The sequence below is a fragment of the Pseudomonas sp. KK18 genome (genome assembly GCF_037094675.1).
Taxonomy (GTDB): Bacteria; Pseudomonadota; Gammaproteobacteria; order Pseudomonadales; family Pseudomonadaceae; genus Aquipseudomonas.
On the sequence record NZ_CP146605.1, the window covers coordinates 747,051 to 977,736 of the forward strand.

The 230,686-nt window shown below is 59.8% G+C and carries 175 protein-coding genes, 2 tRNA genes, 3 rRNA genes and 1 other RNA gene (2 of these 181 only partly in view); 93 read left to right on the forward strand and 88 right to left on the reverse strand.

What is annotated here, in order from left to right; genetic code table 11:
- The 11 genes from purD to V6607_RS03295 form a co-directional block, all read right to left on the reverse strand.
- Nucleotides 1-1,151: the 5' portion of a phosphoribosylamine--glycine ligase gene (purD, locus tag V6607_RS03245; RefSeq protein ID WP_003217326.1), read on the reverse strand. It extends 142 nt beyond the left edge of the window; the window shows 1,151 of its 1,293 coding nt (coding positions 1-1,151); the start codon lies at nucleotides 1,149-1,151; its stop codon lies beyond the left edge, outside the window.
- Nucleotides 1,152-1,289: 138 nt separating this feature from the next.
- The gene (gene purH / locus V6607_RS03250) at nucleotides 1,290-2,897 is read right to left on the reverse strand and encodes a bifunctional phosphoribosylaminoimidazolecarboxamide formyltransferase/IMP cyclohydrolase (RefSeq protein WP_008439025.1); all 1,608 of its coding nucleotides are present in this window, start codon (nucleotides 2,895-2,897) and stop codon (nucleotides 1,290-1,292) included.
- Between the two features lie 81 nt (nucleotides 2,898-2,978).
- Nucleotides 2,979-3,299, reverse strand: coding sequence for a DNA-binding transcriptional regulator Fis (gene fis, locus V6607_RS03255; protein WP_003186237.1), 321 nt, complete (start codon nucleotides 3,297-3,299; stop codon nucleotides 2,979-2,981).
- A complete protein-coding gene (gene dusB / locus V6607_RS03260; RefSeq protein ID WP_003217321.1) occupies nucleotides 3,296-4,309 on the reverse strand; it encodes a tRNA dihydrouridine synthase DusB in 1,014 nt (337 codons plus the stop codon). Before dusB ends, fis begins: the two co-directional genes overlap by 4 nt.
- A 185-nt stretch (nucleotides 4,310-4,494) precedes the next feature.
- Nucleotides 4,495-5,757 carry a DUF3426 domain-containing protein gene (locus V6607_RS03265; RefSeq protein WP_134325666.1) on the reverse strand — a complete coding sequence of 421 codons (1,263 nt, stop codon included), beginning with the start codon at nucleotides 5,755-5,757 and terminating at the stop codon, nucleotides 4,495-4,497.
- Nucleotides 5,758-5,787: 30 nt separating this feature from the next.
- A complete protein-coding gene (gene prmA, locus V6607_RS03270) occupies nucleotides 5,788-6,666 on the reverse strand; it encodes a 50S ribosomal protein L11 methyltransferase (protein WP_003217316.1) in 879 nt (292 codons plus the stop codon).
- Between the two features lie 288 nt (nucleotides 6,667-6,954).
- Nucleotides 6,955-8,316, reverse strand: a complete 1,362-nt coding sequence (gene accC, locus V6607_RS03275) for an acetyl-CoA carboxylase biotin carboxylase subunit (protein ID WP_003217312.1) — start codon at nucleotides 8,314-8,316, stop codon at nucleotides 6,955-6,957.
- A 17-nt stretch (nucleotides 8,317-8,333) separates the two neighbouring features.
- Entirely contained in the window at nucleotides 8,334-8,795 is a 462-nt protein-coding gene (gene accB / locus V6607_RS03280; protein ID WP_003217309.1) for an acetyl-CoA carboxylase biotin carboxyl carrier protein, read from the reverse strand.
- A gap of 25 nt (nucleotides 8,796-8,820) precedes the next feature.
- Nucleotides 8,821-9,276 carry a type II 3-dehydroquinate dehydratase gene (aroQ, locus tag V6607_RS03285; RefSeq protein ID WP_003217307.1) on the reverse strand — a complete coding sequence of 152 codons (456 nt, stop codon included), beginning with the start codon at nucleotides 9,274-9,276 and terminating at the stop codon, nucleotides 8,821-8,823.
- 264 nt (nucleotides 9,277-9,540) lie between these two features.
- A complete protein-coding gene (locus V6607_RS03290; RefSeq protein WP_008439017.1) occupies nucleotides 9,541-11,502 on the reverse strand; it encodes a methyl-accepting chemotaxis protein in 1,962 nt (653 codons plus the stop codon).
- 52 nt (nucleotides 11,503-11,554) lie between these two features.
- Nucleotides 11,555-13,225, reverse strand: coding sequence for a PleD family two-component system response regulator (locus V6607_RS03295; RefSeq protein ID WP_134325667.1), 1,671 nt, complete (start codon nucleotides 13,223-13,225; stop codon nucleotides 11,555-11,557).
- A gap of 274 nt (nucleotides 13,226-13,499) precedes the next feature.
- Here V6607_RS03295 and V6607_RS03300 point away from each other — a divergent pair, with 274 nt between their 5' ends.
- The 5 genes from V6607_RS03300 to V6607_RS03320 all read left to right on the forward strand — a co-directional run bounded on the left by V6607_RS03300 (nucleotide 13,500) and on the right by V6607_RS03320 (nucleotide 18,946).
- On the forward strand, nucleotides 13,500-14,567 hold the full coding sequence (locus tag V6607_RS03300) for a DUF2333 family protein (RefSeq protein ID WP_003217301.1): 1,068 nt from the start codon (nucleotides 13,500-13,502) through the stop codon (nucleotides 14,565-14,567).
- Between the two features lie 2 nt (nucleotides 14,568-14,569).
- Nucleotides 14,570-15,106 (forward strand): NUDIX hydrolase, encoded by a 537-nt coding sequence (locus V6607_RS03305; protein ID WP_008439015.1) that lies wholly within the window; start codon nucleotides 14,570-14,572, stop codon nucleotides 15,104-15,106.
- A 297-nt stretch (nucleotides 15,107-15,403) separates the two neighbouring features.
- Nucleotides 15,404-15,775: a translation initiation factor Sui1 gene (locus tag V6607_RS03310; protein WP_003217297.1), complete on the forward strand. Its 372-nt coding sequence runs from the start codon at nucleotides 15,404-15,406 to the stop codon at nucleotides 15,773-15,775.
- Nucleotides 15,776-15,987: 212 nt separating this feature from the next.
- Entirely contained in the window at nucleotides 15,988-17,901 is a 1,914-nt protein-coding gene (gene speA / locus V6607_RS03315) for an arginine decarboxylase (RefSeq protein WP_003217295.1), read from the forward strand.
- Between the two features lie 181 nt (nucleotides 17,902-18,082).
- Nucleotides 18,083-18,946 carry an alpha/beta hydrolase gene (locus V6607_RS03320; RefSeq protein WP_134325668.1) on the forward strand — a complete coding sequence of 288 codons (864 nt, stop codon included), beginning with the start codon at nucleotides 18,083-18,085 and terminating at the stop codon, nucleotides 18,944-18,946.
- Here V6607_RS03320 and V6607_RS03325 read toward each other — a convergent pair.
- The 3 genes from V6607_RS03325 to V6607_RS03335 all read right to left on the reverse strand — a co-directional run bounded on the left by V6607_RS03325 (nucleotide 18,930) and on the right by V6607_RS03335 (nucleotide 21,328).
- Entirely contained in the window at nucleotides 18,930-20,276 is a 1,347-nt protein-coding gene (locus V6607_RS03325) for an MATE family efflux transporter (protein WP_134325669.1), read from the reverse strand. The two genes, V6607_RS03320 and V6607_RS03325, sit on opposite strands and share 17 nt — an antisense overlap.
- A gap of 164 nt (nucleotides 20,277-20,440) precedes the next feature.
- Nucleotides 20,441-20,743, reverse strand: coding sequence for a hypothetical protein (locus V6607_RS03330; RefSeq protein ID WP_017478434.1), 303 nt, complete (start codon nucleotides 20,741-20,743; stop codon nucleotides 20,441-20,443).
- Between the two features lie 294 nt (nucleotides 20,744-21,037).
- Nucleotides 21,038-21,328: a hypothetical protein gene (locus V6607_RS03335; RefSeq protein ID WP_003212934.1), complete on the reverse strand. Its 291-nt coding sequence runs from the start codon at nucleotides 21,326-21,328 to the stop codon at nucleotides 21,038-21,040.
- Between the two features lie 162 nt (nucleotides 21,329-21,490).
- On the opposite strand from V6607_RS03335, the gene V6607_RS03340 reads away from it, so the two are divergent.
- The 5 genes from V6607_RS03340 to V6607_RS03360 all read left to right on the forward strand — a co-directional run bounded on the left by V6607_RS03340 (nucleotide 21,491) and on the right by V6607_RS03360 (nucleotide 25,926).
- Nucleotides 21,491-21,796 carry a MazG-like family protein gene (locus V6607_RS03340; RefSeq protein WP_087693104.1) on the forward strand — a complete coding sequence of 102 codons (306 nt, stop codon included), beginning with the start codon at nucleotides 21,491-21,493 and terminating at the stop codon, nucleotides 21,794-21,796.
- The gene (locus V6607_RS03345) at nucleotides 21,793-22,542 is read left to right on the forward strand and encodes a methyltransferase domain-containing protein (protein WP_134325670.1); all 750 of its coding nucleotides are present in this window, start codon (nucleotides 21,793-21,795) and stop codon (nucleotides 22,540-22,542) included. Before V6607_RS03340 ends, V6607_RS03345 begins: the two co-directional genes overlap by 4 nt.
- A gap of 24 nt (nucleotides 22,543-22,566) precedes the next feature.
- Nucleotides 22,567-23,172, forward strand: coding sequence for a DUF4136 domain-containing protein (locus tag V6607_RS03350; protein WP_008439011.1), 606 nt, complete (start codon nucleotides 22,567-22,569; stop codon nucleotides 23,170-23,172).
- A 45-nt stretch (nucleotides 23,173-23,217) separates the two neighbouring features.
- Nucleotides 23,218-23,775, forward strand: a complete 558-nt coding sequence (locus V6607_RS03355) for a DUF4136 domain-containing protein (protein ID WP_003212927.1) — start codon at nucleotides 23,218-23,220, stop codon at nucleotides 23,773-23,775.
- A gap of 129 nt (nucleotides 23,776-23,904) precedes the next feature.
- A complete protein-coding gene (locus tag V6607_RS03360; RefSeq protein WP_338743160.1) occupies nucleotides 23,905-25,926 on the forward strand; it encodes a pilus assembly protein TadG-related protein in 2,022 nt (673 codons plus the stop codon).
- Here V6607_RS03360 and V6607_RS03365 read toward each other — a convergent pair.
- On the reverse strand, nucleotides 25,923-28,670 hold the full coding sequence (locus V6607_RS03365) for a PAS domain-containing sensor histidine kinase (RefSeq protein WP_134325671.1): 2,748 nt from the start codon (nucleotides 28,668-28,670) through the stop codon (nucleotides 25,923-25,925). The two genes, V6607_RS03360 and V6607_RS03365, sit on opposite strands and share 4 nt — an antisense overlap.
- Nucleotides 28,667-29,107: a TadE family protein gene (locus V6607_RS03370; RefSeq protein ID WP_003212919.1), complete on the reverse strand. Its 441-nt coding sequence runs from the start codon at nucleotides 29,105-29,107 to the stop codon at nucleotides 28,667-28,669. The genes V6607_RS03365 and V6607_RS03370 overlap by 4 nt, the downstream gene beginning before the upstream one ends.
- A gap of 71 nt (nucleotides 29,108-29,178) precedes the next feature.
- Between V6607_RS03370 and V6607_RS03375 the strand changes: the two genes are divergently transcribed.
- Both V6607_RS03375 and V6607_RS03380 read left to right on the forward strand, forming a co-directional pair.
- Complete coding sequence (locus tag V6607_RS03375) at nucleotides 29,179-29,664, forward strand: prepilin peptidase (protein ID WP_003212917.1); 486 nt, start codon at nucleotides 29,179-29,181, stop codon at nucleotides 29,662-29,664.
- A gap of 114 nt (nucleotides 29,665-29,778) precedes the next feature.
- Nucleotides 29,779-30,567, forward strand: coding sequence for a response regulator transcription factor (locus V6607_RS03380; RefSeq protein ID WP_003212915.1), 789 nt, complete (start codon nucleotides 29,779-29,781; stop codon nucleotides 30,565-30,567).
- On the opposite strand, the gene V6607_RS03385 is transcribed toward V6607_RS03380, so the two are convergent.
- Genes V6607_RS03385 through cpaB form a run of 8 tightly spaced genes read right to left on the reverse strand, consistent with a single transcriptional unit; the run spans nucleotide 30,564 to nucleotide 38,009 of the window.
- The gene (locus V6607_RS03385; RefSeq protein WP_003212913.1) at nucleotides 30,564-30,836 is read right to left on the reverse strand and encodes a DUF3613 domain-containing protein; all 273 of its coding nucleotides are present in this window, start codon (nucleotides 30,834-30,836) and stop codon (nucleotides 30,564-30,566) included. The genes V6607_RS03380 and V6607_RS03385 overlap by 4 nt on opposite strands.
- 22 nt (nucleotides 30,837-30,858) lie before the next feature.
- Nucleotides 30,859-31,581, reverse strand: a complete 723-nt coding sequence (locus V6607_RS03390) for a tetratricopeptide repeat protein (RefSeq protein WP_003212912.1) — start codon at nucleotides 31,579-31,581, stop codon at nucleotides 30,859-30,861.
- An 11-nt stretch (nucleotides 31,582-31,592) separates the two neighbouring features.
- The gene (locus V6607_RS03395; RefSeq protein WP_102605221.1) at nucleotides 31,593-32,477 is read right to left on the reverse strand and encodes a type II secretion system F family protein; all 885 of its coding nucleotides are present in this window, start codon (nucleotides 32,475-32,477) and stop codon (nucleotides 31,593-31,595) included.
- 1 nt (nucleotide 32,478) lies between these two features.
- Nucleotides 32,479-33,363, reverse strand: coding sequence for a type II secretion system F family protein (locus tag V6607_RS03400; RefSeq protein WP_003212908.1), 885 nt, complete (start codon nucleotides 33,361-33,363; stop codon nucleotides 32,479-32,481).
- A gap of 11 nt (nucleotides 33,364-33,374) precedes the next feature.
- Complete coding sequence (locus V6607_RS03405) at nucleotides 33,375-34,646, reverse strand: CpaF family protein (protein ID WP_003212907.1); 1,272 nt, start codon at nucleotides 34,644-34,646, stop codon at nucleotides 33,375-33,377.
- On the reverse strand, nucleotides 34,643-35,833 hold the full coding sequence (locus V6607_RS03410) for a pilus assembly protein CpaE (RefSeq protein ID WP_003212905.1): 1,191 nt from the start codon (nucleotides 35,831-35,833) through the stop codon (nucleotides 34,643-34,645). The genes V6607_RS03405 and V6607_RS03410 overlap by 4 nt, the downstream gene beginning before the upstream one ends.
- Entirely contained in the window at nucleotides 35,830-37,053 is a 1,224-nt protein-coding gene (locus tag V6607_RS03415; protein WP_003212903.1) for a type II and III secretion system protein family protein, read from the reverse strand. Before V6607_RS03415 ends, V6607_RS03410 begins: the two co-directional genes overlap by 4 nt.
- Nucleotides 37,054-37,073: 20 nt before the next feature.
- Nucleotides 37,074-38,009: a Flp pilus assembly protein CpaB gene (gene cpaB, locus V6607_RS03420; protein ID WP_102605223.1), complete on the reverse strand. Its 936-nt coding sequence runs from the start codon at nucleotides 38,007-38,009 to the stop codon at nucleotides 37,074-37,076.
- 315 nt (nucleotides 38,010-38,324) lie between these two features.
- Between cpaB and V6607_RS03425 the strand changes: the two genes are divergently transcribed.
- Together V6607_RS03425 and V6607_RS03430 are read left to right on the forward strand one after the other, a co-directional pair.
- Entirely contained in the window at nucleotides 38,325-38,516 is a 192-nt protein-coding gene (locus V6607_RS03425; RefSeq protein WP_102605224.1) for a Flp family type IVb pilin, read from the forward strand.
- A 66-nt stretch (nucleotides 38,517-38,582) separates the two neighbouring features.
- The gene (locus V6607_RS03430) at nucleotides 38,583-38,990 is read left to right on the forward strand and encodes a response regulator (protein ID WP_102605225.1); all 408 of its coding nucleotides are present in this window, start codon (nucleotides 38,583-38,585) and stop codon (nucleotides 38,988-38,990) included.
- 115 nt (nucleotides 38,991-39,105) lie between these two features.
- Here V6607_RS03430 and V6607_RS03435 read toward each other — a convergent pair whose 3' ends face one another.
- The 4 genes from V6607_RS03435 to V6607_RS03450 form a co-directional block, all read right to left on the reverse strand.
- Complete coding sequence (locus V6607_RS03435) at nucleotides 39,106-40,791, reverse strand: POTRA domain-containing protein (protein WP_102605226.1); 1,686 nt, start codon at nucleotides 40,789-40,791, stop codon at nucleotides 39,106-39,108.
- 175 nt (nucleotides 40,792-40,966) lie between these two features.
- Nucleotides 40,967-42,715 (reverse strand): collagen-like triple helix repeat-containing protein, encoded by a 1,749-nt coding sequence (locus V6607_RS03440; RefSeq protein WP_256662388.1) that lies wholly within the window; start codon nucleotides 42,713-42,715, stop codon nucleotides 40,967-40,969.
- Between the two features lie 292 nt (nucleotides 42,716-43,007).
- Nucleotides 43,008-43,856 carry a MaoC/PaaZ C-terminal domain-containing protein gene (locus tag V6607_RS03445; RefSeq protein WP_134325672.1) on the reverse strand — a complete coding sequence of 283 codons (849 nt, stop codon included), beginning with the start codon at nucleotides 43,854-43,856 and terminating at the stop codon, nucleotides 43,008-43,010.
- Nucleotides 43,857-43,858: 2 nt separating this feature from the next.
- Nucleotides 43,859-45,211, reverse strand: a complete 1,353-nt coding sequence (locus tag V6607_RS03450; protein WP_134325673.1) for a 3-oxoacyl-ACP reductase — start codon at nucleotides 45,209-45,211, stop codon at nucleotides 43,859-43,861.
- Between the two features lie 114 nt (nucleotides 45,212-45,325).
- On the opposite strand from V6607_RS03450, the gene V6607_RS03455 reads away from it, so the two are divergent.
- The gene (locus V6607_RS03455) at nucleotides 45,326-46,603 is read left to right on the forward strand and encodes an acetyl-CoA C-acetyltransferase (RefSeq protein WP_134325674.1); all 1,278 of its coding nucleotides are present in this window, start codon (nucleotides 45,326-45,328) and stop codon (nucleotides 46,601-46,603) included.
- Between the two features lie 151 nt (nucleotides 46,604-46,754).
- The gene (locus V6607_RS03460) at nucleotides 46,755-47,654 is read left to right on the forward strand and encodes a PA4780 family RIO1-like protein kinase (protein ID WP_008438985.1); all 900 of its coding nucleotides are present in this window, start codon (nucleotides 46,755-46,757) and stop codon (nucleotides 47,652-47,654) included.
- Nucleotides 47,655-47,799: 145 nt separating this feature from the next.
- On the opposite strand, the gene cueR is transcribed toward V6607_RS03460, so the two are convergent.
- The 3 genes from cueR to V6607_RS03475 all read right to left on the reverse strand — a co-directional run bounded on the left by cueR (nucleotide 47,800) and on the right by V6607_RS03475 (nucleotide 50,963).
- Nucleotides 47,800-48,201 carry a Cu(I)-responsive transcriptional regulator gene (cueR, locus tag V6607_RS03465; RefSeq protein WP_008430758.1) on the reverse strand — a complete coding sequence of 134 codons (402 nt, stop codon included), beginning with the start codon at nucleotides 48,199-48,201 and terminating at the stop codon, nucleotides 47,800-47,802.
- Nucleotides 48,198-50,399 carry a heavy metal translocating P-type ATPase gene (locus V6607_RS03470; protein ID WP_102368020.1) on the reverse strand — a complete coding sequence of 734 codons (2,202 nt, stop codon included), beginning with the start codon at nucleotides 50,397-50,399 and terminating at the stop codon, nucleotides 48,198-48,200. The genes cueR and V6607_RS03470 overlap by 4 nt, the downstream gene beginning before the upstream one ends.
- A gap of 183 nt (nucleotides 50,400-50,582) precedes the next feature.
- Entirely contained in the window at nucleotides 50,583-50,963 is a 381-nt protein-coding gene (locus V6607_RS03475; RefSeq protein ID WP_087693477.1) for a hypothetical protein, read from the reverse strand.
- Between the two features lie 147 nt (nucleotides 50,964-51,110).
- Here V6607_RS03475 and V6607_RS03480 point away from each other — a divergent pair, with 147 nt between their 5' ends.
- Both V6607_RS03480 and V6607_RS03485 read left to right on the forward strand, forming a co-directional pair.
- Nucleotides 51,111-51,311, forward strand: coding sequence for a cation transporter (locus V6607_RS03480; protein ID WP_003211150.1), 201 nt, complete (start codon nucleotides 51,111-51,113; stop codon nucleotides 51,309-51,311).
- Between the two features lie 87 nt (nucleotides 51,312-51,398).
- On the forward strand, nucleotides 51,399-52,592 hold the full coding sequence (locus V6607_RS03485; RefSeq protein WP_003211152.1) for a multidrug effflux MFS transporter: 1,194 nt from the start codon (nucleotides 51,399-51,401) through the stop codon (nucleotides 52,590-52,592).
- A gap of 6 nt (nucleotides 52,593-52,598) precedes the next feature.
- Here the strand turns inward: V6607_RS03485 and V6607_RS03490 are convergent, their stop codons facing one another.
- The 3 genes from V6607_RS03490 to V6607_RS03500 all read right to left on the reverse strand — a co-directional run bounded on the left by V6607_RS03490 (nucleotide 52,599) and on the right by V6607_RS03500 (nucleotide 54,259).
- A complete protein-coding gene (locus tag V6607_RS03490; protein ID WP_003211153.1) occupies nucleotides 52,599-52,778 on the reverse strand; it encodes a hypothetical protein in 180 nt (59 codons plus the stop codon).
- A gap of 145 nt (nucleotides 52,779-52,923) precedes the next feature.
- The gene (locus V6607_RS03495; RefSeq protein WP_003211156.1) at nucleotides 52,924-53,937 is read right to left on the reverse strand and encodes a zinc-binding alcohol dehydrogenase family protein; all 1,014 of its coding nucleotides are present in this window, start codon (nucleotides 53,935-53,937) and stop codon (nucleotides 52,924-52,926) included.
- Nucleotides 53,938-53,965: 28 nt separating this feature from the next.
- On the reverse strand, nucleotides 53,966-54,259 hold the full coding sequence (locus V6607_RS03500; RefSeq protein ID WP_003211158.1) for a putative quinol monooxygenase: 294 nt from the start codon (nucleotides 54,257-54,259) through the stop codon (nucleotides 53,966-53,968).
- A 117-nt stretch (nucleotides 54,260-54,376) separates the two neighbouring features.
- Between V6607_RS03500 and V6607_RS03505 the strand changes: the two genes are divergently transcribed.
- Both V6607_RS03505 and V6607_RS03510 read left to right on the forward strand, forming a co-directional pair.
- A complete protein-coding gene (locus tag V6607_RS03505) occupies nucleotides 54,377-55,306 on the forward strand; it encodes a LysR family transcriptional regulator (RefSeq protein ID WP_087693475.1) in 930 nt (309 codons plus the stop codon).
- 138 nt (nucleotides 55,307-55,444) lie between these two features.
- Nucleotides 55,445-56,137 carry a helix-turn-helix transcriptional regulator gene (locus tag V6607_RS03510; RefSeq protein WP_134325675.1) on the forward strand — a complete coding sequence of 231 codons (693 nt, stop codon included), beginning with the start codon at nucleotides 55,445-55,447 and terminating at the stop codon, nucleotides 56,135-56,137.
- On the opposite strand, the gene V6607_RS03515 is transcribed toward V6607_RS03510, so the two are convergent.
- Entirely contained in the window at nucleotides 56,134-57,087 is a 954-nt protein-coding gene (locus V6607_RS03515; RefSeq protein ID WP_008430770.1) for an adenosine deaminase, read from the reverse strand. The genes V6607_RS03510 and V6607_RS03515 overlap by 4 nt on opposite strands.
- A 194-nt stretch (nucleotides 57,088-57,281) precedes the next feature.
- Between V6607_RS03515 and V6607_RS03520 the strand changes: the two genes are divergently transcribed.
- Nucleotides 57,282-58,370 carry a calcium:proton antiporter gene (locus V6607_RS03520; protein ID WP_003211166.1) on the forward strand — a complete coding sequence of 363 codons (1,089 nt, stop codon included), beginning with the start codon at nucleotides 57,282-57,284 and terminating at the stop codon, nucleotides 58,368-58,370.
- Between the two features lie 155 nt (nucleotides 58,371-58,525).
- Here V6607_RS03520 and V6607_RS03525 read toward each other — a convergent pair whose 3' ends face one another.
- The 3 genes from V6607_RS03525 to V6607_RS03535 all read right to left on the reverse strand — a co-directional run bounded on the left by V6607_RS03525 (nucleotide 58,526) and on the right by V6607_RS03535 (nucleotide 61,093).
- On the reverse strand, nucleotides 58,526-59,884 hold the full coding sequence (locus V6607_RS03525; RefSeq protein WP_134325676.1) for an 8-oxoguanine deaminase: 1,359 nt from the start codon (nucleotides 59,882-59,884) through the stop codon (nucleotides 58,526-58,528).
- A 145-nt stretch (nucleotides 59,885-60,029) separates the two neighbouring features.
- On the reverse strand, nucleotides 60,030-60,716 hold the full coding sequence (locus V6607_RS03530) for an SDR family oxidoreductase (protein ID WP_003211169.1): 687 nt from the start codon (nucleotides 60,714-60,716) through the stop codon (nucleotides 60,030-60,032).
- A 26-nt stretch (nucleotides 60,717-60,742) separates the two neighbouring features.
- Nucleotides 60,743-61,093, reverse strand: coding sequence for a MerR family transcriptional regulator (locus tag V6607_RS03535; RefSeq protein ID WP_102368021.1), 351 nt, complete (start codon nucleotides 61,091-61,093; stop codon nucleotides 60,743-60,745).
- An 83-nt stretch (nucleotides 61,094-61,176) separates the two neighbouring features.
- Between V6607_RS03535 and V6607_RS03540 the strand changes: the two genes are divergently transcribed.
- Nucleotides 61,177-61,569, forward strand: coding sequence for a hypothetical protein (locus tag V6607_RS03540; RefSeq protein ID WP_102605233.1), 393 nt, complete (start codon nucleotides 61,177-61,179; stop codon nucleotides 61,567-61,569).
- A 302-nt stretch (nucleotides 61,570-61,871) separates the two neighbouring features.
- Here V6607_RS03540 and V6607_RS03545 read toward each other — a convergent pair whose 3' ends face one another.
- From V6607_RS03545 to V6607_RS03560, 4 genes are all read right to left on the reverse strand, one after another.
- Nucleotides 61,872-62,453, reverse strand: a complete 582-nt coding sequence (locus V6607_RS03545) for a YigZ family protein (protein WP_102368022.1) — start codon at nucleotides 62,451-62,453, stop codon at nucleotides 61,872-61,874.
- A 12-nt stretch (nucleotides 62,454-62,465) separates the two neighbouring features.
- Nucleotides 62,466-63,125: a TetR/AcrR family transcriptional regulator gene (locus tag V6607_RS03550; protein ID WP_003211175.1), complete on the reverse strand. Its 660-nt coding sequence runs from the start codon at nucleotides 63,123-63,125 to the stop codon at nucleotides 62,466-62,468.
- 87 nt (nucleotides 63,126-63,212) lie between these two features.
- Nucleotides 63,213-64,607, reverse strand: a complete 1,395-nt coding sequence (locus V6607_RS03555; protein WP_134325677.1) for a nucleobase:cation symporter-2 family protein — start codon at nucleotides 64,605-64,607, stop codon at nucleotides 63,213-63,215.
- A gap of 86 nt (nucleotides 64,608-64,693) precedes the next feature.
- On the reverse strand, nucleotides 64,694-65,614 hold the full coding sequence (locus V6607_RS03560; RefSeq protein WP_087693467.1) for a LysR family transcriptional regulator: 921 nt from the start codon (nucleotides 65,612-65,614) through the stop codon (nucleotides 64,694-64,696).
- Nucleotides 65,615-65,739: 125 nt separating this feature from the next.
- Between V6607_RS03560 and V6607_RS03565 the strand changes: the two genes are divergently transcribed.
- The 13 genes from V6607_RS03565 (at nucleotide 65,740) to V6607_RS03625 (ending at nucleotide 86,280) form a co-directional block, all read left to right on the forward strand.
- Nucleotides 65,740-67,089 carry an aspartate aminotransferase family protein gene (locus V6607_RS03565; protein ID WP_008430786.1) on the forward strand — a complete coding sequence of 450 codons (1,350 nt, stop codon included), beginning with the start codon at nucleotides 65,740-65,742 and terminating at the stop codon, nucleotides 67,087-67,089.
- 39 nt (nucleotides 67,090-67,128) lie between these two features.
- Nucleotides 67,129-68,622, forward strand: coding sequence for a CoA-acylating methylmalonate-semialdehyde dehydrogenase (locus tag V6607_RS03570; protein WP_134325678.1), 1,494 nt, complete (start codon nucleotides 67,129-67,131; stop codon nucleotides 68,620-68,622).
- Between the two features lie 627 nt (nucleotides 68,623-69,249).
- Nucleotides 69,250-70,786: ribosomal RNA gene (locus tag V6607_RS03575) — 16S ribosomal RNA — on the forward strand.
- Between the two features lie 124 nt (nucleotides 70,787-70,910).
- Nucleotides 70,911-70,987: transfer RNA gene (locus V6607_RS03580), tRNA-Ile, on the forward strand.
- Between the two features lie 10 nt (nucleotides 70,988-70,997).
- Nucleotides 70,998-71,073 (forward strand) — tRNA-Ala (locus V6607_RS03585).
- 224 nt (nucleotides 71,074-71,297) lie between these two features.
- Nucleotides 71,298-74,191, forward strand: a 23S ribosomal RNA gene (locus tag V6607_RS03590).
- A gap of 150 nt (nucleotides 74,192-74,341) precedes the next feature.
- A 5S ribosomal RNA gene (gene rrf, locus V6607_RS03595) occupies nucleotides 74,342-74,457 on the forward strand.
- The 16S, 23S and 5S rRNA genes sit together here with 2 tRNA genes alongside, the layout of an rRNA operon.
- A gap of 159 nt (nucleotides 74,458-74,616) precedes the next feature.
- Nucleotides 74,617-78,066 carry an exodeoxyribonuclease V subunit gamma gene (recC, locus tag V6607_RS03600; RefSeq protein ID WP_134325679.1) on the forward strand — a complete coding sequence of 1,150 codons (3,450 nt, stop codon included), beginning with the start codon at nucleotides 74,617-74,619 and terminating at the stop codon, nucleotides 78,064-78,066.
- On the forward strand, nucleotides 78,063-81,740 hold the full coding sequence (gene recB / locus V6607_RS03605) for an exodeoxyribonuclease V subunit beta (RefSeq protein WP_134325680.1): 3,678 nt from the start codon (nucleotides 78,063-78,065) through the stop codon (nucleotides 81,738-81,740). Before recC ends, recB begins: the two co-directional genes overlap by 4 nt.
- Complete coding sequence (recD, locus tag V6607_RS03610; protein WP_134325681.1) at nucleotides 81,737-83,788, forward strand: exodeoxyribonuclease V subunit alpha; 2,052 nt, start codon at nucleotides 81,737-81,739, stop codon at nucleotides 83,786-83,788. Before recB ends, recD begins: the two co-directional genes overlap by 4 nt.
- 161 nt (nucleotides 83,789-83,949) lie before the next feature.
- Entirely contained in the window at nucleotides 83,950-84,519 is a 570-nt protein-coding gene (locus tag V6607_RS03615) for a YfiR family protein (protein ID WP_032898591.1), read from the forward strand.
- Nucleotides 84,516-85,784: a diguanylate cyclase gene (locus V6607_RS03620; protein ID WP_003214191.1), complete on the forward strand. Its 1,269-nt coding sequence runs from the start codon at nucleotides 84,516-84,518 to the stop codon at nucleotides 85,782-85,784. The genes V6607_RS03615 and V6607_RS03620 overlap by 4 nt, the downstream gene beginning before the upstream one ends.
- A 4-nt stretch (nucleotides 85,785-85,788) precedes the next feature.
- Nucleotides 85,789-86,280 (forward strand): OmpA family protein, encoded by a 492-nt coding sequence (locus V6607_RS03625; protein WP_003214188.1) that lies wholly within the window; start codon nucleotides 85,789-85,791, stop codon nucleotides 86,278-86,280.
- A gap of 135 nt (nucleotides 86,281-86,415) precedes the next feature.
- On the opposite strand, the gene V6607_RS03630 is transcribed toward V6607_RS03625, so the two are convergent.
- Nucleotides 86,416-87,363 (reverse strand): LysR family transcriptional regulator, encoded by a 948-nt coding sequence (locus tag V6607_RS03630; RefSeq protein WP_087694895.1) that lies wholly within the window; start codon nucleotides 87,361-87,363, stop codon nucleotides 86,416-86,418.
- 131 nt (nucleotides 87,364-87,494) lie between these two features.
- Here V6607_RS03630 and V6607_RS03635 point away from each other — a divergent pair, with 131 nt between their 5' ends.
- The 7 genes from V6607_RS03635 (at nucleotide 87,495) to V6607_RS03665 (ending at nucleotide 101,872) form a co-directional block, all read left to right on the forward strand.
- A complete protein-coding gene (locus V6607_RS03635) occupies nucleotides 87,495-89,012 on the forward strand; it encodes a CoA-acylating methylmalonate-semialdehyde dehydrogenase (RefSeq protein ID WP_087694896.1) in 1,518 nt (505 codons plus the stop codon).
- Between the two features lie 14 nt (nucleotides 89,013-89,026).
- Complete coding sequence (gene mmsB / locus V6607_RS03640) at nucleotides 89,027-89,914, forward strand: 3-hydroxyisobutyrate dehydrogenase (protein WP_003214181.1); 888 nt, start codon at nucleotides 89,027-89,029, stop codon at nucleotides 89,912-89,914.
- An 868-nt stretch (nucleotides 89,915-90,782) separates the two neighbouring features.
- Nucleotides 90,783-95,996, forward strand: a complete 5,214-nt coding sequence (locus V6607_RS03645; RefSeq protein ID WP_338743189.1) for a BapA/Bap/LapF family large adhesin — start codon at nucleotides 90,783-90,785, stop codon at nucleotides 95,994-95,996.
- 182 nt (nucleotides 95,997-96,178) lie between these two features.
- Nucleotides 96,179-97,576 (forward strand): TolC family outer membrane protein, encoded by a 1,398-nt coding sequence (locus tag V6607_RS03650; protein ID WP_173406114.1) that lies wholly within the window; start codon nucleotides 96,179-96,181, stop codon nucleotides 97,574-97,576.
- A complete protein-coding gene (locus V6607_RS03655) occupies nucleotides 97,573-99,756 on the forward strand; it encodes a type I secretion system permease/ATPase (protein ID WP_134325682.1) in 2,184 nt (727 codons plus the stop codon). The genes V6607_RS03650 and V6607_RS03655 overlap by 4 nt, the downstream gene beginning before the upstream one ends.
- 26 nt (nucleotides 99,757-99,782) lie before the next feature.
- Nucleotides 99,783-100,973: an HlyD family efflux transporter periplasmic adaptor subunit gene (locus V6607_RS03660; RefSeq protein WP_087693464.1), complete on the forward strand. Its 1,191-nt coding sequence runs from the start codon at nucleotides 99,783-99,785 to the stop codon at nucleotides 100,971-100,973.
- A 35-nt stretch (nucleotides 100,974-101,008) separates the two neighbouring features.
- Entirely contained in the window at nucleotides 101,009-101,872 is an 864-nt protein-coding gene (locus tag V6607_RS03665) for an alpha/beta fold hydrolase (RefSeq protein WP_134327627.1), read from the forward strand.
- Here the strand turns inward: V6607_RS03665 and V6607_RS03670 are convergent.
- From V6607_RS03670 to V6607_RS03680, 3 genes are all read right to left on the reverse strand, one after another.
- Nucleotides 101,869-104,922, reverse strand: a complete 3,054-nt coding sequence (locus V6607_RS03670; protein WP_177437390.1) for a UDP-N-acetylmuramoyl-tripeptide--D-alanyl-D-alanine ligase — start codon at nucleotides 104,920-104,922, stop codon at nucleotides 101,869-101,871. The genes V6607_RS03665 and V6607_RS03670 overlap by 4 nt on opposite strands.
- A 239-nt stretch (nucleotides 104,923-105,161) precedes the next feature.
- On the reverse strand, nucleotides 105,162-105,362 hold the full coding sequence (locus tag V6607_RS03675) for a hypothetical protein (RefSeq protein WP_003212332.1): 201 nt from the start codon (nucleotides 105,360-105,362) through the stop codon (nucleotides 105,162-105,164).
- Between the two features lie 557 nt (nucleotides 105,363-105,919).
- Nucleotides 105,920-106,264 carry a cupin domain-containing protein gene (locus V6607_RS03680; protein WP_003212331.1) on the reverse strand — a complete coding sequence of 115 codons (345 nt, stop codon included), beginning with the start codon at nucleotides 106,262-106,264 and terminating at the stop codon, nucleotides 105,920-105,922.
- Nucleotides 106,265-106,653: 389 nt separating this feature from the next.
- Between V6607_RS03680 and kynB the strand changes: the two genes are divergently transcribed.
- Nucleotides 106,654-107,304, forward strand: a complete 651-nt coding sequence (gene kynB, locus V6607_RS03685) for an arylformamidase (RefSeq protein WP_134325684.1) — start codon at nucleotides 106,654-106,656, stop codon at nucleotides 107,302-107,304.
- The gene (kynA, locus tag V6607_RS03690; protein ID WP_134325685.1) at nucleotides 107,301-108,158 is read left to right on the forward strand and encodes a tryptophan 2,3-dioxygenase; all 858 of its coding nucleotides are present in this window, start codon (nucleotides 107,301-107,303) and stop codon (nucleotides 108,156-108,158) included. The genes kynB and kynA overlap by 4 nt, the downstream gene beginning before the upstream one ends.
- A gap of 177 nt (nucleotides 108,159-108,335) precedes the next feature.
- Here the strand turns inward: kynA and V6607_RS03695 are convergent, their stop codons facing one another.
- From V6607_RS03695 to antA, 4 genes are all read right to left on the reverse strand, one after another.
- A complete protein-coding gene (locus V6607_RS03695) occupies nucleotides 108,336-109,736 on the reverse strand; it encodes an amino acid permease (protein WP_003212324.1) in 1,401 nt (466 codons plus the stop codon).
- A gap of 71 nt (nucleotides 109,737-109,807) precedes the next feature.
- Entirely contained in the window at nucleotides 109,808-110,815 is a 1,008-nt protein-coding gene (antC, locus tag V6607_RS03700) for an anthranilate 1,2-dioxygenase electron transfer component AntC (protein ID WP_134325686.1), read from the reverse strand.
- 170 nt (nucleotides 110,816-110,985) lie between these two features.
- Nucleotides 110,986-111,477 (reverse strand): anthranilate 1,2-dioxygenase small subunit, encoded by a 492-nt coding sequence (gene antB / locus V6607_RS03705; RefSeq protein ID WP_003212320.1) that lies wholly within the window; start codon nucleotides 111,475-111,477, stop codon nucleotides 110,986-110,988.
- The gene (gene antA, locus V6607_RS03710) at nucleotides 111,477-112,868 is read right to left on the reverse strand and encodes an anthranilate 1,2-dioxygenase large subunit (RefSeq protein WP_134325687.1); all 1,392 of its coding nucleotides are present in this window, start codon (nucleotides 112,866-112,868) and stop codon (nucleotides 111,477-111,479) included. The genes antB and antA overlap by 1 nt, the downstream gene beginning before the upstream one ends.
- A gap of 312 nt (nucleotides 112,869-113,180) precedes the next feature.
- On the opposite strand from antA, the gene V6607_RS03715 reads away from it, so the two are divergent.
- Nucleotides 113,181-114,179, forward strand: a complete 999-nt coding sequence (locus V6607_RS03715) for a helix-turn-helix domain-containing protein (protein WP_008436676.1) — start codon at nucleotides 113,181-113,183, stop codon at nucleotides 114,177-114,179.
- Nucleotides 114,180-114,318: 139 nt separating this feature from the next.
- Here the strand turns inward: V6607_RS03715 and V6607_RS03720 are convergent, their stop codons facing one another.
- Nucleotides 114,319-115,194 (reverse strand): LysR family transcriptional regulator, encoded by an 876-nt coding sequence (locus V6607_RS03720; protein WP_003212314.1) that lies wholly within the window; start codon nucleotides 115,192-115,194, stop codon nucleotides 114,319-114,321.
- A 114-nt stretch (nucleotides 115,195-115,308) separates the two neighbouring features.
- On the opposite strand from V6607_RS03720, the gene V6607_RS03725 reads away from it, so the two are divergent.
- From V6607_RS03725 to catA, 3 genes are read left to right on the forward strand one after another with little or no spacing between them, the layout of a single operon-like run.
- Nucleotides 115,309-116,433 (forward strand): muconate cycloisomerase family protein, encoded by a 1,125-nt coding sequence (locus V6607_RS03725; RefSeq protein WP_134325688.1) that lies wholly within the window; start codon nucleotides 115,309-115,311, stop codon nucleotides 116,431-116,433.
- A 16-nt stretch (nucleotides 116,434-116,449) separates the two neighbouring features.
- The gene (catC, locus tag V6607_RS03730) at nucleotides 116,450-116,740 is read left to right on the forward strand and encodes a muconolactone Delta-isomerase (protein WP_008436679.1); all 291 of its coding nucleotides are present in this window, start codon (nucleotides 116,450-116,452) and stop codon (nucleotides 116,738-116,740) included.
- Nucleotides 116,741-116,782: 42 nt separating this feature from the next.
- Nucleotides 116,783-117,712, forward strand: a complete 930-nt coding sequence (gene catA, locus V6607_RS03735; RefSeq protein ID WP_003212307.1) for a catechol 1,2-dioxygenase — start codon at nucleotides 116,783-116,785, stop codon at nucleotides 117,710-117,712.
- A 124-nt stretch (nucleotides 117,713-117,836) separates the two neighbouring features.
- Here catA and V6607_RS03740 read toward each other — a convergent pair whose 3' ends face one another.
- Nucleotides 117,837-118,310 (reverse strand): Lrp/AsnC family transcriptional regulator, encoded by a 474-nt coding sequence (locus V6607_RS03740; RefSeq protein ID WP_003212305.1) that lies wholly within the window; start codon nucleotides 118,308-118,310, stop codon nucleotides 117,837-117,839.
- Between the two features lie 142 nt (nucleotides 118,311-118,452).
- Between V6607_RS03740 and kynU the strand changes: the two genes are divergently transcribed.
- Both kynU and V6607_RS03750 read left to right on the forward strand, forming a co-directional pair.
- Nucleotides 118,453-119,703 (forward strand): kynureninase, encoded by a 1,251-nt coding sequence (kynU, locus tag V6607_RS03745; RefSeq protein ID WP_134325689.1) that lies wholly within the window; start codon nucleotides 118,453-118,455, stop codon nucleotides 119,701-119,703.
- Between the two features lie 166 nt (nucleotides 119,704-119,869).
- Complete coding sequence (locus V6607_RS03750) at nucleotides 119,870-121,300, forward strand: amino acid permease (protein WP_134325690.1); 1,431 nt, start codon at nucleotides 119,870-119,872, stop codon at nucleotides 121,298-121,300.
- 15 nt (nucleotides 121,301-121,315) lie between these two features.
- Here the strand turns inward: V6607_RS03750 and V6607_RS03755 are convergent, their stop codons facing one another.
- Nucleotides 121,316-122,230 (reverse strand): LysR substrate-binding domain-containing protein, encoded by a 915-nt coding sequence (locus V6607_RS03755; RefSeq protein WP_102605602.1) that lies wholly within the window; start codon nucleotides 122,228-122,230, stop codon nucleotides 121,316-121,318.
- Between the two features lie 190 nt (nucleotides 122,231-122,420).
- Between V6607_RS03755 and V6607_RS03760 the strand changes: the two genes are divergently transcribed.
- The 5 genes from V6607_RS03760 (at nucleotide 122,421) to V6607_RS03780 (ending at nucleotide 127,482) form a co-directional block, all read left to right on the forward strand.
- Complete coding sequence (locus V6607_RS03760; protein ID WP_134325691.1) at nucleotides 122,421-123,185, forward strand: sulfite exporter TauE/SafE family protein; 765 nt, start codon at nucleotides 122,421-122,423, stop codon at nucleotides 123,183-123,185.
- Between the two features lie 117 nt (nucleotides 123,186-123,302).
- Nucleotides 123,303-123,893 carry an NAD(P)H-dependent oxidoreductase gene (locus V6607_RS03765; protein ID WP_063033256.1) on the forward strand — a complete coding sequence of 197 codons (591 nt, stop codon included), beginning with the start codon at nucleotides 123,303-123,305 and terminating at the stop codon, nucleotides 123,891-123,893.
- A gap of 41 nt (nucleotides 123,894-123,934) precedes the next feature.
- A complete protein-coding gene (locus V6607_RS03770) occupies nucleotides 123,935-124,831 on the forward strand; it encodes a LysR family transcriptional regulator (protein ID WP_003212293.1) in 897 nt (298 codons plus the stop codon).
- A 104-nt stretch (nucleotides 124,832-124,935) separates the two neighbouring features.
- Nucleotides 124,936-125,829 carry an NAD-dependent epimerase/dehydratase family protein gene (locus V6607_RS03775; protein ID WP_102605600.1) on the forward strand — a complete coding sequence of 298 codons (894 nt, stop codon included), beginning with the start codon at nucleotides 124,936-124,938 and terminating at the stop codon, nucleotides 125,827-125,829.
- A gap of 207 nt (nucleotides 125,830-126,036) precedes the next feature.
- Nucleotides 126,037-127,482, forward strand: a complete 1,446-nt coding sequence (locus V6607_RS03780; RefSeq protein ID WP_087693438.1) for a SulP family inorganic anion transporter — start codon at nucleotides 126,037-126,039, stop codon at nucleotides 127,480-127,482.
- A gap of 129 nt (nucleotides 127,483-127,611) precedes the next feature.
- Here V6607_RS03780 and V6607_RS03785 read toward each other — a convergent pair whose 3' ends face one another.
- Complete coding sequence (locus V6607_RS03785) at nucleotides 127,612-128,004, reverse strand: lysozyme inhibitor LprI family protein (RefSeq protein ID WP_003212286.1); 393 nt, start codon at nucleotides 128,002-128,004, stop codon at nucleotides 127,612-127,614.
- A 193-nt stretch (nucleotides 128,005-128,197) separates the two neighbouring features.
- Here V6607_RS03785 and V6607_RS03790 point away from each other — a divergent pair, with 193 nt between their 5' ends.
- Genes V6607_RS03790 through V6607_RS03805 form a run of 4 tightly spaced genes read left to right on the forward strand, consistent with a single transcriptional unit; the run spans nucleotide 128,198 to nucleotide 132,340 of the window.
- Entirely contained in the window at nucleotides 128,198-129,601 is a 1,404-nt protein-coding gene (locus tag V6607_RS03790; RefSeq protein WP_017478510.1) for a gluconate:H+ symporter, read from the forward strand.
- Nucleotides 129,602-129,616: 15 nt separating this feature from the next.
- Nucleotides 129,617-130,477, forward strand: a complete 861-nt coding sequence (locus tag V6607_RS03795; RefSeq protein ID WP_087693435.1) for a MurR/RpiR family transcriptional regulator — start codon at nucleotides 129,617-129,619, stop codon at nucleotides 130,475-130,477.
- Between the two features lies 1 nt (nucleotide 130,478).
- Nucleotides 130,479-131,942: a D-aminoacylase gene (locus V6607_RS03800; RefSeq protein WP_134325692.1), complete on the forward strand. Its 1,464-nt coding sequence runs from the start codon at nucleotides 130,479-130,481 to the stop codon at nucleotides 131,940-131,942.
- 29 nt (nucleotides 131,943-131,971) lie between these two features.
- Entirely contained in the window at nucleotides 131,972-132,340 is a 369-nt protein-coding gene (locus V6607_RS03805; RefSeq protein WP_003212279.1) for a glyoxalase superfamily protein, read from the forward strand.
- A 651-nt stretch (nucleotides 132,341-132,991) separates the two neighbouring features.
- Here V6607_RS03805 and V6607_RS03810 read toward each other — a convergent pair.
- From V6607_RS03810 to V6607_RS03830, 5 genes are all read right to left on the reverse strand, one after another.
- Nucleotides 132,992-134,911, reverse strand: a complete 1,920-nt coding sequence (locus tag V6607_RS03810; RefSeq protein ID WP_134325693.1) for a methyl-accepting chemotaxis protein — start codon at nucleotides 134,909-134,911, stop codon at nucleotides 132,992-132,994.
- Between the two features lie 184 nt (nucleotides 134,912-135,095).
- Entirely contained in the window at nucleotides 135,096-140,840 is a 5,745-nt protein-coding gene (locus V6607_RS03815) for a membrane-targeted effector domain-containing toxin (RefSeq protein ID WP_338743203.1), read from the reverse strand.
- 64 nt (nucleotides 140,841-140,904) lie between these two features.
- Complete coding sequence (locus V6607_RS03820; RefSeq protein WP_134327628.1) at nucleotides 140,905-142,707, reverse strand: CocE/NonD family hydrolase; 1,803 nt, start codon at nucleotides 142,705-142,707, stop codon at nucleotides 140,905-140,907.
- A 19-nt stretch (nucleotides 142,708-142,726) separates the two neighbouring features.
- Nucleotides 142,727-144,166, reverse strand: a complete 1,440-nt coding sequence (locus V6607_RS03825) for an AbgT family transporter (protein ID WP_134325695.1) — start codon at nucleotides 144,164-144,166, stop codon at nucleotides 142,727-142,729.
- A 108-nt stretch (nucleotides 144,167-144,274) separates the two neighbouring features.
- Entirely contained in the window at nucleotides 144,275-145,171 is an 897-nt protein-coding gene (locus tag V6607_RS03830; protein ID WP_003212270.1) for a LysR family transcriptional regulator, read from the reverse strand.
- 241 nt (nucleotides 145,172-145,412) lie between these two features.
- On the opposite strand from V6607_RS03830, the gene V6607_RS03835 reads away from it, so the two are divergent.
- Nucleotides 145,413-146,567, forward strand: a complete 1,155-nt coding sequence (locus V6607_RS03835) for an OprD family porin (RefSeq protein WP_256662428.1) — start codon at nucleotides 145,413-145,415, stop codon at nucleotides 146,565-146,567.
- A 6-nt stretch (nucleotides 146,568-146,573) separates the two neighbouring features.
- Here V6607_RS03835 and V6607_RS03840 read toward each other — a convergent pair whose 3' ends face one another.
- The 4 genes from V6607_RS03840 to V6607_RS03855 all read right to left on the reverse strand — a co-directional run bounded on the left by V6607_RS03840 (nucleotide 146,574) and on the right by V6607_RS03855 (nucleotide 149,593).
- The gene (locus tag V6607_RS03840) at nucleotides 146,574-148,031 is read right to left on the reverse strand and encodes a glycosyltransferase family 39 protein (protein WP_134325696.1); all 1,458 of its coding nucleotides are present in this window, start codon (nucleotides 148,029-148,031) and stop codon (nucleotides 146,574-146,576) included.
- A gap of 111 nt (nucleotides 148,032-148,142) precedes the next feature.
- Nucleotides 148,143-148,691 carry a nucleotidyltransferase family protein gene (locus V6607_RS03845; RefSeq protein ID WP_134325697.1) on the reverse strand — a complete coding sequence of 183 codons (549 nt, stop codon included), beginning with the start codon at nucleotides 148,689-148,691 and terminating at the stop codon, nucleotides 148,143-148,145.
- Nucleotides 148,688-149,197 carry a hypothetical protein gene (locus tag V6607_RS03850; RefSeq protein WP_134325698.1) on the reverse strand — a complete coding sequence of 170 codons (510 nt, stop codon included), beginning with the start codon at nucleotides 149,195-149,197 and terminating at the stop codon, nucleotides 148,688-148,690. Before V6607_RS03850 ends, V6607_RS03845 begins: the two co-directional genes overlap by 4 nt.
- A 108-nt stretch (nucleotides 149,198-149,305) precedes the next feature.
- The gene (locus V6607_RS03855; RefSeq protein ID WP_134325699.1) at nucleotides 149,306-149,593 is read right to left on the reverse strand and encodes a DUF6124 family protein; all 288 of its coding nucleotides are present in this window, start codon (nucleotides 149,591-149,593) and stop codon (nucleotides 149,306-149,308) included.
- 1,119 nt (nucleotides 149,594-150,712) lie between these two features.
- Here V6607_RS03855 and zorA1 point away from each other — a divergent pair.
- The 7 genes from zorA1 to V6607_RS03890 all read left to right on the forward strand — a co-directional run bounded on the left by zorA1 (nucleotide 150,713) and on the right by V6607_RS03890 (nucleotide 163,006).
- A complete protein-coding gene (gene zorA1 / locus V6607_RS03860) occupies nucleotides 150,713-152,905 on the forward strand; it encodes a type I Zorya anti-phage system protein ZorA1 (RefSeq protein WP_070413305.1) in 2,193 nt (730 codons plus the stop codon).
- Nucleotides 152,906-152,918: 13 nt separating this feature from the next.
- The gene (zorB1, locus tag V6607_RS03865) at nucleotides 152,919-153,662 is read left to right on the forward strand and encodes a type I Zorya anti-phage system protein ZorB1 (protein WP_070413306.1); all 744 of its coding nucleotides are present in this window, start codon (nucleotides 152,919-152,921) and stop codon (nucleotides 153,660-153,662) included.
- Nucleotides 153,659-155,284, forward strand: a complete 1,626-nt coding sequence (gene zorC, locus V6607_RS03870) for a type I Zorya anti-phage system protein ZorC (protein WP_106116481.1) — start codon at nucleotides 153,659-153,661, stop codon at nucleotides 155,282-155,284. The genes zorB1 and zorC overlap by 4 nt, the downstream gene beginning before the upstream one ends.
- On the forward strand, nucleotides 155,284-158,532 hold the full coding sequence (zorD, locus tag V6607_RS03875; RefSeq protein ID WP_070413307.1) for a type I Zorya anti-phage system protein ZorD: 3,249 nt from the start codon (nucleotides 155,284-155,286) through the stop codon (nucleotides 158,530-158,532). The genes zorC and zorD overlap by 1 nt, the downstream gene beginning before the upstream one ends.
- A 270-nt stretch (nucleotides 158,533-158,802) precedes the next feature.
- Complete coding sequence (locus V6607_RS03880; protein ID WP_070413308.1) at nucleotides 158,803-160,212, forward strand: DUF262 domain-containing protein; 1,410 nt, start codon at nucleotides 158,803-158,805, stop codon at nucleotides 160,210-160,212.
- The gene (locus V6607_RS03885) at nucleotides 160,205-162,178 is read left to right on the forward strand and encodes a DUF262 domain-containing protein (RefSeq protein WP_070413309.1); all 1,974 of its coding nucleotides are present in this window, start codon (nucleotides 160,205-160,207) and stop codon (nucleotides 162,176-162,178) included. The genes V6607_RS03880 and V6607_RS03885 overlap by 8 nt, the downstream gene beginning before the upstream one ends.
- A 618-nt stretch (nucleotides 162,179-162,796) precedes the next feature.
- On the forward strand, nucleotides 162,797-163,006 hold the full coding sequence (locus V6607_RS03890) for a hypothetical protein (protein ID WP_070413310.1): 210 nt from the start codon (nucleotides 162,797-162,799) through the stop codon (nucleotides 163,004-163,006).
- Here the strand turns inward: V6607_RS03890 and V6607_RS03895 are convergent.
- The 6 genes from V6607_RS03895 to V6607_RS03920 all read right to left on the reverse strand — a co-directional run bounded on the left by V6607_RS03895 (nucleotide 163,003) and on the right by V6607_RS03920 (nucleotide 168,074).
- Entirely contained in the window at nucleotides 163,003-163,497 is a 495-nt protein-coding gene (locus tag V6607_RS03895) for a hypothetical protein (protein WP_338743205.1), read from the reverse strand. The genes V6607_RS03890 and V6607_RS03895 overlap by 4 nt on opposite strands.
- A gap of 129 nt (nucleotides 163,498-163,626) precedes the next feature.
- Nucleotides 163,627-164,382: an IS21-like element helper ATPase IstB gene (istB, locus tag V6607_RS03900; RefSeq protein WP_083375454.1), complete on the reverse strand. Its 756-nt coding sequence runs from the start codon at nucleotides 164,380-164,382 to the stop codon at nucleotides 163,627-163,629.
- A 17-nt stretch (nucleotides 164,383-164,399) separates the two neighbouring features.
- Nucleotides 164,400-165,914, reverse strand: coding sequence for an IS21 family transposase (gene istA, locus V6607_RS03905; protein WP_038408847.1), 1,515 nt, complete (start codon nucleotides 165,912-165,914; stop codon nucleotides 164,400-164,402).
- A 186-nt stretch (nucleotides 165,915-166,100) separates the two neighbouring features.
- Nucleotides 166,101-166,283: a hypothetical protein gene (locus tag V6607_RS03910; RefSeq protein WP_338743206.1), complete on the reverse strand. Its 183-nt coding sequence runs from the start codon at nucleotides 166,281-166,283 to the stop codon at nucleotides 166,101-166,103.
- A gap of 90 nt (nucleotides 166,284-166,373) precedes the next feature.
- Nucleotides 166,374-167,024, reverse strand: coding sequence for a HEPN domain-containing protein (locus V6607_RS03915; protein ID WP_070413312.1), 651 nt, complete (start codon nucleotides 167,022-167,024; stop codon nucleotides 166,374-166,376).
- 36 nt (nucleotides 167,025-167,060) lie between these two features.
- Nucleotides 167,061-168,074, reverse strand: coding sequence for a WYL domain-containing protein (locus tag V6607_RS03920; protein WP_070413313.1), 1,014 nt, complete (start codon nucleotides 168,072-168,074; stop codon nucleotides 167,061-167,063).
- 375 nt (nucleotides 168,075-168,449) lie between these two features.
- Here V6607_RS03920 and V6607_RS03925 point away from each other — a divergent pair, with 375 nt between their 5' ends.
- Both V6607_RS03925 and V6607_RS03930 read left to right on the forward strand, forming a co-directional pair.
- Nucleotides 168,450-169,931: a hypothetical protein gene (locus tag V6607_RS03925; RefSeq protein ID WP_338743207.1), complete on the forward strand. Its 1,482-nt coding sequence runs from the start codon at nucleotides 168,450-168,452 to the stop codon at nucleotides 169,929-169,931.
- A 62-nt stretch (nucleotides 169,932-169,993) separates the two neighbouring features.
- The gene (locus V6607_RS03930) at nucleotides 169,994-173,395 is read left to right on the forward strand and encodes a TM0106 family RecB-like putative nuclease (RefSeq protein WP_070413315.1); all 3,402 of its coding nucleotides are present in this window, start codon (nucleotides 169,994-169,996) and stop codon (nucleotides 173,393-173,395) included.
- Nucleotides 173,396-173,537: 142 nt separating this feature from the next.
- On the opposite strand, the gene V6607_RS03935 is transcribed toward V6607_RS03930, so the two are convergent.
- Complete coding sequence (locus V6607_RS03935) at nucleotides 173,538-174,413, reverse strand: WYL domain-containing protein (RefSeq protein ID WP_019582650.1); 876 nt, start codon at nucleotides 174,411-174,413, stop codon at nucleotides 173,538-173,540.
- Between the two features lie 119 nt (nucleotides 174,414-174,532).
- Between V6607_RS03935 and V6607_RS03940 the strand changes: the two genes are divergently transcribed.
- Both V6607_RS03940 and V6607_RS03945 read left to right on the forward strand, forming a co-directional pair.
- The gene (locus V6607_RS03940) at nucleotides 174,533-174,790 is read left to right on the forward strand and encodes a hypothetical protein (protein WP_069673146.1); all 258 of its coding nucleotides are present in this window, start codon (nucleotides 174,533-174,535) and stop codon (nucleotides 174,788-174,790) included.
- Nucleotides 174,791-174,800: 10 nt separating this feature from the next.
- Complete coding sequence (locus V6607_RS03945; RefSeq protein ID WP_070413365.1) at nucleotides 174,801-175,853, forward strand: ADP-ribosylglycohydrolase family protein; 1,053 nt, start codon at nucleotides 174,801-174,803, stop codon at nucleotides 175,851-175,853.
- A gap of 476 nt (nucleotides 175,854-176,329) precedes the next feature.
- Here V6607_RS03945 and V6607_RS03950 read toward each other — a convergent pair whose 3' ends face one another.
- The 5 genes from V6607_RS03950 to V6607_RS03970 form a co-directional block, all read right to left on the reverse strand.
- A complete protein-coding gene (locus V6607_RS03950; RefSeq protein ID WP_338743212.1) occupies nucleotides 176,330-178,150 on the reverse strand; it encodes a hypothetical protein in 1,821 nt (606 codons plus the stop codon).
- A 75-nt stretch (nucleotides 178,151-178,225) separates the two neighbouring features.
- On the reverse strand, nucleotides 178,226-178,915 hold the full coding sequence (locus V6607_RS03955) for an OmpA family protein (protein WP_070413317.1): 690 nt from the start codon (nucleotides 178,913-178,915) through the stop codon (nucleotides 178,226-178,228).
- Between the two features lie 7 nt (nucleotides 178,916-178,922).
- Nucleotides 178,923-181,028, reverse strand: a complete 2,106-nt coding sequence (locus V6607_RS03960) for a hypothetical protein (protein ID WP_338743213.1) — start codon at nucleotides 181,026-181,028, stop codon at nucleotides 178,923-178,925.
- A gap of 80 nt (nucleotides 181,029-181,108) precedes the next feature.
- Nucleotides 181,109-182,341, reverse strand: a complete 1,233-nt coding sequence (locus tag V6607_RS03965; protein ID WP_106116480.1) for a hypothetical protein — start codon at nucleotides 182,339-182,341, stop codon at nucleotides 181,109-181,111.
- Nucleotides 182,342-183,304, reverse strand: coding sequence for an ATP-binding protein (locus V6607_RS03970; protein ID WP_070413320.1), 963 nt, complete (start codon nucleotides 183,302-183,304; stop codon nucleotides 182,342-182,344).
- Nucleotides 183,305-183,665: 361 nt separating this feature from the next.
- On the opposite strand from V6607_RS03970, the gene V6607_RS03975 reads away from it, so the two are divergent.
- The 10 genes from V6607_RS03975 to qatC all read left to right on the forward strand — a co-directional run bounded on the left by V6607_RS03975 (nucleotide 183,666) and on the right by qatC (nucleotide 203,465).
- Nucleotides 183,666-184,586 (forward strand): restriction endonuclease, encoded by a 921-nt coding sequence (locus V6607_RS03975; RefSeq protein ID WP_069673153.1) that lies wholly within the window; start codon nucleotides 183,666-183,668, stop codon nucleotides 184,584-184,586.
- Between the two features lie 368 nt (nucleotides 184,587-184,954).
- Nucleotides 184,955-190,087: a RecQ family ATP-dependent DNA helicase gene (locus V6607_RS03980; RefSeq protein ID WP_070413321.1), complete on the forward strand. Its 5,133-nt coding sequence runs from the start codon at nucleotides 184,955-184,957 to the stop codon at nucleotides 190,085-190,087.
- Nucleotides 190,088-190,417: 330 nt separating this feature from the next.
- Nucleotides 190,418-191,710 (forward strand): HNH endonuclease, encoded by a 1,293-nt coding sequence (locus tag V6607_RS03985; protein WP_083294000.1) that lies wholly within the window; start codon nucleotides 190,418-190,420, stop codon nucleotides 191,708-191,710.
- A 379-nt stretch (nucleotides 191,711-192,089) separates the two neighbouring features.
- Nucleotides 192,090-194,858: a DNA methyltransferase gene (locus tag V6607_RS03990; protein WP_106116479.1), complete on the forward strand. Its 2,769-nt coding sequence runs from the start codon at nucleotides 192,090-192,092 to the stop codon at nucleotides 194,856-194,858.
- Nucleotides 194,855-195,916, forward strand: coding sequence for a PDDEXK nuclease domain-containing protein (locus tag V6607_RS03995; RefSeq protein WP_070413324.1), 1,062 nt, complete (start codon nucleotides 194,855-194,857; stop codon nucleotides 195,914-195,916). The genes V6607_RS03990 and V6607_RS03995 overlap by 4 nt, the downstream gene beginning before the upstream one ends.
- Nucleotides 195,913-198,030, forward strand: a complete 2,118-nt coding sequence (locus tag V6607_RS04000) for a DEAD/DEAH box helicase (protein ID WP_070413325.1) — start codon at nucleotides 195,913-195,915, stop codon at nucleotides 198,028-198,030. Before V6607_RS03995 ends, V6607_RS04000 begins: the two co-directional genes overlap by 4 nt.
- Nucleotides 198,023-199,213, forward strand: coding sequence for a GIY-YIG nuclease family protein (locus V6607_RS04005; RefSeq protein ID WP_070413326.1), 1,191 nt, complete (start codon nucleotides 198,023-198,025; stop codon nucleotides 199,211-199,213). Before V6607_RS04000 ends, V6607_RS04005 begins: the two co-directional genes overlap by 8 nt.
- 396 nt (nucleotides 199,214-199,609) lie before the next feature.
- Complete coding sequence (locus tag V6607_RS04010) at nucleotides 199,610-201,406, forward strand: P-loop NTPase fold protein (protein ID WP_338743217.1); 1,797 nt, start codon at nucleotides 199,610-199,612, stop codon at nucleotides 201,404-201,406.
- A 236-nt stretch (nucleotides 201,407-201,642) separates the two neighbouring features.
- Nucleotides 201,643-202,158 (forward strand): hypothetical protein, encoded by a 516-nt coding sequence (locus tag V6607_RS04015; protein ID WP_083294002.1) that lies wholly within the window; start codon nucleotides 201,643-201,645, stop codon nucleotides 202,156-202,158.
- Nucleotides 202,159-202,346: 188 nt separating this feature from the next.
- On the forward strand, nucleotides 202,347-203,465 hold the full coding sequence (gene qatC / locus V6607_RS04020) for a Qat anti-phage system QueC-like protein QatC (protein ID WP_231740650.1): 1,119 nt from the start codon (nucleotides 202,347-202,349) through the stop codon (nucleotides 203,463-203,465).
- Here the strand turns inward: qatC and V6607_RS04025 are convergent.
- The 9 genes from V6607_RS04025 to V6607_RS04065 all read right to left on the reverse strand — a co-directional run bounded on the left by V6607_RS04025 (nucleotide 203,438) and on the right by V6607_RS04065 (nucleotide 214,481).
- Nucleotides 203,438-203,764 carry a hypothetical protein gene (locus tag V6607_RS04025; RefSeq protein WP_070413331.1) on the reverse strand — a complete coding sequence of 109 codons (327 nt, stop codon included), beginning with the start codon at nucleotides 203,762-203,764 and terminating at the stop codon, nucleotides 203,438-203,440. The two genes, qatC and V6607_RS04025, sit on opposite strands and share 28 nt — an antisense overlap.
- Nucleotides 203,761-204,741, reverse strand: a complete 981-nt coding sequence (locus V6607_RS04030; RefSeq protein ID WP_070413332.1) for an integrase domain-containing protein — start codon at nucleotides 204,739-204,741, stop codon at nucleotides 203,761-203,763. The genes V6607_RS04025 and V6607_RS04030 overlap by 4 nt, the downstream gene beginning before the upstream one ends.
- Complete coding sequence (locus V6607_RS04035; protein WP_070413333.1) at nucleotides 204,719-205,078, reverse strand: hypothetical protein; 360 nt, start codon at nucleotides 205,076-205,078, stop codon at nucleotides 204,719-204,721. The genes V6607_RS04030 and V6607_RS04035 overlap by 23 nt, the downstream gene beginning before the upstream one ends.
- Entirely contained in the window at nucleotides 205,062-206,462 is a 1,401-nt protein-coding gene (locus V6607_RS04040) for a YfjI family protein (protein ID WP_070413334.1), read from the reverse strand. The genes V6607_RS04035 and V6607_RS04040 overlap by 17 nt, the downstream gene beginning before the upstream one ends.
- Nucleotides 206,463-207,493: 1,031 nt before the next feature.
- The gene (locus tag V6607_RS04045; protein ID WP_070413367.1) at nucleotides 207,494-208,750 is read right to left on the reverse strand and encodes an integrase domain-containing protein; all 1,257 of its coding nucleotides are present in this window, start codon (nucleotides 208,748-208,750) and stop codon (nucleotides 207,494-207,496) included.
- Between the two features lie 187 nt (nucleotides 208,751-208,937).
- Nucleotides 208,938-209,331: a transfer-messenger RNA gene (gene ssrA, locus V6607_RS04050) on the reverse strand.
- Nucleotides 209,332-209,434: 103 nt separating this feature from the next.
- Entirely contained in the window at nucleotides 209,435-209,719 is a 285-nt protein-coding gene (locus V6607_RS04055; protein ID WP_008436825.1) for a hypothetical protein, read from the reverse strand.
- A gap of 186 nt (nucleotides 209,720-209,905) precedes the next feature.
- A complete protein-coding gene (locus tag V6607_RS04060) occupies nucleotides 209,906-212,716 on the reverse strand; it encodes an FAD-binding and (Fe-S)-binding domain-containing protein (protein WP_134325712.1) in 2,811 nt (936 codons plus the stop codon).
- A gap of 70 nt (nucleotides 212,717-212,786) precedes the next feature.
- The gene (locus V6607_RS04065; protein WP_134325713.1) at nucleotides 212,787-214,481 is read right to left on the reverse strand and encodes a lactate permease LctP family transporter; all 1,695 of its coding nucleotides are present in this window, start codon (nucleotides 214,479-214,481) and stop codon (nucleotides 212,787-212,789) included.
- Between the two features lie 261 nt (nucleotides 214,482-214,742).
- Between V6607_RS04065 and V6607_RS04070 the strand changes: the two genes are divergently transcribed.
- Nucleotides 214,743-215,510 carry an FCD domain-containing protein gene (locus V6607_RS04070; protein WP_003212240.1) on the forward strand — a complete coding sequence of 256 codons (768 nt, stop codon included), beginning with the start codon at nucleotides 214,743-214,745 and terminating at the stop codon, nucleotides 215,508-215,510.
- Nucleotides 215,511-215,565: 55 nt separating this feature from the next.
- Here the strand turns inward: V6607_RS04070 and smpB are convergent, their stop codons facing one another.
- Entirely contained in the window at nucleotides 215,566-216,048 is a 483-nt protein-coding gene (gene smpB, locus V6607_RS04075) for an SsrA-binding protein SmpB (RefSeq protein ID WP_003212238.1), read from the reverse strand.
- Nucleotides 216,049-216,216: 168 nt separating this feature from the next.
- Between smpB and V6607_RS04080 the strand changes: the two genes are divergently transcribed.
- On the forward strand, nucleotides 216,217-216,651 hold the full coding sequence (locus V6607_RS04080; RefSeq protein WP_003212236.1) for a type II toxin-antitoxin system RatA family toxin: 435 nt from the start codon (nucleotides 216,217-216,219) through the stop codon (nucleotides 216,649-216,651).
- A complete protein-coding gene (locus V6607_RS04085; protein WP_134325714.1) occupies nucleotides 216,644-216,958 on the forward strand; it encodes an RnfH family protein in 315 nt (104 codons plus the stop codon). The genes V6607_RS04080 and V6607_RS04085 overlap by 8 nt, the downstream gene beginning before the upstream one ends.
- A gap of 62 nt (nucleotides 216,959-217,020) precedes the next feature.
- Here the strand turns inward: V6607_RS04085 and V6607_RS04090 are convergent, their stop codons facing one another.
- Nucleotides 217,021-217,548: an outer membrane protein assembly factor BamE gene (locus tag V6607_RS04090; RefSeq protein WP_003212232.1), complete on the reverse strand. Its 528-nt coding sequence runs from the start codon at nucleotides 217,546-217,548 to the stop codon at nucleotides 217,021-217,023.
- A 98-nt stretch (nucleotides 217,549-217,646) separates the two neighbouring features.
- Between V6607_RS04090 and fur the strand changes: the two genes are divergently transcribed.
- Complete coding sequence (fur, locus tag V6607_RS04095; protein WP_003212228.1) at nucleotides 217,647-218,051, forward strand: ferric iron uptake transcriptional regulator; 405 nt, start codon at nucleotides 217,647-217,649, stop codon at nucleotides 218,049-218,051.
- Nucleotides 218,052-218,147: 96 nt separating this feature from the next.
- Here fur and recN read toward each other — a convergent pair whose 3' ends face one another.
- Nucleotides 218,148-219,821, reverse strand: a complete 1,674-nt coding sequence (recN, locus tag V6607_RS04100) for a DNA repair protein RecN (RefSeq protein WP_017478557.1) — start codon at nucleotides 219,819-219,821, stop codon at nucleotides 218,148-218,150.
- Between the two features lie 253 nt (nucleotides 219,822-220,074).
- Between recN and grpE the strand changes: the two genes are divergently transcribed.
- From grpE to V6607_RS04140, 8 genes are all read left to right on the forward strand, one after another.
- Entirely contained in the window at nucleotides 220,075-220,635 is a 561-nt protein-coding gene (gene grpE, locus V6607_RS04105; RefSeq protein ID WP_003212224.1) for a nucleotide exchange factor GrpE, read from the forward strand.
- 102 nt (nucleotides 220,636-220,737) lie between these two features.
- Nucleotides 220,738-222,654 (forward strand): molecular chaperone DnaK, encoded by a 1,917-nt coding sequence (dnaK, locus tag V6607_RS04110; protein ID WP_134325715.1) that lies wholly within the window; start codon nucleotides 220,738-220,740, stop codon nucleotides 222,652-222,654.
- A 316-nt stretch (nucleotides 222,655-222,970) separates the two neighbouring features.
- Nucleotides 222,971-224,095 (forward strand): molecular chaperone DnaJ, encoded by a 1,125-nt coding sequence (gene dnaJ / locus V6607_RS04115; protein ID WP_003212219.1) that lies wholly within the window; start codon nucleotides 222,971-222,973, stop codon nucleotides 224,093-224,095.
- Between the two features lie 10 nt (nucleotides 224,096-224,105).
- Nucleotides 224,106-224,912: a 4-hydroxy-tetrahydrodipicolinate reductase gene (gene dapB / locus V6607_RS04120; protein WP_134325716.1), complete on the forward strand. Its 807-nt coding sequence runs from the start codon at nucleotides 224,106-224,108 to the stop codon at nucleotides 224,910-224,912.
- Nucleotides 224,913-225,171: 259 nt separating this feature from the next.
- Nucleotides 225,172-226,308: a glutamine-hydrolyzing carbamoyl-phosphate synthase small subunit gene (gene carA, locus V6607_RS04125; protein WP_003212214.1), complete on the forward strand. Its 1,137-nt coding sequence runs from the start codon at nucleotides 225,172-225,174 to the stop codon at nucleotides 226,306-226,308.
- A gap of 105 nt (nucleotides 226,309-226,413) precedes the next feature.
- On the forward strand, nucleotides 226,414-229,635 hold the full coding sequence (gene carB, locus V6607_RS04130; protein WP_003212212.1) for a carbamoyl-phosphate synthase large subunit: 3,222 nt from the start codon (nucleotides 226,414-226,416) through the stop codon (nucleotides 229,633-229,635).
- Complete coding sequence (gene greA / locus V6607_RS04135; RefSeq protein WP_003212209.1) at nucleotides 229,632-230,108, forward strand: transcription elongation factor GreA; 477 nt, start codon at nucleotides 229,632-229,634, stop codon at nucleotides 230,106-230,108. Before carB ends, greA begins: the two co-directional genes overlap by 4 nt.
- 28 nt (nucleotides 230,109-230,136) lie before the next feature.
- Entirely contained in the window at nucleotides 230,137-230,541 is a 405-nt protein-coding gene (locus tag V6607_RS04140) for a hypothetical protein (RefSeq protein WP_003212207.1), read from the forward strand.
- Nucleotides 230,542-230,549: 8 nt separating this feature from the next.
- Here V6607_RS04140 and yhbY read toward each other — a convergent pair whose 3' ends face one another.
- Nucleotides 230,550-230,686, reverse strand: partial view of a ribosome assembly RNA-binding protein YhbY gene (yhbY, locus tag V6607_RS04145; protein ID WP_003212205.1) — the end only. It continues 172 nt past the right edge of the window; the window shows 137 of its 309 coding nt (coding positions 173-309); its start codon lies off the right edge, out of view; it ends in the stop codon at nucleotides 230,550-230,552.

Genomic DNA, 230,686 nt, shown 5'->3' on the forward strand with positions numbered 1-230,686 from the left:
CACAGTACGCGACCACCGGCGGTGACGACCTTGCCATCCTTGAGCGCGGTGCCCGCGTGGAACACCTTGCCTTCCAGCGTAGCAGCCGCGTCCAGACCTTCAATCACATCGCCCTTGGCGTAGTCGGCCGGGTAGCCGCCGGCGGCCAGCACGATGCCGACGCTCGGGCGCGGGTCCCACTGGGCTTCGACCTTGTCCAGGGCCTGGGCCAGCGCAGCTTCAACCAACAGCACCAGGCTCGATTGCAGGCGCAGCATCACCGGTTGGGTTTCCGGGTCGCCGAAGCGGCAGTTGAACTCGATGACTTTCGGATTGCCGGCCTTGTCGATCATCAAGCCGGCGTACAGGAAACCGGTGTACACATTGCCTTCGTCGGCCATGCCGCGCACGGTTGGCCAGATGACCAGGTCCATCACGCGCTTGTGCACTTCGGCAGTCACTACCGGAGCAGGGGAGTAAGCGCCCATGCCGCCGGTGTTCGGGCCGCTGTCGCCGTCACCCACACGTTTGTGGTCCTGGCTGGTGGCCATCGGCAGTACGTTCTTGCCGTCGACCATCACGATGAAGCTGGCTTCTTCGCCGTCGAGGAATTCTTCGATCACTACGCGCGAACCGGCTTCACCGAAAGCGTTGCCGGCGAGCATGTCGCGCACGGCGTCTTCGGCTTCGGCCAGGGTCATTGCGACGATCACGCCTTTACCGGCGGCCAGGCCGTCGGCCTTGATCACGATCGGTGCACCGACCTCACGCAGGTAGGCCAGGGCCGGCTCGATCTCGGTGAAGTTCTGGTAGTCGGCGGTCGGGATCTTGTGGCGCGCCAGGAAATCCTTGGTGAAGGCTTTCGAACCTTCCAGCTGGGCAGCGCCGGCGGTTGGGCCGAAGCAGTCCAGGCCACGGCTGCGGAACAGGTCCACAACGCCAGCTACCAAGGGCACTTCCGGGCCGACGATGGTCAGGGAAACGTTTTTCTCGGCAAAGTCCGCCAGTTGCTCAAGGGCCAACACGTCGATGGCGACGTTTTCGCACTTGGCTTCAATGGCGGTACCGGCGTTGCCGGGGGCGACGAAAACTTTCTGGACACGTGGGTCCTGGGCAACTTTCCAGGCCAGGGCGTGTTCACGGCCACCGCTGCCAATGATCAAAACATTCATTTCAAAAACCTCGGATGACGCTGAATTCTGACCGTTCCCACGCTCTGCGTGGGAATGCCTCTTGTGACGCTCTGCGTCACGCTTTGGGACGCGGAGCGTCCCGGGCTGCATTCCCACGCAGAGCGTGGGAACGAGCAATCAGTGACGGAAGTGGCGCATGCCGGTGAAGACCATGGCAATGCCGGCTTCATCAGCCGCTGCAATCACTTCTGCGTCACGCATCGAGCCGCCCGGTTGGATCACGGCGGTAACACCGGCTTTCGCGGCGTTGTCCAGGCCATCACGGAACGGGAAGAATGCGTCGGACGCCATCACCGAACCGGCGACCTGCAGGCCGGCATGTTCTGCCTTGATCGCAGCGATGCGTGCCGAATTCACGCGGCTCATCTGGCCCGCGCCGACACCGATGGTCTGGCGGTTCTTGGCGTAGACGATGGCGTTGGATTTAACGTACTTGGCGACTTTCCAGGCGAAGATCAGGTCGTTGATTTCCTGTTCGGTCGGGGCGCGCTTGGTCACCACTTTCAGATCGGCGCTGCCGATCATGCCGATGTCGCGGCTCTGTACCAGCAAGCCGCCGTTGACGCGCTTGTAGTCCCAGGCAGCGGCACGCTCGGCCGACCACTCGCCGCACGCCAGCAGGCGCACATTGGCCTTGGCGGCAACGATGGCGCGAGCCTCTTCACTGACGGATGGCGCGATGATCACTTCAACGAACTGACGCTCGACGATCGCCTTGGCGGTCTCGGCGTCCAGCTCACGGTTGAAGGCGATGATGCCGCCGAAGGCCGACTCTGTGTCGGTGGCGTAGGCCAGTTCGTAGGCCTGGCGGATACCGCCTTCAGCGTCCGGGCTCACGGCCACGCCGCACGGGTTGGCGTGCTTGACGATCACGCAGGCTGGCTTGACGAAGCTCTTCACACATTCCAGCGCGGCGTCGGTGTCGGCCACGTTGTTGTACGACAGCTCTTTGCCTTGCAGTTGGGTCGCGGTGGCGATGCCGACTTCAGCAGGCTTGGCCTCGACGTAGAACGCCGCGCTCTGGTGCGGGTTCTCGCCGTAGCGCATTTCCTGGGCCTTGATGAACTGGCTGTTGAAGGTGCGCGGGAACTGGCTGCGACCTTCAGTGCTCAGGGTTTCAGCCGCCTGGTTCACGGTGCCCATGTAGTTGGCGATCATGCCGTCGTAGGCAGCGGTGTGTTCGAAGGCCTTGAGCATCAGGTCGAAGCGCTGGGCGTAGGTCAGGCCGCCGGCTTTCAGGCTTTCCAGTACGTTGGCGTAGTCGCTGGCGTTCACCACGATGGCCACGTCTTTGTGGTTCTTGGCTGCCGAGCGAACCATGGTCGGGCCGCCGATATCGATGTTTTCGATGGCGGTCGGCAGGTCGCAGCCTGGCTTGTTGATGGTGGCTTCGAACGGGTACAGGTTAACGGCAACCAGGTCGATCGGCTTGATGCCGTGCTCGCTCATGATGGCGTCGTCGATACCGCGACGACCGAGGATCCCGCCGTGGATTTTCGGGTGCAGGGTCTTGACCCGACCGTCCATCATTTCTGCGAAACCGGTGTAGTCCGCCACTTCCACTGCGGCCACGCCGTTGTCCTGCAGCAGTTTGAAGGTCCCGCCGGTGGAGAGAATCTCCACGCCCAGGGCTTCCAGCTCCCGGGCAAATTCGAGGATCCCGGTCTTGTCGGAGACACTGATCAAGGCACGGCGGATCGGCAGGCGGGTAGTCTGGTCGGTCATTTCAATTTCCATCAAAAGCAAAGGAGTCAGCAAAAAAGGCGTCCGTTTTTACGCGGGCGCCTTTCTGGTTTGATTGAATGCTTACAGCAAATCGTACTGCTTGAGTTTCTTGCGCAGCGTGCCACGGTTCAGACCGAGCAGCTCACTGGCCTTGGTCTGGTTGCCCTTGACGTAGTTCATCACGCTTTCGAGCAACGGCGCTTCGACTTCGGAGAGCACCAGGTTGTACACGTCCGTGACGGCAGCGCCCTCAAGGTGGGCGAAATAATTGTGCAGCGCCTTCTCGACACTCCCGCGAAGGGTCTGGCCTTCTTCGCTCGGCGTGTTGAGGTGCTGTTTCAAATTGACGTTGTCGCTCACGGGTGTTGTTCCACTCACTAAAGTCTCGGTCATCATCGTCATGCGGCCACCCCTTCTCCGTCCCCTGTCACCAGGCTCTTGTAACGCTCGGAGAAGAACTCACGAACGTTGGCGCACTGTGCTTCCGTATCATCCAAACGATTGAAGTGGGCGCGAAACTCCCTGGCGCCCGGCAAGGTTGCGAGATACCAGCCCACATGCTTGCGAGCAATGCGTACTCCCATCACGTCTCCGTAGAAGGCGTGCAGGGCGGCCAGATGCTCTAGCAGAATACGTTCCACCTCGATCAGCTCCGGTGCCGGCAAGGTTTCGCCGGTACGCAGAAAATGCTCGATCTCACGAAAAATCCACGGCCGCCCCTGGGCAGCCCGGCCAATCAACAGGCCATCGGCGCCGGTCGCGTGCAGCACGCGCCGGGCTTTCTCGGCTGAGTCGATGTCGCCGTTGGCAAAGACGGGAATCGACACCGCCTGCTTGATCGCGGCAATGGTGTCGTACTCGGCTTCACCGGTGTAAAGGTCGGCGCGGGTGCGGCCATGCACCGCCAGCGCTGTAATGCCCGCCTGCTCGGCGATCTTCGCCACCGTCAGGCCATTCTTGTTGTCCCGGTCCCAACCGGTGCGGATCTTCAGGGTGACCGGCACATCCACTGCAGCGACAACGGCATGCAGGATCTCGCTCACCAACTGCTCATCCTTCAACAGGGCAGAACCTGCGGCCTTGTTGCAGACCTTCTTGGCCGGGCAACCCATGTTGATATCAATAATCTGCGCCCCCAACTCCACGTTGGCCCGGGCCGCATCCGCCAGCATCTGCGCATCACCGCCGGCGATCTGTACCGAGCGGGGCTCGGGATCACCTTCGTGGATCATGCGCATCCGTGATTTGCGGGTGTTCCACAGGCTCATGTCGCTGGTGACCATTTCCGAGACTACAAGCCCTGCGCCCAAACGCTTGCAAAGCTGACGAAAGGGCTGGTCGGTGACGCCCGCCATCGGGGCGAGGATCAAGCCGTTGTGCAATGTGTATGGGCCGATGCGTACCGCCGACATAGGACTTCCCTGTTGTGGGGCCGGATCATTAGAGTTCGAAAAAGGGTTGGCATGATACCCGCTCTCGATGACTGGATAAAGGCTGAATTGGATAAAATCTGAGCAGTTATTTTCTTATCGCCGCAGGTTTGGTCAAAGGCGATGCAGTCAATAATCTGCCGTCAAGCACCGGCCAGGCAGCCGTTTCACTCGGGGGAGTGGAAGCTCAGGCTGTAATTCACCGCTTTGTTGCCCGGGTCGAGGATGTCCAGGGCAATGTGGATCGGCGTCTGGGAGGGCATCTCGGTCACGCCTGCTAACTCGCCGCTGAGGTATTCGGCGGGTTTGAAGCGACGACTGGCGATCATATTCCCGTTCATGTCGGCAAAGCGTAGCTCCAGCAGCGGGAACGGTTGGGAGAATGTCGCGCGGTTATAGATGATCGCGTCCACCACCAGGGCACCGGCAAACTCCGGGTGGCTGCGCACCACCAGGTTGCTGCTCTTGATGTGGGCGATATCGACGCGGGATGGCACGGTGCAGCCCAGTTTCGGGCACAGTTCCTGGAACCATGGGCGGTAGGCGTCCTGGCGTGCCAGGTCGTCGAATTGGTAGGCGACGTATTGTCCCGCCAGGCCGGCGGCGGCCAGCAGCACCAGCAAGCCCCAGAACAAACGGCGGCCCCAGCCGGAGGAGCGCTTCCGGGAATACAGGTGCAGCGGGTCGTCTTCCAGGTCCGAAAGCAGGTCGTCGTGGGCGCCGGCCTCGGGGCGAGGGCGCTTGCGTTTGGGCTGCGGGCGTTCCGGTTGTTCGGGTTCCGGCTCGTCCGCTACGGCGGTTACCGGTGGGTCGAGTTCGTCATCGGTGGTGCTTGTGTGCAGCGGTGGTTCGTCGTCCGGCTCGACCGCTTCAAACGACATCGACGGTTCGGTGCGCTTGGGTTTGCCTGGGCTTGCCTTGGCCGGTTGCGGTTCGTCGTCGGCCGTTTGCGGGGCTTGGGCCCGTTCATCCCGGGGTTCGCTGAACAGGCTGGAGGCCCATTGCTCTTCCTCGGCCTTGGCCGTATCACGGCTGGCGCTGAGGGCATCTTCCTTTTGCCGACGATCGGCGCCGGGCTGGCGACGGTCGGCACCCACGGGCTGGGTGTGCTGGATCTCGCGACGTTCCAGCTTGGCCAGTTCTACGTCGAGGTCCAGGTTATCCAGGTCCAGCTCTTCGGCGGTCCATTGCTTCTGGCTGATGGCTCGCGGCGCTTGGGGTGGCGGTTCTACGGCTGCCGGCGGCTCTGCCGCAGGTGGTGCCTGGGGCGCGGGCGCATTGGCGCGCTGCTCCAGCAGTTGGCGAGCGGCATTGAACACTTGCAGGCACGACCCACAGCGCACCACGCCACGGGCCACGCTCAATTGAGCGTGGTTGACGCGAAAGCGTGCTTGGCAGTGTGGGCACTGGGTGACGAAACTGTCGGTCATGCGGCCATCCGATTCATGCAGGCGCTCATTCTAGCGCCGACGACCACTGATGCGTACCCAGCCATCGCGGTTGGCGATCGGATCCAGCTCAAAATCCTGGGCGTAGGCGGCGGCAACGTCTTCGCCCTGTTCGGCGAGGATGCCCGACAGCGCCAGGCGGCCGCCCGGCTTGACCAGGCTCGACAGCTGCGGCGCCAGGGAAACCAGCGGCCCGGCGAGGATATTGGCCACCAGCACGTCGGCCTGCACCTGGGGCAATTGCTCCGGCAGGTACAGCGGGAATTTCTCTTCGGCGATGTTATTGCGCCCGGCGTTATCGCGGGAGGCTTCCAGGGCTTGCACGTCGATATCGGTACCGACCGCTTCCTTGGCGCCCAGCAGCAGGGCAGCGATCGCCAGGATCCCCGAGCCACAGCCGAAGTCCAGCACGTTGCAGTCTTTCAGGTCCTGGCCATCGAGCCATTCCAGGCACAGCGCGGTGGTGGGGTGGGTGCCGGTGCCGAACGCCAGGCCCGGGTCCAGCAGCAGGTTCACGGCGTCAGGCTCGGGGGCGGCGTGCCAGCTCGGCACGATCCACAGGCGCTGGCCAAAACGCATTGGCTGGAAGTTGTCCATCCAGCTGCGTTCCCAGTCCTGGTCTTCGATGATTTCGCTGTGATGCTCCGGCAGCGGGCCGCCGGTGAGCAGTTCCATGTGGGCCAGGACGCTGGCGGCATCGGTGCCGTCTTCGAACAGGGCCAGCAGATGGGTGTGGGACCACAGAGGGGTGGTGTTGAGCTCGGGTTCGAAGATCGGCTGGTCTTCGGCGTCCATGAAGGTCACCGACACGGCGCCCACTTCGAGGAACGCGTCTTCGTAGGTTTCGGCTTGTTCTGGGCTGATGGCGAGACGGACTTGCAGCCAAGGCATGGCGGGCACCTTTGAAAAAATGAGTGTGCAGCGGGGTAGGGCTGCGAAAGACGCGCAAGTTTACGCGAGCGAACAGCAGAAGACGACTGTACTGCTGGTGTACACAGAACAAAATGTGGGAGCGGGCTTGCTCGCGAATGCGGTGTGTCAGTAATGGATGTGTTGACTGGCACACCGCATTCGCGAGCAAGCCCGCTCCCACAAGGGGAATGTATCCATCCAGAAAAATCGGGTGGGCAGAAACAACAAAACCGCCCGAAGGCGGCTTTGTTGGGTGGAGCACTTCGCTTACTGATTAGCCAGCTTGTGTTCCAGGTAGTGAATGTTCACACCACCTTCGCAGAAGCCTTCATCGCGAACCAGGTCCCGATGCAGCGGGATGTTGGTCTTGATGCCGTCTACCACAATTTCGTCCAGGGCATTACGCATACGGGCCATGGCCTCGTCGCGGGTGGCGCCCCAGGTGATCAGCTTGCCGATCAGCGAGTCGTAGTTGGACGGAACCTTGTAGCCGCTGTACAGGTGCGAATCCACACGTACGCCGTTGCCGCCGGGCGCGTGGAAATGCTTGACCAGGCCAGGGCTTGGGATAAAGGTTTTCGGGTCTTCGGCGTTGATCCGGCACTCCAGGGAGTGGCCGTGGATCTTCACATCATCCTGGGTAAACGACAGCTTGTTGCCAGCGGCGATGCTCAGCATCTCCTTGACGATGTCGATACCGGTGACCATCTCCGAAACCGGATGCTCTACCTGCACACGAGTGTTCATCTCGATGAAGTAGAAACGGCCGTTTTCGTACAGGAACTCGAAAGTGCCCGCGCCACGGTAGTTGATGTCGATGCACGCCTTGACGCAGCGAGCCAGTACTTCCTGGCGAGCTGTTTCGTCCAGGCCCGGTGCCGGCGCCTCTTCCAGTACCTTCTGGTGACGACGTTGCAGCGAGCAATCGCGGTCACCCAGGTGGATGGCGTGGCCCTGGCCGTCGGACAGTACCTGCACTTCCACGTGACGTGGGTTGGTCAGGTACTTTTCCAGGTAGACCATCGGGTTGCCGAACCAGGCGGCAGCTTCCGAGCGAGTCTGCTTGGCGGCTTCGATCAGTTCTTCTTCCTTGTGCACCACGCGCATGCCGCGACCACCACCGCCACCGGCGGCCTTGATGATCACCGGGTAACCGACTTCGCGACCAATGCGCAGGGCGGTTGCCTCGTCTTCAGGCAGCGGGCCGTCGGAACCTGGAACGGTAGGTACGCCGGCCGCGATCATGGCGTCCTTGGCCGATACCTTGTCGCCCATCAGGCGAATGGTTTCGGCTTTCGGGCCGATGAAGGCAAACCCGGATTTCTCCACCTGTTCGGCGAAATCGGCGTTTTCCGCGAGGAAGCCGTAGCCGGGGTGGATGCCATCAGCGCCGGTCACTTCAGCGGCGGCGATGATGTTCGAGACTTTCAGGTACGAGTTCGTGGCCAGTGGCGGGCCGATGCAGATGCTTTCGTCCGCCAGTTTCACGTGCATCAATTCGGTATCGGCCGTCGAGTAAACAGCGACGGTCTTGATGCCCTCTTCCTTACAGGCGCGCAGGATACGCAGCGCGATCTCGCCGCGGTTGGCGATCAGGACTTTTTGCAGTTTCTTCGCAGGTTTCAACATCGAAGGCGCTCCGCGGTTCAAACGATGGTGAACAGCGGCTGGTCGTACTCAACCGGCTGACCGTTTTCTACCAGGATGGATTCGATGACGCCGGCTTTTTCCGCCGTGATGTGGTTCATCATCTTCATCGCTTCAACGATGCAGATGGTGTCGCCCACTTTCACGGTTGCGCCGACTTCAACGAAGGCTGGCGAGGTCGGTGCCGGGGTGCGGTAGAAGGTACCGACCATTGGCGACTTGACCACGAAACCGTTCAGTTTTGGAGCAGCCGGAGCTTCGGCAGCAGCCGCGACCGGAGCAGCCGCCACGGGTGCAGCGGCCGGAGCCGGCGCTTGCATCTGTGGTGCGTAGAACTGTTGGGCCGGGGTCTTGCTGTGACGGCTGATCCGTACGGATTCCTCGCCTTCCTTGATCTCCAGCTCGTCGATACCGGATTCTTCCAGCAGTTCGATCAGTTTCTTAACTTTACGGATATCCATGAATCATCAACTCCCAAAGGGTCGGTCAGGGGCGCTTGGCCGTGTCTTCAAGCTGTTCCAGGGCGGCCTCCAGGGCCAGTCGGTAACCGCTGGCGCCAAGGCCGCAGATCACTCCTACCGCAACGTCGGAGAAGTAAGAGTGATGGCGGAAAGGTTCGCGTTTGTGCACGTTCGATAAATGCACTTCGATGAATGGGATGCTCACCGCCAGCAGCGCGTCACGTAATGCAACGCTTGTGTGCGTAAAAGCGGCGGGATTGATCAGGATAAAGTCCACGCCTTCGCTGCGCGCGGCATGGATGCGATCAATCAGTTCGTACTCGGCATTGCTTTGCAGGTAGAGCAAATGGTGGCCGGCATCACGTGCCCGTCGTTCCAGATCGAGGTTGATCTGTTCGAGGGTCACTGCCCCGTAGACGCCCGGTTCGCGGGTGCCGAGCAGGTTCAGGTTGGGTCCGTGAAGAACCAGTAAGGTCGCCATCGGCTGTTCCTTGTTATTGATGTGGGCACGGTAGAACCCGGCGACTATGCCGCAAAGGCTTTGTGACTGTCCAGTTCTATGCAGTAGGCAGCACGATTAGCGAGGATTGCGCAAAATATGTGACCGCAAGGCTGAATCCGGTCAGTGTGGGAGCTGGCTTGCCTGCGATGGCGGTGGTTCAGCCGCCACATGCGTTGACGGGTGCGCCGCCTTCGCGAGCAAGCCCGCTCCCACATTTTGATCTTCACAAGACGGGAGAGCCGGTCAGACGCGGAATGCCTGCACGGCGGTGTTGAGTTGCCCGCCTAGTACCAATAAGTGCTCGCCCTGGCGGCGTCCCTGGCCAATTCGCAGCAAGTTGTCCTCGCCCAGCTGGTGAATCCGCTCGCTGTTATCGCGGATTTCACTCACGGCGCCACTTTGCTGGGCCGTCACATCGGCGATCCGCACGGCGGTGTCGGAAATGGTCTGGATCGCCCCGACGATTTCATCCAGCGCGCCGTCAGCCGCCTGGGCTTGTTCGGCAGTGGCTTCGGCGTGTTCGACCTGGGCGCGCATGCCTTCCACCGATTGCCGGGCGGCGGTTTGCAGGCCGGCGATCAGATGCTGGATTTCGGCGGTGGCGCCAGCGGTGCGCTGGGCCAGGGAGCGCACCTCATCGGCCACCACGGCGAACCCGCGCCCAGCTTCACCGGCCCGGGCGGCTTCGATGGCGGCGTTCAGCGCCAGCAGGTTGGTCTGGTCGGCAATCGAGCGAATCACCGTGAGTACGCCGCCGATGGTCGCGGACTCTTCGGCGAGTTTCTCGATCATCTGCGCATTTATCTGCACTTCGCCGACCAATGCGTGCAACCCGGTCAGGCTCAGGCCGATCACCCGTTGGCCCTGCTCGACGGCCTGGCCCGCGCTGCGGCTGGCCTCGGCAGCCTGGCTGGCGTCGCCGGCAACCTGCTGGATAGTCGCTTCCAGTTCGCCCAGGGAATCGCGAATCTGCGCGGTATCACCGGCCTGGCGCTCGGCCCCGTCGTGCATGCCGCTGCTCAACTCCGCCAGCGCGCTGCTGCTGCCGGCCACTTGCTCGGCGTTGCCTCTGATGGTGCCCACCAGGTCCACCAGGTAGGCGCGCAGGCGGTTCAGGGACTCTTCGATATCGTGCAGTTCGCGGTTGGTCTTGCCCAGGGCAATGTGTTGGCTGAAGTCACCTTCGGCCCAGGTGGACAAGGCCGGCGCCAGGTTGGTCAGCACCCGCGCCAGGCGCCGCTGCAAGGTGTCGATCAAGAGGGCGATCAGCAGAATCAGGCCGATCATCACGCCTTGCATCAGCCGCACTTCGCCCTGGATCTGCGCGTGCTGGGCGCGCACCACAGGCTCCAGCCCGGCGATGGCTTGCTGCACGGCGTTGATTTTCAGGTGGGTGGCGGTGGCCAGTTCGGTGCGTTGCTGGATTTGTTCGCGGGTGCGTTTCAGCTCGGCGGGGTAGCGGGTCAGCAGGCTGTTGAGTTCGCGCTTGAGGTCGACGCCGGTGTCCTGGGCCACGGTTTTTTCAGTGTTTTCCAGGCCCATCATGGCCGAGAAATCGTCGGTACTGGACTCGCTGCTGGCGGTCACCCCCAGTAATGGCAGCTGCCCCAGCACGTCAGCCTGGCTGCGGATATTACTGACTTCGCGCTCCACATCGTCGGCCAGTTCGCTGCGCCCGCTGCTCACCAGCTTGTCCCGGGCCAGGGAGAGTTTCGCCAGGTGCTGGGACGCAGCGAGCAACGGCGGCAGATAGCGCGCCGCCTCGGGCGTACTGACGCCGCTGGCGTACTGGTTCAGTTGCTCCAGGTTGGCACCGAGTTCGCGTTCGGCTTGCAGCAACAGGGCTTGCGGGTCGCCGGCCAGCTTACCGGCGGCCAGCAGGTCGGTCTTGCCGAAGGTGTCCAGGTCGGCAAGGCTGGGACGCAGGTTTTGCGCCAGCTCTGCGGGTAACTCATCCAGCTGCTGCAACAGGTTTTCCAGGCTCTGGCTGGCGCTGCTCAGGCGCAGGGCGTCGCCGCTGGCGAGGTAATCGTCGATATTGCGCGCGGCCTGGTTCTGGAACGTCTGCGACAGGCCAAGGTAGCGCTCCATCAGCAGGTAAGGCCGTTCCAGGGCACGTTGCGACCACCAGAGCGTAGCGCCCAGGGCCAGGCAAACGGCGACCAGAAGGAGGGTGTTCAGATTCGTCAGCAGCTTCAGGCGCATGCGTGGTTTCAACCGACAGCAGAAGTAAGTGCCTGAAGTTATTGCGTTTCCATTACAGAGTTATGACGGATTCGGTGGATTCCGGTGAAAAGGTGGCACTTTGCTTTGATGCGCGCGCCGACATCACCCGGTTACGCCCGGCATCCTTGGCGCGGTACAGCGCCTCGTCGGCCTGGGCCGCCATCATCAGGCTGTCGGAGCCATCACACAGCTCCACCACGCCGGCACTGAACGTGCACCACAAATCCTGTGGCTGGGCGGGATAGTGAATCTCGGCAAAGCGCCCGCGAATCTCGTCAAGTACTTGGCAAGCCCTGTCGAGGTCGGTGTCGGGCATCACGATGGCAAATTCTTCGCCGCCGTAACGGCCTATATAGTCGGTCTTGCGCAGGCGCTGCTTGAGAAACAGCGCGAGGCTCTTGATCACCCGGTCGCCCATGGGGTGGCCGTGGCTGTCGTTGACCCGCTTGAAGTGGTCGATGTCGAGCATCGCAAAACTCAGCGGCTTGCTCTCGCGGCGCGCGCGGAAGCTGCAGTCTTCGAGCAGTTGCAGGATGTGGGTGTGGTTGTACAGCCCGGTGAGGCTGTCGCGCACCATCCGCGCCTTGAGGTTGCGTGCCCGCGCGGCGCGGTTGCGTACGGTGGTGATCAGGTGCCGCGGCTTGATCGGCTTGGTGAGGAAGTCGTCGCCGCCTTCGCTCATGGCGTCCAGTTGCTTGTCCAGGTCGTCTTCGGCCGAGAGATAGATGATCGGCACGCTGACGTAGCGGTCATTGTGACGGATCACCTTGGCCAGCTCGGTACCGGTGCAGGCCGGCATATACATGTCGAGGATGATCAGGTCGGGCTGGAAGTCCGCCAGCTCGGCCATGGCCTGGATCGGTTCGATCAGGGTGCGGGTAACGATACCGGCACTGTTGAGCAGGCGCTCGGTGTGCATGGCCTGGGCCCGCGAGTCGTCGATGATCAGCACTTTATAAGGTTCGTACTGGGCGACGCAGGTCAGCACTTCGATTTTTTCCAGCAGGCTCGACGCCTCCAGGGTGCCGGTGAGGAACTCCTGGCCGCCGGCGCGCACGGCGGCCAGGCGGGTTGGGGTGTCGGTTTCGTGCAGGCTGAAAAACAGCAGTGGCAGCTTCTGCTCCAGGCTTTCCTGGGCTTCGGCGGCGAGCTTCAGGCCGAGGCCGGCGCCGCAGAAATCCACATCCATCACAATGGCCGCCGGCAAGCGCTCGGCCATGGATGAGCGAAACGCCGCCACGCTGTCGAGGGACTGGGCGCTCAAGCCGAAAAATTCCAGCTGCTTGGCCAGGCGGTCGGCGCGGTCGTGATCGGCCAGCATCACGTAGATCGGCTTGCGCATCGGCGGCAGCAGGGTTTGTTCCAGCTGGTCGCCCTGGCGCAGCCCGGTGCGCGACAGGCGCTGCATCAAACGGTTGAGTTCGGTGATCAGGTGGCTGCTCAGGCGGCCGCGGTTGTCGTCCACCGCCTTGAGTGAAGCGCCGATCTGGTGCGCCAACTGGCCGTGTTCCGGCTGCTCGAAGCGCTCGGCAAAACGCAGCAGGCGCAGGTTGGCCTCACTGAGCTCTGACAGGTCAGTGGTCGACCATTCGCTGCGTTGCAGGCGCTGCCAGATCTCAAGAATTTGACGTGCCTGATGAATTACCCGCTGGGCAAAATGGTGCTTGAGACGCTCACGGCTGGGGTCTTCTGGCTCGGTCATATCCTGACTACTAGTTAGGCTGCATGCTGAGGTCGAACTGATGGCTCTATGCTAGCACCTCTTTTCCGTTGCACGAGTGTCATACGTCAATTAACTGCAAGGTCGCAGAGATTCATTTATCGACCATGCAGTCGCGCGGGCGTAAACAGCGTGCATCCTTTATAGTCGAACCGCGTACTCGCGCCACCCTGGCTAAAAGCGCCGCACTGCTCGGCACGATGGGGCAGGGTTGTGGTCGTAGCTATTGAACTCAAGTGATTGAAAGGATATCGCCATGCTGGACTGGAAAAACCGCGCAGGCAGTGCAAAGGGCCCGGCCCCTGAAACCAAGTCGGCCCCCCGCAGCTATTTCCGTAACCTGCTGATGAGCCGTGCGTTGCTCTCGCTGGTTGCGTTGTACCTGTTGGTCACCGGTGCCCTGGGTTGGTACTGGAGCGAAGAGCCTGCGTTGTTCCCGGTCCAGCAGAATGCGCAAATTGCCGCCGAGAAGGATGGCAAGCAGATGGTGGTGGGCTTTACCACCGTCGAAACCCTCAAGACGGTGGTGGGCACCCTGCTGAACAAGCCGGGTGGCTACATTTCCAACGACCGTTTCCCGCCGGGCCTGTGGATGGACAACATGCCGAGCTGGGAGTACGGCGTACTGGTGCAGGTGCGTGACCTGACCCGTGCCCTGCGCAAGGACTTCGCCCGCTCCCAGTCGCAGTCGGCGGAAGACGCAGACCTGGCCAAGGCCGAACCGCGCTTCAACTTCGACAACAAGAGCTGGGTGCTGCCGTCCAGCGAGTCGGAATACCAGGAAGGCATCAATTCCCTGAGCCGCTACGAAGCGCGCTTGTCCGACCCGAATCAAAAAGGCGCTCTGTTCTATGCACGTGCCGACAACCTCAACAACTGGCTGGGTGATGTGGCGACCCGTCTGGGCTCGCTGTCGCAACGGCTGTCGGCCAGTGTGGGCCGGGTCAAGCTCAACACCGCGCTGAAAACCGAAGCGCTGGCGCCGGGTGAAGTGCCGCAGGTCGACGAAGAAGTGGTGGAAACCCCGTGGATGCAGATCGACAACGTGTTCTACGAAGCCCGCGGCCAGGCCTGGGCCCTGTCGCACCTGCTGCGCGCCATTGAAGTCGACTTCGCCGATGTGCTGGCCAAGAAGAACGCCACCGTCAGCGTGCGCCAGATCATTCGTGAGCTGGAAGCTTCGCAAGAGCCGGTATGGAGCCCGATGATTCTCAACGGCAGTGGCTTTGGCATCCTGGCCAACCATTCGCTGGTCATGGCCAACTATATTTCCCGGGCCAACGCTGCAGTGATCGACCTGCGTCAGCTCCTGAACCAGGGTTGATGATGGACGCTTCCACCAGGGAGGCAGCGCACCGCGCCGCCTCCGACGCCGAACTGATTGCCTGGGTCGACGAGCAGGACAACCTGCTCGGCAGCCTCGTACGTTCCGATCTGCGCCGGCGCGGGCTGATCGGGCGCTGCACCTTTATTTTCCTGTTCAACTCGGCCGGTGAGCTGTGTGTGCACCGGCGCACCCTGAGCAAAGCCATGTACCCGGGTTTCTGGGACACGGCGGCGGGCGGAATGGTGGCGGCTCACGAGTCCTATGCCGAATCGGCGGCCCGTGAGCTGGAAGAAGAGTTGGGCGTCAGCGGCGTCGAACTGACCGCCCACGATCACTTCTACTTCGAAGACGGCGACAGCCGGCTCTGGTGCACCTCGTTCTCGGCCGTGTGGGACGGGCCGCTGCGAATCCAGCCGGAAGAAGTCATGGAAGCGCGCTTTCTGCCCCTGGCGACGGTGCTTCAGGAGGCCGAGCAAAAGCCCTATTGCCCGGATGCCCAGGAAGGGTTGCGTCGTTATTTGGCCCTGCGTCGCTAAAGTTGCATAAATTGGCGCCATTTGGCTCTTAGCAAGGGGCGTTTTTGCCGTTACACTGCGCGACTTTTCAGGCTGAACCGCTGTTGTTCCACCCTGTAGGAGCGAGCTTGCTCGCGAAAAACGTAAGCACGACGCGTGCTGTCTGAAGGCCCGCGTTATCGTTGACGACCTTCGCGAGCAAGCTCGCTCCTACAGTGGTTTGAACATCGGCGGCTCAGTAGCGCTGCCCCTGCCTGAGTGGGGCTTCGCGGTCGATGACCCCATCGATCAGTCTTTGTCCTCCCAAGAGGATTGCCGGTGGCCAAAAAAGCCGCATCCTTCGCCGCCCTTGGTGGCCTGGTATTTTCCACCGACGCAGGTCGACACTGCCCGGACTGTCGCCAGCCCGTGGACGCTTGTACCTGCAAAACAACCCTGATTCCCGAAGGCGATGGTATTGCCCGCGTTCGTCGCGAGAGCAAGGGCCGTGGCGGCAAGACAGTGACCACCATCACTGGCGTGCCCCTGGCCGAAGAAGCTTTGAAGGAACTGGCCACCACGCTGAAAAAGCGTTGTGGCACCGGTGGCGCCCTGAAAGACGGCGTGATCGAGATCCAGGGCGACCACGTCGAGTTGCTGTTGGCCGAGCTGATCAAGCTGGGTTACAAGGCGAAGAAATCCGGCGGCTAGCAGCCTCTGTGAAAACCACCCCGATAGCCCGCTGGCTGAACGCGAACTGTCGTCTCCATGGTTTTCACAGAGCCTGTTCCTGACCGGTGTCTAAACTCTGTCCTGCAAGTGGGGTCTACCCCTCTCACAGGCAAATCGTCATTTTCATTCTTTAGACTGCGCCAGCCTCTGATCAGGCCGGTGCACTTCGACTTCATTTATAGGGGACTTCGATGTCCGTACGACGCACACGCAAAGACGATGGCAGCCAATGGACAGTTGCGGACAGCCGCAGTGTTTACGGGATTCGCCATTGGGGGGCCGGGTATTTCGCGATCAATGATGCCGGTCGCGTTGAAGTCCGTCCGAACGGCCCGAACAGCACGCCTGTGGACCTGTACGAGCAAGTCGACGAGCTGCGCAAAAGCGGCCTGTCCCTGCCGTTGCTGGTGCGCTTCCCCGACATCCTGCAAGACCGCGTGCGCCAGCTGACCGGCGCGTTCGACTCCAATATCGAGCGCCTGGAATACCAGAGCAAATACACCGCGCTGTACCCGATCAAGGTGAACCAGCAGGAAGCGGTGATCGAGAACATCATCGCCACCCAGGACGTGTCCATTGGCCTGGAAGCCGGCTCCAAGCCCGAGCTGCTGGCCGTGCTGGCCCTGGCGCCGAAAGGCGGCACCATCGTCTGCAACGGTTACAAGGACCGTGAGTTCATCCGCCTCGCGCTGATGGGCCAGAAGCTGGGCCACAACGTGTTCATCGTGATCGAGAAAGAATCCGAAGTCGGCCTGGTGATCGAAGAAGCCGCCAACCTCAAGGTCAAGCCTCAGGTGGGCCTGCGGGTGCGCCTGTCGTCCCTGGCGTCGAGCAAGTGGGCGGACACCGGCGGCGAGAAATCCAAATTCGGTCTGTCGGCGGCGCAACTGCTGTCGGTGGTCGAGCGCTTCCGCGCGGCGGGCCTGGATCAGGGCATCCGCCTGCTGCACTTCCACATGGGTTCGCAGATCGCCAACCTGGCCGACTACCAGCACGGGTTCAAGGAAGCCATTCGTTACTACGGCGAACTGCGCAACCTCGGCCTGCCGGTAGACCACATCGACGTGGGCGGCGGCCTGGGCGTGGACTACGACGGTACCCACTCGCGTAACGCCAGCTCGATCAACTACGACATGGACGACTACGCCGGCGTGGTTGTGGGCATGCTCAAGGAATTCTGCGACGCGCAGAGCCTGCCGCACCCGAACATCTTCTCCGAGAGCGGCCGTTCCCTGACCGCCCACCACGCCATGCTGGTGGTGCAAGTCACTGACGTCGAGAAACACAACGACGACGTGCCGCTGATCGAAAACAAGGAAAGCCTGCCGGAAACCGTGCAATGGCTGGTGGACCTGCTGGGCCCGACCGACATTGAAATGGTCACCGAAACCTACTGGCGCGCCACTCACTACATGAGCGACGTGGCAACCCAGTACGCCGACGGCAAGATCACCCTGGCCGAGAAGGCCCTGGCCGAGCAGTGCTACTTCGCCGTCTGCCGCCGCCTGCACGACTCGCTGAAAGCCCGCCAGCGTTCCCACCGCCAGGTGCTGGACGAACTCAACGACAAGCTGGCCGACAAGTACATCTGCAACTTCTCGGTATTCCAGAGCCTGCCGGACACCTGGGCCATCGGCCAGGTGCTGCCGATATTGCCGCTGCATCGCCTCGACGAAGAGCCGTTGCGCCGTGCGGTGCTGCAGGATTTGACCTGCGACTCCGACGGCAAGATCAAGCAGTACGTGGATGAGCAAAGCATCGAGACCAGCTTGCCGGTGCACGCTGTGAAAGAAGGCGAGGACTACCTGCTGGGGATCTTCCTGGTGGGTGCCTACCAGGAAATTCTCGGCGACATGCACAACCTGTTCGGTGACACCGACTCGGTGAACATCTACCAGCGTGACGACGGTTCGGTGTACAGCGCCGGGATCGAGACCCACGACACCATCGAAGACATGCTGCGCTACGTGCACTTGTCGCCGGAGGAGTTGATGACTCACTACCGTGACAAGTGCGCCAGCGCGAAGATCACGGCGGCGGAGCGGACTCAGTTCCTGGATGCGTTGCGTCTTGGTTTGACGCGTTCGTCGTACCTGTCCTCGTAAGCACACCGCTTCCAGGCTGACAAAGATCTCAATGTGACAGAGATCCAGTGTGGGAGCGGGCTTGCTCGCGAAGGCGGTGTGTCAGTCGATACATGTGCAGACTGATACACCGCCTTCGCGAGCAAGCCCGCTCCCACATTTGGATCGCCGCAAGTCCTGCAGTTTTTATAGGGCCTGAATAATGTCGAAAAAACTCCTGCAAGTGTTCACCCTGGCCATCGCGACGCTGCTCGCAGCCTGCTCCCCGATCAAAGTGCTCAACGCACTCACCCCCACCAGCACCTTCACCAAAACCTCCTCCCTCGCCTACGGCGATGACCCCCGCCAGAAACTCGATATCTACCGCCCCGTCACCGCCTTGCCCGACGCGCCCGTCGTGGTGTTTTTCTATGGCGGCAGCTGGAACAGCGGTTCCAAGGATGACTACGGGTTTGTCGGCGAAGCGTTGGCTTCGCGCGGCATCGTGGTGGTGATCGCCGACTACCGGCTTTACCCGCAAGTGCGCTACCCACTGTTTTTGCAGGACGGCGCCCAAGCAGTCGCGTGGGCGTATCAGCACAGTGCCGAATACGGCGGCGATCCCCGCAAGCTGTATGTGATGGGCCACAGTTCCGGTGCCTACAACGCCGCAATGCTGGCGCTGGACCCGCAGTGGCTGGCCGGGGTTGGCCTGTCGCCGTCAGTCTTCAAGGGATGGATCGGCCTCGCCGGGCCGTATGACTTTCTGCCGATTGAAAACCGCGATGTGCGGCCGGTGTTCTTCTACCCGGACTCGCCGCCCGATTCCCAACCCATCAACCACGTGAGCCAAAGCGCGCCCCCCAGCCTGTTGATTGCTTCGGTGGACGACAACCTGGTCAACCCCAAGCGCAACACCGGCGGGTTGGCGAAAAAGCTGCGAGCGGCGGGTGTGCCGGTGGAGGAGTTCTACTTCACCAAGACCAGCCACGCCACATTGGTGGCGTCGATGTCCCGGCCGCTGCGCTGGCTGGCGCCCGTGCTGGACCGGGTCACGGCGTTTATCACGTTCACGCCGGGTCAGTGAGCCAGCGGTCCTGCTTGTTCAGGCGCCAGGCAATTGCCCACAGCGTCAGGCTGCGCAGGGCCATGAACAACAGGAAGGTTATCCACAAGCCGTGGTTGCCCAGGCCCTGCAAGGCCCAGGCGAAGGGCAGCACAATCACCACCGTCAGCAGCATGCCGTTGCGCATTTCCCGGGCGCGGGTGGCGCCGATGAACAGGCCGTCCAGCAGGTAGCTCCACACGGCGATCAACGGCAGTACGGCGAGGTAGGGCAGGTAGATGTCGGCGGTTTCGCGCACGCTCGGAATATCGGTTTGCATGGCGATAAACAGGTGGCCGAACACGGCGAACAGGATCGCGAAGCCGATACTCGCCAGCAACGACCAACCACAGGCCACCACCAGCGAGCGGCGCAAGGCCTGGCGGTCGTGGGCGCCGATGGCGTGGCCGCACAAGGCTTCCACGGCGTGGGCCAGTCCGTCCAGGGCGTGGGCCGTCAGCAACAGACCATTGAGCAGCAGCGCATTCGCCGCCACCGTGGCATCCCCCAAGCGAGCGCCTTGCACGGTGATCATGAAAAACACTGATTGCAGGGCCAGGCTGCGGATGAAGATATCGCGGTTCACCGCCAGCAGCGGGCGCCAGCTTTGCCACAGCTTGAGCGCGGCCCAGGCGATATGGCCGGGGTAGGCGCGCAGGGCTTTTTGGGTGAGGGCCAGGCCGAGCAGGGCGCCGGTCCATTCGGCGATCACCGAGGCGCGGGCCGAGCCGACCACGCCCCAATCCAGACCCAGCACGAACCACAGGTTGAGCGCGATGTTCACGAGGTTGGTGGTCAGCAGAATCGCCAGCGGCGCGCGGGCGTTCTGGGTGCCAAGGAACCAGCCCACCAGCGCATAGCTGGCCAGCGCTGCGGGCAGGCCGAAGAGCCGGGTGTGGAAGAATTCGCGGGTCAGTTGGTTAAGTTCGGGCGAGGGCTGCATCCAGTCCAGCACCAGGCCGCTTAACGGAATGCCGATGCTGCCCAGCAACATCGCCAGGCCCAGCGCCAGCAGCAGTCCTTGCAACAGAATCTGCCGCAGCGCCGCGCCATCACCACGCCCGGCGGCCTGGGCGGCAAACCCGGTGGAGCCCATGCGCAGGAAGCCCATGGCCCAGGCGAGGAAGGTGTACAGGCTGGCGCCAACGGCCACGGCGCCGAGTTGGTGGGCGTGGGGCAGGTGGCCGATGACCATGCTGTCCACCAGCGCCACCAGTGGTACGGAGATGTTCGACAAAATCATCGGCGCGGCGAGGGCCCACACGCGGCGGTGGGTGGGGCGGTCGCGCCAGTCGGTTAGCAGGGAAGTCATGCGGGCTCCTTTGGGGAGCGGTAGTGTAACTGTCCATTAGCTGCGCCGCAGGGCCAATGTGGGAGCGGGCTGGCTCGCGAAAGCGGTGTGTCAGTCGCCGGATGTATTGGCTGATCCACCGCTTTCGCGAGCAAGCCCGCTCCCACATTTTTGACCGCGTAGTGTCAGGTTTTGCGCGGGTGCAGGCATTCGATGGAGCGGTCGACGGTGGTCTTGGCAATTTCCAGCAAGTGCCACACCGCCAGGATCTTCGCGCGCTGCGGGCTTTCCAGCAGTTCGCCGCAATCGAGCGCGGTGGCCGAGGCGCTGCTGAGCAGGCTGGCGGTGTAGAGCAGGGAATCTTCGAAGCTCAGGTCTTCGTTGATGGTGTGGAAGCCTTGGGATGGCAGGTAATGTTCGAGGGCGCGATTGAAGGCGGCGCGGTCGTTGAGGAGGTCGCTGGGTGGGTCGGGAACAGGCTTATGCATGGTGTAACTCCACTAGTAGGTAAGGAGCTGACACCCGCGCGACTAAACGAGGGTGGCGGCTGTACGCAGGTTAGTCGACCGGCTAGTGGAACCCGGCGCACCCGAAGGTGCCCTGCGCACAGCCGCCATGAAGCATGGCGACAACTTGCGCTCACTAGTTCCGGGCGACTAAACCCGATCACTGATATGCAGTGAAGGGCCGAAGACTAGCCACCCATCCCAACAGGCACAAGGCCGAAAGATTGTCTCGGAAACGTCCCTCAAATTAAAGGGATTTACCCTGCTGGCCCTTTATTAATGCACCACCCAACTGAGCACCCACAGCCCGAGCATCAACCAGATAATCCCCATGATGATCGAAGCCCGCATAAACGCGCGCACCGCCGAGTACAACAGCATCAGGCCGATAATCAGCATGAGGATGCTGATGATCGAGGTGTCCATCCCCAAGGATCTGGACAGCCCGTCGACAAAGTCGCCGCCCGCGTGGGACAGGGTATTGAACAGCCCGCTGAACAACTCGACGATAAAGTGGATGATCTGGCCGATCTTGAGACCCAGCCATCCGAAAAAGTCTGTTTGCATGTGTGTGTCCTGATAAGACGGTGGGCGTAGCTGCCGAACCTGAGCCTTTGTTCGTTATTGGCCCAAGCTAGTTCCCTTCTAGCATAGAGGTTTACGGGCCGCAGGGATTCACTTGCCTTCGCGCGGCTTGCGCCCGAAGCTATACACCTTCAGGAGCCCCCCATGAACCTCGATCACCTCACCGAACGCCTGCACCGCATCCGCGATACCAACGACTGGAAGCAGTTCCACAGCCCCAAGAACCTGGCCATGGCCGCCAGCGTTGAAATGGCCGAGCTGGTGGAGATATTCCAGTGGTTGAGCGAAGACCAGTCGCGCCAGTTGCCCGCCGACAAACTCGCCCATGCCGGCCAGGAAGTCGGTGACATCGTGCTGTACCTGCTGCTGTTGTGCAGTGAATTGGGGTTGGACATGGATCAGGTGGTAAAGGCCAAGCTGGCCGACAGCGAACGGCGGTTTGCCAAATGAGCGACCGTCATTTCGACCACTTGGCCACCCGTTTCGCCGAGAAGATCTATGGCGGTGCCAAGGGCGCGATTCGCCTGGCGGTGCTGCAGGCCGACCTGATTGAAGCGCTGCCGGAACGCCCGCTGCGGGTACTGGATATCGGCGCGGGGCTGGGCCATATGTCGCTGTGGCTGGCCGAGCGCGGCCACGATGTAACCCTGGCCGAACCCGCCGAGCCGATGCTCGAAGGCGCCCGCCAGCGTTTCGCCGAAGCCGGGCAGACCGCCACCTTCATTCAGGCACCCTGGCAGGACCTGCTGGGCCAGCTTACCGAACCCTATGACCTGGTGCTGTGCCACGCCGTGCTGGAATGGCTGGCCGAACCCCATGCGATCCTGCCGGTGCTGCACCAGTTGACCGCGCCCGGTGGCTGGCTGTCCCTGGCCTTCTACAATCGCGACGCCTTGATTTACCGCAACCTGCTCAAAGGCCACTTCCGCAAAATGCGCAAGAACGACATGGCCGGTGAAAAGCAGAGCCTCACGCCGCAACAACCCCTGGACCCACGGGAGTTGGCGACGCAACTAGAGGGCCTGTGGCAGGTCGAAACCCAAAGTGGCGTGCGGGTGTTCCACGACTATATGCCGGTGGAATTCCAGGCCCGCGCCGAGTTGCAGGATTTGTTGGAGATGGAGCTCGCACACCGTCGTCACCCAAGCTTTGCCGGACTTGGGCGTTATTTGCACTGGATCTGCCGTCCGGTTTAAGCGGCCCAGTCTGCGGAGGTCGAAATGAAGCGCTGTCTTGGACTGATCCTGCTGGGCCTGGGCCTGGCGGGTTGCCAAAGCCCCAACCCGTATGTGGCGGCGTCTGCCCCGATGCCGCCGGCGCCTGCCCAGGCGGCCAACACCTTTGATGCCAGCGCCTACCCGGCGCCGGTGCGCGACTACGGCGCCTACCGCAGTTGGGCCTGGCTCAACAACCAGCTGCCGGCGGGCTCGGCCTGGGCGGATTCGGCGCAGATTGCCGAGGCGGTCAGCGGCGCCCTCGACCAGCGCGGCCTGCGCCCCTTGCATGACAACCGCGCCCCCGACCTGCTGGTAAGCGCCGACGTGCGCCTGGAAAAACGCCTGCGCCAGGTCCAGGACGACTATGGCTACGGTTACGGCGGCTATAACCGCTACGGCAACGGCTACGGCATGTACAACACGGTGCCGGTGGTACGCACTTATGAAGTGACGGTGGCCGTGGCGCGCATCAGCCTGTTCGACGCGCGCACCCGCCAGCCGGTATGGAGCACCAGCGCCGAAACCACGAGCCAGGGCAGCCTCAGCGAGCGCGCCGATTCGCTGCGTGAGGCGATGCAAAAGGCAATGACTGCCTACCCACCCAGTTAGCAGCTATTCTCATCTCAGGCCCGGATTGTCTTTTGGAGAAAAACCATGCTTCGTCGTATTGCTGCACTTGCTGTTGTTGTGTTGCTGGGCGGTTGCCAGACCAGCCAGGTCAACCATGATTTCGACGCCAGCCGGGACTTTGGCGCCTACCGCAGCTGGAGCTGGAAAGAACCCGCGCTGCAATACCGCCCGGATGACCCGCGGATCAAGAGTGACCTCACCGAACAGCGCATCCGCCAGGCCGTGGGCGAGCAGCTCGACCAGCGTGGCCTGCGCCCTGCGGCGCCGGGCACCAAGGCTGACCTGAATGTACAGACCTACCTGATCGTCGAAGACCGCCAGCAACAAGTCACCACCAATTACGGCGGCGCCTGGGGCGGCCCGTGGAATGGTTACTGGGGCGCGCCGATGTATAACGAAACCCGCAACATCACCTACAAGGTCGCGACCATCCAGATTGACTTGCTCGACGGCAAGGACGGCAAGCTGGTGTGGCGTGGCAGCGATGAGCAGATCCTCGCCAGCTCGCCTGAACCCCAAGACCGCAGTGCCGCTATTCGTGCCACGGTGACCAAGGTGCTTTCCAACTACCCGCCGCATTGATCGCCTGATCAGCCCTCCGCCAGTCGTCGATCTATGGCGACTGGCCTGCAGCCCCCGCCGCTCTTGACTACACTCCCAAGCAACACAGGAGAGTAAGCGCTCGGCAGTGTGCCGGCAAAGGAGTGCTCGATGTCTCTTCGACTTCGTTCCGGTCACCACGCCGGGCCTGCAAGGCAGCGCGGTGCGGTTGGCTTGGTGGCGGTCTTGACCCTGGGCATGGTGCTGGTATTCATGTTGCTGGTGGTTGATAGCAGCCGTTTGTACCTGGAAAAACGCCAGTTGCAGGGGATTGCCGATATGGCGGCACTGGAGGCAGTGCAGCGTAAGGGGGATTGCCTGCCCGCCACCAATACCGCGCCCACCTATGCCGGTGCCAGCGCAGTGCGCAACGGTTATGTCATCCCGCCAGCAAACGCCCTGATAGTGAAATGCGGCGTGCTGACCACCGGCGCCACCAACCAGCGGGTGTTCTCCGCAGACGCGACCAAGACCGATGCCATCCAGGTGACTGCCTCGCGCCCGATCATGACCAGCGTTGCCGGGGGGGTCTGGGCGTTGTTCAGTGGTAGCGGCTACAACTTCAACACCCAGTTGTCTGCCGTCGCGGTGGCGGCGCCGAAGATCCTGCCGCCTCAGGCGCAACTGACGATCAAATCGACCCTGGTCACTGTGGACTCGAGCAAATCAGCAGCACTGAACCTGTTGTTCGGCCAACTCTTGGGCGGCTCACTAAACCTGAGCGTGGCAGGCTGGCAGGGCCTGGTAGACACCAACATCAACTTGCTCAGCTACCTCAACCAGTTGGCGTTGAACGTGGGCGTCACGGCCGGAGCCTACGATCAACTGCTGACCAAGACGGTCAAGATCAGTCAACTGGTCGACGCAGCCATTACGGTGCTCAGTGCCGGAGGCAATACAGCCAGCGTGGCGGTCAGCGGTCTTACCAGTATCAACGCGATAATCGGCAACCTTGATGTCACCCTGGGCAGCCTGCTGCAGCTGCAAACGGGGGCGGTGTCGGCGGGGCTGAACACCAGCCTGAATGTGTTCCAGCTGGCCGAAGCCTTTGTGCAATTGGCCAATACCAAGAACGGGGTGGTGGCGACCATCCCGGTGAATATTCCGGGCCTGGTGAATGCAGGTGTTCAGGTCAAGGTGATTCAGCCACCGCAGTTGTCCGCTATTGGCGATCCGCGGTTTGCCGTGGATAAAACTTCAGCAACCCGCATTTACGTAAAAACGGCTCAGATCAGCGTCGGCCTGACGTTAGGGTTGCTACCGCTGGATTCTCCCGCGGTGCAGGCCGCCCTGAACGGCTTGATCGGGCCACTTTCGGACGTTTTGAACAACTTGTTGAGCTTGAACCTGGGAGGCACCATCAGCTCGGTGCTGTGTGTACTGGGTGGTTATTGCCAGATGACGAATTTGCAGGTGCTGTCGTCATCCTCAAACCCGCCGGCCGCCAGGATAGATGTGGTCCTTCAACTGGGCACGGCTGAAAGCTATGTCACCGGGTTTACCTGCGTCAGCGACGCTACCAAGACCCTGACCACCCAGACCAATGCCTCGATCGTTACCGTGCAAATTGGCCAGAGCCCGCAACTGATCAACGCGTTTAACAGCAACACCACCCTTAATCCGATTCCTCCAGTGCCGGTGGTGGATATCGGATCCATTACCTGTTTCAAACCCTTGCTGGGCCTGGGGCCTACCACTTGTGATCCGTCCACCCGCAAACCGTTTTACGGGGGCGGCCTGGGCTTGAGCGTCAACAGTCCGGTGGGCGCTGCGACAAGTGCCTTGCCCCCCCACACGTACCTCCAACCGCCGGAAATCAACCTGCCGCCGCAGTACTACGCCTCATCGACAGCCAGCCTTCTCAGCGCGATCAGTAACGCGTTGAGCGGTATCCAGTTCCAGGTCTACAAGCCAACGGGGTTCAATCTGCTGGGAGGGTTATTGACGACGGCGGGCACAGTGCTAAACGGGCTCAACAGCACCTTGGGCACCGTGATTGGCGGAGTGCTCAGCCCTATTCTGGACCCGGTGGTGAACAGCCTGTTGTCGAACCTTGGGGTTAACCTGAACGCGGTGGAAGTGGGCGCCAATCTCAGTTGCCGGCCGCATGGGCAAGCGGCCCTGGTGAATTAGGCTTCAACCACCGGCAACTCCACACAGAACTTCGCCCCATGCTCGCTGTTGGCGACGCTCAACCGGCCGCCCATGTTCTCGACAATGCCGTAGCTCACTGACAACCCGAGGCCGGTGCCCACGCCAATCGGCTTGGTGGTGAAGAACGGCTCGAAAATCCGCTCCAGCAGCCGCGGGTCAATCCCGCCGCCGTTGTCCTCGACCCAGATGCGTACGTGGCGGCTGTCGTGCTCGATCTGCACCGAGATCCACGGTTGCAGGCCGCGGTCGTGCTCGCGTTTGCTCAGCAGGGCATCGCGGGCGTTGACCATCAGGTTGATCAGCACCTGCTCCAGCTGGTCGACATAGCCTTTGACCTGCACCGTCACGTCTAGCTGTGCCACGCGCAGGTCCACGCCTTTGCCGCGCATGCCTTCACTGAGCAGCGACAGGGTGCCTTCCACCGCCTGCGCCGGGTTGAAGGGCTGCTGTTCGACTTCCGAACGGCGGCCGAACACCCGCATGTGGTCTACCACGCGGGCTGCGCGCTGGACCTGGGAGTCGATACGCTGGAGTTTTTCCGTCAGGTAGTCGATTTGTGCATCACCGTTGCTCAAGCGCTTGAGCACGTTGACGATGGCCATGCGCATCACATTCAACGGCTGGTTGATCTCATGGGCCAGGCCGGTGGCCATTTCGCCGAGGGTGGCCATTTTGGCGCTTTGGGTCAGTTGCTGCTGGGAGCGGCGCACTTCGGTGTTGTCGCGGCCCACGGCCTGCACTTCCTGCAACTGGCCCTGTTCGTCGAACACGCCCCGGTCCGACCACACCCACCAGGCATGTGTGCGCCCCGGCAGTTGCAGGCTGATTTCGGCGGTGCTCACCGGGAATTCCGGGGTGAGCTGGCGGATGCGCAGTACAAACGCCTCGTGTTGTTCGTCCGACAACCATTGGCGGAGGTTCATGCCCGGCAGCTGTCCAGGCAGGCATTCCATGTAGTTGGCCAGGGGCGTGTTGCCGAAGGTCAGGGTCAGGTCCGGAAGGTAGCGGCAGATCATGGCCGGGGAGTCTTCCACGAGGATTCGATAGCGCTCCTCGCTTTCCTTGACCCGTTGCGCCGCCAGGGTCGTCTCGGTCACATCCAGCCACAGGCCCACGGCTTCCACGGGCAACCCGAGGTCGTCGCGCAGCAGCCGGGCTTCATCCAGCAGCCAGTGGTAATTGCCCTGTGTGTCGAGCACTCGGTAGCGACTGCGCACGCTGCCTTCGCGCAGCAGTTGGCGGGTACGGTCGAAGTAGAGGTCGCGGTCTTCGGGGTGGATCCACTGGTTCAGCGTCGCCGGGGTGAAGTCGGCCAGGGTGCGGCCAAGCAGCGGCAGCAAGCTGTCGCTGAAGAACACCGGTTGCAGCGTGCCCTCGACATAGCGCTGCACATAGATCACAGCCGGGGAACTGGCGATCAGGTTATCCAGGCGTGCGTGGGCGGCGGCGGCCTGTTGCTCCTGGTTTTTTATGTCGCTGATGTCGAGCATGAAGCCCACCAGGCGGCGATGCTCACCCGAGCCCAACGCTTGCCCCTGCACGCGATACCAGATGGGGTTAAGCGCCGCGTCGGCACGTTGCAGGCGCACACTGGTGGATAGCGGTTTGCCCAGGGTCTTCAGGTCTTGCAGGCGGCTGGCGAGTTCTTCCCGGTCGGCAGGGTGAATCAGCTTGAGCCACATGGGTAGCGACAGCTGTGTGATGGCCTCGCCTTGGCTCAGGGTGTGCAGCAGCGGTGGGGCGAGTTCGAGGTCTTCAGTGTGTGGGGACAGCTCCCACCAGCCGGTGCCGAGCAATCCTTGCAGCGCGTCGAGGCGTTCCAGCTGCTGTTGATGGCGCAGTTCGCGCAGGCGGCCGAGCAGCGGTGCCGCGAGGGCGGCGGTCAGTTGCAACCAGTCACGGTCGCTGGTGTGTTCCTGACGGTGATACACCCCGCACAGCAGCCATGCGCCCACGCCCAGTCCGTCGCGGTAGGGCACCAGAAAACCATCGGTATTGCCGAACAGGCCTTGCAGGCGTGGGTGTTCGCTGTGGCCACGGTTTACCTCCAGGCTCACTGGCGCCGTGCCGCCCAGGCTGTCGAGGCTGGAGCCCAGGGCTTGGCCGTTGCTCCAGAGTACCGGCGCATCGTGGGCGGTGTAACAGCCCTCGATGCACCACGCCTGGCCCTGCTCATCCAGCAAGGCGATGGCGACGCAGGGGATGTGCCAGTGCTGGGAAATAGCCTGCAGAGTGTCTTGCAGTACTTCGGGCAGGCGCACCAGGCTGCAGACCCGCAGTTGCTCGCTGATCTGGTCGCTCACCCGTTGATTGTGTTCGCGCACCTGGGTGAGTTGGCGATGGGCAATCAGGTCGCCAATGTCCAGCAATTGCAGGAGCCAGCCCTTGCCTTCGGGTTGAACCCAGCCACGGGTATGCAGGGTTTGCCCGGCGAGCCCCTTGAGCTCCAGGTCCAGGCTTTGCCCCTGCCAGTCGCTGGGCGTGCCCTCGATCACCAGGCGGCTCGCCGCAGTGAGGTAGTCGAGCAGCGAGGGTGCCTGTTGCTGTTGCGCAGCGGGGTGTTCGAGTCGATGGCGAAGCGGGCCATGGACATCCATTACGCGGCCCTGGGCGTCCAGGTAGAACAACAACGCGGCGGTTGCCGGGATCGCTGCCGGTGCGTCAGCAGGCAGCTGGTTGCCGCGTCCGAGCAGGCGGCCGAAGAGTTTATCGCCTGAGGTCAAAACTGCATGCTCGACTGGGCGGACAGCATGGGAGGCAGGGCGGGGACGGTACCGATGCCTGGCAATACCAGGAACGGCAGCACACTTTGGAGGCTGGACGTCGGGTAATTGATGTACACCGTCAACACGCCTGACGAGTTGTAGACGGCCGTCACGTACCCGGGAAGGAATTTGAACTGGGAGGGGATCCACGCCAGTTGTGCCTGCGCCGCACTGACGGCCTGCAGCGGCAGTGCCGTGACGTAGCCAGGCGTGGCGGGGTCCAGCGCGACGCTACGTCTTACGCCTTCGGCGGCGGCCTGGGTAAAGGACTGCATCAGCAATAACGGCAAGCTGTAGCTGACCAGGCCATAAAAAATGGCAAAAAAAATCATGAAGACCATCGCGAACTCCAGCGCGGCGGCACCTTTTTGCTTTTTAGCGAGGCCTTTTTTCATGACTCGTCTACCCTGACTACTACTACCTGATATCAGCATAGAATCATTCAGCAAAAAGGGATTTTTTTTACGTGATTCAAAGCCTCGTCCTGGTCGTTTGGCTCGCGCTGTGCGCTGTGCAAGATATCCGTCTACGTCAGGTCTCCAACCGTTTGACCCTCGGCGCAGCCTTGCTGGCGTTGGGTTACCTGTTCTGGAGCGGTACGACCTGGCTCGGTGCACCGGCTGTCGAGGGCGGTGTGGCCTTTGTCCTGGCGTTGTTGTTCACCCTGCCGGGGTACGCGCTGGGCCGCCTGGGCGCCGGTGACGTGAAGCTGATCGCGGCATTGGGGCTGGCAACCGACTACCTCTACGTACTGGGCACTTTTATCGGCGCCGGCCTCGCGAGCGCAGCCTGGCTGTTGCTGGCGCCCAGGGTGTGGCCGCTGATGAATCAAGGGCTTAGGAATACCTTGCAGTACCTTGATCCGGCACATTCGGCCAGGCAGCCGTTCGTGCCTTTTTTACTGATTGGTTTTTGCCTGTCCTGGTTTTGGATCCCATTAGTCGCCACGTAGGGTAACGCTATGTACATAGTAGGAAAGTACGTCTACGTTTATGGGTAAGTTGTATGGGAAAAATGGTCGGAATGGATACATCGGTCCTTTTGCTTGCCAGGCATGGAGTAGCGCGTGAACAAGCTTACCTCTCAAGTGAAAGTGCTCGTGGTGGACGATCAGCCTTTGATCGTGGAAGAGCTTTGCGAATTTCTTGAAAGCAACGGTTACCGTTGCGTCCCTTGCGCATCCAGCCAGGAAGCCATCGAGCGTTTTCGCGACGATGCCGAGATCGGCCTGGTGCTGTGCGATCTGCATATGCCCGAGATGGATGGCATCGAACTGGTCCAGGCCCTGCAACACCTGGCCGGCAAGCAACGGGTCTTTGAGGCCATCATGCTGACCGGGCGTGCAGACAAGCAGGACGTGATCAAGGCCTTGCGCGCCGGGATTGCCGATTACTACCAGAAGCCGATCAATTTGGGCGAGCTGCTCGAAGGGTTGCAACGCCAGGTGGTCGCGCTGCAGGACCGGCAGAAAGATCTCGACCTGGGGCACCTGAACCAGAAGCTGCAGTTTCTCTCGGCGTCCATCGATGACCTTTATCATGACCTCGACAAGGTGCGCAGCAGTCCGCAATCCGGCCTGTCGACTGAAGCCGAGGGTGAAGTCAGCGACACTGACCGGGTTGAAATACCGGCGATCTTCAATCAGTTGTCGCCCCGCCAACTGGATGTTGCAAGGCTGGTAGGCAAGGGCCAGACCAACTACCAGATTGCCTGTGAGCTGGGCATCACTGAAAACACCGTGAAACTCTACGTGTCCCAAGTGCTGCGCCTGACCCATATGCACAACCGAACCCAGTTGGCGCTGGCGTTATCGCCGAACAATTCTGCGGCGCGCCAGCGCGTCACTGCGCATTAGTTGCTGCCGCTTGGGGTGTTGCCGCCCAGTTTCTGGTCGTAGTACTCAGGAATAGTGTGTTTGTAACTGTCCAGCAGGCGTTGCATGGCCAGGTCGCGTTCAGCGGGCGTGGCCTTTTGCGGGGTGGAAGACGCCCGTTCGCCACTGACCTGCAGTTGCAGCCAGCCTTCGGTCTGTTTTTGCTGTGGCGAAGAAGGCCCCGGCTCAATAGCCAGCACCGTCAGCGGCAGGCTGGCGAACAGCAGCGTGGCGAGCAGTGTGAGTTTCATCGTGTGTACTCCCTTCAGAGACCTATTTGACCGGCGCTTGCAGCACGTCGCCTACGGTTGCGACCTGATCTTTTGGCGCTGTCGCCGTTGAGACGGGCGCCTTGAGTTGCTGCGCCCGGGCCTGGGCTTGCGTCACTTGTTCCGGGCTCAGGCCCATGCGGCTGGCCACTTGCGCGGCTTGTTCCCAGTTGTCCTGGTAGATCATCAGCGTCACGAGGTTGAGCGCGGCCAGTTGGTCGCTCTGCTTGAGTTCCATGGCCGTGAGGAATTCGAAGCGCGCGTCTTCCAGGCGCCGTTGATTGAGGTACACCACGCCCAGGTCGTTGCGGATTTTCTCATCGGTGGGCGACATCCTGGCCGCGCGTTGCAAGTGCGCCATGGCCTGGCCGTTGTCTCCCCTGGCCGCTGCCAGCTGGCCGAGCCCGTGCTCGCCTTCGGCAGCCATGCAGGTGCCGAGCAGGCTGCGGTACAACGGTTCGGCTTCGCTGCGGCCCAGCAGGCGGTACACCTTGGCCTGGCGCTGGCGCACCTGGGGCAGGTTGTCCGGCAGGTTTTGCAGGTTGGCCAAGCTGGCGTGCAGCTTGCCCTCGTTGGCCATGTCGTCGGCCAGGTTCAGCGATAACTCCTGATCGGAGTTGGGCTTGGCACAACTGCCCTGCGCGCTGAAACCCGCCCACGGCAGTTGCCCGTTACTGGCGCAACCACTTAACAACAACAGGCTGCAGGCGACCATCAATGTCTTCATTGCATGTCCTCTCAAGGCACGAAGGCTTTGGCGATGGCGATAAAGCCAGGGCCGGCCAATACGATCAGTAATGCGGGAAATAGGAACAGCATCATCACCACGGACATTTTGGCGGACATCTTGGAAATGTATTCCTGCAGGCGGGTCAGGCGCCGGTCATCCAGCAACTGCTTGAGCGATTGCAGCGACTTCATCGCCCCGCCGCCCTGATGCAGAAGTTGCTGGAGGATCAGGCACGTGTCGCTGAGTTCATCCACGTCCAGCATCTGGCTGGCCTTGTTCAATTCCTCCCCCAGTTCCAGCCCGGAATCGACGCGTGCCAGCACCAGGCGCAGTTCGGCGGTCAGTACCGGCAGCAACTTTTGCGCGTCGTAGGCCATGACCCGCAGCGCTTGCTCCACGGCCATGCCTGACTCAAACAGAATGCGCACCAGGGGGATGAAGGTCGCTACTTCCCGGGAGATTTTCCCCTGGCGCCTTTTGGCGAGTGCCACCAGTATTCGCTTGGGCAGCAAGTAGCCAATGATCAGGCCCAGCAGGGAGATCACCCACCCATGCTCGGTGCCGGGAAAGAACAGCTCCAGTGTCATCGCGGTCAGGCCCAGCAAAACTATCGGTGAACCGATCTGGCAAGCGGCGAACATCGAGCGTTGGCTGGCTTTTCTCCAGCCCATGCGGTTGAGCAGGATTTGGGTTTCGTTATCGAGGCTGATGGTGCGCTGGCCGATCCGGGTGCTGCCCAACTGGTGCAACCACTCACTCATTTTGTCATTACGGCCTGGCTCGCCCTGCAGCCGCTGGGCGACCACGCGTTGTTGACGACGACTGCTCAGGATATTCGCCAGCAGCAGTGATAACGCGGCAAGAAACAATACGGCACTGATCAGTATCGCCATCTCAGATACTCCGCAACATGCGCCACAGCGCCACGCATCCGATGACTTGCAAGGCGAACGCACCGAGCATCAGGCGTTGGCCGCTGTGGTCATCCCACATGGCCATCAGGTACGTCGGATTAACGAGCAGGAAGTAGCCCGCGACACTCACCGGCAGTACCGCCAGCACCAGCGCGGTCACCCGGGTTTCACCGGTCATGGCGCGTAATTGCCGTGCGCCCTGGTCGCGCTCGCGGATCATCTTGATCAGGTTTTCCAGCAGCTCACTGGCGTTGCCGCCGTAGCGGTGGTTGACCTTGAGGCCCAGGGCAAACAGGCGCAATTCATCCTGTTCATAAAACTCGGCATAGTCATGAGCGGCCTCCGGCAGGCTGACACCCAATTGCACATTGCGCTTGATACGGCCCATGGACTTTTTCAACGGGTCGTCACTGGCATCGATTCCGCTCAGGATGGCGTCCGCCAGGGTGCGTCCGGATTTCAGGCTGCGTACGGCGTGATCGAGCAATTGCGGGAGTTGTTCGATCATCCGGCGCAGCCGCCGCTGGTAGCGTACGGCGATGTACAGGCGCAGTGCCAAGGGCGGTGCCGCCACCATTACAAACAAGCCTATCCACTGGCCCACGAGCCCCCCCAGCAGGGCGCCAAAGGCCCACAGGGTCAGCCACAGGCCGAGGCGCTCGGTTGGCCGGCCGAGGCCTGCACGGATAAACGTGCGTTCCAGGCTGGTGGTCACCGCGTTGTCTTTCATGGCCTGGGGTTGCCCTTCGGCCAGGCGTTCCAATACCCGGTCGGTCTGGGCCTTGCGCAAACCGTTGCGCATCAGGCCTATCCCCAGCACCAGAAGGGCTACGGCGAGCAGGGCGAGCAGAATCGGACCGATCATCGGGTTGCCTCCTACACCGGCAGGTGACCTTCGTGACGCAACTTGTCACCGGCCGGGTTGACCGCTTCGCGCAGGAAGCCAAAGCCGGTGCGCTTGTCGTGGCGAAACAGGGTGTTGGTGACGTACACGTCTTCGCGGATGCCCACCACTTCCACCACTTCGCTGACACAGCGGCGGCCATCGGGCAGGCGCGTCAGCTGGATCACCACATCCAGCGCCGCGCAGATCATTTGCCGCAGGGTTTTTTCCGCGACGACCCGGCCGGTCAGGCCCACCAGGGTTTCCAGGCGCAGCAAGGCGTCCTGGGCGTTGTTGGCGTGCACGGTACTCATCGAGCCGTCGTGACCGGTGTTCATGGCGGTCAACACATCGATGACTTCCACGCCCCGGATCTCGCCGAGGATGATCCGGTCGGGGCGCATCCGCAGGGCGTTGCGGATCAAGTCACTGGCCTTCACTTCCCCATGCCCCTCGGCATTGGGTGGGCGGGTTTCCAGGCGCACAACGTGGGGATGGCCCAGTTGCAACTCGGCCACATCTTCGATGGTGACCAGGCGCTCGCGGGGGTTGATCAACTGGCTGAGAATGTTTAGCAGTGTGGTTTTACCGGTGCCGGTACCGCCGCTGATCAGGATGTTGCAGCGCTTGCCGACGGCTTCCTTGAAAAAGTCGAAAATGGCCTGGTCGATGGTTTGCATGGCCACCAGGTCGCTGCTTTTAAGCATGTCCTTGCGAAACTTTCGAATCGACAGGCACGGCCCGTCCAGGGCAATCGGCGGAATGATCGCATTGACCCGACTGCCATCGGGCAGGCGCGCATCGACCATCGGCGACGACTCATCCAGCCGGCGTCCCAGGGGCGCGAGGATGCGCTGCATGACCCGCTCGACATGGTGGTCGTCAATGAAGCGCAAGTCACTTTGTTGCAGCAGGCCATCGCGCTCGACGAATACCCGGTGCGGGCCGTTGACCAGGATCTCGGTGACGGTCGGGTCGCGCAGCAGCACTTCCAGCGGGCCGAAACCGGTCAGCTCATCGACGATCTCTTCGGCCAGGCGCTCCATCTCATAGCGGGAAATCGCCAGGTGCATACGTGTGATGTATTCGGCCACCTTGTCGATCACAAACTGCGCCAGGGACTGGCGTGTGCCTTCCAGCAGATTTTTTCCCGAATCCTCGATGGCATCGATGATGTAGCGATGCAGCACCAGCTTCAGGCCGTCGTGATCGGTGTTGCCGACGCTGCCGCGCGGGGCGACGCCAAACAGCTTCTCGCCGTTCATTTGGTCCCCAGAAGGCGGTTGAGCCAATTGGTGGAGGGTTTTTCCAGGCCCTCGGAGCGTTTTGCCAGGCGCTCGCCCAAGCTGCGCAACGTCTGTGTCAGGGCTTCCCGTGGGGCCAGGGCGAACAGGGTCTGGGCCTGGTTTTTGGCACTCAGGCGCACTTCCGGGCTCCAGGGCAGTACGGCGATTACCTCCAGCCCGAAGCTCTTGCCCAGTGCCTCCGAGTCCGGGGCGGCCCCCTTGAGGTAGCGGTCGACCAGCAGGCGGGCATGGTCGAGTTTCATGCCTTTTTCCCGCCACAGGTTGAGTACGGCCAGGTTGCGACGGCAGTCCGGCACGCTTTGGTCGGTGCACCACAGCAGTTTGTCGCAATGGCTGACAAAGGTGCGCAAGGCTTCGCTGTCGGGTTGGCCGGTCAGGTTCACCACGATGTGCTGGAAGTGCTGGCGCAGGGCGCTGAGCAACATGTACAGCTCGGCCGCGCTGGTTCGTTCCAGGGGCTCATCGTTGTTGTGGTAGGCGAGGATGCGCAGACCGGCTTCGGCGGTGGTGAAGGCGCTGTTGATCAGGGTTGAGTCCAGGCGCCGCAAGTGACGCAGGGCGTCGCCGAAATGAAAAGAACTCTCCAGCCCCAGCAGTGCGAGGCTGTCAGCGAGTGGCAGGCCCAGGTCGAGCAACAGCGTTTGCTGCCCGCTTTTTTGCACCACCAGCGCCAGGTGGCTGGCGATCAGCGCGCCGTCGGCATTGCCTTGGGTGCCGTAGAGCACGGTCAGCCCGCCCAAATGGGCGTTCGGGGTGACCGCCGGCAAGCGTTTGCTCAGGCGCCGAACCAGGCCGGCAACCTCACTGGAGCGCGAGCCGTAGGCCACGAAATCCCGTGCGCCGGCGCGCATCGCGTTCAGTACAAGCTGGTTGTCCATGCCATCGCCCAAGGCCACGATGGCAAGCATCGGCTTGGCTTCCAGGGCACCTTCGATCAGGGCGCACTGGGTGGTGACGTGTTCCCGGTCCAGGCCGATGAACACCAGGTTGGCGAACGTCACGTCTACCAGTGCCAACAGTTCGTCGAGGCTGCCGGCACCGGCGCTGACCACTTGCCCCAGGGGCGCGAGTGCGCCCTGAAGCCATTCCAGATCCGTGGTGTTGCGGGTAATTGCCAAAAAGGTCTGGCTCAGGCTCTCACTCATTCGGACAGTCCACTGCGGCGGTCGAAATTGCCGTTTTCGAGGAAATACAGGCGGTACCAGTTAGGGTCGTAATTGCGCAGTTTTTCCCCAGGCAACGAGGGCAACTGGGCGTTGGCGGCCAGCGGCTGTACCAGGTGCGGGGTGACGATCATCAGCAGCTCTTTTTCCTGGCGGTTGATGCTGGAGTCGCGAAAGAACGCACCGAGGACCGGGATGTCACCCAGCCCCGGGAATTTGCTCACGTTGGAGCTGTTGTTGGTGCTGATCAGGCCGCTGATCACGAAGCTTTCGCCGTCGGCCAGGGAGATGCTGGTGTCGGTGCGCCGGATGGTCAGGGCCGGCACGGAGATGCCCTGGATGGTGACCGCGTTGCTGTAGTCCAGCTCACTGACCTCTGGCGCGACCTTCAGGGAAATCCGCCCATGGTCGATGACGGTCGGGGTCAGCGTCAGGCGAATACCGAACTCTTTGTATTCGATGGAGATGCTGTTGCTGCCGCTGCTGGGCACCGGGATCGGTACTTCACCACCGGCGAGGAAGGTCGCACTTTGTCCACTGAGCGCCACCAGGCTCGGCCGGGCCAGGGTGTAGGCAAAACCGCTGCTTTCCAGGGCGTTGATCATGGCCGAGACACGCCCGCCGCCAAAGCCAATGTTGAAGGTGTCGTTGTTCACCGGGAGCCCACGGAATCCTGTGGCCGCCGCGTTGGCAACATTGTTCGGGGCGCCGAACAGAAAGTTGCCGCCCCGGCCAAAGATCGAGGTGCTGGCCTCCTTGAGTTTGGTGCGGCTCACTTCCACAAAGCGGATGTCGGTTTGCACCTGGCTGGGCAGCGTCGGGTCATCGGACGGCGCCAGGGCCAGGCTGGTCAGGGCTGACGTGGCCTTGCCCTTGACGAACACCATGCTTTGGCGCGGGCTGCTGGAGCAGGCCGTCCAGACCATCAGGCTGGTGGTGCCCGAGGCGATGCCGGTGAGCAGGAACGCCTGGTTGCCGTTGACCTGCACATCGGCCACTTTCGGATCGCCAATGGCCAGCCGCGTAATCGGCACCGGCGACTGGATAGCCTGTTGAGCGCCTTCACCCACCTCCAGCACCGCCGGCAGCTGGCCCAGGCCCGTGCAGTTGCCGGGTGCTGCCAGTGCAACGCCGACGGGCAGGCTCAGGGTGAGAAGTGCCCAGAAAATTCGCGAAAAAGACCACACGAAACGACTGCTCATTCAAGGCATCCTTAGCTCTTTCAGGGCGTTTGTTGGGTAACCTGATTGCCACGTATTACTTCGACGCCTGAACGCCTTGGCGCACCATTGCCGGCGGGACTCAGGCCGTTGACCGGCGCTGTACTGAAGGCCAGCTGGTTGAACTGGTAGAGCTCGCGCCGGGTGTTTTCCAGGTGGGTCGCGGACTCCGTTTCACCGGCCCAGTATTGGCTCAGCAGTTGTTCGTCGGCACTGCGCACAGCCAGGCGCAATACGCCGGACTGGGCTGCGAGCATCAGCCGGCTCAGGAGCTCCTCCGGTACGGCGAGGAGTACCGTGCGCGCGCTGGCGCGACTCTGCTGCGCCTTGAGTTTTTCGTCTGGGGTGGTCGGTGGCACGGAGCCGGGCGTGCCGTCGTTGGTCAGCCCCAGTTGATCGCCGACGCCCAGCAGGCGCAAGGCGGGCACCACGATTTGTGCGGACTGCTGCGGGTTGCTGGCTTCCTGGCGCAGGAAGAGCAGGACGTCCACATAGTCCCCCGGGGAGAGTTGCCCGCTGGCGCCGATCACTTCATCCACGGCGACGGCAAGCGCGCGTTCGTTAGGGCGGATCATTCGCGCCAGGGTGCCGCCGGAGTTGAAGCTCTCCTCGGTCAGCCAGGTCCCGGCCGACAGCGGCCGCCACGGGATCTTGCCCACGGCCTGGTCGAGGCTGGTGAGGCTGCCGGCGGGAACCGTGCGCAGTTTTTCCAGGGTCAGGTCGGCGGCGGTGAGCGCAACAAAAGGTGCAACGTCATGGGCCAGCACCACCACGGGTTGGCGTGTCTGGTCTTCGGCTACGGGTTGCACGACTTCAGGCGTTTGGGGCACGGGCGGTGCGACAGGGGCAGGGCGGCTGAGTACCAGGCCCCAGTAGCCTGCAATCAGTGCACCTACCAACAGCAGCCCGGCGAGGATCAAGCTAATCCGACTGTTCATGAAGGCTCTCCCTTTCCTGCTGCATCCACTGCTGTTCCCACTAATGCTTGCGTATCCGGATCGCTTCAAGCTTCTAACTATTTCGCTATTTGAAGGTAGTTCAGCTAAGACAAAACGCCATTACCGGGCGAAAAATATCTCCAGAAACCTCTGCGAAAGTGGGATTTTTGGCGTCAGCCGGCCGACTAATACTTTGTGATTAATCAGTTCTTACAGTTGTTGGTCTGGGGTTTGTTGACAATGCTCTAGTGGCACACCGAAATCATTTTTGTGATGCCGCGATACCAGCGCCGTGGGCGCAAAGGAGAAGTCATTATGTTCCTTGATCTTATTCGCATGGGTTTCATCAAAGTCCAGATTTTTTTCTATTCCAAAGAGGGCGCATCGGGTATCGAGTACGCACTGGTTGCGGCGATGGTTGCCGTGGCGCTGGCTGCCTTTATTACACCCATCAAGACGGCGGTAACCAACGTATTTACTTCGATACAAGGCGCCATTCATACCTGACCCAGGTACTCGCGCAAACACGTGCAGGTTCCGCTGAATGATCTATTGCGTATCAGGCATTTCCACATGAACTCCTCTTCGCCTCCCCGGCAACAAATCCTTTTGGTGGATGACGAAGAGGACGCCCTTATTGAACTGGCCGAGTCGCTGGAGAATGAAGGCTTTGTCTGTTTTACCGCGACCTCGGTCACCTTTGCCTTGCAGGAGCTGACCCTGCACCCCGATATCGCACTGGTGATTACCGACCTGCGCATGCCCGAGGAAAGTGGTATTTCCTTGATCAAGCGTCTGCGCGAACACACCGCTCGCCAGCACTTGCCGGTGATCGTCATGTCCGGCCACGCCGAGATGGATGATGTCAGTGACATGCTGCGTCTGCAGGTGCTGGACCTGTTCCGCAAGCCGATCTACCTGGTGCGCTTGATCGATACCCTCAACAACCTCTTCCCCATCCCCAAGATCAGATTGATGTAGGAGTGAGCTTGTGTGGGAGCGGGCTTGCTCGCGAAAAACGTCAACGATAACGCGGGCAGTCTGGTTCCCCGCGTTGGCTGGACGTTCTTCGCGAGCAAGCTCGCTCCCACAGGGTTCAGAGTTGGTAGCTGAAACTCAGCGTATACCGTGGCCGCCGATTGAAGCTGTCGAGGGCGATATCCGACATTGGCTTGGCCGCTTCCAGCGCGATGTTGTAGTACTTGTTATCCCCGAAGCGCAGGCCCACCGCTGCCGATGACATGTTGTTGCCCTTGGCCGGCAGTTCGTTGAACCAGGTCTTGGCCTTGTCGAGCACCACGTACGGCTGCAGGATTTTTACCCATTCACCGCTGCGGTTGAAGCTGTAGTTGACCTCATACGCCACGCCCCAGCCCTTGTCGCCCGAGCCCTGGTCATCCGGGTAGCCACGCCCGAAATTCTGCCCGCCGAACGTCGCGCGTTCGCTGTCGGGCAGGGTGTCGTTGCTCCAGTAGAAGGCACCCGATGCCACGCCTTGCCAGTTGTCGAAGAACTTGTCGCTCTGTACGCCCGAGACGCGCAGGCGGAAGAAGTCGATGTCGGGTTTTATACCCTCGAAGTCACTCCGGGTGCTGGCGCCCAGGCCGTCGATGCCCTGGTACAGGCCGGCGCTGAGAATGCGCAGTTGGCGCGTGTCGGATTTGCGCCAGTCACCTTCGAACGCCAGGGCGCGCAGGTTGGTTTCCAGGTCGAAACGTTGCGGGAAACCCACCAGTTGATAACGGGTGGTCTGGTCCACGGCATAGAGTCGCGTGCCCAGGGTCAATGACTCGGTAGGGGAGGCAATCAGCGGATGGCTGAGGCCGACGGAGTAGCGGTCAACCTCCTGGTGTGGCTTGAGTTCAAAACCGCCGTCCAGCTGCACGTTGCTGCGCGGGTCGGCGCGGTAGCGCTCGGCGTTGACCACCAGTTGAGTGCCCTCGGCATTCACGAACTGGCTGTAGCCCAGGCGGTAGTAGTGCTCCTTGTCCTCGCCGGGCGGGAACAGGCCGCTGACGCTCAGTTGTTCGCCCATGGATGTCTGGGAATTGCTGGTGCCGGTGATCAGGGCTTGCAGGCCGCCACGGCTGTCGTCCGTCATGCTCATGCTGCTGGTGAAGGGTTTGCGCGAGGCCTGGATCTGCATGCGCGTGCCGCCATCGGTGGTGCCCGGCGGCGGTACTTGCGCCTGCAGCGTTACACCTGGAATGCGGCCCATCAAGGTGGTGTAGCGTTCGAAGGTCTTGCGGGTCAGCGGGCGCTCGGCCAGCAGCTTGGCCGCCAGTTTGTCGACGTAGGCCGAGACCGAGCCAATGTCGCCCTGCACGTTGTAATCCTTGATGTAGCCCTCCACCAGCACCACGCGCACCAGGCCGTTTTCGAAGCGCTGGTCGGGCAGGTACGCGTAGGACAACAGATAGCCGTCCTGCTGGTAGCGGCGGGTGATGCCGCGGGTGGCTTCGATCAGTTGTGCCAGGTTGGTTTCATGGCCAATCAGCGGTTCGAAAACCTTGGCCACATCCTGGAGCGGGTAGATCGCCCCACCGTCGATTTGCAGCTTGCGGATGGTCACTTTGGTGTCCATCAACAATGGCTGGCCCTGTGTTGCCGCCGGCTCGGGCAGTTGTGTCTGTGGGGTGACCGGGCGATAGGCATCGGCGGGGAGGTTGGGTACCGGCAGGTTGCGAATGGTGTCGTTGCTGTTGAGGTAGCTGGGCAGGGTCTCGGCATGGACGCTGGCAGCAATGAGGGTGAGCAGAAACAAAGGCGTCAAGGCGCGCATAGGACACTCCATGGTCAAAACTGCTGCAGCGTTTTCGCTAGGCCCGCCGGGTTCTGGGACACGGTTCGCAAAGCCATTCATTGGCCAATAAAAAAGACGAGAGACTCGTTGGAATCTCTCGTCTCAACCAAGCGTAGGCGCTGTAGGGGAGGCCGTCTAATGGCCAGGTGCAATTCTATTTTTTGCCGGTCAGCCCACCGAGCAGACCTCCCAGGCCGCCGCCTGTGTTTGCATTTGCATTGGCAGTGCCCGTAGCGGTGGCACCGGCACCCACGTTCAAGCCACCGAGCAGACCGCCACCGTTACTGCTGGTGCCGCCGGTTACCAGGCCACCCACCGAGCCGACGGTATTGCCGACGGCATTCAGGGTACCGCCCACAGCGTTAGTCACCGGATTGGCATTCGCCGCCGTCAGGTTGGTGCCCAGGCTGCTGACTGCGCCGCCGACCTGGGTAACCAGACCATTCACCGGTGCGCCGATCCCGGTGCTGGTGCCGATGTTTTGCGTCAGGTTGGCAACACCCGAGGTCACTGGGTTGAGTGCGGTGCCGACATTGGTCGCCAGGCCTGCAACAGGAGCCGTGGCTGCAGTGTTGGCCACGCCATTGCCACCGATCAGGGTGCCGAGCGACGCGACGGTGTTACCCACTTGGCCACCGGTTACACCGGCTGCACTGACAGTGCCGTTGGTGTTGCCGGCATTCAGGCCGTTGCCGACGTTGGCGACAAGACCGCCGACGAGTTCAGGCAGGCCCGATTGAGGGGTCGTGGTGGCCGGGTTGACGTAACCGCTCGACTTATCAAGGGTGGTGCCAACACCCGTCAACACGCCACCGACGAGTGTCCCGACAGGGTTGCCTGCGCCGCCGGCGCTGGCCACCTGGCCGCCAAGGCCGGTGACAGTGGAGCCGACTTTATCCAGTACGCCGCCGACCGGGTTGCCCAGGCCTGTTTTATTGCCCAGGTTGCCGGTGGTGTTTTCCACCAGGGAGACCACCGGTACCAATACGCTTTTACCCACCGTATTGGTCACGCTGCCCAATGGCCCGGTGGTGCTGGCAGTGCTCAAGGTATCGCCGAGCATGGTGACGGCCTGGCCGACCTGATCAACCACGCCACCTGCCGCACCGCCCACGCCACCGGTCAAGCCGCCGACGACGGGAATGCCGCCGAGGGTGGTGCCCAGGGATTTGCCGGTGTTGGAAACGCCGGTGCCCAGGTCGGCAACGCCATCGGCCACACCGGCAACGGTTGTGCCCACGGAGTTGCTATTGGTACCCAGCGTGCCCAGGCCGTTGCTCAAGCCGCCGCCGATACTGTTGACGGCGGTGCCTGTCGCGGTGACCAGCCCGCCGGCAGTGGTGCCGACAATGGGAACCGTGGTCAGGGTCGTGCCCAGGTTACCTACCGTGGTGCCGACATTACCGACGACACCGCCCACAGCGCCTACTACCTGGCCGGTGACCAGGGGAGTGGTCGAGCCGGTGCCGCCGCCAGTACCACCGCCAGTGCCGCCACCGGTACCTCCACCAGTGCCGCCGCCGGTGCCACCACCGGTACCGCCGCCGGTACCTCCACCAGTACCTCCACCAGTGCCTCCGCCGGTGCCTCCGCCGGTGCCTCCGCCGGTGCCTCCGCCGGTGCCTCCGCCGGTGCCTCCACCAGTGCCACCACCGGTACCTCCACCAGTGCCGCCGCCGGTGCCACCACCGGTACCTCCATCAGTGCCGCCGCCAGTGCCACCACCGGTACCGCCGCCGGTGCCTCCACCTGTTCCACCGCCAGTACCGCCGCCAGCATCCGGAGAGGAGGCTGCGACGCTACTGTGATGACCACCACCACCGCTGCTGCAGCCTCCGAGGCTTACTGCCAGAATCAGGGCCAGCGCGGTACTTGCTTTCCACAACACGACTTGAGTTTTCATGATTGAGTTCCTTGCACCTGGTACAGCCTTTGTTGTTTTCGAAGTTCGCTGTTTCTAGGGACAGCGATACATTCGTCCGTTATGGCTATAACAGTCCCGGGTGCGCGCTCTCGCAACGCTCAACTTGGTATTAACGATTTATATACACGAAGAGTTAGTTTGCTTAACGACTAATACCAAGGGTGTAGAAGGCAGCGGTGTTTAAGTTGTAAGTTTATTAAAATCAATGAGTTGATAAGAGTAGCGAGCTATCGATAGCTCGCTATAACTTAAGATGTATATATACAATTTATCAGGCGATGGGCCGCCAGCGGCCGACCATGTGTTCAATGTCCCCGGCGCCTTTAAGTTGCAGCTCACCGCTGGAGCCGGGGGCGCTCGTGAACAACGTTACCTCACTGGGCAAGCGCACCGGCTTTTTAAACTCGACATCTATCTCGAGATTGGCGGCTGGCAAATGCTCACTCAGTGCCGCCAGTGTGCGGGCCTTGTTCCACAGCCCATGGGCGATGGCCTGGGGAAAGCCGAATAACCTGGCAGTGAGGGCGCTCAAGTGAATCGGGTTGTAGTCGCCGGACACCCGGGCGTAGCGGCGGCCAACATCGGCGGGGGCTTTCCAGCGGGTCAGTTCGGCGACAGCAGCAGGGGGTTGCAGCGGGTTGTCCGTTGCTTCGCCATCGAGTTTCACACCGCGACAGAGCATCCGGCTTTGCGCTTCCCACAGTAGCCCCAGTGAATCTTCGACTGTGGTCACAATATCGAATGTCGCGCCCTTGGCATGGGGCTGCAAATTCTGCGCGTAAACGCCGACCGTCAAGTCACTCACACCGCCCAACGGGCGCAGGATGCGGATCCGGTTGCTCAGGTGGATCAATCCCAGCAGCGGGAAAGGAAACGCCTTGTCGGTGAGCAATTGCATCTGCAGGCCGAATGCCAGGATATGCGGATAGGTGGCCGGCAAGACCGGGCTGTCGGCAAACCCGCAGACCTTGCGATAGGCCGCGACTTCCCTGGGGTTCACACTGACCCGGCAGCGCAACCCTTGCTCGGGCAGCGTGGTGCCGGTGATCTTGCGCTTGAGTGCCGCGCGCCAATACAGCGGTGGCAGGAACGGGGTGCTGCCTAATGTGTGCCACTCCATGCTTACGCTCCCAATAGACTTTGCCCACACACCCGCAACGCTTGCCCGCTGACCGCGCCCGAGCCCGGCTGGCCGAGCCAGGCCACCGCCTCGGCGACGTCCTGGGGCAAGCCGCCCTGGCCCAGGGAGCTCATACGGCGCCCGGCCTCACGCAGGGCGAAGGGAATGTGTGCGGTCATCTGGGTTTCGATAAAACCGGGGGCCACGGCATTGATGCTGATCCCGCGCTCACCGAGCAACGGCGCCCAGGCCTGGGCCAGGCCAATCAGCCCGGCCTTGCTCGCGGCGTAGTTGGTTTGCCCGCGGTTGCCGGCGATGCCGCTGATGGATGCCAGCAGCACCACGCGACCGTTGTCGTGCAGGGTGCCGCTGTCCAGCAGCGCCTTGGTCAGCACTTGCGGCGCGTTGAGATTGACTGCCAAGACTGCGTCCCAATATTCCGGCGTCATGTTGGCCAGGGTTTTATCGCGGGTGATGCCGGCGTTGTGCACCACGATGTCGATGCCGTCCGGCAGGTGTTCGATCAGTTGGGTGGCGGCGTCTTCGGCGCAGATATCCAGGGCGATGCTGCGGGCGCCCAGGCGCGCGGCCAGGGCATCGAGGTCGGCCTTGGCTGGTGGCACGTCCAGCAGGATCACCTCGGCACCGTCGCGGGCCAGGGTTTCGGCGATCGAGGCACCGATGCCGCGGGCGGCGCCGGTCACCAGGGCCTTGTGCCCGGCGAGCGGGCGCGTCCAGTCCGCGACCTGGGTCGCGCAAGGGTTCAAGCGAATGACCTGGCCGGAGATATAGGCACTTTTCGGCGAGAGGAAGAACCGCAACGCACCCTCCAATTGATCCTCGGCCCCGTCGCCCACGTACAGCAATTGCAGGACGCCGCCGCTGCGCAGCTCTTTGGCCAGCGACCGGCTGAAGCCTTCAAGGGCCCGTTGGGCACTGGCGGCAAACGGGTCGCCGAGGCTTTCCGGGGCACGGCCAAGGATCACCAGGTGCGCGCTGTGGTCGAGGTTCTTCATCAACGGCTGAAAGAATTCCCGCAACTGCTTGAGTTGATCGGTGTGCTGCAACTCGCTGGCGTCAAATACCACGGCCTTGAGCTTGGGCCCGTGGCCGGGAATCCAGGTGGTTGCCGTCGACGGTTCGGTGCCGTAGCTATAGATAGCGTCGGTCAGCTTGTTGGCGAATGGCAGGATTTTTGTTGCCAGCGGGCCGCCGCCGATCAGCAGCGCACCCTCCACCGGGCGCAGGCGTCCGGCCTGCCAGCGTTCCAGGCGTACCGGTGACGGCAGGCCAATGGCGGCGACCAGGCGATGGCCGAGGCTGGAGTTGGCGAAGTCGATATAACGGTCAGACATGGAACGCTCTCCGAGTGCTGGGGTTCAAACGGTGGACCATCAATAGGTGAAAGTCGTTCGATTGAGCCTAGGCTAGGCTCAGAGATTCACCCCATAACCTCAAGGGAGCTTTCCATGACTCAATTGCGCCGTGTAGCGATCATTGGCGGTAACCGCATCCCCTTCGCCCGCTCCAACGGCCCTTACGCCACGGCGAGCAACCAGGCGATGTTGACCGCCGCCCTCGAAGGCCTGATCGAACGCTACAACCTGCACGGCCTGCGTATTGGCGAGGTGGCCGCCGGGGCGGTGCTCAAGCATTCCCGCGACTTCAACCTGACCCGCGAGTGCGTGCTGGGCTCGCGCCTGTCGCCGCAAACCCCGGCCTACGATATTCAGCAGGCCTGTGGCACGGGGCTGGAAGCCGCGTTGCTGGTGGCGAACAAGATTGCGCTGGGGCAGATCGAAAGCGGGATTGCCGGCGGCGTCGACACCACGTCCGACGCGCCTATCGGGGTGAATGAGGGCCTGCGCAAAATCCTGCTGCAAGCCAATCGCAGCAAATCCATGGCGGATAAACTTAAAGTCTTGTTACAACTTCGTCCCCATCACCTCAAGCCGGAGCTGCCGCGCAACGGCGAACCGCGCACCGGGTTGTCCATGGGCCAGCATTGCGAGTTGATGGCGCAGACCTGGCAGATCCCCCGCGCCGAGCAGGATCAACTGGCATTGGAAAGCCACCTGAAAATGGCCGCGTCCTACGCCGAAGGCTGGCAAAACGATTTGCTCACGCCCTTTCTTGGCCTGACCCGCGACAACAACCTGCGCCCCGACCTGACCCTGGAAAAACTCGCCAGCCTCAAGCCCGCCTTCGAGCGCAGTGAAAAGGGCACCCTCACCGCCGGTAACTCGACGCCGCTGACCGATGGCGCCTCGTTGGTGCTGCTGGGCAGTGAAGCCTGGGCCAAGGAGCGCGGCTTGCCGATTCTCGCCTACCTGCGCGATGGCGAAGCGGCGGCGGTGGATTTCGTCAACGGCGCCGAAGGCCTGCTGATGGCGCCGGTGTACGCCGTGCCGCGCCTGCTGGCGAGGAATGGCCTGACCCTGCAGGACTTCGATTACTACGAGATTCACGAAGCCTTTGCTGCCCAAGTGTTGTGCACGCTGAAAGCCTGGGAAGATCCGGAATACTGCAAGACCCGCCTGGGGCTGGATGCACCGCTGGGCTCTATCGACCGCAGCCGCTTGAACGTCAAGGGCAGCTCATTGGCCGCCGGCCATCCGTTTGCTGCCACGGGCGGGCGTATCGTCGCCAACCTGGCCAAGCTGCTGGACGCAGCCGGCAAGGGCCGGGGCCTGATCTCGATCTGCGCCGCCGGGGGCCAGGGCGTCACCGCGATTATTGAGCGCTGATCTCGGCTATGATCGGGCCGCCGGTCAATTTGGCATATTGGATGCATTCTTAAGCGGTCAAAGGTCGGTACCCTCTCCCCGCGGCGAGAGGATTGCCGTATAACGAGTGCCATACGCGTGTTTGGTAATAAAGGACCCACAATAAAAGCTGATGAAGACTCCTAAACGCATTGAACCCCTGATCGAGGACGGTCTGGTCGACGAGGTGCTGCGCCCACTCATGAGTGGTAAAGAAGCAGCTGTTTACGTGGTGCGCTGCGGCAACGAGTTACGTTGCGCCAAGGTCTACAAGGAGGCGAATAAACGAAGTTTTCGTCAGGCGTCCGAATACCAGGAAGGCCGCAAGGTCCGCAACAGCCGTCAGGCCCGGGCCATGGCCAAGGGCTCCAAGTTCGGCAAGAAAGAAACCGAAGACGCCTGGCAGAACGCTGAGGTAGCGGCGCTGTTTCGCCTGGCCGGTGCGGGTGTTCGCGTGCCCAAGCCGTACGACTTCCTCGAAGGCGTGCTGCTGATGGAGCTGGTGGCCGATGAATACGGCGACGCGGCGCCACGTTTGAACGACGTGACGCTGGAGCCGGACCAGGCCCGCGAATACCACGCCTTCCTGATTACCCAGATCGTGCTGATGTTGTGTACCGGCCTGGTGCACGGTGACCTTTCCGAGTTCAACGTGCTGCTGACGCCGACGGGCCCGGTGATCATCGACCTGCCTCAGGCGGTGGATGCAGCGGGCAACAACCACGCGTTCAGCATGCTGGAACGGGATGTGGGCAACATGGCTTCCTACTTCGGGCGCTTTGCCCCGGAATTGAAGAAGACCAAGTACGCCAAGGAGATGTGGGCGCTGTATGAAGCCGGCACGCTGCACCCGGCCAGTGTGTTGACCGGCGAGTTCGACGAACCGGAAGAGCTGGCTGACGTGGGCGGTGTTATCCGCGAGATCGAAGCGGCGCGGCTCGATGAAGAGCGTCGCCAGGCGATTCGCGCGGCAGACGATGCGCCACCGAGCAAGGCGTCGGAAGAGCCGCCACCGCCGCCCTGGATGCAGTGATCCAACGGCGAATGGATATCCAAATGTGGGAGCGGGCTTGCTCGCGAAAGCGCTGGTTCAGTCAACTGATGTATTGACTGACACTCCGCATTCGCGAGCAAGCCCGCTCCCACATTAGGTTCCGTGCATGCCTGGTTAAACTTGCTCAGGTGCAACAACTGCCCGACGCCAACTCCTTGAGAATCGGGCAATCCGGCCGATGATCGCCCTGGCAGTGTTCCACCAGGTCCTGCAACGTGTCGCGCAACTGCCCCAACTCGAGGATCTTCTGGTTCAGCTCATCGATATGCTGGCGGGCCAGCGCCTTGACGTCGGCACTCGCGCGTCCCCGGTCCTGCCACAGCGTCAGCAACTTGCCGACCTCTTCCAGGGAAAACCCCAGGTCCCGCGAGCGCTTGATAAACGCCAGGGTGTGCAAGTCATCGGCGCCATAAATGCGGTAGCCGCTGTCGGTGCGATGGGCGGCTTTCAACAAGCCGATGGACTCGTAGTAACGAATCATCTTCGCGCTCAGGCCGCTTTGGCGTGCTGCTTGGCCGATGTTCATGGACGCTCGTCCTCCAGGTCCTTGGGTTTCCAGGTTTTCAACAGCAGTGCGTTGCTTACCACGCTGACACTGGACAGGGCCATGGCCGCGCCAGCCATCACCGGGTTGAGCAGGCCGAACGCGGCCAGCGGAATGCCGATCAAGTTATACACAAAGGCCCAGAACAGATTCTGTCGAATTTTCGCATAGGTCTTGCGGCTTATTTCCAGGGCTGCCGGCACCAGCCGTGGATCGCCGCGCATCAGGGTAATACCTGCCGCGTGCATCGCCACGTCGGTACCGCCGCCCATGGCGATGCCGATGTCGGCCGCGGCCAGGGCCGGTGCGTCGTTGATGCCGTCGCCGACCATTGCCACCACGCCGGTCTTTTTCAGCTCGGCGACGGTAGCCGCCTTGTCCGCAGGCAACACCTCGGCGTGCACGTCATCGATGCCCAGGGCTTCGGCGACCACGCGGGCGCTGCCACGGTTATCGCCGGTCAGCAGGTGGCTGCTGATATGCCGAGCCTTGAGTGCCTGTATCGCCTGCAGGGCGCCCGGTTTAAGCGTGTCACCGAAGGCAAACAAACCCAGCACGCGGGGCTGCGGGCCTTGCTCGATCAGCCAGGACAAGGTGCGGCCTTCGGCCTCCCACGCACTGGCCGAGTCGGCGAGATCACCGGTGCTCAAGCCGGTTTCTTCCAGCAGGCGACGGTTGCCCAGCGCCAGTTGCCGGCCATCTAGGGTGCCTGCAATGCCACGCCCGGTAAGGGACTGGCTGGCGCTGACATCCGCGACGTTCAAACCTTGTTCGGCACAGGCATCCAGCACCGCCTTGGCCAATGGGTGTTCACTGCCGCGCTGCAGCGCGCCGGCCTGTTGCAGCAGCGCCCCTTGATTGCCGTCAATGGCGGCCAGGTGCGCAATTTTTGGTGCGCCGGAGGTCAGGGTGCCGGTCTTGTCGAACACCACGGCGCTGACTTCATGGGCGCGCTCCAGGGCTTCGGCGTCCTTGATCAGGATGCCGTGGCGGGCGGCAACGCCGGTACCGGCCATGATGGCGGTAGGTGTGGCCAGGCCAAGGGCGCAAGGGCAGGCGATCACCAATACGGTCACCGCATTGATCAGCGCGACCTCCAGCGGTGCGCCATACAGCCACCAGCCGACCAGCGTGGCCAAGGCCAGCACCAGCACCACCGGCACGAACACCTGGCTGACTTTATCCACCAGTTTCTGGATCGGTGCCTTGGCGGCCTGGGCGTCCTCCACCAGGCGGATGATCCGCGCCAGCACGCTTTCCGCGCCGAGGGCCAGGGTACGCACCAGCAGCCGGCCTTCGCCATTGATGGCGCCGCCGGTGACTGCGTCGCCAGGCTGCTTCGGCACCGGCAGGCTTTCACCGCTGATCAAGGCTTCGTCGGCGTGGCTTTGGCCTTCGACCACTTCGCCGTCCACCGGGAAGCGTTCGCCGGGTTTGACCAGCACCAGGTCATTCAGCTTGAGGGCGGTGATGGCGACGTCCTGCTCGCGGCCGTCGATCACCTGAATCGCCCGTTCCGGACGCAAGGCTTCCAGAGCGCGGATGGCACTGGCGGTCTGGCGCTTGGCGCGGCTTTCCAAATATTTGCCCAGCAGCACCAGGGCGATCACCACCGCCGAGGCTTCGAAATACAGGTGGGGCATTGTGCCGGCGGACGCCGTGAGCCATTCATAGATACTCAGGCCGTAACCGGCGCTGGTGCCGATGGCGACCAGCAGGTCCATATTGCCCGCTCCGGCGCGCACGGCTTTCCAGGCCGCGATATAGAAGCGCGCACCGAAGATGAATTGCACCGGGGTGGCCAGGGCAAATTGCACCCAGGCCGGGAGCATCCAGTGCAGCCCGAACGGTTGCACCAGCATCGGTAGCACCAACGGCGCGGCGAGCAGGATTGCCAGCAGCAGCGACCAGCGTTCATGGCTCAGGCGTTGTTCCTGGCTGGCCTGGGTGGCGGTTTCGCTTTGGGGCAGGGTGGCGGTGTAGCCGGCCTTGTCGACGGCGGCGATCAGGACGCCGGGGTCCATCTGGCCGAGCACTTCAATGTGGGCGCGTTCGTTGGCCAGGTTGACGCTGACACTTTGCACCCCGGGCACTTTGCCCAGTGCCCGTTCAACCCGCCCGGCGCAGCTGGCGCAGGTCATGCCGCTGATCGGCAGGTCGAAGGTGGTGGATCCGTTCATGGGCAGTACTCCAGGAGAGATTGCCCCTAGGATCAACCTTGACCTGTGGGGAAGGTCAAGGCGCTTTTTACTGTAGGAGCGAGCTTGCTCGCGAAAAGCTTGAGGGCGCCGCGTTTATCCAGGATGAACGCGTCATCGTTAACGTTTTTCGCGAGCAAGCTCGCTCCTACAGGTTTTCGGGGCTTAGTATTCCAGTGCGGCCGGCTTCAGGTACATGCCGTCCGGCCCTTGCGCGATACGCAACTTGCGCACGTCACCCGCCTTCAACGTAATGTTTTGCGCCGGTGGCGCGAGCATGCCCGGCAAGCAACCCTGGGATTGCCCCGGCAACAACTTCAGGCGCAACGACACATTCCCGGCCGGCAAGTTGAAGGAGGTGGCCTGTTCCTGGAACAGCCGCCCGGCCAACTGGTCCTGGATGTACAAGCCAATCTCGCAGTTGGTCGGCACTTCCAGGCGCTCCCGGGAAATGATCAGCACCGCATAATCTTCATCTGCGCTGGCCGGTGGCACAGCAGCAAAAAAGCCCATCAGGCTGACAAGGCCAAAAAATGACCAGCGCATGGCGAATTCTCCGAGGTTCACATCGTGGATAAGTGCAGCTTGGCCGAGGGCGCGAATGAATGCCAGCCCGGCCGATGTTTTCAGAACTTGACCTTGCCATCATGGCAAGGTCAACACTGCGGGCAACCTCATTAAAGGAGTCATGTCATGCAAGTATTCAGCGTTGAAGGAATGACCTGCGGCCACTGTGTCCGCTCGGTAACCCAGGCGGTGCAGGATAAGGACCCGGCGGCCAGCGTGCGCGTCGACCTCGCGACAAAGGAAGTCGGCGTGGAAAGCAGCCTGCTGTCGCCGGCAGAGGTGATCAACCTGATCAGTGAAGAAGGCTACAGCGCCAAGCTCGCCTGACTTTTTGAATAGTTAGCGAGCTAACTTAATGTTCAAGGCACCCGAGCCCGGCTAGACTGTTGGGCTGCCGACTCACCTGGGTGCCTGATGAACCTTCGTATAATCCTGATCTTGGGGGCCTTGAGCGCGTTCGCGCCGCTGGCCATCGACTTCTACCTGCCGGGGTTCCCGGCCATGGCCGTGGCATTCGGCACCGACGAAAAACATATTCAGCTGACCTTGGCCGTGTACTTCACGGGCCTGGCGATCGGCCAGTTGATCTATGGACCGCTGGCAGACCGTTTTGGCCGGCGCGGGCCGCTGCTCAGCGGCGTCACCCTGTTTACCCTGGCGTCCTTCGCCTGTGCGTACGCGCCGTCCCTGGAATGGCTGATCGGCGCGCGTTTCGTCCAGGCCCTGGGCGGCTGTGCGGGCATGGTGATCTCGCGGGCGGTGGTCAGCGATAAATGCGACGCGGTGGGCTCGGCCAAGGTGTTTTCCCAACTGATGCTGGTCACCGGGCTGGCGCCGATCCTCGCGCCGCTGGCGGGCGGGGTGATGGTTGGGGTGTGGGGCTGGCAGTCGATCTTCTTGGCGCTGACGGCGTTCAGTGTGATGGCGGCCATTGCGGTAGCAGTCGGGCTGCCGGAAAGCTTCCCGGCCCATCAACCGCGCCAGCCGCTGTCAGGCGCATTGCGCCAGTACGGCCGGTTGCTGTCGGACCGGGTGTACCTGGGCTATGCCTTGACCGGCGGCATCTCGATTGCCGGTATGTTTGCCTACATCGCGGGCTCGCCCTTCGTCTTTATCAAGCTCTATGGCGTGCCCGCCGAACACTATGGCTGGGTATTCGGCTCGAATGCCGCGGGCTTTATCCTGGTGGCACAGGTCAATGCGCGTTTGCTCGCGTCGCGTGGCCCGGCATTTTTGCTGTCGCGCACGGTGTGGGTTTACCTGGCGGCGGGTCTGTCGTTGCTGGCAATTACTGCGCTGCGTACGGACGCCTTGTGGCCACTGCTGGTACCGCTGTTTATCTGCATCGCCAGCCTGGGCTGCATTTTGCCCAATACCTCGGCCTGCGCCATGAGCGGGCAGGGCGCTCGGGCGGGCAGCGCGTCGGCGTTGCTCGGCTGCATTCAGTTTGGTGTGGCCGCAGGCGCAGCGTCGTTGGTCGGCGTGCTGCACGACGGCACGGCGATGCCGATGGCAATGGTCATCAGCTTGTGTGGCGTATTGGCCGTAACGTTCGCGATGCTGACCCGGCGCCTGCAGCGCCAACGGGCACTGCAAGCGGCGGACTGATCAGGATCAGCCAGCAGAACGCTGCTGGCTTTCGGGGAATCGGTGAGGCGCCTGGATACGGGTTTGCAGGGTGTCGGCAAACGCGCGGGCCTCGGCCTCACTGCGGAAGGTAAAGGCGTTCTGGTCGAGACGGACCTGCCATTTGTTGCCTTCGGATCTTGCTAGCGCTTTTATCAGGATCTTCATTGCTGACTTCCTCACGTAAATTGCGTGGCAAAGGCGGCCAATATAAACCCGAATACGCTCACAAATATGACAAGGATCAAGTCTCTGACTAGCGGTGTCGTCCATTACTCACATGAATAACAGACGACACTGACAGAACCTTTCGTTAGAACCCTTCCAGCACGATCTTGCCCTTGGCCTTGCCGCTTTCCAGCAGTTCGTGGGCGCGGCGCAGGTTAGCCGCGTTGATCACGCCAAAGTGCTCGCCCACGGTGGTTTTCAGAGTACCGGCGTCGATCAGTTCGGCGACGCGATTGAGCAGGTTGTGCTGCTCGATCATGTCGCTGGTCTCGAACATCGAACGGGTGTACATGAACTCCCAATGCAGCGACAGGCTCTTGCGCTTGAGCTTGCTTACGTCCAATGCCTTGGGATCGTCGATCAGCGCCAGTTTGCCCTGGGGAATCAGCGCTTCCACCAGTTGGTCCAGGTGCTGGTCGGTCTGGGTCAGGCTGGCGACGTAGTTCACCTGCGGATGGCCGGCGTTTTTCAGCTCTTCGCTCAACGGTTTGCTGTGGTCGATCACCAGGTCGGCGCCCAGGTCCTTGGCCCATGCCTGGGTTTCAGGACGGGAGGCGGTGCCGATGACTTTCAGGCCGGTGAGCTGTTTCGCCAGTTGGGTCAGGATCGATCCCACACCACCCGAAGCACCGACAATCAGCAGGCTCTGGCCTTCATCGGCCTTGCCTTCACGCACTTGCAGGCGTTCGAAGAGCAATTCCCAGGCGGTGATGGCGGTCAGCGGCAGTGCAGCAGCGTCGGCAAAACCCAGGGTTTTCGGCATATGGCCGACGATGCGCTCATCGACAGTGTGCAGTTCGCTGTTGCCGCCGGGGCGTACCAGGGAGCCGGCGTAGAACACCTTGTCGCCGACCTTGAACAGGCTGACTTCGCTGCCCACGGCCTTGACCACACCGGCCACGTCCCAGCCCAGCACTTTGGCCGCGCCGTTTTCCGGGGCGACGTTCTGGCGCACCTTGGTGTCCACCGGGTTCACCGAGATGGCTTTGACTTCCACCAGCAGGTCGCGGGGGCCGGCGACCGGTTCGGGCAGTTCGATGTCTTGCAGGGATTTTGGATCGTTGATCGGCAGTGCGGCGTAGTAGGCGATGGCTTTCATGATGGTTTCCAAAAAAGGGGGCGGTTGATCAGGCAATAAACTTCAGGCGCTTGAGTTCGAAATGCTCAAGCACGTCGGCAGCCTTGGTGCGGAAATTCTGGATATGCGCGCTCTGGTCGTGGTCGGCCAGCGCGGCGTCGTCACTCCAGCGTTCGAGCATGTAGAAGGTCTCGGGGTGTTGCAGGTCCTGGTGCAGGTCGTACTGCTGGCAGCCGGCTTCGATGCGGGTCGGTTCCAGCAGCTCGCGCAGCAGGGTTTCCAGGGTGGCCTGTTGGCCGGGTTTGGCGATCAGCGTGGCGATGACGTTAAAGGCAGCAGACATATTCGACTCCAGACACGTGATGAACGGGATGGACAGATGATTGGCTATTTCTCTGGAAGATAAAACCCGCTAAAAGAGCAGTCTCTTTCAATGCTTTTTTGATAATGGGCGGTCGGCGTGCTGCGTTTTGATGACTTGCAGTTGTTTGTGCGTGCGGCAGACCTGGGCAGCCTTTCGGCGGCAGCACGGGTGATGGACATGTCGGCGGCGGTGGCCAGCGCGGCGTTGAAGCGCATCGAGCAGCAGTTGGGCGCACGGTTGTTGGCGCGTTCCACCCGCAGCCTGCGCCTCACGGCCGAGGGCGAAGGCTTCCTGGAGTACGCCCGGGCCGCCTTGAGCAGCCTGGATGAAGGCCGGCGGTTGTTGGCCAGCGGCCAGGATCAGGTCAGCGGGGTGCTGCAACTCTCGGCGCCGTCGGACTTTGGCCGTAACCAGTTGTTGCCCTGGCTCGATGAGTTCCAGCGCGAATACCCCGACCTGAGCGTACGCCTGTTGTTGGGCGACCGGATTGCCGACCTGTTCCGCCAGCCGGTGGATATCGCCCTGCGCTACGGCGAACCCGAAGACTCCAGCCTGATCGCGTTGCCCATCGCCCCGGACAACTGCCGCGTGCTCTGCGCTGCTCCCAGCTATCTGGCGCGGCACGGCGAGCCGCGCCACCTGGAGCAACTGACCCAGCACAATTGCCTGCTGTACATGCTCGGCAGCCGGGTGCATGACCATTGGGGGTTTAACGATGGCAAGCGTGATGTCGGCCTGACGGTGACCGGCGACCGCTTCAGTGATGATGCCGATGTGGTGCGACGCTGGGCGGTGGCGGGGGTGGGTATCGCCTACAAGTCCTGGCTGGATGTCAGCTCGGATGTGCTGGCGGGGCGCCTGCGGCTGATCCTGCCGGAGCTGCGGGGCGAACGTACGCCGCTCAATCTGTTGTGTGCCCATCGCGCGCAACTGAGCAAGCCGATCAATCTTCTGCGGGAAATGCTCGTTGCCCGTTGTGCGACATTGACTGCGCAATTGCCGGAGCGATCAGCCTCTACACCATAACCCCGGGGATATCGGGAAATTTCCTTCATCTTCTGTCCTTGGTTGCGCTGTAAGACGGCACGGAACCCGGCGTTTTCACGCTTATACTTTTCCGCCAGACGCAGCAGACAAATGATTCAACAGGGAGTGAGTGAGCACATGGAACAGGCACCTTGCATCAGTCAGATCGCCACCTTGCTGGCCGACCCGAAACGCACCGCGATGGTGTGGGCATTGATGGACGGCTCGGCCAAACCCTCCGATGAGTTGGCGGCACTTGCCGGGCTGTCATCGGCCTCGGCGAATGCGCATCTGACGCGATTGACGGCCGGTGGCCTGCTGCGTGTCGAAGCCCGCAGCGGCAAACGCTTTTTCCGGGTGGCGGCCGCCGATGTGGCGGCCGCCGTGGATGCATTGGCCTGCACCACGATGGCCAGCGTCGCCCGCAGCACGCCCATTCATTCGCGGTCATTGACTGCGCCTGCGGCTTTACGGCGAGCGCGGCTGTGCCATGGTCACCTGGGGGGCGAGCTGGCAGCGGGTTTGTATCAACGGATGATGGCGGCCGGGTGGATCGAGCGCGCGGAACAGCGTACGGACGTGACGCCGTCAGGTGCGCGCAAACTCGCAGCGCTGGGGATTTTTACCCAGGCACTGGCTCAGCCGATCGTGTGCGATTGTTTTGATTGGAGCGAACAGCAGCCACACCTGGGCGGTGCGTTGGGGGCCGCGTTGTTGCAGTTGTGCCTGCAGTCGAACTGGGTCAGCGTGATCAATGAGTCCCAGGCGTTGCAGGTCAGTGAAGCCGGGCAACTGGAAATTGCCCGGCTCGCCAGACCGGTCGCTGATTAAGGCTTGACCAACCGTGCATCCAGGCTGTTTTGCGCCAGGCGTTTGGCCTGGTCCTGGGTCATGCCCAGCGAGGTGTACAGCGCATGGAAGTTCTCGGTGACATAACCGCCGAAGTACGCCGGATCGTCCGAGTTCACCGTCACTTTCACCCCACGCTCAAGCATGTCGAGGATGTTGTGCTGGGACATGTCGTCGAACACGCAGAGCTTGGTGTTGGACAACGGGCACACCGTCAGCGGGATCTGTTCGTCGATGATCCGCTGCATCAGGCGCTCGTCTTCAATGGCGCGTACGCCATGGTCGATACGCTGGATCTTCAGCAGGTCGATGGCTTCCCAGATGTACTCCGGCGGGCCTTCTTCACCGGCGTGGGCGACGGTCAGGAAACCTTCGTGACGGGCACGATCAAACACGCGCTGGAACTTGCTCGGTGGGTGGCCCATTTCCGAGCTGTCCAGGCCCACGGCAACAAACGCATCACGGAATGGCAGTGCCTGGTCGAGGGTTTTTTCGGCCTCTTCTTCGCTCAAGTGGCGCAGGAAGCTCAAGATCAAACCGCTGGTGATGCCCAGTTGTTGCTCGCCGTCTTTCAAGGCGGCGGCAATGCCGTTGAGCACCACTTCGAACGGTACGCCACGGTCGGTGTGGGTCTGTGGGTCGAAGAACGGTTCGGTGTGGATCACGTTCTGCGCCTTGCAGCGCAGCAGGTAGGCCCAGGTCAGGTCGTAGAAATCCTGGGAAGTGCGCAGTACATCGGCGCCCTTGTAGTAGAGGTCGAGAAACTCTTGCAGGTTGTTGAAGGCGTAGGCCTTGCGCAGGGTTTCGACGTCGTTCCACGGCAGCGCGATCTTGTTGCGTTCGGCCAGGGCGAACAGCAGCTCAGGCTCCAGCGAGCCTTCCAGGTGCAGGTGCAATTCAGCCTTGGGCAGGGCGTTGAGCCAATCGTACATTTATAAGTTCTCATCAGGTGCAATGGCGGCATTCTACAGGCGCACGCCGAAATAATCGGCAAAACCTGACCAAGCGGTGAGCATCCACAGGCACCGTGCAAGCAGTGCATGAACTAAGGTGTAACGAAACGTTAGCGGCGCGGTGCAGTCTGTACCCCATCAATGACGGATTCGCCGCGTTCAAAAGGCCTGCAATGCTCACATCTATCAAGCAAGAAAAATTCATGCTGCTGGCGCTGATTGCCGCCATCGCTGCCTACCCGCTGGAGCACTGGATGCTGCACAGCGGGCAGATGGTGGCGCTGTTGGCTGGCATAGCGCTGATCGGCTTTATCGTCGTGGCCTCGATGCGCGTGGCCCATCACGCCGAGCAACTGGCGGAAAAGGTCGGCGACCCCTACGGCACCATGATCCTGACCCTCGCCGCCGTGCTGGTGGAAGTAGTGATCCTGGCGATCATGATGAGCAACGAGCCCTCGCCGACCCTGGTGCGCGACACCATTTATTCGGCGGTGATGCTCGACATCAACGGCATCCTCGGCCTGGCCGCGCTGATGGGCGGCATCAAGCATGGTGAACAGTCCTACAACGACGATTCGGCGCGCACCTACAGCGTGATGATCCTTACCGCCATGGGTGTGTCGATGGTGGTGCCGGAATTTATCCCCGAGGCCGACTGGAAAATTTACTCGGCCTTCACCATCGGCGCGATGGTAGTGCTCTACACGTTGTTCCTGCGGATGCAGGTGGGGCCCCACAGTTATTTCTTCAGCTACAGCTACCCGGAAAAACGCCGCAAGAAACAGCCGGAAGAAGAGTCGCCGCCGATCAACCTGGCGTTTTCCATCGGGACGTTGGTGTTTGGCGTGATCGTGATTGGCGCGTTGGCCGAGGTGATGTCCAAGACCCTCGACCTGGGCCTGGAAGGAACGGGTGCCCCACCTGTGATCACGGCGATCATCGTGGCCGCGATTTCCGCCGCCCCGGAGATTTTGACCGCGTTGCGCGCAGCGCTGGCCAACCGCATGCAGTCGGTGGTGAACATCGCGCTGGGGGCTTCTCTGTCGACGGTGATTTTGACCGTACCGGTGATGGAAGCCATGGCCTTGTACACCGGCCAGCCGTTTCAGATGGCGATGACGCCGGTGCAGACCGTGATGGTGTTTATCACGCTGATTGTCAGTGCGATCAACCTCAACGATGGCGAAACCAACGCCATCGAAGGGATGACCCATTTTGTGTTGTTTGCGACGTTTATCATGCTGTCGCTGCTTGGACTGTAACCAATCCTGAAAACACCGCAGAAATAATTGTGGAAACCGGGCTTGTGTGGGAGCGGGCTTGCTCGCGAATACGGAGTGTCAGTCGCCAGATATGTTGACTGACCCAACGCATTCGCGAGCAAGCCCGCTCCCACATTTGAAAAGTGTTTCTTCAGTTAAGTCCGGTTGATCAGTTCCCGCGCCGCCTGGCTGTGATCGGCAATCAAGCCTTTCAGGTCCAATCCTTCGACCTGCCCGTCGATCACCCGCCATTTGCCGCCGACCATCACCCGGTCCGCTCGGTCGGCGCCACACAGCAGCAGCGCCGAGATCGGGTCATGGCTGCCGGAGAAGCGCAGTTCATCGAGCTTGAACAACGCCAGGTCGGCCTGTTTGCCTACGGCCAGTTCGCCGATGTCGCTGCGACCGAGTAACTGCGCCGAACCTTTTGTCGCCCAACCCAACACCCGTTCCGGGGTGATCTTCTCTGCCCCGTAACGCAGGCGCTGGATGTACAGGGCCTGGCGCGTTTCGAGGATCATGTTCGACGCATCATTGGACGCCGAACCGTCCACCCCCAGGCCAATCGGTGCACCGGCGGCCAGCAGGTCCAGCGTTGGGCATATCCCGGAAGCCAGGCGCATGTTCGAGCTCGGGCAATGGCAGATACCGGTACCGGCAGCTCCGAGGCGTGCGATTTCTTCAGGGTTGAAGTGAATCCCGTGGGCCAGCCACGTGCGCGGGCCTAGCCAGCCGACGCTGTCGAGGTAATCCACGGTGCGCAGGCCGAAACGCTGCAGGCAGAAGTCTTCTTCGTCGAGGGTTTCCGCCAGGTGGGTATGCAGGCGCACGTCGAGGTTGTTGGCCAGCTCGGCGCTGGCTTCCATGATTTCCGGGGTGACGGAAAACGGCGAGCAGGGCGCCAGGGCGATCTGGATTTGTGCGCCGTCACCGCGCTCGTGGTACTGGCGGATCAGGCGGCGGCTGTCTTCCAGAATCACTTCGCCTTGCTGCACGGTTTGTTGCGGTGGCAGCCCTCCGTCGGCCTCGCCCAGGCTCATGGAGCCGCGGGTGAGCATGGCGCGCATGCCCAGATCGCGCACGCTGTCGACTTGCACGTCGATCGCCTGTTCCAGGCCGTCCGGGAACAGGTAGTGGTGGTCTGCCGCCGTGGTGCAGCCCGAGAGCAGCAGTTCGGCCAGGGCCACTTTGCTCGCCAGGGCGAGTTTTTCCGGGGTGAGTCGGGCCCAGACCGGATACAGGGTTTTCAGCCAGGGAAACAGCGGCTGGTTGACCACCGGCGCCCAGGCGCGGGTCAGGGTTTGATAGAAGTGATGGTGGGTGTTGATCAGCCCCGGAAGCACCACATGCTCGCGGGCATCAAAGACTTGCCCACAGGGTATTGAGGGTTCTCGGCCCCAGCCCAGCACTTCGGTGATCACACCGTCTTGCAGCACCAGGCCGCCACGGGCGTCGAGGCCATTGGCAGTGAAAATCGCGAGGGGGTTTTTTAACCAGATACGGGTCGCAGGCATTGGCCGGCTCCTCTGAATGATGGGTTCAGGTTTGCCAGCTCAGTGTTGCCCTGTCTGCTGATCCAGGGTCGCCGGGGAGGGCGAGGTGCGCAGTTTACGTGTGGATCGTTATCGACGGCAATCGGCCGATAACGATCCCGGTTTTTTACCAGGCGATGGTGTCGCCCTTGTAGTCCACAAAGTGATGGCCGCCCTTGCCGGTGTAGGCATTCACCTGGTCAACCAGGCCGCGCACGCTGGTGGGCACGTCGATGTGGGCGTTTTCGCCACCCATGTCGGTCTTCACCCAGCCCGGGTGCAACGACAGCACGGTCAGTTTCTGATCGCCCAATTGGGTGACGAAGCTGTTGGTCATGGAGTTGAGGGCGGCCTTGCTGGCCTTGTACAGCGCCAGGTCCGAGCCGTCGGGAATGGTGACACTGCCCAGGATCGAACTCATGAAGGCCAGCACGCCGGTGCCTGGGCGGATCTGCCCGACAAAACGCTGGGCCAGGTTGATCGGCGCCACGGCGTTGGTGAAAAACAGTTGGCCGACTTCAGCCAGGGTGGCGTGGCCCGGTTCCTGGTTGGCCGGGCCTTTGACACCTGCGTTGACGAACAGCAGGTCGAAGGTTTTTTCCTTGAGGCGCTGGCTGAGGGCGATTACCGCCTGCTGGTCATCCATGTCGAGCTTTTCGATTTGCACCTCGCCCAAGGCCTTCAAGGCATCGGCCTTTTGCGGGTCGCGCACGGTGGCGGTCACCTCCCAGCCGTCCGCCAGCAGTTGCTTGGCCAGGCCAAGGCCCAGGCCCCGGGAGGCGCCGATAATCAGTGCGGTTTTTGAAGTGGACATGAATGGCTTCCTTTGACGGTGGAGGTTCACGGGTTCAGTGGACAACGCTGGCCGAGCCTTTGCTGCAACTCCTGGCGCAGTTGGTCGAGTTCGGCGATGCGGGTTTCGATCAGGTGGAGCTTGTCTTGCAGGAGCTGGGTCACGGCGCTGTCGGGGTCTGGAGCTTGCCATAATGCGCCGACGCTGTTGCCGATTTCACCCAGGCTGAAGCCCAGGCGCTGGGCGGTCTTGATGTACAGCACCAGTTGCACCATGTCGGCGGGGTAGTCACGGTAACCGTTGGCACTGCGTTGCGCGGCAATCAGCCCGCGTTGCTCGTAGAAACGCAGGGTGTCGCGACTGACCTGGCTGGCCTGGGCTAATTCGCCGATACGCATGTAGAGGGCTCAAGGGGGCTTGACCTTGGAGCTTACTCCAGGCTTTAGCCTGCTGGCTTCTTGAATTTAAGGAGCTTACGGCTATGTGGACTGCACACCAATACCGTCGACTGGTTCGGGCCAGCGGTTGGTACGACCTGATCGTCACCGCCGCACTGGTCACACCCTGGACGTTTGTCCTGCTGCATAACGCCCTGGTGGCGTTGAACCTGCCCGGCGAGCTGCCGCCGTTCGCGCCTGTGCATATGTTGATGGCGAACCTGATGGGCTCGATTGTCTGCGTGTGGTCGGTGCTGCGAATCCGCGACCCACAAGCGATCTTTGGCCGCTACGACGCCGCCGGCCGAGTGCTGTTTGCCACCTGGCAGATCTACGCGCTGGCCCATGGTGCCAGTACTGTATTGGTGATTGTCGTGGTGTTTGAAGTGCTGTGGGCGGTGGCTCAGTTGATACCGGTGCGCCGAGTAACAAGTTGATTAAAAAATGCTCAGTTGTGCCGGAACGTTGCAGGCTCTGCTGCGGGGTGACTCTTGCACGGGTTATCCACAGGTTGCTCCACAGTAATTGTGCGCAAGCGTGACCGGTGGATATAAGCGCTGTGGCCCTTTGTTCTAAAGGACATAACCCGCCTAACTGACTGTTTTTGAGCTGGATTAATACTTTCGTGCAGTGCCTTGAACAAAAACTGTACAACCGCCTGAAACCCTTGTGACAGAAGGGTTACAGGCGAGTGTGCTCAGGTTATCCACAGGCAGGTGCACAGTAGATGTGGGCAGTTTCAGCGCTCCAGCAGAATGCGCCCGCGACTCAGGTCGGCGAGCTGCGCTTGCAGGGTGTCGATATGTGCCTCGCCGAGGGCCAGCTGCAGGTCGACGCCATTGGCGGTGAAGGTTTCTTCCATCACCAGCCCACCCAGTTCGGCCACTCGCAGCTTCACCAACTGCAGCTCGGCAAAACCACAGGAGCAGCTCAGCGGCACCCGTTTGATCAGCTCGACGCGTTCGGCGGCTTGCAGGCATTTGTTCGCGCCGCCGCCATAGGCGCGGGCCAGGCCGCCGGTGCCCAGTTGGATGCCGCCGTACCAGCGGATCACCAGCACCACGACCTGGTCGCAATCCTGCGCTTCGATCGCGGCCAGGATCGGGCGCCCGGCCGTGCCGCCGGGTTCGCCGTCGTCGTTGCTGCGGTATTGATCGCCGAGTTTCCAGGCCCAGCAGTTGTGCGTGGCGTTCAGGTCGCTGTGCTGGTCGATGAAGGCCTGGGCGTCCTGGGGGCTGCTGATCGGGGCGGCGAGGGTAATGAAGCGGCTTTTGCGAATTTCTTCGCGAAACTCGCAAAGGCCGGTAAGCGTGAAAGGCATGGGTAACTTCGTTTAGAGGGCCGGCTTGATGCCACAGCCTTTGAGAATGATGTGGATAAGGTTGGTGCCGGCGTCTTCCATGTCCTGCTTGGTCAGCTTGGTGCGCCCGGTCACGCGGCAGATCTGGGTGGCAAAGTCGGCGTAATGCTGGGTGCTGCCCCACAGCAGGAAGATCAGGTGCACCGGGTCGATAGGGTCCATCTTGCCGGCGTCGATCCAGGCCTGGAATACCGCCGCACGGCCGCTGAACCAGGCGCGGTAGTCCTGGCTGAAATATTCGGTCAGGCACTCACCGCCGCTGATGATCTCCATCGCGAAGATCCGCGAGGCTTGTGGCTGGCGCCGGGAGAATTCCATCTTGGTGCGGATATAGCGGGTCAGGGCGGCCGCCGGGTCATCCTCGGCGGTCAGGGTGTTGAAGGTGCTGTCCCACAATTCGAGGATGTTGCTGAGCACCGCGATGTACAGGCCCAGCTTGTTGGTGAAGTAGTAGTGCAAGTTGGCTTTCGGCAACCCGGCACTCGCCGCGATGGTGTTCATGCTGGTGCCTTTGTAGCCATGACGGGCGAACTCGTCTTCGGCGGCCTGCAAAATCGCTTGTTCGTTCTTTTGGCGAATGCGGCTTGCAGGTTTTCCGGCGTGGTTGCTGTGGGCAGGAACTTCGAGGCTCATGGAGGTTTCCGTGCAGATCGATGAAGGCGACGTGTGCACAGATAACCCACCCTCAAGCCCCAGACAAGTCCCGATACGATAAAACCCTTAAAGCGGCTCCAGAGTGTCGCTTTCCAGGGTCCGGTTTGCGGCATCCACGGGAGCCTTGGCTTCAGGTAGCAGCAGGCACAATACGATGGCGGTCAGGCCGCCGCTGGTGATGGCCGAGTCGAACAGGTTCTGCACCAGGGTTGGCATCAGGTGCAGCAGGTTCGGTTGCGCCGCGATCCCCAGGCCGACGCCGAACGAGGTGGCGATGATCAGCATGCTGCGCCGATCCAGCGGGGCCTGGGCGAGAATGCGCACGCCGGCCGCCGCTACGCTGCCGAACATCACCAGGGTTGCGCCGCCCAGCACCGGCTTGGGGATTTGCTGCAGCACCGCACCAATCAACGGAAACAGCCCGAGGCAAAACAGTACCGCGCCGATGTACAAGCCGACGTAACGGCTGGCCACGCCGGTCAGCTGGATCACGCCGTTGTTCTGGGCGAATGTGGTGTTGGGAAAGGCACTGAAGGTGGCTGCGATCATGCAACTGATGCCATCTCCCAGTACGCCACCCTTGAGTCGGCTTATATAGGAAGGGCCGCTGATGGGCTGGCGGGCGATCATGCAATTGGCAGTGAGGTCGCCGACGGTTTCGATGGTGCTGATCAGATAAATCAGTGCTACCGGCAGGAAAGCGCTCCAATCGAAGTTGAAACCGAAGTGGAACGGTGTAGGCAGGCTGATCAATGGCAAATCAGGCAAGGCTTGGGGCACCAACTTGCCGCTGAACCAGGCGGCGAGGCTGCCCAGTGCGAGGCCGATGATGATGGCGGAGAGCCGTACCCATGGCGTGTTCGAGCGGTTCAGCAGGATGATGGTCAGTACCACGAACAGGCCGAGTGCCAGGTTGGTTGGCGCGCCGAAGTCCGGGGCATTGAAGCCGCCTCCAAGGTCAGTGATGCCGACCTTGATCAGGCTGATGCCGATCAGTGTGATGACGATGCCGGTCACCAGCGGCGTGATTACCCTTTTGAGCTGACCGATGAAACGGCTCAACACGACCTGCACTGCGGCGCCAAAGAAGCAGATACCGAAAATCATCGCCAGGATGTCTTCCGGGCTGCCGCCGCGTTGCTTGACCAGAAACCCGGCCGACAATACGGCGCCGAGAAACGCGAAGCTGGTGCCCTGCAGGCAGATCATCCCGGCGCCAATGCCAAACGGCCTGCGCGCCTGGATGAAGGTGCCCACACCGGAAACCATCAATGCCATGCTGATCAGGTAGGGCAGGTGGGCGGTCAGGCCCAGGGTAGAGCCGATGATCAGCGGCGGGGTGATGATGCCGACGAAGGCAGCCAACACATGCTGCAACGCGGCAAGCAATGCAGGCAAAGGTTTGGGCCTATCGTTGAGGCCGTAGATCAGGTCGCTGGAGGTGTTGGATTCTGGCGGCATGGCGGGGAACTCATGGCTGACGGTTCGAGATCCCCTTGTCTTGCAAAAAGCTGTCCAGTTGCTCAGGTTTTTCTGTAAGGCCCGTGTTAGCGCGTTGCGGCCAGGCTTTCGAGGAAGCTTTCCAGCACCAAATGAGGGCGACGGCCCTTGCGCGTGACCGAAGCGAGGCTCAAATCGTAAAAACGTGTAGCCGGTTTCAGCGCGCGCAGTCGGCCTTGTTGTACCCACAGGCTGGCGTAGTGGTCGGGCAGGTAGCCGATGTAGCGGCCGGTCAGGATCAGGAAGGCCATGCCTTCGCGGTCCGAGGCGCTGGCGGTGCAATTGAGTGCCTGGTAGTGCGCCTGGATATCCGCGGGCAGGCGGAAGGTTGGGGCGATGGCGTCCTGGCTGTTGACGCGGTCGTCGTCCAGTTGCTTGTCGTCGGCGTAAAACAGCGGGTGGCCCACTGCGCAATAGAGCAGCGAGCGTTCGCTGTACAGCGGCTGGTATTCAAGTCCCGACAAGGCGCTGGCCTGGGGGACTACGCCGACATGCAGGCGGCCGTCGAGCACCCCTTGTTCGACTTCATTGGGGGCGATCATGCGGATCTGGATCTGTACATCCGGGCCGCGTTCCTTCAACTGTGCCAGGGCGTGGGTGATGCGCATGTGGGGCAGGGTGACCAGGTTGTCGGTCAGGCCGATGATCAGCTCGCCGCGCAAGTGTTGGTGCAGGCCGTTGACCTCGGTGCGAAAACTTTCCAGGGCGCTGAGCAGTTGTAGTGCCGACTGGTAAACCTCGCGTCCTTCCTCGGTCAGGGAAAACCCCGCCCGCCCGCGTTGGCACAGGCGCAGGCCAAGGCGCTGTTCAAGATCGCTCATCTGCTGGCTGATGGCCGAGCGGCCAATCCCCAGAACGGTTTCCGCCGCCGAGAAGCCACCGCACTCCACCACGCTGCGAAAGATACGCAACAGGCGGATATCGAAGTCGCTGACTTGGGCCAGTGGGTCGGGTCGACGGCTGCTCATAGTTTAGTGAAGGCCTGACTGAAGGTTAGAAGAGTTGGATTTCACCGACTTTATCCCCGTGGCAATTTAGCTGCAACAACGCTTTTCAATCCCGACGCTGCCTTTTGCCTTGCGAGGTTTTGCTCATGAACATGCCCGAAAACGCTCCGTCCACCCTGGCCAGCCAACTGAAGCTGGACGCGCACTGGATGCCGTACACCGCCAACCGTAACTTCCATCGTGACCCGCGCCTGATCGTGGCGGCCGAAGGCAGCTGGTTGACCGATGACAAGGGGCGCAAGGTGTATGACTCGCTGTCGGGTCTGTGGACCTGCGGCGCCGGGCACACCCGCAAGGAAATCCAGGAAGCGGTCTCCAAGCAACTGGGTACGTTGGACTACTCGCCGGGCTTCCAATACGGTCATCCTTTGTCGTTCCAGCTGGCAGAAAAGATTACCGACCTGACCCCGGGCAACCTGAACCATGTGTTCTTCACCGACTCCGGCTCCGAGTGTGCCGATACCGCGGTGAAGATGGTGCGTGCGTACTGGCGCCTGAAAGGCCAGGCAACCAAGACCAAGATGATCGGCCGTGCCCGTGGTTATCACGGCGTGAACATCGCAGGTACCAGCCTGGGCGGCGTGAACGGTAACCGTAAGATTTTTGGTCAGGGGCTGATGGATGTTGACCATCTGCCTCACACCCTGCTGGCGAGCAATGCGTTCTCCCGTGGCATGCCGGAGCTGGGCGGGATTGCCTTGGCGGACGAGCTGCTCAAGCTGATCGAGTTGCACGATGCGTCGAACATCGCTGCGGTGTTTGTTGAACCGATGGCGGGCTCTGCCGGCGTGCTGGTTCCGCCGCAGGGTTACCTGAAGCGTCTGCGTGAGATCTGCGATCAGCACAACATCCTGTTGGTGTTCGACGAAGTGATCACCGGCTTCGGTCGTACCGGTTCGATGTTTGGTGCTGACAGCTTCGGCGTGACCCCGGACCTGATGTGCATTGCCAAGCAAGTCACCAACGGCGCGATCCCGATGGGCGCGGTGATTGCCAGCACCGAGATTTATCAGACGTTCATGAATCAGGCGACGCCTGAGTACGCGGTGGAGTTCCCGCACGGCTACACCTACTCGGCCCACCCGGTTGCCTGCGCGGCTGGCTTGGCGGCACTCGACCTGCTGCAGAAGGAAAACCTGGTGCAGAGCGTGGCCGAAGTCGCACCGCATTTCGAGAATGCGCTGCACGGCCTGAAGGGCAGCAAGAACGTGATCGACATTCGTAACTATGGTCTGGCCGGTGCGATCCAGATTGCCCCGCGTGATGGTGATGCCATCGTGCGTCCGTTCGAAGCGGGCATGGCCTTGTGGAAAGCCGGCTTCTACGTGCGCTTTGGCGGCGACACCCTGCAGTTCGGCCCAACCTTCAACAGCAAGCCGCAGGACCTGGATCGCTTGTTCGATGCGGTCGGCGAAGTGCTGAACAAGATCGACTGATTCCTCCTTCTATATAGAACAACTTTTCAGGAGCCCTGCATGAGCCTCATCCAGCATTTGATCAACGGCCAATTGGTCACCGAAAACGGTCGCACTGCCGACGTGTACAACCCGTCGACTGGCCAGGTGATTCACCAGGTGCCGTTGGCCAGCCGTGAAACCATTCAAAGCGCCATCGATTCGGCCAAGGCAGCTTTCCCGGCCTGGCGTAACACGCCACCGGCCAAGCGTGCCCAGGTGATGTTTCGTTTCAAGCAATTGCTTGAGCAGAACGAAGCGCGTATCTCCCAGCTGATCAGCGAAGAGCATGGCAAGACCCTGGAAGATGCGGCCGGTGAGCTCAAGCGCGGGATCGAGAACGTGGAGTACGCGTGCTCGGCGCCGGAAATCCTCAAGGGCGAGTACAGCCGTAACGTTGGCCCGAATATCGATGCCTGGTCTGACTTCCAGCCGTTGGGTGTGGTGGCCGGTATTACGCCGTTCAACTTCCCGGCGATGGTGCCGTTGTGGATGTATCCGCTGGCGATCGTCTGCGGTAACTGCTTCATCCTCAAGCCGTCGGAGCGTGATCCAAGCTCGACGCTGCTGATTGCACAGTTGTTGCAGGAAGCTGGCTTGCCTAAAGGCGTGCTGAGTGTGGTGCATGGCGATAAAGGCGCGGTGGATGCGTTGATCGAAGCGCCGGAAGTCAAGGCGTTGAGCTTTGTCGGCTCGACGCCGATCGCCGAGTACATCTATTCCGAAGCCACCAAGCGCGGCAAGCGTGTACAGGCGTTGGGCGGGGCGAAGAACCATGCGGTGCTGATGCCGGATGCGGATCTCGATAACGCTGTCAGTGCCTTGATGGGCGCGGCGTATGGTTCGTGCGGTGAGCGTTGCATGGCGATCTCTGTTGCCGTGTGTGTCGGCGACCAGGTGGCTGACGCATTGGTCGCCAAGCTGGTGCCGCAGATCAAGGCGCTGAAGATTGGTGCGGGCACCACGTGTGGATTGGACATGGGGCCGCTGGTCACTGGCCAGGCGCGCGATAAAGTCAGTGGCTATATAGAGGACGGCGTTGCTTCGGGTGCTGAGTTGGTCGTCGATGGTCGTGGCCTGAGTATTGCCGGTAATGAAGATGGCTTCTTCCTGGGGGGCAGTTTGTTCGACCGCGTGACCCCGCAGATGCGCATCTATAAAGAAGAGATCTTCGGGCCGGTGCTGTGTGTGGTTCGGGTGAACAGCCTGGAAGCGGCCATGCAGTTGATCAACGATCACGAGTACGGCAACGGCACCTGTATCTTCACCCGTGACGGTGAGGCGGCGCGGTTGTTCTGTGACGAGATTGAAGTGGGTATGGTTGGCGTCAACGTGCCATTGCCGGTGCCGGTGGCTTATCACAGCTTTGGTGGCTGGAAGCGCTCGCTGTTTGGCGACTTGCATGCCTATGGGCCGGATGGGGTGCGGTTCTATACGCGTCGCAAGGCGATTACCCAGCGCTGGCCGCAACGGGCCAGTCATGAGGCGTCGCAGTTTGCCTTTCCTAGCTTGTAGGTTCGGTAAGTAGAAGGCCGGCCCCTTGGGGCCGGCCTTTGCTTTTCAGGGCTTTTTTGACCGATATGACAGTATTGTGAAAAAAAGGTGTTGACGGCAGATTCTGGAAGTCTATAATTCGCCCCACTTCCGGCGCAGTCGAAACGGAAAACTCCTTGGTAAACAAAGAGTTATGTAGGTTTCGACAGCGAGATGCTTCAGATCATCGAAGCCCAGAAGGAGTTAGTAAGGCAGTGTTGTTTGGCCCTATTAACGGTTCGATCTTCTCGGTCGAAAGCGGAGAAAAAGAGGTGTTGACAGCAGCGTGTAACGCTGTAGAATTCGCCTCCCGCTAACGAGAGATCGGAAGCGCAAGTGGTTGAAGTTACAAAGGAAACTTTGAAAACTTCTGAAAATAATCACTTGACAGCAAATGAGGCTGCTGTAGAATGCGCGCCTCGGTTGAGACGAAAGATCTTAACCAACCGCTCTTTAACAACTGAATCAAGCAATTCGTGTGGGTGCTTGTGGAGTCAGACTGATAGTCAACAAGATTATCAGCATCACAAGTTACTCCGCGAGAAATCAAAGATGTAACCAACGATTGCTGAGCCAAGTTTAGGGTTTCTTAAAAACCCAAAGATGTTTGAACTGAAGAGTTTGATCATGGCTCAGATTGAACGCTGGCGGCAGGCCTAACACATGCAAGTCGAGCGGTAGAGAGAAGCTTGCTTCTCTTGAGAGCGGCGGACGGGTGAGTAATGCCTAGGAATCTGCCTGGTAGTGGGGGATAACGTCCGGAAACGGACGCTAATACCGCATACGTCCTACGGGAGAAAGCAGGGGACCTTCGGGCCTTGCGCTATCAGATGAGCCTAGGTCGGATTAGCTAGTTGGTGGGGTAATGGCTCACCAAGGCGACGATCCGTAACTGGTCTGAGAGGATGATCAGTCACACTGGAACTGAGACACGGTCCAGACTCCTACGGGAGGCAGCAGTGGGGAATATTGGACAATGGGCGAAAGCCTGATCCAGCCATGCCGCGTGTGTGAAGAAGGTCTTCGGATTGTAAAGCACTTTAAGTTGGGAGGAAGGGCAGTAAATTAATACTTTGCTGTTTTGACGTTACCGACAGAATAAGCACCGGCTAACTCTGTGCCAGCAGCCGCGGTAATACAGAGGGTGCAAGCGTTAATCGGAATTACTGGGCGTAAAGCGCGCGTAGGTGGTTCGTTAAGTTGGATGTGAAATCCCCGGGCTCAACCTGGGAACTGCATTCAAAACTGACGAGCTAGAGTATGGTAGAGGGTGGTGGAATTTCCTGTGTAGCGGTGAAATGCGTAGATATAGGAAGGAACACCAGTGGCGAAGGCGACCACCTGGACTGATACTGACACTGAGGTGCGAAAGCGTGGGGAGCAAACAGGATTAGATACCCTGGTAGTCCACGCCGTAAACGATGTCAACTAGCCGTTGGGAGCCTTGAGCTCTTAGTGGCGCAGCTAACGCATTAAGTTGACCGCCTGGGGAGTACGGCCGCAAGGTTAAAACTCAAATGAATTGACGGGGGCCCGCACAAGCGGTGGAGCATGTGGTTTAATTCGAAGCAACGCGAAGAACCTTACCAGGCCTTGACATCCAATGAACTTTCTAGAGATAGATTGGTGCCTTCGGGAACATTGAGACAGGTGCTGCATGGCTGTCGTCAGCTCGTGTCGTGAGATGTTGGGTTAAGTCCCGTAACGAGCGCAACCCTTGTCCTTAGTTACCAGCACGTTATGGTGGGCACTCTAAGGAGACTGCCGGTGACAAACCGGAGGAAGGTGGGGATGACGTCAAGTCATCATGGCCCTTACGGCCTGGGCTACACACGTGCTACAATGGTCGGTACAGAGGGTTGCCAAGCCGCGAGGTGGAGCTAATCCCAGAAAACCGATCGTAGTCCGGATCGCAGTCTGCAACTCGACTGCGTGAAGTCGGAATCGCTAGTAATCGCGAATCAGAATGTCGCGGTGAATACGTTCCCGGGCCTTGTACACACCGCCCGTCACACCATGGGAGTGGGTTGCACCAGAAGTAGCTAGTCTAACCTTCGGGGGGACGGTTACCACGGTGTGATTCATGACTGGGGTGAAGTCGTAACAAGGTAGCCGTAGGGGAACCTGCGGCTGGATCACCTCCTTAATCGACGACATCAGCTGCTCCATAAGTTCCCACACGAATTGCTTGATTCATTGAAGAAGACGATAGAAGCAGCTTTAAGCTCCAAGCTGATAGCTCTTAGCTAATCAGTTACGCGCTCGAAATTGGGTCTGTAGCTCAGTTGGTTAGAGCGCACCCCTGATAAGGGTGAGGTCGGCAGTTCGAATCTGCCCAGACCCACCAATTTTGTTATGGGGCCATAGCTCAGCTGGGAGAGCGCCTGCCTTGCACGCAGGAGGTCAACGGTTCGATCCCGTTTGGCTCCACCATTAACTGTTTCTACTGTTAGAGTTTAGAAATGAATATTCGCCAATGAATATTGATTTCTAGTCTTTGATTAGATCGTTCTTTAAAAATTTGGGTATGTGATAGAAAGATAGACTGAACGTTACTTTCACTGGTAACGGATCAGGCTAAGGTAAAATTTGTAAGTAATTGCGAATTTTCGGCGAATGTCGTCTTCACAGTATAACCAGATTGCTTGGGGTTATATGGTCAAGTGAAGAAGCGCATACGGTGGATGCCTTGGCAGTCAGAGGCGATGAAAGACGTGGTAGCCTGCGAAAAGCTTCGGGGAGTCGGCAAACAGACTTTGATCCGGAGATGTCTGAATGGGGGAACCCAGCCATCATAAGATGGTTACCTTACACTGAATACATAGGTGTATGGAGCGAACCAGGGGAACTGAAACATCTAAGTACCCTGAGGAAAAGAAATCAACCGAGATTCCCTTAGTAGTGGCGAGCGAACGGGGACTAGCCCTTAAGTGGCTTTGAGATTAGCGGAACGCTCTGGAAAGTGCGGCCATAGTGGGTGATAGCCCTGTACGCGAAAATCTCTTAGTCATGAAATCGAGTAGGACGGAGCACGAGAAACTTTGTCTGAATATGGGGGGACCATCCTCCAAGGCTAAATACTACTGACTGACCGATAGTGAACTAGTACCGTGAGGGAAAGGCGAAAAGAACCCCGGAGAGGGGAGTGAAATAGATCCTGAAACCGTATGCGTACAAGCAGTGGGAGCAGACTTTGTTCTGTGACTGCGTACCTTTTGTATAATGGGTCAGCGACTTATTTTCAGTGGCGAGCTTAACCGAATAGGGGAGGCGTAGCGAAAGCGAGTCTTAATAGGGCGTCTAGTCGCTGGGAATAGACCCGAAACCGGGCGATCTATCCATGGGCAGGTTGAAGGTTGGGTAACACTAACTGGAGGACCGAACCGACTACCGTTGAAAAGTTAGCGGATGACCTGTGGATCGGAGTGAAAGGCTAATCAAGCTCGGAGATAGCTGGTTCTCCTCGAAAGCTATTTAGGTAGCGCCTCATGTATCACTGTAGGGGGTAGAGCACTGTTTCGGCTAGGGGGTCATCCCGACTTACCAAACCGATGCAAACTCCGAATACCTACAAGTGCCGAGCATGGGAGACACACGGCGGGTGCTAACGTCCGTCGTGAAAAGGGAAACAACCCAGACCGTCAGCTAAGGTCCCAAAGTTATGGTTAAGTGGGAAACGATGTGGGAAGGCTTAGACAGCTAGGAGGTTGGCTTAGAAGCAGCCACCCTTTAAAGAAAGCGTAATAGCTCACTAGTCGAGTCGGCCTGCGCGGAAGATGTAACGGGGCTCAAACCATACACCGAAGCTACGGGTATCACCTTCGGGTGATGCGGTAGAGGAGCGTTCTGTAAGCCTGTGAAGGTGAGTTGAGAAGCTTGCTGGAGGTATCAGAAGTGCGAATGCTGACATGAGTAACGATAATGGGTGTGAAAAACACCCACGCCGAAAGACCAAGGTTTCCTGCGCAACGTTAATCGACGCAGGGTTAGTCGGTCCCTAAGGCGAGGCTGAAAAGCGTAGTCGATGGAAAACAGGTTAATATTCCTGTACTTCTGGTTATTGCGATGGAGGGACGGAGAAGGCTAGGCCAGCTTGGCGTTGGTTGTCCAAGTTTAAGGTGGTAGGCTGGAATCTTAGGTAAATCCGGGATTCTAAGGCCGAGAGCTGATGACGAGTTATCTTTTAGATGACGAAGTGGTTGATGCCATGCTTCCAAGAAAAGCTTCTAAGCTTCAGGTAACCAGGAACCGTACCCCAAACCGACACAGGTGGTTGGGTAGAGAATACCAAGGCGCTTGAGAGAACTCGGGTGAAGGAACTAGGCAAAATGGCACCGTAACTTCGGGAGAAGGTGCGCCGGTGAGGGTGAAGGACTTGCTCCGTAAGCTCATGCCGGTCGAAGATACCAGGCCGCTGCGACTGTTTATTAAAAACACAGCACTCTGCAAACACGAAAGTGGACGTATAGGGTGTGACGCCTGCCCGGTGCCGGAAGGTTAATTGATGGGGTTAGCTAACGCGAAGCTCTTGATCGAAGCCCCGGTAAACGGCGGCCGTAACTATAACGGTCCTAAGGTAGCGAAATTCCTTGTCGGGTAAGTTCCGACCTGCACGAATGGCGTAACGATGGCGGCGCTGTCTCCACCCGAGACTCAGTGAAATTGAAATCGCTGTGAAGATGCAGTGTATCCGCGGCTAGACGGAAAGACCCCGTGAACCTTTACTATAGCTTTGCACTGGACTTTGAATTTGCTTGTGTAGGATAGGTGGGAGGCTTTGAAGCGTGGACGCCAGTTCGCGTGGAGCCAACCTTGAAATACCACCCTGGCAACTTTGAGGTTCTAACTCAGGTCCGTTATCCGGATCGAGGACAGTGTATGGTGGGTAGTTTGACTGGGGCGGTCTCCTCCTAAAGAGTAACGGAGGAGTACGAAGGTGCGCTCAGACCGGTCGGAAATCGGTCGTAGAGTATAAAGGCAAAAGCGCGCTTGACTGCGAGACAGACACGTCGAGCAGGTACGAAAGTAGGTCTTAGTGATCCGGTGGTTCTGTATGGAAGGGCCATCGCTCAACGGATAAAAGGTACTCCGGGGATAACAGGCTGATACCGCCCAAGAGTTCATATCGACGGCGGTGTTTGGCACCTCGATGTCGGCTCATCACATCCTGGGGCTGAAGCCGGTCCCAAGGGTATGGCTGTTCGCCATTTAAAGTGGTACGCGAGCTGGGTTTAGAACGTCGTGAGACAGTTCGGTCCCTATCTGCCGTGGACGTTTGAGATTTGAGAGGGGCTGCTCCTAGTACGAGAGGACCGGAGTGGACGAACCTCTGGTGTTCCGGTTGTCACGCCAGTGGCATTGCCGGGTAGCTATGTTCGGAATAGATAACCGCTGAAAGCATCTAAGCGGGAAACTAGCCTCAAGATGAGATCTCACTGGAACCTTGAGTTCCCTGAAGGGCCGTCGAAGACTACGACGTTGATAGGTTGGGTGTGTAAGCGCTGTGAGGCGTTGAGCTAACCAATACTAATTGCCCGTGAGGCTTGACCATATAACACCCAAGCAATTTGCGTCGAAGAGACCAGATTGCGGTGTGTGAAGACGAAACGAACCGAAAGTTCGAGATCTTACAAACACCTAGCTATCACATACCCAATTTGCTGAAGCGAGGCCAGCTGGCCACGACTCAGTACCCGAATTTCTTGACGACCATAGAGCATTGGAACCACCTGATCCCATCCCGAACTCAGCAGTGAAACGATGCATCGCCGATGGTAGTGTGGGGTTTCCCCATGTGAGAGTAGGTCATCGTCAAGATTAAATTCCAGAACCCCTGATTGCTTACGCAGTCAGGGGTTTTGTTTTGCGCGGTCGGAAAGTATGGCGAGCGTCTCCAAGTGTTCCTCACTTGCAGCCTACGATTGTCTTCAATGCTAAAGTCCATCCCTCGATTTTGCTTTTCCCAAGGAAGCCGTTATGCCGGATGCGACGTCCCTCAGTGCTGGATTCATGGTGGTTCACGGCAACCGCCTGGATGAGCTGCGCAGCCTGGTTGTCAGCTGGATGCGCCGTTACCCGCTGGCTCCCCTGGAAAACGAAATCGCCCTGGTACAAAGCAACGGCATTGCCCAGTGGCTGAAACTGGCGCTGGCTGAAGACCCTGAAGACGACGACATGGGCGGTTGCGGCATCGCTGCCGCTATTGATGTGCAGCTTCCCGGTAGCTTCATGTGGCAGCTCTATCGCATGGTCCTGGGCAAAGACGAAATCCCGCCCAAGTCCCTGCTGGATAAAGCCCCACTGACCTGGCGTCTCATGCGCCTGTTGCCGGAGCTGATCGATCAGCCCCATTTCGAACCCCTGCAACGCTTCCTGACCCACGATACGGATCTGCGCAAACGCTACCAACTCGCGGAACGCCTCGCCGACCTGTTCGACCAATACCAGGTCTACCGTGCCGACTGGCTGGAAGATTGGGCTGCCGGTCGCCATCAACTGCGCAATGGCCGTGGCGAATCCAAACCTTTGAGCCCGGCCAACTGCTGGCAAGCCGAACTATGGCGCGCCCTGCTGTTGGACGTAGGAGAGGAGGGCATGGCTCAAAGTCGCGCCGGAGTTCACCAACGCTTTATCGAGCGCATCAATAGCCTGGAGCAGGCACCGATAGGCCTGCCCTCCCGCGTGATCGTCTTCGGCATTTCCTCCTTGCCAGCCCAAGCGCTGGAAGCCCTTGCCGGCCTCGCCCGTTTCAGCCAGGTGCTGCTGTGTGTGCACAACCCTTGTCGCCATCACTGGTCCGACATCGTCGCCGACAAAGACCTGCTCCGAAACGAATACAAGCGCCAGGCACGCAAGGCCGGAATGCCGGTCACCATCGACCCGCAAACCCTGCATCAGCACGCCCACCCGCTGCTCGCTGCCTGGGGTAAGCAAGGTCGCGACTACATCAACCTGTTGGACAGCTACGACGACCCCAACAGTTACCGCTCGGCATTCCGTGACGGTCGTATCGACCTGTTCAGCGAGAGCGAGCCCACCACCTTGCTCAACCAACTCCAGGACGACATCCTCGAACTGCGCCCCCTCAACGAAACCCGTGAACTCTGGCCAAGCGTCGACCTGGCGCGCGACACTTCCATTCGCTTCCACATCGCCCACAGTGCCCAACGCGAAGTTGAAGTTCTTCACGACCAGTTACTGCAGCGCTTCAGCGCCGACCCCACGCTGCGCCCACGGGACATCATCGTCATGGTCCCCGACGTCGACAGCTACGCGCCGCATATTCGCGCCGTATTCGGCCAGCTTGAAAGAAGCGACCTACGCTTCATTCCGTTCACGCTTACGGACCAGGGCCAGCGCGGCCGCGATCCGTTACTGATCGCCGTCGAGCACCTGCTCAAGCTCCCGGACAGCCGCTTTCCGGTCAGCGAAATCCTCGACCTGCTCGACGTCCCGGCACTGCGGGAACGCTTCGCCATCAAGGAACGCGACCTGCCGACCCTGCACCGCTGGATCGAAGGCGCCGGTATCCGTTGGGGCCTCAACGCCGAACAACGCGCCGGCCTCGGCTTGCCCCAGGAGCTGGAGCAAAACAGCTGGCGGTTCGGCCTACGTCGCATGCTCCTGGGCTACGCCGTTGGTACGGGCTCTGCCTGCGATGGCATCGAGCCGTACGATGAAATCGGCGGCCTCGATGCGGCCTTGATAGGACCGCTGGTCGCACTGCTCGATGCGCTGCACGATGCCCACCAGGCACTTTCGCAACCTGCCGCGCCGACAGAGTGGGGCGAGCGCCTGCAAAACCTGATGCAGTTGTTCTTCCTCCCGAGCAACGAGCACGACGACTACCTGTTGGGTCAACTCGAGCAACTGAGAGAAACCTGGCTGGAGACCTGCGAGTCCGTCGGACTGCATGACGAATTACCCCTGACCGTAGTCCGCGAGGCCTGGCTGGCAGGCCTCGACCAAGGCCGGCTGTCCCAGCGCTTCCTCGCGGGAGCTGTCAATTTTTGTACCTTGATGCCCATGCGCGCGATCCCATTCAAGCTGGTTTGCCTACTTGGCATGAACGATGGCGACTACCCACGCGCACAACCGCCGCTGGACTTTGACCTGATGGGCAGCGACTACCGCCCAGGCGATCGGTCACGTCGCGAAGACGACCGCTACCTGTTGCTCGAAGCCCTGCTCTCCGCCCGCGACCAGCTCTACATCAGTTGGGTCGGCCGCAGTATCCGCGACAACAGTGACCGCCCGGCATCGGTCCTGATCGGGCAGTTGCGCGACCACATCGGCAGCGGCTGGCACACCACCAGTGGCGAACCACTCCTGGAAGCCACCACCCAGGAACACCCGCTCCAGCCCTTCAGCGCCCGCTACTTCCATGAAGGTGACAAGCTGTTCAGCTACGCCCGCGAATGGCAGTTGCTCCACGCAACCCCGGACAGCGTGCCCGATACCGGCAGCCTCGCACCCTACACCCAGGAAGAACCGCTGAGCCTCGGCCAACTGCAAGACTTCCTGCGCAACCCGGTCAAACACTTCTTCAGCCAGCGCCTGAAAGTATTTTTCGAAGCCGCCGAAGTCCCGCTGGAAGATGAAGAACCCTTCGTCCTCGATGCACTGCAGCGCTATAGCCTGAGCGACAGTTTGCTCACGGCGGCACTCACCCGCCCCGACAACCTCGACGAAGCCCTCAACGCCCAGGCCCTGCGTCTGCAAGGCAGTGGCTTGTTGCCGATGGTTGGTTTCGGCGAATGCCTGCGCAAAGAACTGATCGAGCCTCTGCCCGACCTGTTGCAGCGTTACCAGCAACTCCTGGCACTTTGGCCCACTGCGCACACCAGCGCCGAACCGATCAGTTTTGAGCATCAAGGCATCCAGCTGGAAGGTTGGATCAGTGGCCTGCATCAACGCAGCGATGGCGACTTTCTAAGCGTCACCGCCATCCCCAACAGCATCGGCTCGATCAAGACCCGTAAGTGGCATCGCCTGATTCGCCCATGGGTCAACCACCTGGTGGCCTGCGCCTGCGGTCTTCCGTTAAGTACCGGCCTGGTCGCCAGCGACGACACACTGCTATTGGCCCCACTTGAGCAAGCCACATCCCGGGAGCTCCTCGGCAACCTGCTGCTCGCCTGGAAAACCGGCATGAGCGAACCACTGCCGGTCGCCGTTAAAACCGCATTCGCCTGGCTCGGTCAAACCGACCCGGCCAAAGCGCAAGCCGCCGCCAGCAAAGCCTACGAAGGCGACGGCCAAACCAGCGACGGCGAGCGCCGTGAAAGCCCTGCGCTCATCCGACAGTACCCCGACTACGCCGCCTTGATGGCCAGCGAAGAGTTCGAAGGCTGGTGCGAAACCCTCTATCGACCGTTGATCAACGCTCCCTGGCGATCACTCACCAGCGCGGAGGCCAGCGCATGAGCGGTACAAAACCCCTGGCCCTGGCCTTCCCGCTCAAGGGTAGCCAACTGATCGAAGCCAGTGCCGGCACAGGCAAGACATTTACCATCTCAGCGCTCTACCTGCGTCTGGTACTCGGCCACGGAGGGGACGAATCGGGCTTCGGCCGCGAGTTGCTGCCGCCGCAAATTCTCGTCGTGACCTTTACTGATGCCGCCACCAAAGAGCTGCGTGAACGCATCCGAATCCGCCTGGCAGAAGCCGCGCGTTTTTTCCGCGAAGAAATCGAAGAACCCGACGCGTTGATCGCCGAACTGCGCGACCAATACAGCCCCGCACAATGGCCCGGCTGCGCCAATCGCCTGGACATCGCCGCCCAGTGGATGGATGAAGCCGCCGTCTCGACCATTCACAGCTGGTGCCAGCGCATGCTGCGCGAGCACGCCTTCGACAGCGGGAGCCTGTTCACCCAGACCCTGGAGACCGACCACAGCGACCTGCTCGGCGAAGTGCTGCGCGACTACTGGCGGCTGTTCTGCTACCCGATGCACGACGATGCGCTGAACTGGGTGCGCAACAATTGGGGCGGCCCGGCGGCCCTGATGCCACGGGTACGCGCGCTGTTCGGCAGCGAGCGGCCCACGGATGAAACGCGTGACCCCGCCGAGCTGATCAACGAATGCCTGCAAGAGCGCCGCCAAGCCCTCGTCGCGCTCAAGGCACCCTGGCAACAATGGGCAGAAGAATTGCGCAACATTTGCCTGCAGGCCGTCGCCGCCAAAGCCGTCGATGGTCGCAAGATGCAAGCCCGTTACTTTGAACCCTGGTTCGAAAAAATCAGCGCCTGGGCAGCTGACGAGTCTCTCGAACAACTGGACATCGGCACCGGTTTCACCCGCCTGACCCCCGACGGCATGGCCGAAGCCTGGAAAGGCGAACCACCCCGCCATCCGGGTATCGACGCCATGGCCAGTCTCAAGGCCAGCCTCGACGCCCTGCCAACGCCCGATGCTGCTGTGCTGCAACACGCCGCCGGCTGGGTGGGAAAACGCTTCGAAGAAGAAAAGCGCCGGCGCGCCGAAATGGGCTTCGACGACATGCTGATCCGCCTCAACGCCGCCCTGCAAGCCGACGGCGGCGAGCGTTTGGCCAGCGTGATCCGCGAGCAATTCCCGGTCGCCCTGATCGACGAATTCCAGGACACCGACCCGGTGCAATACAGCATCTTCGACAGTATCTACCGCATCGAAGAAAACCACCTCGACAGCGGCCTGTTCCTGATCGGCGACCCAAAGCAGGCGATCTACGCCTTCCGTGGCGCCGACATCTACACCTACCTGCGCGCGCGCCAGTCCACCACCGGCCGCCATCACACCCTGGGCACCAACTTCCGTTCGAGCCACGCCATGGTCGAGGCGGTAAACCACGTATTCCAGCGCGCAGAAAAAGGCCGTGGAGCGTTCCTGTTCCGTGAACCAGACGGTACGAATCCGGTGCCGTTCCAGTCGGTATTGTCCCAAGGCCGTAAGGAACAACTGCAGGTCAACGGTCAGACGTTGCCTGCGCTGAATCTCTGGCATCTACCCACCGACCAGCCGATCTCCGGCGTGCTCTACCGCCAACAGTTGGCCGCGTCCTGTGCCAGTCAAATCGTCGCGTTACTCAATGGCGGCCAGCAGGGAACTGCCGGATTCCTCGGCAAAGACGCTAGCTTCAAAGGCGTGCTGCCGTCAGACATCGCCATCCTCGTGCGCGACGGCAAGGAAGCCCAGGCCGTGCGCGGTGAACTGGCTACCCGTGGCGTGCGCAGCGTTTACCTCTCCGATAAGGATTCCGTGTTCGCCGCCCAGGAAGCCCACGACCTGCTGGCCTGGCTCAAGGCCTGTGCCGAGCCGGACGTCGAGCGCCCACTGCGCGCCGCCCTGGCTTGCGTCACCTTGAACCTGTCGCTGCCCGAACTGGAGCGTCTGAACCAGGACGAACTGGCGTGGGAACAACGCGTAATGCAGTTCCGCGATTACCGTACGATCTGGCGCACCCAAGGCGTGCTGCCGATGCTGCGGCGCCTGTTGCACGACTTCAAATTGCCGCAAACCCTGATCACCCGCGGCGATGGCGAGCGGGTATTGACCAACCTGTTGCACCTCTCGGAATTGCTGCAACAGGCGGCCGCAGAGCTGGACGGTGAACAAGCGCTGATTCGCCATCTGGCCGAACATCTCGCGCTTTCCGGCCAGGCCGGTGAAGAGCAGATCCTGCGCCTGGAAAGTGATGAACAGCTGGTCAAAGTGGTAACGATCCACAAATCCAAGGGGCTGGAATACGACCTGGTTTTCCTGCCGTTCATTTGCTCGGCAAAACCGGTTGATGGCAGCCGCCTGCCGTTGCATTACCACGACGCAAACGGCAAATCCCAGGTCAGCCTCAGGCCCACCGCCGAGTTGATCGCCCAAGCCGACGATGAGCGCCTGGCCGAAGACTTGCGTCTGTTTTACGTGGCGCTGACCCGCGCCAAACACGCCTGCTGGCTGGGCATCGCCGACCTCAAGCGTGGCAATAACAACAGCTCGGTGCTGCACCTGTCGGCCCTGGGCTACTTGCTCGGCGGCGGCGCCGCACTTGGCGAGTCCGGCGGCCTGGCCCGCTGGTTGCTTGACCTGCAGGAAGGTTGCCCGGCACTGCATTACGCAGAAATGCCCGAGGCCGATGCGGTCGTATTCCACCCGCCGCGTAACGAAGCCACCTTGCTCGCGCCGCTGCTGCCCAAGCGCAAGGCGGCAGAAAACTGGTGGATCGCTTCCTACAGTGCGCTGCGTATCGGCGAGAGCATGAGTGCGGCGAGCCTCGAAGCGCCGGAAAGCCCACAAGCGCAGAAGCTGTTCGATGACGAACGCCTCGACCCGGATGCCCCACGCGAAGTGCCGGCTTCCGGTGGCGATATTCACCGTTTCCCACGCGGGCCGAATCCCGGCACCTTTCTCCATGGCCTGCTGGAATGGGCGGGCGGCGAAGGCTTCAATGTTACCCCGGAGGCCATCGAAGATGCGGTCGCCCGCCGCTGCAACCGACGCGGCTGGGAAGGCTGGATCGGCACACTCGGCGGTTGGCTCGGGCATCTGTTGCAAGCCCGGTTGCCGCTGGGCAACGGGCAGGTGGCCCTTAGCGAGTTGCGGCAGTACCAGATCGAAATGGAGTTCTGGTTTGCCAGCCACAAGGTCGACGTCCTCGCACTCGACAAACTGGTGTGCCAGCACACTCACAATGGCGTATCCCGCGTGGCCGCCGAACCGGTGCTGCTCAATGGCATGTTCAAGGGTTTTATCGACCTGACCTTTGAGCACGAAGGCCGCTACTACGTGGCCGACTACAAATCCAATTGGCTTGGTCCCGATGATTCGGCCTACACGCAGCAGGCCATGGAACTGTCGATCCTCGACCATCGTTACGACCTGCAATACGTACTTTACCTGCTGGCCCTGCATCGCCAGCTGAAGGCGCGGCTGCCGGATTACGACTACGACCGTCACGTCGGCGGCGCGTTGTACCTGTTCCTGCGGGGCACCCATTCCGCGAGCCAGGGCGCGTATTTCACCCGACCACCCCGGGAATTGATCGAAAGCCTGGACCTGCTGTTCCAGGGCAAACCGCTGCCACCCAAGGCCGAGCCCGCCTGGGAACAAGGAGAGCTGCTATGAGCCTGTCGCCGTTACCGCTTGAGGAGCTGACGCCCCTCAGCCGCGCCGCCGACCTGGTGCAACTGCTCGATCTCTGGGTGCAGCGCGGCTGGTTGCGCGCGCTGGACAAGGCCTTTGTCGGCTTCCTCCACGAACTCGATCCGCAGGCTGATCCTTTAGTCCTGCTGGCCGCGGCCCTGACCAGCCACCAACTGGGCCATGGCCATGTATGCCTGGACCTGTTCGAAACCCTCAAGGCCCCGGATTTCGCTCTGTCGCTGCCACCCGAAGGCGATGTGCAAACCGGCGTCATGCTGCTGCCATCGCAGTTGCTCGACGGCCTGGACGGCGCCCATTGGTGCCATGCCCTGGCCGCCAGCCGTCTGGTGGCACTGGCCGTCGACGGCAGCGAGGAGGCGCAAAGCCGGCCACTGGTGCTGTCGGGCAAGCGCCTGTACTTGCGCCGCTACTGGACCTACGAACGGCGCATCGACAGCGCTTTGCGCCTGCGACTCGCCACCCGGGAAAGCGTTGCCGCCGATCTGCCCGAACGCCTGAATCGCCTGTTCGACCAGGCCCCGCCAGACGGTGTTGTCGACTGGCAAAAACTCGCCTGCGCCTTGGCCACCCGCGGTGCATTCAGCATCGTCACCGGCGGGCCGGGTACCGGCAAGACCACCACGGTGGTGCGTTTGCTTGCACTGTTGCAGGCCCCCGCCGTGGAAGCGGGCAGCGCGTTGCGCATCCGTCTGGCGGCGCCCACCGGCAAGGCGGCCGCGCGCTTGACCGAGTCCATCAGCCAGCAAGTGCTGTCTCTGAAAGTGCCTGATGCGGTGAAGGAAAAAATTCCGACCCAGGTCACCACCGTTCACCGTTTGCTCGGCAGCCGTCCCGGCACCCGACACTTCCGGCATCACATCGGCAATCCGTTGCCCCTGGATGTGCTGGTAGTGGACGAAGCCTCGATGATCGACCTGGAAATGATGGCCAACCTGCTGGACGCCTTGCCACCCCATGCTCGCCTGGTACTGCTGGGTGACAAGGACCAGTTGGCCTCGGTTGAAGCCGGGGCGGTGCTGGGGGATTTGTGCCGCGACGCCGAAGCCGGTTTCTACAGCCCGCAAACCCGCCAGTGGCTGCAACAGGTCAGCGGCGAAGACCTCGGCGCCAGCGGCCTGCAGGAAGACCTCGACGGTAGCCACCCCTTGGCGCAACAAGTGGTGATGCTGCGTTACTCGCGGCGTTTCGGCGAAGGCAGCGGCATTGGCCAGCTGGCCCGCTGGGTCAACCAGCAAAACCCTGAGCAGGCCCGCAAACTGCTGGCTGCCCGCAGCCATGCCGACCTGTTTTGCGTCGGCCTCAAGGGCGAGCACGACCATGCCCTGGAGCGCCTGGTGCTGGACGGCCATGGCGACGGTGCCCACGGTTATCGCCATTACCTGAAACTGCTGCAGACCGCGCGTCCGTCCCTGGACACGCCACGGGATGACGAGGCCTGGACGCTCTGGGCGCAAAAGCTGCTGAAAGCCTTCGACGCTTTCCAGCTGCTCTGCGCCGTACGCAAGGGCCCATGGGGCGTGGAGGGCTTGAACCTGCGCATCACCGCCGCGCTGCTCAAGGCCCGGCTGATCGACAGCGACCAGCAATGGTACGAAGGGCGTCCGGTGTTGATGACTCGCAACGATTACGGCCTGGGCCTGATGAACGGCGATATCGGTATCGCCCTCAAGCTGCCCGAAAGCGACGGTGGGCCGCAGGTTCTGCGCGTCGCGTTCCCGCGCAACGATGGCCAGGGCGGCGTACGGTTTGTGTTGCCCAGCCGGCTCAACGACGTCGAAACCGTCTACGCGATGACGGTGCATAAATCTCAGGGCTCTGAATTCACCCACACCGCACTGATTTTGCCGGACGCCTTGAACCCGGTGCTTACCAAAGAGCTGATCTACACCGGCATCACCCGCGCCAAGGACTGGTTCAGCCTGATCGAACCCCGGGGGGGCGTATTCGAAGAGGCGGTGAGCCGTAAGGTGAAACGCTTGAGTGGGCTGATGCTGGAACTGGGCACTTGATCGTCAAAGAAGCTGACCAATGAGTCATCTAAATTTTCTGATCCAAATGTGTGATTTTTCTTAATAAAATGTCGGAATCCTCCTAGGTGTCGCCTCGGGGGTTTTCCGCCGTTGTGCTATCGTTGCGGCATCATCCCGAGAAGATCAAAGAGAATCGCTGCATGAACGTGGCTGTCTCGCCCACAGAGCGAAGTTTGAGCTGGAGACGAATGCTGCTGTTGGCGCTTCTGTGCGTGTTCACGCCCCTCGTTTTTGCCCAGCCGCCTGCCGGCATGGCCGATCAGCGGGCCAAGGCCGTCACCCAAGTGGTCCTGGGAATTCTCAGTTACGCCCGCTGGCCGGTAGAGCCCGCGCAATTGCGTTTGTGCATCGTCGGGCCAACCCAATACACCGATGACCTGGTCAAAGGCACCACCCAGGCTACCGGCCGTCCGGTAGTGGTGCAGCGTTTGCTGGCCGACCATCCAGACATCGCCAATGCCTGCGATGCCGTGTACATCGGCCAATTGACCAGCGACGAGCGCAGCCGCCTGTTCGCGGCATTGATCGGCCATCCGGTGCTCAGCATCAGCGAAGGCGGCGACCAATGCACCGTGGGCAGCCTGTTCTGCCTGCGGGTAGCCGACGAGCAGGTGTCGTTCGAGGTCAACCTGGATTCCGTTGCCCGTAGCGGTGTGCGCATTCATCCGAGTGTGCTGCAGCTGTCCCGACGTCGAGCGCCGGGGTCATGAGTGTCGATAAGGCGCCAGTGCGTCCAACCTTGCGTTCAGTGATCGGGCGCGGGCACCTGAGCTTGGCGCTGATGGCCGTCAGCATGGCCAGTATTTCCCTGACCCTGCTCGGCGTGCTCGCGCTGCGGGTGTATGCCGACCACAACCTGCACCTGATCGCCCGCTCCATCAACTACACCGTGGAAGCGGCCGTGGTGTTCAACGACAGCGCGGCGGCCACCGAGGCGTTGGGCGTGATCGCCTCGGAGGAAGAAGTGGCCGAGGCGGAAGTCTTCAACGTCGACGGCAAGCAACTGGCCCATTGGGAGCGCCCTGAAACCGGGATGCTGTCGATGATTGAGCTGCAGTTGGCGCATGCCCTGCTCGAACAACCCATCACCCAGCCGATCCTGCACCAGGGCCAGGTCATCGGCAGCGTGCACCTGACCGGCCACGGCGGCAGCCTGTTGCGCTTCCTGCTCAGCGGCCTGGCCGGGATTCTGGTGTGCACCGCCCTCAGCGCCTGGGTTGCACTGTACCTGGCGCGGCGTTTGTTACGCGGCATCACCGGACCGTTGCACAGCCTGGCCTCGGTAGCCCACGCCGCCCGAAGCGAGCGGGCCTTTGACCGACGCGTACCGCCGGCGAAAATCGCCGAACTCGACAGCCTGGGCAATGACTTCAATGCCCTGCTCGACGAACTGGAGGCCTGGCAGACCCACCTGCAAAGCGAAAACGAAACCCTCGCCCACCAGGCCAGCCACGACAGCCTGACCGGGCTGCCCAACCGTGCGTTCTTCGAAGGTCGGCTGATCCGCGCCCTGCGCAGCGCCGCCAAGCTCAACGAGAAAGTAGCGGTCTTGTTCCTCGACAGCGACCGCTTTAAAGACATCAACGACAACTTCGGCCACGCCGCCGGCGATGCGGTATTGGTGGCAGTGGCTACGCGCATTCGTGCGCAACTGCGTGAAGACGACCTGGTGGCACGCCTGGGCGGCGATGAATTCGCCATCTTGCTGTCGCCTCTGCACCGACTTGAGGACGCCCAGCGCATTGCCGAAAAAATCATCGCCAGCATGGACGCGCCCATTGCGCTGCCCGGCGACGCCCACGTATTGACCTCACTCAGTATCGGCATCGCCGTCTACCCCGATCATGGCGCCACCCCCGGTAACCTGCTCAACGCCGCCGATGCGGCGATGTACCAGGCCAAACGGCTTTCCCAGGGTGGCCAGCAAACGGCGGAATCGGAGTCCCCCGCCGCCGACGTTCAACACAGGAGTTGATCCCTTGTTCTCGACCGCACGCTTTTTATTCATCACCTTGCTCGTGGCTCTGCTCGCCCTGAGCGGCTGCCAGACCCCGCCGCCCAAAGGCCTGACACCGGCGCAAATCGCCGTGCTCAAACAGCAGGGTTTTGAACTGACTGACGAAGGCTGGGCCTTCGGCCTCTCGGGCAAGGTGCTGTTTGGCAGCGACGTCGAAAGTCTGAATGCCCCCAGCACCGAGATCGTCCAGCGCATCGGCAAGGCGCTGCTGGGCGTGGGCATTGAGCGCGTGCGGGTCGACGGCCACACCGACGCCTCGGGCAAGGAAACCTACAACCAGCAACTGTCCCTGCGCCGAGCCAAAAGCGTCGCGCACGTGTTGGCAGGCGTTGGGATGAAAGAAGAAAACGTACAACTGCGCGGACTGGGCAGCAGCGAGCCGGTGGCGTCCAACGCGACAGCGGCGGGGCGAACCGAGAATCGCCGGGTGTCGATTGTGGTGATTGCGGACTAGTCTGGCTTTCGGGCAGTTCGAGTTGGAATGCAATCAACGTGGGAGCCGGGCTTGCCCGCGATGGCGGTGGATCAGTTGATGTATTGGGTGACTGACACACTGCTATCGCGGGCAAGCCCGGCTCCCACATTTTATTTAATCGGCAAACACCATCTCCCGCGTTTCCCCCATCAACAACGGCTGATTCTGCTCCGTCACCTCACGGATGTAATCCCACAGCAGGGTGATCCGTTTCAACTTCCTCAAGTCCTCGCGGCAGTACATCCAGAACTGCCGCGTAATGTTTATCTCCTTCGAAAGCACCGGCAGCAACCGCGGGTCCTGTGCCGCCAAAAAGCACGGCAGGATCGCCAGCGAGCGCCCTTGCTGCGCCGCCACGTACTGCGCAATCACGCTGGTGCTGCGCAAACTGGCGCTGGCGCCGGGCACCACATTGGCCAGGTACAGCAGCTCCGAACTGAACGCTAAATCATCCACGTAGCTGATAAACGGATGCTCGGCCAGGTCCGCCGCCCGGCGGATGGGCGGGTGCTGGTCCAGGTATTCCTGCGTCGCGTACAGCTGCAGCTTGTAGTCGCACAGCTTGCAGCACACGTACGGCCCATGCTCCGGCCGTTCCAGGGCGATGACGATATCCGCCTCGCGCTTGGACAGGCTGATGAAGTGGGGCAGGGGCAGGATGTCCACCGAGATCGCCGGGTAGGTGTCGACGAAGTGGCTCAGTTGCGGGGTGACGAAGAAGCTGCCGAACCCTTCGGTGCAGCCCATGCGCACGTGGCCGGACAGCGCCACGCCGGACCCGGAAACCTGTTCGCAGGCCATGTGCAACGTGCTTTCGATGGACTCGGCGTAGCCCAGCAGGCGCTGGCCTTCGGTGGTCAATACGAAGCCGTTGGTCCGGGACTTTTCAAACAGGAGAGTGCCCAACGATCCTTCAAGGGAACTGATGCGCCGCGACACCGTGGTGTAGTCCACCGCCAGGCGCTTGGCAGCGACGCTGGCCTTGCGGGTACGCGCGACTTCGAGGAAAAACTTCAGGTCATCCCAGTTCAGGGAGCCCAGTGACGTGATGTTTTTTTGCATATTGGACCGGCTTTTATGTGCGTTCTTATTAGAAGTTTGCACATCTATACTCCAAAAACAGTCCGAACGCCTCATCCTCAAGGCGATTCAACGCCTTGGTTCTCTGCATACCTACAAGAATTGGAGACCACATGAACGCATCTGCCGATATTTCCGTAAAACAGGTCAAGCTGCTGATCAACGGCGAGTGGGTCGAATCCAGGACCACCGAATGGCAAGACATCGTCAACCCCGCTACCCAGCAAGTGCTGGCCCGCGTACCGTTTTCCACCCCTGAAGAAGTCAACGCTGCCATCGACGCCGCCCATCGCGCCTTCCAGACCTGGAAGCTGACGCCGATCGGTGCACGCATGCGCATCATGCTCAAGCTGCAAGCCTTGATCCGCGAGCACTCCAAGCGCATCGCCGTGGTCCTGAGTACCGAGCAGGGCAAGACCATTGCCGACGCTGAAGGCGACATTTTCCGTGGCCTGGAAGTGGTCGAGCACGCGTGCTCCATCGGCACCCTGCAGATGGGCGAATTCGCTGAAAACGTCGCCGGCGGTGTGGACACCTACACCCTACGCCAGCCGATCGGCGTGTGCGCCGGCATCACCCCGTTCAACTTCCCGGCGATGATTCCGCTGTGGATGTTCCCGATGGCCATTGCCTGCGGTAACACGTTCGTACTCAAGCCATCGGAACAGGACCCGCTGTCGACCCTGCTGCTGGTTGAACTGGCGCTGGAAGCCGGGGTGCCAGCCGGTGTGCTGAACGTGGTTCACGGCGGCAAGGACGTGGTGGATGCGCTGTGCACCCACAAAGATATCAAGGCCGTGTCCTTCGTCGGTTCGACCGCCGTGGGGACTCACGTCTACGACCTCGCCGGTAAACACGGCAAGCGCGTGCAATCGATGATGGGCGCCAAGAACCACGCCGTGGTGCTGCCGGATGCCAATCGCGAACAAACCCTGAACGCCCTGGTCGGTGCCGGTTTCGGTGCGGCGGGTCAGCGTTGCATGGCAACTTCCGTGGTGGTGCTGGTAGGCGCGGCCAAGCAATGGCTGCCGGACCTCAAGGCCCTGGCGCAAAAGCTCAAGGTGAACGCCGGCAGCGAAGCCGGTACCGATGTGGGTCCGGTAATCTCCAAGCGCGCCAAGGCACGCATTCTCGACCTGATCGAAAGCGGCGTAAAAGAAGGTGCCAAGCTGGAGCTGGATGGCCGCGGCATCAAGGTGCCGGGCTTCGAGGACGGCAATTTCGTCGGCCCGACGTTGTTCTCCGGCGTGACCACCGACATGCAGATCTACACCCAGGAAATCTTCGGCCCGGTGCTGGTGGTGCTGGAAGTCGACACCCTCGACCAAGCCATCGCCCTGGTCAACGCCAACCCGTTCGGCAACGGCACCGGCCTGTTCACCCAGAGCGGCGCGGCAGCGCGTAAATTCCAGAGCGAAATCGATGTGGGCCAGGTCGGCATCAACATCCCGATCCCCGTGCCGGTTCCGTTCTTCAGCTTCACCGGTTCCCGTGGTTCGAAACTCGGCGACCTGGGCCCGTACGGCAAGCAAGTGGTGCAGTTCTACACCCAGACCAAAACCGTCACCAGCCGCTGGTTCGACGACGACAGCGTCAACGATGGCGTCAACACCACCATCAACCTGCGCTGATCGAGGAGACGACCATGAAGATTGCATTTATCGGCCTGGGCAACATGGGCGCGCCGATGGCGCGCAACCTGATCAAGGCTGGCCATGCGCTGAACCTGTTCGACCTGAACCAGACCGTGCTCAAGGAACTGGCGGAACTGGGCGGCACCATCAGCGCTTCACCGCGCGCGGCAGCCGAAGGCGCCGAGTTGGTGGTGACCATGCTCCCGGCTGCGGCCCATGTGCGCAGTGTGTGGCTCGGTGAAGACGGCGTGCTCGCCGGCATCGGCAAAGGCGTGCCGGCGGTGGATTGCAGCACCATCGACCCGCAGACCGCCCGCGATGTAGCGGCGGCGGCAGCGAAACAAGGCGTGGTGATGGCGGATGCTCCAGTGTCCGGCGGCACCGGCGGTGCCCAGGCCGGGACGTTGACCTTCATGGTCGGCGCCACCCCGGAACTGTTCGCCACCCTGCAACCGGTGCTGGCGCAGATGGGCCGCAACATCGTCCATTGCGGCGAAGTCGGCACCGGGCAAATCGCCAAGATCTGCAACAACCTGCTGCTGGGTATCACCATGGTCGGCGTCAGCGAAGCCATGGCCCTGGGCGATGCGCTGGGCATCGACACCCAAGTGTTGGCGGGAATCATCAACAGCTCCACCGGGCGCTGCTGGAGTTCGGACACCTACAACCCATGGCCCGGGATTATCGAGACGGCGCCGTCGTCCCGGGGTTATACCGGTGGGTTTGGTGCAGAACTGATGCTCAAGGATCTGGGACTGGCCACTGAAGCGGCCCGCCAGGCACACCAGCCGGTGATCCTCGGCGCAGTGGCGCAGCAGTTGTATCAATCGATGAGCCAACGTGGGGAAGGGGGCAAGGACTTCTCGGCGATCATCAACAGCTATCGAAAACCAAAGTAGGGCAATTGTCCTTCTTCACTGTGGGCCCCTGATTTTTACTGCGTAGACCTTCCAGCACCAGCTCACTACTGGTGCTTTTTTTTGGCCTGAATAAACCCCTTCGCGACGTTTGTGGGAGGGCGGTATTACTTATCGACTAATGCCTAGGGATAAGGTTTTTTTGCATTGTTATAGTTGTGAAATAAACTTTTACAAGTTTCAGGTGTGACGCTGAAATATCATGTTTTTGATCATGGGTTATTCATTTGGTGAGTGTCCATGGGGCGCTCGATTATCATGCCGTTATAATTTATTTCTCGGTTATGTGTGTTCGGTTTGTCGTGGCTTCCCTCATTAAACACCCATGTTTATTGCGTGTTTACATTTCTCTTTGATGTTGACTATTGCCTCGCTAGTATCGGTTTTGCGAGCGTTGTCATGGCTGCTGCGTCTCGATAACTTCCGCCGAAGCGTTGTACTTTCAAAGTTGTGCAGGTGTGTCAGAGATGGCTAGCGAATGGATGCGTACATCGGGTTTCCCAGGGCTATCGGCCTCATCGAACGAGGCCGCCCTGGAACTTGAAAAAGCCCGCATCCTGGCCCGCCACCTCTCCCGGTTGCTCGACCTCTGGGCTGCGATGCAGTCCAGCCCAAGGCCCGGGCAGGCTTATTCTGACGCCAAGGATGTGCCACCTCATTCGGTGTCAGCGTGTTGCAAGCGCACGCGTGTGGGTCTGCAATGTCGTGAAGAAACCGGCGTCGGTTGATCGCTGTAAATCCTGACCAGTCCTATATAAACGCAAAAAGAGTTTCGTGCTCGGCGGTAACTACCGTCGTGGGCATTCGCTCGCGCTGAAATACGTGTGTCCATATAAAAAACGGGTGAGAGATGAAAAACATAACTATTGTCGACAAGGCAACGGGGACGGCGACAGAGCATGCCTTTGGCAACGCCAGCCTCAAGGGAACCAGCATTGTAAAACTGCCGTTCGGACAAGAAAGCGTTCAATCGTTTCAACAGTCCGGCCAAAACCTGGTGGTCACTCTAAAGTCTGGAGAAACCATCACCATTCAGAACTTTTTTGTGGTGGGAGCCGACGGCTCCGCTAACCAACTGGTACTGGAAAATGCCGACGGAACATTGTTGCTCGGCAACTATTCCACGCCGTATTCGGGTTTCAACTTCACCGAAATCTCGACCCTGGACGACCTGGGTGTGGCAGCCATTGCCGCTGACAGTGCGGTGCCGGACTGGGTGCTGTGGGGCTTGGGCATCCTCGCCGTCGGCGGTACCGCCGCGGCATTGAGCGGTGGTGGCGGTGGTGGTGGCCATCATCATCAAACGCCAGTTCCTGCACCCGGTGCTGCGACCGGTTTATCGGTCAACAGCGCGGGCACGGTGGTCAGCGGTAAAGGTCAGCCTGGCACCACAGTCACCGTCAAGGATGCCGCCGGTAACGTACTGGGCACAGGCACTGTGGGTACCGACGGCAACTTCCAGGTCAACCTGGACAAGCCGCAAACCAATGGCGAAACCCTGCAAGTCGTCCTCAAGGATGCAGCGGGTCAGGAATCGCAACCTGCGTCTGTGGTAGCGGGTGATACAACCGCCCCCGCCGCACCGAACGGTTTGGCCGTCAGTGCAGACGGTACAACCGTCAGCGGTAAGGGCGAGCCTAATTCGACCGTGATCATCAAGGATGCCAATGGCGAGGTCCTCGGCACCGGCACCGTGGATGCTGAAGGCAACTTCCAGGTCACCCTGGGAACTGCGCAAACCAATGGCGAAACCCTGCAAGTCACCCTCAAGGATGCTGCCGGCAATGAATCGTCCGCCAGCCCCGTGGTGGCTGGCGACAGCACCGCCCCGGATGCGCCGACCAACCTGGTGATCAGTGCCGATGGCGCAACTGTCAGCGGTAAAGGTGAACCGAACGCTGCCGTGAGCATCAAGGATGCCAGCGGCAACGTGATCGGTACGGGCACCGTCGGCGCGGATGGCAATTTCCAGGTTTCGCTCGACACACCCGCGCCCGAAGGCGAAAGCCTGGCGATCACGCTCAAAGACGCTGCCGGCAATGAGTCGGCTCCGGGTGCGCTGGTTGTCGCCGATATTGAGACACCGCTTGCGCCGCGCAACCTGGCAATCAGTGACGTGGGTGACACGCTCAGCGGTGAAGGCGCCGCGGCCCACAAAGTCATCGTCCTCAACGATGCTGGTGAAGTGGTCGGCAGCGGAACAGTGGCAGATGACGGCACATTCCTGGTGCAACTGAACTCGCTGCACATCAATGGCGAGCGGCTACGCGTGTTCCTGCGCAACTTCTCGGGCAAGGAATCCCTGCCAGGCATCGTCATCGCGGGGGACACCATCGCCCCGGATGCCCCAACCAACCTGGTGGTTGGCGAAGATGGCAGCACCGTCACCGGCAAGGGCGAACCGCGCGCGACCGTTACCGTGAAAGACGCCGATGGCAACGTGATCGGCACTGGCACGGTCGGCGACGACGGTAATTTTCAAGTCACCCTGGATCCGCTTCAGGTTAACGGCGAAACACTGGCTGTTACATTGACCGATGCAGCAGGCAACGAGTCTGTTCCGGCTTCTGTGATCGCTGTTGATATTGATGATACGGACGCTGATGCGGATGCGGATGCGGATGCCGACGCTGATGCTGATGCGGACGCCGATGCTGACGCGGATGCTGATGCCGACGCCGACGCCGACGCCGACGCCGACGCTGATGCCGATGCGGACGCTGATGCGGATGCTGATGCTGATGCGGACGCCGATGCTGACGCGGATGCTGATGCTGATGCTGATGCTGATGCTGATGCTGATGCGGATGCCGACGCCGACGCCGACGCTGATGCCGATGCGGACGCTGATGCGGATGCTGATGCTGATGCGGACGCCGATGCTGACGCGGATGCTGATGCTGATGCTGATGCTGATGCTGATGCTGATGCTGATGCTGATGCCGACGCCGACGCCGATGCGGACGCTGATGCGGATGCTGATGCGGATGCTGATGCTGATGCTGATGCTGATGCTGATGCGGATGCCGACGCCGACGCCGATGCTGATGCTGATGCCGACGCCGACGCCGACGCCGATGCGGACGCTGACGCTGACGCTGACGCTGACGCTGATGCGGATGCGGATGCCGATGCTGACGCGGATGCCGATGCTGATGCTGACGCGGACGCGGATGCGGATGCGGATGCCGACGCTGATGCTGATGCGGACGCCGATGCCGATGCCGATGCCGATGCCGATGCCGATGCTGATGCTGATGCTGATGCTGATGCTGACGCTGATGCTGATGCTGACGCTGACGCTGACGCTGATGCTGATGCCGATGCCGATGCCGACGCTGACGCTGATGCTGATGCTGACGCGGATGCTGATGCTGATGCGGACGCCGATGCTGATGCCGACGCTGACGCTGACGCTGACGCTGACGCTGACGCTGACGCTGACGCTGATGCTGATGCTGATGCTGATGCTGATGCTGACGCTGACGCTGACGCTGACGCTGACGCTGACGCTGACGCTGATGCTGATGCTGATGCTGATGCCGATGCCGATGCTGATGCGGACGCCGATGCTGATGCCGACGCTGACGCTGACGCTGACGCTGATGCCGACGCCGATGCTGATGCCGACGCTGACGCTGACGCTGACGCTGATGCGGATGCTGACGCGGATGCCGATGCCGATGCCGATGCGGACGCTGACGCTGACGCTGATGCGGATGCGGATGCGGATGCGGATGCCGACGCGGATGCCGACGCTGACGCTGATGCTGATGCCGACGCTGACGCTGACGCTGACGCTGATGCCGACGGCGACGCCGACGCTGATGCCGATGCCGATGCTGATGCGGACGCCGATGCTGATGCCGATGCCGATGCCGATGCCGATGCCGACGCGGATGCGGATGCGGATGCTGACGCCGATGCTGACGCCGATGCCGATGCCGATGCCGATGCCGATGCTGACGCTGACGCTGATGCGGATGCGGATGCGGACGCCGACGCCGACGCCGACCTCGAAGCCTTCGACGACCTCGCCACCGGCGAAGTAACCATCAAACCCGTAACATCCAACACCGGCCTGGCCGATATGCGCGTGTTCACCCTGTTGGGCGTCGGCGGCATCATTCTGGGCGATCACACCAAGCAGCAGGAGTTCTCGGTTGCCGAGGGTTCCAGCGGAACGCTGAACCTGCAGTTTGCCCAGGCCGACCTGGTCTCGCTGTTGGGCGGTGGCTTCACTGCCACGCTGGAAGTGAGCGACGGTGCCGGTGGATGGTTGCCGGTGCAACAAGGCAGCAACGGTTCGGGCTTGCTCGACCTGTTGGGACTGTTCGGACAAAGCTCCAGCGCCAAAATCGAAGGCCTGGAAGCCGGGCAGTATCGCTTTACCCTCAAGCTCGACCCCAACCTGGTCAGCGTTGGTGCAGGGGCCACGGCCAAGTTGAGCGTCACCAATGACAGCCTCACCGACTTCACCGGGGAAGCAGGGCCGGATGTCACCGGCAACGTCATCACCGACCCGGGCATTGGCGGTAAACCGGATGAACCGGGAACCGGCGGGCCAGTGAAGGTGCAGGTCGAGGTCAACGGCGAATTCGTCGATGCCGACGCCACCACCGGCACGGTGCTGCAGGGTCAATATGGTCAGCTGACCATCTTCGCCAACGGCGAGTACAAGTACACCCCGAACGGCGATGTCGCCAGCATCGGCAAGGTGGATGCCTTCGAGTATCACCTGGTCAATGGTGCCGGTGCTTCGGCCTCGGCAACCTTGTATGTGCGTATCGACAGCCCGAGTGTCAACGTGGACTGGAGCGCTACCGATCCATCTGCGCCCGGCGTGATCAACACGGTTGCCAATGATGACCTGGGTTCGGCACAGATCGACATCGTCAACCTGGTCACCCAGGCCGACCTGGCGACCCTGAGCTACAACCTGGCACTGCTCGGCAGCAGTTCGGGTACGGGTGCAGCGATCAACGTTGCCACGGGCACGACCGCAGAGCTTGCGATCAACGTCACCGTCACCGGCATTGCGTTGTTGCCAGGCACGACCGTCAATCTGCAGAAGTTCATCGGTAACGAATGGGTCACGCAGCAGACCACTACCCAGGCGAACCACACGTTCCAAGGGTTGGATGCCGGGACCTATCGCGTGACCGGGACGACCGGTGCCGTGCTGTCGCTGAGTGCGCTGCACATTGCGCAGAAGCTCACTACCACCTCCCTCACGGAGTTCGTGACCGGTGCAATGAGCAATGCGACTGGCAACCTGCTGTCCGACAGCTTGTCCGGGCCGGATGTCCTCGGTTCGCCGCTGACGGTACTCAGTGTGCTGGTCAACGGGGTCTATGTGATTCCTGGGCAAACGGGGACGAAAATCAACGGTGACCACGGCACATTGACCGTGTTTGCCGATGGTAAGTACGTCTACACCCCGCATGCCGGGCTGACGCTGGACGAGATTGGCCAGGTGGATAAATTCACCTACAAGCTCACCACGCCAACCGGCCAGGAAGACACCGCCGACCTCTACGTGCGCATCGACTCGCCGGATCGCGACCTGGTCTGGGACGACGCCAACCCGGGTGCGCCAGCCACTGAAGGTGCCGGCATTGCCGCTGCCCACAGTGCGGTGGACCAGGCGGCGGATGACGGCGCCAACGTTGACGGCGATCACCACGATGCCGTGGTGGCCGACGACACCGACTTCACCCATGTCGATGCTGGCGGGGGTGCAGACGGGTTGTTGTGGGAAGGCGGCGATGCAGCCATCAACCTCACCGACCTGATTGGCACAGTCAGCGGGGTGCACAGCATCGACCTGAACGATGTCAGCGCCGTCGACCTGACCCTGAGCCTCGAAGACCTGGTGTCCATCACCGGGCCTGAGTCGGATCGCTTGATGATCCAGGGCGACGATCAGGACAGCGTGCACCTGACAGGTGACTGGAGCGCCGGTGCGACCCAGGTAGAGAACGGTCTTGAGTACGTGATCTACACCAGTCCGGAAGATGAAACCCATCAGCTCTGGGTACAGAGCGGCATCAGCGTGGTGTAACGCCACCCCTGCCGGCCGGGCCGCAAGGCCCGGTTTTCCCTACCAACGGTAATGCAGCGATGGGCCGTGACGTCAGTCACGGTCCGTTGTTGTACTCATCAGGTTTGACAACAGTCAGGTGACTAGCAGTGAGGCAAAAGAGTTTGGCCAAGCAGCTGTCTGCCGTAATTCTGGCAGTCGCAATGATCGCGCCCGAGCGTGCGCCGGTCATGGCAGCGTCGTATATCGACGATGAAGAACGCGTCAACATCATCAGCCCGAGCAACCTGGGCACACATTTACCCGGCGGGCCAACGGGCGTCAGCGCACCGGTGGCACCCGAGCACGTCATACCGAGCAACCTTGACCTGACACGCGCCATTCAACTGGCGGTGGAATGGCACCCGGCAATTTCCGAGGCGATCGGCCAGCTGTACCAACAAAACGAGAACGTGAACATCGCCCGTTCCGGTTATTACCCGCAAGTCAGCGGTGGCTTCAACTCCGGCTACGACAGCGGCCTGAGGGGCAACGGCCAGAGCCGTGCGTTTTCGTTGTCGGCGTCGCAGATGCTCTACGACTTCGGCAAGGTCTCAAGTTCTGTCGACAGTGCGCTGGCACGGGTCAGTGCCAGCCAGGCGTCGGTATTGCTGTCGATCGATCAGGTGGCGCGCGATACCTCGTTCGCCGTGATCGAACTGCAGCGCTCGCAGTTGCTGGTGCAACTGGCTCGCGAGCAAATCGACGGCATTTCGGCGATTGCAGAGCTGGCCAAAAAGCGCAGCGACATGGGCGCCAGCACCCGTTCGGACCTGATCCAGGCCCGCTCGCGGGTCGAGGCCTCGGTGGCGACGCAACTGCAATTCACCGCGCAATTCAATCGCTGGCGCAGCACGTTGAGCAGCCTGCTTGGGTCGCAGGCGCCAGTGAGCGTGGCGAATGGTTTTCCGGCAAGCCTGGAGCAATCCTGCGTGGGCGTGGTACCCGATACGGCAGTCACGCCGACCCTGCTGATCGCCCAGGCGCAGCGTGTCGATGCGCTGGCGCTGATTGCACAAGCCCGTGCCGAGGCGTTGCCGACCGTGTCGCTGGACCCGTCCATCACGCACTACCTGGACAACAACGACGACAGCAACGTCCCCGGCGGCCGCGACCGTACCCGTTATGGCGTATTTCTCAACGTGAAAATGCCGCTGTACCAGGGTGGCGCAATCACCGCCCGCAAATCCGCCGCGCAACAGGCCCTGCGTTCCGCCGATGCCGCCAACGACGCCGCGCGCCTTGCGGTTCGCCAGGGGTTGCTGGAAGCGCGGGATCAAATCTCAAGCCTCAGCCAGCGGTTATCCACCCTGGATTTTCGTGAGCGCAGCATCTCCGAAACCCGCGACCTGTATCGCCAGCAGTACCTCGAACTGGGCACACGGCCGTTGCTCGACCTGCTGAATGCCGAGCAGGAAATTCACCAGGCACGCATGGACCGGGAAAACACCGCCGCTGACCTGCGCCGCCTGAAAATCGATTGCCTCTACAACACGGGCGCATTGCGCACGGCGTTCCACCTGGACAACAGCACCCTGCAAGGTGTGGAGATTCGGCCATGAATGATGCTGTGATGCTTGCGGACGAAACCAACGCAGTACAAACACCGCTGAACCCGGCGCCCGCAGTGGATTATGAAGTGTGGCTGGAGGCCGTCCTGAGCGTGGCCCGGCATTACCGCCTGGAATGCTCGGCCCAAAGCGTGCGCATCGCTGCACAATGGACCGAAGGCGCTTCGGTGGAAGAGGTGGTACGGCAGATGGCCCGCCAGGCGGGGTTGAACTGCGTGATTGCCGACTTCAGCGAAACCACGCTGATGCAGCGCCAATTACCGGTGGTGCTGCAATTTGCCGACGGCCAGGTGGGTGTGCTCGAAACCCTCGGCGACGGCGACAACCTGGGCATCGCCTACAGCGGCGACGGCGGCCTGCAAAGCCGGCTCACCCGCCAGGACCTGTTGGAGCAAGCGCGCAAGAGCGTGATTCTGCGACCCATGGCGGCAGTGCGTGACCGGCGTGTCGACGACTACATCAAGCCTTATGAGAAGGCGTGGTTCAAAAACATCGTGCTGCGCGACCTGCGGCCCTATGGCTATGTGATGCTCGCTTCGCTGGTCACCAGCGTGCTGGGGTTGGCCGGGGTACTGTTTTCGATGCAGGTGTACGACCGGGTGATCCCGGCCGAATCCATGCCCACCCTGTATGTGCTGTTTGGCGGGGTGATGCTGGCGTTGGTGTTTGATTTCATCATGCGCATCACCCGTGTGCGCATCACCGACATGCTCGGCAAACGCGCGGATCTGCGCGTTTCCGACCTGGTGTTCGGGCATGCCATTCGCTTGCGTAACAGCGCCCGGCCGAAGTCCACCGGCTCGTTCATTTCGCAGCTCAAGGAACTGGAACAACTGCGTGAGCTGATCACCTCCAGCACCGCCACGGCGCTGGCCGATCTGCCGTTCTTCCTGCTGTTTCTGGTGATCTACTGGTTGATCGCCGGCCCGCTGGTGGCGGTGCCAATGGTGGCTGTGCTGTTCCTGATAGTGCCCGGGCTGTTGGCGCAGAAAAAACTCGCGGCACTGGCGAATGAGTCGATGCGTGAAAGCTCGTTGCGCAGCGCCATGCTGGTGGAGACCATACAAGGCCTGGACGACATCAAGGCGTTGCAGGCCGAACAGCGCTTCCAGCAACAATGGAATCACTACAACGCCACCTGCGGCGACGCCAGCCTGCGCCTGCGCCTGCTCACCAACAAACTGGTGGCCTGGAGCAACAATGTGCAGGGCTCGGTGTTTGCCGTGGTGGTGGTGTTCGGTGCGCCGATGGTCATGGCCAGCGACATGACCACCGGTAGCCTTGTCGCGGCGTCGATCCTGGCGTCGCGGATGATGGCGCCGATGTCCCAGATCACCCAGGTGCTGACGCGCTGGCAGCAGGCCAAGGTTGCGCTGCAAGGCCTGAACCGGATCATGGAATTGCCGGTGGACCATCCCGAGGGCAGCAAGCGCGTGCACCTGCCGGTGATCAAAGGCCAATACGCGCTGAGCCAGGCCACGTTCCAGTATTCCGACGATGCCCCCGTACCGGCGCTGCGTGTGGCCGACCTGAAGATCCAGCCGGGCGAGCGCATCGCGATTCTGGGGCGTAACGGCGCGGGTAAATCCACGCTGTTGCAGGCATTGGCCGGGATGCTCGACCTCAAGGCTGGCACCATCAGCCTGGATAGCGTTGCCCTCAGCCACATCGACCCCGCCGACGTGCGCCGTGACGTGGGGCTGATGACACAAAACTCGCGGCTGTTCCACGGCACGCTGCGCGACAACCTGATCATGGGGGCGCCGCATGCCAGCGATCAGGAAATCCTCCAGGCCCTGGCGCTGACCGGTGCGGGCGACTTCATCGGCAAGTTCGCCGACGGCCTGGACCACATGATCCTGGAAGGTGGCCTGGGCCTGTCGGGCGGGCAGCGTCAGTCGCTGCTGCTGTCGCGGCTGATGATTCGCCAACCGCATATCGTGTTGCTCGACGAGCCCACCGCGTCCCTGGATGAAGCGACCGAGCGCCAGTTGATCCGCAACCTCGACCGCTGGGCGGCCCATCGCACGCTGATTATCGCCACGCACCGCATGAGTGTATTGAGCCTGGTGAATCGGGTGATCGTGGTCGACAACGGCCAGATCATCGTCGATGACAGCAAAGCCAACGCGATTGCGCGCCTGTCCAAACCGAAGGGGAAAACCCAGTGAAAAGCCCTACGCCGAAAACCATACCCCTGCTCGCCACCGAAGACGAAGGCGCCCGGCATACCCACGACGGCGTGGATGAACGCACCGTGGTGCGCGCCACGCGCGTGGTGGGCTGGGTGTTTGTCATGCTGATTGCATTTGGTGCCTGGGCCTACTTTTTTGAAGTGGACGAAGTCTCGACGGGCAGCGGCAAAGTCATCCCGACCTCGCGTGAGCAAATCATCCAGTCGCTGGAAGGCGGCATCGTCACGGAGTTGAATGTGGGGGAGGGCGATATCGTCAAAAATGGCCAGACGTTGGCCAGGCTTGACCCGACCAAGACCGAATCCAACTTTGATGAAAGTGCCGCCAAGTACCGGGCATCGCTGGCCAGCGTCGCGCGTTTGCAGGCCGAGGTAGACGGCAAACCGTTACTGTTCCCCCCGGAACTTGAGCGTTACCCCGCACTGGTGCGCGCCGAAACCGACCTGTTCAACACTCGGCGCAAGGGCCTCGAAGAATCGTTGGCCGGCGTGCGATCGTCGCTCGGGCTGGTGCGTAGCGAGCTGGAAATCACCGAAAACCTGGCCAAGGTCGGCGCCGCCAGCAACGTTGAGGTGTTGCGCCTCAAGCGCCAAAAGGCCGAGCTGGAGTTGAAACTGACCCAGGCCCGCTCCGAGTATATGGTGCGGGCCGGTGAGGACCTGGCGAAGGTCAATGCCGACGTCGAGACGCTGTCGTCAGTCATGCGCGGGCGCTCCGACTCGGTGACCCGCCTGACCCTGCGCTCGCCGGTGCGCGGTATCGTCAAGGGGATCGAGGTCACCACCATCGGCGGGGTTATCCCGCCCAACGGGCGCCTGATGCAGATTGTGCCCCTGGATGAGCAGTTGTTGATCGAGGCGCGTATCTCCCCGCGAGACATCGCCTTTATCCATCCCGACCAGGTGGCCAAGGTCAAGATCACCGCCTACGACTACGCCATTTATGGCGGCATGGACGGCAAGGTCGTGACCATTTCTCCGGACACTATCCAGGACGAGGTCAAGCCAGAAGTTTTTTACTACCGAGTGTTCATCCGCACCGACGCTGACACCTTGAAAAACAAGGCCGGCAAGTCGTTTTCGATTGTGCCTGGGATGATTGCCTCGGTGGATATCAAGACCGGCCAGAAAACCGTGCTCGACTATTTGATCAAGCCCATGAACCGTGCGCGGGAGGCCTTGCGCGAGCGTTAGGCGAGGTGGCTGTGGCCAGGTTTGCGTTGTGGTGGATGCTGTTGTGGGCCGGCGTGCCGGGCGCGTGGGCCCTGAGTGAGGGGTCGACACCATTGCTTTGGAACACCCCGGCCGACCAGTCGACCTGCAACCAGGTCGACTCTGCACTCTGGGTCGAGTTGGCCGGGGGCGATGAGTGCATTCGCTATTTTTCCGGGGCGGTGCTGAGCCGTGCGCCCGTGGTGATCGTGATGTTTCATGGCGACCGCAACGTGGAAATGCACCGCTCGCCCGAGTCGATCCGTGGCAATACCCTGGCCGCCAAGGCCAGGCAGGCCAAGGCCCTGAGCCGGCGTGCGGGCGTACCGGTGGTGATTGTGGCGCGACCTGGCACCTACGGTTCCAGCGGCAACCATGGGCAGCGGCGCCAGGCGCGGGAATTCATTGTGCTGGACGCTGCGCTCAACGAGCTGCGCAAGCGTTACGGCATCGGGCAGTTTGTGTTGCTGGGGCACAGCGGCGGCGCCACGGTGGCCGCGGCGTTGTTGACCTTGGGGCGTACCGATGTGAAGTGTGCAGTGATGACTTCCGGCGCGTTTGCCCTGGTGCAGCGCGCGCAGATGTTGCGTCAAAGCAAAGGCCTGCCTTCGCGTCCGGGACGCGACACCAATGGTTTATTGCACCCCTACGATCCCCTGGAGCACCTGGCCGGCATTGCCGTTGCGCCTGCGCGGCAGTTGTTCGTGATTGGCAGCGTGGATGACCAGGTAACCCCATTTGTGTTGCAGGAGCGTTTTTACCGGGCGTTGATTCGCGCCGGGCATCAGGCGCAGTTGGTCAAGGCGCAGGGTGTGCCTGCGATGTTTCACCAACTGCGCAATGACATTGGCCTGAAGACAGCAGCGGGCTGCGCGGGCTAACCCGCCGGCACCGCCTGTTCGGTCGTGTTCAGCCAATCACAGATCTGCGACAACCCGGTACCACCGGAGCTTTTCACCAGTACCCAATCCCCCGCCTGGAACCACTGGCCGGGGTGGCGCGCCAACGCCTGGCCTAATGCCGTGGCATCCTCGAACCACTGCACTGACAGCTCACTGCGCAGCACCCGGTACACCTCACGCATCAGCGGCCCGCACAGCACCAAATGCCGGGGCGCCGCCGCGCGCAGCGAGTCAGCCAGTTCCAGGTGGTAGCGCTGGGCGTCGGGGCCCAGCTCCAGCATGTCGCCCAACACTACTACCCGGTGCCGCGAGGCCACGGGCAGGTCGGCCATCGAGCGCAAGGCCGCAGCCATCGAGCCGGGGTTGGCGTTGTACGCATCGTTGATCAGCTGGAAATGCCCGTCGGTGCATTTGATCGAGCGGATATTGCCGCGACCTTCCACCGGTTGGAAGCCGGTCAGCACTTCCAGTGCCTGGTCGGCGTCAAGCCCCGCGGCGAACAGCGACGCCAGCACCCCCAGTGCGTTGAGCACCATGTGTCGGCCGCGAGCACTCAGGCTGAAATCCAGCCGTTGCGTGTCACGTTGCGCGGTGACGTAGACCCGGTCGGCCTCGCTGCACACGTCGAGCAGGCGCACATCGGCATCAGCGTGTTCGCCATAGCTGGTCACGTGCAAGCGCGCGACTTCGGCGGCCTGGGCGAACACCTCGTAGTGCGGCATATCGCGGCACAGCACCGCGTGCCCACCCGGTGCCATCGAGCGGAAGATCGCGCTCTTTTTACGCGCCAGGTTTTCCAGGGTGCCATGGTATTCCAGGTGCGCAGGAGCCAGCCCGGTCACGATAGCAATGTGTGGGCGCACCAGCTCCGAGTTAATCGGCATGCGGCCCACGGCCATTTCCAATACCCAGAATTTGGCCGGCCGGGGCATGCTCGCCAGGTTCCAGGCGATCCCATGGGGCAGGTTGGCGTTGGCCTCGGTGTGGCCCACTTCGCCCCAGTGTTTCAGGGCGTGGCCGAGCATGGCGACCACGGTGGTTTTACCGAAGCTGCCGGTGACGCCGAATACCTGGCCAGTGAATCGCTGCCTGGCGTATCGACCCATTTGCAGCATGGCCTCGCTGGTATCGGCGACCTGTAACACCGGCAGGCCGCTGTCCAGGTAGGGCGTCGGGTCTACACACAAGAACGCCGAGGGGCGTCGCTCAGGAATGGCCTGGGCCCAGCGCAGCGCCGACTGCACTTCGTTCGGTCCCACCTTGCTGGGGTGCCGATTGAGCATGCGCTGGGGTTTGAAAAACTGCATGGACGGCGTCAAACCCGACGTGTACCAACCGGGTGGTGGCTGTTTGGCCCAGGTGCCGTGTGTCACCCGAGCCAGGGTGTTGGCGTCCCAGACCCAGCCGAGGGGTGCTGCGTCCTGGGCCAGGCTCACTTGCGGCGCGCCGTCGAGCAGGTAGCGGTGGTAGGCAATCAGCCCCGAGAGGTAATGCTCCACGTCGTCGATGCGCACCCTGAACGCGTGGTGACGGATAAAAAACGAACCGGCAATGCGCGCAGGATTGGCGAAATACATCGCCGTTTCCGGCCAGAAATACCCGTTGAACAGATAGCGCGCACGATGATGCAGGGCGCGGTAAAACGCGTGCAGGTCGATCTCGGTGAGCAGGTGGCGCAATTGCGCTTGCTGGGCGATGCGTTCGAGCATCTGCTGCGCAGCCATCATCAATTCCAGTAGCGTCGGAAAGGTGGTGATGCGCTGTTGCACGAACCCCAGATAACCGGCGACGTTATTCAGGCCGAAGCGGAAATACTTTTCGTCAGGTCGGTAGCGGGTCAGTTCGTTCACGCAATAGCTGAGCCAGTGATCGTGCTCGCGCCAGTGCTGTTTTTCGATGAAGTAGTCGAAGGCTTTTTCCACCACGGTTAACCAGCGCTCATCGCCGGTGAGGCCGTAGAGGCGGATCAACCCGAACGCGGCCTCGCCGTCGTAGTAGATGATCCGGAACGCCTCTTTGACGGTAAGGTCACGGCCATGCAAGACGTGCACGAAGGCGCCGGTGGTCGCGTCCTGCATCCAGGCCATGCCATTGGCCAGGGCTTCCAGCACGGGTAGGTAGTGGCGGGTGCCGGTGACTTCGCTGTATTTGACCAGCGCCAACAAACACACGGCATTGCCGCCCAGTTTGATCTCGTCACCGGTGTCCAGCAGATACGCCGCCACACTGCCGTCGGGCAGCACGTAGGACTTGATCAGTTCCTGGGTAAGGTAGGCCAGCGAGCGGTCGATGGCGGATTTAAGCGCCTCGTCGCCGGTCAGTGCCCAGGCCTCGATCATCGAATAGGTGGTACTGGCGTGGCGCAGGGTGTTGTAGTTTTTTATCGCCCGGTCAAAGCACGGGAAGTAGCCGTAGACGAACTGGCCGCTGCCCTGCACCTGAGTGCTCAGGTAGCTTGCGGCGCTGATGATGCTCGCCTTTACCATGCCGGGCTCCAGCGCTGCGAGGGTGCGCCAGCCGGTTTCTGTCGGGCCAGGGTTCAGCGGGTGGGGCACGCCGTCTTCGGCACAAAAAACGCCCTTGGTGTCGAACAGGAACACGGGGGTCTCGGGTTCAAGTGTGGCGATCAGGTCGGCTGTATTGAGCCCGGTAAAACGGCGCCTGGCGTACACCGAAAAATTGCCGGCATTGAAGCTCGCGTGATTGATAGCGTTGCCGCCATACAGGATCGCGTTGGCGTTCAGTTCCTGTTCGGTGATCGCGATGTGCAGCGCCGCATCGAAGGCGATGCCGCGCCGGAAGTAATTACGCTTGTGGCGCTTGAAGCGCGCATTGAGTTCGGCCCAGGTGATGGCGGTTACGTTGATCGCGCATTCGACGCGTATCCATGAACGTTCGACGATGTTGCCTGACTGCGCACGGTCTCGTTCGTAGGCTCCCTGCAAGCGCTGCACACCGGTTTGCCAGGCGGCTTCGAAGTTATCTGCCGTGATATGAAAAACATGCGCGCGCTGGGTGCCGTCGCTCATGGAGAAAAACAAGGTACAGGGCTGCGCGGTGTCTGATGATACAGCAGGCCCATTCATTTCTTTGCTTAGATGAGCATAACAAGCAAGCCATTGCTGTTTCACAGGCATAGTTAATCACCAGTTTTTAACTTGGAGAGGGGTGGCGCGCAGTGTTCATGATTAAACTGCGCGCCAGCTGATAAATAAGCAGAAAGTTATGCCGCACAGTTTTATAAAGGCAAATTATCCAGGCTTATATATCAAGAGCAGAGCGATGAATCCTCTTTCTCCGGCTCCAGCACGGAGGGCGGGACTTGGCTCTCGTATTGCTGGAGGTGGTCACGAATCAGCTTGCGAATAACCTGAGAAATAGTAAGGTCAACTTCCTCGGACAGCGACTCCAGACGCTGCTTGGTCGGGAAGTCGATGAGAATGGTCAGACGTGTTGTTTTTTCAGGCATTTTCTTGATCCTTTTACAAAAGCGCGGTCTCGACTGCCGCGTGCAGTAAGTGCTGGAAGACGTGTGGAGTCCTTAGAACAAACCAATGGGGTAATCAACTGATTCATTGGAGTCTAATTCAAATCGCTGCGCGTTTTCCATCAATGTGCAGTGAAGGTTGCGATTATGTGAAGTTCTGCACCTTCTCCGTACCTCTTATTATCATCGGGTTATAATGCTATGAGATTCGAGTATAGACCGGTTGCAAGAAAGCTATCTCAAAGTGTAGGGGGTGTCAAAAGTCAATCTTATCTATAACTAAAGTAGTGGTTGTACTGTTTGGTGAGTTTGATTGTGTATTTTGCGCATTACGTCATGAGATTTTTTCAAGAACTTGGCGCTCACAATATTCTGTCACAAAATACTAATTGATTGTTTTCGAATATCAAGGGTTGTTGTCACGAATAACAGCGACTGTTATTGGAAGAGGGGCAGGGAGGTGCTGCTTTTATCAGAAGGGCGCGACGGTCGTCGTTGAGGTAAAAGGGGCCAGGGCGACCCCTTTCCAGGAGGTGGGGTCAGGCAAACACAAAATACTTACGCACCGTCTCGACCACTTCCCACGTCCCCTTCATCCCCGGCTCCACCACAAAGATATCCCCAGCCCGCAAATGGATCGGCTCCAGGCCGTCCGGGGTGATCACGCAGTAGCCTTCCTGGAAGTGACAGTATTCCCACTTCACATACTCCACCCGCCATTTGCCCGGGGTGCAGATCCAGGTGCCCATGATCTTGCTGCCGTCCTCGCTGGTGTAGGCGTTTAGGTTGACGGTGTGCGGGTCGCCTTCGAGTTTTTCCCATTTGCAGGCGTCCAGCACCGGCAGTGGATGGGTGTCGCGCAGTACGGTGATTGGCTTGGACATGATGATTCCGAGGCAGTGGAAGGGAAGTCCGAACCCTATCGCCTTGGGCGGCCCGCCAGTGGTCTGGACTCGACATCGGGATGCCCAGAAGCGCAGTCATTTGCACATCCGTGAGTCACCGCCAACCCCTGTGGGAGCCGGGCTTGCCCGCGATGGCGGAGTGTCAGGCGATGGAAGGGCACGCTGTGCCGACCTCATCGCGGGCAAGCCCGGCTCCCACAGGGGATATTTGTTGTTTGAAGGATTGAGTTGGTACGAAATATCTGTGCGCCAATCAGCCATTTCCTCGCAGTAAGTGCGAAAGATTTCCTGCTTTGCGCTGGAATTCGCAAGAATATTTACAGCCGGCCCTCGTATCATTCACCCCAGTAACGACCGAGAGCCTTGAAATGAATCCAATAAAAACGTGGTGGGACATCAGCCCGCCCTTGAGCACCGCGACCCCGACCTGGCCGGGTGATACGCCGTTTCAGGAAGAGCGGGTCTGGCAGTTCGGCCCCGAGTGCCCGGTGAATGTCGGACGCATCACCCTGTCGCCCCACACCGGCGCCCATGTGGACGCGCCGTTGCACTACAGCGCGGACGGCGCGCCGATTGGCGAAGTGTCTCTGGATGTGTACATGGGCCCGTGCCGGGTGCTGCATTGCCTGGGCAGCGGCGCGCTGGTGCAGCCGCATCAGTTGGAAGGCCGGCTGGAAAACCTGCCGGAGCGTGTACTGTTGCGCACTTATCAACAGGCGCCGGTGGATGCCTGGGATTCGAATTTCACCGCCGTCGCCCCGCAAACGGTCGAGTTGCTGTTCAGCCTCGGTGTGCGCCTGATCGGTATCGACACACCGTCCCTGGACCCGCAGCAGTCCAAGACCATGGACTCCCACAACGCCGTCGCCCGGCATGGCATGGCGATTCTCGAAGGCATCGTCCTCGACGACGTGCCGGAGGGCGATTACGAGTTGATCGCGCTGCCGCTGCGTTTTGCCAACCTCGATGCCAGCCCGGTACGAGCCATTCTCCGCCCGCTCAAGGAGCCCACGCGATGAGCCAGTGTCCTTTCTCCCCTGACTACCAGCCGCCGGAAGAATGGCATAACGCCGAGCTGAATTTTTCCGAGTCCATGAGCTACGGCGACTACCTGGACCTGGGCAAAGTGCTCAGCGCCCAGCACCCGCTGTCGCCGGACCACAACGAGATGCTGTTCATCATCCAGCACCAGACCTCGGAGCTGTGGATGAAGTTGATGCTCCACGAACTCAAGGCCGCCCGCGAACACGTGCGCCTGGGTGAGCTGCCGCCGGCGTTCAAGATGCTGGCGCGGGTGTCGCGGATCTTTGACCAGTTGGTGCACGCCTGGGCGGTACTGGCGACCATGACGCCGTCGGAGTACAAGGCGATCCGCCCGTACCTGGGGCAGTCGTCGGGTTTCCAGTCGTTCCAGTACCGGGAAATCGAATTCATCCTCGGCAATAAAAGCGCGGCGCTGTTGCGGCCTCATGCCCACCGGCCGGAGTTGTTGAAGGAGCTGCAGGTGGCGATTGCCACGCCATCGCTGTATGACGAGGCGATCAACCTGATGACCAAGGCCGGGCTGGCGATCGACCCCAAGCGCGCCGAACGCGACCCGACGACGCCAACGGTTCACGATGATTCCGTGGAGGCGGCGTGGCGCGAGGTTTATCGCGATCCGAGCCGGTATTGGGACCTGTACCAATTGGCCGAAAAGTTTATCGACCTGGAGGATTCGTTCCGCCAATGGCGCTTCCGCCATGTCACCACGGTGGAGCGGATCATTGGCTTCCAGCCTGGTACGGGCGGCACCGAAGGCGTGGGTTACCTGCGCAAGATGCTCGACACCGTATTGTTCCCCGAGCTGTGGCGAGTGCGTTCCACGCTGTAATCAAGGCCCAACAAAAAGCCCCGGTACTCATCAGTACCGGGGCTTTTCATTTGGAATACGATCAAAATGTGGGAGCGGGCTTGCTCGCGAAAGCGGTGTGTCAGTCAATACATCAGGTGACTGACACGACGCCTTCGCGAGCAAGCCCGCTCCCACACAAGCCCGCTCCCACATGGGTTATTGCGCTGTTACTGCCTTCGCGTTGTTCAACCGCAACCGGTACGCCACATAGATGATCCCGACCCAGACCGGAATCGCATACACCGACGCCCGCACACCCGGAATCGCCAGCATCACGCAGATGATCATCAGCATGAACGCCAGGCACAGGTAGTTGCTGAACGGGAACCAGAAGGTCTTGAACGACGGCACCACGCCTTGCTCGCCCATGGCCTTGCGGAACTTGATGTGGGTCAGGCTGATCAGCGCCCAGTTGATCATCAACGAGGCAACCACCAGCGCAAACAACAGCTCCAGTGCGTCATGCGGCGCGACGTAGTTGATCACCACACATAGCAGCGTCACCAGGGCCGAGATGCCCAGGGCACGCAGCGGCACGCCTTGCTTGTTCAACTTCATCAGCGCTTTCGGCGCATCGCCTTGCTCGGCCAGGCCGAACAGCATGCGGCTGTTGCAGTACACGCCGCTGTTGTAGACGGACAGTGCCGCGGTCAGGACCACGAAGTTGAGGATGTGGGCGGCGGTGTCGTTACCGATCAAGGAAAAGATCTGCACGAACGGACTGCCGCTGTAGGCATCGCCCGACGCGCCGAGGGTTTGCAGCAGTTGATCCCATGGGTACAACGACAGCAGCACGGTAAGGGCGCCGACGTAGAAAATCAGGATCCGGTACACCACCTGGTTGATCGCCTTCGGGATTACCTTGCGGGGTTCGCTGGCTTCGGCGGCGGTAATGCCCACCAACTCCAGGCCGCCGAACGAGAACATGATGAACGCCATGGACATCAACAGCCCCATGCCGCCATTCGGGAAGAACCCGCCGTGGCTCCACAGGTTGCTCACCGAGGCCTGCGGGCCACCGGTGCCGCTGAACAGCAGGTAGCAGCCGAGCACGATCATGCCGACAATCGCCACCACCTTGATGATCGCGAACCAGAACTCGGTCTCACCGAAGAACTTCACGTTGAGGGTGTTGATCAGGTTGACCAGCACAAAGAACACCACCGCACTGACCCAGGTCGGAATTTCCGGCCACCAGAACTGGATGTACTTGCCCACCGCTGTCAGCTCGGCCATGCCCACCAGCACGTAGAGTACCCAGTAGTTCCAGCCGGCGAGGAAGCCTGCGTAACCGCCCCAGTACTTGTGGGCGAAGTGGCTGAAGGAGCCGGCCACCGGTTCCTCGACGATCATTTCGCCCAGCTGGCGCATGATCAGGAACGCGATGAACCCGGCTACCGCATAGCCCAGGATCATCGACGGCCCCGCCGACTTGAGCACGCCCGCCGAGCCGAGGAACAGCCCGGTCCCGATCGCCCCTCCCAAGGCAATCAGCTGAATATGCCGGTTCTTCAGGCCACGCTTGAGGCCCACCGGGTTAACCATGTCATCCGCCATTAACATTCCCTTCTACTTGTTTTTTTCAGGGTTGATCGCACACCGAACCAGCCCCTCATACCGCTGAGGGGTCAGATATTACTCTCGGTAAACTTTTCGTAATACAGCTGAACGCCATCAAGTGCCTGATCCAGCAGCCATTGTTTGATGGATTCGACCATCGGAGGGGGGCCGCAGACGTACATATCTGCCGATTGATCCCGCAATTCGGCCAGGTCGAAATGCTCGGTGAGGTAGCCGCGTTTGCCGGCCCAGTCCGAAGGTGGGTCGCTGAGTACCTCGGTGTAGCGAAACCCCGGGATTGTATCGGCGTAGGCTTTTATGCGTGTTGCCTCGCATAAATCGGCCGCACCCCGCACGCCGTAATACAGGTGCACCGGCTGTTGGCAGGTGCTGGCGGCCAGGTCGTCAAGCATGCCCAGCAGCGCCGATAAGCCGGTGCCACCGGCCACCAACACCAGCGGTCGGGTGACATGCCGAAGGTAGAAGGCACCCAATGGCGCTTCCAGCAGCAACTCATCACCGACCTGGCAGCGTTCGCGAATGTAGTTGCTCATCACGCCATCGGGCAGCAGGCGGATCAGGAACTGCAACTGATTGCCCGGGCGGTTGGCGAAAGAGTAGGAGCGCCAACTGTCGGTGCCGGGAATCGACAGGCGGGCGTACTGGCCCGGCAGGAAATCCAATGGTGCTTCAAGCTGCAGGTGCAGGATCGCGGTGCTGGCCGAGACCTGTTGCACTTGGCTCACCGTACTGCGGATTTGTACTGGCCCCGGCGCGTTGCACAGGCTGGAATCAAAATCGAAATAAAACGCCGCGTCGGATTGGACCCGGGTCTGGCAGCTGAGCATTTTGCGTTGTTGCAGGTCGAGGCTGGAGAGGGCTTCCTCGTCTACGTAGTCCTGAGTGAAATCGCCGGACTCGCAGCGGCCCTGGCAGGTGCCGCATACGCCTTCGCGGCAGTCGAGCGGGATCTTGATGCCGTTGCGCAAGGCTGCATCCAACAGGATCTCATTGGCGCCCACCGGGAAAAACAGGGTCTTGCCGTCGGCAAAACTGAAGGCCACTTTGTGATTCATTCGCAGAACTCCGCGAGTTTGATTTTCTATGCCTGCGATTTACCTGTGGCGAGGGAGCTTGCTCCCGCTGGGCTGCGCAGCAGCCCCAAAAAGCCGGGAGCGCTACGCACTGGAGCGCCAACCCGGTCCAGCGGGAGCAAGCTCCCTCGCCACAGGTGTAATGCATCAGGTCACAGGTGATAGAAATCCAGCACCGAGTTGATGGTGTCGTTGAGCAGCAGCGCATGCTTGCGGGTGATCAACCAACTGTCGCCATCGGGCTTGAGGCTGTAAGTGGCGCTGCCGTAGAACTGCTCCGACGTCGCCAGCCGATAGAACAACGTATGCCAGTTCAACTTCACCTCCAGCAGCCCGTCCGGTTGCTCGGCAATCCGCACGTTGTTGATCAAATGCAGCGTCCTCGGCATCGGCGTGGCCGACGCGGCCTTGCCCGTGCGCAGGCGAAACACCCGATCCTCCAGCCCCGAGCGGTTGGCGTAGTAGATCAACGACATTTCGCGCTTCGGGTCGCGGGTGTAGACATGTTCCGAATCCCACTGCGGCAGGTGGAATTCACTCTGCGGATCGAACAACTGCACGTAGGCGTCCCAATCCTGGGCATCGCACAGCTCGGATTTACGGTAAAAAAACTGCTCGATCCGGTACTGCAATTGCGCATTCATCATTCCACCTCCCGCAGTTTCAGGGCTTGCTGGTCGAGTCCGTCCAGCAGGAATTTCTGCCAGTTGCGGTGCTGGTTGACGTACAGCCCTTCGTGGGTGAATTCGGTGCCGGTCATCGCCGGCTGGATACCGATGGATTCGCTATTGGGTGTCGGCCCGGTTTCCCAGCGATGGCTGCCGCGGGAAATATCGCTCCAGCGTTCCAGACGGCCCTGGAAGCCGCGCTGGGCTTCGCGGAACTCCACCAGGTCATCCGGCGTGCCCATGCCCGAGACGTTGAAGAAATCCTCGAACTGGCGAATACGGTTTTCACGGTCGGCGCCAGACTCGTTCTTCACCCCCAGGCACTGGCTGATGATTTCGGTCTTGTTCCACGCGATGGGCCGGATGATCCGCAGCTGCGAACTGATCTGGTCGAGGAAGAACAGGCTCGGGTAGATGTTCAGGTTGCGCAGGCGGTGCATCATCCATTCGGCTTTTTGCTGGCCGTGTTCTTCGATCAGGCGCGGCATGATGGTGGCGTAGCCCGAACGCACGGTGGGGTTGGGCATGTCGCTGAACAACAGGCTGTGGCCATTGTTGAAGGCGAACCAGCCGTCATCGGTGTTCGCGTCGCCGGCGCCGAGTTTGCTGTAGTCCAGTGTCGTGCCCGAGCCGGTGCCGTTTTCCGTATTGACCTGCTGGCGATGCTGCACCGTGGCCACGTAGTTGTAGTGCACGGTGCTGACGTGATAACCGTCCAGGCCGTTCTCGTTTTGCAGTTTCCAGTTACCGTCGTAGGTGTAGGCGGACTTGCCCGGCAGCACTTCCAGCTCACCGGTGGCCGATTGGGCGACCATCATGTCGAAGAACACTTTGGCGTCGCCGAGGAAGTCTTCCAGGCTGTTGGTGCCGTTCACGTCGAGGCTGATGAAGACGAAGCCCTTGTAGCTCTCGATCCGCGCCTTTTTCAGGCCGCGAGTGGCCTTGTCGAAGCCTTCCGGGTATTCCCCCGGCGCCTTGACCTTCACCAGCCGGCCATCGCTCTTGTAGCACCAGGCATGGAACGGGCAGGTAAACGTGGACTGGTTGCCCTTGCCGACTCGGGTCAGGGTGGTGCCGCGATGCTGGCAGGCGTTGATCAGCGCGTTGAGCTGGCCTTCGCCGTCGCGGGTGATGATCATCGGCTGGCGCCCGGCGCGCATCGTCACGAAGTCGTGCTTGTTGGCCAGTTCGCTCTCATGACAGGCATAGATCCAGTTTTTTTCGAAGATCAGCTCCATCTCCAGCTCGAACAACTCCGGCTCGGTGAACATGTCCCGGGCGATGCGGAACACCTCATCCACCGGACGGAAGTCCAGGCAGCCTTCGATAAAGCTTTTCCACTGCTCGACGCTTCTTGCACCACTCATGGGAGGCACCTTTTTGATAATGGCTAGACGGGTAGGCCATTAAGAGGCTGCGGCGGGGCACCGGGCTATCCGGTTAATGGGGGAAGGTGGGCCACTTAGTTGGGCACGAAATACCCACGGCGGTGCAGGGCGGTGGCGGAATGCGCTACTGTCTTGCAAGGCGATTGTCGGAAAAGTCTGCTTGTTATCCACTTAGTCGACGGTTGCTATCCACCCAGTGGCGATCCCGCTGGCGTGGCGCAAAACTTGCTGTCGATCTACCAGGACGCGCCGTCAGAGCGCGCCGGCCACAATTGCCGTGGGTGCCCCGTGATGAGTAGCAATACACGCGATATACGTATCGAGCGCTTCGACCTTGAAGGCGCCTGCAGCTGGATGTCCGGCATTTGCGGGCCGCACCGCCTGCAAACCGCGACGCCGGAGCGCATCCGCTTTCACCACAGCGCCAATGTGTTCAAGTCCCGCGCCACGACGCTGGGGATTATCGAATACGGCACCGATGTCACCATCGACATCGAAGACGCCGAGCACTTCAGCAGCTACAGCCTGACCCTGCCGCTGGTGGGCGAGCAGGAACTGAGCAAGAACGGCGTACGGCTCAGCTCCAACCGTGACCAGGGCGTGATCATCTCGCCCAACGAACATCAGGTGCTGGAGATCTCCGGCGACTGCCGCAAGTTGCAGGTGGTGATCACCCGCGCGGCGATGAGCGAATCCCTGGAAGGCCTGCTGCAGCGGCCGATTGAAGCACCGCTGCGCTTCGAGTCGGCGATGGACGCGGTGGACGGCGCTTCCGCGTCGTGGTGGCGCATGGCGCGGTATTTCATCGCCGAACTGGAGCGCAGCAGCGAGCTGTATGACCAGGTGGCGTTTACCCGGGACCTGGAAAGCTCGCTGATCAAGGGCCTGATCCTGGCCCAGCCGAACAACTATTCCGAAGAACTGCGGGACGTGCTGGGGGTGAAGCTGCCGCACTATTTGATTCGTGCGCGGCAGTACATCCACGACAACGCCCGGGAAGCGGTGCACCTGGAGGATCTGGAGGCGGCGGCGGGCGTGTCGCGCTTCAAGCTGTTCGATGCCTTCCGCAAATACTTCGCCCTGTCGCCCATGGCCTATCTGAAGAAATACCGCCTGGGTGCCGTGCGCCAGCAAATCCTCGAACATGGCTCCACGCGCACCATCTCCGAAATCGCCCTGGGCTGGGGCTTTACTCATCTGGGGCGATTCTCGGCCGAGTACCGCAAGCTGTTCGACGAGTCTCCCAGCCAGACGCTGCAGCGCAACGACGCCCGGCGCATGCGTGGATGAACACCTTACGCAAAAACAACGGAGATCAACTGTGGGAGCGGGCTTGCTCGCGAATGCGGTGCATCAGCCAACTCATTCGGTGACTGACACTGCGCATTCGCGAGCAAGCCCGCTCCCACATTGGATGTGTAGTGTTCTTTTAAATCAACTCTTCCACCAGTTGCAGGCAATGACTGAGCCCCGGCGACTGGTCATTGATCCGCCGGCTGAGAATGATCGGCGAAGTGGCGGTGGCCTCCACCACCGGCGTGTAGCCAATGTCTGCGCGGTGCAGCACCTGCACCGAGGCGGGTACCAGGGTCACGCCCATGCCTGCGCCGACCAGACCAATGGCGGTCTGCAATTCGTTGGTCCACTGCGAAACCTTCAGGCTCAAGCCATGGGCATCGAACAGCGCGATCACATGGTCGGCGTAGCTCGGCCGCGGGTTGCCGGGATACAGCACGAAGGGTTCAGCGGCCAATTGCGCCAGGGTGGCCGGGGCGCCCAGCAGGGGATGCCCGGCGGGCAACACCGCCACCAACCGGTCCTCCACCAACACCCGCTGCACAATGGCCGGGTCGTCAATGCGAATCCGCCCGAAGCCCACGTCAATCCGCCCGGCCTTGAGGGCTTCGACCTGTTGCAGCGTGGTCATCTCCGACAGGCCCAACTCCAGCTCCAGGCCATCGTGGCTGCGCAGCCGGCGAATCAACTCCGGCAGCACGCCGTACAGCGTCGACGGCGCAAAACCGATGCCCAGCCAGGTTTTCTGCCCAAGGCCGATGCGCCGGGTGTTGTCACACACCTTGCCCAGTTGCTCCAGCAGCACATTGGCGTGCTCATAGAAAAACCGCCCGGCTTCGGTCAGGCGCAACGGGCGCCCACGCTCCAGCAGGACCACACCCAGTTCGTCCTCCAGTTGCTGGATCTGCCGACTCAGCGGCGGCTGGGCAATGTGCAGGCGTTCGGCGGCGCGGGTGAAGTTGAGGGTTTCCCCCAGCACCTGGAAGTAACGCAGATGGCGCAGTTCCATAAAGACTCCATTCATACCTTATGGGTATTGTTCGAGACTCATTCTATATTGGAAGCCAGCAGAGATCCGGAACAGAATCAGGCCAAATCTATAAAGAACCCAACGGGTATTGCCATGCCGATTTGCGCCATCGAGTCGATCGAGACCATCATCGTCGATCTCCCTACCATCCGCCCGCACAAACTGGCGATGCACACGATGCAGAACCAGACCCTGGTGATCATCCGCGTGCGCTGCGCCGACGGTATCGAAGGCATTGGTGAATCCACCACCATCGGTGGCCTGAGCTACGGCAATGAAAGCCCCGACAGCATCAAGATCAACATCGACCGGCACTTCGCGCCGCTGCTGCTCGGCCAGGACGGGAGCAACATCAATGCCGCCATGTTGCGCCTGGAGCGCAGCATCCGGGGCAACACCTTTGCCAAGTCGGGTATCGAAAGCGCCTTGCTCGATGCCCTCGGCAAACGCCTGAACCTGCCGGTCAGCGAATTGCTCGGCGGCCGCGTGCGGGACGCCTTGCCGGTGGCCTGGACCCTGGCCAGCGGCAACACCGAAAAAGACATCGCCGAGGCCGAGAAGATGCTCGACCTGCGCCGCCACCGCATTTTCAAATTGAAGATCGGCGCCGGTGAAGTCAGCCAGGACCTGGCCCACGTCATCGCGATCAAAAAAGCCCTGGGCGACCGCGCCAGTGTGCGGGTCGACGTCAACCAGGCCTGGGACGAAGCCGTGGCCCTGCGCGCCTGCAAGGTGCTGGGGGACAACGGTATCGACCTGATCGAACAACCGATCTCGCGCAACAACCGCGGCGGCATGGTGCGGCTCAACCTGTCGAGCCCGGCGCCGATCATGGCCGACGAGTCCATCGAATGCGTGGAAGATGCCTTCAACCTGGCCCGCGAAGGCGCGGCCTCGGTGTTCGCCCTGAAGATCGCCAAAAACGGCGGGCCGCGTGCGGTATTGCGCACCGCAGCGATTGCCGAAGCGGCGGGTATCGGCCTGTACGGCGGCACCATGCTCGAAGGCGGTATCGGCACCCTGGCCTCGGCCCATGCCTTTCTCACCTTGAACAAACTGGCGTGGGACACCGAGCTGTTCGGCCCGCTGCTGCTCACCGAAGACATCCTCGCCGAGCCGCTGGTGTACCGCGATTTCCACCTGCATGTCTCCACCGCTCCGGGCCTGGGCCTGGCCATCGATGAAGAGCGCCTGGCGTTCTTCCGTCGCGATAACTAACAAGAGGACACCTGCGATGTTGTTCCACGTAAAAATGACCGTGAACCTGCCAGTCGACATGAACCCCGAGCGCGCTGCCAGCCTCAAGGCTGAAGAAAAAGCCTTCTCCCAGCGGCTCCAGGAGCAAGGCAAATGGCGCCACCTGTGGCGCATCGCCGGGCTGTACGCCAACTACAGCGTGTTCGATGTCGACAGCGTGCAGGAACTGCATGACCTGCTGATGCAACTGCCGCTTTATCCTTACATGGCCATCGAAGTGAATGCCCTGTGCCGGCATCCATCGTCGATCCGTGAGGATGATCGCTGAGTCTGTTTTTTCACCTAATAATTACAAGATGAGGATTGCACCATGTCCATCCGACTTTCCCAGACTGCTCACGCCCAACAGTTTCTCGAAGAAGCCAGCGGCAACCTTAACGACGGCGGCAACCCACGGGCCAAGGCGCTGATCTACCGGATCCTGCGGGACACGGTGAACATCATCGAAGACCTGGAAGTGACCCCGGAAGAGTTCTGGAAGGCGGTCAACTACCTCAACGAACTGGGCAAGAACCAGGAAGCCGGCTTGCTCGCGGCAGGGTTGGGCCTGGAGCATTACCTGGACATGCTGATGGACGCGGCGGACGAGGAAGCCGGCAAGTCCGGCGGCACCCCGCGCACCATCGAAGGCCCGCTGTATGTGGCCGGTGCGCCGCTGTCCAAGTTCGAGGCGCGGCTGGACGACGGGCAGGACCCGGGCGTGCCGCTGTTCATGCAGGGCCAGGTGCGCGACACCAATGGCAAGCCGTTGGCGGGGGCGATTGTCGATGTATGGCAGGCCAATACCGGTGGTACGTATTCGTGGTTTGACAGCACACAGTCGGAGTTCAACCTGCGTCGGCGAATCGAGACCGATGCCCAGGGCAACTACCGTTTTCGCAGCATCGTGCCGTCGGGGTATGGCTGCCCGCCGACCGGGCCGACCCAGCAGTTGCTGGACCAGTTGGGGCGCCATGGCCAGCGGCCGGCGCATATCCACTTCTTCATCTCGGCGCCGGGCCATCGGCACCTGACCACGCAGATCAACCTGTCGGATGACCCGTACCTGCATGATGATTTTGCCTATGCGACGCGGGATGAGTTGATCGCCGAAATTCGCTTCAGCGAGGACGCAAACCTGGCGAAGGAATTTGGTGTGGAAGGGCAGTTTGCGCAGATTGATTTTGACTTCGAGTTGCAGCCTGCGGCGGCGCCTGTCGAACAGAAACGTATGCAGCGAGTTCGCGCGCTCGAAGACTGAACGCGGTAAAAAAATGTGGGAGCGGGCTTGCTCGCGAATGCGGTGGATCAGTCAATATTTCCGGTGACTGACACTCCGCCTTCGCGAGCAAGCCCGCTCCCACATTGGCTCTGTATCGTTTGGCCTATTTGCGAACAACCAGATCGAGCAGATCATCCCGATCCTTGATCTTCTGCAACACGATCTCCGAGCGAATATCCATCACCCCCGCCGTGCGGTTCAGGTGGTTCACAATGAAATCCGAAAAGTGCTTGAGGTTGCGCGCCTGCACCCGCAGCACATAATTGCTCGCCCCGGTAATCACATACGCACTGGCCACCTCCGGCCACCCCTGCACCTTCTTGATAAACGTCTCGTGCCAATCCTCCACATCCTGGCGTAACGACAGGTGGACGATGGCCTCCAGCTCGATCCCCAGTTGCTCGGCGTTCAACACCGCCCGATAACCACTGATGATTCCCTCGCTTTCCAGCAGGCGCAAACGCCGCAGGCAGGCCGACGGCGACAGGGCGACTTTCTCGGCCAGTTCCTGGTTACTGATACGGCCATCCTGTTGCAGGAAATGCAGAAGGCGCAGGTCGGTGGCGTCGAGAATCATGGTTAGAATAAATCCGCGTGTTTGGGGGTTAAATTCGAATTTCCTACAGCTTAATTAGCCTGTTGCCCACCACTTTGCACGAAAATTCTCTAAAGCTTCGTTCATTATTTGGCTCATTGTTACTACAACAACAGGACTGACCATGACCACCCGCACCCATTGCCTGACCCTCGACGCCCAGGATCCGCTGGCGCCATTGCGCAACCAATTCGCCTTGCCGGCCGGGGTCATCTACCTCGACGGCAACTCCCTCGGTGCGCGCCCGGTAGCGGCACTGGAACGGGCGCAAGCGGTGATCGCCGAGGAGTGGGGCAATGGCCTGATTCGCAGTTGGAACAGTGCCGGCTGGGCCGACCTGTCCCAGCGCCTGGGCAATCGTCTCGCACCGCTGATCGGTGCCCGCGACGGTGAAGTGGTGATCACCGATACCACCTCCATCAACCTGTTCAAAGTGCTCAGCGCCGCGCTGACCGTGCAACGCGAACGCGCGCCAAGCCGCAAGGTGATCGTCAGCGAAGCGAGCAATTTCCCCACCGACCTGTACATCGCCGAAGGCCTCACCGAACTGCTGCAACAGGGCTACTCTCTGCGCCTGGTCAACAGCCCGGACGAACTGCCGAAAGCCATCGACCAGGACACGGCCGTGGTGATGCTCACCCACGTCAACTACAAGACCGGCTACATGTACGACATGCAGGCCCAGACTGCCTTGAGCCATGAATGTGGCGCGCTGGCGATCTGGGACCTGGCGCATTCGGCGGGCGCGGTGCCGATCGACCTGCATCAGGCCGGTGCCGATTATGCGATTGGTTGCACTTACAAATACCTCAACGGCGGGCCCGGCTCCCAGGCGTTTGTGTGGGTCAACCCGGCGCTGGTGGATGTGGTTACGCAGCCGCTGTCGGGCTGGTTCGGGCATACCCGACAGTTCGCCATGGAATCGCGTTATGCCCCGAGCCAGGGCATCGCCCGCTACCTGTGCGGCACCCAGCCGATTACCTCGCTGGCGATGGTGGAGTGTGGCCTGGATATTTTTGCCCAGACCGATATGGCCAGCTTGCGCTCTAAATCCCTGGCGTTGACCGACCTGTTCATCGAGTTGGTGGAAAGCCGTTGCGCCGCCCACGACCTGACCCTGATCACCCCGCGTGAGCATGCCCGACGGGGCAGCCACGTCAGCTTCGAACACCCGGAAGGCTATGCGGTTATCCAGGCCTTGATCGCTCGCGGCGTGATTGGTGATTATCGTGAGCCGCGGATCATGCGGTTCGGGTTTACCCCGCTGTACACCAGCTTTGCTGAAGTGTGGGATGCGGTGGAAATCCTGGGTGAGATTCTCGATCAAAAAACCTGGGACCAGCCGCAGTTCAAGGTTCGTCACAGCGTCACCTGAGTAAACGCAGAGCAAAAAATGTGGGAGCGGGCTTGCTCGCGAATGCGGTCTATCAGTCTCTGATGTATTGACTGGCACACCGCATTCGCGAGTAAGCCCGCTCCCACAGGGGACAGTGTTTCATCCAGAAAAGCAGTGCAATCACAATAATAAAGGGGCACGCCACGTGACCACGCCAGACCAAGGCTTTGCCGAAATCACCAATCGCGAACTGGGCCTCAGGCGCCAGCTCACTTCCGGCCAGATGAGCATGATCGCCATCGGTGGCGCCATCGGCACCGGGCTGTTCATGGGCAGCGCCTACGCCATCGGCTATGCCGGGCCCAGCGTGCTGGTCAGCTATGCCATCGGCGCGCTGATCACTTTGCTGTTGATGGGCTGCCTGGCGGAGATGACCGTGGCGCATTCCACCTCGGGCTCCTTCGGCGCGTATGCCGAATTTTACGTCAGCCCGCTGGCCGGTTTCCTTGTGCGCTATGCGTACTGGGCGGCGATTGTGCTGGCGGTGGGCGCCGAGGTCACGGCGGTGGCGATGTACATGAAGTACTGGTTTGCCAACGTGCCGGAATGGGTGTGGATCGTCTCGTTTTCCAGCGTGCTGATCGTACTCAACGCCATCAGCGTCAAGACCTTCGGCAACTTCGAGTACTGGTTCTCCACGATCAAGATCAGCGCCATCGTTGGCTTCATCATCCTCGCGGTGTACGTGGTGTTCGGCTCCGGCAATCCGGATTACGGCGTGCAGAACTACGCGGCCCACGGCGGCTTTTTCCCGAACGGGTTGAGCGGCATGTGGATCGCGGTGATCGTCTCGATCTTCAGTTACCTGAGCGTGGAAATGATCGCGGTGGCCGCCGGTGAAGCGGCCGACCCGGAGCAGGCGGTGAAAAAAGCCTTCCGCGCGACCATCGTGCGGCTGGTGGTGTTCTACCTGCTGACCCTGGCGCTGATGTTGGCCATCGTGCCGTGGAACCAGGCTGGCCACGCCCAGAGCCCGTTCGTCACGGTGATGCAGACCATCGGCATTCCCGGCGCCACCGGGGTGATGAACTTCGTGATCCTGATCGCTGCGCTGTCGGCGATGAACAGCCAGCTCTACATCACCACCCGCATGATGTTCAGCCTGTCCCGCGCCGGTTTTGCGCCCAAGTCCATGGGCGCCTTGAGCAAGAGCGGGATCCCGTTGAACGCCTTGTTGCTGTCCAGCTCGGGCATTGCCCTGGCGACCCTGCTGAACGTGGTGTACCCGGAAAGCTCGTTCACCCTGATGATGGCGATCTCGATGTTTGGCGCGATCTTCACCTGGTTCATGATCTTCCTCACGCACCTGTTTTTCCGCCGCTACCGCAAGCGTCACGGCGGGGCGAAGCTGTCGTTCCAGCTGGCGCTGTTTCCCTACAGCACGCTGCTGGGCCTGGTGCTGATGGGCGCGGTGATGATCACCACGTTCTTCACCGATGCGTTCAAGATGACGCTGGTGTTCGGGGTGCCGTTCCTGCTGATTCTGTCGGCGGTGTACTACGTGTTCTTCCGCAAGGGTCGCCAAAACCTTGTAGGAGCGAGCTTGCTCGCGAAAAACCCGAGGGCGCCGGGTTAAATCAGAAAGCCCGCGTTATCGTTGACGTGCTTCGCGAGCAAGCTCGCTCCTACAGGGGGAGAGGGCGTTTAGCAGTTGGGCGGCGTAACCGGGCAATTGCTCGAACTCGCGGGCGCATAACAGCAGTTTGCGACAGGCCCAATCCTCGCTCAGGGGTTGGGCCTTGAAGCGCCGCTCCAACGGCCAGCGTTCCAGCGCGGCCAGGGGCACGATCCCCAGCCCGGCGCCCCGGGCGACCATGCGAATAAGCCCGTCAAACCCATCTGCACGGATGCGTGTCTGCAAGCGAAAGCCTGCGTGCAATGCCTGTTCCTCCAGGTACACCGCCAGCGCGCTGTCGGCGGCCAGGCCCACGTAGTCGTGCTGCAAGCTGTCGATAAAACTCACGGTGCGCCCGGCCAGCGGGTGATCCAGCGGCATGATCAGCACCAGCGGGTCGTCGCGAAAGGGCAGGGTTTGCAGGCCGTGGGTGTCTACTGCGTCGGAAATAATCCCCAGGTCTGCCGCGCCCTGGCGCAAGGCGTGGGTGATGCGCAGGCTTGGCAGTTCCTGCAGGTCGATGTCGAGGTTGGGGTGCTCGTGCAGAAAGTCCGCCAACAGTTCCGGCAGGTATTCGCTCAGGGCGGTGGTGTTGCACAGCAGGCGCACCTGGCCCTTGACGCCGTTGGCGTATTCCGCGAGGTCTTGCTGCAGGTGATCGGCTTGCTGCAACAGCAGGCGGGCGTGACGGGCGAGGGCTTTACCCGCAGCAGTCGGGGTGACGCCACGGCGGCCACGTTCAAGAAACTCGATGCCCAGGGAGGCTTCCATCGCCCGGATCCGTGCACTCGCCGCCGCCAGGGACAAATGGCTGCGGCTGGCGCCGGCGGTGATGTTGCCGGTGTCGAGGATGTGCAGGTACAGGCGCAGGTCGATCAGGTCAAAGTGCATGTGCTGGGGATCTCAGTGTCTGTACGGGCCTCTTCGCGAGCAAGCCCGCTCCCACATTTTGAAAGGGTTCACAGATCTAAATGTGGGAGCGGGCTTGCTCGCGAAGAGGCCATCTGCCTCATGCAAAACAAGAGGCTGCCTCAGTATATGGCGAATTTTCAGACATCACCCAAACCTGCAAAATCGGCCCATGAATACCTTACTCGCGTTCTACCAATACCTCGGCCCGGCCCTGACATGGCTGGTGATCGGCACCTTCCTGCTGGCCGGTATGGTCAAGGGCGTCATCGGCCTGGGCCTGCCCACCGTCGCCATGGGCATGCTCGGCCTGGCTATGTTGCCGGCGCAGGCTGCGGCGTTGCTGATCATCCCGTCCACCGTCACCAACCTCTGGCAACTGGCCTTCGGCGGTCACCTGAGCGCGTTGATCAAACGCCTGTGGCCGATGCTCCTGCTGATTTTCCTCGGCACCGGGCTGGGCTCGTTGTGGCTGGGCATGGATGGCGGGCATTGGGTGGTGCGGGCGTTGGGCGGCGCGCTGCTGGTGTATGCCTTGAGCGGGCTGTTGCTGCCGACGTTCAAGGTCAGCCCGGACACCGAGCGCTGGCTGGGCCCGCTGTGCGGCGTGCTGACCGGGGTCATCACCTCGGCCACTGGGGTGTTCGTGATACCGGCGGTGCCGTATCTGCAAGCGTTGGGCTTGAACCGCGATCAGCTGGTGCAGGCGTTGGGGCTGTCGTTCACCGTGTCGACCCTGGCGCTGGCAGCCGGGCTGTTCTGGCGTGGCAGCCTGGGCGGCGGCGAATTGAACGCCTCGTTGATGGCGCTGGTTCCCGCGCTGCTCGGGATGTGGCTGGGCCAGGCCCTGCGCCAGCGCATCAGTGCCGTGCTGTTCAAGCGGGTGTTCTTTATCGGCATGGCCGCGCTGGGAGGTCATCTGCTGATCAGTGGTTAATAATATGCCGTTGATTCGTGCGCCTTGGTCAAATGTATTTTGCCGCCGGGACGCTTATTCCAAAGCACCGACCCCGTTACCCTGCCTTCAGACATTTTTAATCTTTAGGCACCCCCTATGAAAAAAGTACTCCTGCTCAACGGCGGTAAGAAATTCGCCCATTCCGACGGTCGCTACAACAGCACCCTGCATGAAGCCGCCCTGGCGGTACTGGACCGTGGCGGCATCGACGTCAAGGAAACCCACATCGACGCCGGCTACGACGTGGCCGAAGAAGTCGCCAAATTCCTCTGGGCCGACGTGATCATCTACCAGATGCCCGGCTGGTGGATGGGCGCTCCGTGGATCGTCAAGAAGTACATCGATGAAGTCTTCACCGAAGGCCATGGCAGCCTGTACGCCAGCGACGGCCGCACCCGCTCCGACGCGTCGCAGAAATACGGCAGCGGCGGCCTGATCCAGGGCAAGCAATACATGCTGTCCCTGACCTGGAACGCTCCTCAGCAAGCGTTCGACGACCCCACCGACTTCTTCGAAGCCAAGGGCGTGGACGCGGTGTATTTCCCGTTCCACAAGGCCAACGAGTTCCTCGGCATGACCGGCCTGCCGACCTTCCTCTGTGTGGACGTGATGAAACGCCCGGCCATCGAAGCCGACGTGGCGCGTTATGAACAGCATCTGGCACAGGTGTTTAACCTGAGTCTGTAATGCGGCTAGTATCCGTGCAGCCGCTATAAAGAGGATTCACGTTGAAAGCCCGATCCGATGAGCTACAGATCTTCGTCTGCGTGATTGAATGCGGGTCGATTTCCGCCGCAGCCGAGCAGGTCGGGCAGACGCCGTCGGCGGTCAGCCGCACCTTGTCGCGCCTGGAAGCCAAGCTCGACACCACCCTGATCAATCGCACCACCCGGCGCATGGACCTGACCGAAGAGGGCAAGTATTTCTTCGAGCGGGCCAAGGTGATCCTCGAGCAGATGGACGACCTGGAAGAACGCCTGTCGTCGCGCCAGCAAACCCCGTCGGGGCGCCTGCGGATCAACGCGGCGTCGCCGTTCATGCTGCATGCGATCGTGCCGTACATCGCCGAGTTTCGTGGCCTGTACCCGGATATCCAGCTGGAACTGAACAGTAACGACCTGATCATCGACCTGCTGGAGCAGAGCACCGACATCGCGATTCGTATCGGTGCTCTGGCCGACTCGACGTTGCACGCCCGCTCACTGGGGTGCAGCCCGCTGCATATCCTCGCCAGCCCGGCGTACCTGGAACAGCACGGCACGCCCACGACCGTTGCCGAACTGGCCGAACACACGTTGCTCGGCTTCACCCAGACCGAAACCCTCAACCACTGGCCGTTGCGCCATGTGCACGGCGATCGCTGGCAAATCCAGCCTGGCGTTGCCGCTTCCAGCGGTGAAACCTTGCGCCAGCTGGCGCTGGAAGGGCAGGGCATCACCTGTTTATCGGACTTCATGACCGCCCAGGACATCAAGACCGGACGCCTGATACCGGTGCTGGCCGAGTTCAACAGCGGCTATCGTCAACCGATCAACGCGGTGTACTACCGCAACTCGCAATTGGCCTTGCGCATCCAGTGCTTCCTGGACTTTATCCAGGGCAAGCTGGCCAGCTACGCCAGCTGATTCGTGACCTCTGCGCAAGATTGAATTGGGCAATACGGACTTATTCGGAATGGATAGGTCCGCAATACTGACGCCATCAATTACTCACGCAGGGAGACACCTCCATGAACGTATTCATCACCGGCGCTGCCGGTTTTATCGGCGGTTCCATCGCCACTGGCCTGGTCAAGGCCGGCCATAACGTCACCGGCCTGGTGCGCAGCACCGAACAGGCTGCGGAAATGACGGCACTGGGTATCACGCCGGTGATCGGTACGCTGGATGACAGCGCGCTGTTGACCGAGCAGGCGAAGAAAGCTGACGCGGTGATCAACGCCGCCAGCAGCGACCATCGCGGCGCCGTGGAAACCTTGCTGGCCGCGCTGCGCGGTTCCAACAAAACCTTCCTGCACACCAGCGGTTCGAGCATCGTTGGCGATGCGTCGGGCGGTAAGTCCAGCGATGTCATCTACTTTGAAGACAACCTGCCGGCGCCGACTGTCGACAAGGCTGCTCGCGTGGCCATCGACAACCTGATCCTGGCTGCAGCCAAAGATGGCGTGAACTCGGCAGTGATCTGCAACACCCTGATCTACGGTCACAGCCTGGGCGTCAAGCGCGACAGCGTGCAGTTGCCACGCTTGCTCAAGCAGGCACGCAAAAGCGGTGTAGTGCGGCATGTGGGCACCGGGCAGAACATCTGGTCCAACGTGCACATTGAAGACGTGGTTGCGTTGTACCTGCTGGCGCTGGAAAAGAATGTGCCGGGCACTTTCTACTTTGTGGAGAGTGGCGAAGCGGCGTTTGTCGACATGACCACCGCGATTGCCGAAGCGCTGAAGCTGGGTAAACCACAGGATTGGCCATTGGCGGATGCCGAGGCCGAGTGGGGTTATGAAATGGCCAACTATGGCCTGGGCTCCAACAGCCGGGTGCGCGGCAAGCATGCTCGGGAATTGCTGGGATGGGCGCCGAAGCGGACTTCTGTAGTTGAGTGGATTCGCAACGAGATGGTGTGATGTTCGCTTGAGACCGAGGCGAGCTCTTCGCGAGCAAGCCCGCTCCCACACTTAACCGAGTTCCAACTTTGGAATGCGGTCAAATGTGGGAGCGGGCTTGCTCGCGAAAGGGGCGACTCGGTCCAACGGTCTTACCCAACACTAGCCCCACCCCGCCCAATTCCGTACCATCCCCAGCCTTATCCCCCGCAACTCCCCGGTACTTCAATGAACCTCACCCGTCTGCGCGCCGACGCCCTGGCCGGACTCACCACGTCTTTTGCCTTGCTGCCCGAATGCATCGCCTTTGCCCTGGTGGCTCATCTCAACCCGCTGATGGGCCTCTACGGCGCATTCATCATCTGCACCCTCACCGCGCTGTTCGGCGGCCGGCCTGGCATGGTCTCTGGGGCCGCCGGCTCGATGGCGGTGGTGATCGTCGCGCTGGTGGTGCAGCACGGCGTGCAGTATCTGTTGGCCACGGTATTACTGGGCGGGTTGATCATGGTCGCCTTCGGCCTGTTGCGCCTGGGCAAGCTGGTGCGCATGGTGCCGCACCCGGTGATGCTCGGGTTCGTCAACGGCCTGGCGATCATCATTGCCCTGGCGCAGCTGGAGCATTTCAAGAGCGGTGACACCTGGCTCAGCGGCACGCCGCTGTACGTAATGACCGGGCTGGTCGCGGCAACCATGGCCATCGTCTACCTGCTGCCGCGCCTGACCCGCGCCGTACCGCCAGCCCTGGTGGCGATCCTCGGCGTAGGCCTGGCGGTGTACCTGCTCGGCCTGCCGACCCGCACCCTGGGCGACATGGCCCACATCGCCGGCGGCCTGCCGACCTTCGCGCTGCCACAGATTCCCTGGACCCTCGAAACCCTGCACATCATCGCGCCCTACGCGATCCTGATGGCCATGGTCGGCCTGCTGGAAACCCTGCTGACCCTCAACCTCACCGACGAAATCACCGAAACCCGCGGCTACCCGGACCGCGAAAGCGTGGCCTTGGGTGCCGCCAACATGGTCTCGGGCCTGTTCGGCGGCATGGGCGGCTGCGCGATGATCGGGCAAACCGTGATCAACCTCAGCTCCGGCGGGCGCGGGCGCTTCTCCGGGGTATTTGCCGGGGTGATGATCCTGCTGTTCATTCTGTTTCTGTCACCGCTGATCGAGCGCATTCCGCTGGCGGCGCTGGTGGGGGTGATGTTTGTGGTGTCCCAGCAGACGTTTGCCTGGGCGTCCCTACGGGTGATCAACAAGGTGCCGCTCAACGACGTGCTGGTGATCATGGCGGTGACGGTGATTACCGTGTTCACCGACCTGGCGACGGCGGTGCTGTGCGGGATTGTGATTGCGGCGCTGAACTTCGCCTGGCAGCAAGCGCGCGAGCTGTACGCGGATGAGCACATGGAAGCGGACGGCAGCAAACTCTATCGGGTGCACGGCACGCTGTTTTTTGCCTCGACCACGCCGTTTTTGAATCGCTTCGATCCGGCCAACGACCCGGCCCAGGTGACGCTGGATTGCCGTCACTTGAGCTTCGTCGACTATTCGGCGATTGCTGCGTTGATGACCTTGCGCGAGCGCTACACCAAGGCCGGCAAGCATTTGCGGGTGCTGCACCTGTCCGAGCGCTGCCGCAAACTGCTCAAGCGCGCCCGGGTGCAGCACGACTGACCGTTGTTGAAGCGCAATGATCGTTCCCACGTTCTGCGTGGGAACGCCGCTTTGGACGCTCCGCGTCCGCTCCTAAAGTCGTGACGCGGAGCGTCACAGGATGCGTTCCCACGCAGAGCGTGGGAACGATCATGGTCCGACCAGGTTTTCCAGTTCCTGGGCGCGGGTCTGGGTCATGTCCAGCACGCAGCCGGAGCCGTTGACCTGATCAATGGTGCCGCCGGTGGCCGAGCCGATGAAGCCGCAGTTGGCATCGCGAAACTTGAGCCACTGGCGTTGTACGTCCTGCAGCTGCTGCTTGCGGTTGCCTTCCATCGCGGTCATCGCGGTTTTGTAGGCGGTATTCAGGCGCGCGTCCTGCACCTTGGTTTCCTTGGCGTTGCAATCGACCATGTCGGCGGTGGTGTTGGCACCGTCCATGCATTTTTTCAGTGCCGGGTTCTCGTCGGCCGAAGCCGTGCCGCACAAGGCCAGCAACAGTGCGCCGGCGGCGAAAGGAACAAGCAGGGGGTTACGATTCATTCTGGGTTTTCCTGGTCATGAGTCGGTGTGCAGTCTAAGACTCGGCCTGCGCAGTTGAGTTTCCAGCCCCGGCGATCTTCATGTAAGAACGCCCCCCGAATTTTCATCCACTGACCCTGGGCATATCCCTGCGCGACAGGGCTTGTCTGTGGGCGAAAATTACTTTCATAAAAATTGAAAATGCACCTCGGTAATGATTTATGACTTTCACAACCTATTCGACGTGACCCTTTCCGAGGAGTACCGCATGGCCGCATCACCGGGGTATTGGCTGTTGATCTACGCCGCCATCGCCATCATTGCATTGATCGTATTGATCGCGCGTTACCGGCTCAACCCGTTTATCGTCATCACCCTGGTGTCTATCGGCCTGGCGCTGTTGGCCGGGATGCCGGCGGACACGATCATGGGCTCCTACGAGGCGGGCGTCGGCAAGACGCTGGGGCATATTGCGCTGGTGGTCGCGCTGGGCACCATGCTCGGCAAGATGATGGCCGAGTCCGGTGGCGCCGAGCAGGTGGCGCGCACGCTGATCAACCGGTTCGGCGAGCGTAACGCGCACTGGGCAATGGTGTGTATCGCGTTCCTGGTGGGGCTGCCGCTGTTTTTCGAGGTCGGTTTTGTGTTGCTGGTGCCGATCGCGTTTACCGTGGCGCGGCGGGTGGGCGTGTCGATCCTGATGGTCGGCCTGCCGATGGTGGCCGGCTTGTCGGTGGTGCATGCGCTGGTGCCGCCGCATCCGGCGGCGATGATGGCGGTGCTGGCCTATAACGCCTCGGTCGGGCAGACGGTGCTGTATGCGATTTTGATCGGCATACCCACCGCGATCATTGCCGGCCCGCTGTACGCCAAATTTATCGTGCCGCACATTCACCTGCCGGCGGAAAACCCGCTGGAACGCCAGTTCATCGACCGCGAGCCGCGCACCCGCCTGCCGAGTTTCGCCCTGACCATGGGCACCATCCTGTTACCGGTGGTGCTGATGATGATCGGCGGCTGGGCCAACCTGATTTCCACACCGGGCACCGCCTTTAACCAGTTCCTGTTGTTTATCGGTAACTCGGTGATTGCGCTGCTGGTGGCGACCCTGGTGAGCTTCTGGACGCTGGGCCTGGCCCAGGGTTTCAACCGCGAATCGATCCTCAAGTTCACCAACGAATGCCTGGCACCGACCGCCAGCATCACCTTGCTGGTGGGCGCGGGCGGTGGTTTGAACCGGATTCTGGTGGACGCCGGGGTCACCAATGAGATCCTCGGCCTGGCCCACGCCTTCAACCTGTCGCCTTTGGTGATGGGCTGGCTGTTCGCCGCGCTGATGCGCATCGCCACCGGCTCGGCCACCGTGGCCATGACCACGGCCTCAGGCGTGGTTGCACCGGTTGCGATGGGCCTGGGTTATCCCCACCCGGAATTGCTGGTGCTGGCCACCGGCGCGGGTTCGGTAATCTTTTCCCACGTAAACGACGGCGGCTTCTGGCTGATCAAGGAATACTTCAATATGACGGTGATCCAGACCTTCAAGACCTGGACCGTGCTGGAGACCCTGATTTCGGTGGTCGCCTTCGGTCTGACTTATGGTTTGTCCTGCATCTTGTAACCCGGAGCCGAACCGATGGACATCCTCTACCAGATCCGCGCCCGCCAGGATTCCTTCAGCGCCGGCGAAGGGCGTATCGCCAGGCTGATGCTCGATGATGTCGGCTTTGCAGCGTCCGCCAGCCTGGAAGAATTGTCCCAACGGGCCGAGGTCAGCACCGCCACCTTGTCGCGTTTTGCCCGCAGCGTCGGCTGCCGCGACCTGCGTGACCTGCGCCTGCAACTGGCCCAGGCCAGCGGCGTCGGCAGCCGTTTCCTCGACCCGGCGGGCCTGCCGGAGCAGTCGGCGTTTCACCGGCAGATTCTCAGCGATATCGAGGCGACGTTGCGCCGGCACCTGTCCGGTTTCAACCAGCGCAGTTTTGTCGACGCCGTGAGCCTGCTGGGCAATGCGCGGATGATCCACGCGTTCGGCATGGGCGGGCCGTCGAGCTTGTGCAGCGACGAGTTGCAAGTGCGCCTGGTGCGCCTGGGCTACTCGATCAACGCCTGCCACGACCCGGTGATGATGCGCGTGACCGCCGCCACCCTGGGCCCGGAGCATGCGCTGATCGTCTGCTCGCTGACCGGCATCACCCCAGAAGTGCTGGGCGTGGTGGCGCTGGCACGCAACTACGGCGCAAAAATCATCGCCATCACCCTGCCGGACTCCCCGCTGGCGCAGTTGGCCGACGTGCTGCTGCCGCTGCAACCGGCCGAAACCAGTTTTATCTACAAGCCAACGGCGGCGCGCTACGGAATGCTGTTGGCCATCGATGTGCTCGCCACCGAGCTGGCCTTGGCCATGCCGGATGACAACCAGGAACGCCTGCGACGGATCAAGCTGGCCCTGGACGATTATCGCGGCGGCCCTGACAGCCTGCCGCTTGGAGATTGAAATGAAGTACCACACGCTGATCCGCCAGGCGCTGATCATTGATGGCAGCAACACCCCAGGCTATGTCGCCGATGTGGCGGTGCACGAGGGGCGTATCGAGAAGATCGGCGACCTGTCCCGAGACAGCGCCGAGCATGAAATCGAGGCTGCCGGGCGCGTATTGGCGCCGGGGTTTATCGACGTGCACACCCACGACGACACGGTGGTGATCCGTCACCCGCAGATGCTGCCCAAGCTGAGCCAGGGCGTGACCACGGTGATTGTCGGCAACTGCGGCATCAGCGCCTCGCCCGTGAGCTTGCAGGCTGATCCGCCGGACCCGATGAACCTGCTGGGCACCGCCGAGGCCTTTGCCTACCCACGGTTCAGCGATTACCGCGCGGCGGTGGAAAACGCCCACCCGGCCGTCAATGTGGCGGCGCTGATCGGCCACACCGCGCTGCGCAGCAACCATATGGACGACCTGCACCGTACCGCCACGCCGGGTGAAATCACCGCGATGCGCGCGCAGTTGCAGGAGAGTCTGGCGGACGGTGCCCTGGGTTTATCCACCGGGCTTGCATACGCCAGCGCCTTCAACGCCGAGACCGATGAAGTGCTGCAGTTGAGTGAAGAACTGACGGCGTATGGCGCGGTGTACACCACCCATTTGCGCAGCGAATTCGAACCGGTGCTGGAGGCGATGGACGAGGCTTTTCTGATCGGCCGGCATGCCAAGGCGCCGGTGATTATTTCCCACCTCAAGTGCGCGGGCGCCGGTAACTGGGGGCGCAGTCCGCAGTTGTTGGCCTCGCTGGAACACGCGGCCAAGACCCATCCGGTGGGCTGCGATTGCTACCCGTATGCGGCCAGCTCTTCGACCCTGGACCTCAAGCAAGTCACCGATGCCTTTCGCATCACCATCACCTGGTCTACGCCGCATCCGGAAATGGGCGGGCGGGATCTGCAGGACATTGCCGCCGAGTGGGCGGTGCCGCTGATGGACGCCGCCCGCCGCCTGCAACCCGCCGGGGCGGTGTATTACGGCATGGACGAGACCGACGTGCAGCGCATCCTCGCGCATCCGCTGTCGATGATTGGCTCGGATGGTTTGCCGGAAGATCCGTTTCCTCATCCACGTCTGTGGGGCGCGTTTCCCCGGGTACTGGGGCATTTCAGCCGGGACCTTGGCTTGTTCCCGCTGCACACCGCCGTGCACAAGATGACTGGCTTGTCGGCAGCGCGCTTTGGCTTGGCCGAGCGCGGTGAAATCCGTGAAGGACACTGGGCCGATCTGGTGCTGTTTGACCCGCTGCGGGTGCGGGATGTGGCGGACTTCAAAGAGCCGCAGCGCGCGGCGGAAGGGATTGACGGTGTGTGGGTCAACGGCGTGCTCAGCTACAGCGACGGTCAAGCCAACGGGCAGCGTCCCGGACGATTCCTGGCGCGCAGCGGGGATTTGCGTAAGGGGTTTGCGGCCGTATAGTGGCCGCTCTCAAACACGGAGCAATCGCCATGCACTTAGGAAAAGTCACCCCCATCTTGCGCAGTTTCGACGAGGCCAAAACGTTGGAGTTCTACGTCGACTTCCTGGGGTTCAAGGTCGATTGGCAGCACCGGTTTGAAGACAACTTTCCGCTGTACCTGCAGGTGTCGCTGGGGGACTGCGTGCTGCACTTGTCCGAGCACCATGGCGATTGCACGCCAGGTGCGGCGGTGCGGATTCAGGCTCAAGGGTTGGAAGCGTACCAGCAACAGTTGCTGGCCAAGCATTACCGCAACGCCAAGCCGGGGATTGAAGACACGCCATGGGGCAGCCGCGAGATGAGCATCAGCGACCCGTCTGGGAACCGGTTGGTGTTTGTTGAAGAAGTCAGCAGCTGAGGCTGCGCGCAAAAATCGCAGGCAATAAAAAACCGCCTTAGTAGGGCGGTTTTTTATTGCAATCCCAGTTCGCGGCTGGGGTTGCGCCTCACCGGAAGCATTGACCTGCTGACCGGATACTACTGTCGGTTCAGGCATCACGCAAGGCCTGGTGACACTCGGTGTTTTCAGTTCTTTGAGATCTACGCTATTTAAGGACGATTGCAAAAACTGGCAATAAATTCTTGGAGCGTTACCGGTGGATTAGTTCTCCCAGGTCACACCTTTGAGCGGGATGTTGGTTAGTATCGCCCCCGTTCTGTGTATGTCGTTTGTAGGTGGGCTGGGTACGCGCGCGAATTTATGGACCGAACGCCACGGGCTAGTAATCCGTGCCGGATTCATGCGGGAGGAACCAAAGCCCGGCCGCCTCACTGGAAGCATTGACCTGCGTCCGAAGGCTCACGTGTTCCGGTAAGTGCGCTGGAGGTAGGCCCAACTGATGGAGGGCCGAGTATGTCCAAGTTTGCACGACGTACGTGGGACCTCGTAGTGAACTCCCTGCGTGTTTATCACGTGTGGAAATTCCTGCGGGACAGCTTTGATGACCGTTAAGGTCTGAGAAGTGGGCCGCCCCGGTTTCGACCGGGGCGGCTTTTTTGTGCCTGGGATTTACACCCGGAAATGGCTGACCATCTGCTGCAACTGCCCGCCCAAACGCGCCAGTTCCACACTTGACTTGGCCGTCTCGTCACTGGCCGCTGCAGTCTGCTCCGACACGTCCCGCACATTCACGATGCTGCGGCTGATCTCTTCCGCCACGGCACTCTGCTGCTCGGCGGCTGCGGCGATCTGCTGGTTCATCGACTGGATATTCGACACCGTACGGGTGATGTTTTCCAGTGACACACCGGCCTTGCGCGTCAGTTCGACGCTGCTGTCGGTGAGGCTGCGGCTGTTGTTCATCACGGCGGCCACTTGCTGGGTGCCGTTCTGCAAACCGGCCACCAGGCCTTCGATTTCTTCGGTGGATTTCTGGGTGCGCTGGGCCAGGCCGCGCACCTCATCGGCGACCACCGCAAAACCGCGACCGGCTTCACCGGCACGTGCGGCTTCGATGGCGGCGTTGAGCGCCAGCAGGTTGGTCTGCTCGGCCACGGCCTTGATCACGTCCATCACGCTGCCGATCTTGTTGCTCTCTTGTTGCAGGTGCGTCATGGCGTCGGTGGAGCGTGCCACTTCAGCTGCCAGGCGTTCGATCTGGGCGATGGCTTCGGCCACCACCTTGTCACCGGCACGGGCTTCACCGTCGGCGGCCGAGGCAGCCTGGGACGCTTGTTCGGCGTTGCGTGCGACTTCCTGCACGGTGGCAGTCATTTCGTGCATGGCGGTGGCCACTTGATCGGTCTCGATCTTCTGGCTGTTGACCCCGGCACTGGTCTGTTCGGTCACGGCCGACAGCTCTTCGGCGGCGCTGGCGATCTGGGTCACGCCGTCACGGATGCCGCTGATCAGTTCACGCAGGGTAGTGCCCATGCGCTGGATGCCCTGTTGCAACACGCCGAGTTCGTCGCGGCGGGTCACCTGGATGTTGTGGCTCAGGTCACCGGAAGCGATGCGCTCCACCACGGCAAGGGTCTCGCGCAGTGGGCGAGTGATCTGGCGGGTGATGATCACCGCAGCCACGATGCCCACCAGCAAGGCCAGCAATGTGCTGATCAGTTGCAGGCTGCGGGCCTGGGCGCTTTCGGCGTCGCGGCGTTGCAGCTGGATGTCGTACAGCTTGTCGCTGATGGTGACAATGTCGGTGCCCTGGGTGGTCATTTCTGCCCGGGCCGAGACGATGTTGGCGTTGGCCGCCTTGTAGTTCTGCACCGCGCTGCGATAGGCGCCGAGAGCGGTTTCCAGGGCTGTCAGTGCAGGCTGTTGGCTGGCGCCAAACGCTGCGTGCAGGCCTTTCAAACCGTCGATGGCTTTCTCGATCTGCGCGGCAGCGCGGGCTTCAGTCTCGGCGTTGACGTTACCGGTGTAGCCGCGCACTTCGTAGCGGGCCAACTGGAACTGTTCCTTGGCGCTGGTCACGGCCTCGAACTGGGCAAAGCGCTCGGTGCTCTCGGGCATCTGGCGCACGCTGGCGTCCAGGGCACTGATCTGCGCATTGGCGATGTCAGCCTTGTCGCCCATGACCTGGCGCGCGGCGTTACCGTTGCGGTAGGCCTCGCGCATTTTGTTCAAGGACTGTTGGTAAGCGGTGATGATCGCTTTTTGCTCATTGAGCAGCTTGAGGTTGTCCGGGCTCTTGAAGCTGTCCAGCAGCTTCTGTTGCTGGGCCACAAAACTGTCGAGGCTGGTCTGCACGTTTTGCGCCACGGCTTCGTCGCCGTTGGCCAACATGTATTGCAGGCGCACGATGCGCAGTTTGGTCAGCGAAGCGTTGAGCTGGGTGATGTCGCTCATCCAGTTGCTGCGGTCGATCAGGCCGCCCAGGCTGGTCCAGCCGGTGAGCGCGAGGATCGAGGTGAGGACCAGTACCAGGCCGAAGCCCAGGCCCAGTTTCATATTGACGCTGATGTTGCCGAACCAACTATTCATCGCATTCCTCCAGGAACAGATTTGCGGGTACATCCGGTTGCTGGAAGTAGCGACCAGCCGATGGGTAGTCAGGAGGTATCGGCAGCCCTGGCGAGAGCTGAAACGGTTTTTTCGTGAGGGCAGGATTTATGGAACGTGAGCGACGAGCGGTCGCACCGCCCTCATGCAGAGGGCGGTGCGAGGATCAGTGGACTTGGCGCATTCTTTTGCTGGTGGTGATGATGTCGATCAACGCTTCCCTGCTGCTGAAACGGCGGTCATCCAGGTTCCAGCGATTGACGAAGTGCCCCCTGGCATCCTGCTGCAACGCGGTGTGGACCAGTACGCCGTCGCGGTTTTTATGGACCATCTCCAACCCGTCGTCCAGGGTGCGCTGAAGCAGATAGTCGCCTTTGCGCCGCAGGCGTTGTTCGAGGCTGAGGGGTGGTGCGGGCGTGGCAGGTAGCGGCAATGGCGCACCGGCGACTTCGACGTTTTTCTTGAAGTCGTAGCGCACCAATGGCCATTGCTGCTCGCGCGGCAGCGCCTGGACGCTGGCGGGCTCACGCACAAAGCCGCTGGCCGACCCCGGCGGCACATCGTCCAGCAGCAGACTGATGCCGTTGTTGAGCTCGGCAATGCCCGGCACGCCGCGATGGGTATTGGCGTGCGTTTCGCCCACCAGTGCGACCCACTTGTGCGGCCCCTGTTGAAGCTGATCGGCGCGGATCACCTGGGTTGCAAAGTAGTTGAACATTGATGTCCTGGAGCCGGGCATGCCGTCCACCCGCAAGCTGGCGACACAGTCGAGTGCGCGGATCCGCACGTTATGCTTCATCGCCACCTGTACCAGGCTGACAAAACCGTAGGGGCTGTCGGCCGGTACGCCGTGGCCTTTGTCCAGTGCGTTGAGGTAGCTCCACAGCTCATCGGGCATAAAGCCCAGGCTGTGGACGATATCCAGGTCGGCCTGATGCAGCTCGGTGGTGAGTTGCTCCATGTACAGGGTTTTTACTTCGCGCTGGCCTTTCAGGTATTCCATGTGCCGGCTGAGGAAGCCTTTGCTCGACGTACCGGCGTGGGCTTCGCCGACTACCAGGCCATCGGCGGTGTCCAGCAGTTGATCGATAAATTTCGCCTCATCCAGGGCCGGGTCGACCGCAGGCAGTGCTCCCCGCGCAGGCGGTGTGTGTTCGGTAAAAAACGCCTGGGCCTGATCCTGAAGTTTTTTGCGGGTCTGGTCGAAGGTGGTTTGCGCCGCGCGACGGCTGCTGGCGGTCTCCCTGTAGGCGGTGGCGAAGAGCGCTTCACGCGTGCCTATCGGCAAGGTGATTTCCTCGCTGATCAGGCCCAGGTGTTCATGGGGCAGGTCAAAGGTGCTGAAGTGGCGCGGCGCCTCAACAGGCAGAGGGCGCGTTGGCCGTAGCGCGTGTGAGCGCTCCACCGAGGGGCCCGGGTGCGGCGCCGGTTGGCGTGCCGTGTGCAACGACAGCTTCAGGTCGCCCTTGGCCAGGGCATCGCCGGGAATGCCGCCGGCCACATCCGCGATGACTCGGGTGGGTTGGTCGAAGGCGTCGTCGACCCGCAGGGCAATGCTCTTTTGCAGGTCGGCCAGGCCCGGCGTGCCGCGATAGGTACTCATGCGTTTTTGATCAACCAATGCTATCCAGCGCTCGCCCGGTTTTTTCGCCTGGTCATCGTTGATGAGGGTGTGGGAGTAAAAGTTGGTCAGCCGGTTGGCGCGAATCGGTGCCGGGCGTGAATCAAACAGGCACAGGGTGTTTTCCAGGTCGTAGGAGCTTGAGGCGTTCAACGGCCGAACCTCAATCCCGTGCTGTTGCGCGGTGTTTACCAGCATCCAGTGGCCGTGCAACCCGTCGGGGTCGCGGTAATTTTCCTTGTCGATGGATTTGAGCTGGCCCTCGGCCCGTTTGGAGAGACCACTGGAAAACCGTGAATGGGTTTTCAAGTGATGAATGTCGCGCCACAGCGGCTCGATATAGAGAACCGTCACGTTCAGTTCGCGCAGGTACTGCATGTTTTCGATCAGCACCTGTTTAGCCGCGGTGGAAAACGGTGCCTCGCCTACCACCAGGTGGTGCGCGTCATCGATCAGCAGCTTAAGCAAATCACGCAGGGCAATGTCTGGCGCCGGGTTCAGGGTTTCGGCTCGGGGAACCACGGCGGGCAACCGTGCAAAAAACGCGTCGGCGTCATCCGTCAGGGCCCTGACATTGTCCAGGTGCTGTTTGAGTGCCGGGGCGAGTTGCCGACGCGAGATCCAGATGCTGTGGGTATTGAGGTCTCGATCCAGGTAGGCGATCTGCAGGAACAGCGCCGACCGGTCCTCGGGGGCGATGACGGCCGCTACGTCCCGGCGAAACTTTTCCGACAACTCATAGGGATGCCCGAGTCTTTCAGGGCCAGGCATGCCACCGATGACACCGGAGCGCTGCCACTGGCCGTCCACCGTCTGGTTCACCAGCTTGCCGGTGGAGCGCAATTGCCCGCTGGTGTTGTCGTAGCGAAACAACAGGAATCGCCCCAGGCTGTCCGGGGTGTGCGAGGCCCACAGGCTGTCGCCGGCAAACAGCACAGGCTGCATGCCCTGGGGCAATGGGGGCTGCGGTTGCAGTTGCTTGATCAAGGTCATGGCCTGTTGGTCCTTGGTCACCCGGGCAATATGGCGTAACGGCGGACGGGCGAGCTTGACGGGGGCGAACAGCAGGGGCCGCAGGTCGGTCAACAACGTCCCGCCGGCATTGAGCAGCGCACCCAGATAGTGTCCCAGCGCGGCGGCGGTGTCGTTGCGGCTGTAGGCATGCAGGGCGAGCATCGAATCCTTGAACACCAGCAAGCCGCCCAAGGCCAGGCTCAGTGCCGGGAAGGGCGCAGTCAGCACGGCAATGGTGATTTCGCCGATCACGCTGACCAGCTCCATGATCATCTGCAAGCGCCCGGTGGTGGTACTTTTGACTTCGTCGATACGGTGACGCAGCTTTTTGTCGTAGGTGTGGTAATGCAGGTTCTTCAGCGGCAGTGCGGTGCGAGGCACTTCGTCGAACACCGGCTTGGAATACACCCCCTTGAGCTGTGCCGGCAGGCCGGCCACCAACGCATGCAACCTCGGCTCGAACGCCGCGCGCTCAACGCTGGCGACCCGGCTGATGTAGTAGGTGTCCATGCCTTCAAGGTTTTTCAGGCGTTCGTTGAATTCCCGTTGCGGCCTGAAGGCGATGCCATCCGGTGCGTGCGGGGTGTAGAGCAGGGGCAGGTCGTTGGCGTGGTGGAACAGGTAGCAGCCATCGATCACTTGCCCGCTGATGTGCAGGGGATAGAGCCGATACTGATTGCGCACGGCATCGCTGTTATCGGCCAGGCTGTCGATGCTTTTTTCCAGCCAGGCCAGGTCGCCTGTTGCCAGGCAGCCTTGCAGGCAGCACTCAAGCGCGGCGACGTGCATGTGCAGTTGGGCAACCTCCAGGGCCATGTTGCGGCGCCATGCATAGTGGGGGCCTTGCGGGTCCAACAGGGTTTTCTCGACCTCGGCGACATAGCGGTCACCGATCCAGGTGCCTCTGACCGAGTTGCTCACCGTTTGCGCGGTGAGTCGACTCAGGTCGACGCCGGGCGGTCCCTTGAACTGCGCGGTGGTGCTGGCGTCGGGGTTGATAAAGCCCAGGCTGGCGTCGTAGCCATTGCGGTACAGCGTGGTGTAGCTGACGCGTTCGCGCGGGGTGATCACGCCCACGAGGTTTGGGTCTACCGCCGGGATCGGGTTGCCGAGCAGTTGGTTGAGGGCGGCTTTTGCCGCCTTGTGCAAGTAACTGTCGAAGTCGGGAAACTGTTGTGGGCTACCCGGGCTTGCGGCGTAGGCCTGTGCCGCGCCCAGTGCCTGTTCCTTGAGATCGGCGAGTTTCTGTCGGTCGGCTGCCGATGCCTGGCTCAGCCACTTGGGCATCTGATGCAGGTATTCATCGGCCTGCATGGCCAGCGTCGTGGTGCTCATTTCCACCAGGCAGGCCTCATAGGTGGAGGGCGCGCCGAAACTGATCATCAAATACTCAAGGCTGGCCGGGGTAAAACCCAGGGCGGAAAGCATCGCGCTGTATTTGGGTCGGATCCGGCTGACCAGTTGTTCAAGCAGGTAGTCTTTCATGCTGCGCGAATCGGGAGCGGACGCTATCTCCTGGCTCCAGCCGAGGATATGCGCCTGCAATTCCCGCTCGCTGCCAAAGGCCTGGAACTGTTCGGCGCGTGGCGCGTGAGGCGTGCACAGCAGCAAGCGTTTGACCGCGCCCGTTGCATCGGTCTGGCGCAGCACCCACAGGTCCTTGAGCGGAGCCTTGTGCAGGAACAGGCAGCAGGCAGTGAGTGTGGGCGAGGGGCCTTCACTCAGGGTCTGCAGCAGTGCGTAGTCATCTGCACTGATGTGTTTTTGCAACGACGCACTGTAGGCCAGCGCGTGCAGGCGGCTGTCGAGCATCTGCTGCATGGCTTCCTGTACGGCGGGCAAACTGTGGGCGCGCTTTTGTTCTTCGGCGAAGGTCAGGCTTGGTTGAACCTTGGCCAGCAGCTCGGCGAGGTAAGCCGGGGTGACGTCCTGGAACTCGGGCGGCAATGGCTGCTGGGCGTAGGTCAGTTGGGTGTGCTCGAGAAACTCGGAACCGGCGTGTTCATCGCCACGGTGCAAGCCACGTACCGCCAGTTGCACCAGGTTGTTGTGCTGGTTGTACGAGTTGCCTGACTTCAGGGTGCGCTCGGTGCTGATCTGCAGTTGCTCGGGGATCAGGCCCTGGATATCCAGGTCGTCGTCCAGGTGCTCAAGCAATTGCAGGCGCGCCATGGCCTCGGGCGAGGCCGCCGTGCCGAGCAGCGCCAGCACTTGCAGGCTGAGGTGTTCATAGGTGCGCAGGTGCTCGGCGAGGGTTTTGCGCTGGGCCTCATTGGCGCTGCGGTACCAGTCGGGAGCGGATTCGTGCAGCAGTTTTTCCAGTAACTGCTGCGCGCGCAGTTCCAGGCGCGAGGACAGGTCCCAAGGCGAGCAGCGCAGCGCCTGGTCCAGTTCGAGGGTCATTCTGGCGACGTCTGTCGGCGCGGGGTGGCCGTCCAGGCCAAGGGCAAACGCGATGTCCTGATGTTGTTTGTCCTGCAGGGCGTTGTAGGTGTGTTCGTTCAGCGGGAGGCTGTCGATAGGCTCTGGCACCAGCGGCCAGATACTTGCCGCGCGCAAGTGCTGGTAACGGCGCGGCAAGTGTTGCAGCAGTTCCTGGCGCCAGGCCGACTGCTTCATGCGCTCTTGCAGCGTGCGATCCAGGTGTTTGAGCGAGGTGAAAGCCTCCAGGCCTCGGGAAGGGGTGAACAGCAACACATCGCCGTCCTCGATCTCCAGGTGGGTGACCGGTGTCTGGCTGCGCGTGAGTATGAACACCCCGGCGAACTCGATGGTCTGCTGGCGGTAGCGAAACGTCAGGCGATGGATACCCGGGCGCAGCTCGGGACCGCTGACGATATTCGTCACCAGCAATTGGTCGGCAGGGCTGAGCAGGCGATCCTTGACCTTCAGCCTGGCCTCGGCCTCCAGCATTGGCTGATGGCTGTCGAGTATCCAGTTCTTGCGTAGATGGCCGTTGGGCCGCCGTTCGATTTCCAGGGCCGCCAGCTTCTTGTGCAATGCCTGGCTGATGCGCGTGCGGTTCAACCGGCCGGGCTCGCCCTGGATCACCCAGTCGCCGGGGACGGTGTAATGCACTTGTGCGTTCTGCAGGCTCCAGCGGCTTTCTTCTGCCAGGGCGGTGTGCAATGCCTGCACCTCCAGCAACTCGGTAGAAGACTGCGCTGCCGGTGCGTGGCCGTTGGGGAAAATCTGTAGACGATGACCGATTTGCAGCAGGTAGCCGTTCAGTTGTTCCGGGGTAAGTGGTGATGTGTTCGGGGGCTGGGCGGGCATGGCCGGTCCTCAGGGAGTCAATGGTCCCTGAGGGTGCGCAGTCTCGGCGTGTGGATGGCGGTAGTTAGTTACTCAAGGCCTCGACCACGGTCAGTATCAGGCGTGACGGGCAATCGGTACTCAGGTGTAGCGTGTTGCGCGCCACCCTGGGATGTTCTGCCTGGCCGGGTGCTTCGCCGCTGTTGGGGTTGACGTCAAAGCGCGGGAAGTTGCTGCTGGCGATATCCAGGCGCAACCGGTGGCCGCGCTGGAACAGATTGCAGGTGGCGAAGGGTTCGATCACCACCTTGACCCGCTCACCCGGGGTCAGCAGGATGGGGTGCTCCCAGGTGTTTCGGTAGCGGGCCCGCAGGATGCCGTCGGTGATGTTCATGGCGTAGCCGTCCGGGTAGACGTCGACCAGTTTGGCGGTGAAGTCGGTGTCGGGCGCATCGCTGTCGATCCATAGCTCTACGCGCAGCGGGCCTGCGACGATCAGGTCGTGGCTGAGTGGCTCGGTCTGGAAGCTTAAGACATCGCTGCGCTCGGCCAGGGGGCGCTGGTCGCCACGGGTACCGAAGAAGTCCGCCCGCTCGCGTTGGTCGAAAGCTCCGCCGACAAAAATCGGCGCGCCGGAGGTCAGGGCGCCACCGATGGTCGGCACCGGATCGGCCGGGTCGGCGCAGTAGCTGAGCTGGCCCTCGGTGGTCGGTGGTTCAGGTTGCAGTTGGCGTTGTGCGGTGAGGTGCAGGGTGAGTTGCCGGCTATCCGGTAGCGGCCATTGATGACTGTCGATCCAGTGCCCGCCATGTTGCAAGCGCCCCTGTTGATCGCGCTCACCGGTGCCACCGCCCATCAAGAACACCTTCACCGCCGCGGGTGCAGGTAGCGGCGAACCCTTGAGGGTGCGTTCAAACCAGTCCAGGCGGCAGCTCAACCAGTCTTTCGCCACCTGCCCGTCGAAGGCCGCTGGCGCACCAAATTGCGCATCGCCACTGTGAGTGATATTGCGATCACCATGCAGCCAGGGGCCCATGATCAACTGATGCTGCGCCGTACTGCCGGCGCAAAACGCCGCGTAGTTGGCGAGTGTCGAACTGACATAGGCGTCGTACCAACTGGACATGAACAGCACCGGGATATCCGGCAGATCGTGGTAATGCCCCTCGGCGTAGATGCCCGGCGCTTGCCAGTACGGGCCGAAGTCGCCCTGGGCCCACTGCTCCAGCAGATAGGCTTCGTACTCCGGCACATGCCGCAGGGGCGATTGCCCGGCGTGCCACGGCATGCGCTTGAACCACTGGTGGATGTCTTCCTGTTCGAGGGCTTCGAGGATCTTCGGATCCGCCAGTGCCGCCGGGCTTTCCTTGGCCTGGCGAAACGCCCAGGTGGCCTGCTTGAGCTCCAGCGCGCCGCCCTGGCGAATCCCGCATTGGTAGGCGTTGGCGAAGCCGCCGCTGTCCAGCACCATGCTGGCGAGGCCCGGCGGATGCAGGCAGGCCATCGCCAGTTGCGTGTGGGCGGCGTAGGACAGGCCCATGCTGCCAATCTTGCCGTTGCACCACGGCTGCTCGACGATCCAGGCCAGGGTGTCGCAACCGTCTTCGCCCTCGGCGGTGTATTTGGTGAACACGCCTTCGGAGGCGTAACGCCCGCGGCAATCCTGGAAGATCGCGACAAAGCCCTGGGCCGTGAACCGCGCGGCCATTTGCTCGCGGGAAATATGCTGGCCGTCGAGCTGGATTTCCGAGCGCGATGGTTTGCTCTTGTCGTACGGGGTGCGTTCGATCACCACCGGAAAAGGGCCTGGACCGTGGGGCAAGTAGATATCGGTGGCCAGGTGGATGCCGTCGCGCATGGCGATCATCTGGTTGTGCAACGTCTGCATGGGAAAAACACTCATGGGTTCAGTACCCGGTGCCTACGGCAATGGCCAACAACACCATCGCCAGCACCGCATAGATCAGAAACAGCGGCAGGATGTAGCGTGCCCACTGGCCCCAGCCGACGTTGGCGGTGGCCAGCAATACCAATAGGCCGCTGGAGGTCGGGGTGATCATGTTGGTCAGGCCGTTGCCCATCAAAAACGCGAACACCGTGGTTTGCGGGCTGACGCCGGAGAGCTGTCCCAGCGGCCCGAAGATCGGCATGGTCACCGCCGCCTGCCCCGAGGTGGACGGGATCAGTACATCCAGGCCCAGCTGTGCGAAGAACATGCCGTAGGCCGAGACCACCGGGCCATGATCGCCCACCAGGTTGGCGAGGTTGTTGACGATGGTGTCGAGCACCTGGCCGGTGCTGAGGATGATTTCCACGGCGGTCGCCAGGCCGATCAACACACCGGCGATCAGCACCTTTTTCATGCCGTCGACAAAGGCGCTGGCGGCGGTGCTGGCACCCAGGCCGGCGATTACGCTGAACGCCACGGTCAGCAGCAGGTAGAACGCCGACAGCTCGTGGTATTTCCACTCCCAGCGGTTCGAGGCGTATACCAGGAAACCAATGCCGGCCCCCAGCACGATCAGGTTCAGCAGGTGGCGCAGGGGCAGCGGTTTGCGTTCGAAGGTGATCTGCGCGCTGGCATCAAACCCGTGCTTGCGGATACTCCACAGTACGAACGCGATGCCCACCAGCAGGAACGTGCAGTAGGCCAGGACGCGCATGCTCAGGCCGCTGAAAATCGGCAGCCCCACCATCGGCTGTGCCACGGACAGCGCCACCGGGTTGGAGATGGAGGCCAGGTAGCCGATCTTCACCGAGATGGTCACGATGGCCAGGCCGATCAGGTTCGACAGCCCCAGGCGGTTGGCCATGGCCACCATCAACGGCACGATCAGGATGAATTCCTTGGCCAGGCCCATGAAGGTGCTGCCGGCGGAAAACACCAGCATCAGGCTGGGCACCAGCACGTAGATATTGCCCCGGGTCAGCCCCAGCAGGCGTTCAAGACCGGCATCAATCACACCGGCCTTGTTCAACACGCCGAACATCCCACCGATGAACAGCACCATGAAAATCAGCGCGGCGCGTTTTTCGATGCCTTGGGGAATGGCCATGAAGCCCTCGACCAACGATACCGGCCGAGCGACCATATCGCTGGCCTTGCGCGGTTCGAGGGAGAACAGTTGGCCCAGGGAGTCGTGCTTTTCCAGCACCTGATAGGAGCCCGGAACCACCAGGCCGTTCTGGCGCTGGAACTTGCCCGAGTTCACCGCGTAGGTGAAGGCGACAGCCAGCAGCACGATGCTCAACAGAATGATGGCCGGGTTGATCTGCTTGCGCTGCGCGGGTTTTTCCACCGGCGTTTCAGTGGGCGAGTGGGTACGGACGATCTGCGGTTCGGTCATGCTGGTTGCCCCGGTGTGCGCTGTTATTGTTGTGTCGGGTGACACTTGTGGAGCGGACACTAGGGCAAAGTTTTAACGGCGACAACGTTATGCGCGGGCTGGGTTGGGCTATGCGTTTTGTGCGGCCAGGCGGTGCTTGAGGTGCTCGGCAAACGCCGTCACCACCTTGGACCTGGGTTCATCCGCGCGAAACGCCAGGCCGAATGCATAGGGCAACGCGGGTCGAAACGGGCGGACCACAATCGGCAAATGCATGAAGTGGCTGGCCAGCAAACCATTGACGATCGACACCCCCAACCCCTCGGCGACAAAGCTGCACGCGGCGCCCACCGAGTGCACTTCCACCCGCACCTGTGGCGTCAGGTTGGCTGCGCGAAACACCTGGTTCAACTCCGCCCGCAGGGCCCGTTGCCGGCCCAGCATTACCAGCGGCACGTCCCGCAAGTGTTGCACTTCGATGCAGGCGTGGCGGGTCAGCGGATGGTCAGCGGGCATCACGCACACGCCTTCGGTTTCCAGCACCGGTTCAATCTCGAAGTCGGGAATCTCGGTAGGCAAGCGCACAAAACCGAGGTCGGCGGAGCGGTCGAGCACGGCCCGTTCGATCATGTCGTAGGAACCGGTCAGCAGCTCGACGACGATGTCTTCCCGGCCCTTGAGAAACTCGGCGACGATCCGCGGCAGCAGCTCCTGGGTCATGCTGGTGGGCACCCCGACCTTGATCAGGCTCTTGCGCGAACGGCCCACGCGCATCTCATCTGCCAGGCGCTGGATACGCTGCATGCCGTCGACCAGGCCGGCCACTTCGGCGAGCAGTTCTTCAGCCTCCGGGGTCGCCATCAAGCGGCCCTTTTTGCGCAGGAACAACGCGAAACCCAATGCCTCTTCCAGCTGGCTCAACAACCGGCTGACCGCGGATTGCGACAGGCCCATGCGGGTCGCCGCACCGATGGTCGAACCGGTGGACATGATCGCCTTGAAGGCTTCGAGCTGCTTGAGATTCACCGTGATTTTCCTGTGGTTTGAGGGCTTTGCGCATAGCCTGATGCGCTTCTCGCATAACGTTGCCGGGCGTTCGAGGAGCCGTTAGTGTCCGCCGCAATGCGACGCGCCGTCCAGCGTGTCGCAGGCAGCAACTGCCTATAAAAAACCACAATACGGCATTCGGGAGACGGTTATGCGTGAGCTTTTCACGAGGGGAGCAGTGGTGTGCACGGGCTTGCTGGCGAGCCTGTCACCGGCACTGATGGCCCAGGGTTTCTGGGAGGATTCCCACGGCAAATTGACCTTGCGCAATTACTATTTCAACGACGGTTACCGCGACGGCGGCGAGGACCGCAAGGAGTGGGCCCAGGGCTTTTTGCTCAACCTGCAATCGGGTTATACCGAAGGCACCGTGGGTTTCGGCCTGGATGCGCTGGGGCTGTCGGGGATCAGGCTCGACTCCAGCCGCGCCCATGCTGGCACCGGCTTATTGCCCGTGCACGACGCTGGCCGCGCGGCCAGCGAATTCTCAAGCCTGGGCGTGACCGCCAAGATGCGCATCGGCGAAGCCGTGGTGAAAACCGGCACGCTGCTGCCGAAGATTCCAGTGCTGGTGTACAACGATGGCCGGCTGTTGCCACAAACATTCCAGGGCACTCAAGTCGAGTACAGCGGCGTCCGTAACCTGTACGTGCACGCCGGGCATCTGGACAAGTTCAAGCTGCGAAACTCTACCGACAGCGTGGATATATATCCCCAGGGCTACAGCGGCAAAAAGGGCAGCGACTTTGATTTTGCCGGCGCTACCTACGCCTTCACGCCCAAGCTGAGCGGTACCTGGTACTACGGCGAAATGCGTGAATTCTATCGCCAGCAGTTCTTTGGCCTGGTGCATAAACAGCCAGTGGGTGCCGGCAGCCTCACCAGCGACTTGCGTTACTTCATCAGCAACGAAGCGGGCGAGGCACGCAATGGCAAGGTCGACAGCGACATGTTCAGCGGGTTGTTCACCTACCGGCTAGGGCCGCAGGCGCTGGGCGTGGGTTATCAGAAAGTCACCGGCGATACCGCGTTGCCCTACGCCAGCGTGTCGACCGTGTATTCCTTCAGCAACGCCGGCGTCGGCAAATTCATCCAGGCCGGTGAGCAAACCTGGATGCTGCGTTATGACTACGACTTTGCCGCCGTGCTGCCGGGCCTGACCTTCATGACCCGTTACTACAAGGGCCAGAACGGTGACTTCAAGGGCCGCGAAGCCCGCGAGTGGGAGTCGGACACCAACCTGCGCTACGTGATCCAGGACAGCACCTTCAAAGGCGTAGGCATCGAGTTGCGCAAGGCCACGTATCGCTCGACCTATGCGAGCGATCGTGACAACTACCGGGTCTACCTCACGTACGACCTGGCGCTGTGGTGACAGGCCCTACTGCTCGACGAAATAGTACGGCTGACGGTTGATCGCCATCTCCTTGACCACCGTCACCGGGACGTTCAGCCGGTCAGTATTGTCCACCAGGGCTACGTTGCCGGGCTTGGCGGCGAGGTAACTCTTGAGTTCCTCCGGCGTTTGCAGAATCGTCAAATAGGCCTGCATGTAGAACACCCCGGCGCCGGCGATTCGCTCGTTGGCCTGATACAGCACCACTTCCTTGCCCTGCGCCTGCATCGCCTGGATCTGGCTGATCACCGGCACAAACGACTGGCGCAAATCGGCCTTGGGCGCGAACCAAAAGGCGGCAATCAGGTAGCAGGCCACCACCACGGTAAAGAAGCCACCCAACAGGCCACGGCGATGTGCATAAACGTGTTCGGCAATGTTGGAAACCTGTCCGCGACTTTTCAGCCAGCCCAGCAGCACGCCGCCATACTCGGCGGCCAGCACTGCTGCGGCGGGCGTCAAGGCCATCAGATAAACCGTGCGCTTGCTGGAGGCAAACGTCAGCAGGGTGAACTGCGCCACCAGCCACACGCTGAAAAACAGCCGGTAGCGGTTGCGCACCAGGCTCTTGCGGAAGTGCCACAGCCCCAGGTACACCAGGATATTCCAGGGCAAAAAGGCTTCGGGCAGTTTGACGATGTAGTAATAGAACGGCTCGTAGTGACCGGCTTCGACAAACGAACCGCTGAAGCGCCCGACGCTGTTGGTCAGCAGCACTTCACGTACCCCCTGCAACCCGTCGCGCTGGTACAGGAAACCCAGCCAGATCATCAGCGGCACTAGCGCCAGCAGCGTGAACAGCCCTGGCTTGACCCAATCGCCGAGCTTGAAGCGTTTATCCATCAGGCTGGTGCTGGCCAGATAGACGAAGATCACCACGCCAGGCATGGCCAGGCCCAGAACCCCTTTGCTCAAGGTGGCGATCACCATCCCGAGGGTGAACAGTAACCAGGTGCCCAGGTTGGAACTGTCACGCTCCGACGCGGGCCGAGCGGCCTGATAGAACGCCAGCAGCGCCATGGTAACCCCGAGGGTGAGCAGCGAATCCTCACCGACGCCGCGCACATTGCTCCAGTAACTGGCCATGGTCGCCAGCATCAGGCCCGCGACAAACGCCAGCGTCTTGGGCCGGCCAAACTTGCGCAGCATTCCGTACAGCAGCATCACGCTGAACAGCCCGGCAAACGCCGACGCCAGGCGCACTGCCCAAGTGGTACCGCCAAACAGGCGAATCGCCCCGGCGTCGAGCCACAGGCTCAGCGGCGGTTTCTCCAGGAAGGGTTCACGGAACAATCGCGGCACCACCCAATCGTTATCCAGGTGCATGGCCATGGCGATCCCGGCCACACGGGCCTCGGTCGAGCCTTGCAACTCGTGATTGCCAAGGGCAAAGAAAAACAACAGCGCAGCGAGCAGGAGCAGCAGAGGAGCGGAACGCGTCATGGATTCTGGCTACCGGGGCAGGGGGCCGTTCGGGGGAACAGTCCGGGCGATCGGTGAGTATACGAGGGCGATTCTTAATAATTCGTGAATGAATGTGAGGTTTTTGTAGGGTCAGGATTGTTTCAGCAGTGGCCATTGGGTTAGCCAGCGTTTGGAGGTGATGCGTTGTTGGTAGATGGCGTGTTTTTCCTGGGTGAAGCGGGGCGTGGGTTTGAGTTGGAGATTGAACAGGTCTTCCAGGCCGAGAGGGGCTGAAACTTCGCATAGGTCTTCTGCGGTTCTTCTGACGGCTACTGCGGTGGCGGTCTCGGGCCAGAAGCGCATGGCATCGCTGGCGTTGCGATAGGGCGCGTCGCCGTTTCGCAGGTGCATGCGCGCCTGGTTTTTAACGGACCAGTCGATGGAAGGTTCTGCTGCATGTAACAGGGCTTCGAGGCGGCGGTCTTCGCTGGGGTTGGTGCAGGTGGCGTCGAACCACAGTACGTCGACGTCACCCGTCAGTGGCGATAGCGCGCGACCGTGCAGGTGATCCCACACGGCGTTACGTACAAAGCCGGCGCCGATCCAGCAGTCGGGGAGGGCGAGGGAGCGGACGATGTCCAGTAGGTGCCAGCGTTGGGCATCGCTGCTGATCAGGGTCTGGAGGGCTTTCTCGCTCAAAGGATAACGGCCTCTTTCACAACGATCCCCAGGTCATTGCTGACTTTCACCACCCTCACTTCATCGCGATAACCGATCCACGTGGGGCGGCAGATTTTAATCGTATTATTCAGCTCAGCATCGAAGACCGTGATTCCGCTGCAGCTTTTACTGCCGCCTGACGAATATTCGTAGTGAGCCGTATAGCTGCTGCGGGTGCCGCCCGAACATAAAATGGCCAACGAAAACAGCTTCACCGAGACCAGCGTGCATAGGATGAACATCCCGGCAAACGCCTTAAGCAGGGTCCATTTTTTTTCGAGCCGCAGCTGAGGTTTTCTTACCCGCCAGACAATCACGGACGCAGCCAGGGTCAGGACGAGAGATACGGATAAACAGGCTTTCTCCGCGACCGGTTTGAAGTGGATGGCCGGTGAGATGCTGAACTGCCATATAAACAGCACGGCCAACAGAAGCTGTACGCCCAGCACGACAGGTATCAGGTAGGCGTAGGAATTCTTGTTCACTGCGGCACACATCCTTATGTTCAAAAAAAGTGACGGATTTATTGTCGCAGAATAGCTCCGTCACCTTTTTCACTTCTGGCGCGTTGCGGCAGATTCGTTTTTTTAGTGTTAAGGCGATGTCCTGCCCGTTCCTTCCGAATCTACTGATGGCACAAGAATGTCCAGTGCGCGCGTCACCAGCAACTCACCGAGGACGCTCAATTGCTGGGTGGCCAGGAGTTTATGGCGAAAGGCACCATCGAACTCGAAAGCCAGGTCGGTAGTGAGCGCGTTCAGTGAGGCGAGGGTTTCGCAGGCCTGTACGAGCAGGGTTTCGGGGTCGATGTTTTGGGCAATACAGAAGATATCCGCGCCGGATTGGCTCGGGCATGGAGGATTGGGGCTGTGCTTTTTCATGACTGCAACTCCTTGATTGGTGGAGTCGCCAGACATCGCTGCTAAACGAAAAGGGTGGCGACTGTACGCGGGTTAGCAGACCAGGAATCAAGGAACCCAGCGCACTCGAAAGTGCCCCACGCACAGCCGCCATAACGCGGACTAGCGAACGCGGATGCTTCGCTTGAACGGATGGTGGCATTGCATGCCTTGATATTAACCGAGCTGCTAAACCCGGTCGCTGATTTTGCAGCGACGTTTCAAGGCTAGTCGTGTCGATTGATGAGCACCAGTTCACCATGGGCGCGATGTCTTGCGGGAAAAATCCGAAGGGCCATTCGGCGGTGTGTTTTCAGGAGGCCAGAAACGACAAAACCCGCACAAGGCGGGTTTTGGTGGTGCTTCGTATTTGGTGGGCCGGGGTAATCTGAATTGATTCTGTATCATATTGATTTTTATTGATTATTTTCGGTTAGATTTTCTATTGGAATACCTTATGGAATACCATTCGAGAATCTTCTGAAATTCCTGCCTTTACGTCGACCAAAGCTCAATTCCACAGCTGTACTTCGGATTTCGCCTTTGAGTGGAACCAACGGCTACTGATAGCGATTGCTGGCGCTTGGTTCATTCCTTCACTCGCTCTGGCGAGTCGGCGCGTGCCTTATTGCTGTCGCGTACGGCAAATGCGCTCGTGCTCCAACTCCTCAAGATGTCGCTCGTATTGAGCTGATGGTTCGCGAATTGGCTGTGCAGAATCAAAGTTTCGACACGGATTAAATTGCAGAGGGGCTGGAGGGGATTTGGTGTCTCTGTACAGTGGTCGCGGAGCACGCACCCGATAAGCCTATCGGATCTCTCAGATCAGGGATCCATTGATCGCGTCCGGCTTTACGACGGTCAAGGCTCAGGCTAAGGTGCTGGCATAAGGACATGATTTTCTAACATTTGTCCACGGAAGGTTCCTGATCAGTCGTAGTGAAACTACCGCCCTTCCTTTCCGACTTTGTTGTGCCCTGAAAAACGCGTGCCGAGCAAGGTGCTGTCATCGATCACCAACGGGATTGGCGATTGACGCATCAATGTGGTTGTTGCAAGCGTCCCGAACATCAAAAAATTGCTAAATTGAAGGCGGAAAGTATGGATTTTTCGACGCTGTTGCATCTATGGGGTGCAGCAAGCTCCGAGCAGCTGATCGCGCCAATAACGGTAGTTGGCTTCGTTTTCATTTTGTGCGCTTGGTACTTTGTCCGTTATTTTTGTCCATCCTTCAAACTTAGCAGTCAGCTGAAAAAACTGACTAAACGTGTGCACGGTGTGAAAGCGCTCGCCCCGTCTCAACGGCGCTCTGAATTGGAGCAACTGTTCAATGGAAGCAAGCTGGAGCACTCTTGGCACGAATACGCTGAAACGCTGCACGACCAGTTTGAGTTTCAAGAAGGCGAACAGGTTCTTGTCCGGTCGCGCGCCACCGCCGGAGCCGCGCATTTTTTCTCACCTCAAAGCGTGGTTGATACCCCGCTGGGAACCGAGTTCTATAAACACCTGCCTGGTATTTTGACCGGCATCGGTATTGTCGGAACCTTCTTCGGCTTGATGCTAGGCCTACAGCATTTTGATCCAAGCACCCCTGAGCAGGTAAATGCCAGCGTCGATAAGCTGCTCAAGGACGTGTTGTTTGCGTTCATCGGCTCCTTTATTTCAATCATGGCCTCTATAGCCGTCACTATTACTGAAAAGTGGCGTTTGGGGCAGTGCTATAGGCTCCTTGAGGCTTTCAACGAAACCATCGACGGGCTTTTCGACAGCGGTGTCGGTGAGGAATATCTAGCGGAGCTTGTGCGCTCGAGTGCGGAAAGCTCCGTGCAAACCCGTCAGCTCAAGGACAGCCTGGTAACCGATCTGCGGGAAATGCTGCAGAACCTCGTTGATACCCAAGTCCGCGAAAGCCTCAAATTAGCGGATACCTTGTCAACGACTTACCGTGACTCTGGGCAGTTGTTGGCCGATCAGGTAAGCAGTGCGATTGAGAACAGTCTCAAATCCCCCCTTGAAGCTATCGCGGGTGCGGTTCAGGCTGCCAGTGGCGATCAGTCAGGGCAAGTACAGAACCTTCTTCAGGATGTTCTAGTTGCCTTCATGAACAAGCTGGAAGGTACGTTCGGCCAACAGTTCAACGGTCTACACGAACTGATGGGCCAGTCCGTTGCCGCCATGCAGTCGATGCAGCAGGGCTTTTCGACGCTGATCCAGGATATGCGTTCGGCTAGCGAGTCCTCGACCCAAAACAGCTCGACCATGATCGCCCAGTTACTCTCCGATATGCAGGCCGGACAGAACGCCATGCAAGCGGGGATGAACGAGATGCTCGCCAATCTCCAGGCTTCGGTTGCCCGGATCGGCAACGAAGGGGAGGGGGCAGGTGCTCGAATGGCCGAGCAGTTGGAGAAGTTGTTTGCTCAAAGCGAGACTCGCCAACAGGCAATGGCTGAGAATCTCCAGGCTTTTGTTGAGTCGATCAAGCAGAACATCGGCCAAGGTCAACAGGACACCATGGCGAAAATTGCGGGCTCCGTTGAGGTGCTGGGTGAGCAACTCTCGGCAGTCTTCAAGCAATTGGAGCGCGGCCAGCAGCAGATGGATCAAACCACCCGCGCTGCACAGGCTGACCTGCATCAAGGCACCCGTGACTTGGTGGGCGGTCTTGACGAACAGGTCAAGGCGTTGCTGCAAACAGTGTCAGAGCAACAGAAATCTGCACAGGACACCGTTAAGGCATTGAGTGCCCAAACAGAGCAGCATTTGCAGAGCATGCAGCTAGGCGCAGACAAGATGCGGGCGGCGGCTGAGCGGTTTGAAACGGCCGGACAAAGCGTTGCGCGAGCCAGCGAGTCGACCGCTGGGCTGATGGGCACAGTCCAGGGCGCAGGTACTGAGCTTGCACAGGCATCACGTGAGTTGAACACCGTGGTCGCGGACTATCGAAACAATCGTGAAGCGCTTGCAAAAACTCTCGCGGTCATCGAAGGGGTTGTCGCAAGCGCACAAGGTGAGGCCAGCGGTCGCAGTCAGTATCTCCAGGACCTGAAGGTGCAAAGCGAGCGGATGCAGGCGCTTAACCGTGAAGTGTATGAATACCTGGAAAACATCAGTGGTGTGCTGGGTAACGGCTTCAAAGAGTTCGGTAATGGCATGGAAAGCGCATTGAAACAAACTTTGGGCAGCTTGGATAACGAGCTTCATAAAGCGGTGACTAGCCTCGCGGGCGGTGTAGACGGGGTCAAGGACAGTCTCGAGGAGTTTGGTGAAATCATGGAAAAAATCAGGCGATAACGGAGGCTAGTCGATGTTTGGTAAGCAAATGCCTTCGGTTGCCCGTTCAAAAGACGAGGGAGAGAAGCCTTTCTGGATCTCCTTCGCTGATTTGATGACCGCTATGATGATTCTATTTCTTGTGGTCATGGTGGCAGCTTTGAGCTCTGTGACACAGCGCATTAACCAAGCGGAGCAAGGAGAGAAGCAGCGTAATAGGGACATTAGTCAGATCTGCGAGGACCTGAGCCTTAAGGCGAAGACTGCCAGTAAAACTATCGTCGTGGATTGCAAGGACAACCGAATTAGCTTCGGGGATGCTGGCCGCTTTGGTCATAACCAGTACGCGCTGAGCAACGATGGCCAGTCGGCACTTCAGGAGGTTGTGCCAATGATTCTGGACGCGGCTAACAGTGAAGAAGGCCGAAAGTGGTTCAAACAGGTTGTGATCGAGGGATCGACAGACACCGACGGTTCTTATCTTTATAACCTGCACCTTTCACTGCAGCGTTCAGAGTGGGTGATGTGTAGTCTGCTCGATAGCCGCAGCCCGCTCCAAGTCGGATTGTCGGGGGAGCACCAACAGCAAATCAGATCGATTTTCCTGGCGGGCGGTGTGTCGTTCAACAATGCAAAGGACACCAAGGAAGAAAGCCGGCGAGTGGAGTTGCGCATGCAGTTCTTTGGCTTGAAGGAAAAGGAGGACAACCTCAAGCCAGAGGTACCGGTGTTCAATAACACTGATATGGAAAAGTGTCAGTTGGCGATGAGCCGATGACTAGCCCAATCGCGAGGCTTTCCGCCGCTATTAACCTGAGTCTGTTGGCACATCGCACGGGGCCGGCGCCTGAACCGTTGGCGCGATTCCCCCGTCTGGGTGCTGCGGGAATTGATCTTTACGAAAGATTCGAACGCGCTGAAAAAGCTTTGCCGCCACCTCAGGAAAAACGCCGCGCTGCGATAAACAAATTCCGCAATGTACTCCCACTCAACGCCTCAGAATGGCGTTTGGTTTTTGCCGGTCTCTCGGACAAGAGTGAGCGAGTCGGACCGATACTGGACGATGACCAGCTTTTTGACCGAGTGCATAAAGAAATCCATCACCGCATTGAAAAACGGAGATTGAGCCGCCGAGATTGGTTGGCGCTGTGCTTTAGCTACTTTGGGTACGAGGCCGCCACGCCTGATCAAAACGCCAATTGGTGTGTGTTGCGGGCAGACGTTCAGCTTGGCTTCGAATGCGTCAGAGGTCAGCAAAAACGCGAGAAGGAATGGGTGCATATCGTCCAGCAGCATCAGGAGCTTTTTTCCGAGCAGGCAGGTGCCAGGCTGGGTGACCAGATGTTCAAGGGAGAGATCAGCGACCTTTCGGCATTGCAGACGATTGCGCAGATCCCTGACAGCAGTTGGCTGTGGCGAAGGATCTTTAACGTACTTATCTCTCGTATTTTTATGTTGGATGACGCCGAGTTTTCTCAGCGCTTAGCCGACCTTGTCGACATCGGCCGGCAGCATCCGCGGCACATGAACGACATTCTGAGTGCATGCCTGTCGCGTTATCACTTGGCAGCGTATCGAGAGAAGCCGTCGTCGCTGCTCAAACAGGTCGCCCTCGACAACTGGGGTAGCCCTCAGATCCGTTCCAGACAAAACAGCTGGCTGCAGTACGTTGAAAAAGATGTCTGTGCAATGGTCGTTGCGTGGTTCGCGAAGGAAGATCTGGAGCACTTCTTCAACCTGTTGAAGGGAGACTCCGAGGTTGATCAGTCGCGCCTGTATTACTGGCTAAGATTTGCCAACCAAATGAGCTACACCCGAATCGTCATGGGCTCCGACGCCTGGCAAGACAGTGGGCGGGACTTCGTTCATTTCCGTGAGAAGAACAAAGGGCGCTTGAGCAAGTTGGTAGGCGGTCCCGGGCACAATAATGCTGTAGTCATGCAGATTGGAAACTACTTTTTCGTGGAGTTTTCTGGAACAGGTAATGCCTGCTATGTGTACAAAGCAGATAATTCACCGTTCAATCCGGACAAATCTCAGCTTGCACTTAAAGCAGATCTGAAGCAGGCAAGTGCTTTCAATCCTATGCGGCATTCACCTGCACCTAGCCGCCCAAATCGCGTAGAGGGCTGGCTCAGCAAATTCGATGATGCCCTCGAGAAATTGGGTATTCGTGTGCAAAGTCAGGCCGGAGCGCCAGGTTCAGCCAAACCATTGCCTTTCGAAGACCAAGTCCGTGACGCCCTGAAGTCGGTCAAACACAAAGTCTATGACCAGCGCGCGCGCGGCGGTGCGTTTCAGGTCCAGCTCGATGACAACGATCTGGCCGCTGTTGCTGCGCTCCAACGCCTGGGCTTCAAGCCCGTCAATCACCAGCCACTCCGGTTCTGGAGACAGTAATGCTCAAGCGTTTCCTCAAAGGCATTGGCCTGCAGCCGAATTCGGCGGTAGAAAATACTGAGCCTGTTTTTTCCATTGAGGAGCAGGGCATTTGTTATCCCCTGAGCTTGGCGGAGAATACGGAGTCCTGGCCGCTGGCAAGCTATCTAGATCAGTTGGAAGAAGAAGAGTTCGTCTCCCAACTCAGCGATGGCTGGCTGCTGACATGGGATGAGCTCTATCGGCTTCTGGATGAACCAGAGCACTTAACAAGCGTGCCGCTATTGGGCTTGCCATCAAAGACTGCACTCATTCCTCAACTGAGCAGCCAGGGCAGTCTTGCCTCCGACGACTTCAAAGTCTCCATCAGTGGATGGCGTGACCCCCAGTCCAATGCAAATGTGCAGGTGCAGCGTACGGGCGCCATTGTCCAGTATCACGGAACAATGGAAGTTCTGCCTGAGTCGTGCTGGAAACTGACTGGTGCGGTACGACAACTTTATCTGGCTCAACAAAGTGAGCCAGGTGAATTAACCAACCAGGTCGGCTGGGCCAGTATCAGGAAGCTGGCGCGCAAGGCGGGTGCCGGTTTGGATGGTTTCCTGGATAAGACCGTCGTTATCAAACCTGAAAGCTTGCGACTCAACCCGCGAAAATCGACAGTAGGTAATACGCCGGTTATCGAACTGCAACCAACTTTCGAAGGTCAGCCGGCAAACTGGCTTGAGAGTTTTGACGGTGCCAATCAGGTTCAGGATCGATATCGGGTGATCGGTGATGATGGATCGTTAACACACGTCCTGATTGAGCCCGAAGTCAAATCAGTATTGGACTATGTGCGCTCGTTGCCCGGGCGTCGGGTCGCTGGCGACGATGCTCTTTCATTCGTCCGCAATCCGTACAGCGTACTCGGCGAAAGTGCCGCGCAAGTGCTGGATACCGAGACCTATGAAGACGACCTGGCTGAGGCTGGGATTTTCTTTCACCGCTTTCATCTGGAACCCAAAATGGATGAAGCGGAACATCGCATCGAGCAGGTAAACCTGACGCTCGAACCGATCTCGCAAACCCCGCAAGCGCCCATCGAAGTCGAGTTCAAAGCGGCTTATGAACTCGCGCCATTCGTGCATGAGTTGCAGCTGAAATTGGCCGCTGGCATGCCAGCTGGTTTCTGGCAGGGCTATGAGCTGGAACTCAGCGATTTTGATTTGCGCCAGTTGGCAGGCATCAGCGATCTGCTTAAGCGTTGGCAAAACGAAGCGGCCGGTACTGAGTTCGACTCAGTCCTAGACCTGTCTCTTTACGGCGACCGTGTGACTGGCATCGGGGAAGCGGAAAGAATTACTTCGCCTTTCCTCGTCAAGGAGGCGACCGAGAACTGGTTGCCGAAGGATGTGGCGGCGCTGGGCATTGACGCAGAAATTTTTGGGCGTTGGGATCCATCCGACCGTGCTCAATTTGAAGCGTTTGAGCAGCGGCTGGACGAAGCTCGCGCTGCCGGTGATGAAACGGTCTGTTTGCCAGAGTCCGAAACACCGCTGTCGATTGCCGCCGCCGAGCAACTGTTTAATGCCTGGTCCAAGAAGATCGCCCCTGTCGAGACCGGCCTGGTCCAGCAACAGGAAAAAGTTGGTCGCGCCGTACTGCAAATCGGCCACAACATCGACGAACCGACCTACGTTGAGATTCGCCAAGCAGCATTACGCGCCGCTTTGGATGCAATACCAGAGTTGCCCAGCTTGCTCAAGCCTGAGGTCGTATTGCGTGAGCACCAGCTTCAAGGCGTCGCGTGGTTGCAGCATTTGTTCCGCTTGTCCCCCGCGGACGTGTCAGGTTGCTTGCTCGCTGATGATATGGGGCTTGGGAAAACGATCCAGTTGCTCACCTTCCTTGTCTGGTACCTGGAAAAATATCCACAAGACAAACCGACACTTATCGTCGCCCCAGTTTCGTTGCTTGATAACTGGGAGCGTGAGCTTCATCGGTTCTTCTTCGCTGATGCGCTACCAGTGTTGAAGCTCTATGGCTCAGCCTTGAGTGCAGTGAAGTTCAAGAAGGAAGAAATCCCTGCTGACTTGAAAGCCAAGGGCATCAAGAATTTGCTGCGCCCAGGTTGGGTGGGCGGCGCCCGAATCGTCCTGACGACTTACGAGACACTTCGCGATCAGGAGTTTTCCCTGGCGCGCCAGCAGTGGTCGATCGTCGTGTGCGATGAAGCGCAGAAGCTGAAGAATCCCGCGGCACTGGTGACTCAAGCGATCAAAGCCATTCCTGCAAGATTTCGAGTGGCGTGTACCGGTACGCCTGTCGAGAACACCCTGATCGATCTCTGGTGTCTATTCGACTTCATTCAACCAGGTTTTCTAGGGGGATTGAACCAGTTCGGTCGCGAGTATCAGCGCCCAATCGAAGCCGCGTTGGAGCGTGACACGGTTGCCCTGGAGCGCCTTCGAGGGCTTATCGATCCGCAGACTTTGCGCCGAACCAAGCAGGACATTGCCAAAGACCTGCCCGCCAAAATCGAAGACACAGCATGCCGTTCACTTAGCATGCATGCCTTGCAACGCAATCTGTACCTGTCCGAAATATCCGCGTACAGCCAGAAGCAGCAGATCGAAGAACAGCTCGATCAAAAGACCTCCGGCATGCTCGGGTTGCTGCACAAGCTCAAGCTCATTTGTGCTCATCCTTACAGCGTTCAGCCAGACAAGCGATTGCGCGACAACTCGCCGAAGCTGCAATGGTTGATGCAGACCCTTGAGTCGATCAAAAGAGCTGGAAATGGCGACAAGGTCATTGTCTTTACCGAGTTGCGTGATATTCAGCGGGAGTTGCAGCACTCGATCCAGGAGCATTTCGGGTTTCGGGCAACCGTCATCAACGGCGATACCAGTACCAGCAGCCAGAGTGCGAATAGCCGGCAGCGGCTGATCGACCAATTCCAGGAGCTGCCGGGATTCGCAGTCATCATTCTGTCGACCATCGCTGTCGGGTTTGGGGTGAACGTGCAGGCAGCCAACCACGTCATTCACTTCACCCGTTGCTGGAACCCGGCCAAGGAAGATCAAGCAACTGACAGGGCTTATCGGATTGGGCAGGAGAAGGATGTCTATGTGTACTACCCGACGGTTCGTGATGCGCAGATGCCGACGTTCGAAGCGACACTCGATGAGTTGTTGAGTAAGCGGCGGGCGTTGGCGCGGGACATGTTGAGTGGGGCTTCGGATATTCAGGCTTCGGACTTTGAGGCGCTGCTGAAAACACGCTGAGCCCGACTTGCAGGAAAACGTTGCTTGGCGATATGTCAAATATAAGTACAGGTAAGCACCTGCTCGGGTTTGCAAATAGGCAAAAACCAGCCAAGTGGCGCTTGTCTGGTACAACCTGTGAGCGGATTGCTTACCTGTGCACACGTCCAGTATTGGCGCCGAAAGCTCAGCGGCTTACTGTGCGCAGCATCCGAGTCTGCTGCCCACCTTAACCCGCTCTCCTGAGCAAGGCATGATGCAAGAACTCCTAACCGGAAGAACCCGACTGCTATGACCAATCTGAGCACGGAAGCGATTCACCTGCCGCAACCCACTGAACTATCCAGCCAGATCGTCAGTGTCTATGAACTGCTTATGGATTCTGCGCTGGATGTTCCCCAGTACCAGCGTCCCTACAAGTGGACCGGGAAGAATATCAACCAACTGTTCTCCGATATCGCCATCCACAAGGACAAGTCCGCCTACCGCTTGGGCACTATCGTTTTTCATCAAGAGGGTGGGACAAGGAACATCGTCGACGGCCAGCAGCGGACTGTCAGCCTGCTGCTGGCGGCCCGTGCGTTGATTCAGCGTAACAAAGAAAAAAAGCTCGAACGCAACGACCTGCAAGAGCGCCTGCTTAAACTTGAGCAAGCGATGGTGAACCCAAGCTTTAGCAGCGAGATCTCGCAGAAGAACATCCACAGCAATTACCTTGAGGTGGCCCGCATAGTTTCCCGTGCGGACTTCACCGAGGTGCATATCGACTTCTTCCTGAACAAGTGCCAGGTCGTGGCCGTGGCCTTGAACGATGTGTCGGAAGCCTTCCAGTTCTTCGACTCGCAGAATGCGCGGGGCAGGGACCTGGAGCCCCATGATCTGCTCAAGGCTTATCATCTGCGTGAATTCGGCCCGCATGACGAGCCATTGAAGGCGGCAACTGTAGCGCGTTGGGAGAACAGCGACTCCAAGGAGTTGGCCACACTGTTCTCCCAGTACCTGTACCGCATCCGCAACTGGTCGAAAGGGATTTCGGCCCGTTACTTCAGCAAAGATGACAGCGACTTGTTCAAGGGCGTGAACATCGACACGGTGGCCAGCTATCCCTATGTGGAGCAACTGCGCATCGCTCACCATTTTGTCGATAACTACAACGGGCAGTACGAGCGCAAGATCGACTCGCGCGAGCTCGGTTTTCCCTTCCATCTGGATCAGATCATCATCAATGGCCGGCGTTTTTTTGAGCTGATCAGCCACTACCAGAGCAAAGTGGCGCGGATCAGCGCCGAGTCCTGGAACGGGCATGAACTGGCGGGGGCTGAGGGGCTCGATGGCTATGCGAAAACTATCATGGATACCCTCAATACTTACCCGGCAAGAACCCGAACCGGCGATTGTTATGTACGGGCGATGTTCGATTGCCTATTGATCTATTACATCGACAAGTTTGGTCACGCGGATATCTCCCGCGCCATCGAAAAGGTTTTCGTCTGGGCCTATAGCCTGCGCCTGAAGATGCAGGTAGTGCAGCTGGCAAGCATGGATAACCATGTGCTGGAGAACAATCTCTTCAGGTTGATCAAGGAAGCCACACGTCCTTGCGACTTTATAAACTGCAGCCTGGCGGTGTTGAGCGGTACGAAGTCAACCAGGACCGGTGAGATCGAGGCTCTGTTCAAGGCGATGAAATATTATGAGTAATGAAATCAGCCAGCTTTCCATCAAGGCGCTGCTGAGCGGTAGCGTTGAGTATGTTATCCCGATGTATCAGCGTAATTACGCCTGGGAGGAGGGTGAGATCACTCAGCTCATTCAGGACGTGATCGACTACCTGCCAACGACCTCTGATAAAGCGCGCAATTACTACATTGGCACTCTGGTGGTGTATGAGCGCCCGGATAGCAAAACCCCGGTGTTTGAAACCATTGACGGCCAACAGCGGCTGACGACCCTGTCGTTGTTGACGTCGTATCTGAAAAACACCCGGTTGGTGGATCTCGCCTGGTATTCGACTTTGAGCATTCACTTTGACAGCCGCGAGAATTCGCGCGCGACCTTTGCGGCCATCTTCGAGGGGAAGTTCAACGACGATCCTGCCGAGGTATTGGTCGAGAGGCAGATCAATACCGGCATCCTCAATGGCTATCGGCTGATCCAGAAAGTCTTGCCTCAGAAGCTGAAGGAGAAGGGGATTTCGCCTCAGCAATTCGCCGACTACTTGTTTGACTACGTACAAATCATGCGGGTAAAGGTACCGGCTGATACGGACCTGAACCATTACTTCGAGATTATGAACAACCGCGGTGAGCAGCTGGAAAAGCACGAAGTGCTCAAGGCGCGGATGATGGAGAAGTTGCAGGGTTGCGAGCAGAGTCAGAATTGCTTGCACGCAGTATGGGAAGCCTGCGCCAACATGGAGCGCTATGTGCAAATGGGCTTCACGCCTGGCCAGCGAGGCAGCATTTTTGGCGAAAAAAACTGGGGACAATTTGAACTCGCTGACTTCGATTCGCTTCGGGCTGCGTTGCACAGTACGCAAGAGGTGGCTGCCCAGCAGGACAATCGCTTGACCCTTGATCAGATCATTGCCAAGGCACCAGTCGCTGCGAAGCAGGATGAGCCAAGTGAGGACTCGCCAGAGCGTTTCAACACGATTATTAACTTCCCGAACTTCCTGTTGCATGTGCTGCGCGTCGATATCCAAGCGGACATCCCTCTGGATGACAAGCGCCTGCTCGACACCTTTGAAGAGTACGTATTAAAACAACCCGACCCAGTGGCCGCGGTGAAGCGTTTTACCTTCAGCCTGCTGCGCTGCAAGTATCTGTTTGACCAGTATGTAATCAAGCGCGAGTTCATCAAGGGCGCTGATGGCTGGAGCTTCAAACGCTTCAAGTGGAATGAGGGCGGTGAGCGCAGCCGCGCTGGTCGAGGAAGTTATGTGAATACCTTCGGCGAAGAGGACGGTAATGAAGGCATCAACCGTCGCATTCTGATGCTGCTGTCGGCATTTCATGTTTCTACGCCAACGCTGGTCTACAAACACTGGCTGAATGCAGCGCTGCATCACCTGTTTCATGCTGATCAGATTGACGCTCAAGCTTATCTTCAGCACATGGAGTCGGTCGCCAAGGCGTTTGTCTTTGACCGATTTCTCGCTCCAGAGACAGGCCTGGATTACTACGCGATCATTTATCAGAACAAGGGTGGATGTCAGACACGTCGCGAAAGCATTACCGCGGAGAAAATTGAGTCCAGATTGACGTTTGGCAACATCGAAAACAACCTGGTGTTCAACTTTCTGGACTACCTGCTTTGGCTTGAGCACGGCGCAAGCGAGCCGGTTAAATCCTATGAATTCACTTTCCGTAGTTCGGTAGAGCATTACTACCCGCAGCATCCATTAGACGGACAAGTTCAGCTCGACGCTGGCGCGCTGAATTCGTTCGGCAATCTCTGCCTGATCAGCCATGACAAGAACTCACGCCTGAGTAATTTCATGCCCGCGGCTAAGAAAGAGTTTTATAAGAACAACACCATCGACAGTGTTAAGCAGTATCTGATGATGGAAGCAGAGCCTTGGGAAGCCGGTGCTATATGCACACATTCCCAACACATGAATAACGTGTTGCTCAGGAGCCTCGCCAGTAAACACGAAACCGAGTAAACCCTGCAGGATGCATCTGGTTACTCAAGAACCTCGCTCTGAACACCGCATCCGGAATGGCGCTCAGACCCAGGATGCGGTTCTCAGCGAAAACTGTCGGCTCAACCGTTCACGACACTCCCTGTCGCGAAGGCCCCTCATGCTTCTCTCATCAACAGGCAAAACGATGGTTTTCATCGACCCGAGCCACTGAGATCTGTAACCCCGAGAGGCCGCACCATGAAAAATCTGTTCGCAATTGTTGGCGTCATCGTCGTCGCCAAGAAAGGCTACGAGTTCTTCCGTGAATACATGGAGATGAAACAAGAGCTGGAAAAACGAGCGGCTGAATCGGCCTGACAACTGCGGCACTGTCGACCGCGTTTTTTTCACCACCAGCAGGTTGTTCTCTAATGCCCTGGCCACCACATCCCTTCACATTCACCTGCCCCCAATGCCATTGGCATAAAACAACTGTGCCACCTAGCGATGCGTTGCGTGAGGGCAAAGACTGGTTTTCAGCTTGCCCTGCATGCCAGCATGTCGACCTGGATGTCCGGCCTGCGACGGGGCTGGAAATCTTCAAGGCCAAGCTGGCGCGACCGTTTAGCTAAAGTCTCATTCAGTTCGAGGTTTGCGATGTGTAAAGATCAAGCTGAAGGTTACCCGGACACCCCATCACCCTCGGTAGTCGAAGCAGAGGGTGAGGTCGAGTACAGCGAGGAGTTCGCCGCCATGATCCTCGAACAGGAGCAGAGCGGCTGTTTCCAGGAAATTGATGTCGACGACATGCTCGCAATGCTCGACCGCATGATCCTTGAGGCCCAAGGCTTGGGCAGTGTGCATTAGCTCTCCAAGCAGAGCGTCAACAACTGATCCAGCTTGCATGGCGAGACTTGGCCGTCCATGCCCCAATGATCGCAGGAGTATGTGCCGCCGCGCACCGCTTTGCCTTCGTCGTCATAGACGGCAATGACCGCGTTCCACAGTGATGCCTTTGGTGCTTCGCTCAGAGGATCCAGGCACAGCAGATGAGTGGGTTGGTAGACACCGCCATCCTCATAGCCCTGATGCCCCACGACCATCAACCAGTGGCCTTCCAGCTTCGACCAGCTCACGCAGACCAGGACGACAGCGTCGCTTTTAATGGCGTCCTGTACAGCGTCGACGATCTCTTTCTTATTTCCATTGATCAGCTCAGACAAAATTCCCTCACCCCGAAAATGCCCCGCCAGGCCAATCAGGTCCTTGGTGGTTGTGCCCCGGGAAACCAGTGCGCCATGCTCTCGAAGTGCATTACGGAATCGGCCATCGCGACTGCGTCCATCCCAGTCGCCCATGTAGGCGATATGTTCCCTCTCAAGTGCGGATTCCACGCCATTCGGACACTCAGCCCACGCTGATCCGGACACCTGTTCCACGATCATTCGGACAGGCAGTCGGAGCGCAGCGACGCAGGGGTGGCATTGTTAGTCTGAGGTGCCCGGCGTCGTCAATTTCTGCGTCCGTTTGCGCATTGATTCACCCTCCAGATTGATCCGATAAGCGTTGTGCACCAGGCGGTCGAGGATGGCATCGGCCAGGGTCGGATCGCCGATCAGTTCGTGCCAGTTGTCCACCGGCATCTGGCTGGTGACGATGGTCGAGCGCTGGCCGTAACGGTCGTCCAGTAGCTCCAGCATGTCGCGCCGTTGCTCGCCGGTGAACGGGGCCAGGCCCCAGTCGTCGAGGATCAGCAGGTCGGTCTTGGCGTAGCTGCTCATCAGCTTGGCGAAGCGGCCGTCGCCATGGGCCAGACCCAGTTCTTCCAGCAAACGTGGCAGGCGCAGGTAGCGCACGCTGTAGCCCTCCCGGCAGGCCTGGTGGGCCAGGGCGCAGGCCAGCCAGGTTTTACCCACGCCGGTGGGCCCGTTGATGATCAGGTTGAGTCCGTCGCGTAACCACTGACCGCTGCTCAGCTGGAGGATCAGCGCCTTGTCGAGTCCGCGCGGGCTGCGGTAGTCGATGTCTTCGAGGCAGGCGTTGTGCTTGAGCCGGGCCTGACGCAGGCGGCTGCTGAGGCGCTTGTCGTCGCGTTCGGTCAGTTCGCGGTCGACCAGCAGGCCGAGGCGTTCCACGAAGCTCAGGCTGTCGATGTCGGGGGTTTTCAGTTGCTCGGCGAGTGCCTTGAGCATGCCGGTCAGGCGCAGGGTCTGGAGCTTGTCCAGGGTCGGATGGGGCAGCATGGTGGGATTCCTTGTGTTCAGTGGTAGTAGCCGGGGCCGCGCAGATTGGCGTGGTCGTCCGGCAGCAGGGGCAGGTTGGCTTGAGCCAACGGCAGGCTTTCCAAACCCTGGCGCAGGATCGATTCGAGGCTCTTGTAGCTGCACGCACCGAGGCTGAGGGCGCGACGGCAGGCCAACTCCAAGCGCACTTCGCCATGGGTCTTGCCCAGGCGCAGGATGCCCAGGCAGGCCCGGTAGCCTTGGGTTGGGTGGATGCGCCGTTCGAGGATGTGGCTGATCACGCCGGCCGTGTTCGGCCCGGTCTGCTCAGCCCAGCGGATCAGCCGTTGTGGCGTCCACTCGGCGTGCTCGCGATGGCTCTTGGGCATGTGCTCGGCCTGTGTGCTGTGCCGGCCCTTGTGCGGTGAGCGAAGGTGGCTGGCCACCCGCTGATTGGCGTGGAAGCACTCCACCGTGCGCGCTGTCAGGCGTACTTCCAGTTGTTTCTTCACCAGTTGGTACGGCACCGAGTAGTAGTGCCCATCAACCTCGACGTGGTAGTCGATGTGCACACGCGCCTTCTTCCACTCGGCATACACGTAGGGTTGCTCCGGCAGCGGCCGCAGCACCGGACGATCCAGGGCTTCGAAGGCCGAGTGCCGGGAGCCCGGCAGCTTGCGAAACGGTCGTCGGTTGAGGCGCTCCAGCAATAAGGCGATGGCGCTGTTGAGTTCGTTCAAGGAGAAGAACTGGCGGTTCCTCAGCGCGGCGAGGATCCAGCGCTCGACCACCTGCACGCCGACCTCGGCCTTAGCCTTGTCGCGCGGCTTACGCGCCCGCGCCGGCACCACCGCCACGCCATAGTGCTCGGCCAGATCGCGGTAGCTCGGGTTGATGTCCGGCTCGTAGCGATGGCTCTTACTCACCGCGCTGCGCAGGTTGTCCGGCACCACGATCTCCGGCACGCCCCCGAGGAAGGCGAAGCAGCGGGTATGCGAGCCCAGCCAGTCCGGCAACTGCTGCGACCAGGTGGCTTCGGCGAAGGTGTAGCTGGAGGCGCCGAGCACCGCGACGAACACCTGCGCCTGGCGGATCTCGCCGCTGTGCCGGTCGATCACCGGCACCGTCTGCCCGGCGTAGTCGACGAACAACTTCTCGCCGACGCGATGTTCCTGGCGCATCACCACGTCCAGCTTGCCCTGCCAGGCCCGGTAGTGCTCGCAGAACCAGCTGTACTGAAAACCCTGCGGCTGGCTCAGGCGATACTCCTGCCAGAGCAGCGCCAGGGTCACGCCGGGGCGACGCAGCTCGGCGTGCACCCAAGACCAATCAGGCAGTGGCCGCTGCTCACTGGGCACCGCAGGGGCCAGTGGGAACAGTTGCTGTTCCAGTTCGGAATCGGACAACGAGCAGGGCCAGGCTAGACCGCTGGCGGCAAAGCGACAGAGGTAATCACCGGCACTGCTGTGGCCTATGCCCAGACTGCGGGAGATCTTACGGACAGACAGCCCGCAATCGAACTTGAGGCGCAACACCTCACGGATTTTACGCATGGACAAACGCTCCACGACGACCTCTCTGCTTCGAAAAAGAGGTCGATGGTAGTGAATAAATCCTGCGTAGCTGCCTGCCTGGAAAGTGTCCGGATGGCCGTGGAATCGGTGTCCGGATGCTCGTGGAATGAGTGTCCGGATCAGCGTGGAATCACTGTCCGGATGTGCGTGGAATGGGTGTCCGAGTCAGCGTGGAATCCGCATCTCAAGCGCACCCAGGGTAATCAGACCCATCATCAGGGCGTAGGGTCCGCAAGCGGCATCAGCATCTCCTTGACGCATGTGTATCAGGCCCGGTTTGTCGAGGGCGCTGGTAACAGGGCCGTCGGGGGAAACCATTAGCCAGGGACTGACAAACATTTTATTCATTGCAAATTTCCTTGTCGCAAAGCTTTGACCGCAAAGCGGTTGCTTCCCTTGATAGATGGATGTGGCAATCAGCGGTACTGACTGCGGACGTCAGACCCGGACCACCGGGTAGCAGGCGTCTCCCCAGAGGGTGGCGGGCTTATCAAGCATTAACTCAATGACCAACGGGACCAGCTTGCCGAGCAGATTGCTGCAGTCGCGCAACTGAGGTCGATTGATGCTGCTGTCCCAGGTCGCACCGCCGTGCATGATCTGATTACGCAAGGTGTAGATTCGATTGAACAGCACCGCGAGCACTTCAGCGGTATCGCGCTGTGCCAGCGCTGCCTGCGCTCTGCGTCGGCCATCGGCAAAACGCTCGGTCCATTGCTGTTCGCTGATCTTGCCATTCTGGTAATCCCAGAAACTCTGAAAAACGTACTGATTGTCCAACAGCACGCGAATGCTTCCGGAAAATTCAGACCACACCAATTTCTCAATCTGCCGCCCCTGGTCCAGGTCGCACAGCTTGCGAAGAAAGGCGCGGAAGGTTTCCTGCTCCGAAAGTCGATAGTTCTCATCGATGTCAGTCGCATAGGCCGCGTTGAAGGCAATCCACAAGAAGACGAAACGGCCGTCGGCGTCGTCTGCCTGCTCTGCCCGCTGCAGCCAGCTCAAGGAGCGGTGTACACGCAAAGTGAGATTGACGTGATGAGTGTCGCGTTCAAGGCGGTGACGCGCCTTAAGGGTCTGGAAATCCATGAGGGCTGACTCGTTAGGCAGATAGGTGGTTGTCGTTCACATCGTGGTGTCATGCAAGGCCAGACTTTGGCGCTGACTGTCGATCAAGGACTGGCGTAGAGTCTTTGGCTCGTCGATACGGATGGCGCCAGCTTGTGACAGCAGCCACCATTTCAGCTCCCAGCTGTTGTTGATCGTGGCGGTCAAGAGAGCACCGTCCGATTCATCAATCAGTTTCATATCCTCCGACAGCGGAGTCTCGCGCAGGCGTTTGGCGAGAGTGGGGTCGACCCAGGCGCGTAACTGGATCATCTGGCCTTCGCCAAACTGCATGGCACCACTCTGGACGTAATCGGCTAGCTTGAAGTCCGCGGGTCTTCGGCCGGGTTGACTGAGAAGAGTGACGGCTTCGAAGCGATGGGCTGCGTACAGTCGAACGTCGTCGAAGACCTCGGCGCAGGCGACCAGGTAGGTGATCTGCCCGCGCTGCACCAAACCCAGTGGACTGAGCGCGAGTTCATGCACGCGATTTTTATTCGCCGACCGGTACCGGCAGTGCAGTTGCAAGTCTTCGAGCAGTGCTCGATGCAACTGGTCCAGATGCTCTGCATTGATTTCCGGGGCAATCAAGTTCAGTGCCGGTTGTACGCTGGCGACCTTGTCGACCCAGCGCGCCGAAGCGCTTTCCTCACCAAGAGCCGTGAGCTTTTGTCGCGCTTGACTGAAGCGAGGTTCAAGGCTCTTGAGCATCAGCCCGGGTACCAATGGGCGAATGCTGTCCTCCACCAAACGCAGGGTCAGCGCTTCTCCCACCGTGATTCCAGGCAGGTCGATGGAGCGTCCAGGTTGCCAGTACCAACCATAAGGCGTGCCTTTATCGTTGCAGTGCAATGGAAACAGGCTCGACAGTTCGTTGAGGTCTCGCTCAACCGTACGTTTTGTCGTGCGATGGCCGGCCTCTTCCAACTGTTGGAGGAGTTCGGCGGCAGTAAGGCCTGGGGCACGATTTGGAAGCAGTTTGAGCATTTCCCATTGGCGGGAGATGGTTGTGCGGGTGGAGTGCGTGGGCAACGCTGGTTTCCTTACTCTGGCTCACGAACCGCAGAGCATGGCGTCAAGCGTGAGTAATATCAACTGGCCATAAGCTCGAGGCAAAAAAGTCATCTCAATGTCCGGGGAGCCTCTGCCTTTACCTTTGGATGAAGCACATTGCACTCATGCGCGTCACACCTTGTCGCCGAGTGAGGAACAATGGATGTCGACTGAATTGATGGTGTGCCTGAATTCTTTACATATGGACGCGGCAAACTCTGCGCGCAAAGGAATAGTGTCTATCCGGGGCTCCGGACCTGTTCCGTTTGTTTACCTGTATGAACAAACAACGTGGACGTAGCCTGTTCTTTTGCTTAGGGTGTGGCCTTTCGACACTACTTGGAAGGGCGCGGGATGAAGCGCAAACAGTTCCTGGCACAACCTGAAGTTCAGTCTTTCATTGCATGGCTGGAAGCGAATTTGCCGACGCTCACGTTCAAGCTGCGTTTCAAGTCCAGCAAGTTCGTACCTGACGGTTTGGTGACTGATGTCCAAGGGTTCGAGCAGGTCCTTGAGCACTATTGCTGGAAGGCAAGTTGGCTGGACACCCACCCAAGCGCGGTGGATTCACAAACCTGGCCTGAAACCCGGCGCTCTCTCGGGCAGCTTCGCGAGTGGCTGACAAGTGCAGTCAACGCGGGCGATGAACAACAAGCTTTGCAGGCGTGTTTGCTAATCCTTCGTTGGGGTGGCGTGCGTGGAGCCATTCCCTTTTTGCATCGTTTGGCCGCAAATAACGAGTTGTCGCGTTATTTGAAAAAGTTGGCCGTGCTTGTGTCGCTTGACGGTAGCAATGATCTTGATGATCTCGATACGAGTAGCGTCGAGCGTTTCGATGCTGGCCTGACCAAGATTCACGCCTTGTTGGATATCTCGGGATCCCCCATTTATGACAGTCGCGTAGGCGCTGCGATTGCCATGTTGTATTCGATGTTTCGTCAACAATGGGTGGGAGTTGGCAAACCCTTGCTCGCATTCCCGTCCGGAGCCGCTCGTGGCAGCCAGATTCGTAACCCGGGAGCTTTCTTGAACGGGCTGGCGGCGCCGCAGTTTTCGGCGATCGATTATGCAGAATGGGCACGTTGGCAAGTGCGCTTGGGCTGGATTATTCGAGACCTGCTTGAACGTACCAAATGGTTCGCCGAGCAAGGGTCAATGCCCGCGCGTTGCCACGCCTTCGAGGCCAGTCTGTTTATGCTCGGCTACGACCTGCGGTGCTTCGGTGCGATGCTGGCGACTGATCCGAATCCAGCATTGCCAGAGATCGAGGTGAAGACGCGGGAAAGTGACGGCAATGGTTGGGTACCTACGGGGCACCCCTTCAGTCAGGTCCTCAAGGATTATCTGACGTTCCGTCACGGCGGCGCACTCGACAGTAAAGCGTCCTTCGTTGCCTGGCTGATGGCCGACCCAAACAATGATCAATCACTCAAGCGTGCTACCGCCCTGGGCTACTGTTTCCCGTTTACGATCCAGGAGTTCGACCTGTTCGGTCGGCCGCTCGAAGAGCTTGAGCGAATCGTTGCTGGTGGCAAGGATGGATTGTGTGCGGCACTGGCGACCGAGACATTGGAGCCATTCTCTCTGGGTGATGAACGGGTAGGTGTCTGTTTGGTGGATGTATTGATCACGGGCAATGCGTATCTGCGTGCGACGACCGAGAAAGAGCGCATCGACTACATCATGAGTGCCGGGTATGCAGGTACCGCGAACTCCGCAAGGACGTTGATGGCATTGGGGCGTAACGTGGGCAAGCACTTCGGTCTGCTGGATGAACAACATTTGCCGACGACTTTGTTTGGGCAATTTTTCTGCGAATGCTTGCTCGACGCCTGACTCCCATACGACATTGAACCAGCGTGACGCGATCCAGGTCGCTTCACCGGACCGGAGCGACCATGCAAACCCGAAACGGAATTCAGCTGTACTCCGCCTCAGATATCTGCGGTTTTCTTGAATGTCAGCACCTGACGGCGCTAGACCTTCAGAACCTTGTCTTGCCCATGGCAAAAGCGGCGGCGAGCGATCAGAACCGATTGATACAGGACAAAGGCCTGGCCCATGAGGCGGCCTTTTTCGAGCGGCTCAAAAGCGAATATGCCAACGTAGTCGACATTGCCCAGGGCAATCCGAGTTTCGCGCGTCGGGTGGAACTGACTATCCATGCCATGAAGGCCGGTGTCGACATCATCTTCCAGGCGTCGCTTCAGGAAGGCGCATTTATTGGTCATGCCGACTTTCTGCGTAAAGTGCCGCTGGCGTCGGCACTGGGCGACCACAGCTATGAGGTGATCGACACCAAGCTGGCGAAAACGGCCAAGGCCAAGTTCCTTGTGCAGGTTGCGCTTTATTCACGAATGCTGATCTCGATCCAGGGTGTGCAGCCAGCGTTTATGTATGTCGTACTCGGTGATGCTGCGCGTACCGAACAGGCCTTTCGGGTCGCCGCCTACGCCGATTATCTGGAGCATGTGCTGCAGCGTTTCGATGCGTTCGTGAACAGTGCCGAACCGCCATTCACCTATCCCGAACCATGCGGGCATTGTGGGTTCTGCGCCTGGCGTGATCGCTGCGACGAACAACGACAGCAGGACGATCACCTCTCGGCGGTAGCGGGTATCAGCCGTTCGCAAATCAAGAAGTTACAGAGTGCCGGCGTGACCACATTGCACCAGCTGGCGGACAGTGCCGACGACCTGCGCATTCCGAAATTGCAGGCAGAGTCGTTGAGCAAGTTGCGGCATCAAGCGCGTTTGCAGTTCCAGGGGCGTTCCAGTGATGTCCCGTTGTTCGAACTTCTGCCTGTCTCCGGTGAGCGGCGTGGCTTCCATCGGATGCCCAAGGCGGTCGAAGGTGATCTGTTCTTCGACATGGAGGGCAATCCGCTGGAGGAGGGTGGCTTGGAATACCTCTTCGGTCTGTACATCGACGAAGCTGGGCAGCAAACCTTCAAGCCCTTCTGGGCGCATACCCGAGAAGAAGAAAAGGTCGCCTTCGAGCAGTTCCTCGACTGGGTCATCGGTCATTTCAAGCGTTACCCCAACGCGCATATTTACCACTACGCCAGTTACGAAGAGACGGCCATCAAGCGCCTGATGAGCCAGCATGGGACACGCGAAGCACAAGTGGACTGGTTGCTGCGCAACGGCAAACTGATCGATCTGTACAAGGTCGTGCGCGAAGCGATCCGGGTTTCGGAGCCCAGTTATTCGATCAAGAATATCGAGCACTTTTACATGGATCAACGCGACGGCGATGTCACCAATGCTGGCGCGAGTATCGTGTTTTATGAGCGGTGGAAAGAGACCGGCGAATCGGTGTTGCTTGAGCAGATCGAGCGCTATAACGAAGACGATGTGCTATCCACGTACCTTTTGCGCAACTGGCTGCTGAAGATCAAACCGTCAAATTCCGGCGTTTTTATCGGAACTCAGGCCGAAAGCGAGAAGTCGGTCGTGGAGCAAAAGGAAATCGAGATTCTTCTGGAGAGTTATCGCGTTCGTCTGCTCGGTGGCCTGCCAATCGAGGAAGAGGCCATGAGTGACGAGGATCAGGTCACCTTGCTCACTTTCCAGTTACTCGACTTCCACCGCCGCGCAGATAAACCGACGTGGTGGCAGATGTTCAGCCGTCTGGACATGACGACCGAGGAGCTGCTGGAGGATATCGAGAGTCTGGCCGGATTGCAGCGTACAAAAACACCTGCGGAACCGATCAATCGGTCTTATCTGTATGAGTACAGTTTCGAGCCTCAAGAAACCAAAATGCGTACTGGCTCTCAAGGTCTCATCACCGAGTCCTTGGCCAGCGCACAGTTGGTTGATCTGGACCATGACAACGGTCTGGCGACATTCAAGGCAACAGAGAGAAATGCACCGCCTGATTACTTCGACATGATCCCCGGCAAGCCAATCCCGTCCACTTCGCTGCGCAAGGCGTTGTTCCGTTATGCCGACAGCCTCCTGGCAGGCGAACAGCGCTTCCAGGCGGTTACAGACTTCCTGCATCGACGCGCCCCACGGGTGAAAGACGTTGAGCCTGGTGCGCCACTGCTTGATCCCGGTCTGCCGACCATTGATGCCATCAAGCAAGTGGTACGCAACCTCGATAACAGCGTGCTGTTTATTCAAGGACCGCCGGGTGCGGGTAAGACCTATACCGGTTCCCATGTCATCGTGGACTTGCTCAAGGCAGGCAAGCGCATAGGCGTGACATCCAATTCGCACCACGCCATCAATAACCTGCTGGCGGCTGTCGAGTCTCGCGCGCAAGAGGAGGGATTCACTTTCAAGGGTTTGAAAAAATCCTCGGAGGGAGAGGGTACGGAATTCACTGGCCGCTGCATTCGTTCGATCGAGGACAAAACCGAATTTCTCGATGCTTGGGGGCCGAACATTGATTTGACGGCCGGCACTGCGTGGCTGTTTGCCGATCCCGCCTTCACCGAGCAACTGGACTATCTGTTCATCGACGAGGCTGGCCAGGTGAGCGTGGCGAACCTGGTCACGATGGGTATGGTTGCAAGCAACATCGTACTGATGGGCGACCAGATGCAACTGTCACAGCCGGTGCAAGGCGTGCATCCGGGCCGCTCGGGCGATTCCATCCTCGACTATCTACTGGATGGCACACCCACTATCGCACCTGATCGCGGAGTGTTCCTGGCGCAAACCTGGCGCATGCACCCCAGCGTGTGCTCGTTCATTTCGCAGGCTGTGTACGAAGGTCAGCTTTCTTCTGCGCCCGGTACCGAACAGCGGGTGTTGGTGCTGGATGGCCAGCGACCGGAAGTGCCGACTAGCGGGCTGATGTTTTGCCCTGTGGAGCACGATGGCAACAGTCAGAGTTCGGCCGAAGAGGCGGCACAGGTCAAAGACCTTTACGCATACTTCTTGCGCCAGCGTTATGTGGATAACAAGGGCGTTGAGCACGAGATCTGCATCGAAAACATCCTGGTAGTAGCCCCCTATAACCTGCAAGTGCAATTGTTGAAACAAGTGCTGCCAGCGGGCGCTCGAGTCGGTACTGTGGATAAGTTTCAGGGGCAGGAAGCAGAGATCGTCATCGTGTCGATGGCGACCTCGAATGAAGATTATCTGCCCCGAGACATTGGTTTTCTGTACTCGAAGAACCGCTTGAATGTGGCCGTCAGTCGGGCGAAGTCACTGGCATGTATTGTAGCCAGCCCTGATCTGACAGCCATTCGTTGTCTGACTCCGCACGACATGAGCCTGGTAAACGGATTGTGCATGGCTGTCAGGTATGGAGCGGTTACCAGCGCCCCTGTTCGTCGTGCATAGCAATCCCAAGGGGCTTTACATCTATCAGGCAAACCTGGCTCGAAGTGTGCTCGTGGCCTGGCCGAATGTGGACTGACCGCAATGACCGCTAGCCCACACTCGACCATGAGCGAAACACCTTGGAAAAGGGGATGCGCGCGCGTCAGTCATTCATGAGCCAGGGGCGCAACTCCTTGAGGTTGGTTGCCACGATTTGCTGTGCCTCGGGGTTAGTGGCCTGATTTCTCGGGTCGATCTGATAGCGTTGCAATACATACTTCACCAGCGCTCTACGACTGGGCACTACCAGCTGGCCATCAGTCATGCCAAAGTCGGTTTCGATGATTGACTTCTGCGCCGCGTTCAGCCGTCCATCGGCTGCAAAAATGACGGGAATCTCGGTATTCCAGTCTTCATCCAGCTCGCGAGTATTCTGCGATTCATCGAGCAAATCCGGCTGGCCCCGCAGGCGGCTGAGTACAAAGTCGCGGTACTGGCCGTTCTTCTCGCAGTAAGCCCGCACATGCCAGCGCATACCGGTGTAGACCAGTGTGTGAGGGGCGATCAGTCGAATTTCCACGTTTGGTGTGTTGAGCGATACGTACTCGGTTTCCAGGCGCAGGCCATCGCGACAGGCCTTGAGCAATGGGCGCAGGACTTCCGGCCGGATCGGGCGATCCGGGACTTCCAGCACCTTGGTGTGAGCGTAAGCCAGGGCGAGCCCATCAATGTGAGGAGCGCGTTCGTTGTTCTGGTAGAGCAGGTGCAAATAGGCGCTTGCGCTGTCGTCGATGAACAGCGGCGTGAACGCCTTGCCGGGCACGTAGCCTTTTATTTTTTTGTCATATGTAAGGTTTTTAGGCGCATGTTCCGTGATGTAGGTGTTGATGTCCTTGGACGCCTGCTGGCGACTGATACCGAAGCTCTGCATCAAGTGTCCCGTGGTCAACCGGCCCTCCCACCAGGCAACGGTCTCAATCAAACGATAGCGAAGTGCCAGATCCCAGCGGACCTGTTCGATGGACTGCTTGCGTTTCATACCCTCTCCATGTGCGCGAATACTTTACCTGTATAAGTCTACATTCTAGACCTGTCGCTTAACACTACATATCGTGTGTCTGTCTTCAAAATGAATTGAAGTCACGAAAGGAAGTGGACATGAGTATGTCGGAAGCGGTTTCGACGGGTGCATTGCTGATGATGGGAGCAATCCTGCTGGTGTTACTGCATCAGTGTCTGAGATTGCGTGAGCTCTGGCAGATGGCTATGGGCTGCCAAAAAAATGCGCGCTGGGCGCGGATTTGGGAGGCAGAGAACCGCGAGTTGCGTTCGGCACTGCGCGCTGAAAAAGCACATATCGAGCAGTTGCAAAGAAAGCTGGTGATTTTGCAGGAATTGATCCCGGCTGAGGGATAAGGGAATGGACATGAACAGACTTGAACGGATCAAAGGCTGCCTGCTGGGAGGCGCTGTTGGCGACGCGTTAGGCGCCCCAGTGGAGTTTCTCGAGTGGTCGGTAATCGAAGCCAGGTTCGGTCCACAGGGAATCATCGATTTTGTTCCGGCGTACGGTATCACCGCCGCCATTACCGATGACACTCAGATGATGCTTTTTACCGCGGAAGGCTTGTTGCGGGCCTACGTGCGCGGTAGCTCACGAGGGGCTTGCCACGTCCCTGACGTCATTCATCATTCACTACTGCGATGGCTGATAACCCAGGGTCACGCTGCTGCGATACCGGTTGATCGAGACGGGTGGTTGTTCGAGCAACCGGCGCTCTGGTCTCGGCGCACACCTGGTACTACCTGTCTCACTGCACTCAAGGCCAGTCCACGGCTGGGCGCTGTGGCCGAGAACAACAGTAAAGGCTGTGGTGCCCTGATGCGAGCCGCACCTTGCGCCTTCTTTGCAAACGCCTTTGACTACGCTGCCCAGTCAGGACGCCTGACTCACGGGCATCCTACGGGCTATCTGGCGGCCGGGATGTTTGCCGATATTCTCCAGCGCATTGTCGATAGAGAAGACAGCCTGGAACACGCGATCACTCAGAGCCTGGCCCAATACGGTCAAGTTCCCGGTATGGAAGAAACACGAGCCCTCATTGAGCGTGTTCTCTTCTTCTTTTACGAGGGCTACCAGCCCACCGCGCAACGAATAGGCGAACTCGGTGGTGGCTGGGTCGCCGAAGAAACGCTGGCTATCGGATTGTGGTGCGCCCTGGCAGCCTCCTCGTTAGAAGAGGGCGTGATCAGAGCGGTGAATCACGGTGGTGATAGCGACAGTACCGGGCTCATCACCGGGCATTTGTTGGGGGCACAGTATGGTGCTACAGCGATTCCTGCTCGATGGTTAGAGCAACTGGAATTGCGTGAGGTGATTGAGCAGGTAGCTGAGGATCTTGAGCGCGTGCCGCGTGAGTACTGTGGGGTTGGCGGCGTGTTCGATCAGCAGATCGAATTGGCATATCCCGGGAGTTGAGCGCACGTAACGCAGGCTGGCTCAAAGGGGCGCTCGCGGAGCTACTGGCGCTGCAACGATTCTGAAGAATAGGTGGGTGATAGTTCGCCCGTTTTATCGAGCCGCGAACAGGACGGGGCTTTGAGCATTGAGACTTCACATCAGCTTTGTTCAGCACGATGTACAGCGACTCTGCATGGAACGGCGTGGACTCGATGAATTCAATGTCGGAGTATCGATGATACACAGGTTGCCAAATAGGTCCGGATCCATGGGAGCCTTGACGCTGGTGAAGGGCAGAATGCGCTGGTCAAGTACGTGGTGCAACGCTTTCAGATCAACTCCAATGTCAACGACCCCAAGCCCGAGGCCCAACAACTGGTGCTGGCGAACCGGGCTCATTTGCGGCCGTGGCTTTGCATCGATTGAAACGCGGCAGGAGCATGCGCGTTGTGACGTTCACGCCCCTGTCTGCTGGCTACCCTGGCTACCCTTGATCAGATCGCCCGATCGAGCAGCTGCGCCTCGGCGATTTGGCCATCTTGATAACGCAGCAACACCTGGTGTTCACCTTGATTGAATAGCGATTGGTGCAGCTGGCGGATGTCGAATGGACCTTGTGCCAGCGAACCGGCAATGCTGTCCAATTGCGCCGTGAAGCTTTGGCTTAGCGTGCTATCGAGGCTGAAGACTCGTGAGCTGGTCAGTTCCATCTGCGAGCTGTACACACTGCGACTCTGGGTGGCGATAGCGTCGAGCTGCCCCAGACTTGCAAGTACCTTGGCTGCAGCGCTGCAGTGACGTTGCTGCGGATCAGCCATATAGCGCAAGGCGCTGCTCACAACCTGCAACTGAGTAGCTTGCAAGTATCCGCTCACCCAACCTTCCATCTTCGCCAGGCTGCCTTTCAGCGCTTGGCGGGCACTGTCTGCCCCGAACAGCTTGTCGGCCTCGACAGCCTGGGCGACGTCCAGCTCTTCTTTCATTTTGCGGTCGAAGAATTGCCTCAGAGCCGTGATCTGGCTGTGCTGGCTTTCGAGGGTCTGCACAGCGTAGTGACTAATGCCGTCTTGCGCGTAGTGGTCGAGCAGGTCCTGGGTATAGTCGACCATTCCGGCGAGCGATTCCCAGCGGGCTTCGTCCAGTTCGCGCAGCACGCTGTCGAGCTGGCGTTTAATGGCGTTCAGCTTCTCGTTGATATCGTGCAAGTGCTTCTGGCCCACGGCTGAGGACACCGCGTTCCACACCGCACCGCTGAGTAGCACGTTCTGCAGGTCTTCAGGCAATGACAGGCTGGCCTGCTCGCTGATCTTGCCACCGGTACGGACGAAAGCTCTGACGCTGCCATCATTGTTGGCGTTTTTGGTCAGTGTCTCGAAGGGCAGGCTACACACTACATAGTTGCCCCTGGACATCTCTCCTAGCGCGGCAAGCCCCGGCACATTGGCCAGCAACGGGCTGAGCGCGCTGATCTGGTCGGTGGGGAGCGCACGATGTACGCCTGCAGGTGGTCGCTGCAGCACGTTGAGTTTCAGCAGTGTTTCGCCCTGGCCGTTCTGCACGACCAGCTCCGAAGCGCCCGGCGTGGAGGCGGGAGCGACAGTGTTCGGCGCCGGTGAGCGTGTCGCAGGCGCTTCGTGGCGCAGGCGAATCCAGCCCATCTGGGCCACAAATGGCACGGTCACCCGGTAGGCTTCGGCAATGCTGCTATGCAGGCCGAAGCCTAACGTGGCGACGGCGCCTATGGGGTTCAGGCGAAACCCCGTGGTTGCCACGGTGAACAACGCCGCGCTGCTTGCTGCCGACAGACCGACTGCAGAGCCAGAACTGACTGAGAGCGCGTCCTTGAGGTTGAACAGCCCGGCCAGCACCATGGTACTGGTGGTGCGCTCAAAGCGATCTTCGGGTGCCAACTCACGCCAACCGGCACCGAACAGCGCCAAGGCGATCTGACGTTCCTTGTCGGCGACGGACCGGCTCGCTGCGTCGCTGCCATTGAGCTTCTGATAAACGTCGTTGACGATTTCGGCATAGGGCACAGCGGACTTTTTCAGGAAACGGCGCGTCAGGTTCATCGCCGAGTGCCCGCCGAATTGCTGCAGTTCGTGTCCCAGCAGCTCGAGCTGCTGTTGTTCGTAGCCGGCAGGTCGGGAGCTGTGCTTGGCTTGTACCAGCCGCTTCTTGATGTCCGCGTCCAGACCGGCGCGGCCTCTTGAGAAGTCGGTGATGATGTCCACCAACATGTCCACCTCATCGGCCTTGGCGCTGAGCAGGCTGGCGAAGAGTTCGTCGTCGCAATCGATTCCTGTAGTTGCCATCGTGTTCTTGCCTCTCGGTGTCTAAATCAGGTTCAGGGGAGCCGCCGGCCAATATGGAGCGTGGGCTGCATCGCGCTAATTTGCCGTCGGCGGCTGCGTGGCCACTACCAGTTGAACCTCCACTCGACGGTTGAGGGCACTGGCGGGGTCTACGCCCGGTTTGGGGCGTGAGTCACCGTAGCCTGCCACCACCACGCGCCGTGCCTGCTGTGGCTCAATCGCCTGAATCAGCAGCTTGCGAGCCTCGCGTGCCCGTGCGGCAGACAAGGTGTAGTTGTCGTCATACACCGTGCAAAAACGCTCATAGTCGGTGACCGGGCGGGAAACCGGCAGGTTGTCGGTATGCCCCTCTACCAGCACTTGTCCCTGGCCGTAATCCTGGATGAAGGTGGCCACCCGTGCGCTGAGCAGGGTCAGTGCGCCCTGGGCGGCTGGGGTAATGCAGGCGCTCCCTCGGGCGAAGGCATTGTCGGGGAGGGTCAGACGGCGGTTCTGAATGTCGATGTCCACCAGATCCGTTTCGCCGGTGCGCTGCAGGTCCGACTGCATAGCGGCCAGCAGTTTGCTCAGGCTTGCCCGCTGGGCTGCGTCGCCTTTGCTGCGCTCTTCTTGACGAGCGGCCTCCATCTGCTGCTTCTCAACTGCCATCGCAGCCTCGGCCGCTTTGTTCTGCAGCACCGACACCACAAGCATCAGCATCACTACGGCCATTACCCCAGACATAAGGTCGGAGATCGAGACCCATTCATTGGGTTTTTCTTTCATGGCCGTCTCACGCTGTCAGAGGCTCGTCGGAAGGCTTGCGTGCCAGCGGCTGCTGGGCTTGATCGGCCATCTGCTGGAGCAGGGCAACCGTAGAGCCCGCCGCTTGCTGCAGGGGTTGCAGGTGATTGGAGAACTGCTGCCCGACCTTTTCCGCCAGCGCTTGGGGCAGGTTGGCGACCTGCTGCGTGCCTTGCTGCGTGCTGGTTGTCAGCGTCTTGAGTTGGGAGGACAGCTGCGCCAGATTTTTCACCGCTTCGCTGAGCAGTTGGCCGCGCTGGTGCGGGTCGCTGCGCAGCTCACCTGCCAGTTTTTCGAGCACTAGCAAGGTTTGCGTGCCTTGGGCGAGCAGTTCCTGGAAATGCCCATGCAGCTTGTCAAAGCTATCGGGCAGCTCTTTCAACTGTTCGAGCTTCTTGCCCGTGGCTCGCATGTTCCTATTACTCTCAGAGATATCAGTCAGCCCTTGAGTGATCTGTTCTCCCAGCGTCCTCATGTTTTTTTCCATCTGACTGATGGCGCCGTTGAGCTCGTCGTTGGTCGTCGTGAACATCGCGCTGGCGTTGGTCTGAGCCCTGTTGGCCCCTTCGATGTTGCGGCTCACGCTCGCCATCACCTCATTGACCTCGCCAGAGAGCCGGACTACGGCCTCGGAAATATTGTCGGTAGCCGATCGCAGGTTCTCCGACATCGTCGTGGTGTTGTGAGTGAAGTCCTGGCTCATCCGGTTGACGTTATCCATCATCCCGGTCTGCAGCTCGTTCATTACGTCACTCAGGCGTGAGATGTTGGCATCGAGACTGCCCTGCATCGTCTGCAGGTGGGCATGGAAGTCATCGTTGAGCTTGTCGATGGCCGCACCGACGCTCTTCTCCATGGTTAATACGCTGCCTTCCAAGGCACTTGCAGATTGGGCCAGCTGCTTCGCGGCTTTACCCATGGTAATGCCGGCTTGCTCGAGCGTATTGAGGTTGTTGGTACTGGTGGTGACGAACAACTCCAGGCTCTGCTGGCTGGCTTGTGTATGCGCGCCAACTGCCTGTGTCGCTTCGATACCTTTAGTCGAAAGTGTGGCCAACTCATCAAACCGCTCTTGCAGATGAGTCGCCTGCGCGCGGTCTGCGTCGAGTTGCGCGCCATGCTGCTCAGTCAGGGTCGCCAGCAAGGTTTGGCTCTGGCGCTCACTTTCATCTCGCGCGTGCTCCCATTGCAGGGTAGCGGTCTGTTGTAGGCGCTCCGTCAACTGGTGGCCGTGTTCGAGTGTCTGCCCCAGCCCGGTGAGCTGCTGGCTCGACTGTTCCAGTTGCGCCTGTAGGCGGCCGAGGCCAGCGTCGAGGCCCAGCAGGGTTTCTCCTTGGCCCTCGAGCAGGTCCAGGCGCGGCAGGTGGGCGGAGTAGCGAGCCAGTGCCGCGAGATAGCCTTCCGCTCCGCTGAGTTGTTGCAGCTGCTGCAGTTGCCCGTCCAGATTGGCGGCGGTCCGCGCGAACTGCTCATCGCAGGTTTGTCCGCGTTTCAACTCGATCAGCTTAAGCTGCTTGAGTTCATTGCCCAGCAATTGGCTCTGACCGGCAATGGCCTGCACCAGTTGCTCACCGACGGCGGCCAGGGCCTGCCGGGTGAGTTGGTCACGGAGCTCGGTTGCGTTCTTGTGCTGATCCCGGCGGTTGTCGATGTCGCGCTTCATGCGGTCGACGCACCAGCCGGTCCGGCGGCTTTCAGCGGACCAGCGGGCAGAGTCCCACAGTTTCAGCGCGATAAAAGCGATGATCCCCCAGGTCGAGGTTTTGAACTTGGTACCCAAGTCTTTCATCATGCCCGTGAGCTGGCCCAACGAGTCGCTCATTGCGTTCAGAGAATCGGCGTTGCCCTGCAGGATTCCAGAGGCTTTGTCCAAGGCCATGCCCAGGCCCAGGAAGGTTCCCAGCAAGCCGACGATTAACAGCAGCCCCGGCATATTGGCTACGATGCGTTCGGGTAGAGTGGCCACTGCCTGGTTCAACTCACCGAGTGCCCCGTGCTCGATGTCCAGCGCGCCCTTGTGCGTGCCGCCTTGCCAGTTGCGCTCCCAAGCCGGAGCGCGGCCGAACACCTCGGCGGTGATCAGCGAAACCAGCATGCCACCTATGATCACCGTGCAGAATACCAACTCCAACGGGTTCCCCAACGATGGCGATAGGAACTCCAGAACTGTGCCACTCACGCTGCCACCTCAACCTGGGTGAATTGTTCGGCACGCTTGCGGCAGTCGGCTTCGAAGATGTTGGCGAAGCTGATGATCAGCGATTGTTCCTCGCGCTTGAGGTTCTCCCACTTCTCGCCGTTTTGGGCGCAGCGAATCAGCAGTTCACCCACCTCAAAACCGTCGTCGATAAGGTATTCACGGTCCTGGTCGATCAGGCGCTGCTCGTCATTTTCCAGTAATTGCAGGAAGCCCTCGGCTGCATAGACATAGTTGCGCTTGGCGAGGACATCGCTGGCAAGTTTGTCCAAACGGGCCTCGTCGGTAGGCAACAGTTTTTCGAGGTCGGTGAGCACCTTGGCCTCCTCGACCGGCAGTGGTTCCAGCTTCGCTAAATTGTTCAGGCGCTTGACGATCACCTGGTCGCGGGACACGCGCTTGCCCAACTCCTCCCAGGTGTCTTGATGCTGCTTTAGGTCCAAGCCCCACACGTTGATCATCTCTTCGAACACGAACGGGATCACCGGCTTGCCGAATCGAGCGGTGGTCAAGCTGTCGAGGCGCTCCATGGCATCGTCATCGAGTTCGGCGTGGCCTTCTATCAACTGGCTGGCGATCTGAATGATGAACAGCGGCTCATCCAGCACATTGTGAATTTCTTTGACGTGCTCCATCTGCTCTTCGTACAGGGGCAGCAGTTTCTGCACGGCTCGAATGCGTAGGTAGTGCTCGAAGTTGACGAACGCTTCATCCTCGACCAGTCGGCTGATCCGAGCACGAACCAGCTCGTAGCGGTTGCTCATGGCCAGGCCTTCGAGCGCTTGGCGGCCCGACTCATCAACGCGCTCCATCGCGGCTTCGAGGTCGGCGGCCCGCTGTTCGGCTTCTTTGACTTCCTGATCGTTAAGCAGATGGCGCTTGATGTCGCGGGCGCGGGCGATAACCCATTTGATCGCCGCATCGACCTTGGCTACAAGCGGATGGTTATCCAGATGCTCCAAGACAGCCAGTGCCTTGTCGAGCGCCATGCTGATGCCCTGAACCCAAGGGATTGGCACATTCGCGGCGATGGTCCTCAGCACCATACGGGCTTTGGAGATATAGGGCTTGGCGGCCTTGTATAGACGCTTGACTTCACCAACGAAGGTTTCGGCCTTGTCAGCCAGCCAGTTGACCGCCTCTACGACCTTCTCCTTGACCACCTGAACCGCTTTGCTGACAAAACCTTTGATCTTGCTCAACCAGCCCATTTACCCGTCACTCCTTGAGTTCACGCCCAACAATTTGCGTGCGATATCGGTACGCCCGGTCTGTTCGCCAGGTGTGGAAACATTTATGTCATTGCGTGCCAGGAGCAATTGCTCGATGGCGCCGAGCACATGCTCAGGCGTCAGCCGTCCACCGCCGCCTTCCAGCAAGGGTTTGGGCAACGCCAGGCGCAGGCAGGTGCGGATTTCCCGGCCAGAGAGACCGGCAGAGGGCTGCACTAGCGCCTCAATCAGATCTTCGCGCACCAGGCTCAGAGGGATGCCTTGGACCAGCAGCTTGGCCCAGATCGCTCGACGTTCGTCATCACCTGGAAGCTCGAAATGAATATGCTGAGAGATGCGGCTGACGAACGCCGAGTCGTAATTGCGAGCGAAGTTGCTGGCGAAAATCACGATCCCGGGGTGTTTCTCCAACTCGATCAGCAGGGTCGAGCGCATCGCGTTGACTTCATTGTCGATGCCCTGGGTCACTGAGGATAGGCGACGACCGAGCAGCGTATCGGCCTCATCGAGAAACAGCACCGCGTCCTCGTTGCGCGCTGCGGCAAACAGGCTGACGATGTTCTTCGAGGTGTCACCCATGAACTTGCTTTCCAGGTCAGCGATGCTGGCATTGATCAGCCGCTTGCCGATACTGCCGGCGAATGCTTCGGCGGTGAGGGTCTTGCCGGTCCCTGGGGCGCCATGAAAATTGAGCAGCGTGCCTCTGCCGTTTGGGTCGACCTGCGCGAAACCCCAGGTCTCATAGATGACGTCGTGATAGCGAATCTTGACTAAAGCCTCATCCAGTTGCTGACGATTACTGGCCGAGAGCACCACGTCCCGCTCAAGGGTGAAGCGCGGTTCGCTGCTGCGTTGCGGTGCACAGGCGTCAGCTAGGGCGGGTGCGTCGGGAGCGACGAGTTCAGGACGAAGGTTTTTGTACAGGTATTCTCTGGAAGACATGCTCAGCTCTGTCTCAGGTTATGGGGCAGGCAGATGACCAGGCCGGAGGGCGAATGGCTGAGCAGAGCAAATGTGCGGCGCAGGGGAATGTTCACACGAGAATTCCATTTGTCGAGGTGATGGGTGCGAAATGAATTGTGGCCATTTGCTTGTATCGACCGGCTGCGACGGTACTTGAGGTGGATGTAAAAGAAAAGCGCGTCGGATTTATTCTCGTAAGCCGGTTGGGGCTGGGCTTGCTGCTTCCACTGCGAACTGGCATTTTGCGCGAAGATATCAATGCGGCATCATGCCGAATGAGCGTGAGCAACCCTCACGACGACCGTCCTGAAAGCGTCGCGACGACCGAAGAGGAAAAACGATGTCGATCCCGGATTTTCAAAGTGTCATGCGCCCCGTGTTGGAGGCTGTTCGGGACGGTGTTGCGATACCGCTTAGCGCACTTCGCGAGTGCATCGCTGATGTACTCCAGCTAACTGAAGATGAGCGCAAGGAGCGGCTGCCATCTGGGCATCAAACGGTGATCAACAACCGCGTGGGCTGGTCTAGGACGTATCTCAACAAAGCAGGTTTGTTGACTATCCCGAGCAAGGGCATGGTGCAAATCACCGACCGTGGTCGGCAAGCGCTGGCCAACGGCCCTGCGCGCATCACCGTGACTTGGCTGAAGCAGTTTCCTGAGTTCGCCGATTTCCACACCGCCAAACCCCAGACCACCGAGGTGCTGAGCGTGATGGGGGGTGTGGCTGTGGAGCGCGCCGAGACGACCCCGGATGAGCAACTGGCTGATGCTCACCAGGCACTTATTCAGTCGCTCGCCGAAGACCTTCTGGCACAGGTGAGGGCTGCCAGTCCGATTTTCTTTGAGCAGCTGGTGGTCGATTTGATGTTGGCCATGGGCTATGGCGGCTCGCGTAAAGAAGCCGGCAAGGCAACCCAGGCTACTAATGATGATGGCATCGACGGGATTATCAATGAGGATAAGCTCGGGCTGGACGTGATCTACCTGCAGGCCAAGCGCTGGAGCAATACGGTGCATCGGCCGGAGATTGATAAGTTTATCGGTGCGCTGACTCGGCAGCGGGCGCGTAAGGGGGTGTTTATCACCACCTCGGATTTTTCCGTGGGGGCCCGGGAGGCGGCGCTTGGGCTGGATATCAAAGTGGTGCTGATCGATGGGGTTGAGATGGCTCGGTTGATGGTTGAGAACAATTTGGGGGTTAGTGTTAAGCAGGTTTATGAAGTGAAGCAGCTGGATAGTGACTACTTTTCTGGGGAGTGAAGGTGGGGGAGGTGGGTTGATTGCTTCACCGGGGTGATTTTAATCTGCTCAGTAAGCTATTGATTTATAAAACTAATATCGACTTTTGTTTTTGGTTGGAATACCAATTGGAATACAGCACTCCACTTGACTACTCGTTTGCATTCGAACTGACCAGCACGCTTCGTAACCATGATTGGCAGTGAACTGCCCATAGCTGCAGATGGCGACAGGTAGAAGTCGGTCAACGATCGGATCGGGGCGCTGAGCATCTTTCTACTCGGCCTGCGCAGTTCATGCCTTTCTGTCCTGCATCAGCATCCGATCATGTATCGTGATGTAACGCTAAAATTTGGCCATGCCTCGCGGTCAGAAAGGACTCTGGATGTATGAGTGAATCAGCAATTCCGAACGCTTTGATTTTCGATTTGGAGGTGGTACCTCCGACTGAGTCAAAGCCGGCCAAAATAATAATGGTCGGGGCGTTGCGGCCCACTACAGGCCAAGAGTTAGAGCTCAAGATTTCCAAAGATCCAATGGCGGCGCTTGCTCAGTTGGATGCACTGGGGCAGGGGGCAGACTGTGTACTTGGGCACAACCTGATCGACCACGACCTGCCATTGCTCAAGTCCCAGGCACCTCAACTGGCGCTGCATGACCTAGCTGTAGTCGATACCCTGCGCTTGTCGCCGCTGGCTTTTCCAAAAAATCCGTATCACCGGCTGATCAAAGATTACAAACTCATCCGCGAAAGTTTGAATTCCCCGCTCGGAGACTGCCGCTCAACGCTTACGCTTTTCCAGGACCAGCAGGCCGCGTTTGCCGATCTGAAGTTGATGAATGTACGGGAGCTAATGTGCTACCAAACATTGATCGCTGCAAAAGGTAGTGACCTTGAGTCTATATTCCAGGCGATTACACAGACCCCTGCGCTTCCTCTCGAAGAGCTGCGCGCGGCAATCACGCAGCTTCTGGTCGAGACTGATCCGGCGTTCAAACGGCAATACAAAGTTTGCCAGACCCGGCTCTTCAGCTTGTTGGAAAATGATCTGGAGCGGGATGAGTTGCGCTGGCCACATGCCTATGCGCTCGCCTGGCTTCGCGTCTCTGGCGGTAACTCGGTGCTCGCACCTTGGGTGAGGCATCAGTTTCCCGAGGTCGGCCGAATCATTGGAGAGTTGCGCGATACCCCCTGTGGGAAAAAGGAGTGCGAGTACTGCAGCTCCGAGCATGACCCGGTCCAGGAGTTGAAACGCTACTTCGGTCACGACGAATTCCGTCGTGATAGCGATGGTCGGTCTCGCCAGCATGATGTGGCGCTTGCTGGTATGCGCGGTGAAAACGTCCTTGCCGTATTGGCCACAGGGGGCGGTAAGTCAATCGGCTATCAACTGCCGGCCCTGAACCGCTATCACCGAAATGGCAGCCTGACGATCATTGTCTCGCCGCTCCAATCGCTGATGAAAGATCAAGTAGATGGGCTGATCGCATCCAACGTCCAATGTGCTGCCGCCCTGAGCGGTCTGCTGACTCTCCCTGAGCGAGCCGATGTCCTGGAAAAAATCCAGATGGGTGACATCGGCGTGCTGCTCGTCTCGCCTGAGCAGTTTCGCAACAACACTTTTCGCCGGGCCCTCAGGCAGCGACAGGTTGGCGCCTGGATCTTCGACGAGGCCCACTGCCTGTCAAAGTGGGGTAATGATTTTCGCCCTGACTACTTGTATGCCTCGCGCTTCATTAGTGAATACCACAGAGACCAACCGCTCGCTCCGATTGGATGCTTCACTGCGACAGCCAAGCCGGACGTACTGGCGGACATCCGCGCGCATTTCCAAGACACCCTTGGCATTACTTTCAAGGAGTTCATTGGCTCGCACGAACGCGTCAACCTGCGCTTTGAAGTTGTCCCGTGTCAGAAGTCGGAAAAACGCCAGCGTACACAGCAGTTGCTGGAAGACAATCTGGTCACCCAAGAGGGAGGGGCCGTGGTCTTTGTCTCCAGCCGTAAAGGTGCGGAGGAGCTTTCGGAGTTTCTGGTTGGGAAGGGTTGGGCTTGCAAGTATTTCCACGCAGGGCTCCCGCCTGGCGAGAAGACCGACATTCAGAACGATTTCATCAAAGGGGTGCTTCGAGTCATCGTTGCCACCAACGCCTTCGGCATGGGGGTCGACAAGAAGGATGTCCGCCTGGTCATCCACGCGGATATCCCCGGCTCACTTGAAAACTACCTGCAGGAGGCTGGCCGCGCCGGTCGAGATCAGGAAAGCGCCCGCTGCGTGCTGCTCTACGATCCACAGGATATTGAAGCGCAGTTTGGGATAAGCGAGCGCTCCAAGCTCAGTCTTCGTGATATCCAGCAAATTCTGAAAAAGCTGCGCGGGGAAACTTCAAAGCGCAAAGGACGAGAGTTGGTTATTACGGCCGGCGAGATTCTGCTGGATGCAACTGTCGAAACGACATTCGCGGCAGAAGATCGTGATGCCGAAACCAAGGTGGTGACGGCCATCGCTTGGCTGGAACGTAGTGATTTTCTGCGCCGTGAAGAAAACCAGACGCGTATCTTTCCCGCCCGCGCTGCGCTCACCCTTGAAGAATCGCAGGCGCGTCTCGTGGAGGCGAAACTCCCCCAACGCAGGTTTGCCGAATTCAAGGCAATCCTCAACTACCTTTTTCAGGCCAAGGCCGACCAACGCATCAACACCGATGAACTCATGACGCTTACCGGCCAGTCGCTGGAGGAGGTTGCCGGGGCCTTGAAGCAGATGGAGCAGATGGGAATCCTGATCAATGATTCTCAGCTGACGGTGTTTGTCCGGCATGGCATCGTCGGCTCATCCAATCAGCGGCTCATGCAATCGCTGGAACTTGAAAAGGCATTGTTCGAGTTGCTGCCTGAACTCTCGCCAGATGCAGAAAATGGTGAATGGCAAGACATCAACCTTTCCCAGCTCAACACCGCATTGAAGGCCAGGTTGGAGCGCGACGATGTGAATCCCATTCAGGTACTCAGGCTGCTCAAGAGTCTGGCCCAGGATCGCGACGGTGAAAGCCAACAGCGCAGCACCTTCGAAATTCGCCCGATCAATCGTGATCATTTGAAGCTGCGCTTTACCGGCCGTCATAGTTGGAAGCGTATCAGTGCGTTTGGTGAGAAACGCCGCACCATTGCAACGCTGCTGCTTAATTACCTCATCTCCCAACTTCCACCGGGTGCCCGAGCCCGCGACCTGATGGTCGATACCACCTTTGGCAAGCTGGTCGCCACGCTTGAGGGCGATCTGGTCTTGAAATCCACGATGCCGGCAGGTCAGTTTCGCAGAGCGGTGGAGCACGTGCTGTTGTATATGCACCAGCAGGAAATCCTGACTCTGAACCACGGTATGACCGTCATGCGGCGTGCGATGACAATCAAAGTGGACGGCGAAAAGGCTGAAAAGAAGGTGGGGTTTTACAAGGACGATTACGCGAAGCTCGATGAACATTACCGGGAAAAATGTGTTCAGGTGCATGTCATGCGTGAATATGCCGAGCGCGGAATCCATGACATGGAACCGGCGCTCAGGCTGGTACTGGCGTACTTTGGCAACCCCAAGCGTGACTTCATCAAAGAATATTTCAATGAGCGCGAAGAAGTTCTGAAACTCGCAACCAGCGAGCAGTCTTGGAAGGCCATCACCCATTGCTTGAGTACCGTCCAGAGATTGGTCGTTGCCGACAACGATGACGTCAACCGATTAGTTCTGGCCGGTCCAGGGTCTGGCAAGACACGTGTCATCGTCCATCGGATTGCTTACTTGTTGCGCGTGCGCCGAGTACCCGCCAGCAGCATCATTGCCTTGGCATTCAACCGGCATGCGGCCAATGAAATCCGCAAGCGCTTGTTAGCATTGGTTGGAGCCGATGCTTACGGTGTCAGCGTACTGACCTACCACGCGATGTCGATGCGATTGACCGGCACCCGCTTCGAGCGCGGTGAGCCCGTCGATGAGAAGCGGTTGACTCAGGTAATCACCGATGCGGTGCACTTGCTGGAGGAGGGTGGTCGGGCGACCGGTGAGGACAACTTATGCGAGCAACTGCTGCGTGGCTACCGTTACATCATGGTTGACGAGTACCAGGACATTGATGAGATGCAGTACCGACTAGTCAGTGCGTTGGCTGGGCGCAATGCAGAAGAGGACGGGCGCTTATGCATTTTGGCGGTTGGTGATGACGATCAGAATATTTACGACTGGCGCCATACCAGCAATCAGTACATCGAGCAGTTCCGCGACAACTACGATGCCAGCGTCACCTACTTGGTGGATAACTATCGTTCGTCCGCCAATATCATCAATTCGTCGAACCGGGTGATCGGGGAAACTGAAGGCCGGATGAAGGCAGATCATCCCATCACCATCGACAAGGCTCGCCGGGAGCTACCCGCAGGTGGGCAATGGGAGGCGAGAGATCCGTCCCGGGCGGGTAAGGTGCTGCGAATCCAGCTTCCTTTTGCTGACCGGTCCAATGGCAACCTACAGGCTCAAGCTATGGCGGCTGAGCTGGCGCGGCTTATTTCACTGGAGGAAAACGGCACCTGGAACGGATGCGCGATACTGGGCCGAACTCATGCCTATCTCAAACCGGTCCAAGCCTGGTGCGAACTCAACGAGGTCCCTTATTTTCTCGCCTCCGAGAATGAGGACTCAATCCCTTTAACGCGCCAGCGGGGCTTCCTGAAAGGGATAGGGTGTTTACGCTTGATCGAGCAGCCTCAGACGGCGACGGAGGTCATCTCTACGCTTCGGCCGAGCCTGGATGATCCGCACTGGCAAGAGTTCTTTGAAACAGCCCTCCTGTGCCTTGTTCAGGAAATGGGCGAATGCCAGCTGTCTTCACAGTCAATCATCGACTGGTTATACGAGTACCCGCGGGCACTTCGCAAACAAGGAAGGCAGGGCTTGTACCTTGGCACCGTACATTCCGCCAAAGGCCTGGAGTTTCGCCATGTCGGATTGCTGGACGGCGCCTGGAGCAGCACATCTCAAAACTTGAATGCCGATCGCCGCCTCTACTACGTTGGCATGACGCGGGCGGAACAAACATTGACCTTGGGAGAGTTCGAGTCCGGAAATCCTTTCAGTCCCAAGCTTTCACACGGTGCCTTGGTACAAAGCTTTTCCGGCGATTTCGATCCACGACTGTCTCGCACCTACATTCAGCTTTCGCTGGCTGACGTAGACATCGGCTTTGCCGGCAGAAGCACTGCGACGCATCAGATACACCGGGCGATCGCCGAACTACAAACGGGCCACCCCCTTCTGCTCACGCGCGATGGCGAGCGGTACTTGCTTCAGGACGCCCAAGGGCGAGTCGTTGGTCGTACTGCGAAAAACTTCAAAGCGAACGTAGAGATAGACCAGTGTCATGTGGAAGGGATAATCGCCCGGTATGCCGATGAGGCTGATCTGCAGTTTCGACCTGCTCTGAAAATGGACATGTGGGAGGTGGTGATTCCTAGAATCAGCGGGACGCCGAGGTAATGTTCTGGCGCTTCGGCGCCTACATATGTGCGAATACTTTACCTGTACAGGACCACACTATGGACGTGTCTTGTGAGATTACATATCGTCTCTCTGCCGGCGCTTGCCGGGAACAGCTACTTCTGCTGGAGGGTATGCAAATAGAGCCGCCGCGCGAGGCGTCATGGAGTTGCATCGATGCATACCTCTGGCCGCAGCCGACTTGTGTGCTGCTCAAGCTGCTTGATTCCATGCCGATACGCGTTCTCGACGATGTATCGAAGCTGTAGACGTTTGTAGCTGGATTGCTTAGGGTGTGGCCATTCGATATTGCCCTTTCAGGGAACGAAAATGAGTACGTCATTGCAAGATGTTGTCAAAAAATTCGAGCGCAGCTCACCCTTTTCAATTCTTGCCGCAGACTGGCCTACGGCCGTCCGTGATGATTTCGCCGAGTTTGTACTGGCGGTGCATGACTCAGGTCTCGACCTATGGATCATCGCAGATGGCCAGATACGCTTGGGCAACAAGAGCGGTACCCGTGATCGCGCAGAAGCCTGTCTCGCCTGGATAATTGCGCAGAAAAACGGGCCCATCATCAGCTTCTCACGCCTCGTTGCTGGCGCTGACACCCCTTGGGAGGCAGTCGGAAAACCCGCGCTGGCGCGTTTGCAAGCGCCAGGCTTTTTGAAGACATATCCAATTAAGAACCGTGTTGTCAAATGGCCCAACGAGTACTCGCTTGATCAATCCGCGAATGGAGAGCCGTTCTCAACGGCCTCACCTGTGCCTGGCCAGTTCAACGGGCATGCGCTAACCGTTGAACAGATCGTAAGCGGTCTCGAACAAGCGGGATTTGTTTTGACACCCTTGCCGGGAAACAAAGTATTCCGCCTGATGCATCCAGCGTTGGATGAGCCGATTTATGTCAAGAGGGGGGCAGGTCAATCGACGCGTGCACCGTTGGTGTTGCATCCCATGCATGCTTCAAAGCTTGTCGAATGGTCCGAGATAACCGGTGTCGAGCGTCCAGCGGAGCCTTACTACCACAACAGCAACCTGCGTGGTTTTCCCAAGCGCCTCCATAGCGGCACTACGCCCATAAACTATGGGATTGCTTTTGGCTTTCGTGACACTGCAGCAATGAATGCTCTTGTCCAATCTCTGCTTGGTCACGAGTCCCTTCCTGACGAAGTGCCAGCTATGCCGGCTACGCCGGCTGCGATGACTATCGATCTGGGTGAGGTAGCTCTGACTGACACAGAGCGAGACGCTTTGATCAAAGCTCGTATCGGTCAAAGCCGTTATCGCGATTCCCTTGTGGCTTATTGGGGCGGTTGCTCAGTAACCGAGTGCTCCATTCCCCAATTGCTGCGTGCCTCGCATATCAAGCCTTGGCGGTCAGCGAACCATGCCGAGCGACTTGATCAGTTCAATGGACTGCTTCTGACCCCTAACCTCGACTTGGCCTTTGATCAAGGCTTGATCAGCTTTGATGACGATGGCGACATTTTGCTGAGCCCTGAAGTAGATGCAGCGACAGCGGCGGCGCTCCATTTGAGCCCTGCATTGAGGTTACGGCAGATCGAGCCGCGCCATCGCTCCTATCTGACATGGCACCGTGAAAACCTATTCCGGAATTGATCCGCTCTAACCCGATGTGTGACCACCTCCTAAATTTTCTGCCCTGAACGAATCACCGGATGGCTGGCCATGAACGAACTGCTGCATCACCGTGACTCGCTCTGCGCTTAGCCCAAACGTGCTATCCCCACTAAACTCCAGAATTGAGTTAAGTTTTTCTTCTGTCACTCCTGTGATCCAGCTGCAATGCTGCCATCGCCGCTCCAGTAGCTCCGCTGTCGCCACACGCGATACGACCTTGTTCGAGGCTATCGGGGTTATCATGTCAGACCGTGGCCGGCACGAAGGTTGAAGCACTCAAGTGGCCTAGTCATCATCCGCAAAATTAACGGCTTAATTCGCCGTACTCGTTCATACGCGATCTGGGCAGTGGTAAATCATGAATGCAGTAGAAATTGAGTCCGCTATTTCGGACCTGGCCCTTGAGCCCTTTGACGCGGTGGAATTTCCGTTTGTCTTCCTGGCCGCTTTTGGCAATAAGGAAACCGCCCTAAAACGCCTGCGTGCCGGCAACAACAACGCTTCCGACGTGCCCGGCGGTGTGCTACTGCGCAGCAACATCCATATCGCCGCATGCGAATCTGGTAGCGTAGGCGAAACACTCAAGGCATTGCGCGCCAGCCCTGCCACCACAAAAGCCAAAGCCAAGTTCATCCTTGCCACCGACGGGCAAACGCTTGAGGCCGAAGAGCTAATCACGGGTGAAACCATCACCTGCGATTACCCGGACCTCCCCAACCACTTCGGCTTCCTGTTGCCCTTGGCCGGTATCTCCACTATTAAGGAGATCAAGGACAACCCCATCGACGTGCGCGCCACCAGCCGCCTGAACAAGCTATATATCGAGCTGCTGAACGAGGACCCTGACTGGGCCAAGGACGAGCGCCGCGCCGACATGAACCATTTTATGGCGCGGCTGGTGTTCTGCTTTTTTGCGGAAGACACCGACATTTTTAATGGCGATGGCCTGTTTACCAAAACGGTTGAGCAGTACAGCGAACGCGATGGCTCCAACACCCATCAGGTGCTGTCTGAAATTTTCCGAGCCATGAACATCAAGCTGGCCGAGCGTGCCACTGTTCAGCCCCGGCTGCCCAATTGGGCCAACGGCTTCCCCTATGTGAATGGCGGCCTTTTTTCCGGCAGTACCGAGGTGCCGCGCTTCACACGCATGGCGCGTACTTATCTACTGCACGCCGGCAACCTGAACTGGAAGAAAATCAACCCAGACATCTTCGGCAGCATGATTCAGGCCGTAGCCGATGATGAAGAGCGTGGCGCATTGGGCATGCACTACACCAGCGTGCCCAATATCCTGAAGGTGTTGAACCCACTGCTACTGGATGATCTGCGCGCCCAATTGGATGCGGCTGGCGATAACAAGGCCAAGCTGCATAATCTGCGCAAACGCATGGCGCGCATCCGCGTATTCGACCCAGCTTGCGGTTCCGGAAATTTCCTGGTCATTGCCTACAAGCAAATGCGCGAAATCGAGGCGGAAATTAATCGTCGTCGGGGAGAACCTCATCTAGGCAGCGATATTCCGTTGACCAATTTCCGTGGCATCGAGTTGCGAGATTTTCCGGCGGAAATTGCCCGCCTGGCGCTCATCATTGCCGAGTACCAGTGCGACGTGCTGTATCGTGGCCAGAAGGATGCACTAGAAGAGTTTCTGCCGCTGGATTCGCAAAACTGGATCGTTTGCGGTAATGCGCTACGGCTGGACTGGCTGAATATCTGCCCGCCAACGGGCACGGGCGTGAAACTTCACGCCAATGATTTGTTTGCAACCCCACTGGATCAGGCTCAGATCGATTTTGAGAATGAGGGAGGGGAAACGTATATCTGTGGTAACCCGCCGTACAAAGGAAACGCAAAAAAAACTGCCGAGCAAAAGAAAGACATGGGCGATTTGCTCGATAAGAAGGTTGATGGATGGGGCTTACTTGACTATGTGTGTGGCTGGTTCTTCAAAGCTCACGAATATGCAAAGCAAACACGGGCGAAATTTGCTTTTGTGGCAACGAACAGCGTTTCTCAAGGACAACACGTAACAGGCTTTTGGAAGCCGCTTTTCGACGACGGATTGAAATTCAACTTTGCAGTTCGTTCTTTCAAGTGGAGCAACCTGGCGACAAACGATGCTGGAGTTACCGTTGTCTGCATCGGTGCTGGGGTACAAGCGGCGTCCGCAGACCTTTACGATGATGACAAAAAACTTTCGACTAAGAACATCAATGCGTACCTGATGCCGGCAGATGACTATTGGGTTATGCCATCATCCCGCCCGATTTCGGTCATCCCCCCGATGCTGAAGGGCAACTACTACGGCATGTCAGAGCATTTGATTTTTGATACGGAAGGAAAGAATAAATATTTGAATGCAGGGTTGGATGCTGCGTTTATACGAAAATTCTATGGTGCATCAGAAGTTACCAAAGCCAGACCGCGTGCTTGCTTCTGGTTTCCTGATGATCCGGCAGCGGAAATTCTTGAGATTGCAGATATCAAGAAGAAGCTGGAACAAGGCAAGGCTGCGCGACAGACATCAAAAGATGCCGTATCCAATGGCATGGTTAAAAGGCCGCATCAGTTTCGTGAGATGCGAAGCTGTGAAAACTATTTCTTCGCCATTCCTGTTGTATCTTCGGAGAACAGAAGCTACTTGCCAGTTGATTTATTAGACAACCAATCCATCATTTCTAATAAATGCTTCGCCCTTTACGACGCCCCGCTCTGGAACATGGCCCTCATCGCCTCACGCTTGCATTGGGCCTGGATTGGTGCGGTCTGCGTGCGAATGCGTACCGATTTTTCGTACTCGAACACCCTCGGTTGGAATACTTTCCCCGTGCCATTGCTCACCGAGCAGAATAAAGCCGACCTGACCGCCTGCGCCGAAGCCATCCTGCTGGCCCGCGAAGCGCATTTCCCCGCCGCCATCGCCGACCTGTACGACCCGGATAATATGCCGGATAACCTGCGTCGAGCTCACGAGTGCAACGATGAAGTGCTGGAGCGCATCTATATTGGTCGTCGTTTCAAGAACGATACCGAACGGCTGGAAAAGCTGTTTGACCTCTATACCAAGATGGCGGCAAACGCAGCGAAGGCCGCGCCGAAAAAGCCACGAGGGAGAAAGGCATGAGCGACACCCCTATTAGCCTGAGCATGCCACCCGAGGGCTACAGCGACTGGCTGATCGGCCTCAAAGGCCGTATTCATAATGCCCAGCAGCGCGCCACACTGGCGGTTAACCGCGAATTAGTGCTGCTCTACTGGCAGATCGGTCACGATATTTTGACCCGGCAAGCACAACAGGGCTGGGGTGCCAAGGTAATCGAGCGCTTGGCGCAGGATTTGCGCGCAGCCTTTCCCGATATGAAAGGGTTTTCGCCACGCAACCTCAAGTACATGCGCGCCTTTGCCGAGGCGTGGCCGGATGCGGAATTTGTGCAGCAGGCTGCTGCACAATTGCCTTGGGGTCACAATCTGGTGCTGCTGGACAAACTGCCTGGCCCCGAAACCCGCCGCTGGTATGCCGCCAAGGCCATCGAGCACAACTGGTCGCGCAACATTCTGGTGATGCAGATCGAGACTCGTCTGCTGGAGCGCAGTGGCAAGGCAGTCAGTAACTTCGAGAACCACCTGCCCAAACCGCAGTCCGACCTGGCCCGCGAGTCGCTGAAGGATCCTTACCGCTTCGACTTCCTCGGCCTGACCTTTGATGCGCAGGAGCGTGAGATCGAAAACGCTCTGGTCAAGCATGTCACCGAGTTCCTGCTGGAACTGGGCGCAGGTTTTGCCTTCGTTGGCCAGCAAGTGTTGCTGGATGTGGGCGGTGACGAGTTCTTCATCGACCTACTGTTCTATCACCTCAAGCTGCGCTGCTATGTGGTGATCGAACTCAAGGCCGGTAAGTTCAAGCCCGAGCACCTGGGCCAGTTAAGTTTTTACCTCACCGCAGTGGATGCCCAGCTCAAGCACCCACAGGACGGTCCCACCATCGGCCTGCTGCTGTGCAAGAGTAAGAACAAGGTAGTGGCCGAATATGCCTTGCGCGATAACGCCCGCCCCATTGGCGTGGCCGAATACCAATTGGTGGAATCCCTGCCGGCAGAGCTGCAAACCAGCCTGCCCAGCATCGAACAGATCGAGCGCGAGCTGGCAAGTGATGACGCATCCATGGACGACGACTCGCAATGACCGAACAGAACCACAACCCAACCAACACTTACACGGTGCCATCGGTATCCATCACCACGGCGCACACCGGGGCTTCCAGCAAAGCCAATGAGCTGGGCATGCGTACCATGCAGGAGCGCGCCTATACCAAGCGCGGCGAACAGTACCTGCTGATCAAGTCGCCCCCTGCATCAGGTAAGTCCCGCGCCCTGATGTTTATCGCGCTGGACAAGCTGCATAACCAGGGCTTGCAACAGGTAATTGTCGTGGTGCCGGAGCGCTCCATTGGCGGCAGCTTCGCCGATGAGCCGCTGAGCAAGTTTGGTTTTTACTGGGACTGGCAAGTGGCTCCGCAGTGGAACCTATGTAATGCTCCTGGCATCGATGAGCCGCGCGTGGCCAAATCCAAGGTGGAAGCCGTACGCGCTTTCCTGAAAAGCACCGACAAGACACTGGTTTGCACCCATGCCACCTTCCGTTTTGCCGTAGAAGAGCTAGGTATCGAAGCTTTCGACAACCGCCTAATCGCCATCGACGAATTCCACCACGTTTCCGCCAACCCGGACAACAAGTTGGGCGGCCAACTGAGTGCGTTTATCGGCCGCGATAAAGTGCATTTGGTGGCCATGACTGGCTCTTATTTCCGTGGCGACAGCGAGGCCGTGCTGGCCCCGGCGGAAGAAGCCAAGTTTGAGACGGTGACTTACACCTACTACGAGCAGCTCAACGGCTACCGCTGGCTCAAGTCGCTGGACATCGGGTACTTCTTCTATACCGGCAAGTATGTGGATGCCGTCGCCAAGGTGCTGGACCCAGCACTGAAAACCATCATCCATATCCCCAATGTGAATGCCCGCGAAAGCCTCAAAGACAAGGAGCGCGAGGTCAACGAAATCATGAGTGCGCTGGGCGATTGGCAGGGTGTCGACCCGGCCACCGGCTTCCACCTCATCAAAGCCAAGGACGGTCGCACGCTGAAAGTGGCAGACCTGGTGGATGACAGCGACGCGTCCAGGCGCTCCAAAGTGCTCAGTGCACTGAAAGACCCTGCGCAGAAGAACAACCGCGACAACGTGGATGTGATCATCGCACTGGGCATGGCGAAGGAAGGCTTCGACTGGATCTGGTGCGAGCATGCGCTGACCATCGGCTACCGTTCGAGCCTGACCGAAATTGTACAAATCATTGGCCGCGCCACGCGTGATGCGGAGGGCAAGGAGCGCTCGCGCTTCACCAACCTGATCGCTGAGCCTATGGCCGACCAAGCGGCTGTAGCCGAAGCAGTGAACGATATGCTTAAGGCCATTTCCGCCAGCCTGCTGATGGAACAGGTGCTCGCCCCGCGCTATGAGTTCAGTCCGAAAGATACCGGGCCGAAAGACGGTTTCATTTACAACGGTGGCGAGGGCTATCAATCAGGTGGCACCAATCTGGGCGTGAATGAAGCCACAGGCCAGTACCATGTCGAAATCAACGGTCTGACCACGCCGCAAAGCACAGAAGCCTCGCGCATCTGCAAAGAAGATTTGAACGAAGTGGTAACCAGCTTCCTGCAGGACAAAACCGTGCTGGAACGCGGCCTATTCGACAAGGAAAACACCCTACCCGAAGAGCTGACCCAACTGCGCATGGGCAAGATCGTGCGCGAGCGTTACCCCGACTTGAGCGACGTCGACCAGGAAGCAATCCGTCAGCATGCCATCGCAGCCATGAACATTACCCAACAGGCCAAATTGATGTTGGCTCAGACCGATGCCAGCGAGAGTGGCGCCTTACAAGGCAGTACGTCTCTGCTGGAAGGCGTGCGCAAATTCGTCAACGTGCGCGAGCTAGATATTGATCTGATCGACCGCATCAACCCTTTTGAAGCCGCCTATGCGGTGCTGGCTAAGGCGATGGATGAAAAATCCCTGCGCCAGGTGCAGGCCAGCATTGCAGCCAAGAAGGTGAGCATTCCTGAAAGCGAAGCACGAGACTTAGCAATGCGCGCCCTGCAGTTCAAAAACGAGCGTGGCCGGCTGCCAGACATCAACTCCGCCGATGTCTGGGAGAAACGAATGGCTGAAGGCGTGGTTGCGTTCGCACGTTACCGTGCCCAAGCCAAAGCGGCACAGGGAGAATCCACTAATGGCTAAGATGAACGATGACGACCTACTGGATGCGCTAGGGGTAGAAGTACCCTCGCTAAATACAGCCACTCGAACCCCTCGCGAAGAACGCATCTTCGCTGGCTTTGAGGACATTCGGCGCTTCTATCAGACCCATGGCCGCGCCCCACTACATGGCGAAGACCGCGACATTTTCGAGCGCTTGTACGCCGTGCGATTGGATCAGCTTCGCAAGTTACCGGAAGCACAAGCCCTACTGGCAGGCTTAGATAGTCACGGCCTACTGTCAGGTTCTGTGGTAGCCACGGTAAATGTGAATGACCTGGATGAGGACGCCTTGCTCGCCGAGCTGGGCATCGGCAGTGAGTCCATCGACCAGGACGATATCACCGTGCTGCGGCATGTGCGTTCCAGTGCGGCAATAAAAGCGGCAGAAGAAATTGCCGCCCGGAACCCATGTAAAGACTTCGAGAGATTTAAGCCACTGTTTGACGAGGTGGAAGCAGGCCTCAAGCAAAAACTATGGGTAACCAAGCCCTTTGGCAAGAACGCCAGCATCGAGGTCGGGGACTTCTTCATTCTGAGCGGACTCATTGCCTATGTCGCCGAGGTGGGAGACACCTACAAGACGCCGAATGCGGAGACGAATGGTCGTTTGCGGGTCATCTACTCCAATGAGACAGAAAGCGATCTGCTACTACGATCCTTGCAGCGGGCGCTCTACAAAGACGGTGACGGGCGTGCAGGGTCTCGGATCATCAAGGTAGACTCTGGCCCACTGTTCAGCGACATAACCGAGCCGGACGACATCGAGACTGGCACCATTTATGTGTTACGCAGCCGGTCCAACCATCCCTACGTAGCCGAGCACCGCGAGCTGATCCACAAGATCGGCGTAACCGGTGGCCGAGTGGAAACGCGTATCGCGGCGGCGGCGAAAGATGCCACCTACCTGCTGGCCGATGTGGAAGTGGTCGCAACTTACAAGCTTCACAACCTGAACCGCACCCGGCTGGAAAACATCTTCCACCGCCTGTTCGGCGCAGCGCAGCTGGACTTGACCATCGAAGACCGCTTCGGCCATCCAGTCAGACCTAGGGAGTGGTTCCTGGTGCCGCTGCATGTGATTGATGAAGCGGTTGAGCGCATCCGAGATGGGTCAATTACCGAAATGGTCTACGATCCCCACTCGGCTCGCCTGGTCAGCTAAAGACACTGATGAGGTAAACGATGACTAGATCGATGTCGCGCGCTTGCACGCGGCATCGATCTAGTCTGATCCCGAAACTCCTCTGGGCGTCCGCTAAATTGTTCTGCTTACTGCAAGTGGCGCTACTGCCGATGTCAGTATGGTATGCACGATATCTACAGATCCCGGCTTTCATGCCGCCGCTCGTTCTGCTTTACGTTTTCTCTTTCCTGAGCTTTTGCCTACGACTATACGGCCCGACGGACTTATAGGAAGGGGTGTTATTCACTAGATGTCGAAATAGTGGCATTGAATCGCTTTTTAACGAATGATGGCGGTTATGAAAGCGATGCTGCGTGTCTGTGGCAGTAAGTCCAGCTCGTAAGCAAGGGATGCTCCGCAAGCAAGGAGGCTCAGATGTGGGCTGATGTCGATACAAAAAGCGATTTTCTGAATTACTCAGAAGTGGCGGATCTGGTTGTGGACGTCATCCGTGATCCGTCCATGCGTCCGGTTACCATAGGCGTGTTCGGTTCCTGGGGTACTGGGAAGTCCACGCTGCTCAATCTGATCGAGCATGGACTGAACCCTCCTCGGGGAGCGTCTGAATTCGTCGTCGTTCGTTTTGACGCCTGGTTGTATCAGGGCTTCGATGACTCCCGCGCCGCGCTGATGGAGATCATCGCCTCCACTCTTATCGACGCTGCCGAAGAAACCAGCTTTCTTCCTGAAGCGAAGAAGCTTTTTGCGCGGGCAAACAAAATGCGAATGCTTGGTCTTATGGTCGAAGGCGGAGCGCTTGCTTTGGGTATGCCAGCTTTCGGTTTTGGTGCGAAAGGGGTGGAGGCTCTGGGGAAGCTCTTTTCCGGTGAAGCGGATCATGACTCGTTAGGAACTCTCAAAGATGAAGGTGGTAAGGCGAAGGACAGCTTTACCGGGCTGCTTGGCCCAGAAAAGCAGCAAACTCCCCCCCAACAGATCGAGGCGTTCCGAAAGGAGTTTTCAAATGTCCTCATCGGTCTCGACAAAACGTTGGTCGTTTTTGTCGACAACTTAGATCGCTGCTTGCCCAAGCAGACGATCCATACCTTGGAGGCTCTGCGTCTATTCCTCTTCATGAACCATACGGCTTTTGTCGTGGCGGCAGATGAGGAGATGGTTCGCCATTCGGTCAGTGAGCATTTCAAAGATCCTGGTGATCGTCATGTGACTGATTACTTGGATAAACTTATTCAAGTGCCTGTTCGTGTGCCAAGGTTGGGCGTTCAGGAGGTTCGGGCGTACCTATTCATGCTGTTTGCCTCGGCCGGTAACAAGGTCCCTGGCGAGCACATCGAGGCCTTGAGAGTCGGGCTTGAAGATAACTTGCGCAAGGCATGGAGAGACGAACCCATCAGCACAGAGAGGACCTTAGAGTTGCTGGGCTCTAATGTGCCTGTGGAAGTTGCCGAAGCTTTTCCGATTGCTGATCGAATTGCGCCAATGCTCGCAAGCTCCAGCTCCGTGTTGGGTAACCCCAGAATCGTGAAGCGTATGCTCAACGTCGTTCGAATGAGGGTACGGGTAGCAGCACTGCGTGAAATGCCTGTAAACGAGGCCCTAATCGCCAAGGTAGCTCTTTTTGAGCGTTGCATGGAGGAGAAAGCGGTCGCCCATCTTTACTCGATGATAAATAGTGCTGCCGGCGGCAAACCTGAAGTGTTGGCCGAACTGGAGGGACTACTGGAAGACCCCGTGAAATTTACGGAGGCTTGTCCGGATTTATGGACCAAAGTAGACCTCGTGCGAGATTGGATCAGGCTCGAACCGCAGCTTTCGACTGTAGACCTTCGTCCGGTCGTTTATCTGAGCAGGGAAACCACTCCCTTACGGGTATTGCGCGCAGGTCTTTCTGCTGATGCGGCTGAAGCGCTTGCTGTGCTCAAACGGACGTCCAACACCTCGTCACCTTCTGCAAAAGCTGCTCTACAAACCATATCCGGTGGTGAGCACGCGGCCGTCATGACCCAGTTAATTGAATCGATGCGGTCGCATTCTGAGTGGACAAGCAAGCCAGTCGGCTTTGACGGTGCGCAGTTGCTTGCCGAGAAGTCACCCGAAGCCGGTGCGCTGCTATCGGACTTCATTCACACCGTAATGCCGGACAAAATTCGGCCTTGGCTCAGCAGCAAGCTTAAGGGCGCGAGCTGGTACAAGGAGCGGGAGAAGAAGTAATGGGAACCTCTACGTCAAGCAAAGGGCCTGGGGGTAATTCTCCATTTGTGCCTGGGTGGGTGGACACCGATGGGCAGCAGGTACCCGAGGCTCCTCCGCAGCGATTTAAAGACTTCCGCACAAATCTGGGGAGATTCGTCTCGACAGGAGACGGCGATTACCTTCGCTCTGCGATAAGCAGCTATGCAGGCGGTGCAACCGGTGGCAGTGGCATTGGACCTGCCCGGTTTGGCTCCATGGCCGGAGCCGGTGGAGCCTTATTTGGTGCGATGGCCACATTGAGGGAAGGGCATTCCCCTCTGGGGCTGGATCTCGCTGCGTTGAACGGCCAGGACACGGACATTGCTATCGACATGATCGTGCAGGCGCTTGCCACCGAGGACGGCGATTCTGATCGCGTTCGGGTTGCGATGAACGAGGCGCTTTCTGAATGCCTAGAGGGTTACCAAGAGTTTGATTTCGCGAGCATCACTGACGAGATGCTTGTACAGATGATGCTGGTGTACGTCACCAAATGCGTGTTTGGACAAGTAGTGCTCGATTCGAACGATGCGTTCGCAAAAGCTGAATCACCTGGCCAAGTCGAGCAGGCCGAGAAGGAACTGTACTCTCTCGTTGAATCGGTGACCGACAAGCACATGCGTCCCTTGTTGGGAGGCAGTCTGAAAGCGCTCTCCAGCAAACAAATTGAAAAGATTCAGATGGCCGCCATCCGCGAAGTGTGGAGTGAATGGGAGGCATACCAAGAGTGACAGACCTCATTTTCCATCACGAAGCTGATCAGCTTCGCTCGCAAACGGCTAATGAAATTCCCGTACTGATGTACGGCAGTCGCCCACCGACGCGGGGCACTTGCTCTATAGGGGGGCCGGTTCGCGCTGCAGTGAGGCGTTTGGGTGCTCCGGTCAGTAGAACCGGGTTCGATTTGTTGACTATAGCCATGGCCGTAACAGCCGCAGATACTTTTGTTGATAAAGCAGACGCTGATGATGGTTGGGCCCGGGACCTTCGTTTATTCATCCCCATCGCTGATCCGCAACTTTGGCAGGCCGCGATACCGCTTTTACAGAAGGCTCTGCATTTCTTAAGCGGCGATCTTTGGGAGATCATCCTATTGCCTGATGGACCCAGACAGCTCACGTCTCAGAACCGTGGTCGCATCACCGTTATGGCCGGCCACGATTGCGTCAGTTTGTTCTCGGGGGGGATGGATAGCGGCATTGGAGCGTTGAATTTATTAGCAGAGGGCAGACGCCCATTGTTGATAAGTCATGCATATCGAGGTGACTCGGAAAAGCAAATCATGGTTCGGGATCATCTACCGGTGGAGGTCTCAAGATTCGCTGCGGTGGCAAATCCGGTGTCCTTGACTGGGAGAAAAACCGATGTGCAGATGCGCACTCGAAGCTTCAATTTCCTCGCTTATGGTGCACTGGTTGGGGCCACACTGGCGCAGCTACGAGTCACTGGCACACCAGTAGAACTTTTCGTTCCCGAGAACGGGCTCATTGCGCTGAACCCTCCAATGACTGCTCGCCGCATTGGCGCGTTGAGTACTAGGACGACGCACCCACATTTTTTGGGCCTATTCCAAAAAATTCTGGATACGGTCGGCCTGCCTGTACGAGTCGAGAATCCGTACGCGCTTCAGACGAAGGGAGAGATGCTTTCTAGGTGTTTAGATCAAGCGAACTTGAGGGTCCTAGCATCGGAAACGGTATCGTGTGGTAAGTGGAAGCGGACATACCAGCAGTGTGGTAAGTGCGTCCCGTGCGTCATCCGACGCGCCTCGTTCCACGCTGCCGGAATGACGGACGGCACCGCGTACCATGCCAGAGGAGCGGATCTGACTTCAGTAGTTCGGGATGCGAATGCCAGAGATGATCTGATGGCCATGATCCTGGCAGCCCGCAGATTGCCCGCAGAGGATGTCGCGAAATGGGTGCGTCAATCCGGCCCGCTTCCACTCCACCGCCAGTCTCGTGATTATTTAATAGATGTGGCCAGCAGAGGCATGGGAGAGGTTAGAAACTACCTATGGTCTCTTGGTCTGCTCTGAAGGGAGCTGTAATCTTGAGGTGCCAGATCAGAAATTTTCTGGCCGTTCCCTAATCGCTTCCAGACCAATAGGGCGGTGAGCCGATAGTAATACCGGGTAGCATCGGAATGGTCTTTCAGGTACTGAGTGAGAAACCAGCGCACGTGCTTGATCTGCCAGGTCCAGGGATTGTCTCGCTGCCATCGTTGTTGAATGGCCGCTTGCATGATTCGGGCTTGGCGCAGGTGGCGTTGCTGCGTGGTCGTCGAGCCAGTCAGGACGCCGCTCAGGAACAGCGCCATATCGAAGGGCTTGGTCACGCTCTCCCTCCAATGTAGGCCGAAACCACATCGATCCGGTTATGACCGAGTTCAAGGCTGATCTGTTGGCGCACCTGTTGATCCAGGTCGCGGTCAATGCGATAGCAGTGGCCACCATTGACCGGTGCGGCGTGGCCCGTGAGCTGCTCGTAACGCTCGCAGGCGTAGGCCGCTCGCAGTTCATGGAAACCCTTCAGCCCGTGTTCATGCAGCGTTTCGCGGGCGGGGAGCACGGTCTGATGCAGGAATGCGGCGTAGCTTTCGTCTCGGGCCAGCAAGTTACGGCTGCCGGTCGGCGACGCCTTACGAGCCAACAGCAGTGCCGCCTTAACCTCTTCATTGGCCACGACCCATCGCGGCGCTGAAGCGCCTGAGCGGCCGCCTTTGGTGCCGTCCTGGATGTTGATGCGGCCTAAGTGTTCGGCTTCGCGGTGCAAGCGTGGCAGGTCAGCCAGGATTGCTTCGCGTAGGCGCATGCCGGTTGCTCGGGCCAACAGGACAATCGCCGCCACCCGCTCGTGTTGCCGTTCGCCAAGCACCTCAAACACTCGCCGCACCTGTTGGCGGTCTTGGCCATCCGGGGCGCGGGTGCGTGCGGTCGAGCGCTTCTGTCCCAACGCCTGGCTCGGGCTGGCGATCCTCACATCCTGATCGCCGCGCAGCGCCGCGAGGGTGCGGTTGACGCTGCTCAGGCGGTTCTGCGCGGTGGCGATGCAGAGTTCACCTTGCTGGATCTGCTGGCGCAGGTAAGCGGCGTAGTCTTGTAGTGTACGTCGATTGATCTGACGCGCATCGTTGTAACCGGGGCCATTCTCTGACCGACACCAACGCACGAACGCTTGCCAGCGATCGCTATGCGCTTTGACCGTGGCGAAGTGGCCACCGGCAAACAGATCCTTTAGCGCTTGTGGGCCGGCGTAGCTCAGCTGGCGGCCATAGCCAAAGTTGCGACCCTCACGCCGACCGACCAGTGCCATCGTCATCACCGTTTTCGTTTGTTTGCAGAAAGAGCAGCAGGGCTTTCCAGTGGAGGCTGAGCCGGTCCAGCTGCTGCCAGTGTGTCGGGCGGATCAAGAGGGCATTTTTGTAGTGCAGCAGCAGTGCCCCTTCCTCACGCAGTTGTTCCATCAGCAGGACGAGGTAGGCAGGATCAAGTGGTGGTGTGGCGACAGCGGCGACAGTGGCGACAACCCGCGTCGTTTCTGGCCTGGGGCGTGGCGACAGGGTGGCGACAGAAGCGGCGACACGTCGTGATTCTGGCGGCGGTTGATGTTGCGCTTGGTAGCGGCGCACCGCGTCATTGAGGCGGAACATGACGGACCTCGAAGGTTCTTCCATCGCGGCTGCTCAGCCAGCGATGAGTGATCAACTCGACGAATAAAGAGGCGGTATGGTCAGCACTTTTTCGGGCAAAACGAGGACCGTTACGATTGACGTCGCGGACGGTGAAGTGGGTCCAGCCTTTCTGCACCAGCCAGCGCAGCAGCCGATCCGATTCCTCGCGTCGGCTATTGACCGGCTCCTGTTCGGTCAGGCGCTGAATCTCGGCCAGGTAGTAATCCATCAGCGTGGAGGCACGCTGGATGTGTGCTTCCTCCAACATACTGGCCTCTTCAACCATGGCCAACACGCCCGCGATACGCAGTACATTCGCCGCGGCCTTGCTCGCGACAGGCTGGACGCCGGCAAGCTCGCCGAACTCGCCAGACTGGCACTCGATGGTGTCGTGAATATCAATCCAGGCACGACGGGCACGGGGAGTCAGCTCCAGCGTGGCGGGATTGAGTGAGCCATCCTGGTGAAGCGACCAGGGCTGTTGCAGCAGGGCGGTGATCCGCTGTTGGTAGCGCTGGACTTTGGGATCTCGGGTCAGGTCGATTGCCTTGTAGAGCCGCTGGCCGGCCAGGCGCTCGGGCCAACTGATCAGGCAACGGCCGAGGATGCCTTGGCCATTGATCACCGGATCTTTGAAAATCTGGTTGGCCAGGTAGGGCTGCAGCATCAGATGCAGGCTGAGGCGGCGATCATAGGCCCGCAGGCTTTCTCCGGCCATGGAGCGGGCCCTGTCGATCGGGCTGCCATCCCACAGCATCGACAAGGTGGTGATTGCCTTGAGCAGATTCTCTTTGCTCATGGTGCTGCTGCCCAAGAATTGGCCACCTTCATCATTGAACAAACCCATGCTGGGTAAGCCATGGCACAGGCTTTTGACCAGGGCCTCGATAGTGGGCTCGGCAATGATCAGTCTCGGCGGTACCGGCTCGGACAGCTCACCGTCTTTCGACTCAGCGCGATCCGTTGAGGTTTTGGGCTTGGCCATGATGCTGGTAGCGGCGCGATAGGCTTTGAGCTTTTCCGCATACAGGGTCCACTGCTGTCGTTCCCAGTCGCGCGCCGCCTTCAGTGCCAGGTGATCCACTGCGCTTTTGCGATCACCCGAGGACGCCACCGTCAGTAGGTAGAGGGACAGCGGATAGGTTCGGCCATCGAGTTGGGCATTGGCATGGCCCTGGCTCACCAGGGCAGCGCTGGCCAGCACCGATTGTGCAGCCATGGCGCTGGGCACGCCGATCACCTCGGCCAGTCGTTCGACCGCAGGGCCCAACAGGTCCCCGAGTGCTTCGACCGGGTAGGGCAGTGGCGCCTGCTGGTATTCCAGCAATGGTTGTGGTGGCTCGAACGCTTCGCACAGTTGCATCGCTATTCTCCTGAGATTATCGACTTCGTCCTCACTCATCCCGCCACGGTTGTTGAGTGTTATCAGGGATCAAGGCCCCTGCGACCTGTGAGGGTTGTCCACTGACGCGGGACTGGCGGCTCTTTACGACCGGGAGCTTGGGCATCTCATGATCTGGCCTCCTGAACACTTCCGAAGACGTGGGCGGGTGGAGGCTGCGCTGGCTGACGAGACCAATGCCGCGAGATCCAGAGTCGGGTGAAGGCAGTGATGCGATGACCGGGGCATGCCTGACTGTCAGTCAGGTGCAGTCCATTCCTTGGGCTGCGGCACCATCATCGGCATCGCTGTGGCGAGTGAGCATTCGGTGTTTGTCACGCCGATTGTCACGAGGTGGAAAGCCGCAAAGCCCCATGCGAGCCGGGCTGCAGCAGTGTGAGATGCGCCCGTCTCTTTCGAGAGAAAGAGACGGGCGCAAGGTTGGCGCAAGAAATGGCCAAGCGGATAAGTTGCTGCAGGACAGCTGGGTAGGGGGATGAGTTGCCGCAGTAGGCACTCTGCTAGAAGTAGGCATCCATCACATGGGTAGTGACCGTACGAGCTGCCGGACGCTAATCGCACTTGGGGGTGAACCACCACGGTGTGGCGTAGACTCAAAGGTTCTGGCTACCTGGGTGCTGTCGAGGACAGCGCTTGTAAGGCTCTGGTGTAACGCTCGTTCTGCTCGCGGTCAACAGCATTTTGGGGGCACTGTTGCGCCAATCGGTAATGCTGGAAGACCTTGGAGACCGGTGGTTTCCCATGGCCGGGTGGTCGTTCGTCGGTTTTTAATGTGAGCCCATGCAGGTGGGAATGCGGAGCCTTCCCGCCTGCATGGGCTTGGCCGAAAAAGCTCCAAGAGCGAGGATTGCAACGGCGACAGTCGCCACTTTTGTCGCCATGCTGCAGGCCAGGTATTACACGGGTTGTCGCCGGTGTCGCCACTGTCGCCAAATCAACCATCACTCCATCTGGGGAGTCATTCTCGGTTACCGGCAGCGTCCGGTGAGCGCTCACCGTATCGGCACGACGTTGTGGTCCCTGGTTTGATTGATCGCAGATGCCGACAGGCTGCCGGTGGCCGCCTTCTGGATATACTCACTCCACCAGGCCATCATCGGACGCCGGCGTTCGATGTAGTCCGCCCGGTTGTAGGCACTACGGACTTCATCCTTGTCGACATGCGCCAGTGCGACTTCGATGAGCTCCGGATCCCACCCATGCTCGTTGAGGATGGTGCTGGCCATGGAGCGCATGCCGTGGCTGACCAAGCGGTCCTGAAAGCCCATGCGTTTCAACGCCATGTTGGCGGTCTGGCTGTTGGCGTGGGTACGCGGGTTTCTATCTGCCGGGAACACGTATTCTCTGTGGCCGCTATGGGTCTTGAGTGTCTCCAGTAACGCGAGTGCCTGTTCAGTCAGCGGAATGGTATGCGGGCGACGCTTTTTCATGCGCTCTGGTGGGATGGTCCAAATGCGTTTGTCGAAATCGATGTCTGCCCACCGAGTGGTGGCTGCCTCGACAGGGCGGGTCATCGTGTGCAACTGCCATTCGATCAGACAGCGCGTGACTCGCTTGATGCTGGCATTCGCGATTTCCATCATGAGCTCCGGAAGCTCGTCAGGTCGTAGCGCGGCCATGTTCTCTTTCCTGGGTTTTTTGAACACCGCCCGAATGCCACTGAGGGGGTTCGCAAAGATCAGTCCTGAATTGACCCCATAGGTCATGATTTCGTTGAGCCGTTGGCTCAGTCGCTTCACTGTCTCGAGACTGCCTTTGGCCTCAATCGGGCGAAGCAGTTCGATGACCATCGGTGCGGTAATTTTTGAGAGCGGCGTTGTTTTCAGGTCTGGAAATACGTGCAGCGTGAGCGATCGCCAAATGTCTTCGGCGTACGCCGGCGTGACGGAGTCCTTCTTTAGCTCGAACCAGGCGGTGGCCACGTTCTCGAACGTATGTTCCGTCTCCGCTCGTTTGGCTTCGTCCTGTGCATTGCGTTGCACCTTGGGATCAATACCTTGTGCAAGCAGCTCGCGCGCTTCCACCACTTTTTTCCTGGCGTTCGCTAGTGAGAGTTCTGGGTACGTGCCCAGCCCCATATTGATACGGTTTTTGGTTACCGGCTCGCGGTAGTTGAAGTTCCACAGCATCGAGCCATTGCTCCTGACTCGGAGCTGAAGGCCATCACCATCGCTGAGGACGTAATCCTTGTCTTTTGCCTTGACTGCCTTGAGCTGGCGGTCGGAGAGGCGAAGGGCTAGAGCAGGCATGAGAGCTACCTCTGACACCATTTTGGTATTCCAAAAAATAGCACCAGATGGCTTGGAATACCATTTGGAATACCAAAATTGCTAGAACTCCAAAAAGCTCTAGAGATCTCTATAGCCGCTAAACCCCTGTATTTACTGGATTTCAGGCACAAAAAAAGACGTCCGTGGACGTCTTTAGATGATGAAGTGGTGGAGCCGGGGGGATTTGAACCCCCGTCCGCCAGTACTCCGCTGTCGGTACTACATGCGTAGCCGTTTCTATTAAGTTAACCCTCAGCGACCCGAAGGGCAGGGTGCTTTGGGCGAGTTGTGTAAGTTTTAGCCGCTTCGTCCACAACGTACTGCACGGCGATTCTGTTCTATATGACAATCACTTTGGGTTTACAGACATCCCCTGATGATTGCTGGACCCGAAGGTACCAGGAGGGAAGGGCTAAGGCTGCTTACGCAGCGAGAGCGTATTCCCCGTAGGTTTCGTCATTGGCAACTATAAGAAGTTGCAACAGTGGATTTACGAGTTCTGTTACCAACTCGGCATGCACCTAAAGTTTCGCAACCGGCGTCGAATCCTAAACGGCCCCGTGCTTGTAACTCGTTGTTTCTTAGTGAGTGACAAGCCTGTGCAGTGTACGTCAATCGGTCACAGAAGGCCAACCCGAAGGTTGGCCTCGGGCAATCAGCGAGTTACTGATTGCCGCCTTTGTCCGAGTCTTGCAGGCTTTGCAGGGCCTTGGAGGTGATCTCGATGCATTTCTTGTCATCGCCTGCCGCATGGGCTGCCTTGGCTTGGGAAACGGCGGTGTCGATTTCGCCAGATTTGCCGCTGGTGTCGGTGGCGAGCAACGCTTTACCGTTGTTGATTTTGTCCAGGTTGATTTGGCACAGATCGTCTTTTGTTCCGGCCGCAAACGCGGGGGAGGCCAGCATCGCAGCGGTAATGAACAAACCAGCAAGAGCGGAACGCTTCATGGGTATCTCCTTGTGCAAATAGGGCTCGATGCTGCCGGTTTTCCGTGCAGCCAGCGAGGTCACTGATGAGCCTCGTTTGTCGAGGCCTATGCAGATGACTACGCCGGCGCGCAGGGGTTCTGTTTTGTCGCTGGATTAGTCGAAAAACCCCGAAATCATTAGGTTTTGCACCCAAAGAGTGCGGCCCTAGTGGGCGCGCGCCTGGGTTACTCGATCCACCAGGTACACCAGGCCGTGGTAATCAATTCCACCGTGTTGTGTCAGGCCAATCTCACACGTACGGCTGGTGGAGATGCCCTCGCTGCAATACTGCACGGCGTCCTTCAGGCTGCGCAGTGAGTGCGCGTTCAGCTCTGGCGTGGTGAAGCCTTTGTCGCCGGCAAACCCGCAGCAATGAATGCCTTCGGGGATCACCACGTTTTTGCTGCACTGCCTGGCCAGGTCGATCAGCGCCTGGCTCTCTCCCAGGTGTTGGGTGCTGCAGGTGACGTGCACGGCGATCGGGGCTTCCTGGGGGGTGAAGTCGAGGCGGTCCATCAGGTGCGTGCGGATAAAACGCACGGGGTCGTAGAGGTCGAGACGGGTTTCGGCCAGGTCCTGGACCAGGCGCAGGGTGCACGGGCTGGTGTCGCAGTAGATCGGGTCGAGGCCGCCACGGCTGGCGTGGAGCAGGGCGCCGATCAGTTCCTGGCGTTTGTGTTCGGCTTGTTCGGCGTAGCCCTTGGATGCGAATGGTTGGCCGCAGCAGAGGTTGTCCTGATTGTCGGGGAAGACTACCTGATAACCGGCTTTTTCCAGCAGGCCGCGGGTTTTGTCGTACAGCGACATCTGTTCCTTGTCACCGGCTGCTGGGCCCATCGCGCGTGAGACGCAGGCGGCGAGGTACACCACGCGGGGGCGCTCATCGCTCACGGCGGGGCTGAAGCGAATGGCCTTTTCCGGTTGCGGCATGGCGTTGGTCCACTGGGGGATTTGCCCCTTGGACAGCCGGGTTACCGTGGCCGAGAGCTTCGCCAGTCGCGGAGCGCCCAGCAGCATGCGCGCACCGTTGGCCACGTGCAGGGTGAAGCGCGCACCTTGCAGTGCCGTGGCGAAGTGCGTCGACAGCCATTCGGCGGTTTTCGTACGGTCGGCGTCGCGGCTGCGCAGCTTTTTCACCAGGTCGCCGGTATTGATGCCTACCGGGCAGCGCTGGGCACAAAGCCCGGTCGCCGCGCAGGTGTCGATGCCCTGGTATTGATACGCCTCTTCCAGTTCAGTGGTGTCGATACCGGCGCGTTTCCTGGCCTGGATATCGCGCCAGATCACAATGCGCTGGCGCGGGCTCAGGGTCAGCCCCTTCGACGGGCACACCGGTTCGCAGAAACCGCACTCGATGCACTTATCCACAAGCTCGTCGGCGGCGGGCAGTGGCTTGAGGTGCTTGAGGTGGATTTGCGGGTCTTCGCTGAGCACCACGTCCGGGTTGAGAATGCCGTTGGGGTCAAGCAGGCGCTTGAGCTGCCACATCAATTGGTAGGCATCGCTGCCCCATTCCAGTTCGACAAAGGGCGCCATGTTGCGACCGGTACCGTGCTCGGCCTTCAGCGAGCCGCCAAACTCCACGGCCACCAACTGGGCGACGTCGTCCATGAACGCCTGGTAGCGTGCGACTTCTTGCGCGCTGTTGAAGCCTTGGGTGAACACAAAGTGCAGATTGCCTTCCAGGGCGTGTCCGAAAAGGATCGCTTCGTCGTAGTGATGTTTGTCGAACAGCTCGATCAGGCGATTAACGCCAATGGCCAGTTGTTCCACCGGGAAGGTCACGTCTTCGATAATCACGGTGGTGCCGGTTTTACGCACGGCGCCCACGGCGGGGAAGGTGTCTTTGCGGATCGCCCACAGGCGGGCGTTTTCCACCGGGTCTTCGGTGAAGTCGACTTGTTTCTCCACCGGGAAGCTGGCCAGGGAAGCCATGATCAGTGCCAGTTGCTCATGCAGCAGTGAGGGCGAGGCGGCGCGGGATTCGATCAACAGGGCGCAGGCATTTTCCGATAGCTGCTGTACGAAAGCCGGCATGCCGGGTTTGTCCTGCACCGAACGCATGCTGCGGCGGTCCAGTAGTTCAACCGCTGAAACAGGTTGGGTTTTGAGTACGGTCACCGCGTTGCAGCAGGTTTCCACATCGGGGAACACGATCAGGGCCGAGGCTTTGTTCGGGTGGTCGATCACCGTGTCGTAGGTCACTGCGCTGATAAAGCCCAGGGTGCCTTCGGAGCCGACCAGCAAATGGCTGAGGATATCCAGTGGCTCGTCGAAATCCACCAGGGCGTTGAGTGACAACCCGGTGGTATTTTTCAGACGGTATTTGTGGCGGATTTTTGCAGCCAATTCGGCGTTGGCCCGGGTTTCTCGACCGAGTGCCGCCAGGCGGTCAAGCAGCTCGCCATGGCGTTGGCGAAAGGCCGCAACGCTGGCCGGATCTTCCGTGTCCAGGCGGCTACCATCGGCCAGCACCAGGCGAATGCCCGCCAAGGTGTGGTAGGTGTTCTGGGCCGTGCCGCAGCACATGCCGCTGGCATTGTTGGCGACGATGCCGCCAATCTTGCAGGCATTGATCGACGCCGGATCCGGACCGATCTTGCGCCCGAATGGCGCCAGCCAGGCGTTGGCTTGCGCCCCGATCACGCCGGGCTGCAAGCGGATTTGTGTGCCCTGGCCGCGAATCTCGCGCCCGTTCCAATTGTCCCCCAGCACGATCAGTACCGAGTCGCTGATGGCCTGTCCCGAAAGGCTGGTGCCCGCCGCACGAAAGGTCACCGGCACGCGATCGCGTTGGGCCAGTTGCAGCAGCGCCACCACCTCATCTTCCGACTCGACACGGATCACCAGTTGTGGGATCAGTCGGTAAAAGCTGGCGTCGGTGCCGAAGGCGAGGGTGGAAAGTGGATCGTCGAAACGACGATCTTTCGGGATCAGTTGTGCGGCGTCGCTCAGAAAAGCAGCAGGCAGGCTCATCGGTCCTCCAGAAATAGCAGACGCCGGAATCGCTGCCCGGCGTCGGTTCTTACCCTATCGCGTGCAGGTCTTAGTGCACCAGCATACCGGTGAACCAGTAAGCCTGGGCCAAGGTGATCAGCCCGACGATCGTCGCGAAAAACAGGCTGTGCTTGAGGGTAAAGCGGAACAGGTCGGATTCCTTGCCCACCAGGCCAGTGGCGGCGCATGCCACGGCAATCGACTGCGGCGAGATCATCTTGCCGGTCACGCCGCCGCTGGTGTTCGCCGCTACCAACAAGGTGTCGTTGACGCCGATCTGGTGCGCGGTGGTGGCTTGCAGCGAGCTGAACAGGGCGTTGGATGAAGTATCAGAACCCGTCAGGAATACCCCGAGCCAGCCAAGGAATGGCGAGAAGAACGGGAATGCCGCGCCGGTAGCCGCCAGCACCAGGGCCATGGTTGATGACATGCCCGAATAGTTGGTGACGAAGGCAAAGGCCAGCACCATGCCGATGGAAAGGATCGGCCAGCGCAGCTCATAAAAGGTTTCTTTCAAGGTGGTCAGACCAGTTTTGAAATCAATCTTCAGCACCAGCATCGATACCAGGGCGGAGAAGAAAATCGCCGTGCCGGTCGCGGAAATCGGATCAAGCTTGAATACCGCCGGGATGGCTGTCGGGGTGGCAACGATGGGCGCAACCTTGATCACCAGTTGATCCAGGTGCGGGATCGCAAAGTTGAATACCGAGCTGTACATCGCGCCGCCGGCGGCGAACATCGCCTTGAAGGGCTTGAGGGTCCAGATGGTGACCAGCACGGTCAGGATCAGGAACGGCGACCAGGCCTTGAAAATTTCCCCCAGGCTGTAAGGCGAAGCCAGGGTGTTGCGAGGCAGGCCAAAGCCACCGGCGCTGGCAGTGACGGCAGTGCCGGACGTTGCGCCAACGATTTGCGCGCCGGCACTGCGCTTGGGCTGCCAGACTTTCAGGAACAGGGTCAGGGAAATCAGGCTGGCCAGGGCCGAGGTGATGTCCGGCAGTTCCGGGCCGATGAAGTTCGAGGTGAAGAACTGGGTAACGGCGAAGCTCAGGCCTGCAACCAGTGCGGCTGGCCAGGTTTCCTTGACGCCGCGCAGGCCGTCCATCATGAACACCAGCCAGAACGGTACGAACAGTGACAGCAGCGGCAACTGGCGACCGGCCATGGCGCCGATCTTGAACGCGTCGATCCCGGTCACCTGCCCGGCCACGATGATCGGAATCCCCAGTGCGCCGAACGCAACGGGGGCGGTGTTGGCAATCAGGCACAGGCCGGCGGCATACAGCGGATTGAAACCCAGGCCTACCAGCAGTGCGGCAGTAATCGCCACCGGTGCACCGAAACCGGCGGCGCCTTCCAGGAACGCGCCGAAGCAGAAGCCGATCAGCAGCACTTGCAGGCGCTGGTCGTCGGTAATCGACAGCACGGAGCTGCGGATGATTTCGAACTGGCCGCTCTTGACCGTCAGTTTGTACAGGAATACGGCGGCGACGATGATCCAGGCGATTGGCCATAGGCCGTAGGCGAAGCCATAACCGGCGGCGGCGAGCGCCATGTCGACCGGCATCTGGAAGGCAAAGATCGCCACCAGGATCGACAGTGCCAGGGTGATGCTGCCCGCAACGTGGCCTTTGAGGCGAAACACCGCCAGGGCCAGGAAGAAAAATACGATGGGAATGACGGCGGCCAGTGCGGACAGGCCGAGGCTGCCGAGCGGGCTGTAGAGCTGTTGCCAGGTTTGCATATGGGGTGGCCCTTAATTGTTGTTGGTCAGGCACTGCTTGGATGATTTGGGTAATTGGTATTACCAATTTACAATCACCGTTGGCTAGGTTAAAAGCCTTCTGGGGGATGTGTCAATTTGCCGCTTGTGAATCTTTGGTCGTAGGTCGGGGTTGGTGGGGGCTGATTGGCTTAAACGAGGGCGTTCTGATAGGTGCCGGATACGCGGCGATAGGCCAGAATAGGGGCCCCGGCGAGTGGTCGGGATGGTGGAGAGTGAGTTATGGGGTTTGATCAGGTGCGTCAGCGCCGTTTGTCTGACGACATCGTCGAGCAGCTTGAGGGCATGATCCTTGAGGGCACGCTGAAGTCGGGCGAGCGCTTGCCGGCCGAGCGCGCACTGGCCGAGCAGTTCGGGGTGTCGCGGCCGTCGTTGCGTGAGGCGATCCAAAAGCTGGTGGCAAAAGGTTTGCTGATCAGTCGCCAGGGTGGTGGCAATTATGTGGTGGAGTCGCTGGGTTCAACCTTCAGTGATCCGCTGCTGCATCTGCTGGAAAATAATCCGGAGGCTCAGCGTGATCTTCTGGAGTTTCGTCAGACCCTGGAGGCCTCGTGCGCGTATTACGCAGCGTTGCGTGCCACTGAGGTGGACCGCGAACGGCTGACCGCGGCGTTCGAGGAGTTGCAGGATTGCTACACGCGGTCGGATGAAGTGAGCCGGGCGGAAGAGGGCGCGGCGGATGCGAGGTTTCACCTGGCCATCGCCGAGGCCAGCCATAACGCGGTATTGCTGCACACCATTCGCGGCCTGTTCGACCTGCTCAAGCGCAACGTGGTGACCAACATTGGTGGCATGTATCAGCAGCGTACGGAGACCCGCGACATGCTGATCAATCAGCATCGGGACCTGTACCTGGCGATTATCGAGGGGCGTGCCGAGCAGGCACGGGAAGTATCAACACGTCACCTGCTGTATGTGCAGGAAGTGCTGGAGGAAGTGCGGCAGGAGGTTCAGCGCATGGCCCGGGCGGAACGGCGCAAAGGGATGTAGCAAATGCTGTGGATGAGGGAGCGGGCTCCGTCATCCACATCAAGTCACAAGAAAGTCAGTCTTCCTTGCCCTTGTTGCGCACGGCACGCTGCAATTCCCGGTTGGAATCGCGCTCGCGCTCGGTATCACGCTTGTCGTATTCCTTCTTGCCCTTGCCCAGTGCGATCTCGCACTTGACCAGGTGCTTGCTCCAGTACCACGACAGGCAGACACAGGCGTAGCCCTTTTGCTGCACGGCCGCGTGGAGCTTTTCCAGCTCGCGGGCATTGAGCAACAGCTTGCGCGTGCGCACCGGGTCGGCGATTACGTGGGTGCTGGCGGTCATCAGCGGCGTGATATGACTGCCGAGCAGCCATGCCTCGCCGTCTTTGAGCAGCACATAACTGTCGACCAGCTGCAGCTTGCTGGCACGCAGACTTTTTACTTCCCAGCCGGCCAGGACCAGACCAGCCTCGAAACGATGTTCGATGAAGTAATCGTGTCGCGCCTTTTTATTTTGCGCGATGGTCCCTGTTGGGTGTTTCTTTTGTTTAGCCATAGGGGCGGCATTATAGGGAGTTGCGAGCGCGTCGGCTACGGTCAACCTGCGTGCTTGAGCGTGTTGAATGAATCCCGGACAATGCAGGCTGGTTTTTGATTTTTTTCTTTCGCGAATCCTGTTGTCCTTTCGCGATGTTTGCCGCTCAGCTGTGGAAATAACGCTCACATGACGACGCATATTCAACGTTCGGCCCTGCTGCCTTATCCGGCACAGGCGCTCTATGACCTGGTCAACGACGTGGCGCGTTACCCGGAGTTCCTGCCTTGGTGTTCGACTGCCGAGGTGTTGGAGAGCAGTGATGAGCACATGGTTGCCAGCGTGGGGGTGGCAAAGGGCGGCTTGAGCCAGCACTTTGTCACGCGCAACACGCTGGTGCCCGGGCAGTCCATCGAGATGAATCTCGAAGAAGGTCCGTTCACTCAGTTGCACGGTGTGTGGGTGTTCAAGGCGTTGAACGAGAAAGCCTGCAAGATCAGCCTGGACCTGTCGTTCGACTATGCCGGCCCTATCGTGCGTGCCACCCTGGGGCCACTGTTCAATCAGGCGGCCAATACTCTGGTGGACGCGTTTTGCCAGCGCGCCAAGCAAATGCATGGCTGAGCCATTGGTTGAAATCGAGGTGGTGTATGCCGCGGTGGATCGCCAGGTGTTGATGAGCCTGGCAGTAGCGCCGGGCTCAACCCTCAGGGCCGCAGTGTTGGGCTCGGGAATGGCTGCGCAATTTCCGGAGCTGAATCTGCAGGATTGCCCCTTGGGGATTTTCGGCAAGGCGGTGGCAGACGCTGACGTGCGTGTGGTGCAGGCTGGAGACCGAATCGAGATCTATCGGCCATTGCTCGCAGATCCGATGGAGATACGTCGTTTGCGTGCAGCCAAGGCTGCCAAGGCAAAACAGCAGAATTCATAGCTTGAGAAACGGCAGACAACAAAAAGCCCGGCATGCCGGGCTTTTTATCGAGCGTTACAAACTTACTGCGGGCTGGCGTCCAGAGGTTCTGGAGTTGGCACCGGAACGGTTTGCACGCCGTCGACGCCTTTCTGGATCTCGTCCAACAACGAGCCAGGCTTGGCCGGTACTTCGGACTTCGGCTTCTCCTCGTTCTGCGCGGGCGCAGGAGCGGTGGTGCCGTTGTCCTTGCCCAGCAAGGCTTCATCGCGGCTTACGCCCGGTTTGAAGTCCCCCGACAGGCTGACGAGCTGGTCATTGCCATTGAAGATGACACTGACCCGCTCCTGCTGGCGTTCACCGCCACCAGGTTGGATGCTATAGAGATAATCCCAGCGATCGGCATGGAATGTGTCGGTCAGCAGGGGATTGCCCATGATAAACCGTACTTGCCGTCGGGTCATTCCCGGGCGTAACTGGTCTATCATGTCCTGCGTGACGACATTGCCCTGCTGGATGTCGATTTTGTAAACCCCGGGGAATGAACAACCGGCGAGTGCGAGCAGTCCCACAAAGGTGAAACTGGTTAGCAAGAGCTTGGTGTTTTGCATCGGTGGGCGACTTCCACTATCTTGGCTGGGACAACGTAAACGCCGATCATACCCGTATTAAGAGAAGCTGCGAAGCAGCATCCGCGAGAAAGCTAACCATGGTTGAAAATAGCGAACTACGCAAAGCCGGTCTTAAAGTGACTCTGCCACGAGTCAAGATTCTACAAATGCTCGATTCTGCTGAGCAGCGCCACATGAGTGCCGAGGATGTATACAAGGCGCTGATGGAGTCTAACGAGGACGTCGGCCTGGCCACGGTTTACCGTGTTCTGACCCAGTTTGAAGCAGCAGGACTGGTGGTTCGTCATAATTTCGACGGCGGTCATGCAGTGTTCGAATTGGCCGACGGCGGTCATCACGACCACATGGTTGACCTGGATACCAATGAGGTTATCGAGTTCACCAGTCCGGAAATCGAGAAGCTCCAGCACATGATCGCTGAGCAGCATGGATTCGATTTGGTGGACCACAATCTGGTTCTCTACATACGTAAGAAAAAGTAAGAAAGCTACGCAGATTCGCTCTGCGAAACGATCGAAGGCGACCCTAGGGTCGCCTTCGTGCTTTCTATAGAAAGAAAATACTCAGTAAGCCAGGCTTCAGACCTTCGCGGTTACCACCATTTTCTTCGCGTGAGCCAGGGACTCCTTGGTCAGGTCGATGCCGCCGAGCATCCGCGCCACTTCTTCTACCCGTTCAGTCTTGTTCAGCTTGGACACGGCGGTATGGGTCGCATCGCTGCCTCGCACCTTGTGCACGAACAAGTGCTGATGCCCTTGGGCGGCTACTTGTGGCAAGTGGGTGACGGTCAGTACCTGGCCGCGATCGCCCAGCCGGCGCAGCAACTGGCCCACGATCTCGGCCGTCGGGCCGCCGATCCCTACGTCCACTTCATCGAATACCAGTGTTGGCACGCGAGAGGTCTGGGCGGTGATCACCTGAATCGCCAGGCTGATCCGCGACAGCTCGCCGCCGGAAGCTACCTTTGCCAGTGCCTTGAGTGGCTGGCCTGGGTTCGCGCTGACCAGCAGTTCTACCTGTTCAAGGCCGTTGGGCAGCAGTTCATTGCTGGTGTTGGTGTGCAACTCGATGGTGAAGCGCCCGCCGGGCATGCCCAGGCGCTGGATTTCCTGCTCCACCGCGCTGGCCAGGCCGGTCGCTGCCTGATGGCGCAGGTCGCTGAGTTCTCGGGCTTTCTCTTGATAATGGCGAGCAAAGGACGCCAGCTCTTCACCCAGTCGCTCGATGGATTCGTCATTAGCGTTCAGGGTTTCAATTTCATCCAGCAGCTTTTGCTGCATGGTTGCGACTTCGGTCGGCTGGATCCGGTGTTTGCGCGCCAGGGTGTAGATGGTGTCCAGGCGCTCTTCTATATCCTGCAGGCGGGCTGGGTCGGCATCGAAGTGATCGAGGAAACGGTTCAGTTCGCCCACGGCTTCTTCTACCTGGATTTGCGCGCTGGTCAGCAAGGTGGTGGCTTCGTTCAGCGAGCCTGATGCGTTATTCACGCTGGATAGTCGGTTCAGGCTGGCAGTCAGGGCGTTGAGCACATTGCCGGAATCACTTTCGCTGCACTGCTCCACCACTTGCCGGCAGATGCCCAGCAGGGTTTCGGCGTTGGTCAGGTTCTTGTGTTCCTGTTCCAGTTGCTCCAGTTCTGTCTCGCCGAGCCCCAGGCTTTCCAGCTCTTCCAGTTGGTAGCTGAGCAATTGGTGGCGGGCACGCTGCTCGTCGCCGGAGTTGGAAAGGCGCTCCAGCTCCTGGCGGGTCTGGCGCCAGCGCTGCGCGGCCAGTTGCACCTGGCGCGCAAGATCGGTGGCACCGGCGTATTCGTCGAGGAGTCGGCGATGGGTGTCGGTTTTCAGCAGGGACTGGTGTTCATGCTGGCTGTGGATATCGATCAGCAGTTCGCCCAGGGCTTTCAAATCGCCGAGCGGGCAGGGCGTGCCATTTATATAGCCGCGGGAGCGCCCTTCGGCCGTGATCACCCGGCGCAGGATGCACGGGCCTTCATTGTTAAGGTCGCGCTCGGCAAGCCAGGCCTCGGCTTCCGGGATATCGGCCAGGTCAAAGGTGGCGAGGATGTCGGCCTTGTCGGCGCCCGGGCGTACCACCCCGCTGTCGGCGCGATCACCCAGGGTCAGGCCCAGAGCGTCGAGCATGATCGACTTGCCGGCGCCGGTTTCGCCTGTGATTACGCTCATCCCGCGATCCAGTTCAAGATCCAGATGTTCAACGATGGCGTAGTTATGTACGGACAGGTGCACCAGCATGATGGCCGCTCCCAGGCTTTAGGTCTGGTTATTTATACAGTGTTTTGTTTGGAGGTGACAATCCTGATGCTTAGTCCGATTTGCTTGAATAAATCGCTTTTTAAGCGCAACAGGGAATGATTGATAAGAATTGATCCAGGACAAGTGAAAGACTTTTGGTAACGCCTCAACCCTTGAACCTGAAAATTGTGGCCCCATATACCGGAACAGAAGCGCGAGTCGAGTTCGCGCATGATTTTGAAAGGAGAAATCTATGGCTGACGAACAGACGCAGGATACGCAAAATCCAGACGCCAACCAGGCCGCAGGTGAAGACCTGGCCGCTCGTGTGCAAGTGCTCGAAGAGCAATTGGCAGGCGCACAGGATCAATCGTTGCGTGTTGCCGCCGATCTGCAGAACGTCCGCCGCCGCGCCGAGCAGGATGTAGAAAAAGCTCACAAATTCGCCCTGGAAAAATTTGCCGGTGATCTGTTGCCGATCATCGACAGCCTGGAGCGTGGCCTTGAGCTGTCCAATCCGGACGACGAAAACATCCGCCCAATGCGCGAAGGGATCGAACTGACCCTGAAAATGTTCCAGGACACCCTGAAGCGTTATCAGCTGGAAGCCATCGATCCGCAAGGCGGCGAGCCGTTCAATGCCGAGCATCACCAGGCAATGGCGATGCAGGAAAACGCTGATCTTGAGCCGAACAGCGTATTGAAGGTGTTCCAGAAGGGTTACCAGCTCAACGGTCGCTTGCTGCGCCCGGCAATGGTTGTGGTGAGCAAGGCTCCTGCACCGGTTGCACCTTCTATTGATGAGCAGGCTTGAAATAAGTCGTAACGGCCCCATCTATAAGTCAAGCGTTTAAGTACTGCCGCAGTTAGCCACCACTGCTGCGGCAAAAAAATCTAAGTTTCGGGAGAGTAAATCATGGGCAAAATTATCGGTATCGACCTGGGGACTACCAACTCCTGCGTCTCCGTGCTGGAAAACGGCGTATCCAAAGTTATTGAAAACGCCGAAGGCGCACGCACCACTCCGTCCATCGTGGCTTATGCCAACGACGGCGAAATCCTGGTGGGCCAGTCCGCCAAGCGTCAAGCTGTGACCAATCCGCATAACACCCTGTACGCGGTGAAGCGTCTGATCGGTCGTAAGTTCGACGAAGAAGTCGTACAGAAAGACATCAAGATGGTCCCGTACAAAATCGCCAAGGCTGACAACGGTGACGCCTGGGTTGAAGTGAACGGCCAGAAAATGTCGCCGCCACAAATCTCGGCTGAAATCTTGAAAAAGATGAAGAAAACCGCCGAAGACTACCTCGGTGAAGCCGTGACTGAAGCGGTGATCACCGTTCCGGCCTACTTCAACGACAGCCAGCGCCAGGCGACCAAAGACGCCGGCCGTATTGCTGGCCTGGACGTGAAACGTATCATCAACGAACCAACCGCAGCCGCTCTGGCCTACGGTATGGACAAGGCCAAGGGCGACCACACTGTGATCGTTTACGACCTGGGTGGCGGTACCTTCGACGTTTCCGTGATCGAAATCGCTGAAGTCGATGGCGAGCACCAGTTCGAAGTGTTGGCCACCAACGGTGACACGTTCCTGGGCGGTGAAGACTTTGACATTCGTCTGATCGACTACCTCGTTGACGAATTCAAGAAAGAAAGCGGCATGAACCTCAAGGGTGACCCGCTGGCCATGCAGCGCCTGAAAGAAGCCGCTGAGAAAGCCAAGATCGAACTGTCTTCGAGCAATTCGACCGACGTGAACCTGCCGTACATCACTGCAGACGCTACCGGTCCTAAGCACTTGAACGTGAAAATCTCCCGCGCCAAGCTGGAAGCACTGGTAGAAGACCTGGTTCAACGCACCATCGAGCCTTGCCGCATTGCGCTGAAAGACTCGGGTATCGACGTTGGCGCGATCAACGACGTGATCCTGGTGGGCGGTCAGACCCGTATGCCACTGGTTCAGAAGCTGGTGACCGAGTTCTTCGGTAAAGAAGCGCGTAAAGACGTGAACCCGGACGAAGCAGTTGCCATGGGTGCTGCCATCCAGGGTGCGGTATTGGCCGGCGACGTGAAAGACGTTCTGCTGCTGGACGTAAGCCCGCTGACCCTGGGTATCGAAACCATGGGTGGCGTGATGACTGCGCTGATCGAGAAAAACACCACGATTCCTACCAAGAAATCGCAAGTGTTCTCGACTGCCGACGACAACCAGGGCGCCGTGACCATTCACGTGCTGCAAGGTGAGCGTAAGCAAGCCGGTCAGAACAAGTCCCTGGGCAAATTCGACCTGGCCGAGATTCCACCAGCACCACGTGGCGTGCCGCAAATTGAAGTGACCTTCGACATCGACGCCAACGGCATTCTGCACGTAGGCGCCAAAGACAAGGCCACCGGCAAGACTCAGTCGATCGTGATCAAGGCTAACTCGGGTCTGTCCGAGGAAGAAATCCAGCAGATGATCCGTGACGCTGAAGCCAACGCTGACGAAGACCGCAAGTTCGAAGAGCTGGCCGCTGCCCGTAACCAGGGTGATGCACTGGTTCACTCGACTCGCAAAATGATCGCTGACGCTGGCGACAAAGTGACTGCCGAAGAGAAAACTGCAATCGAAGCCGCAGTAGTTGCCCTGGAAGCCGCCGTTAAAGGCGACGACAAGGCTGCTATCGAAGCCAAGGTTGAAGAGCTGTCGAAAGTCTCTGCGCCAGTGGCTCAGAAAATGTACGCCGAACAAGGCCAGCCGGCTGATGGTGCTGTACACCAGGCAGAACCTGAAGCCAAGCACGACGATGTTGTCGATGCCGAGTTCGAAGAAGTCAAAGACCAGAAGTAACTTGGTCGCCCGGTTGACCGCTCACAAGCGGTGACTGGTAGGATGTCGCCGCGCGGGAGCTTGCTCCCGCGTTGGCGTGTCTGGGGTACGCGAATTTTTACAGCATGCGACAACGCTCGGATGCTGGCGGTGTGATCGGGAATGCTCCTGCTTTCCGGACGACAGTCACCGCGTTTTTGGCCGGTTTCCGGTTGAAAGCAGTAACGACCAGGATCGTTGAATTGACGTGAGTTGGGTCCGGGCCTGTATTGGGGCTCAACGAGTTTGGCAAGGCTCAGGAGGGTTTTGCCGGACGTCCTTAAGAGTGCAAAGACTTATGGCAAAGCGTGACTATTACGAAGTGTTGGGTGTGGAGCGCGGCTCCAGCGAGGCGGACCTGAAAAAGGCTTACCGTCGCCTGGCAATGAAGCACCACCCGGACCGTAATCCGGATAGCAAAGAATCCGAAGAGCTGTTCAAAGAGGCCAATGAGGCCTACGAATGCCTGTGTGATCCGAACAAGCGCGCCGCTTACGACCAGTATGGCCATGCCGGTGTCGACCCAAGCATGGGTGGCGGCGGTGCCGGTTTCGGCGGGCAGAACTTCTCCGATATTTTCGGCGACGTGTTCAGCGACTTTTTTGGCGGCGGCCGCGGTGGCCAGCGTGGCGGTGCCCAGCGTGGCAGCGACCTGCGCTACACCCTGGAACTGAACCTGGAAGAAGCGGTGCGTGGCACCAGCGTCAATATCCGTGTTCCGACGCTGGTCAATTGCAAGCCGTGCGACGGTTCGGGCGCCAAGAAAGGCTCCTCGCCGATCACTTGCCCGACTTGCGGCGGTATCGGCCAGGTACGCATGCAGCAAGGCTTCTTCTCGGTGCAGCAAACCTGCCCGCGCTGCCACGGCCAGGGCAAGATCATTTCCGATCCGTGCGACTCGTGCCACGGCGAAGGGCGTGTCGAAGAGTACAAGACTCTCTCGGTGAAAGTGCCGGCGGGTGTTGATACTGGCGACCGCATTCGTCTGTCGGGCGAAGGCGAGGCGGGCACTCAGGGCGGCCCGACGGGCGACCTGTATGTGGTGATCAATGTGCGCGAGCACTCGATTTTCCAGCGCGACGGCAAGCATTTGTTCTGTGAAGTGCCGATCAGCTTTGTCGATGCGGCCCTGGGTGGCGAGCTTGAGATTCCGACGCTGGACGGTCGGGTCAAGCTGAAGATCCCTGAGGGTACGCAGACCGGCAAGCAGTTCCGTATCCGTGGCAAAGGCGTTGCGCCGGTGCGCGGTGGCGGTGCTGGCGACCTGATGTGCCGTGTGGCGGTAGAGACGCCGGTGAACCTGGGGCGTCGTCAGCGCGAACTGCTGGAAGAGTTCCGCAGCTCCCTGGCCGGCGATGACACTCATTCGCCAAAGACCACCGGCTGGTTCGAAGGCGTGAAGCGCTTCTTCGGCGACCTGTAAGGAAGTGAGTATGCGACGTATCGCGGTGATGGGCGCTGCCGGGCGCATGGGCAAGACCCTGGTCGAGGCCGTGCAGGCGCGCTCGCCGGCCTCCGGGCTGACGGCGGCGATTGTTCGTCCCGGCAGCACCTTGATTGGTGCGGACGCCGGTGAGTTGGCGTCCCTGGGGCGGATCGGCGTTTCGTTGTCCGGCAATCTGGAGCAGGTTGCCGACGAGTTCGACGTGCTGATCGATTTCACCCTGCCGGACGTGATGCTGAAAAACCTGGCGTTCTGCCGCAAGGCGGGCAAGGCCATGGTGATCGGCACAACGGGCCTGAGCGCCGAGCAAAAGCAGCTGCTGGTGGAGGCGGGCAAGGATATTCCAATCGTGTTCGCGGCCAATTTCAGCGTCGGCGTCAATCTGTCGCTGAAGCTGCTCGACATGGCGGCGCGGGTGATGGGTGATGAGGCTGACATCGAGATCATCGAGACTCATCACCGGCACAAGATCGATGCGCCGTCCGGTACGGCATTGCGTATGGGCGAGGCGATTGCCGATGCCCTGGGTCGTGACCTGTCGAAGGTGGCGGTGTATGGCCGCGAAGGCCATACCGGTGCCCGCGCCCACGACACCATCGGTTTTGCCACCGTTCGCGGCGGTGATGTGGTGGGCGATCACACGGTGTTGTTCGCAACCGAGGGCGAGCGTCTTGAGATCACCCACAAGGCGTCTAGCCGCATGACGTTCGCCAAGGGTGCTGTACGTGCGGCGCTGTGGCTTGAGGGTCGTACGCCGGCCCTGTACGACATGCGCGACGTGCTGGACCTGCATTAAGAAGTAGCTAAAACGGGGTCTCAGGAATATGCTGAGACCCCGTTTTTACCCGCTAGGCGACGTCCTGTCGCATTCCCCTGCCTTTAAGGCTCATTAGCGGTGGACCAAAAAAGCCTTTTTCTGTAAGCTACAGCTTTAGTGTGTCCACTAAAAGCGCGCAGAATAATTCAGTGAAGAAGCGGGGTGACGTGTCCATACGTCACTCCGCTTTTTTACAACCTGCGATCGCCCTTTCAGGCTTTATTTACGGGAGGTCTTCTTGACTAAGCCAGCCATACTCGCCCTTGCTGATGGCAGCATTTTTCGCGGCGAAGCCATTGGAGCCGACGGTCAGACCGTTGGAGAGGTGGTGTTCAACACCGCCATGACCGGCTATCAGGAAATCCTTACTGATCCTTCCTACGCCCAACAGATCGTTACCCTGACCTATCCGCACATCGGCAACACCGGTACTACACCGGAAGACGCCGAGTCTGATCGTGTCTGGTCGGCTGGCCTGGTCATTCGTGACCTGCCACTGGTAGCGAGCAACTGGCGTAACACGATGTCCCTGTCCGATTACCTGAAAGCCAACAACGTTGTGGCGATCGCCGGTATCGATACGCGTCGCCTGACACGCATCCTGCGTGAAAAAGGCTCGCAGAACGGCTGCATCATGGCCGGTGACAACATCTCCGAAGAAGCAGCGATCGCAGCGGCCCAAGGTTTCCCTGGCCTGAAAGGCATGGACCTGGCGAAAGTCGTCAGCACCAAGGAAACGTACGAGTGGCGCTCCACCGTCTGGGACTTGAAGACCGACAGCCACGCGACCATCGAAGCTTCCGAACTGCCGTACCACGTCGTGGCCTACGACTACGGTATCAAGCACAACATCCTGCGCATGCTGGTCGAGCGCGGTTGCCGCGTGACCGTGGTGCCTGCGCAGACCCCGGCCAACGACGTACTGGCCCTGCAGCCGGACGGCGTGTTCCTGTCCAACGGCCCGGGTGACCCGGAGCCTTGCGACTACGCCATCAAGGCGATCAAGGAAGTGCTGGAAACCGAGATTCCGGTGTTCGGCATCTGCCTCGGCCATCAACTGCTGGCCCTGGCTTCCGGCGCCAAGACCCTGAAAATGGGTCACGGCCACCACGGTGCCAACCACCCGGTGCAGGACCTGGACACTGGCGTCGTGATGATCACCAGCCAGAACCACGGTTTTGCGGTGGATGAAGCGACGCTGCCGGGCAACGTCCGGGCGATTCACAAGTCGCTGTTCGACGGTTCCCTGCAAGGTATCGAGCGCACCGACAAGAGCGCGTTCAGCTTCCAGGGCCACCCTGAAGCAAGCCCGGGCCCGAACGACGTAGCGCCGCTGTTCGACCGTTTCATCAATGAGATGGCCAAGCGACGCTAACTGAGCGGCCTGAGGGCGGCCCGGGAAACCGGCGGCCCCCTCGGGCTCTTCAAAGATTGTTCAAGACGGCTTGCCGACTGACCTGCGGATTTGAGTGACAAACCCATGCCAAAACGTACAGACATAAAAAGCATCCTGATTCTCGGCGCTGGCCCGATCGTGATCGGCCAGGCCTGCGAATTCGACTACTCCGGCGCCCAGGCCTGTAAAGCCCTGCGCGAAGAGGGCTACCGCGTCATCCTGGTGAACTCCAACCCGGCCACCATCATGACCGACCCGGACATGGCCGACGCCACCTACATCGAGCCGATCAAGTGGCAGACCGTTGCCAAGATCATCGAGAAAGAGCGTCCGGACGCGCTGCTGCCAACCATGGGTGGCCAGACCGCCCTGAACTGCGCACTGGACCTGGAGCGCGAAGGCGTCCTGGAGAAGTTCGGCGTAGAGATGATCGGCGCCAATGCCGACACCATCGACAAGGCTGAAGACCGTTCGCGTTTCGACAAGGCCATGAAGTCCATCGGCCTTGATTGCCCGCGTTCCGGTATCGCCCACAGCATGGAAGAGGCCAACGCGGTCCTGGAGCGCCTGGGCTTCCCGTGCATCATCCGTCCGTCCTTCACCATGGGCGGCACCGGCGGCGGTATCGCTTACAACCGTGAAGAGTTCGAAGAAATCTGCGCCCGCGGCCTGGACCTGTCTCCGACCAAAGAGCTGCTGATCGACGAATCCCTGATCGGCTGGAAAGAATATGAGATGGAGGTTGTCCGCGATAAGAAGGACAACTGCATCATCGTCTGCTCGATCGAAAACTTCGACCCGATGGGCGTGCACACCGGTGACTCGATCACCGTTGCGCCGGCACAGACCCTGACGGACAAGGAATACCAGATCATGCGTAACGCCTCTTTGGCGGTGCTGCGTGAGATCGGTGTGGAAACCGGTGGCTCCAACGTCCAGTTCGGCATCTGCCCGGACACTGGCCGCATGGTTGTGATCGAGATGAACCCGCGTGTATCGCGTTCTTCGGCTCTGGCATCGAAAGCTACCGGCTTCCCGATTGCGCGCATCGCCGCCAAGCTGGCGATCGGTTACACCCTGGACGAGCTGCAGAACGAAATCACCGGCGGCGCAACGCCAGCTTCCTTCGAGCCGTCGATCGATTACGTCGTCACCAAGCTGCCACGTTTCGCTTTCGAGAAATTCCCGAAAGCCGACGCCCGCCTGACCACTCAGATGAAGTCGGTCGGTGAAGTCATGGCCATCGGCCGGACCTTCCAGGAGTCCCTGCAGAAAGCCCTGCGCGGCCTGGAAGTGGGCGTTTGCGGTCTGGACGAGAAGCTCGACCTGAGCAACCCGGAAAGCATGAGCGTGCTCAAGCGCGAGCTGACCGTGCCGGGTGCCGAGCGTATCTGGTACGTGGCCGATGCTTTCCGCGCCGGCATGACCGTCGAAGACATCTTCGGCATGAACATGATCGACCCGTGGTTCCTGGTGCAGATCGAAGATCTGATCAAGGAAGAAGAGAAGGTCAAGACCCTCGGTCTGTCCTCCATCGACCGCGACCTGATGTTCCGCCTCAAGCGCAAAGGTTTCTCCGACATGCGTCTGGCCAAGCTGCTGGGCGTGACCGAGAAGAACCTGCGCACCCATCGCCACAAGCTGGACATCTTCCCGGTCTACAAGCGCGTTGATACCTGTGCGGCCGAGTTCGCCACCGACACCGCATACATGTACTCCACCTACGAGGAAGAGTGCGAAGCCGCGCCGTCGGGCCGCGACAAGATCATGATCCTGGGCGGCGGTCCAAACCGTATCGGCCAAGGCATCGAGTTCGATTATTGCTGCGTACACGCCGCTCTCGCCCTGCGCGAAGACGGGTACGAGACCATCATGGTCAACTGCAACCCGGAAACTGTTTCCACTGACTACGACACTTCCGACCGTCTGTACTTCGAGCCGGTAACGCTGGAAGACGTACTGGAAATCTGCCGCGTCGAGAAGCCAAAAGGCGTGATCGTCCAGTACGGCGGCCAAACCCCGTTGAAACTGGCTCGCGCACTTGAAGCTGCTGGCGTGCCGATCATCGGTACCAGCCCTGACGCTATCGACCGCGCCGAAGACCGTGAGCGCTTCCAGCAGATGGTTGAGCGCCTGAACCTGCGTCAGCCGCCAAACGCCACTGTGCGCAGCGAAGACGAAGCGATCCGCGCGGCCAGCAAGATTGGTTACCCGCTGGTGGTGCGTCCGTCCTACGTACTGGGTGGCCGGGCGATGGAAATCGTCTACGAAGAAGACGAACTCAAGCGTTACCTGCGTGATGCGGTGAAAGTGTCCAACGACAGCCCAGTGCTGCTGGACCACTTCCTCAACTGCGCCATCGAGATGGACGTGGATGCGGTCTGCGACGGCACCGACGTGGTGATCGGCGCGATCATGCAGCACATCGAACAGGCTGGCGTTCACTCCGGTGACTCCGCTTGCTCGCTGCCGCCATACTCGCTGCCTGCACACATCCAGGACGAGATGCGCGAACAGGTCAAGAAAATGGCCCTGGAGCTGGGCGTGGTCGGCCTGATGAACGTACAGTTGGCGCTGCAAGGCGAAGACATCTACGTCATCGAAGTCAACCCGCGCGCCTCGCGTACCGTGCCGTTTGTTTCCAAGTGCATCGGTGTTTCCCTGGCAATGATTGCTGCCCGTGTGATGGCCGGTAAGACCTTGAAGGAAATCGGCTTCACCAAGGAAATCATTCCGAACTTCTACAGTGTGAAAGAGGCGGTGTTCCCATTCGCCAAATTCCCTGGTGTGGACCCGATCCTGGGCCCGGAGATGAAGTCCACCGGTGAAGTGATGGGCGTGGGCGATACCTTCGGTGAAGCATTCGCCAAAGCCCAGATGGGCGCCAGCGAAGTGCTGCCTACCGGCGGTACTGCGTTCATCAGCGTGCGCGATGATGACAAGCCGCTGGTTGCAGGCGTGGCCCGTGATCTGATCAACTTGGGCTTCGAAGTCGTGGCCACTGCCGGGACCGCCAAGCTGATCGAGGCTGCCGGCCTGAAAGTGCGTCGCGTGAACAAGGTAACGGAAGGCCGTCCACACGTGGTCGACATGATCAAGAATGACGAAGTCACCCTGATCATCAACACCACCGAAGGTCGCCAGTCGATCGCGGACTCCTACTCCATTCGTCGTAACGCCTTGCAGCACAAGATCTACTGCACCACCACCATTGCTGCTGGCGAAGCTATCTGCGAAGCGCTGAAGTTCGGTCCTGAAAAAACCGTGCGTCGCTTGCAGGATCTACACGCAGGATTGAAGGCATGATCAAATACCCAATGACCGTCCAGGGCGCAAAAGCCCTGGAAGAAGAGCACGCCCACCTGACCAAGGTCGTCCGTCCGAAGCTGAGCCAGGACATCGGTACGGCCCGGGAATTGGGTGACCTGAAGGAAAACGCTGAATACCATGCTGCCCGCGAGCAGCAAGGTATGGTCGAGGCGCGGATCCGTGACATCGAAGGCCGCCTGCAGAATTCGGTGGTTATCGACGTCACGACCATCCCGCATACCGGCAAGGTGATTTTCGGCACCACCGTGGAAATCGCCAACGTCGAGACTGACGAAAGCGTGGTTTACCACATCGTGGGTGAAGACGAGGCCGACTTCAAACTCGGCAAGATCTCCGTCGGTTCGCCGCTGGCCCGCGCCTTGATTGCCAAGGAAGAGGGTGACGTGGTGGCCGTCAAGACGCCTGGTGGCGTGATCGAGTACGAGATTGTCGAAGTTCGTCACATCTGAAAGACGGCGCCCGCTTCGTGCGGGCGCCATGCTTTGGCAGTTTGCCCAGATGCTTTGGGTTGGCGGCCTATGGCTGTTACATATTGGTGTGCTGCCGGCGCTGGGCCTGATTGGCCTGGCACCGTTGCTGATCGATGAGGTCAGCGGATTATTAAGCGCGTTGCTGGTAGGTTTTGCAGCGGCGTGCGTGACGCTTCAGGCGCTGGTGCTGATCAAGGCCGAAGGCTTGGGGAGTCTGTGGCGGGATATTCGCGGGCAACTGCTGTTGATGGCGCTGTATGCGTGCGCAATGTTTTGCGTGGTGCGCATCTTTCTGCCGGAGGCGTTGCGCTGGCAGCTGTTCAGCTATCTTGTGCTAGGGTTTTCCGGGTTGGTGCTGGTTGTACAGCCGGCGCCAGGATGGAGTGGCAGGGCGTGCGAAGCACGCCCGTGACCCTTGTTTCACTTGAAGCGGTGTACGTTCGACAGTTGCTTGTTGGCGCTGAAATTCTTGCGATACAGCAGCGCCATCTTGCCGATGACCTGAACCAGGTCCGCTTTGCCAGCCTTGCACAGTTCTGCAATAGCTGCCAGGCGCG

Bases quoted from the DNA above. Each gene is read 5' to 3' on its own strand.
- purH (WP_008439025.1), bottom strand. From the start codon at position 2,897: ATGACCGACCAGACTACCCGCCTGCCGATCCGCCGTGCCTTGATCAGT.
- fis (WP_003186237.1), bottom strand. From the start codon at position 3,299: ATGACGATGATGACCGAGACTTTAGTGAGTGGAACAACACCCGTGAGC.
- dusB (WP_003217321.1), bottom strand. From the start codon at position 4,309: ATGTCGGCGGTACGCATCGGCCCATACACATTGCACAACGGCTTGATC.
- V6607_RS03265 (WP_134325666.1), bottom strand. From the start codon at position 5,757: ATGACCGACAGTTTCGTCACCCAGTGCCCACACTGCCAAGCACGCTTT.
- prmA (WP_003217316.1), bottom strand. From the start codon at position 6,666: ATGCCTTGGCTGCAAGTCCGTCTCGCCATCAGCCCAGAACAAGCCGAA.
- accC (WP_003217312.1), bottom strand. From the start codon at position 8,316: ATGTTGAAACCTGCGAAGAAACTGCAAAAAGTCCTGATCGCCAACCGC.
- accB (WP_003217309.1), bottom strand. From the start codon at position 8,795: ATGGATATCCGTAAAGTTAAGAAACTGATCGAACTGCTGGAAGAATCC.
- aroQ (WP_003217307.1), bottom strand. From the start codon at position 9,276: ATGGCGACCTTACTGGTTCTTCACGGACCCAACCTGAACCTGCTCGGC.
- V6607_RS03290 (WP_008439017.1), bottom strand. From the start codon at position 11,502: ATGCGCCTGAAGCTGCTGACGAATCTGAACACCCTCCTTCTGGTCGCC.
- V6607_RS03295 (WP_134325667.1), bottom strand. From the start codon at position 13,225: ATGACCGAGCCAGAAGACCCCAGCCGTGAGCGTCTCAAGCACCATTTT.
- V6607_RS03300 (WP_003217301.1), top strand. From the start codon at position 13,500: ATGCTGGACTGGAAAAACCGCGCAGGCAGTGCAAAGGGCCCGGCCCCT.
- V6607_RS03305 (WP_008439015.1), top strand. From the start codon at position 14,570: ATGGACGCTTCCACCAGGGAGGCAGCGCACCGCGCCGCCTCCGACGCC.
- speA (WP_003217295.1), top strand. From the start codon at position 15,988: ATGTCCGTACGACGCACACGCAAAGACGATGGCAGCCAATGGACAGTT.
- V6607_RS03320 (WP_134325668.1), top strand. From the start codon at position 18,083: ATGTCGAAAAAACTCCTGCAAGTGTTCACCCTGGCCATCGCGACGCTG.
- V6607_RS03325 (WP_134325669.1), bottom strand. From the start codon at position 20,276: ATGACTTCCCTGCTAACCGACTGGCGCGACCGCCCCACCCACCGCCGC.
- V6607_RS03330 (WP_017478434.1), bottom strand. From the start codon at position 20,743: ATGCATAAGCCTGTTCCCGACCCACCCAGCGACCTCCTCAACGACCGC.
- V6607_RS03335 (WP_003212934.1), bottom strand. From the start codon at position 21,328: ATGCAAACAGACTTTTTCGGATGGCTGGGTCTCAAGATCGGCCAGATC.
- V6607_RS03340 (WP_087693104.1), top strand. From the start codon at position 21,491: ATGAACCTCGATCACCTCACCGAACGCCTGCACCGCATCCGCGATACC.
- V6607_RS03345 (WP_134325670.1), top strand. From the start codon at position 21,793: ATGAGCGACCGTCATTTCGACCACTTGGCCACCCGTTTCGCCGAGAAG.
- V6607_RS03350 (WP_008439011.1), top strand. From the start codon at position 22,567: ATGAAGCGCTGTCTTGGACTGATCCTGCTGGGCCTGGGCCTGGCGGGT.
- V6607_RS03355 (WP_003212927.1), top strand. From the start codon at position 23,218: ATGCTTCGTCGTATTGCTGCACTTGCTGTTGTTGTGTTGCTGGGCGGT.
- V6607_RS03360 (WP_338743160.1), top strand. From the start codon at position 23,905: ATGTCTCTTCGACTTCGTTCCGGTCACCACGCCGGGCCTGCAAGGCAG.
- V6607_RS03370 (WP_003212919.1), bottom strand. From the start codon at position 29,107: ATGAAAAAAGGCCTCGCTAAAAAGCAAAAAGGTGCCGCCGCGCTGGAG.
- V6607_RS03385 (WP_003212913.1), bottom strand. From the start codon at position 30,836: ATGAAACTCACACTGCTCGCCACGCTGCTGTTCGCCAGCCTGCCGCTG.
- V6607_RS03390 (WP_003212912.1), bottom strand. From the start codon at position 31,581: ATGAAGACATTGATGGTCGCCTGCAGCCTGTTGTTGTTAAGTGGTTGC.
- V6607_RS03395 (WP_102605221.1), bottom strand. From the start codon at position 32,477: ATGGCGATACTGATCAGTGCCGTATTGTTTCTTGCCGCGTTATCACTG.
- V6607_RS03400 (WP_003212908.1), bottom strand. From the start codon at position 33,363: ATGATCGGTCCGATTCTGCTCGCCCTGCTCGCCGTAGCCCTTCTGGTG.
- V6607_RS03405 (WP_003212907.1), bottom strand. From the start codon at position 34,646: ATGAACGGCGAGAAGCTGTTTGGCGTCGCCCCGCGCGGCAGCGTCGGC.
- V6607_RS03410 (WP_003212905.1), bottom strand. From the start codon at position 35,833: ATGAGTGAGAGCCTGAGCCAGACCTTTTTGGCAATTACCCGCAACACC.
- V6607_RS03415 (WP_003212903.1), bottom strand. From the start codon at position 37,053: ATGAGCAGTCGTTTCGTGTGGTCTTTTTCGCGAATTTTCTGGGCACTT.
- cpaB (WP_102605223.1), bottom strand. From the start codon at position 38,009: ATGAACAGTCGGATTAGCTTGATCCTCGCCGGGCTGCTGTTGGTAGGT.
- V6607_RS03425 (WP_102605224.1), top strand. From the start codon at position 38,325: ATGTTCCTTGATCTTATTCGCATGGGTTTCATCAAAGTCCAGATTTTT.
- V6607_RS03430 (WP_102605225.1), top strand. From the start codon at position 38,583: ATGAACTCCTCTTCGCCTCCCCGGCAACAAATCCTTTTGGTGGATGAC.
- V6607_RS03435 (WP_102605226.1), bottom strand. From the start codon at position 40,791: ATGCGCGCCTTGACGCCTTTGTTTCTGCTCACCCTCATTGCTGCCAGC.
- V6607_RS03440 (WP_256662388.1), bottom strand. From the start codon at position 42,715: ATGAAAACTCAAGTCGTGTTGTGGAAAGCAAGTACCGCGCTGGCCCTG.
- V6607_RS03445 (WP_134325672.1), bottom strand. From the start codon at position 43,856: ATGGAGTGGCACACATTAGGCAGCACCCCGTTCCTGCCACCGCTGTAT.
- V6607_RS03450 (WP_134325673.1), bottom strand. From the start codon at position 45,211: ATGTCTGACCGTTATATCGACTTCGCCAACTCCAGCCTCGGCCATCGC.
- V6607_RS03455 (WP_134325674.1), top strand. From the start codon at position 45,326: ATGACTCAATTGCGCCGTGTAGCGATCATTGGCGGTAACCGCATCCCC.
- V6607_RS03460 (WP_008438985.1), top strand. From the start codon at position 46,755: ATGAAGACTCCTAAACGCATTGAACCCCTGATCGAGGACGGTCTGGTC.
- cueR (WP_008430758.1), bottom strand. From the start codon at position 48,201: ATGAACATCGGCCAAGCAGCACGCCAAAGCGGCCTGAGCGCGAAGATG.
- V6607_RS03470 (WP_102368020.1), bottom strand. From the start codon at position 50,399: ATGAACGGATCCACCACCTTCGACCTGCCGATCAGCGGCATGACCTGC.
- V6607_RS03475 (WP_087693477.1), bottom strand. From the start codon at position 50,963: ATGCGCTGGTCATTTTTTGGCCTTGTCAGCCTGATGGGCTTTTTTGCT.
- V6607_RS03480 (WP_003211150.1), top strand. From the start codon at position 51,111: ATGCAAGTATTCAGCGTTGAAGGAATGACCTGCGGCCACTGTGTCCGC.
- V6607_RS03485 (WP_003211152.1), top strand. From the start codon at position 51,399: ATGAACCTTCGTATAATCCTGATCTTGGGGGCCTTGAGCGCGTTCGCG.
- V6607_RS03490 (WP_003211153.1), bottom strand. From the start codon at position 52,778: ATGAAGATCCTGATAAAAGCGCTAGCAAGATCCGAAGGCAACAAATGG.
- V6607_RS03495 (WP_003211156.1), bottom strand. From the start codon at position 53,937: ATGAAAGCCATCGCCTACTACGCCGCACTGCCGATCAACGATCCAAAA.
- V6607_RS03500 (WP_003211158.1), bottom strand. From the start codon at position 54,259: ATGTCTGCTGCCTTTAACGTCATCGCCACGCTGATCGCCAAACCCGGC.
- V6607_RS03510 (WP_134325675.1), top strand. From the start codon at position 55,445: ATGGAACAGGCACCTTGCATCAGTCAGATCGCCACCTTGCTGGCCGAC.
- V6607_RS03515 (WP_008430770.1), bottom strand. From the start codon at position 57,087: ATGTACGATTGGCTCAACGCCCTGCCCAAGGCTGAATTGCACCTGCAC.
- V6607_RS03520 (WP_003211166.1), top strand. From the start codon at position 57,282: ATGCTCACATCTATCAAGCAAGAAAAATTCATGCTGCTGGCGCTGATT.
- V6607_RS03525 (WP_134325676.1), bottom strand. From the start codon at position 59,884: ATGCCTGCGACCCGTATCTGGTTAAAAAACCCCCTCGCGATTTTCACT.
- V6607_RS03530 (WP_003211169.1), bottom strand. From the start codon at position 60,716: ATGTCCACTTCAAAAACCGCACTGATTATCGGCGCCTCCCGGGGCCTG.
- V6607_RS03535 (WP_102368021.1), bottom strand. From the start codon at position 61,093: ATGCGTATCGGCGAATTAGCCCAGGCCAGCCAGGTCAGTCGCGACACC.
- V6607_RS03540 (WP_102605233.1), top strand. From the start codon at position 61,177: ATGTGGACTGCACACCAATACCGTCGACTGGTTCGGGCCAGCGGTTGG.
- V6607_RS03545 (WP_102368022.1), bottom strand. From the start codon at position 62,453: ATGCCTTTCACGCTTACCGGCCTTTGCGAGTTTCGCGAAGAAATTCGC.
- V6607_RS03550 (WP_003211175.1), bottom strand. From the start codon at position 63,125: ATGAGCCTCGAAGTTCCTGCCCACAGCAACCACGCCGGAAAACCTGCA.
- V6607_RS03555 (WP_134325677.1), bottom strand. From the start codon at position 64,607: ATGCCGCCAGAATCCAACACCTCCAGCGACCTGATCTACGGCCTCAAC.
- V6607_RS03560 (WP_087693467.1), bottom strand. From the start codon at position 65,614: ATGAGCAGCCGTCGACCCGACCCACTGGCCCAAGTCAGCGACTTCGAT.
- V6607_RS03565 (WP_008430786.1), top strand. From the start codon at position 65,740: ATGAACATGCCCGAAAACGCTCCGTCCACCCTGGCCAGCCAACTGAAG.
- V6607_RS03570 (WP_134325678.1), top strand. From the start codon at position 67,129: ATGAGCCTCATCCAGCATTTGATCAACGGCCAATTGGTCACCGAAAAC.
- recC (WP_134325679.1), top strand. From the start codon at position 74,617: ATGCCGGATGCGACGTCCCTCAGTGCTGGATTCATGGTGGTTCACGGC.
- recB (WP_134325680.1), top strand. From the start codon at position 78,063: ATGAGCGGTACAAAACCCCTGGCCCTGGCCTTCCCGCTCAAGGGTAGC.
- recD (WP_134325681.1), top strand. From the start codon at position 81,737: ATGAGCCTGTCGCCGTTACCGCTTGAGGAGCTGACGCCCCTCAGCCGC.
- V6607_RS03615 (WP_032898591.1), top strand. From the start codon at position 83,950: ATGAACGTGGCTGTCTCGCCCACAGAGCGAAGTTTGAGCTGGAGACGA.
- V6607_RS03620 (WP_003214191.1), top strand. From the start codon at position 84,516: ATGAGTGTCGATAAGGCGCCAGTGCGTCCAACCTTGCGTTCAGTGATC.
- V6607_RS03630 (WP_087694895.1), bottom strand. From the start codon at position 87,363: ATGCAAAAAAACATCACGTCACTGGGCTCCCTGAACTGGGATGACCTG.
- V6607_RS03635 (WP_087694896.1), top strand. From the start codon at position 87,495: ATGAACGCATCTGCCGATATTTCCGTAAAACAGGTCAAGCTGCTGATC.
- mmsB (WP_003214181.1), top strand. From the start codon at position 89,027: ATGAAGATTGCATTTATCGGCCTGGGCAACATGGGCGCGCCGATGGCG.
- V6607_RS03645 (WP_338743189.1), top strand. From the start codon at position 90,783: ATGAAAAACATAACTATTGTCGACAAGGCAACGGGGACGGCGACAGAG.
- V6607_RS03650 (WP_173406114.1), top strand. From the start codon at position 96,179: ATGATCGCGCCCGAGCGTGCGCCGGTCATGGCAGCGTCGTATATCGAC.
- V6607_RS03655 (WP_134325682.1), top strand. From the start codon at position 97,573: ATGAATGATGCTGTGATGCTTGCGGACGAAACCAACGCAGTACAAACA.
- V6607_RS03665 (WP_134327627.1), top strand. From the start codon at position 101,009: ATGCTGTTGTGGGCCGGCGTGCCGGGCGCGTGGGCCCTGAGTGAGGGG.
- V6607_RS03670 (WP_177437390.1), bottom strand. From the start codon at position 104,922: ATGAGCGACGGCACCCAGCGCGCGCATGTTTTTCATATCACGGCAGAT.
- V6607_RS03675 (WP_003212332.1), bottom strand. From the start codon at position 105,362: ATGCCTGAAAAAACAACACGTCTGACCATTCTCATCGACTTCCCGACC.
- V6607_RS03680 (WP_003212331.1), bottom strand. From the start codon at position 106,264: ATGTCCAAGCCAATCACCGTACTGCGCGACACCCATCCACTGCCGGTG.
- kynB (WP_134325684.1), top strand. From the start codon at position 106,654: ATGAATCCAATAAAAACGTGGTGGGACATCAGCCCGCCCTTGAGCACC.
- kynA (WP_134325685.1), top strand. From the start codon at position 107,301: ATGAGCCAGTGTCCTTTCTCCCCTGACTACCAGCCGCCGGAAGAATGG.
- V6607_RS03695 (WP_003212324.1), bottom strand. From the start codon at position 109,736: ATGGCGGATGACATGGTTAACCCGGTGGGCCTCAAGCGTGGCCTGAAG.
- antC (WP_134325686.1), bottom strand. From the start codon at position 110,815: ATGAATCACAAAGTGGCCTTCAGTTTTGCCGACGGCAAGACCCTGTTT.
- antB (WP_003212320.1), bottom strand. From the start codon at position 111,477: ATGAATGCGCAATTGCAGTACCGGATCGAGCAGTTTTTTTACCGTAAA.
- antA (WP_134325687.1), bottom strand. From the start codon at position 112,868: ATGAGTGGTGCAAGAAGCGTCGAGCAGTGGAAAAGCTTTATCGAAGGC.
- V6607_RS03715 (WP_008436676.1), top strand. From the start codon at position 113,181: ATGAGTAGCAATACACGCGATATACGTATCGAGCGCTTCGACCTTGAA.
- V6607_RS03720 (WP_003212314.1), bottom strand. From the start codon at position 115,194: ATGGAACTGCGCCATCTGCGTTACTTCCAGGTGCTGGGGGAAACCCTC.
- V6607_RS03725 (WP_134325688.1), top strand. From the start codon at position 115,309: ATGCCGATTTGCGCCATCGAGTCGATCGAGACCATCATCGTCGATCTC.
- catC (WP_008436679.1), top strand. From the start codon at position 116,450: ATGTTGTTCCACGTAAAAATGACCGTGAACCTGCCAGTCGACATGAAC.
- catA (WP_003212307.1), top strand. From the start codon at position 116,783: ATGTCCATCCGACTTTCCCAGACTGCTCACGCCCAACAGTTTCTCGAA.
- V6607_RS03740 (WP_003212305.1), bottom strand. From the start codon at position 118,310: ATGATTCTCGACGCCACCGACCTGCGCCTTCTGCATTTCCTGCAACAG.
- kynU (WP_134325689.1), top strand. From the start codon at position 118,453: ATGACCACCCGCACCCATTGCCTGACCCTCGACGCCCAGGATCCGCTG.
- V6607_RS03755 (WP_102605602.1), bottom strand. From the start codon at position 122,230: ATGCACTTTGACCTGATCGACCTGCGCCTGTACCTGCACATCCTCGAC.
- V6607_RS03760 (WP_134325691.1), top strand. From the start codon at position 122,421: ATGAATACCTTACTCGCGTTCTACCAATACCTCGGCCCGGCCCTGACA.
- V6607_RS03765 (WP_063033256.1), top strand. From the start codon at position 123,303: ATGAAAAAAGTACTCCTGCTCAACGGCGGTAAGAAATTCGCCCATTCC.
- V6607_RS03775 (WP_102605600.1), top strand. From the start codon at position 124,936: ATGAACGTATTCATCACCGGCGCTGCCGGTTTTATCGGCGGTTCCATC.
- V6607_RS03780 (WP_087693438.1), top strand. From the start codon at position 126,037: ATGAACCTCACCCGTCTGCGCGCCGACGCCCTGGCCGGACTCACCACG.
- V6607_RS03785 (WP_003212286.1), bottom strand. From the start codon at position 128,004: ATGAATCGTAACCCCCTGCTTGTTCCTTTCGCCGCCGGCGCACTGTTG.
- V6607_RS03790 (WP_017478510.1), top strand. From the start codon at position 128,198: ATGATTTATGACTTTCACAACCTATTCGACGTGACCCTTTCCGAGGAG.
- V6607_RS03795 (WP_087693435.1), top strand. From the start codon at position 129,617: ATGGACATCCTCTACCAGATCCGCGCCCGCCAGGATTCCTTCAGCGCC.
- V6607_RS03800 (WP_134325692.1), top strand. From the start codon at position 130,479: ATGAAGTACCACACGCTGATCCGCCAGGCGCTGATCATTGATGGCAGC.
- V6607_RS03805 (WP_003212279.1), top strand. From the start codon at position 131,972: ATGCACTTAGGAAAAGTCACCCCCATCTTGCGCAGTTTCGACGAGGCC.
- V6607_RS03810 (WP_134325693.1), bottom strand. From the start codon at position 134,911: ATGAATAGTTGGTTCGGCAACATCAGCGTCAATATGAAACTGGGCCTG.
- V6607_RS03815 (WP_338743203.1), bottom strand. From the start codon at position 140,840: ATGCCCGCCCAGCCCCCGAACACATCACCACTTACCCCGGAACAACTG.
- V6607_RS03820 (WP_134327628.1), bottom strand. From the start codon at position 142,707: ATGCAGACGTTGCACAACCAGATGATCGCCATGCGCGACGGCATCCAC.
- V6607_RS03825 (WP_134325695.1), bottom strand. From the start codon at position 144,166: ATGACCGAACCGCAGATCGTCCGTACCCACTCGCCCACTGAAACGCCG.
- V6607_RS03835 (WP_256662428.1), top strand. From the start codon at position 145,413: ATGGCCCAGGGTTTCTGGGAGGATTCCCACGGCAAATTGACCTTGCGC.
- V6607_RS03840 (WP_134325696.1), bottom strand. From the start codon at position 148,031: ATGACGCGTTCCGCTCCTCTGCTGCTCCTGCTCGCTGCGCTGTTGTTT.
- V6607_RS03855 (WP_134325699.1), bottom strand. From the start codon at position 149,593: ATGAAAAAGCACAGCCCCAATCCTCCATGCCCGAGCCAATCCGGCGCG.
- zorA1 (WP_070413305.1), top strand. From the start codon at position 150,713: ATGGATTTTTCGACGCTGTTGCATCTATGGGGTGCAGCAAGCTCCGAG.
- zorB1 (WP_070413306.1), top strand. From the start codon at position 152,919: ATGTTTGGTAAGCAAATGCCTTCGGTTGCCCGTTCAAAAGACGAGGGA.
- zorC (WP_106116481.1), top strand. From the start codon at position 153,659: ATGACTAGCCCAATCGCGAGGCTTTCCGCCGCTATTAACCTGAGTCTG.
- zorD (WP_070413307.1), top strand. From the start codon at position 155,284: ATGCTCAAGCGTTTCCTCAAAGGCATTGGCCTGCAGCCGAATTCGGCG.
- V6607_RS03880 (WP_070413308.1), top strand. From the start codon at position 158,803: ATGACCAATCTGAGCACGGAAGCGATTCACCTGCCGCAACCCACTGAA.
- V6607_RS03885 (WP_070413309.1), top strand. From the start codon at position 160,205: ATGAGTAATGAAATCAGCCAGCTTTCCATCAAGGCGCTGCTGAGCGGT.
- V6607_RS03890 (WP_070413310.1), top strand. From the start codon at position 162,797: ATGTGTAAAGATCAAGCTGAAGGTTACCCGGACACCCCATCACCCTCG.
- V6607_RS03895 (WP_338743205.1), bottom strand. From the start codon at position 163,497: ATGGGCGACTGGGATGGACGCAGTCGCGATGGCCGATTCCGTAATGCA.
- istB (WP_083375454.1), bottom strand. From the start codon at position 164,382: ATGCTGCCCCATCCGACCCTGGACAAGCTCCAGACCCTGCGCCTGACC.
- istA (WP_038408847.1), bottom strand. From the start codon at position 165,914: ATGCGTAAAATCCGTGAGGTGTTGCGCCTCAAGTTCGATTGCGGGCTG.
- V6607_RS03910 (WP_338743206.1), bottom strand. From the start codon at position 166,283: ATGAATAAAATGTTTGTCAGTCCCTGGCTAATGGTTTCCCCCGACGGC.
- V6607_RS03915 (WP_070413312.1), bottom strand. From the start codon at position 167,024: ATGGATTTCCAGACCCTTAAGGCGCGTCACCGCCTTGAACGCGACACT.
- V6607_RS03925 (WP_338743207.1), top strand. From the start codon at position 168,450: ATGAAGCGCAAACAGTTCCTGGCACAACCTGAAGTTCAGTCTTTCATT.
- V6607_RS03930 (WP_070413315.1), top strand. From the start codon at position 169,994: ATGCAAACCCGAAACGGAATTCAGCTGTACTCCGCCTCAGATATCTGC.
- V6607_RS03935 (WP_019582650.1), bottom strand. From the start codon at position 174,413: ATGAAACGCAAGCAGTCCATCGAACAGGTCCGCTGGGATCTGGCACTT.
- V6607_RS03940 (WP_069673146.1), top strand. From the start codon at position 174,533: ATGAGTATGTCGGAAGCGGTTTCGACGGGTGCATTGCTGATGATGGGA.
- V6607_RS03945 (WP_070413365.1), top strand. From the start codon at position 174,801: ATGAACAGACTTGAACGGATCAAAGGCTGCCTGCTGGGAGGCGCTGTT.
- V6607_RS03950 (WP_338743212.1), bottom strand. From the start codon at position 178,150: ATGGCAACTACAGGAATCGATTGCGACGACGAACTCTTCGCCAGCCTG.
- V6607_RS03955 (WP_070413317.1), bottom strand. From the start codon at position 178,915: ATGAAAGAAAAACCCAATGAATGGGTCTCGATCTCCGACCTTATGTCT.
- V6607_RS03960 (WP_338743213.1), bottom strand. From the start codon at position 181,028: ATGCTGGTTTCGCTGATCACCGCCGAGGTGTTCGGCCGCGCTCCGGCT.
- V6607_RS03965 (WP_106116480.1), bottom strand. From the start codon at position 182,341: ATGGGCTGGTTGAGCAAGATCAAAGGTTTTGTCAGCAAAGCGGTTCAG.
- V6607_RS03970 (WP_070413320.1), bottom strand. From the start codon at position 183,304: ATGTCTTCCAGAGAATACCTGTACAAAAACCTTCGTCCTGAACTCGTC.
- V6607_RS03975 (WP_069673153.1), top strand. From the start codon at position 183,666: ATGTCGATCCCGGATTTTCAAAGTGTCATGCGCCCCGTGTTGGAGGCT.
- V6607_RS03980 (WP_070413321.1), top strand. From the start codon at position 184,955: ATGAGTGAATCAGCAATTCCGAACGCTTTGATTTTCGATTTGGAGGTG.
- V6607_RS03985 (WP_083294000.1), top strand. From the start codon at position 190,418: ATGAGTACGTCATTGCAAGATGTTGTCAAAAAATTCGAGCGCAGCTCA.
- V6607_RS03990 (WP_106116479.1), top strand. From the start codon at position 192,090: ATGAATGCAGTAGAAATTGAGTCCGCTATTTCGGACCTGGCCCTTGAG.
- V6607_RS03995 (WP_070413324.1), top strand. From the start codon at position 194,855: ATGAGCGACACCCCTATTAGCCTGAGCATGCCACCCGAGGGCTACAGC.
- V6607_RS04000 (WP_070413325.1), top strand. From the start codon at position 195,913: ATGACCGAACAGAACCACAACCCAACCAACACTTACACGGTGCCATCG.
- V6607_RS04005 (WP_070413326.1), top strand. From the start codon at position 198,023: ATGGCTAAGATGAACGATGACGACCTACTGGATGCGCTAGGGGTAGAA.
- V6607_RS04010 (WP_338743217.1), top strand. From the start codon at position 199,610: ATGTGGGCTGATGTCGATACAAAAAGCGATTTTCTGAATTACTCAGAA.
- V6607_RS04015 (WP_083294002.1), top strand. From the start codon at position 201,643: ATGGCCGGAGCCGGTGGAGCCTTATTTGGTGCGATGGCCACATTGAGG.
- qatC (WP_231740650.1), top strand. From the start codon at position 202,347: ATGGCCGTAACAGCCGCAGATACTTTTGTTGATAAAGCAGACGCTGAT.
- V6607_RS04030 (WP_070413332.1), bottom strand. From the start codon at position 204,741: ATGGCACTGGTCGGTCGGCGTGAGGGTCGCAACTTTGGCTATGGCCGC.
- V6607_RS04035 (WP_070413333.1), bottom strand. From the start codon at position 205,078: ATGTTCCGCCTCAATGACGCGGTGCGCCGCTACCAAGCGCAACATCAA.
- V6607_RS04040 (WP_070413334.1), bottom strand. From the start codon at position 206,462: ATGCAACTGTGCGAAGCGTTCGAGCCACCACAACCATTGCTGGAATAC.
- V6607_RS04045 (WP_070413367.1), bottom strand. From the start codon at position 208,750: ATGCCTGCTCTAGCCCTTCGCCTCTCCGACCGCCAGCTCAAGGCAGTC.
- V6607_RS04055 (WP_008436825.1), bottom strand. From the start codon at position 209,719: ATGAAGCGTTCCGCTCTTGCTGGTTTGTTCATTACCGCTGCGATGCTG.
- V6607_RS04060 (WP_134325712.1), bottom strand. From the start codon at position 212,716: ATGAGCCTGCCTGCTGCTTTTCTGAGCGACGCCGCACAACTGATCCCG.
- V6607_RS04065 (WP_134325713.1), bottom strand. From the start codon at position 214,481: ATGCAAACCTGGCAACAGCTCTACAGCCCGCTCGGCAGCCTCGGCCTG.
- V6607_RS04070 (WP_003212240.1), top strand. From the start codon at position 214,743: ATGGGGTTTGATCAGGTGCGTCAGCGCCGTTTGTCTGACGACATCGTC.
- smpB (WP_003212238.1), bottom strand. From the start codon at position 216,048: ATGGCTAAACAAAAGAAACACCCAACAGGGACCATCGCGCAAAATAAA.
- V6607_RS04080 (WP_003212236.1), top strand. From the start codon at position 216,217: ATGACGACGCATATTCAACGTTCGGCCCTGCTGCCTTATCCGGCACAG.
- V6607_RS04085 (WP_134325714.1), top strand. From the start codon at position 216,644: ATGGCTGAGCCATTGGTTGAAATCGAGGTGGTGTATGCCGCGGTGGAT.
- V6607_RS04090 (WP_003212232.1), bottom strand. From the start codon at position 217,548: ATGCAAAACACCAAGCTCTTGCTAACCAGTTTCACCTTTGTGGGACTG.
- fur (WP_003212228.1), top strand. From the start codon at position 217,647: ATGGTTGAAAATAGCGAACTACGCAAAGCCGGTCTTAAAGTGACTCTG.
- recN (WP_017478557.1), bottom strand. From the start codon at position 219,821: ATGCTGGTGCACCTGTCCGTACATAACTACGCCATCGTTGAACATCTG.
- grpE (WP_003212224.1), top strand. From the start codon at position 220,075: ATGGCTGACGAACAGACGCAGGATACGCAAAATCCAGACGCCAACCAG.
- dnaK (WP_134325715.1), top strand. From the start codon at position 220,738: ATGGGCAAAATTATCGGTATCGACCTGGGGACTACCAACTCCTGCGTC.
- dnaJ (WP_003212219.1), top strand. From the start codon at position 222,971: ATGGCAAAGCGTGACTATTACGAAGTGTTGGGTGTGGAGCGCGGCTCC.
- dapB (WP_134325716.1), top strand. From the start codon at position 224,106: ATGCGACGTATCGCGGTGATGGGCGCTGCCGGGCGCATGGGCAAGACC.
- carB (WP_003212212.1), top strand. From the start codon at position 226,414: ATGCCAAAACGTACAGACATAAAAAGCATCCTGATTCTCGGCGCTGGC.
- greA (WP_003212209.1), top strand. From the start codon at position 229,632: ATGATCAAATACCCAATGACCGTCCAGGGCGCAAAAGCCCTGGAAGAA.
- V6607_RS04140 (WP_003212207.1), top strand. From the start codon at position 230,137: ATGCTTTGGCAGTTTGCCCAGATGCTTTGGGTTGGCGGCCTATGGCTG.